The 230686-nt window shown below is 30.4% G+C and carries 215 protein-coding genes, 7 tRNA genes and 3 riboswitches (1 of these 225 cut by a window edge); of the genes, 202 read left to right on the forward strand and 20 right to left on the reverse strand.

What is annotated here, in order from left to right; genetic code table 11:
* The 44 genes from OREMA_RS0114870 to OREMA_RS0115085 form a co-directional block, all read left to right on the forward strand.
* The coding region (locus OREMA_RS0114870; protein ID WP_026189028.1) for an RHS repeat-associated core domain-containing protein at positions 1-759 on the forward strand (759 nt) is incomplete at its 5' end.
* Positions 752-1375, forward strand: a complete 624-nt coding sequence (locus tag OREMA_RS0114875; protein ID WP_018250041.1) for a hypothetical protein — start codon at positions 752-754, stop codon at positions 1373-1375. The genes OREMA_RS0114870 and OREMA_RS0114875, both read left to right, overlap by 8 nt.
* 180 nt (positions 1376-1555) lie before the next feature.
* The gene (locus OREMA_RS19445; protein WP_018250042.1) at positions 1556-2716 is read left to right on the forward strand and encodes an RHS repeat-associated core domain-containing protein; all 1161 of its coding nucleotides are present in this window, start codon (positions 1556-1558) and stop codon (positions 2714-2716) included.
* Between the two features lie 178 nt (positions 2717-2894).
* Positions 2895-3845: an RDD family protein gene (locus OREMA_RS0114885; RefSeq protein ID WP_018250043.1), complete on the forward strand. Its 951-nt coding sequence runs from the start codon at positions 2895-2897 to the stop codon at positions 3843-3845.
* Positions 3829-4866 carry a hypothetical protein gene (locus tag OREMA_RS0114890; protein WP_018250044.1) on the forward strand — a complete coding sequence of 346 codons (1038 nt, stop codon included), beginning with the start codon at positions 3829-3831 and terminating at the stop codon, positions 4864-4866. Before OREMA_RS0114885 ends, OREMA_RS0114890 begins: the two co-directional genes overlap by 17 nt.
* Before the next feature lie 38 nt (positions 4867-4904).
* A complete protein-coding gene (locus tag OREMA_RS0114895) occupies positions 4905-5240 on the forward strand; it encodes an RHS repeat-associated core domain-containing protein (RefSeq protein ID WP_018250045.1) in 336 nt (111 codons plus the stop codon).
* A gap of 139 nt (positions 5241-5379) precedes the next feature.
* Positions 5380-5952: an ankyrin repeat domain-containing protein gene (locus OREMA_RS17930; protein ID WP_018250046.1), complete on the forward strand. Its 573-nt coding sequence runs from the start codon at positions 5380-5382 to the stop codon at positions 5950-5952.
* Between the two features lie 762 nt (positions 5953-6714).
* On the forward strand, positions 6715-8406 hold the full coding sequence (locus OREMA_RS0114905) for a GspE/PulE family protein (protein ID WP_018250047.1): 1692 nt from the start codon (positions 6715-6717) through the stop codon (positions 8404-8406).
* 34 nt (positions 8407-8440) lie between these two features.
* The gene (locus OREMA_RS0114910) at positions 8441-9673 is read left to right on the forward strand and encodes a type II secretion system F family protein (RefSeq protein ID WP_018250048.1); all 1233 of its coding nucleotides are present in this window, start codon (positions 8441-8443) and stop codon (positions 9671-9673) included.
* Between the two features lie 131 nt (positions 9674-9804).
* Positions 9805-10251 (forward strand): type II secretion system protein, encoded by a 447-nt coding sequence (locus OREMA_RS19090; protein WP_018250049.1) that lies wholly within the window; start codon positions 9805-9807, stop codon positions 10249-10251.
* A gap of 158 nt (positions 10252-10409) precedes the next feature.
* A complete protein-coding gene (locus OREMA_RS0114920; RefSeq protein WP_018250050.1) occupies positions 10410-10814 on the forward strand; it encodes a type IV pilus modification PilV family protein in 405 nt (134 codons plus the stop codon).
* Between the two features lie 46 nt (positions 10815-10860).
* Positions 10861-12138, forward strand: a complete 1278-nt coding sequence (locus OREMA_RS0114925; RefSeq protein ID WP_018250051.1) for a LamG-like jellyroll fold domain-containing protein — start codon at positions 10861-10863, stop codon at positions 12136-12138.
* 76 nt (positions 12139-12214) lie between these two features.
* A complete protein-coding gene (locus OREMA_RS0114930; protein WP_018250052.1) occupies positions 12215-13723 on the forward strand; it encodes a LamG domain-containing protein in 1509 nt (502 codons plus the stop codon).
* 44 nt (positions 13724-13767) lie between these two features.
* Positions 13768-14625, forward strand: coding sequence for a pilus assembly protein PilM (gene pilM / locus OREMA_RS0114935; protein WP_018250053.1), 858 nt, complete (start codon positions 13768-13770; stop codon positions 14623-14625).
* A 42-nt stretch (positions 14626-14667) separates the two neighbouring features.
* Positions 14668-15192, forward strand: a complete 525-nt coding sequence (locus OREMA_RS0114940) for a PilN domain-containing protein (RefSeq protein ID WP_018250054.1) — start codon at positions 14668-14670, stop codon at positions 15190-15192.
* Between the two features lie 2 nt (positions 15193-15194).
* Positions 15195-15683, forward strand: coding sequence for a hypothetical protein (locus OREMA_RS0114945; protein ID WP_018250055.1), 489 nt, complete (start codon positions 15195-15197; stop codon positions 15681-15683).
* Positions 15684-16178, forward strand: a complete 495-nt coding sequence (locus OREMA_RS0114950; protein WP_018250056.1) for a hypothetical protein — start codon at positions 15684-15686, stop codon at positions 16176-16178.
* A gap of 43 nt (positions 16179-16221) precedes the next feature.
* Positions 16222-17748, forward strand: a complete 1527-nt coding sequence (locus OREMA_RS17940) for a LysM peptidoglycan-binding domain-containing protein (protein WP_018250057.1) — start codon at positions 16222-16224, stop codon at positions 17746-17748.
* Positions 17749-17975: 227 nt separating this feature from the next.
* A complete protein-coding gene (locus tag OREMA_RS0114960; protein WP_018250058.1) occupies positions 17976-20609 on the forward strand; it encodes a CBS domain-containing protein in 2634 nt (877 codons plus the stop codon).
* A gap of 1 nt (position 20610) precedes the next feature.
* Entirely contained in the window at positions 20611-21234 is a 624-nt protein-coding gene (locus OREMA_RS0114965) for a site-2 protease family protein (protein WP_040657468.1), read from the forward strand.
* Positions 21235-21287: 53 nt separating this feature from the next.
* Positions 21288-22280 (forward strand): tryptophan--tRNA ligase, encoded by a 993-nt coding sequence (trpS, locus tag OREMA_RS0114970; protein ID WP_018250060.1) that lies wholly within the window; start codon positions 21288-21290, stop codon positions 22278-22280.
* Positions 22281-22350: 70 nt separating this feature from the next.
* On the forward strand, positions 22351-23139 hold the full coding sequence (locus OREMA_RS0114975) for a segregation and condensation protein A (RefSeq protein WP_018250061.1): 789 nt from the start codon (positions 22351-22353) through the stop codon (positions 23137-23139).
* 34 nt (positions 23140-23173) lie between these two features.
* Positions 23174-23731: an SMC-Scp complex subunit ScpB gene (scpB, locus tag OREMA_RS0114980; RefSeq protein WP_018250062.1), complete on the forward strand. Its 558-nt coding sequence runs from the start codon at positions 23174-23176 to the stop codon at positions 23729-23731.
* 214 nt (positions 23732-23945) lie between these two features.
* Positions 23946-24542, forward strand: coding sequence for a DUF2953 domain-containing protein (locus OREMA_RS0114985; RefSeq protein ID WP_018250063.1), 597 nt, complete (start codon positions 23946-23948; stop codon positions 24540-24542).
* Positions 24535-24975 carry a GerW family sporulation protein gene (gene ytfJ, locus OREMA_RS0114990; RefSeq protein ID WP_018250064.1) on the forward strand — a complete coding sequence of 147 codons (441 nt, stop codon included), beginning with the start codon at positions 24535-24537 and terminating at the stop codon, positions 24973-24975. Before OREMA_RS0114985 ends, ytfJ begins: the two co-directional genes overlap by 8 nt.
* Before the next feature lie 58 nt (positions 24976-25033).
* Entirely contained in the window at positions 25034-26146 is a 1113-nt protein-coding gene (locus tag OREMA_RS0114995) for a D-alanyl-D-alanine carboxypeptidase family protein (RefSeq protein ID WP_040657497.1), read from the forward strand.
* Between the two features lie 79 nt (positions 26147-26225).
* Positions 26226-26957, forward strand: a complete 732-nt coding sequence (locus OREMA_RS0115000; RefSeq protein WP_018250066.1) for a pseudouridine synthase — start codon at positions 26226-26228, stop codon at positions 26955-26957.
* A complete protein-coding gene (locus OREMA_RS0115005; RefSeq protein ID WP_018250067.1) occupies positions 26950-27963 on the forward strand; it encodes an elongator complex protein 3 in 1014 nt (337 codons plus the stop codon). The genes OREMA_RS0115000 and OREMA_RS0115005 overlap by 8 nt, the downstream gene beginning before the upstream one ends.
* A gap of 92 nt (positions 27964-28055) precedes the next feature.
* Positions 28056-28316, forward strand: a complete 261-nt coding sequence (locus OREMA_RS0115010) for a stage V sporulation protein S (RefSeq protein WP_018250068.1) — start codon at positions 28056-28058, stop codon at positions 28314-28316.
* A gap of 214 nt (positions 28317-28530) precedes the next feature.
* Entirely contained in the window at positions 28531-32103 is a 3573-nt protein-coding gene (gene smc, locus OREMA_RS0115015) for a chromosome segregation protein SMC (RefSeq protein WP_018250069.1), read from the forward strand.
* 200 nt (positions 32104-32303) lie between these two features.
* Entirely contained in the window at positions 32304-33437 is a 1134-nt protein-coding gene (locus tag OREMA_RS0115020) for a hypothetical protein (protein WP_018250070.1), read from the forward strand.
* A 16-nt stretch (positions 33438-33453) separates the two neighbouring features.
* The gene (gene ftsY, locus OREMA_RS0115025; protein WP_018250071.1) at positions 33454-34527 is read left to right on the forward strand and encodes a signal recognition particle-docking protein FtsY; all 1074 of its coding nucleotides are present in this window, start codon (positions 33454-33456) and stop codon (positions 34525-34527) included.
* A gap of 320 nt (positions 34528-34847) precedes the next feature.
* On the forward strand, positions 34848-35225 hold the full coding sequence (ylxM, locus tag OREMA_RS0115030) for a YlxM family DNA-binding protein (RefSeq protein WP_407667771.1): 378 nt from the start codon (positions 34848-34850) through the stop codon (positions 35223-35225).
* On the forward strand, positions 35222-36568 hold the full coding sequence (ffh, locus tag OREMA_RS0115035; protein ID WP_018250073.1) for a signal recognition particle protein: 1347 nt from the start codon (positions 35222-35224) through the stop codon (positions 36566-36568). The genes ylxM and ffh overlap by 4 nt, the downstream gene beginning before the upstream one ends.
* A 92-nt stretch (positions 36569-36660) precedes the next feature.
* On the forward strand, positions 36661-36927 hold the full coding sequence (gene rpsP, locus OREMA_RS0115040) for a 30S ribosomal protein S16 (RefSeq protein WP_018250074.1): 267 nt from the start codon (positions 36661-36663) through the stop codon (positions 36925-36927).
* A gap of 31 nt (positions 36928-36958) precedes the next feature.
* Positions 36959-37189, forward strand: coding sequence for a KH domain-containing protein (locus OREMA_RS0115045; RefSeq protein WP_018250075.1), 231 nt, complete (start codon positions 36959-36961; stop codon positions 37187-37189).
* An 83-nt stretch (positions 37190-37272) separates the two neighbouring features.
* Positions 37273-37779, forward strand: coding sequence for a ribosome maturation factor RimM (gene rimM, locus OREMA_RS0115050; RefSeq protein WP_018250076.1), 507 nt, complete (start codon positions 37273-37275; stop codon positions 37777-37779).
* Positions 37780-37788: 9 nt separating this feature from the next.
* The gene (gene trmD / locus OREMA_RS0115055) at positions 37789-38532 is read left to right on the forward strand and encodes a tRNA (guanosine(37)-N1)-methyltransferase TrmD (RefSeq protein ID WP_018250077.1); all 744 of its coding nucleotides are present in this window, start codon (positions 37789-37791) and stop codon (positions 38530-38532) included.
* A 1-nt stretch (position 38533) separates the two neighbouring features.
* A complete protein-coding gene (locus tag OREMA_RS0115060) occupies positions 38534-39109 on the forward strand; it encodes an RNA methyltransferase (RefSeq protein WP_018250078.1) in 576 nt (191 codons plus the stop codon).
* Between the two features lie 146 nt (positions 39110-39255).
* Positions 39256-39600, forward strand: a complete 345-nt coding sequence (gene rplS / locus OREMA_RS0115065) for a 50S ribosomal protein L19 (protein ID WP_018250079.1) — start codon at positions 39256-39258, stop codon at positions 39598-39600.
* A gap of 292 nt (positions 39601-39892) precedes the next feature.
* Positions 39893-40393, forward strand: a complete 501-nt coding sequence (gene lepB, locus OREMA_RS0115070; RefSeq protein WP_018250080.1) for a signal peptidase I — start codon at positions 39893-39895, stop codon at positions 40391-40393.
* Between the two features lie 5 nt (positions 40394-40398).
* A complete protein-coding gene (gene ylqF / locus OREMA_RS0115075; RefSeq protein WP_018250081.1) occupies positions 40399-41259 on the forward strand; it encodes a ribosome biogenesis GTPase YlqF in 861 nt (286 codons plus the stop codon).
* On the forward strand, positions 41259-42041 hold the full coding sequence (locus OREMA_RS0115080; RefSeq protein ID WP_018250082.1) for a ribonuclease HII: 783 nt from the start codon (positions 41259-41261) through the stop codon (positions 42039-42041). The genes ylqF and OREMA_RS0115080 overlap by 1 nt, the downstream gene beginning before the upstream one ends.
* Before the next feature lie 7 nt (positions 42042-42048).
* Positions 42049-42276 carry a hypothetical protein gene (locus tag OREMA_RS0115085; protein WP_018250083.1) on the forward strand — a complete coding sequence of 76 codons (228 nt, stop codon included), beginning with the start codon at positions 42049-42051 and terminating at the stop codon, positions 42274-42276.
* Positions 42277-42293: 17 nt separating this feature from the next.
* Here the strand turns inward: OREMA_RS0115085 and OREMA_RS0115090 are convergent, their stop codons facing one another.
* Complete coding sequence (locus OREMA_RS0115090) at positions 42294-42593, reverse strand: hypothetical protein (RefSeq protein WP_018250084.1); 300 nt, start codon at positions 42591-42593, stop codon at positions 42294-42296.
* 902 nt (positions 42594-43495) lie between these two features.
* Between OREMA_RS0115090 and OREMA_RS0115095 the strand changes: the two genes are divergently transcribed.
* Both OREMA_RS0115095 and OREMA_RS0115100 read left to right on the forward strand, forming a co-directional pair.
* Positions 43496-43849: a YraN family protein gene (locus OREMA_RS0115095; protein WP_018250085.1), complete on the forward strand. Its 354-nt coding sequence runs from the start codon at positions 43496-43498 to the stop codon at positions 43847-43849.
* Between the two features lie 10 nt (positions 43850-43859).
* Positions 43860-45392: a YifB family Mg chelatase-like AAA ATPase gene (locus OREMA_RS0115100; protein WP_018250086.1), complete on the forward strand. Its 1533-nt coding sequence runs from the start codon at positions 43860-43862 to the stop codon at positions 45390-45392.
* 126 nt (positions 45393-45518) lie between these two features.
* On the opposite strand, the gene OREMA_RS0115105 is transcribed toward OREMA_RS0115100, so the two are convergent.
* Positions 45519-46178 (reverse strand): hypothetical protein, encoded by a 660-nt coding sequence (locus OREMA_RS0115105; RefSeq protein ID WP_018250087.1) that lies wholly within the window; start codon positions 46176-46178, stop codon positions 45519-45521.
* Positions 46179-46333: 155 nt separating this feature from the next.
* On the reverse strand, positions 46334-46573 hold the full coding sequence (locus tag OREMA_RS19450; RefSeq protein ID WP_083900144.1) for an aspartyl-phosphate phosphatase Spo0E family protein: 240 nt from the start codon (positions 46571-46573) through the stop codon (positions 46334-46336).
* Positions 46574-46840: 267 nt separating this feature from the next.
* On the opposite strand from OREMA_RS19450, the gene OREMA_RS0115115 reads away from it, so the two are divergent.
* The 6 genes from OREMA_RS0115115 (at position 46841) to OREMA_RS0115140 (ending at position 55247) form a co-directional block, all read left to right on the forward strand.
* Complete coding sequence (locus tag OREMA_RS0115115; protein WP_040657470.1) at positions 46841-47560, forward strand: HAD family hydrolase; 720 nt, start codon at positions 46841-46843, stop codon at positions 47558-47560.
* Positions 47561-47760: 200 nt separating this feature from the next.
* A complete protein-coding gene (locus OREMA_RS0115120) occupies positions 47761-48192 on the forward strand; it encodes a MarR family winged helix-turn-helix transcriptional regulator (RefSeq protein WP_018250090.1) in 432 nt (143 codons plus the stop codon).
* 35 nt (positions 48193-48227) lie between these two features.
* Positions 48228-50972 (forward strand): MMPL family transporter, encoded by a 2745-nt coding sequence (locus OREMA_RS17945; RefSeq protein WP_018250091.1) that lies wholly within the window; start codon positions 48228-48230, stop codon positions 50970-50972.
* A gap of 22 nt (positions 50973-50994) precedes the next feature.
* The gene (locus OREMA_RS0115130; protein ID WP_018250092.1) at positions 50995-51801 is read left to right on the forward strand and encodes an outer membrane lipoprotein-sorting protein; all 807 of its coding nucleotides are present in this window, start codon (positions 50995-50997) and stop codon (positions 51799-51801) included.
* Positions 51802-51870: 69 nt separating this feature from the next.
* The gene (locus OREMA_RS17950) at positions 51871-53262 is read left to right on the forward strand and encodes a hypothetical protein (protein WP_018250093.1); all 1392 of its coding nucleotides are present in this window, start codon (positions 51871-51873) and stop codon (positions 53260-53262) included.
* Between the two features lie 146 nt (positions 53263-53408).
* A complete protein-coding gene (locus tag OREMA_RS0115140; protein WP_018250094.1) occupies positions 53409-55247 on the forward strand; it encodes a patatin-like phospholipase family protein in 1839 nt (612 codons plus the stop codon).
* A gap of 27 nt (positions 55248-55274) precedes the next feature.
* Here OREMA_RS0115140 and OREMA_RS0115145 read toward each other — a convergent pair whose 3' ends face one another.
* Complete coding sequence (locus OREMA_RS0115145) at positions 55275-56105, reverse strand: DegV family protein (RefSeq protein ID WP_018250095.1); 831 nt, start codon at positions 56103-56105, stop codon at positions 55275-55277.
* A gap of 444 nt (positions 56106-56549) precedes the next feature.
* Here OREMA_RS0115145 and OREMA_RS0115150 point away from each other — a divergent pair, with 444 nt between their 5' ends.
* The 75 genes from OREMA_RS0115150 to OREMA_RS0115520 all read left to right on the forward strand — a co-directional run bounded on the left by OREMA_RS0115150 (position 56550) and on the right by OREMA_RS0115520 (position 128449).
* Positions 56550-57077 carry a hypothetical protein gene (locus OREMA_RS0115150; RefSeq protein ID WP_157280094.1) on the forward strand — a complete coding sequence of 176 codons (528 nt, stop codon included), beginning with the start codon at positions 56550-56552 and terminating at the stop codon, positions 57075-57077.
* A 138-nt stretch (positions 57078-57215) separates the two neighbouring features.
* Positions 57216-58379, forward strand: coding sequence for a DNA-processing protein DprA (gene dprA / locus OREMA_RS0115155; RefSeq protein ID WP_018250097.1), 1164 nt, complete (start codon positions 57216-57218; stop codon positions 58377-58379).
* 292 nt (positions 58380-58671) lie between these two features.
* Positions 58672-59166, forward strand: coding sequence for a DUF494 family protein (locus tag OREMA_RS0115160; protein ID WP_018250098.1), 495 nt, complete (start codon positions 58672-58674; stop codon positions 59164-59166).
* 21 nt (positions 59167-59187) lie between these two features.
* Complete coding sequence (gene topA, locus OREMA_RS0115165; protein ID WP_018250099.1) at positions 59188-61278, forward strand: type I DNA topoisomerase; 2091 nt, start codon at positions 59188-59190, stop codon at positions 61276-61278.
* A gap of 83 nt (positions 61279-61361) precedes the next feature.
* Positions 61362-61889: an ATP-dependent protease subunit HslV gene (hslV, locus tag OREMA_RS0115170; RefSeq protein WP_018250100.1), complete on the forward strand. Its 528-nt coding sequence runs from the start codon at positions 61362-61364 to the stop codon at positions 61887-61889.
* A gap of 14 nt (positions 61890-61903) precedes the next feature.
* A complete protein-coding gene (gene hslU / locus OREMA_RS0115175) occupies positions 61904-63289 on the forward strand; it encodes an ATP-dependent protease ATPase subunit HslU (RefSeq protein ID WP_018250101.1) in 1386 nt (461 codons plus the stop codon).
* 79 nt (positions 63290-63368) lie between these two features.
* Positions 63369-64148: a GTP-sensing pleiotropic transcriptional regulator CodY gene (gene codY / locus OREMA_RS0115180; RefSeq protein ID WP_018250102.1), complete on the forward strand. Its 780-nt coding sequence runs from the start codon at positions 63369-63371 to the stop codon at positions 64146-64148.
* Between the two features lie 159 nt (positions 64149-64307).
* Positions 64308-64399: riboswitch (cyclic di-GMP riboswitch) on the forward strand.
* A 203-nt stretch (positions 64400-64602) separates the two neighbouring features.
* Positions 64603-65010 carry a flagellar basal body rod protein FlgB gene (gene flgB / locus OREMA_RS0115185; protein ID WP_018250103.1) on the forward strand — a complete coding sequence of 136 codons (408 nt, stop codon included), beginning with the start codon at positions 64603-64605 and terminating at the stop codon, positions 65008-65010.
* Between the two features lie 2 nt (positions 65011-65012).
* Positions 65013-65438, forward strand: coding sequence for a flagellar basal body rod protein FlgC (gene flgC / locus OREMA_RS0115190; RefSeq protein WP_018250104.1), 426 nt, complete (start codon positions 65013-65015; stop codon positions 65436-65438).
* Positions 65439-65457: 19 nt separating this feature from the next.
* The gene (fliE, locus tag OREMA_RS0115195; RefSeq protein WP_018250105.1) at positions 65458-65748 is read left to right on the forward strand and encodes a flagellar hook-basal body complex protein FliE; all 291 of its coding nucleotides are present in this window, start codon (positions 65458-65460) and stop codon (positions 65746-65748) included.
* Between the two features lie 31 nt (positions 65749-65779).
* Positions 65780-67339 (forward strand): flagellar basal-body MS-ring/collar protein FliF, encoded by a 1560-nt coding sequence (fliF, locus tag OREMA_RS0115200; RefSeq protein ID WP_018250106.1) that lies wholly within the window; start codon positions 65780-65782, stop codon positions 67337-67339.
* A 14-nt stretch (positions 67340-67353) separates the two neighbouring features.
* Positions 67354-68355 carry a flagellar motor switch protein FliG gene (gene fliG, locus OREMA_RS0115205; RefSeq protein ID WP_018250107.1) on the forward strand — a complete coding sequence of 334 codons (1002 nt, stop codon included), beginning with the start codon at positions 67354-67356 and terminating at the stop codon, positions 68353-68355.
* The gene (locus tag OREMA_RS0115210; protein ID WP_018250108.1) at positions 68348-69142 is read left to right on the forward strand and encodes a FliH/SctL family protein; all 795 of its coding nucleotides are present in this window, start codon (positions 68348-68350) and stop codon (positions 69140-69142) included. The genes fliG and OREMA_RS0115210 overlap by 8 nt, the downstream gene beginning before the upstream one ends.
* Positions 69132-70466: a flagellar protein export ATPase FliI gene (fliI, locus tag OREMA_RS0115215; protein ID WP_018250109.1), complete on the forward strand. Its 1335-nt coding sequence runs from the start codon at positions 69132-69134 to the stop codon at positions 70464-70466. The genes OREMA_RS0115210 and fliI overlap by 11 nt, the downstream gene beginning before the upstream one ends.
* A gap of 5 nt (positions 70467-70471) precedes the next feature.
* Positions 70472-70933, forward strand: a complete 462-nt coding sequence (fliJ, locus tag OREMA_RS0115220; RefSeq protein WP_018250110.1) for a flagellar export protein FliJ — start codon at positions 70472-70474, stop codon at positions 70931-70933.
* Positions 70934-71017: 84 nt separating this feature from the next.
* On the forward strand, positions 71018-71563 hold the full coding sequence (locus OREMA_RS0115225; protein WP_018250111.1) for a MotE family protein: 546 nt from the start codon (positions 71018-71020) through the stop codon (positions 71561-71563).
* A 14-nt stretch (positions 71564-71577) separates the two neighbouring features.
* A complete protein-coding gene (locus OREMA_RS0115230; RefSeq protein ID WP_018250112.1) occupies positions 71578-72921 on the forward strand; it encodes a flagellar hook-length control protein FliK in 1344 nt (447 codons plus the stop codon).
* Between the two features lie 15 nt (positions 72922-72936).
* Positions 72937-73395, forward strand: a complete 459-nt coding sequence (locus tag OREMA_RS0115235; protein WP_018250113.1) for a flagellar hook assembly protein FlgD — start codon at positions 72937-72939, stop codon at positions 73393-73395.
* Between the two features lie 14 nt (positions 73396-73409).
* Complete coding sequence (locus OREMA_RS0115240) at positions 73410-73796, forward strand: TIGR02530 family flagellar biosynthesis protein (protein ID WP_018250114.1); 387 nt, start codon at positions 73410-73412, stop codon at positions 73794-73796.
* A gap of 129 nt (positions 73797-73925) precedes the next feature.
* Positions 73926-75248, forward strand: a complete 1323-nt coding sequence (locus OREMA_RS0115245; protein WP_018250115.1) for a flagellar hook protein FlgE — start codon at positions 73926-73928, stop codon at positions 75246-75248.
* A gap of 115 nt (positions 75249-75363) precedes the next feature.
* Positions 75364-75561, forward strand: coding sequence for a flagellar FlbD family protein (locus tag OREMA_RS0115250; protein ID WP_018250116.1), 198 nt, complete (start codon positions 75364-75366; stop codon positions 75559-75561).
* 15 nt (positions 75562-75576) lie between these two features.
* Positions 75577-76362 carry a motility protein A gene (locus tag OREMA_RS0115255; protein ID WP_018250117.1) on the forward strand — a complete coding sequence of 262 codons (786 nt, stop codon included), beginning with the start codon at positions 75577-75579 and terminating at the stop codon, positions 76360-76362.
* The gene (locus tag OREMA_RS0115260) at positions 76362-77087 is read left to right on the forward strand and encodes an OmpA/MotB family protein (RefSeq protein ID WP_018250118.1); all 726 of its coding nucleotides are present in this window, start codon (positions 76362-76364) and stop codon (positions 77085-77087) included. Before OREMA_RS0115255 ends, OREMA_RS0115260 begins: the two co-directional genes overlap by 1 nt.
* Positions 77080-77520, forward strand: a complete 441-nt coding sequence (locus OREMA_RS0115265; protein WP_018250119.1) for a flagellar basal body-associated FliL family protein — start codon at positions 77080-77082, stop codon at positions 77518-77520. The genes OREMA_RS0115260 and OREMA_RS0115265 overlap by 8 nt, the downstream gene beginning before the upstream one ends.
* Before the next feature lie 122 nt (positions 77521-77642).
* Complete coding sequence (gene fliM, locus OREMA_RS0115270; protein WP_018250120.1) at positions 77643-78653, forward strand: flagellar motor switch protein FliM; 1011 nt, start codon at positions 77643-77645, stop codon at positions 78651-78653.
* Positions 78646-79776 carry a flagellar motor switch phosphatase FliY gene (fliY, locus tag OREMA_RS0115275; protein ID WP_018250121.1) on the forward strand — a complete coding sequence of 377 codons (1131 nt, stop codon included), beginning with the start codon at positions 78646-78648 and terminating at the stop codon, positions 79774-79776. Before fliM ends, fliY begins: the two co-directional genes overlap by 8 nt.
* Positions 79777-79793: 17 nt before the next feature.
* Positions 79794-80099, forward strand: a complete 306-nt coding sequence (locus tag OREMA_RS0115280; RefSeq protein WP_018250122.1) for a FliO/MopB family protein — start codon at positions 79794-79796, stop codon at positions 80097-80099.
* Between the two features lie 4 nt (positions 80100-80103).
* Positions 80104-80874 (forward strand): flagellar type III secretion system pore protein FliP, encoded by a 771-nt coding sequence (gene fliP, locus OREMA_RS0115285; protein WP_018250123.1) that lies wholly within the window; start codon positions 80104-80106, stop codon positions 80872-80874.
* Between the two features lie 13 nt (positions 80875-80887).
* Positions 80888-81157, forward strand: coding sequence for a flagellar biosynthesis protein FliQ (gene fliQ / locus OREMA_RS0115290; RefSeq protein WP_018250124.1), 270 nt, complete (start codon positions 80888-80890; stop codon positions 81155-81157).
* 18 nt (positions 81158-81175) lie between these two features.
* Positions 81176-81958, forward strand: coding sequence for a flagellar biosynthetic protein FliR (gene fliR, locus OREMA_RS0115295; protein ID WP_018250125.1), 783 nt, complete (start codon positions 81176-81178; stop codon positions 81956-81958).
* Between the two features lie 3 nt (positions 81959-81961).
* Complete coding sequence (flhB, locus tag OREMA_RS0115300; RefSeq protein ID WP_018250126.1) at positions 81962-83023, forward strand: flagellar biosynthesis protein FlhB; 1062 nt, start codon at positions 81962-81964, stop codon at positions 83021-83023.
* A gap of 2 nt (positions 83024-83025) precedes the next feature.
* Positions 83026-85098: a flagellar biosynthesis protein FlhA gene (flhA, locus tag OREMA_RS0115305; protein ID WP_018250127.1), complete on the forward strand. Its 2073-nt coding sequence runs from the start codon at positions 83026-83028 to the stop codon at positions 85096-85098.
* Entirely contained in the window at positions 85099-86211 is a 1113-nt protein-coding gene (flhF, locus tag OREMA_RS0115310; protein WP_018250128.1) for a flagellar biosynthesis protein FlhF, read from the forward strand.
* Positions 86208-87098 carry a MinD/ParA family protein gene (locus OREMA_RS0115315; protein WP_018250129.1) on the forward strand — a complete coding sequence of 297 codons (891 nt, stop codon included), beginning with the start codon at positions 86208-86210 and terminating at the stop codon, positions 87096-87098. The genes flhF and OREMA_RS0115315 overlap by 4 nt, the downstream gene beginning before the upstream one ends.
* A 23-nt stretch (positions 87099-87121) precedes the next feature.
* Complete coding sequence (locus OREMA_RS0115320; RefSeq protein ID WP_018250130.1) at positions 87122-87868, forward strand: flagellar brake protein; 747 nt, start codon at positions 87122-87124, stop codon at positions 87866-87868.
* A gap of 31 nt (positions 87869-87899) precedes the next feature.
* A complete protein-coding gene (locus tag OREMA_RS0115325; protein ID WP_018250131.1) occupies positions 87900-88595 on the forward strand; it encodes a flagellar brake protein in 696 nt (231 codons plus the stop codon).
* 34 nt (positions 88596-88629) lie between these two features.
* The gene (locus OREMA_RS0115330; RefSeq protein ID WP_018250132.1) at positions 88630-89265 is read left to right on the forward strand and encodes a chemotaxis protein CheC; all 636 of its coding nucleotides are present in this window, start codon (positions 88630-88632) and stop codon (positions 89263-89265) included.
* Positions 89258-89746 (forward strand): chemotaxis protein CheD, encoded by a 489-nt coding sequence (locus OREMA_RS0115335; protein ID WP_018250133.1) that lies wholly within the window; start codon positions 89258-89260, stop codon positions 89744-89746. Before OREMA_RS0115330 ends, OREMA_RS0115335 begins: the two co-directional genes overlap by 8 nt.
* Positions 89747-89816: 70 nt before the next feature.
* Positions 89817-90206: a hypothetical protein gene (locus OREMA_RS0115340; RefSeq protein WP_018250134.1), complete on the forward strand. Its 390-nt coding sequence runs from the start codon at positions 89817-89819 to the stop codon at positions 90204-90206.
* 23 nt (positions 90207-90229) lie between these two features.
* Positions 90230-91012: a FliA/WhiG family RNA polymerase sigma factor gene (locus tag OREMA_RS0115345; RefSeq protein WP_018250135.1), complete on the forward strand. Its 783-nt coding sequence runs from the start codon at positions 90230-90232 to the stop codon at positions 91010-91012.
* 16 nt (positions 91013-91028) lie between these two features.
* Positions 91029-92840 (forward strand): DUF342 domain-containing protein, encoded by a 1812-nt coding sequence (locus tag OREMA_RS0115350; protein ID WP_018250136.1) that lies wholly within the window; start codon positions 91029-91031, stop codon positions 92838-92840.
* A gap of 11 nt (positions 92841-92851) precedes the next feature.
* A complete protein-coding gene (locus tag OREMA_RS0115355) occupies positions 92852-93169 on the forward strand; it encodes a hypothetical protein (RefSeq protein WP_018250137.1) in 318 nt (105 codons plus the stop codon).
* Between the two features lie 15 nt (positions 93170-93184).
* Positions 93185-93700, forward strand: a complete 516-nt coding sequence (locus OREMA_RS0115360; protein ID WP_018250138.1) for a DUF2802 domain-containing protein — start codon at positions 93185-93187, stop codon at positions 93698-93700.
* Positions 93700-94338 carry a hypothetical protein gene (locus OREMA_RS0115365; protein WP_018250139.1) on the forward strand — a complete coding sequence of 213 codons (639 nt, stop codon included), beginning with the start codon at positions 93700-93702 and terminating at the stop codon, positions 94336-94338. Before OREMA_RS0115360 ends, OREMA_RS0115365 begins: the two co-directional genes overlap by 1 nt.
* Positions 94339-94519: 181 nt before the next feature.
* Positions 94520-95257: a 30S ribosomal protein S2 gene (gene rpsB / locus OREMA_RS0115370; protein WP_018250140.1), complete on the forward strand. Its 738-nt coding sequence runs from the start codon at positions 94520-94522 to the stop codon at positions 95255-95257.
* A gap of 82 nt (positions 95258-95339) precedes the next feature.
* Positions 95340-96221, forward strand: a complete 882-nt coding sequence (tsf, locus tag OREMA_RS0115375; RefSeq protein WP_018250141.1) for a translation elongation factor Ts — start codon at positions 95340-95342, stop codon at positions 96219-96221.
* Between the two features lie 115 nt (positions 96222-96336).
* Positions 96337-97050: a UMP kinase gene (pyrH, locus tag OREMA_RS0115380; protein WP_018250142.1), complete on the forward strand. Its 714-nt coding sequence runs from the start codon at positions 96337-96339 to the stop codon at positions 97048-97050.
* Between the two features lie 30 nt (positions 97051-97080).
* Positions 97081-97638: a ribosome recycling factor gene (gene frr, locus OREMA_RS0115385; RefSeq protein WP_018250143.1), complete on the forward strand. Its 558-nt coding sequence runs from the start codon at positions 97081-97083 to the stop codon at positions 97636-97638.
* Position 97639: 1 nt separating this feature from the next.
* Positions 97640-97852 (forward strand): hypothetical protein, encoded by a 213-nt coding sequence (locus OREMA_RS0115390; RefSeq protein ID WP_018250144.1) that lies wholly within the window; start codon positions 97640-97642, stop codon positions 97850-97852.
* 68 nt (positions 97853-97920) lie between these two features.
* The gene (locus tag OREMA_RS0115395; protein WP_018250145.1) at positions 97921-98712 is read left to right on the forward strand and encodes an isoprenyl transferase; all 792 of its coding nucleotides are present in this window, start codon (positions 97921-97923) and stop codon (positions 98710-98712) included.
* Between the two features lie 5 nt (positions 98713-98717).
* A complete protein-coding gene (locus OREMA_RS0115400) occupies positions 98718-99533 on the forward strand; it encodes a phosphatidate cytidylyltransferase (RefSeq protein WP_018250146.1) in 816 nt (271 codons plus the stop codon).
* 12 nt (positions 99534-99545) lie between these two features.
* Entirely contained in the window at positions 99546-100607 is a 1062-nt protein-coding gene (gene ytvI, locus OREMA_RS0115405; RefSeq protein ID WP_018250147.1) for a sporulation integral membrane protein YtvI, read from the forward strand.
* Positions 100608-100616: 9 nt separating this feature from the next.
* Positions 100617-101774: a 1-deoxy-D-xylulose-5-phosphate reductoisomerase gene (locus tag OREMA_RS0115410; RefSeq protein ID WP_018250148.1), complete on the forward strand. Its 1158-nt coding sequence runs from the start codon at positions 100617-100619 to the stop codon at positions 101772-101774.
* A complete protein-coding gene (rseP, locus tag OREMA_RS0115415) occupies positions 101765-102838 on the forward strand; it encodes an RIP metalloprotease RseP (protein WP_018250149.1) in 1074 nt (357 codons plus the stop codon). Before OREMA_RS0115410 ends, rseP begins: the two co-directional genes overlap by 10 nt.
* Before the next feature lie 61 nt (positions 102839-102899).
* Positions 102900-103316: a hypothetical protein gene (locus OREMA_RS0115420; RefSeq protein WP_018250150.1), complete on the forward strand. Its 417-nt coding sequence runs from the start codon at positions 102900-102902 to the stop codon at positions 103314-103316.
* Between the two features lie 72 nt (positions 103317-103388).
* Positions 103389-103946 carry an HD domain-containing protein gene (locus OREMA_RS0115425; RefSeq protein WP_018250151.1) on the forward strand — a complete coding sequence of 186 codons (558 nt, stop codon included), beginning with the start codon at positions 103389-103391 and terminating at the stop codon, positions 103944-103946.
* Positions 103947-103960: 14 nt separating this feature from the next.
* Entirely contained in the window at positions 103961-105013 is a 1053-nt protein-coding gene (ispG, locus tag OREMA_RS0115430; protein WP_018250152.1) for a flavodoxin-dependent (E)-4-hydroxy-3-methylbut-2-enyl-diphosphate synthase, read from the forward strand.
* Positions 105014-105188: 175 nt separating this feature from the next.
* The gene (locus tag OREMA_RS0115435; RefSeq protein ID WP_018250153.1) at positions 105189-106892 is read left to right on the forward strand and encodes a proline--tRNA ligase; all 1704 of its coding nucleotides are present in this window, start codon (positions 105189-105191) and stop codon (positions 106890-106892) included.
* Positions 106893-106910: 18 nt separating this feature from the next.
* Positions 106911-107552 (forward strand): glycosyltransferase family 2 protein, encoded by a 642-nt coding sequence (locus OREMA_RS0115440; protein ID WP_018250154.1) that lies wholly within the window; start codon positions 106911-106913, stop codon positions 107550-107552.
* Positions 107553-107627: 75 nt separating this feature from the next.
* Entirely contained in the window at positions 107628-108299 is a 672-nt protein-coding gene (locus OREMA_RS0115445; protein WP_018250155.1) for an MgtC/SapB family protein, read from the forward strand.
* Between the two features lie 13 nt (positions 108300-108312).
* Positions 108313-112614 (forward strand): PolC-type DNA polymerase III, encoded by a 4302-nt coding sequence (locus OREMA_RS0115450; RefSeq protein WP_018250156.1) that lies wholly within the window; start codon positions 108313-108315, stop codon positions 112612-112614.
* A 201-nt stretch (positions 112615-112815) separates the two neighbouring features.
* Positions 112816-113274 (forward strand): ribosome maturation factor RimP, encoded by a 459-nt coding sequence (gene rimP, locus OREMA_RS0115455; RefSeq protein ID WP_018250157.1) that lies wholly within the window; start codon positions 112816-112818, stop codon positions 113272-113274.
* 22 nt (positions 113275-113296) lie between these two features.
* Positions 113297-114334: a transcription termination factor NusA gene (gene nusA / locus OREMA_RS0115460; RefSeq protein ID WP_018250158.1), complete on the forward strand. Its 1038-nt coding sequence runs from the start codon at positions 113297-113299 to the stop codon at positions 114332-114334.
* A gap of 70 nt (positions 114335-114404) precedes the next feature.
* Complete coding sequence (gene infB / locus OREMA_RS0115465) at positions 114405-116351, forward strand: translation initiation factor IF-2 (RefSeq protein ID WP_018250159.1); 1947 nt, start codon at positions 114405-114407, stop codon at positions 116349-116351.
* A 95-nt stretch (positions 116352-116446) separates the two neighbouring features.
* A complete protein-coding gene (gene rbfA / locus OREMA_RS0115470; RefSeq protein ID WP_018250160.1) occupies positions 116447-116809 on the forward strand; it encodes a 30S ribosome-binding factor RbfA in 363 nt (120 codons plus the stop codon).
* Positions 116799-117776, forward strand: a complete 978-nt coding sequence (locus tag OREMA_RS0115475) for a DHH family phosphoesterase (RefSeq protein WP_018250161.1) — start codon at positions 116799-116801, stop codon at positions 117774-117776. Before rbfA ends, OREMA_RS0115475 begins: the two co-directional genes overlap by 11 nt.
* Before the next feature lies 1 nt (position 117777).
* Positions 117778-118686, forward strand: coding sequence for a tRNA pseudouridine(55) synthase TruB (gene truB / locus OREMA_RS0115480; protein WP_018250162.1), 909 nt, complete (start codon positions 117778-117780; stop codon positions 118684-118686).
* A 68-nt stretch (positions 118687-118754) separates the two neighbouring features.
* A complete protein-coding gene (locus OREMA_RS0115485; RefSeq protein WP_018250163.1) occupies positions 118755-119681 on the forward strand; it encodes a bifunctional riboflavin kinase/FAD synthetase in 927 nt (308 codons plus the stop codon).
* A 326-nt stretch (positions 119682-120007) separates the two neighbouring features.
* Positions 120008-120274, forward strand: coding sequence for a 30S ribosomal protein S15 (rpsO, locus tag OREMA_RS0115490; protein WP_018250164.1), 267 nt, complete (start codon positions 120008-120010; stop codon positions 120272-120274).
* A gap of 188 nt (positions 120275-120462) precedes the next feature.
* Entirely contained in the window at positions 120463-122580 is a 2118-nt protein-coding gene (gene pnp / locus OREMA_RS0115495; RefSeq protein ID WP_018250165.1) for a polyribonucleotide nucleotidyltransferase, read from the forward strand.
* Between the two features lie 144 nt (positions 122581-122724).
* On the forward strand, positions 122725-123564 hold the full coding sequence (locus OREMA_RS0115500; RefSeq protein ID WP_018250166.1) for a deoxyribonuclease IV: 840 nt from the start codon (positions 122725-122727) through the stop codon (positions 123562-123564).
* A gap of 12 nt (positions 123565-123576) precedes the next feature.
* Positions 123577-125697 (forward strand): ATP-dependent DNA helicase, encoded by a 2121-nt coding sequence (locus OREMA_RS0115505; RefSeq protein ID WP_018250167.1) that lies wholly within the window; start codon positions 123577-123579, stop codon positions 125695-125697.
* A gap of 86 nt (positions 125698-125783) precedes the next feature.
* Entirely contained in the window at positions 125784-126707 is a 924-nt protein-coding gene (locus OREMA_RS0115510) for a cell wall hydrolase (RefSeq protein WP_018250168.1), read from the forward strand.
* Positions 126708-126839: 132 nt separating this feature from the next.
* Positions 126840-127577, forward strand: a complete 738-nt coding sequence (gene sleB, locus OREMA_RS0115515) for a spore cortex-lytic enzyme (RefSeq protein ID WP_040657472.1) — start codon at positions 126840-126842, stop codon at positions 127575-127577.
* A gap of 302 nt (positions 127578-127879) precedes the next feature.
* The gene (locus OREMA_RS0115520; protein WP_018250170.1) at positions 127880-128449 is read left to right on the forward strand and encodes a DUF4126 domain-containing protein; all 570 of its coding nucleotides are present in this window, start codon (positions 127880-127882) and stop codon (positions 128447-128449) included.
* 170 nt (positions 128450-128619) lie between these two features.
* On the opposite strand, the gene OREMA_RS18515 is transcribed toward OREMA_RS0115520, so the two are convergent.
* Positions 128620-129765 (reverse strand): N-acetylmuramoyl-L-alanine amidase, encoded by a 1146-nt coding sequence (locus OREMA_RS18515; protein WP_018250171.1) that lies wholly within the window; start codon positions 129763-129765, stop codon positions 128620-128622.
* 232 nt (positions 129766-129997) lie between these two features.
* On the opposite strand from OREMA_RS18515, the gene OREMA_RS0115530 reads away from it, so the two are divergent.
* From OREMA_RS0115530 to OREMA_RS0115665, 28 genes are all read left to right on the forward strand, one after another.
* Positions 129998-130777 (forward strand): polysaccharide deacetylase family protein, encoded by a 780-nt coding sequence (locus OREMA_RS0115530; RefSeq protein ID WP_018250172.1) that lies wholly within the window; start codon positions 129998-130000, stop codon positions 130775-130777.
* On the forward strand, positions 130777-131514 hold the full coding sequence (locus OREMA_RS0115535) for a polysaccharide deacetylase family protein (RefSeq protein ID WP_018250173.1): 738 nt from the start codon (positions 130777-130779) through the stop codon (positions 131512-131514). The genes OREMA_RS0115530 and OREMA_RS0115535 overlap by 1 nt, the downstream gene beginning before the upstream one ends.
* A 10-nt stretch (positions 131515-131524) precedes the next feature.
* Entirely contained in the window at positions 131525-132391 is an 867-nt protein-coding gene (locus OREMA_RS0115540; RefSeq protein WP_018250174.1) for a VanW family protein, read from the forward strand.
* Positions 132392-132471: 80 nt separating this feature from the next.
* Positions 132472-132906, forward strand: coding sequence for a dUTP diphosphatase (dut, locus tag OREMA_RS0115545; RefSeq protein WP_018250175.1), 435 nt, complete (start codon positions 132472-132474; stop codon positions 132904-132906).
* Between the two features lie 271 nt (positions 132907-133177).
* Positions 133178-133453 carry a YlmC/YmxH family sporulation protein gene (locus OREMA_RS0115550; RefSeq protein ID WP_018250176.1) on the forward strand — a complete coding sequence of 92 codons (276 nt, stop codon included), beginning with the start codon at positions 133178-133180 and terminating at the stop codon, positions 133451-133453.
* A gap of 59 nt (positions 133454-133512) precedes the next feature.
* A complete protein-coding gene (locus tag OREMA_RS0115555; RefSeq protein ID WP_018250177.1) occupies positions 133513-134031 on the forward strand; it encodes a general stress protein in 519 nt (172 codons plus the stop codon).
* A gap of 263 nt (positions 134032-134294) precedes the next feature.
* Positions 134295-134470: riboswitch (Lysine riboswitch) on the forward strand.
* 107 nt (positions 134471-134577) lie between these two features.
* Complete coding sequence (gene dapB, locus OREMA_RS0115560; RefSeq protein ID WP_018250178.1) at positions 134578-135375, forward strand: 4-hydroxy-tetrahydrodipicolinate reductase; 798 nt, start codon at positions 134578-134580, stop codon at positions 135373-135375.
* Between the two features lie 161 nt (positions 135376-135536).
* Positions 135537-136418, forward strand: coding sequence for a dipicolinate synthase subunit DpsA (dpsA, locus tag OREMA_RS0115565; protein WP_018250179.1), 882 nt, complete (start codon positions 135537-135539; stop codon positions 136416-136418).
* 23 nt (positions 136419-136441) lie between these two features.
* Positions 136442-137035: a dipicolinate synthase subunit B gene (locus tag OREMA_RS0115570; protein WP_018250180.1), complete on the forward strand. Its 594-nt coding sequence runs from the start codon at positions 136442-136444 to the stop codon at positions 137033-137035.
* 110 nt (positions 137036-137145) lie between these two features.
* Positions 137146-137934, forward strand: a complete 789-nt coding sequence (dapB, locus tag OREMA_RS0115575) for a 4-hydroxy-tetrahydrodipicolinate reductase (RefSeq protein ID WP_018250181.1) — start codon at positions 137146-137148, stop codon at positions 137932-137934.
* A gap of 217 nt (positions 137935-138151) precedes the next feature.
* Positions 138152-138727: a flavoprotein gene (locus tag OREMA_RS0115580; protein WP_018250182.1), complete on the forward strand. Its 576-nt coding sequence runs from the start codon at positions 138152-138154 to the stop codon at positions 138725-138727.
* 188 nt (positions 138728-138915) lie between these two features.
* Positions 138916-139920 carry an aspartate-semialdehyde dehydrogenase gene (locus tag OREMA_RS0115585; protein WP_018250183.1) on the forward strand — a complete coding sequence of 335 codons (1005 nt, stop codon included), beginning with the start codon at positions 138916-138918 and terminating at the stop codon, positions 139918-139920.
* A 14-nt stretch (positions 139921-139934) separates the two neighbouring features.
* Positions 139935-141173 (forward strand): aspartate kinase, encoded by a 1239-nt coding sequence (gene dapG / locus OREMA_RS0115590; RefSeq protein ID WP_018250184.1) that lies wholly within the window; start codon positions 139935-139937, stop codon positions 141171-141173.
* Positions 141174-141190: 17 nt separating this feature from the next.
* Positions 141191-142072 (forward strand): 4-hydroxy-tetrahydrodipicolinate synthase, encoded by an 882-nt coding sequence (dapA, locus tag OREMA_RS0115595; protein WP_018250185.1) that lies wholly within the window; start codon positions 141191-141193, stop codon positions 142070-142072.
* 164 nt (positions 142073-142236) lie between these two features.
* The gene (locus OREMA_RS0115600) at positions 142237-143310 is read left to right on the forward strand and encodes an IS30 family transposase (RefSeq protein ID WP_018248668.1); all 1074 of its coding nucleotides are present in this window, start codon (positions 142237-142239) and stop codon (positions 143308-143310) included.
* Positions 143311-143758: 448 nt separating this feature from the next.
* Positions 143759-145426 carry a ribonuclease J gene (locus tag OREMA_RS0115605; RefSeq protein WP_018250186.1) on the forward strand — a complete coding sequence of 556 codons (1668 nt, stop codon included), beginning with the start codon at positions 143759-143761 and terminating at the stop codon, positions 145424-145426.
* A 377-nt stretch (positions 145427-145803) separates the two neighbouring features.
* Positions 145804-146691, forward strand: a complete 888-nt coding sequence (locus tag OREMA_RS17960) for a ClpP family protease (RefSeq protein WP_018250187.1) — start codon at positions 145804-145806, stop codon at positions 146689-146691.
* Entirely contained in the window at positions 146691-146909 is a 219-nt protein-coding gene (locus tag OREMA_RS17965; protein WP_018250188.1) for a YlzJ-like family protein, read from the forward strand. The genes OREMA_RS17960 and OREMA_RS17965 overlap by 1 nt, the downstream gene beginning before the upstream one ends.
* A gap of 242 nt (positions 146910-147151) precedes the next feature.
* Positions 147152-148084 (forward strand): Na/Pi cotransporter family protein, encoded by a 933-nt coding sequence (locus OREMA_RS0115620; protein WP_018250189.1) that lies wholly within the window; start codon positions 147152-147154, stop codon positions 148082-148084.
* Positions 148085-148113: 29 nt separating this feature from the next.
* Entirely contained in the window at positions 148114-148881 is a 768-nt protein-coding gene (gene uppP / locus OREMA_RS0115625; protein ID WP_018250190.1) for an undecaprenyl-diphosphatase UppP, read from the forward strand.
* Positions 148882-149093: 212 nt separating this feature from the next.
* Positions 149094-151448, forward strand: a complete 2355-nt coding sequence (locus OREMA_RS0115630; RefSeq protein ID WP_018250191.1) for an FtsK/SpoIIIE family DNA translocase — start codon at positions 149094-149096, stop codon at positions 151446-151448.
* 181 nt (positions 151449-151629) lie between these two features.
* Positions 151630-152367: a GntR family transcriptional regulator gene (locus tag OREMA_RS0115635; RefSeq protein ID WP_018250192.1), complete on the forward strand. Its 738-nt coding sequence runs from the start codon at positions 151630-151632 to the stop codon at positions 152365-152367.
* A 68-nt stretch (positions 152368-152435) separates the two neighbouring features.
* Positions 152436-153599 (forward strand): BMP family lipoprotein, encoded by a 1164-nt coding sequence (locus OREMA_RS0115640; RefSeq protein ID WP_018250193.1) that lies wholly within the window; start codon positions 152436-152438, stop codon positions 153597-153599.
* A gap of 78 nt (positions 153600-153677) precedes the next feature.
* Positions 153678-155198, forward strand: coding sequence for an ABC transporter ATP-binding protein (locus tag OREMA_RS0115645; RefSeq protein ID WP_018250194.1), 1521 nt, complete (start codon positions 153678-153680; stop codon positions 155196-155198).
* Positions 155199-155213: 15 nt separating this feature from the next.
* Positions 155214-156278: an ABC transporter permease gene (locus OREMA_RS0115650; RefSeq protein WP_018250195.1), complete on the forward strand. Its 1065-nt coding sequence runs from the start codon at positions 155214-155216 to the stop codon at positions 156276-156278.
* Entirely contained in the window at positions 156278-157165 is an 888-nt protein-coding gene (locus tag OREMA_RS0115655; RefSeq protein WP_018250196.1) for an ABC transporter permease, read from the forward strand. The genes OREMA_RS0115650 and OREMA_RS0115655 overlap by 1 nt, the downstream gene beginning before the upstream one ends.
* Before the next feature lie 142 nt (positions 157166-157307).
* The gene (locus tag OREMA_RS0115660; RefSeq protein WP_018250197.1) at positions 157308-158165 is read left to right on the forward strand and encodes a helix-turn-helix domain-containing protein; all 858 of its coding nucleotides are present in this window, start codon (positions 157308-157310) and stop codon (positions 158163-158165) included.
* Positions 158166-158282: 117 nt separating this feature from the next.
* Positions 158283-159020, forward strand: coding sequence for a CPBP family intramembrane glutamic endopeptidase (locus OREMA_RS0115665; protein WP_018250198.1), 738 nt, complete (start codon positions 158283-158285; stop codon positions 159018-159020).
* 73 nt (positions 159021-159093) lie between these two features.
* On the opposite strand, the gene OREMA_RS0115670 is transcribed toward OREMA_RS0115665, so the two are convergent.
* The 3 genes from OREMA_RS0115670 to OREMA_RS0115680 all read right to left on the reverse strand — a co-directional run bounded on the left by OREMA_RS0115670 (position 159094) and on the right by OREMA_RS0115680 (position 159525).
* Positions 159094-159170 (reverse strand) — tRNA-Ile (locus tag OREMA_RS0115670).
* Between the two features lie 93 nt (positions 159171-159263).
* Positions 159264-159340, reverse strand: a tRNA-Gly gene (locus tag OREMA_RS0115675).
* Positions 159341-159448: 108 nt separating this feature from the next.
* Positions 159449-159525, reverse strand: a tRNA-Pro gene (locus tag OREMA_RS0115680).
* A gap of 297 nt (positions 159526-159822) precedes the next feature.
* Between OREMA_RS0115680 and OREMA_RS0115685 the strand changes: the two genes are divergently transcribed.
* The 6 genes from OREMA_RS0115685 (at position 159823) to OREMA_RS0115710 (ending at position 167411) form a co-directional block, all read left to right on the forward strand.
* The gene (locus tag OREMA_RS0115685; RefSeq protein ID WP_018250199.1) at positions 159823-161064 is read left to right on the forward strand and encodes a chloride channel protein; all 1242 of its coding nucleotides are present in this window, start codon (positions 159823-159825) and stop codon (positions 161062-161064) included.
* Positions 161065-161224: 160 nt separating this feature from the next.
* Positions 161225-161971, forward strand: coding sequence for a 5'/3'-nucleotidase SurE (gene surE / locus OREMA_RS0115690; RefSeq protein ID WP_018250200.1), 747 nt, complete (start codon positions 161225-161227; stop codon positions 161969-161971).
* 58 nt (positions 161972-162029) lie between these two features.
* Positions 162030-162416, forward strand: coding sequence for a TIGR04086 family membrane protein (locus OREMA_RS0115695; RefSeq protein WP_018250201.1), 387 nt, complete (start codon positions 162030-162032; stop codon positions 162414-162416).
* Between the two features lie 67 nt (positions 162417-162483).
* The gene (locus OREMA_RS0115700; RefSeq protein ID WP_018250202.1) at positions 162484-162957 is read left to right on the forward strand and encodes a hypothetical protein; all 474 of its coding nucleotides are present in this window, start codon (positions 162484-162486) and stop codon (positions 162955-162957) included.
* Between the two features lie 143 nt (positions 162958-163100).
* Positions 163101-165641, forward strand: a complete 2541-nt coding sequence (locus OREMA_RS0115705; protein WP_018250203.1) for a diguanylate cyclase — start codon at positions 163101-163103, stop codon at positions 165639-165641.
* Positions 165642-165863: 222 nt separating this feature from the next.
* Positions 165864-167411 carry a DEAD/DEAH box helicase gene (locus OREMA_RS0115710; protein WP_018250204.1) on the forward strand — a complete coding sequence of 516 codons (1548 nt, stop codon included), beginning with the start codon at positions 165864-165866 and terminating at the stop codon, positions 167409-167411.
* Between the two features lie 239 nt (positions 167412-167650).
* On the opposite strand, the gene OREMA_RS0115715 is transcribed toward OREMA_RS0115710, so the two are convergent.
* The 3 genes from OREMA_RS0115715 to OREMA_RS0115725 all read right to left on the reverse strand — a co-directional run bounded on the left by OREMA_RS0115715 (position 167651) and on the right by OREMA_RS0115725 (position 167935).
* Positions 167651-167739, reverse strand: a tRNA-Leu gene (locus tag OREMA_RS0115715).
* A gap of 40 nt (positions 167740-167779) precedes the next feature.
* A tRNA-Thr gene (locus OREMA_RS0115720) sits at positions 167780-167855 on the reverse strand.
* 4 nt (positions 167856-167859) lie between these two features.
* A tRNA-Trp gene (locus tag OREMA_RS0115725) sits at positions 167860-167935 on the reverse strand.
* Between the two features lie 216 nt (positions 167936-168151).
* On the opposite strand from OREMA_RS0115725, the gene OREMA_RS0115730 reads away from it, so the two are divergent.
* The 17 genes from OREMA_RS0115730 to OREMA_RS0115810 all read left to right on the forward strand — a co-directional run bounded on the left by OREMA_RS0115730 (position 168152) and on the right by OREMA_RS0115810 (position 197204).
* Positions 168152-168331, forward strand: coding sequence for a hypothetical protein (locus tag OREMA_RS0115730; protein WP_018250205.1), 180 nt, complete (start codon positions 168152-168154; stop codon positions 168329-168331).
* 961 nt (positions 168332-169292) lie between these two features.
* Positions 169293-169958: an outer membrane beta-barrel protein gene (locus OREMA_RS0115735; RefSeq protein WP_018250206.1), complete on the forward strand. Its 666-nt coding sequence runs from the start codon at positions 169293-169295 to the stop codon at positions 169956-169958.
* 42 nt (positions 169959-170000) lie between these two features.
* Positions 170001-170450: a hypothetical protein gene (locus OREMA_RS0115740; protein WP_018250207.1), complete on the forward strand. Its 450-nt coding sequence runs from the start codon at positions 170001-170003 to the stop codon at positions 170448-170450.
* 153 nt (positions 170451-170603) lie between these two features.
* Entirely contained in the window at positions 170604-172499 is a 1896-nt protein-coding gene (locus tag OREMA_RS0115745; RefSeq protein ID WP_018250208.1) for a leucine-rich repeat domain-containing protein, read from the forward strand.
* A gap of 28 nt (positions 172500-172527) precedes the next feature.
* Positions 172528-173196 (forward strand): outer membrane protein, encoded by a 669-nt coding sequence (locus OREMA_RS0115750; protein ID WP_018250209.1) that lies wholly within the window; start codon positions 172528-172530, stop codon positions 173194-173196.
* A 32-nt stretch (positions 173197-173228) separates the two neighbouring features.
* A complete protein-coding gene (locus OREMA_RS18520; RefSeq protein ID WP_018250210.1) occupies positions 173229-174809 on the forward strand; it encodes a leucine-rich repeat domain-containing protein in 1581 nt (526 codons plus the stop codon).
* An 18-nt stretch (positions 174810-174827) separates the two neighbouring features.
* Positions 174828-185924 carry an InlB B-repeat-containing protein gene (locus OREMA_RS0115760; protein ID WP_018250211.1) on the forward strand — a complete coding sequence of 3699 codons (11097 nt, stop codon included), beginning with the start codon at positions 174828-174830 and terminating at the stop codon, positions 185922-185924.
* Between the two features lie 404 nt (positions 185925-186328).
* Positions 186329-187363: an N-acetyl-gamma-glutamyl-phosphate reductase gene (argC, locus tag OREMA_RS0115765; RefSeq protein ID WP_018250212.1), complete on the forward strand. Its 1035-nt coding sequence runs from the start codon at positions 186329-186331 to the stop codon at positions 187361-187363.
* A 55-nt stretch (positions 187364-187418) separates the two neighbouring features.
* Positions 187419-188633: a bifunctional glutamate N-acetyltransferase/amino-acid acetyltransferase ArgJ gene (argJ, locus tag OREMA_RS0115770; RefSeq protein ID WP_018250213.1), complete on the forward strand. Its 1215-nt coding sequence runs from the start codon at positions 187419-187421 to the stop codon at positions 188631-188633.
* A gap of 134 nt (positions 188634-188767) precedes the next feature.
* A complete protein-coding gene (gene argB, locus OREMA_RS0115775) occupies positions 188768-189631 on the forward strand; it encodes an acetylglutamate kinase (RefSeq protein WP_026189039.1) in 864 nt (287 codons plus the stop codon).
* Between the two features lie 121 nt (positions 189632-189752).
* On the forward strand, positions 189753-190946 hold the full coding sequence (locus OREMA_RS0115780) for an aspartate aminotransferase family protein (protein ID WP_018250215.1): 1194 nt from the start codon (positions 189753-189755) through the stop codon (positions 190944-190946).
* Positions 190947-191524: 578 nt separating this feature from the next.
* Positions 191525-192475: a 1-phosphofructokinase family hexose kinase gene (locus OREMA_RS0115785; protein ID WP_018250216.1), complete on the forward strand. Its 951-nt coding sequence runs from the start codon at positions 191525-191527 to the stop codon at positions 192473-192475.
* Positions 192476-192479: 4 nt separating this feature from the next.
* On the forward strand, positions 192480-192938 hold the full coding sequence (locus tag OREMA_RS0115790) for a CBS domain-containing protein (RefSeq protein ID WP_018250217.1): 459 nt from the start codon (positions 192480-192482) through the stop codon (positions 192936-192938).
* Positions 192935-194215 (forward strand): cation:proton antiporter, encoded by a 1281-nt coding sequence (locus tag OREMA_RS0115795; RefSeq protein WP_018250218.1) that lies wholly within the window; start codon positions 192935-192937, stop codon positions 194213-194215. Before OREMA_RS0115790 ends, OREMA_RS0115795 begins: the two co-directional genes overlap by 4 nt.
* A 66-nt stretch (positions 194216-194281) precedes the next feature.
* Positions 194282-195592: a cation:proton antiporter gene (locus OREMA_RS0115800; protein ID WP_018250219.1), complete on the forward strand. Its 1311-nt coding sequence runs from the start codon at positions 194282-194284 to the stop codon at positions 195590-195592.
* A 355-nt stretch (positions 195593-195947) separates the two neighbouring features.
* The gene (locus tag OREMA_RS0115805; protein ID WP_018250220.1) at positions 195948-196697 is read left to right on the forward strand and encodes an alpha/beta hydrolase; all 750 of its coding nucleotides are present in this window, start codon (positions 195948-195950) and stop codon (positions 196695-196697) included.
* Positions 196698-196757: 60 nt separating this feature from the next.
* On the forward strand, positions 196758-197204 hold the full coding sequence (locus tag OREMA_RS0115810) for a NusG domain II-containing protein (RefSeq protein ID WP_018250221.1): 447 nt from the start codon (positions 196758-196760) through the stop codon (positions 197202-197204).
* A gap of 1070 nt (positions 197205-198274) precedes the next feature.
* Here OREMA_RS0115810 and OREMA_RS0115820 read toward each other — a convergent pair.
* The 3 genes from OREMA_RS0115820 to OREMA_RS0115830 all read right to left on the reverse strand — a co-directional run bounded on the left by OREMA_RS0115820 (position 198275) and on the right by OREMA_RS0115830 (position 200525).
* Positions 198275-199324, reverse strand: a complete 1050-nt coding sequence (locus OREMA_RS0115820) for an IS30 family transposase (protein ID WP_018250223.1) — start codon at positions 199322-199324, stop codon at positions 198275-198277.
* 83 nt (positions 199325-199407) lie between these two features.
* Positions 199408-200220, reverse strand: a complete 813-nt coding sequence (locus tag OREMA_RS0115825; protein WP_157280096.1) for an IS3 family transposase — start codon at positions 200218-200220, stop codon at positions 199408-199410.
* An 8-nt stretch (positions 200221-200228) separates the two neighbouring features.
* Positions 200229-200525, reverse strand: coding sequence for a helix-turn-helix domain-containing protein (locus OREMA_RS0115830; RefSeq protein WP_018250225.1), 297 nt, complete (start codon positions 200523-200525; stop codon positions 200229-200231).
* A gap of 258 nt (positions 200526-200783) precedes the next feature.
* On the opposite strand from OREMA_RS0115830, the gene OREMA_RS0115835 reads away from it, so the two are divergent.
* From OREMA_RS0115835 to OREMA_RS0115855, 5 genes are all read left to right on the forward strand, one after another.
* A complete protein-coding gene (locus OREMA_RS0115835; RefSeq protein ID WP_018250226.1) occupies positions 200784-201239 on the forward strand; it encodes a PTS sugar transporter subunit IIA in 456 nt (151 codons plus the stop codon).
* Between the two features lie 502 nt (positions 201240-201741).
* Positions 201742-202062 carry a hypothetical protein gene (locus OREMA_RS0115840; RefSeq protein WP_018250227.1) on the forward strand — a complete coding sequence of 107 codons (321 nt, stop codon included), beginning with the start codon at positions 201742-201744 and terminating at the stop codon, positions 202060-202062.
* Positions 202063-202077: 15 nt separating this feature from the next.
* Entirely contained in the window at positions 202078-203178 is a 1101-nt protein-coding gene (locus OREMA_RS0115845) for a M48 family metallopeptidase (RefSeq protein ID WP_018250228.1), read from the forward strand.
* A gap of 337 nt (positions 203179-203515) precedes the next feature.
* Entirely contained in the window at positions 203516-204892 is a 1377-nt protein-coding gene (locus OREMA_RS0115850) for a M16 family metallopeptidase (protein WP_018250229.1), read from the forward strand.
* 6 nt (positions 204893-204898) lie between these two features.
* Entirely contained in the window at positions 204899-206362 is a 1464-nt protein-coding gene (locus OREMA_RS0115855; RefSeq protein ID WP_018250230.1) for a M16 family metallopeptidase, read from the forward strand.
* 32 nt (positions 206363-206394) lie between these two features.
* Here OREMA_RS0115855 and pdxT read toward each other — a convergent pair whose 3' ends face one another.
* Both pdxT and pdxS read right to left on the reverse strand, forming a co-directional pair.
* Complete coding sequence (pdxT, locus tag OREMA_RS0115860; RefSeq protein WP_018250231.1) at positions 206395-206997, reverse strand: pyridoxal 5'-phosphate synthase glutaminase subunit PdxT; 603 nt, start codon at positions 206995-206997, stop codon at positions 206395-206397.
* 169 nt (positions 206998-207166) lie between these two features.
* Positions 207167-208045: a pyridoxal 5'-phosphate synthase lyase subunit PdxS gene (gene pdxS / locus OREMA_RS0115865; protein WP_018250232.1), complete on the reverse strand. Its 879-nt coding sequence runs from the start codon at positions 208043-208045 to the stop codon at positions 207167-207169.
* A gap of 215 nt (positions 208046-208260) precedes the next feature.
* Here pdxS and pdxR point away from each other — a divergent pair, with 215 nt between their 5' ends.
* The 5 genes from pdxR (at position 208261) to ribH (ending at position 214030) form a co-directional block, all read left to right on the forward strand.
* Positions 208261-209745: a MocR-like pyridoxine biosynthesis transcription factor PdxR gene (pdxR, locus tag OREMA_RS0115870; RefSeq protein ID WP_018250233.1), complete on the forward strand. Its 1485-nt coding sequence runs from the start codon at positions 208261-208263 to the stop codon at positions 209743-209745.
* Positions 209746-209958: 213 nt separating this feature from the next.
* Positions 209959-210072, forward strand: a riboswitch (FMN riboswitch).
* Between the two features lie 133 nt (positions 210073-210205).
* The gene (gene ribD, locus OREMA_RS0115875; RefSeq protein ID WP_018250234.1) at positions 210206-211306 is read left to right on the forward strand and encodes a bifunctional diaminohydroxyphosphoribosylaminopyrimidine deaminase/5-amino-6-(5-phosphoribosylamino)uracil reductase RibD; all 1101 of its coding nucleotides are present in this window, start codon (positions 210206-210208) and stop codon (positions 211304-211306) included.
* A 173-nt stretch (positions 211307-211479) separates the two neighbouring features.
* Entirely contained in the window at positions 211480-212142 is a 663-nt protein-coding gene (gene ribE / locus OREMA_RS0115880) for a riboflavin synthase (RefSeq protein WP_018250235.1), read from the forward strand.
* Between the two features lie 27 nt (positions 212143-212169).
* Positions 212170-213381: a bifunctional 3,4-dihydroxy-2-butanone-4-phosphate synthase/GTP cyclohydrolase II gene (locus tag OREMA_RS0115885; RefSeq protein ID WP_018250236.1), complete on the forward strand. Its 1212-nt coding sequence runs from the start codon at positions 212170-212172 to the stop codon at positions 213379-213381.
* A 175-nt stretch (positions 213382-213556) separates the two neighbouring features.
* Positions 213557-214030 carry a 6,7-dimethyl-8-ribityllumazine synthase gene (gene ribH, locus OREMA_RS0115890; RefSeq protein ID WP_018250237.1) on the forward strand — a complete coding sequence of 158 codons (474 nt, stop codon included), beginning with the start codon at positions 213557-213559 and terminating at the stop codon, positions 214028-214030.
* 45 nt (positions 214031-214075) lie between these two features.
* Here the strand turns inward: ribH and OREMA_RS0115895 are convergent, their stop codons facing one another.
* On the reverse strand, positions 214076-214507 hold the full coding sequence (locus tag OREMA_RS0115895) for a YmaF family protein (protein WP_018250238.1): 432 nt from the start codon (positions 214505-214507) through the stop codon (positions 214076-214078).
* A gap of 203 nt (positions 214508-214710) precedes the next feature.
* On the opposite strand from OREMA_RS0115895, the gene nth reads away from it, so the two are divergent.
* Positions 214711-215367 (forward strand): endonuclease III, encoded by a 657-nt coding sequence (nth, locus tag OREMA_RS0115900; RefSeq protein ID WP_018250239.1) that lies wholly within the window; start codon positions 214711-214713, stop codon positions 215365-215367.
* On the opposite strand, the gene OREMA_RS0115905 is transcribed toward nth, so the two are convergent.
* Positions 215364-215636 (reverse strand): EscU/YscU/HrcU family type III secretion system export apparatus switch protein, encoded by a 273-nt coding sequence (locus OREMA_RS0115905; protein WP_018250240.1) that lies wholly within the window; start codon positions 215634-215636, stop codon positions 215364-215366. The two genes, nth and OREMA_RS0115905, sit on opposite strands and share 4 nt — an antisense overlap.
* Before the next feature lie 13 nt (positions 215637-215649).
* Positions 215650-217173, reverse strand: coding sequence for a flagellar hook-length control protein FliK (locus OREMA_RS0115910; protein ID WP_018250241.1), 1524 nt, complete (start codon positions 217171-217173; stop codon positions 215650-215652).
* Between the two features lie 322 nt (positions 217174-217495).
* Between OREMA_RS0115910 and OREMA_RS0115915 the strand changes: the two genes are divergently transcribed.
* From OREMA_RS0115915 to OREMA_RS0115950, 8 genes are all read left to right on the forward strand, one after another.
* Entirely contained in the window at positions 217496-218077 is a 582-nt protein-coding gene (locus OREMA_RS0115915) for a hypothetical protein (RefSeq protein ID WP_018250242.1), read from the forward strand.
* Positions 218078-218154: 77 nt separating this feature from the next.
* Positions 218155-218796 (forward strand): uracil-DNA glycosylase, encoded by a 642-nt coding sequence (locus tag OREMA_RS0115920; protein WP_018250243.1) that lies wholly within the window; start codon positions 218155-218157, stop codon positions 218794-218796.
* Between the two features lie 487 nt (positions 218797-219283).
* Positions 219284-219359 (forward strand) — tRNA-Asn (locus OREMA_RS0115925).
* A gap of 121 nt (positions 219360-219480) precedes the next feature.
* On the forward strand, positions 219481-221496 hold the full coding sequence (locus OREMA_RS18525) for an alpha-glycosidase (RefSeq protein ID WP_018250244.1): 2016 nt from the start codon (positions 219481-219483) through the stop codon (positions 221494-221496).
* A 181-nt stretch (positions 221497-221677) separates the two neighbouring features.
* The gene (locus OREMA_RS0115935) at positions 221678-222202 is read left to right on the forward strand and encodes a nitroreductase family protein (protein WP_018250245.1); all 525 of its coding nucleotides are present in this window, start codon (positions 221678-221680) and stop codon (positions 222200-222202) included.
* A gap of 13 nt (positions 222203-222215) precedes the next feature.
* A complete protein-coding gene (locus OREMA_RS0115940; RefSeq protein ID WP_018250246.1) occupies positions 222216-222956 on the forward strand; it encodes a TraR/DksA C4-type zinc finger protein in 741 nt (246 codons plus the stop codon).
* A 195-nt stretch (positions 222957-223151) separates the two neighbouring features.
* Positions 223152-223589 (forward strand): signal peptidase II, encoded by a 438-nt coding sequence (gene lspA / locus OREMA_RS0115945; RefSeq protein WP_018250247.1) that lies wholly within the window; start codon positions 223152-223154, stop codon positions 223587-223589.
* A 19-nt stretch (positions 223590-223608) separates the two neighbouring features.
* On the forward strand, positions 223609-224520 hold the full coding sequence (locus OREMA_RS0115950) for an RluA family pseudouridine synthase (RefSeq protein ID WP_018250248.1): 912 nt from the start codon (positions 223609-223611) through the stop codon (positions 224518-224520).
* 81 nt (positions 224521-224601) lie between these two features.
* Here the strand turns inward: OREMA_RS0115950 and OREMA_RS0115955 are convergent, their stop codons facing one another.
* Positions 224602-224805 carry a DUF6471 domain-containing protein gene (locus OREMA_RS0115955; protein WP_018250249.1) on the reverse strand — a complete coding sequence of 68 codons (204 nt, stop codon included), beginning with the start codon at positions 224803-224805 and terminating at the stop codon, positions 224602-224604.
* A 127-nt stretch (positions 224806-224932) separates the two neighbouring features.
* Between OREMA_RS0115955 and tnpB the strand changes: the two genes are divergently transcribed.
* The 5 genes from tnpB to OREMA_RS18530 all read left to right on the forward strand — a co-directional run.
* Positions 224933-226054: an IS200/IS605 family element RNA-guided endonuclease TnpB gene (gene tnpB, locus OREMA_RS0115960; RefSeq protein WP_018250250.1), complete on the forward strand. Its 1122-nt coding sequence runs from the start codon at positions 224933-224935 to the stop codon at positions 226052-226054.
* Positions 226055-226467: 413 nt separating this feature from the next.
* The gene (gene pyrR / locus OREMA_RS0115965; protein ID WP_018250251.1) at positions 226468-227016 is read left to right on the forward strand and encodes a bifunctional pyr operon transcriptional regulator/uracil phosphoribosyltransferase PyrR; all 549 of its coding nucleotides are present in this window, start codon (positions 226468-226470) and stop codon (positions 227014-227016) included.
* Positions 227017-227166: 150 nt separating this feature from the next.
* Entirely contained in the window at positions 227167-228498 is a 1332-nt protein-coding gene (locus tag OREMA_RS0115970) for a uracil-xanthine permease family protein (RefSeq protein WP_018250252.1), read from the forward strand.
* A 213-nt stretch (positions 228499-228711) separates the two neighbouring features.
* Positions 228712-230151 (forward strand): ATP-binding protein, encoded by a 1440-nt coding sequence (locus OREMA_RS0115975; protein WP_018250253.1) that lies wholly within the window; start codon positions 228712-228714, stop codon positions 230149-230151.
* Between the two features lie 260 nt (positions 230152-230411).
* Positions 230412-230686, forward strand: the start of a protein-coding gene (locus OREMA_RS18530) for a sensor histidine kinase (protein WP_018250254.1). It continues 1195 nt past the right edge of the window; 275 of the gene's 1470 nt are visible here — the first part of the coding sequence; its start codon is at positions 230412-230414; its stop codon lies beyond the right edge, outside the window.

The raw sequence follows: 230686 nt of genomic DNA on the forward strand, positions 1-230686 counted from the left end.
GATGAAGTCTTAGGAGTCTATGGTGAGCAGAGTCAATATTTGCATAGTAATCACCTAGGTTCAATCACAGGTATTACTGGAATAGATGGAAGTGTGTTGGGTACACAGAGCTATACACCATATGGTATGGTGAGGAATACTACAGGTAACTTCCATACTAGACTAGGCTTTATAGGTCGTGAGCATGATACTACAGGACTGACTTACATAAGAGCTAGATACTATGATGCTAGTGTCGGTAGGTTTACGAGAGTGGATCCGGTGAGAGATGGATTGAATTGGTATGGGTATGCTGGTGGGAATCCAGTTAATTATTATGATCCTTATGGATTATTTTCTATGTCATGTCCAATCGTACAAAGTGCTCTAGAGCGACTGGCAATGACATGGGGGACAGCTTTTGCCGAACCAACTCCTATAGGAGAAGTTATAGCCATAGGTGTATCCGGTGGAATTATAGTTAAGGGTGCATGGGATATATATACTTATAATAAGGATAAAAGTGGTGAGGGTGAGGATAAGAATAAAGGTTATGACCCTGATAAAGGTGCATTAGACCAACTAGGAAAAGAATTAGAACATGATTATAAAAAGAAAGGAAAAGTAATTAGTAAAGAAGAGGCTGATATAATAGATGATTGGTGTGAAGAATATGATGTACCACAGCATCATGATTCTAATTATCCAAATAGTGGTGATCATTGGAAAGAAGGAAAAGATCATACTCATATAAGAAGGAGACATATTCCCTATGAATAAAAAATTAAAATTTTATAAAAATGGCTTTATAGTTAAAAGAGTAGATGGAAGTTATGGTAGAAAATTCGGTAATTATTTAGGGATAGAAGGTGATGTATGGCCATTATATAAAGATATTCAATTAATTGAACAAAGCAAATTAAAATATTTATGTGATTTTATTGATGAAAATGTTTTAAAATCCTATTTTGATAATAGTAGGGTAGATGTATGTTCCAATATTCAATTTTTAAATGAATATGTTTCTACATGTAATAAATTAGATTTTAATATAGAAATTTTATTATGTGAAACTTTAAGAAAAAAACCATATATTAATATTGAGGAGTACGTGATTGATAATCAGTTTGAATTTTTAGGTTATGATTATGGTTATCCGGGAGATAATTATTATTCGTGTGTTTATAATGACATAGGAAGAGTGTCAGAAATGGATAATATTAAACTAAATAAATATGGTTTATTTAATTCTGAGGAACAAGTTGTTAATTTTTATACATTAAGAGAAAGGTTAAAACAAAAAAATCCCCAAAATTTTGAATTGGGGGAACATGATACCGATTATATTGTATATAAAATTTCTAGATATGTAGGTGATTTGCCTATTCTATTGTAAAATCTAGTCAATCATTCTTTGTGTCAAATTAAAAATATAGATAATAAGGAACTAACTAAGTGAAAAAATAAAACTTAAAATATAGAATCCTACTCTAATTAGAGTAGGATTCTATATTTTAAATCGTCTAACAGGAGTTAGTATCCAGATGGAGAAAATATATCCTATAGTTATGATGCCATGGGTAATCGTACTAGAATGACTGACAGTTTAGGTACAACCAGCTATAATTATAATAAGCTAAATCAGTTAGTCTCGGCTGGTAGTATAAATTATAAATATGATGCTGAAGGAAAACTGATTCAGAAGACAGATGGAAGTGAAACTTTTGACTATCAGTATAATGCTTATGATAGACTAGCTCAAGTAACTAAGAATAACACAGAGATTGCTAGTTATGCTTATGATCCACTGGGAAGAAGAGCAAGTGTAACAGAGAATGGTCAGGCGACAAATTATCTCTGGGATGGAGATAGCTTACTTGCTACTTATGTGAGTGGTTCAATGGATAATCTATATGCTGTAGGAAGTGGAATAGATGAAGTCTTAGGAGTCTATGGTGAGCAGAGTCAATATTTGCATAGTAATCACCTAGGTTCTATCACAGGAATAACAGGAACAGATGGAAGTGTGCTGGGTATGAGAAGTTACACTCCTTATGGAATGATGAGAAATACTACAGGAACTTTTAATACTAACTTAGGATTCATAGGAAGAAGTCAAAGTAGCACAACAGGACTTACTTACATCAGAGCTAGATACTATGATGCTAGTGTGGGTAGATTTACGCGAGTTGACCCGATTAAGGATGGATTGAATTGGTATGGGTATAGTTATTCTAATCCTGTTATGTATGTTGATCCTTATGGATTGTGGAGTATTACAATAGAACTTTATGTTATTGTAGGAGGTGGAATAACAATTGCTCATGATGAAAATGGTAGTTATTTTGGAGGTAAGTTAGGACTAGGTTTAGGGGGAAAAGCAGGGAGTATTGATAATGAAACTCCAAGAGTGCCTGAACCGACTCCTTTAATTCAGTTAGATCCTACTAAAAGAAAAGATGCAAATGGAGACACTTTGAGCGAAATTTTTCCAGACACTTATGGAGATGATTCAGAATGTAGTTCTAAACAAGAATCTAATCTGCCAGACTTTAAATTAGGATATAGTTGGAATACAAATGGAGCATTTGGAATTGGAGGAGATTATGGAGTAGCTGGAGGGGTCTCTAATAATGGAACACAATTAGGGTTTTATACTAATAAAGGAGGGAATTTGTTTGTTGGAACTCCTGGAATTGGAGTAAATGGGTCATTTGAATTTGGATTTCAATTTTAAATTTCAATGCCTAGATTATTCATAAATTTAAAGGTACTAAGTTATTTTTATGGAATTAGAACAGGTTAAAAATTAAGATATAAACTAGGTTTTAGTTCTTATAAGTAAGTTGGTAATATAATTTTTTTGAATAATCTAGGATTAGTATTAAATTTTGAAATATGGGGGGGGGATGATTTTGATTTGTGATAATAAATTTAAGAGTAATTTAATTGTTCCTTTTTCAAATAGAATTATTGCTACATTAATTGATATTATTATTATTGTTGTTATTAGTTATTTCATCCAAATAATATTTTGGGATTTGTTAATTCATTTGGGAAGTTTGAAAAAATTAGTTGGAATAGGGGTGTTTTGCAGTTATTTTGGCATTATGGATAGTTATTTATGTAAAGGTCAAACAGTAGGGAAAATGCTTTTAAAAATAGAATTGATGGGAAAAAAAGGTGAATATATTTCTTTGAAAAAGTCTTTTTTTAGGAATATTATTTTTTTGTCTAATTTTATTATTTTTTTTGATATTTCTTATATTAGTTTTATAATTAATATTTTGTTCGAAAGTAGTATGATATCATTTTATTTTTTTAATAAAAGAAATAAACAATTATTACACGATTTTATTTGTCAGACGTATATAGTTTACATGTCTTCTAAAAAAGTAAAGTTAAATAATTTTAAAACTTCTAAAAACTTATTAGTGTATTCTTTAATAATTTTTATATTTATATTTGGTTTTTTAAATTTTTTACAGTTGGATGATTTCTTTTTTATTGTAAATAAAGTAAATGAATTAGATAAGATAACAGTTATTAGTAAAAAATGGAGTATAGGAAAAGGAACTAGAAATTCTGATGAATATACAGATGTTTACTTATGGGTGAATTGTATCATGGATATAGAAAGTAAAAACCAATTAGAAAAATTACAAAATGATATAGCCAAAAAAATTATTGATAGTTATTATTTAAAGAATAAAATAAATAAAGGTTATTTAGGGTTTGTTCTGTATGAAAAAGCTTGTGATTTAGGAACATCTTTTATATGGGAAAAAAAACATTTTATTAGCTTACCAATTTCAAAGTGGCAACAAAGATTGAATGGGAGTGGTAAAATTGAATCAAAAAAGTAGTAATTTATGGTTTGGAATAAAAAGAATTTGGTTGATAGTTTTAATTGTTAGTTTTCTATTCCATTTTATTTTCTTTGGTAAATATGGGATATATGGATTTATTGATAGTGTGGTAGTAGGATGTATATTTAGTTTGATTTTAGTTTTGATAATTAATTATTTTAATTGGTTTTATTTAGATGATGAAAATCAAAAAATAGTTTTTCCTTTTAACACAATAGCTTATGAAGATGTGCAGGAATTTAGAGAAGTTAAATTTTTAAATTATTTTGCTATTCAAGTAGTTAAGAAAAATAAATTCAATCTAACAGTTCCATTTTTATTTAAATTCAATCTAGTTAGTGGGTTAAAAAACGAAGATAAGAAAAAAATTATATCTGAACTTAGAAAAAGATTTTTTGATAAACAAATAAAGCAGAAGAGAAATAAGAAATTAATTTTAGGGGTATTATTATTTTTTTCATTTCCTGTATTATTATATGGATATTATTTTTTTAATGCTTCTAATCTTGAAATGAAAAAGTATAGTGTTCATAAAGAGGAAGTTTTAGGAGAGGAGTATAAAACAGATAAATTTAAAATAATTATCCCTAAAGCATATAAACTAAAGAAAAAAGAAGAAGAGACTTATTATTTTCAAGGAGAAGGAGAGACAAAGTTAGTGTTAAACTCTAAAACTCAAATTTCTAATAATATATTCTATAAATTAAGGCATCCATTTAAAGTATTAATAGAAGAAATGACATTTCCTGAAAGCGAATTATATTTTGAGCCTCAATTTGGTCTTTTTCCTACAATATTAAAATCCTATTTAAATAAAGACGATATTGTTTATGAAGTAAAAAAATTATCATTTAAAACTTATATTATAAAAAGGAAAGGAAAAGAAAAAGTTTTCTTACATTTTTACTTAGTAGCACCATCCAGAACAGAAGAAGTATATATTGATATTAAAACTGAAGTAGGGAATGAGGAAAGAGTAATTAATAAATTACTGGCTAATATAGAATTGATTGAGTAAATTTAGCTGATTAATGCTATTTAGATTTTATTACTTGAGTGGTTCAATGGAGAGTAGGAATTGGAATCAATGAAGTCTTAGGAGTCTATGGTGAGCAGAGTCAATATTTGCATAGTAATCATCTAGGTTCAATCACAGGAATAACAGGAACAGATGGTACAGTACTTGGAAGTCAAAGCTATACACCATTTGGTGTGGTGAGGAATACCACAGGAAGCTTCAACACTAATCTAGGCTTCATCGGTCGAGAGCATGATGCCACAGGACTGACTTATATCAGAGCTAGATATTATGATGCTAGTGTGGGGAGATTTACGAGAGTTGACCCGATTAGAGATGGATTGAATTGGTATGGGATTTTTTCTTCTATTTAAAGCTAGTGTTTGTTATTAAATGAGTTCACTTAAATAATAAAGATATGAGTGATTTATAGAAAGTATAGATATTTAAAAAGCTATATTTAGAAAGTCTTCTACATCTTATATAAGAGAATAAATAGTCAGAGGTGGTAAGATGATCTTATTTAGAAAAGAATTAATGATTTCTCTTTTATTAATTTGTTTAGTTTTTGTTCTATTAGGTTGTACAACTATAGAAGAAGAGCTAATTACAGCGGCAAAAATTGGTGATAAATCAAAAGTAAAACAAATGATAGAAAGAGGAGTTGATCCTAATGTTAGCAATAATGGTGGTTGGACTCCTTTAATTATGGCAGTTCAAAGAGGATATTATGAAATAGCAAGAATGTTAATAAATCATGGAGCAGATATTAATGCTATAGATAAATCTGGAAGAAGTGTTTTATTAGTAACTCAAGGTATGTATTTAGAAGTAATAAAGTTGTTATTAAAAGCAGGAGCAGATGTTAATTCTGTAGATGAAAATGGTGTTACTATTTTAATGCATGCATCAGCAGTAGGAAATTTAGAAGTAGTAAAGATGTTAATAAAGAATGGTGCTGATGTTAATACTAGAGCAAAGAATGGATTGACTGCTTTAGAAGGTGCTCAAAAGATGTTAGAGGGAGTTAGAGATAGGAGAATATCAAAGTGTATTGAATTATTGAAAAAGGCAGGGGCTAAGTAATAGTTATTGGGTGTAATCTCTTTCTAATTATTCTTTTATAGTTATATTAGGTGCCGATATTAAAGATTGTTCATCACCTATCCTAAAGAAGAACCATAGAAACTCAAATTTCGCGAAGGGTTATTTCTTCAAACCCGAAGAGAACCATAGAAATTCAAATTTCGCGAAGGGTTATTTCTTCAAACCCGAAGAGAACCATAAAAATTTAAATTGCAGTTGTGCTATTTATTTGAGTTCTGGTAGATCTTTTAGTAGAAGTAATCTTAAGGTGAAATATAGAAATAAAAAAATTGAAAAGTAAAATATCAGAAATAGATTAAAATAAAAAAGTTAAATTCTTATAGTTTAGAAATATAAAGCCTTTTAAGTTGAATCATAGTCTATTATGGTTATTGTTTGAATAGTTTTTAGTTTTAATTTGTTTATATTCGTTGTAAACAAGTTATTATTTATATCTTTTTATGAAATTAGTTAGTTCAATCTATATAATTAATGCCAACCTGAAAGGGTTGTTTTTTTTGGACTAAAACTAAATTTAATAATTTATTAATTTACATGCAGGTTATTGTATCAATTTGTCGAATATAAATACTAATAATAACTAAAATTCATTAAGTTGTATCAATAACTTTAAATAATGAAAAAACAGGATTAAAAAACAATATTATTACATATTATTACATATTGTGTAATTTCATATGGTGATTTTTTATAAATAAATTGTGAAAATTTTATACTCCTAAGTTGAAGAGGAGGAGAATTATGGGGTTAAAGAAGAAACGCTTAGGTGATATTTTATTAGATGAAAAGCTAATTACTGAAGAGGATTTACAGGAAGCTTTAATCGAACAACAAAATTCTAATAAGAGGTTAGGTCAAGTATTAAAAGAACTAGGTCTAACTACAGAAGATGAAATTGCAGTAGCACTTCATCATCAATTAGGTGTTTTATTATTAGCTGAAAATGATAAGCAGAATATTAAAGAAGAGATGTTTGAATTATTAGATGAAGAAGATATTAGAGAGAAGCGGGTCTTTCCTATCAGAAAAGAGGGTAGAATTTTAATTCTGGCCATGGAGAATCCCCAGAATATTGTAGTAATAGATGAGATTGAAGATCAAACCTCTTTAGAAGTAATTCCTAGAATTGCTACCCCTACTGAAATTGATAATTTGATTGAGACCTATTTGGGAGAACGGGGTATAGAAGAATTTATAGAAAATATTGAACAGATGGAATTTGAACAGGTTGCTGAAGAAGATGATGACTTTGATCAACAACAATTAGAAGAACAACTAGAAGATACCCCAATTATAAAGACTGTTAATAAAATAATTGCTACAGGTATTCAATATAAGGCTAGTGATATTCATATTGAACCCTTAGATAAGGGAACCCAGGTTAGATATAGAATTGATGGGGTTTTACATAGAGAAATGACCTTTTCTCAGAATATCCATATGGCATTAGTATCTAGGATCAAAGTAATGAGTGGTTTAGATATAGCAGAAAGAAGAAAAGCTCAAGATGGAAGAATTAATGTGGAGTTTGCTCAAACAAAGGCCGACTTAAGAATATCTATTCTTCCAGCTTCATTAGGAGAGAAGGTTGTAATTCGTATCTTTGATAAGAGTAATTTAAGGTTAGACTTTAATTATATTGGGTTTTCTAATGAAAACTTGAAAACATTTAAGAGGTTGATAAAAAAACCAAATGGCATGATCTTATTAACTGGACCAACAGGAAGTGGAAAGACAACTACCTTATATACAGCTTTAAATTACCTAAATGAAGAGACTAAGAATATCTTAACCATTGAAGATCCTGTTGAATACAAAATTGCAGGAATTACTCAAACTCCAGTAAATCCTAAAAAAGAAATGACCTTTGCTAATGCATTAAGAGTATTTGTGCGACAAGACCCTGATATTATTATGGTTGGAGAGATTAGAGATAAGGAGACTGCTGAAACTGCAATCAAGTCTGCTTTAACAGGACATCTAGTATTGAGTACTTTGCATACTAACAGTGCGGTAGGAGCAATTAGCCGCTTGATTAATATGGGAGTAGAACCATTTTTGATTGCTGACTCTGTTATTGGTGTAGTAGCACAGCGATTGCTTAGGAAGTTATGTGATGAATGTAAGGAGACTACCATAATTGATGAATATGAAACTCTTAGAGAATATTTGGATGAGGATTTCACTGCTTATCAAGCAGAAGGCTGTGAATTCTGCAAAGATATTGGTTATAAAGGTAGAACAGCAATTCATGAGATCTTAGAAGTTACTCCAAGTATTAAGGAAGCTATTGCTACTAGGAAGTCATCCTCTGAAATTACTAAATTAGCTAATGCTGAAGGAATGAATACTTTATTTAAAGACGGTTTCGAGAAAGTTAAAAATGGAGTCACTACTATTGATGAAATAATGAGAGTAGCTAACATAGAATGATTGACTTCTTAGCTTAAGTGAAAGGAGGCGTATTGTGGATAAGCAATTCAAATATAAGGCTCATGATTCACAAGGAAATAATAAGTCTGGTCTAATTAAAGCTAATAATAAACAAGAAGCAGTCCAAAAGTTGAAGAAGTTATCATTATTGCCAATAAGCGTTAAAGTAGAAAAGAGTAATTTCACTTTGAAAAAATATATCGGTAAACTAAATTCAATTGATATTATTGCTACTAAAGTTGGATATAAGGATAAATACTTATTCTGTCGACAACTATCTTCAATGCTCAGGTCTGGAATTCCGATAGTGCAAGGGCTTAATTCCTTAGCTCAGCAGGCAAAGAATCCAACTTTAAAAAAGGCTATTGAAGATATTACTATAGAAATCGAAAAAGGAAGAAGCTTATCAAATGCGTTGAAGAAATATTCATCAATTTTTTCAGGTTACTTTATTAAGTTGGTTGAGGTGGGAGAGACAGGAGGTTTCTTAGAAGAGACTTTATCTAACTTATCAGATTATTATAAGAGAGAAAATGAAAAGAAAAAAGAAATAATATCTAATATTAGTTATCCAGTTATAACTATGGGAGCTTCTATAGTAGTTCTAATCTTATTAATGGTCAAAGTGCTACCAAATTTTATAAAGACTTTTAAAAAGTTAGATGTAGAATTACCTTTACCTACTAAGATATTATTGAATTTAAGTAATTTGATGTCAAATTATTGGTGGCTACTACTAATTACTATAATTTCTTTGATAGCAGCTATTTATTATGCTTATCAAAGTCAGAAAGGTAGAAGGTTTATTGATTCGGTCTTATTAAAGATACCTATTTTAAAATCTTTTATTACTGAGAATTCTTTGATATTATTTGCTAGAAATTTAAGCTTACTAGAAAGAAGTGGAGTTGCTTTCTTACAGAGTATGCAGATTGTTAATCAGAATATCAGTAATATTATTATTCAAGAAAGATTAGAAAGAGCTAGATTAAGAATCAAAGATGGTATTAATATTACCTCAGCAATTAGAGAACAACAGGTTTTTCCTGATATAGCATTACAAATGATACAGACAGGTGAACAGACCGGGGAGCTTGATGATAAATTAAAAGATATAGTTGACTTTTATGAAGATGAAGTAGAAGAAAAATTCTCTAGAATGGTATCTTTATTAGAGCCAGCCTTAATTATCTTTTTAACAGTAGTAATTGGTGGAATTGTAGCTTCGGTTATTTTACCTATCTTTAAGATGTCGCAAGGTTATTAATAGTTAACTATTTTTTGAAAGGTGGTGGTAGTAGATCAAATCAATTGGTCAAAACCTTAAATTATAAATCACAAACATAAGTTGTTTAACAGCTTATAAATAAAATCATATTAAATAAAGGAGGAAGAAAGATGAGAAGATTATTAAAGGAAGATGGATTTACTTTATTAGAGTTATTAGTTGTAATTGCAGTAATTGGTATCTTAGCTGCAATAGTAATGCCACAGGTTACTGGGGTGCAAGATGATGCACAGTTAAATAGTGCTAAGGCAAGTTTAGCAAATATCCAAACTGCTTTGGAAAAGTATAAGGTGGATAATGGAGAATATCCAACAGAAAGTGATGTATGGAATGATACAGATGCTGCAACTGCTGGTATAGGAGTTGATGGTGATGATTTTGTATATGAAACTAATAATCAAGATGATTATCTAGTGTATTATGATGATACTTTTGATGCAGATGAAGATGGAACTGCAGGATATCTTTATATTGATTCTGGTTCTTCTAAGATTCAAGAGTTAGATGATACTGATGATGATAGTGATAATGTACAAGATAATGTGCCTACTTTATAGCATTAGGTTCAAATAAATAATAATGGGTAAATATATTTGCCCATTATTAAATTTGGAATTAGGAATAGTGATAAATTAAATTAATTTATCCTTATTAGTAGTTTCAAAGAGGAAAATATACCTTATTAATTAAGTATTTGTGAAAGTGTGGTGAGCTGATGGATTATAATGATGAGAAAGGTTTTACTTTATTAGAGGTGATTCTTGCTACAGCTCTTTTAGGCATAATAGGGGTTTCTTTTAGTTCTTACTGGTCTACTAGTACTTCGGCCTTAGAGGATATTCATTTACAACGTTTAGCTAGAGAAATAGCTTACAACTCTGTAGAGCAATTGCAAAAGGCAGGAGATAATCTAGATGAAGATGATAATTTTGATCTTATTATATATAATAGCATCAGTAAAGAGAATGAAAATTTGAAGATTGATGGTGTTAGTTTTAGTAAAGAAGTTAGTGCTAGTGATTACCAGGATGGTGTTAAGGAGATTAATATCAAGGTTAGATATAATCAGAGTCAAGTGAATTTAAGCCTATTATTAGCTGATAAACGGGAACTGGACTAATCTATTTAATATAATAGAGTGAAGATATCATTTTGGGGTGATTTATTTGCAATTCTTTCAAGTTGAATTGAATACTGAAAAAGGATTTACCTTATTAGAGTTAATAATGGTAATTGGGTTGATTGGATTACTGTCTACTACCTTAGGTAGCTTGATTATTGGGCAATATGATGCTTGGGATTTTAACCTAAATCAGACTAAACTAAATGATCATAGTGAATTGATATTAGCCCATCTAGAAAAGGATATAAGAAGAACGATTGACTTTGATGAGAATAGTTTAGAATTTAGATTAGATGTAGATGGTGATAGTGATAGTGATATAGATAAGGTGGTTAAATATCAGTTATCTGGTCAAGAGCTTATTAAATTAACTTACTTAGGTAGTGATACTTCTAATTCAATCGATAGCAGAGAAATTATTAGCGATATAGTTACTAGTATTGACTTTAATAAAATTGATGAGCAAGAATTAAAGATAAATATAGAATTAAGTTATGAAGGACAGAGCCGTAGTATTGACAAGGAATATTATATCAGTGACCAGATCTATTTAGAAGCTAGGAATTATAGTTTGCTTTTTGATGGAGTTGATGATTATGTAGCTGTAGATAATTTAACTTATCAAGGTGCTGATTATTCCCAGTTAAGCATTATTGCTAAGGTCAAAACTACTGACAGTAATGGAGTGATTTATAGCTTTGATAAGGATAATTATTTTAGCTTAGCAGTGGATAATGGTAGACTAAAATTTAATTATACTAAATGGGAAGAACATATCTTTTATGATAGATTAGAGCAAGAAGCTATAATTAGTCAAAGAAATATTAATGATGGTCAAGAACATATAATAGCAGTCTCTTTTATTAATGGAGTTACCCGAATTTATATAGATGGAGTATTAGATGAAGAGAATATAGATGACTCCTTAGGTGGTTTCCTGGGCTGGTTTGATGATTTATTGGGAGGAATAATTAGTGAGCTGTTAGCATTAGATTTTAATTTAGGAAGTGGAGAATTAAGGTATGGGTTTCTTGGGGCAAGCTCCCAAGCTGATAGTTTTAATGGAGATAAAGCTAATGGAGACTTTTTCTCTGGTAATATCTATTGGTTGCAACATTGGGATAAAGCTTTGACTAAACAGCAGATTAAGCTTTATTCTGGTATAAAGATAGATAGTGATACTTATATACAAGAAGATAGAAGCTTATCAGGACAAGAGGATGGTCTACTAGTGTATTATCCAATTAGAATCAATGACTCTATTTTGTATGATTTTGCTAATGATAATAATGGTATAGTCTATGGAGGTCACTTTGAATAATTGCATTTGATTAAGAATCTGTAAATATTGAGAGAGAATTTATCTTTACTATTTATTATTAAGTGGTGGTGATTAAATGGGGCTTCAAAATTTTAAGGAAGAAGAGGGCTCGGTACTAATATTAATATTGATACTGATGTCAGTAGGGATAATTTTAATTACTACTATGAATAATATTATCTATAATACAAGTAATCGTGTTGTTGAAGAAAATGAAAGAGATCAAGCTATACTTTTGGCAGAATCTGCTCTTGAAGTAGGAATTAGAGAGGTGCAAAATAAGACTATTAAACTAGGTAAGGGATCTTGGTTAAGCTTAAATCATGGTGAAGGAGAATACAAAATTGATACTAAGCTTGCTGAAGGTGATTACCTAATTATTAGAGGTAGTGGTAAAATTAATGATAGGGTTAAGAGATTAATGATTAAAAGAAAGTTGAAGAAGAAAGAGATTGAGTATGAAGATTTTAGTTTTATAGAATATTTTGATGGTGTTGATGATGTTGAGGTTGTTGATGCTAATCAGATTAATTTGAGTAATGCAGCAACTATAGAGGCTTTTGTAAAGCCAGATAGTAATCTGAAATTACCTGCTATTATTTTGAGTAAGGATGGAGCTTATAATTTAGGAGTTAATTCTAATGGAGAGATATTTGTAGAGGTTTATACTACTCAAAATGCTAGAAATGCTAAGACTATAACTTTTGATACAGATATAAATCAATATGATGACTGGATACACATAGCCTTTACTTATGATGATAATAGGAATAAAGAGCAAGCTCAGCTCTATATTAATGGTGAAGAGATAGCTTCAGCAGGTAATAGTATTAAAGGTAATTTAGTAAGTAATAACAATGACCTAATTATAGGTGCTTGTGAAGCTACTGAATATAGTAATTATAATCAATGGCAGGGTGAGATCAAAAATATTAGAGTTTGGGATATTGCCCAAAGTAATTCTGATCTTGCAGAGAATGCCAATAAAAATATAACCGAAGAGAATACAGCAGGCGTAATTTATACCTATCCGAAGAATCAGTGGTCCATAGTTAATGGCGATAGTAATTCTGCAGAGATAAACCTTGTAAATAACTCTACTGCAGCAGGAGGTACAGTCTTAGAAATAAAAAATCAAGGATTATACTTTAAAGATATTAACTTAGCCTATGATGCCGATAAAATATATAGGGTAGAAGTTAGAATAAGACAAGCTGAAGATGCGAATAATGATAAGCAGAAATTTTCTATAGGTATGGAAGGATTAGATGATAGTACTAATCTTGTTAATATTAAGGGCTTTGACAGCCATGAAGGTCAGTATTATATGGTTTTAGAGAATAGTGAATTGACTGAAAGTGATGGATGGAAAAGATTTGTAGGGTATTTTAGCGGTCGGTCTTTAGATGAAGATTATATTAATAGTACTGTTGAGAATAATCCTAGATCAGCTTCTTTATTAAGACCAATGCCTTTACATTCAGAAGTAGATTATATTCGTCCAGTATTCATTGTTAATCAAGATAATGGCAATGGTACAGCCCAAATTGATTATATCAAAATTGAAGAACTATTAGTTAATTAGAGTCTTGGTTTATAAAGTATAGATCAATGATGGAGGTGGGTTAATTGTTTTCACTCTTTGCTGCTAAAGGACAATTAGGTATAGATTTTGGAGATTCTATAAAAATAGCAGAGTTTAAAGACGATCACTTTAAGACAGCTGTTTATGATAAATTATCTAAAGAAGATTTAAAGGAATTCTCAGCCCAAAAAGTTATCACTGCAATTGGTAGTGATGATGTTAAAGTTAAATTTATTCCTTTGGCTACTAAATTGAATGATTCAGAGCTAAAAGAGATGCTAAGTCTACAATTTGAAGCTGATGATTTAGTAATACAGTATGATATAGTTGACTATCTTGATAAAAAATATGTAATAGGCTTAGCGGTAAATAAGGATATAGTTCAGTCAAAATTTGATCAAATTAGAGATTTGAAATTAAAGGCCAAAGTTATTGAAACAGAGTTCCATGCTAATTTAAGATTTTTATATTATCAATATCCAGACTTAAAAGATACGGTATCCCTTGTTGATATAGGTAGAGAGAAGACTGATCTAATAATTGCTCAACAAGGAGAACTGCTTTTCTTTAGAAAGGTAGATTTTGCTGGAAGACAGATTACTGAAAGGTTGGCAAAGATTAATCGAATTAGCTTTGCAGAAGCAGAAAAATATAAAAAAAGTGGTGTTGATAAAGAAGAACTAAAGATAATATTAGAAGAATTAAGAAGTCAAATCTACAGTTCTATTGATTATTTTCAATCTGAATATAAGGGTAGAGTATCTAAGATATTTCTAACAGGTGGCGGAAGTAACTTTAAAGGACTCAAAAATTACTTGGAAGATCAATTAGGGATAGAAGTAGAAAGTATAGAAGATAGCCTTTTTTCTTTAGCTAAGGGCTTGGCCTTAAGAGAACTATAAAGATAACTTTAGATAAGTAGCATTTAATAAAGGAGGGATGAGATGATAAATTTTTTAACTGATGAATTCTTTATTATCGAGAGAAGAAATAATATTATGTTTATAATAGCTTTATTTGTTTTGGTGATAATTACTTTTATAAGTATTAAAACCATAGACCTTTATTTAGAAGTAAAATATTTAGATAATAGAGAAAAGGTAGTCAATCAGAGAATAGCAGAATTAGATCAAAAACTTGCTAAAGTAAATGATTTAAAAACAAAAACAGCTGAAATAGAAAAAAGGTTGTTGGAAAGAGAAGAGATGACTAAGAATACTATTTCTATTAAAAGAATATTTGAAGAATTAAGTCTGCTATCTACTCCACAGTTATATTTTGAAAAATTGAGACTTGAAGGTGATAGATTAGATGTTTGGGGAATTGTTGGTGATATAGATTATCTATCTCTGCTTAATAGAAAGTTATATGGTTCTGACTTACTTGATGAATTTTACTTGGATGAAATTAATAAAGGTGATAATCGGGTTCGGTTTAGGATAAAAGGCAAGTTGCAGAAAGGAGATTGATTATGCTTAAGAAGATAATTTTAGTTCTCATAGCTATTATTCTTTTAATATTTATATCTTATCGCTATGTCTATCATCCTTTAGAAGTTAAAGAGAAGAAGAAAGCCTCTCAACTTGCTCAAAGAATAAGAGTTCTTGATAATAAAAAAGCCGAATTACTAAATTTAAATGATACTGAAATAAAATATCAAAAGTTATTAGAGAAACTAAGAGCAAGGAATAATAATAGATTATTAAAGATAAATGATCTTAATAATTTTATAATTACTCTAAATCGTTCTAATCTAGTAGATAATATAGATTTTGATCTCAAAGCTAATACTAAGTTGTTGATTAAATTCAAGTTAGCAGGAAGCTTTAAAGATATATATAAATATTTCAAAAGTATTAAATATATCTATAATACAGAAGAATTAGAAATTAATAAAGATAAAGAAAGTATAAATTTAACTGCTAATCTCGTTTTTCCTATGGAAAGGAATGATGACTAGGTGAGGAGATTAATAATTTTAGTACTAAGTATTTTATTAGTGATTAGTTTTTACTTGTATTATCACAATCAGTGGAAGCTAAGAGATGAAGACTTGAATCACTTTAAAGAAGTTTTGGCTAAAGAAATTATTGTACCAGCAGAAAAAAGAACTGAGAAAAAGAATGATATTGAGAAAAAAGATGAAGATATACAAATTAAATCTCCATTTAACTCTAATCTAAAGCTAGAGAAAAGAGATGATTTTCATCAAAGATCTTCACAGGATTCGATAAAACTTGGTGAAGGAAGATTAGAGATTAAGAAACCACCTTTTAGATTAAAGGGAATATTAAAAGTTGCCAATAAAGAATTGATTAATATAGAATTTGAGAGAGAAAATCATAGGCTAAAGCTTGGAGATAGACTAGATGGATTTACATTAATTGAAGTATTAAAGGGAGAAGTTACTTTTAAGAAAGAAGATAGATCTTTCAAATTTAAACTTGCTGAGTAAGGAGGGGATTTAAATTAATAAAATTAAGAAGACTGAACTCATATTGTTATTGATATTTACTGTATTTATATTTAATTCTACAGTATATTCTTTTTCTGATATAGATGGTCTTAATATCAATTTTAAGGATATGGAATTAACAGAAGCCTTTAGAACTCTTGCAGAAATGACTGAGATCAATATAGCCACTGATAGTGCTATCCAGGGTAAGACTACACTTTATTTAGATGATGTATCTTTAATAGAAGCATTAGATGTCTTAACGAAGACTAATAATTTAGGATATAAAATTATAAATAATACAGTTTTTATAGCACCTAATACAAAGATGCAAGAAATTTTTGAAAATAAAAAAACTAAAATTTATAAATTAAAGAATGCTAATCCAGAAAGAATTAAAGCTAATATTGATCACCTGATCTCTGATGGTATTATTAAAATAAATGAGCGGACTAATAGCTTAATAATTACAACTTATGAAAGTAATTTTTCAGCCATAGAGCAGGCAATATCTAGTTTAGATTATTCTAAGAAACAGGTTTCTTTGCAGGTTAGATTTGAAGAGATATCCCACAGTGGCTTAGAGGATTTGGGTGTTAAATGGGAACTAGATAATGATGGAGTAGGAACTACTAGAGATTTAGCAAATGATTCTTTTAAGATAGGTAATTTAAATTTTGGTTATCAGCTTTCTTTGGGAGCTTTAGAAAGTTCTGGGGTTGCTAATGTATTGGCTAATCCAAAGATAACTACCGTTGAAGGAGAAGAGGCATATATTAATATTGGTGATGAAATACCGATAGTACAGGTTACAGAGGAAGAAGATAGTGATGGCAATACTCAGACTTCAAAGGAAGTAGAATTTAAAAATATAGGGATAAATTTAAAGATTACTCCCAAAATTACAGATGATAAGAAGGTATTTATCAAATTAGAACCAGAAATAACTAATTTCATTGATTGGATAGAGGTTGAAGGAACTAAATATCCTGAGACTCGGGTTAAAAAAGTTTCAACAAAGGTTGAAGTAAGGAGTGGAGAAACTATTGCAATTGGAGGGTTGATTGAAGAGACTGAATATGAAGATATAGCCAAGTTACCATTGTTAGGTGATGTACCTATTTTAGGCAAACTCTTTCAAAGAAAGACAACAGAAACAGAGAAAAGGGAATTGGTTATTTTTATTACTCCTCAAATCATAGAGGATGGAGTAGGAGGTTTTTCTTCAGGGAAAAAAAGAGAGATAATACCTTTTTCCTATCAGTTAGAAAGAGATCAAAGCTATTTAGAATTGGCAAATTTATTTAATCTCTTTATAGATAATATACGAGAATATAATCCTAAAATAGCTAAGAATAATTTATCAGCAGGACAAATAGTAGAGATACCTATTCCTAAAAAGCGTTATTACTTAGTCCAGAAAGGTGATACAATAGAATCTATAACTAAAAAATATAAGATTAAAGCTGATATTATTAAGCGAATAAATAAGATTGAAGATTTAAGGGATCATTTAGGAGAACATATCATTCTTCCAATTGATGTTAAAATAGAGGATGATTCTAGTTAAGCTAGAAATCAAAGCTATGTTAAAAGGATATTAGTGAGCATTGCAATTCTCACTAATATCCTTTTTTATTTTTCGATCAGAATTAAGATGAGAATATTCTTTAACTACTTAGGGATGGAAGTTTTGATTTCTTTTTTTTATCATCTAGATATGTTATAATAACATTTGATAGAATAAGCACTAATTGTTGAATCTTAATAAAGATAAGTATTTAAAGGAGAGAAAAAATGGAGATAATAATTAGTCACCAGCGCACGGATTTTGATGGATTAGCTTCTATGGTAGCAGTTCAGAAGTTATATCCTCAAGCGATTATGGTTTTCTCAGGTAAAGTAACTAATAATGTAAAAAAATTTATGGCTTTATATAAGGATAGAATTACCATAAAACACTCTAGAGATATAGATAAAGCAAAGGTTGATAGGGTTATTATGGTAGATACTAGAGTTGCCTCTCGAGTAGGTAGTTTTTCTAATTTAGTACAGAAAGATGAAATAGATGTTTTAATTTATGATCATCATCTAGATAGGAATAAAAATTTAGAGAATGCTCGGGAAATTGTTAAGAGTGTAGGGGCAACAACTACATTATTAGTTAATGAATTAAAGCAGAAATCTATAGAAATAACTTCTTTTGAGGCTACTTTGTTTGCGTTGGGAATTTATGAAGATACTGGCTGTTTAGTTTATAAAAGTACCACTTCTGCTGATGCTAAAGCAGTAGCTTATTTATTAGAACAAGGTGCTAATTTGGAGATAGTAGAAGAGTATATTGAATATTCTTTAGATAGAAAACAGCACCAGTTATTTAATAAATTATTAGATTCCCTACATCAAATTAGCGTTAAAGGTTTTAAAATTGATGTCTTTCAGTCTGAAACTGAGGAATATATACCTGATATTTCTTTATTAGCCCATAAACTCAATGAATTACATAATGCCGATGCTTTATTTGTCTTGGTCAAATATGATCATAAGATATTAATTATAGGCCGTAGTAATAATGATAGTATTAATATAGCAGAGATTCTAAAGTATTATGGTGGAGGTGGCCATGATAGAGCAGCTTCTGCCACATTAAAGGTCAAAGAAGATAAATCCTTAATGGACTATCAAGAAGAATTAATTTGTACAATTAATGAAAAGGTAACGCCTGCCATCTTGGTAGAAGATATTATGTCTACACCGGTTAAAACAGTTACTCCAGATGTTAGTATGGGAGAAGCTGATGAGATAATGCTAAGAAGTGGCTATTCTGGTTTGATAGTACTAGATAATGAAGAAATAAAAGGAATAATTTCAAGAAGAGATATAGACAAAGTCAGAAAGCATGGATTATTGCATGCACCTGTAAAGGGTTATATGTCAAGTAATATAGTTAGTATTAATGCTAAATCATCTCTAAAAGAGGTACAAGATACAATTGTGGATCATGATATTGGACGATTACCTGTTGTAGATGAGCAAGGAGAATTGGTTGGGATTGTTAGTCGGAGTGATCTTTTAAAACTCTTTTATGGTAAAGATGATTATTTAAAGAATAAACAGAATTTATATGGTAGAAGTTTAGTTCAGGTGCAAGAAAAGAGATATGATATTACAGATAAACTTAACTTAGTTGACCAAGAAATAATTACTTTGCTTAAAGAAGCGGGAAATTTAGCAGATCAGATGGAGATTAAGCTCTATATAGTTGGTGGCTTTCCTAGAGATCTATTACTAGAGAGAGTAAATTTAGATTTAGATTTAGTAGTAGAGGGTGATGGTGTAGAATTTGCACGGAGATTTGCCCAAAAATTAAAGGGAGAGCTTGATATATACCATGAATTTGGAACTGCTGTACTTTCATTAGAGAACAATCTAAAAGTTGATATAGCAAGTACTAGAGTAGAGTATTATTCCAAAGTTGCTAGCTTGCCAGAAGTAGAGTCTGGATCAATTCAACAGGATCTATTTAGAAGAGATTTTTCTATTAATGCCTTAGCTATTCAATTAAATAGCTCATCTTTTGGGCAATTAGTCGATTATTTTAATGGAAAAAATGATTTAGAAGCAGGAATTATAAGATTATTACATAACTTTAGTCTATATGATGATCCGACTAGGATCTTTAGAGGTTTGAGGTTTGCAAGTCGTTATGGCTTTAAATTTGAACTTAGAACTAAAGAGTTAATTAGACAAGCAGTTGATTTAGATGTAATAGAAAAGCTAAGCAATAATAGGTTATTTAATAAATTAGAGCTGGGATTAAAGGACAGATATCCTATTAAATTTATCAATTTATTACAAGAAGAGAATATCTTAAATTATATTTCTGAAAATATTAGCTGGGATGAAAGTAAAGAATCTTTAGCTAATAATATAAAGAAAGTATTAAGATGGTTAGATGAGTTAAAGGTATCCTTTAACTTTGATGAATGGATATTATATTTAATGGTCTTAATTTTAGGATTGGAAGAAGAGGATGTTAAAGAATTTAATAAGCGTTTTAATTTAAAGAATAATATATCTTATCGATTACTTAATACCTTAGAGGTTGATAATATCATTACTAAGTTAGATAAAGTTGAATCCAATAGTGAGATTTATTATCTATTAGAAGGATTAGCTATTGAGGATATAGTATTAATCTTAATCAAAGACTTTTCTTTAAGAGAGAAAGTTAGACTATATTTAGAAGAGTTGAGGTGGATAGATATTAAAATCTCTGGAGATGATATTATTGAGTTTGGTATTCAACCTGGTCCTTTATTTACAGAAATTTTAAAGGCGATTAAGAAGGCGAAATTAGATGATAAGATTAATAGTTATGAAGAAGAGAAGAAATTTTTAGAGAACTATATAGCAGAAAGGAATGGCTAATATGAATAAAATAGCAGAGCTTGCTTTGCTAATTCCTATATTATTATTATCTTTGTCAATGCATGAATTTGCTCATGGTAAGATGGCAGATCTATTAGGTGATCCAACACCTAAAATGACTGGAAGGTTGACCTTAAATCCTATGGCTCACCTAAGTCTAATGGGAACTTTAGTTTTATTAATTACAAGAAGGTTTGGTTGGGCCAAACCTGTACAGGTTAACCCTAGATATTTTAAAGATCAACGGAAAGGTATGATGTTAGTAGGCTTATCAGGCCCTTTAGCTAATGTTTTATTAGCTATTGTATTTGCATTGATCTTTAAATTTGCTGCTGGATATTTATTTCAAATTGCTAATCCATATATAATTCGTTATTTGTTTTTAATAGCTATCTCTATAAATTTAGGTTTGGCAATTTTTAATTTAATTCCTGTACCTCCTTTAGATGGATCAAAGATACTAGAGGGAATATTACCAGCTAGTATGGATCATATTATTCGTAATTTAGAAGCTTATGGTCCCTTTTTCTTATTATTTTTTGCTTTTAGTGGATTTTTGGGCTCGATCTTGGGACCAATTATTATGATTGTACGTAATTTATTATTTAATATTGTTGGTATATAAGTGATAAATTTATATAAATTTAATTAATTTTTGAAAATGTAGGGGGAATTATGATGGAAAAGAAAGGTACTATTTTAAGTGGGATGCGTCCTACTGGTAAGTTACATTTAGGACATTTAATAGGTGTTCTAGATAATTGGAATAAGCTACAAGATGAATATAACTGTATCTTTGAGGTTGCCGATTGGCATGCTTTAACAACTAAGTATGATCAAACTGAAGGGTTACAGACAAATATAAGAGAGCAAGTAATTGATTGGATTAGTGCAGGAATTGATCCAGATAAGAGTATTATTTTTGTTCAATCACATGTTCCAGAGATTGCAGAATTACACCTGTTATTATCGATGATTGTGTCTGTATCTCGTTTAGAAAGAAATCCGACCTATAAAGAGCAGGTTCAAGAATTAGGAGTAAAGGATTCAATTCCTTTTGGACTATTAGAATATCCAGTTTTGCAAGCTGCTGATATTTTAGCTTTTAAAGGAACAGCTGTTCCAGTTGGCGAAGATCAATTGCCACATATTGAAATTACTCGAGAGATTGCTAGGAGGTTTAATTACTTATATGATGAGGTCTTTGTTGAGCCAGAGGCTAAACTAGGTAAGGTTACTAAGTTATTAGGCTTAGATGGTCGCAAGATGAGTAAGAGTTATGGTAATGCTATTTATCTTTCTGATAAAAAAGAAGAGATTGAAGGAAAGGTTAAAAGTATGGTAACTGATCCTCAAAGAATTCGGTTAAAGGATCCAGGAAATCCTGAGGTTTGTTCTGTATATTCTTATCATAAGATCTTTAGCAAAGGTAGAGTTGATGAGGTTGCTAAAGGATGTAAGAATGCTAGTTTAGGATGTATGGATTGTAAGGCTATATTAACTGAATCTATTGTTGATTATATGACTGATATTCATCAAAGAAGAGCTGAATTAGAAGAAAATCCTGAACTAGTAGATCAGATTTTAGCCGATGGAGCTCAAAAGGCTCGTAAGATAGCTAAAGAAACATTAGAAGAGGTACGTAGTGCAATGAATTTGAAGTGGGAATAAGAACTTAGATTTTGGTGTTAATAAATCACCTGATATCTAACTCTTAAGACCTAATTTGAGGAGTGAGAGTATGGGCTATGAAGTAAAGATAGATGCTTTTCAAGGTCCCATTGATCTGTTGATGCATCTATTGAAGAAGAATAAAGTGGAAATTTATGATATACCAATTTCAAAGATTACAAAACAGTATTTGGAATATATAGCTAACATGAAAAAGCTAGATTTAGATGTAGCAAGTGAATTTTTAGTAATGGCAGCACAGTTAATGGAGATTAAGGCCCAGACCTTATTACCTAAAAAGAAGAGTGATGATGAAGAAGAAGAGATTGATCCTCGCCAGGAGTTAGTAGAAAAACTGTTAGAATACAAAAAATATAAGCAATTAGCTTTTGAATTAAAAGAATTTGAGCATGAAAAACGTCAGTCTTATACTCGTAATGTGGCCCCTTTATTAGTAGATTTAGAATTTGAAAAATCAAATCCTTTAGAGGGAGTTAGTGTTGATAAATTTATCTCTGCTTTTCATAAAGCTATCAAAAGAGGGAAGAAAAAGCAAGAAAAGATAAATGAAGATGATAAAAGTAAGAAAAAGCTTAATCAATTACAAGAAGAAGAGCTTACAATCAAAGAACAGCAAGGTTATATTATGCAGAGATTAATTTTAAGTAAGGGTCAAATGAACTTTATGAACTTATTCTCTAATATTATTTCAAGATTAGAAATAGTAGTTACTTTTATGGCTCTATTAGAGTTGATCAAAATAAATGAAGTGAAAATTAAGCAAGATGATAATTTCGATGAGATTATAATCTATTCGGTATCTAGGTCTAGCGATAAATCTACAGATACAATAAAATAGCTATATCTCATTTTATGATGTGAGGTGATGATAAATGCTAAGTGAAGTAGAGATCAAAGCTGCTATTGAAGCATTATTATTTATGGCAACAGATCCTTTGAAGATGAAGGAGATAAAAAAAGTACTAGAAGTTGATAAAAGAAAGATAAAGCAAGCAATAGACTTAATTAGACAAGAGTATTCTAGAAATGATAAGGGTATAGAGTTGATTCAAATTAACAAAGGATATCAGTTACAGACTAAAGCTAATTATCAATCTTTTGTAAAAGAGTTACATAAACCTGAAATGAATAATAAATTAAGTCAAGCAGCTTTAGAGACCTTAGCAATTATTGCGTATAAGCAACCGGTTACTCGTGCTGAAATTGAAGATATTAGAGGTGTTAATGTAGAAAAAGCTCTAAAAACTATACAGAAAAGAGGTTTAATAGCTGAAGTAGGTAGAAAAGATACCATAGGAAATCCAATTATTTATGGGACTACTGTTGACTTTTTGCAGTATATGGGTCTTGAGAGTTTAGATGAATTACCTCCAGCTCAAGAGTTTACAGAGCTAAATGAAGATGAGATTCCAGAAGAATTATCAGAATAAAAAATAAAGAAGCTCAAGTGTTTAAACACTTGAGCTTCTTTATTTTTTGTCGCTACTTAATTATGATTTATTATTACCTTACTATCTATCTGAAATGTAAGCTTTTAAGGTATACTATTACAATCATCGGGGAAGATAATAACTATAAGTTAGAAAGGGGGTTTGCATCATTCTATTAATTTTAATCCTCTTAATAGTAATAAGTTTATTATTTTTGCCAATAAAATTAAAGGTTAAGCTTTATGCTGAACAGACAAAGGGTGATTTGATTTTTAAGCTAAGAATAACTTTTTTTAAGTATAAATTAGAATTGCCTTTTTTACATATAGATCAAAAGTTTTCTATAAGTTCTTTATTTCTACAGGCAGAATTAGAAAGAAAGTTAGGTAAAGATATAAAGATAAAAGAAGATTTAGAAGGAGGAGAGAAGAATTACGAAGATTTAAATAACATAGTTCTTTTTTTTAAGGAGATAAAACAGGGATTAAGTAATACAGAAGATATTCTTTCTATTATTGATAGGTGTGAATATTTTTCCTGGAAAACTAACTTTGGATTTGCTAATCCAGCTTATACAGGGGTTATTACGGGTTTTTTATGGTCTATAAAAGGAGTTATAATATCGATAATAGAGAATAACTTGAAATTTAAATCTAGACCTTTTTTTGAGGTTAATCCTGAGTTTGATTATCCGATACCTTTTAAGACTAAATTTGAAGGTATATTTGTATTTAAACTAGGCAATATTATGTTTATAGGCCTTAAAGTTAGTTTTATTCAACTAAAAAGGAGGTTAAAAATAAATGGCTGACCATCCAATTGAAACACTAATGTCTACGGCAATGGAGAATATTAAGAACATGGTAGATGTAAATACAATCGTAGGGGATCCAGTAGAGACAAAGGATGGAAGTGTTATAATTCCTGTTTCCAAAGTTAATTTTGGTTTTGGAGCTGGTGGGGCTGAATATTTATTAAAAGAAGAATCTAATAAAGACAAAGAAGATAACAAGTCAAAAGGACCTAGTTTTGGTGGTGGTAGTGGGGCTGGTATAATGTTGCAACCTATTGCTTTTTTAGTAGTAGCAGAGGGGCAAATTAGATTGTTACCAGTTAACAATAATGCTATAGTGGAGCGGTTAATAAATCTTGCTCCTGAACTATTAGAACAATTGAAAGGTTTTAATAAACAAAAAAATAAAGTAAAGAAACAAGAAGAACAAAATGAGGATATTACATTATAAATTTCAAGTGGAGGGAGACCTTCACTTTTCCTTTGATATTATGGAGGTGAAGTTAGCGATGAAACGTTATTTAATTTTTTTGACTTTCTTCTTATTTTTATTAAATAATCAAATAGCTTTAGCTGCTCCTCATGTAACAGCTCAAGCAGCAATTTTAATTGATAAAGAGACAGGGCAGATATTATACCAGAAGAATATCCATCAAAGGCGTGCGCCTGCTAGTACTACCAAAATAATGACAGGAATTTTGGCTATTGAAAATGGAAATTTATCAGACCGGGTTACTGCTAGTACTAAGGCTGCTTATGAAGGTGGATCTTCAATATATTTAAGTCCAAATGAAAGGTTAACTTTAAGAGAGTTAGTTTATGGATTATTGATTAAGTCTGGTAATGATGCAGCAGTAGCAATTGCTGAGTATATAGGTGGAAGTGTAGAGAATTTTGCTAAGATGATGAATAATAAAGCAAGAGAAGTGGGAGCTTTAGATACTGTTTTTAAAAATCCGAATGGATTACCAAAGGAAGGACATTTGACAACTGCTTATGATTTAGCGCAAATTGCTCGTTATGCTTTACATAATAAATTTTTTGCCCAAGTAGTATCAACCCCGAAGAAAAGGATATCATGGCCAGGACATAGTTGGGATCGAATTTTAAATAATACTAACAAATTATTAACAAGGTCAGATATAGTTGATGGGGTTAAGACCGGATATACTCGTGCTGCTGGAAGGTGTTTAGTGGCTTCAGCTACTAAAGATAATAACCAATTAATTAGTGTAGTCTTAAAAAGCGCTGATATTTGGACTGACTCTTTAACTTTATTAAATTATGGTTTTAATAACTACAAAAAGATTCAAGTAATAGATAAAGGTGAATTAGTTCATAAATTAGATATTAATAAAGAAGAGTTGGGATTAATAGCAGCAAAGGAATTTAATTATGTACTAAGTAAAGGTAGTAGCATTAAAATAAAAAAAGTAATTGATATTAAGAAAGATATTAGTCTTCCAATAATAAAAGGAGAACAATTGGGAAAATTATCTATATACAATGAAGATAATGAATTGCTTGATAGAATAGACTTGATTTCAGATGAATTTGTTGGAGATTCATCTATAAATAAATTTTGGAAGATGATAGCCTCAAAAATTCAGATTTATTTTTAACAAGGAAATCTAATAGATTCTATAGAATAAAGTTAATTAATACAATAAAAGAAAGTAAAATTATTTGAGGTGATAGTTAATGGAAAGATTACAAAAGGTAATGGCAAAGGCAGGAGTAGCATCAAGAAGAAAGAGTGAGGAAATAATTAAAGCAGGGAGGGTTAAGGTTAATGATAAGATTGTAACTGAACTAGGGACTAAGGTTGATCCTAGCAAAGATAATATAGAAGTTGATGGTGAAGCAATAACTAAGGAAAAATTAGTTTATATATTATTGAATAAACCGAAAAATTATATTACAACTGTTGATGACCCTAAAGGTAGACAGACAGTATTAGATATAATAAATATCAAGCAAAGAATTTATCCAGTCGGTAGATTAGATTATGATACAGAAGGATTATTATTATTAACTAATGATGGCAAAGTAGCCTATGGATTAACTCATCCAAGCCATCAAGTAAGTAAAAAATACTTAGCAACTGTTCAAGGAGTTCCAAATGATGCTAAATTAAAGGCTTTAGAAAGAGGTATTCAATTATCAGATGGTTGGACAGCTCCAGCTAAAGCTGAGTTGGTTGTAGAATTTAATGATAAGTCTATTGTATCTTTGGAAATTCATGAAGGTAGAAAGCATCAAGTAAAAAGAATGTGTAAATCAGTTGGGCATCCTGTTTTAGAGCTTAAGAGAATTAAGATGGGACCTTTAGAATTAGATGAGGACTTAAAAGTAGGTACCTATAGATTTTTAAATAAAGCTGAAATTAATAAACTTAAGAAGATTGCAAAACAGGTCAAAGAAAATGGCTAAGGATAATTATATAATTCCTATTTTTGTACCTCATTTAGGATGCCCCCATGATTGTGTGTTCTGTAATCAAAGGGAAATTACAGGAGTTAGAACTAGGTTAAGCCAAGATGAAGTTATACATAAAATCGATTCTTATTTATCTACAATACCTAAAACAGCCAAAAAGATAGAGGTTGCCTTTTATGGTGGTAGTTTTACAGGGGTTGATCCTAAGTATCAGATAGAACTGTTATCTGTTGCAAAAGAGAGATTAGTTCAGGGGAGAATTAACGGAATTAGGTTGTCTACTAGACCTGATTATATAAATAATCAAATTTTACTAAGGCTAAAAAAATATGGTGTAACTGCTATAGAATTAGGGGCTCAATCTTTAAAAGATGAAGTTTTAAAAGCGTCAACTAGAGGTCATAGTCGAAGTGATGTGATAAAGGCTGTTAATTTAATTAGAAAATATGACTTTAAATTAGGCTTGCAAATCATGCCTGGTCTGCCTGCTAGTAATTTAGAGTCAGATATAGCAACAGCTAAAGAAATAATTAACTTGAATCCGGATTTTGTTCGAATATATCCTACGTTAGTCATCAAAGGTACCGAATTAGCTGAGTTATACAAGGCTAAGAAATATACTCCCTTAAGCTTAGAAGATGCTGTAGAGATCAGTTCATTATTATTACAATATTTTAAAGAGGCAGGTATAAAAGTAATTAGGATTGGATTACAACCTTCAGAAGGGGTAAATAATGAACAAGTAGTTGCTGGTCCGTTCCATTCTTCTTTTAGACAATTAGTTGAATCTAGATTATTATTAAAAAAAATTGAAGAAAAGATAAAGGTAGACAAAATTAATAGATTAGTATTAGTAGTTAATTCTAAAGATATGTCAAATATTAGAGGTCAAAAAAATAGCAATATTAACTATTTATATGATAAGTATAATTTAGAAGAAATAGATATAAATATAAATGATAATTTGGCAAGGGGAAGCCTGACTATAAATATTGAATAAAAATAATTTTAAATTTATGCATATTATAGCAGTTGATTTATTATATATTAATATAAGAAATACTTAATATGGAAATTAGGGGAGGAAGTAATATGGAAATGTTAAAAGTATCATCAAAATCAAAGCCAAAATCTGTGGCTGGAGCTTTAGCTGCTGTAATAAGAGAAGATGGCAGAGCTGAATTACAAGGTGTTGGTGCTGGAGCTATAAATCAGGCTGTAAAAGCTATTGCTATTGTAAGAGGTTTTATAGCACCAAATGGTGTGGATTTAGTAGCGATTCCTGCATTTTCTGAGATTGAGATTGATGGTCAAGAAAGAACGGCTATTAAATTTATTGTTGAGCCAAGATAGGAAATAAAATAATATAAAGAGTTCTTATAAACCTACCTGCATTTGCAGGTAGGTTTTATTGTCTTATTTATTTTTTCTTCTATTTATGTTAAAATAAAGTTTAGACTTGTTATAAAATCGTAAATTTATGATTAAATTTTGAATATAAGATAATTATTTATAAATTTTTATAACAGTTATCTTTGACAACTCTTTTAGGGGAAGGATGAGTGTTATGTTTCTTAAAAATATAACAATAAAAGGGTTTAAATCCTTTGCTAACAAGGTAAAGGTAGACTTTGAACCTGCAATTACAGGTGTGATTGGGCCTAATGGTAGTGGTAAAAGTAATATCTCAGATGCGATTAGATGGGTTTTAGGGGAGCAAAGTGCTAAAACTCTAAGAGGAGCTAAGATGGAAGATGTTATTTTTGCTGGTAGTAGTAAGAGAAGGGCTTTGGGGATTGCTGAAGTTACATTAACTTTAGATAATCGAGATGGTTCTTTACCAATTGAGTATAAGGAAGTAACTGTTGGCCGAAGAGTTAGCAGAAGTGGTGAGAGTGATTATTTAATAAATAATAATCAGTGCCGATTAAAGGATATTAAAGAGTTATTTATGGATACAGGTGTTGGAAAAGATGCATACTCTATTATTGGACAAGGTAAAGTAGAAACTATTTTAAGCGAAAATTCCACAGATAGAAGAGAGCTTTTTGAAGAAGCAGCAGGTATTAGTAAGCATAAAAGTCGTAAGGAAGAAGCTGAGAAGAAGTTAGACAGTACTGAACAGAAATTACAAAGAATTGAAGATATTGTTAGGGAGATAGAAAGACAGGTTGGGCCTTTAGAGAAGGAATCGAAAAAAGCTGAAGAATATATCGAATATAAATCAGAGTTAAAAGAGATAGAAGTTAATCTTCTAAGTAATAAATATATGAAATTAGAAGAGCAACTAGATCAAGATATTGCTAATAAGCAAAGGCTATCTTATCAGCTTACAGAATCTAAGGCTGCCGTTAATGAATATGACTTAAGAATTGATAAAGAGAAAGAAAGCTTAGAAGAGTTATCAGTCTCTTCTGATAGACAGAAGGATAAGATTTTTGAAGCTAAAAGTAATGTGGAGAGAATAGAAAACAAGTTAGAATTAGCTAGACAACAAAAGAGTAATCTTTTAGACCAAGGAAAAAGGTTAAGAGATGAAATTGTTAAGCTAGAAGATAAAATAGAATTTTTTAGAGAAGAAATCAATAATAAGGATGAGAAAAGAAGAAATTTGCTAGAGACTATCAATGAACAGTCTCTATTGCTAGATGAAAAAGAAGAAGAATTATCTAGTATAAGTATTAAATTGGAAGAAAAATTAAATATAAAGAAAGAATTTCAAGATAATCAATTAAATCAGATTAATAAGATTAATAAGGAAAAACATGAATTAGAAACAGCAAATAGAGAGATTGAAAGGCATAAAAAAGAAATTGCAAAATTAGAAGATAGTAAAAGGGATTTAAAAGTAGAACTTGATGAAATTCAACGGGAAAAAAAATTAAAAGAAGAGAAGCTAACAGAGATAAAGTTGAATTTACAAGAAAATAAAGAGAAGGCTGAAGAAGAGAAGCTAAGTAATAATAAGTTACAACAGGAATTGAATAATTTAAGAGATGAGTATGATGATTTTAAAGATAGGGTTAAATCTAAAGAATCTAGATTAAAAGTTTTAGAAGGAATGGAAGAAAATTATCAAGGATACTATAGGGGCGTTAAAAACTTATTAAAATATGTTAAAGAAAGCAATCAACTACAAGGAGTATGTGGTGTATTGGCTGAATTAATCGATACCCCTAAGGATTATGAAACAGCAATTGAAGTTGCTTTAGGCAGTGCTTTACAGAATATTGTTGTAGAAGATGATAGAGTAGGGAAAAAGGCTATCTCTTATTTGAAGAAGAACAGGGGAGGAAGAGCAACTTTTTTACCTCTTAATTTAGTATCTTCTAGATATTTAAATAGTAGAGAAAAAGATGCTTTAGATATTAATGGAGCTATTGGAGTTGCAAGAGATTTAGTTAGTTTTAGTGATAAATATAAATCAGTTGTTGATAATCTTCTTGGTAGAGTGATTATTGCTAAGGATATAGATGCAGCAGTTAAGATTTCTAAAGCAGCAGATAAAAGAGTAAAAGTGGTAAGTTTAGATGGGGATGTAGTAAACCCTGGTGGTTCGATGACTGGTGGTAGTCGTAATCAGAATAATAATATATTAGGACGTTCGCGTGAGATTGAGGATTTATCTAAAGAAGTTAAAGAGCTTAATATTAAGCTATCCAGGTTAGAGAAAAAAGGTATTGAAAAGAAAGAAAATTTAGTAAAATCAGAAGATTCTTTAACAGGGTTAAATAAGAGAATACATAGTTTAGAAATAGAAGCAACAAATTATTCTAAGGATTATCAGCAAGTAAGTAGAGATTTGATAAGGTTAAAAGATGAAATCAATAATAGAGATAATGAATTAGAAGAACTTAAGGTAAGTATATCTAGTTTAAGAGATAAGATTAAGGTATTGACTCGATCCTTAGATAATTTAACAGATGATGATTCTAATATCAAGGATGTAATTTTTAAGGTGGAAGAAGATATTAAATCTTTAGAAAGTAAAAAAGAAGGGTTATCTAAAGAAATTACAGATTTAAAAGTTAGAATTGCTTCATTGAAGCAAGAAAAAGAGAATATAAGCGAGGAGATTAATTCTAAAGAAAAATCAATTACAGATGCTGAAAATGAAATTAAAAATAAAGAAGAAGAGATAACTCGTTTCAAGCAAAAGGTTGATAGTCTAGATTCTAAGCAAGATGAATTGCTTAAGGAAAAAGAAGAGATGAGCCAAAAGGTTATTAAACTAAAAGAAGATCTAGATAATTTTAGAACAGAATCGAAAAAGATTAAGGCTAAGATTGATGAATATCAGAAAGAATCTAAAGATATTAGAAGCAAGTATGAGAAGGTACAAGAAGAATATAATAAAATTAAAGTAGATTTAGCACAGTTACAAGTTAAATTAGAGAATATTGAAAATAGATTGCAAGAAGAATATGAGTTGGAGGTATATGAAATTACCTCTGAGGTTGAAGAAATTAAAGATTATGATAAAGCAGAGAAGACCATAACTAAGCTTAAAAGGTCAATGAAAAGATTAGAACCAGTAAATTTAGGTGCTATTGAAGAATATGAAACTTTAAGTCAACGATTTAACTTCTTAAAAGAGCAGCATCAAGATTTAGTCGAATCTAAAGAATCTTTGGAAGAGGTAATTGGAGAAATTGAAGAAGAGATGAAAGAAAAGTTTATAAATACTTTTAAGCAAGTTAAAGTAGAGTTTGAAAAGATCTTTACTGATTTATTTGAAGGTGGACAAGCTGAGTTAAACTTAGAAGATGAGGAAGATTTATTAACTACAGGAATAGAAATCAATGCTCAACCGCCAGGGAAGAAGTTACAAAAGTTATCATTGATGTCTGGTGGAGAAAAAGCATTAACAGCAACAGCTTTAATCTTTTCATTACTGAAGGTTAATCCTAGTCCATTTTATGTATTAGATGAGCTTGATGCACCATTAGATGATGCTAATGTTAATAGATTTGCAGAATACTTAAGAAGGCTTTCAGAGATGGCTCAATTTATTGTGATAACTCATAGAAAAGGAACTATGGCAGCAGTTAATGCTTTATATGGTGTTACAATGCAAGAGTCTGGAGTATCTCAATTAGTATCTCTAAATATGGAGGAATTAGAGGAATATGAGGAATAATTAATTTATTAAAATTAATTGAGATTTATGGTTAAAAATCTTTATCATATCTTATAGAAATCATAAATTTGATCTTATAATTATATCTGTAGTTTGAAGCTGTTAGCTTTAAATATTGATTATTAGATAGATAGTATAAGACTTGAAGTTGCATATAGAATTTAATAAAGAGGAAAAATATCCTTTAAAGGAGGTATAGTATGAAAGTAAGAGGAATAGCAAAATTTATAGTAGATAGATTAGTAGATAGAAGTAATCATTTAAGTCAAGGAAGATCAGCAGGAGCAATAGGCTTTATTAATCAAGAAGGATATGTTGATGCTTTAACTGAAATAGTAAATGGAGGAATATCTGGTTTGCCTTATAGACAGATGCTAGCCAAAGTGGCTAAGACTGAAGGTGAATCTTTGCTTGAGTCTATTAACCAGCTTCCTGAAAATGCTGTAATTATTACTACTAACCCAGGGAAAACTGGTATTATTGTAGGTACAGGAGGATTAGATATTTTTAATATCCCTCTAATTAGTATTGGGGTTAAGATGGGAGAATGTGCAGGAGTAGGTATTATATATCCAAAGAAAGAATATTTTGATTTGTCCACTGAGTCTGAAGATATTCAATTACATAGATTAACAGCTAAAACTATGGAGGAAGAACGGGAAATTTTACGAGAGTCTTTTAATTTACAACTAAATTATTTGGATATTTGTAAAGAGTTAAAGCAGATAGATATACCAGAGCAAAAGTTTGACTTAACTAAAATTAATGAAGATGATTGGCAAGTACCAGCTATTGAAGTGAATTCTATTGATAAAGAATTTGCTGAAAGATTGGTTGCTAAATCTACAGAAGTGGAACAAGGTAGAGAAGTAGCAGCAATTGGAGAAATCATAGATGGACATATTGTCCAAAAAGGAGAAATTGTTATTGGGGGGATGGGGTATGTACCTTCTCGAATGTTAGCTTCTAGTTATACTGATATTTCTGGACTTTCTTTAAAAGAAGCTTATACTAAAGTGATTCCCAACAATATTGCAATAGTGCATACTCACCCTGGAGGAACTGGAGTAATGCATATGGGTGATGCTATGGCAGGACCAGGAACTTGGGGAAGACCTGTAATAGCTATCGGCCATGATAAAGATGGAGCTATTAAAGGAGCTACAGTGATTGAACTATTACCTAAGGTAGCTGATTTAGCTGACGAATATGAAGAAGTAGGTCAGAAATATTATGCAGCTGAAACGCCTGAAGAAGAAGCAGAAATTAGAAAGAGACGTTTTGGAATTGCTCAAGAATATACAGACTTATGTAAACCGTTAGAATTGAAATAGATAGGGGGAAAGATTAATGTTAAAAAAGATCTTTGGTTTTGCTAAAAAAAATAAGAAAAAAGAAGAAATAGAAGGGGTTGAAGAAACTACTACAGCCAATGAAATGGTAGAGGAAGATGAAGTAAAAGAAGATGTAATAGATAAAGAAATTGAAAAAGAAGAAAAAGTAGGCTTCTTCTCCAGGCTAAAGAAAGGGTTAACTAAGACTAGAGAAGGATTTGTAGCTCAAGTTGAAAATCTTTTTAGTAAATTTTCTACTATTAATGATGAATTATATGAGGAATTAGAAGAGATTCTTATTCAAGCAGATGTAGGAGTACATACTACAATGAAGTTAGTAGATAACCTGAGAGGTAAGGCTAAGGAAGAAAAGATTAAAGAACTAAAGGAATTGACTAAATTATTCCAAGATCAATTAACTGAAATTCTGACTAAAGGTACTAAAGAGGAAGATAATGATCAGCCTACTATATTAATGGTTGTGGGAGTAAATGGAGCTGGAAAGACAACAACTATCGGTAAGATTGCGCAAAGAACTAAAGAAGCAGGTATGGAAGTTCTGTTAGGTGCTGGAGATACCTTTAGAGCTGCTGCAATTGATCAATTAAAGGTTTGGTCTTCTAGGGTGGGGGTTGACATCATTGCCCACCAAGAGGGATCAGATGCTGCTGCTGTAGCTTATGATGCGGTACAGGCTGCTAAATCAAGAGAAGTAGATCTATTAATTGTAGATACTGCTGGTAGATTACATACCCAATCTAATTTGATGGAAGAGTTAAAAAAGGTTAAAAGAGTAATTAAGCGTGAAGCAGATAATATGGCTGTTGAAGTATTATTGGTATTAGATGCTACAACGGGTCAAAATGCAATTTCTCAAGCTAAATTATTCAATGATGCCGTTGATGTAGATGGTATAGTTCTAACCAAATTAGATGGTACAGCCAAGGGTGGTGTAGTAGTAGCAATTAAAGAAGAGCTAGGTATTCCAATTAAGTTAATTGGTGTTGGTGAGTCTGCAGAAGATTTACAGGATTTTGAGCCAGAATCATTTATTGAAGCCTTATTTGAAGGTGGATTTGAAGAAGAGTAGTTAATTTAGGGTCGGCGATTGCCGGCCTTAAATTTATACCTAAATTTCTTAAAAATTATAAATTTAATTTTAAAATTTTATAGAGGCTTAGTGTTTATATTTCAAATTAAATCTCAGGTTAATTAGGACATGGTATTTTTTAGTAACTGTTAAGTTTAGTCTATATAAGGTTTCATAATCTGGATATTATATGATTTTTAAGTTGGACTTAGTAAACTCTAAAAGATAATTTTATTAAAATACTAAGATATTATTGACAATCCTATAATTGTGTGGTATATTATCATCTGTAAAGTGAAATCCCTTAACAGTGAATGAAGGTGATTTTTTTGTTAAGCATAGATAAGGTAGTTAGAGTTGGAAAGTTATTTAGTTTTTATTCTAGTCTTTTGACAGAAAGGCAGCAGGAGTTTGTTAGATTATATTATCATCATGATCTATCATTAGGTGAAATTGCTGAACAACAAGGGATTAGCCGTCAGGCTGTTTATGACAACTTAAAGCGTTCTGAAGAAGCATTAGAAGAGTATGAAAGCAAATTGAATTTAGTCAAATATTACGATAATATGAAAGATGAATTAGATAGATTAAAGGATTTGTTAGATAATATTGAAGCTGAACTAAAAGATAAAGAGTCAAAAGAGTTAAAAGGTATTTTATCTAGATTACAAGCCTACCAAGAGGGGGAATTGATGTGATCTTTGAAGGATTAGCCGATAAGTTACAAAATGCTTTTGATAAACTAAAAGGAAAAGGTAAGTTATCAGAAAAGGATGTAAAAACTGCATTAAGAGAAGTAAAATTGGCTTTATTAGAAGCAGATGTAAATTTTAAAGTTGTAAAGAAATTTGTTAAAAAGATAGAAGAAAGAGCTGTGGGGCATGAAGTACTAGATAGCTTAACTCCTGCTCAGCAAGTAATTAAGGTAGTTAATGAAGAATTGACTGATCTGATGGGGGGTAGTCAAAGTAAAATTACTTTTGCTTCTAACCCACCAACAGTTATTATGATGGCTGGTTTACAAGGGGCAGGTAAAACTACTACTGTTGGTAAGTTAGCCAAACTTTTGAAAAAACAAGGGAAAAATCCTTTATTAGTAGCTGGTGATATTTATAGACCGGCAGCTATTAAGCAACTACAGGTCTTAGGTGAAAGGGTAGATCAACCAGTATTCAGCATGGGAGATAAGCAAGATCCTGTCGATATTGCTAAAGCTGCTATCAGTAATGCTGAATCTAATGGCCATGATGTAGTAATTATAGATACTGCTGGACGATTGCATATAGATGAAGAGTTAATGGATGAATTAAAAAATGTTAAAAAGGCAGTAAAACCTCATGAAATATTACTTGTTGTTGATTCTATGACTGGGCAAGATGCTGTAAATGTAGCACAAAGCTTTGATGAAGCTTTAGGAATTGATGGAGTTGTTTTAACAAAATTAGATGGTGATGCTCGTGGTGGTGCTGCATTATCTATTAGCTCAGTAACTGGTAAAGCAATTAAATTTGGAGGTTTTGGAGAGAAGTTAGATGATTTAAAACCTTTCCATCCAGATCGAATGGCTTCTAGAATTTTAGGGATGGGAGATGTTTTAACTTTAATTGAGAAAGCTGAAGAGCAATTTGATGCTAAGAAGGCTAAAGAGCTTGAAGAAAAATTAAGAAAACAAGAGTTTACTTTTGAGGATTTTTTAGATCAAATGAATCAAGTAAGAAATATGGGACCTTTAGATGAACTATTAGGCATGATCCCTGGTGTAGGTAAACAACTTAAGGGATTGAAGATGGATGAAGGTGAATTAGATAAAATTGAAGCAATTATTAATTCAATGACTATTGATGAACGTCGTCATCCAGAGATTATTAATGGAAGTAGACGGCGTAGAATTGCCGATGGAAGTGGAACCACTGTTCAAGATATAAATCGTTTGTTAAAGCAATTTAAACAGACCAGAAAGATGATGAAACAGATGGGGGATATGACGAAAGGATTAGGTGGCGGTGGATTAAAAGGCAAATTTAAGCTACCTTTTATGTAAAATAGTTTTGAGTTACTAGTTATTGTTAAATAGTAATTAGTAAATTAAATATATTAAATTATAAATTATTACTCACAAGGAGGTGAAAGTTAATGGCAGTAAAAATTAGATTAAGAAGAATGGGATCTAAAAGAAATCCTTTTTATAGATTAGTTGTTGCTGATTCTCGTAAGCCTAGAGATGGAAGATTTATTGAAGAACTTGGATATTACAATCCTACAACTGATCCAGAAACAGTTAAACTAGATGAAGAGTCTGCATTAAAATGGTTAAGCAATGGAGCACAACCTTCTAATACTGTTAGAAATATCTTGAGTCGTCAAGGAATTATGAAAAAGTTTGATGAAATGAAGAAATAAGGGTGTTAAGCTAAAATTGGAGGTGCTCCCTTTGAAGAAGGTATTGGAAACAATTGCGAAGAATATTGTGGACAATCCTAAGGAAGTTAGAGTAAAAGAAAAAGAAGATGGTCAGGCTGTAATTTTAGAGTTAAGTGTTGCTGATGAAGATATGGGTAAGGTCATTGGCAAAAGAGGAAGAGTTGCTAAAGCTATTAGAACCATAATAACAGCTTCAGCAATTAAGGCTAACAAAAAGGTTACAGTAGAAATTGTAGATTGATTATTATAAAAAGGCTAGAGTTTTAACTCTAGCCTTTTACTAATTTATAGTCTGTAGGGGTATAATAAAGAGAGGTGAAAATTATGACATCAGATATGATTATCATTGGGGAGATAATTCGTCATCAAGGAAATAAAGGTGAAGTTAGGGTTAAACCACTAACTGACTTTTTAGAGAGGTTTGAGCAATTAGACAGTGTTTATTTAATTAAGAACGGAGATAAAAAAGAGGTCTATATAGAAGATGTATGGTATCATAAACAATTTATTATCTTAAAATTTGAAGGCTTTGATGAGATTGGACAAGCTATTGACCATAAAGGTTACTTGATTCAAATAGCAGAAGAAGATAAAGTAGAGTTATCCGCAGATAATTATTATGTTGAAGATGTAATAGGGCTTGAAGTTTATACTGATAAAGGTGAATATTTAGGGATTGTTAATGAAATTTTAGAGACAGGTGCAAATGATGTATATATAGTTAAGGATGAGGAAACAGAGTTATTGTTACCAGCTATAAAAGATGTTATATTAGATATTGATCTATCGACTGAAAGAATGAAGGTTAAACTATTACCAGGATTAAGGTAAGGTGATAAGATGAAATTTGATATATTAACTCTATTCCCTGAGATGTTTTCTAGTGTATTAAATTCTAGCATTTTGAATAAAGCTCAGGAAAAAGATTTAATTGATATAAATACAATAAATATACGTGATTACACAACTGATAAACATAATCAAGCTGATGATTATCCTTATGGTGGAGGGGCTGGAATGGTAATGAAAGCAGAACCTATCTTTAGAGCAGTTGATGATTTAAAGCTAGCTTCTAGAGATATACCAGTTATTTTTCTAACTCCACAAGGTGATACCTTTAATCAAGATATGGCTAAAGAATTTGCTGAAGAGAAAGAACTAATCTTATTATGTGGTCATTATGAGGGAGTAGACCAACGGGTTAGAGATGAATTAGTTACTTATGAAGTTTCTATTGGAGATTATGTCTTAACAGGTGGTGAGTTACCTGCTATGATCTTAGTTGATGCTATATCTCGTATGATTCCTGGAGTTTTAGGTAGCCAAGAATCAGCTATTCAAGATTCTTTTTATGGTGATGTCCTAGATTATCCCCAATATACAAGGCCACAGGAATATAAAGGGCTAAAGGTTCCTTCAGTATTATTAAGTGGAGACCATGCTAAAGTTGACCGCTGGAGAAGAAAGAAGGCCCTAAAGAAGACTTTATTCAAAAGACCGGATTTATTAGCTAATGCATCTTTATCAAAAGATGATAAGCTATTGTTAGCAGAGATTAAAGAAGAGATAAATGAGGAGGGATAAGATGGGAGAACCTAAATTTTATTTAGCCTTAGTACATAACCCAGTATATAATAAACGGATGGAGGTCATTACCACTACAGTAACTAATTTTGACTTGCATGATATTGCTCGTTCTAGTAGAACATATAATGTAAAGAAATACTATATTGTTAATCATTTAAAGTCACAACAAGATTTAGTCAATAAAATGAGAGAATATTGGTCAGGTGATTTTGGATCAGAGTATAATCCAGATAGAAAAGAGGCTTTTAGTGTAATTGATGTAAAGTCTGAATTAGAGGATGTAATAGAAGATATTAAAGAAATTGAGGGTGAAGATCCAGTTTTAGTAACTACAGATGCTAGAATTTATCCTAATACTATTACTTATAAAGATTTGCGTGAGAAGATACATACTGAAGATAGACCTTATCTTGTCTTATTAGGTACAGGTTGGGGATTGACTAAAGAAGTTATGACTTCTACAGAATATATTTTAGAACCAATCTATGGAGCAGGGGATTATAATCACCTTTCTGTAAGAAGTGCTGCTGCTATTATTTTAGATAGATTGCTAGGAGAGAGCTGGTTTGAATAGTATTAAGTACTTATAATTTATTTAAATTTAATTTAATGATCCTCTTGTAATCTATATGATATTATGCTATAATATTTCAGTGTGACAACAGGCGGTCCTCTGGCCTTAAGTGGTTTAAGAACGTCTTGAGAGAGGGGGCAAGACTAATGAATATTATTGATGCTATAGAAAAAGAGCAATTAAAAAATGATATTCCTGAATTTAACTCTGGTGATACTCTTAGAGTTCACGTAAAAGTTCAGGAAGGTGGAAAAGAAAGAATCCAGATTTTCGAAGGTATCGTTATCAAGAGAAAAGGTGGAGGTATCAAAGAAACTTTCACTATTAGAAAGATATCCTTTGGAGTTGGAGTTGAACGTATTTTCCCATTGCATTCTCCAAAGATCGATAAGATTGAAGTTAAGAGACGTGGAGATGTAAATAGAGCTAAATTATATTACCTAAGAGAACGTAGAGGTAAGGCTGCTCAAGTAAAAGAAAAGAGATTTTAATTAATAACTTAAATTACAGCAGGGACTGGCTATTAGCCTGTCCCTTTTTACATACATGGATTATTCTTATAGAATAATAAATTATTTTTAGTAAAGAATATATTATATTTAGCTTTTATGTAGATTGCTTATTTGCTGTTCTTTGTTAGTTTATTCTCTAGGGTCTTGGGATTTTGTGTGATCGATAAGTATATAAAAACTATCATACTTATTTTCTTTGCTAATGGATAGTAGTTAGTAGCTGATAATTATTAGCTATCAGCTAATTCCTAAGTATAGGAGTGTTGTTAAAATGTTAAAAGAGTACTTACAATCTATTTTGATTGCCTTAGTAATTTCTTTTTTAATTATTACTTTTGTTGCACAAGCTTTCTATATACCCTCAGGATCTATGAGACCAACATTAAAGCCTGGAGATAGGATATTTGCTAATAAGTTTATCTATAGATTCAGGGAACCTCAGAGGCAAGAGATAATTGTCTTCAAATATCCAGTAGATCCTAGCAGAAGATTTATTAAAAGGCTGATAGGATTACCAGGAGATAGAGTTAAAATAATAGAAGGAAGAGTTTATGTTAATGGTAAAGCTTTAGAAGAGGACTATACATTAGAAAAAAGTTATAGTGATTTTCCTGAGGTTAAAGTACCAGAAAATCATTATTTTATGTTAGGAGATAATCGAAATAATAGTGAAGATAGTAGGTTTTGGGGATTTGTTCCTAGAGAAAATATAGTAGGAAAGGCCTTTGTGATTTTTTGGCCATTAAATAGGATAGGACTAATTAAGGGGTGATATAAATGTCAATACAATGGTATCCAGGACATATGGTAAAAGCAAAAAGAAAAGTTGAAGAGAAATTAAAGTTAATTGATGTTGTAATTGAACTTTTAGATGCAAGAATTCCTGTAAGTAGTAGAAACCCTGATATAGATAATCTTTTGGAAGGACAAAAGAGAATTATAGTTCTTAACAAGATAGACTTAGCAGAACCACAGCAGACTAAAAAGTGGTTAAATTATTTTTCTAAAATTGCACCTACCTTAGCTGTTAATTCTTTAACTGGCAAAGGGGTAAATAAGATTTTAAAGTTAGCTAAGGAATTGATGGCTGATGATTTATCAGCTATGAAAGAAAAAGGGAGAATGGAAAGAGATATTAGGATGATGATTGTTGGTATACCTAATGTAGGAAAATCACAATTGATAAATCAATTAAGTAATAAAAGTAGTGCACGTACAGGTAATAGACCAGGTGTAACTAGAGGAGAACAATGGGTTAAATTAAGAAAAGGTTTTGAATTATTAGATACCCCAGGGATTTTGTGGCCTAAATTTGAAGATGAAGAGGTGGGCTTTAAATTGGCTATTGCAGGAGCAATTAGGGAAATTATCTTTGATAGTGAACTGCTTGCTTATAAGATTGTTGAAATTTTACAAGAAGTTGCTCCAGAGAAATTAGAGGAAAGGTTTAATTTGGATTATTTGAATTCAGATACATATGAATTAGTGGCTGATATTGGTCGGAGAAGAGGTTGTTTGCAATCAGGAGGTAGAATTGATCGAGAGAGGGTATCAGATATAATTATTAGAGAATTTAGAGAAGGAAAATTTGGAAGGTTAACATTAGAAGTTATGCCTAAAGATTGGGGGAGTAATTAATGGATCTATCTGATTTAACTATCAAAGAGATAAAAAAGAAAGTGAAATCTTTAGAGGTGGTTTCAGAGGATTTAATTGAAAAATTAGCTCTAGATTCAAGAAAAGGTGTGCAAAGATTAGCCCAACAGATCTTGCGCAAACAGAAGAAAGAACTAGAGGCTAGAAATAAATTTAGAAGAATGAGTGTACATGAAAATCGTTTGAGAGAACAGGGTTATAAAGTACTTGGTGGAATCGATGAAGCAGGGAGAGGGCCTTTAGCAGGACCTGTGGTAGCTTCGGTTGTAATTTTGCCAGAAGAGATATACATAAGTGGCCTTGATGATTCTAAAAAATTATCAGAGAAGAAAAGAGAAGAATTGTTTGATATAATCCAAAATCAAGCTATAGATATAGGTGTTGGAATTGTTCATAACAAGCGGATAGATGAAATAAATATTTTGCAGGCTACATATCAAGCAATGAGAGAAGCCATTAATAATTTAGACGTTAGTCCAGAATTTTTGTTGGTAGATGCAGAAACTATTCCAAATATAAGCACTCCTCAAGCAGCAATTGTAGAAGGAGATAGTCATAGTATTTCTATAGCAGCAGCATCGATTATTGCAAAAGTTACTAGGGATAGGATGTTATTAGATTATCATAAGCAGTATCCAGAATTTAATTTTGCTAGCCATAAGGGTTATGGAACTCAAGAACATATTCAAGCTCTTCGAGAACATGGACCGACTGAAATTCATCGTACTTCTTTTAAGATTGTTAATGAATTAATAGGTGGGTGATAGTAGAATGATTAAAGCAGGAGATATATTAGAGGGAACTGTACTTGAAGTTAAGGAGAAGAGTGTCATTCTTAAATTTGGTACTAAGGCTATTGAAGCCAGCTCTAAGACAGATCTCAAAGTGGGAGAGAAGATTAAGGTAAAGATACAGGGATGGCATAAAGGAAGACTTCTATTAAAAGTTTTAGATAAACCTAGTATTATGCCATCGAATTCAATAGATTTAAGAGTTTAGTATAAAGGAAATTACTATTATAATATTACAAGTTGATTTAAATACTCATAGAAGTCATCTCTTTTTTCTTTACTTTCAAATAGAAATAATTCATTTTTACCATAAGCTTCATGACCGATAAGTAGGCTAATTGTTACATCTAATCCCCAGTATTCTCCTTGAAGTTCTTCTATGAGTTCTTTAGGAGCTAATTTATCCAATTTAATTGAAGAATCTTTTTTGGTCATTAGGCTTAATAATTCTGTGAAATTTAATAAGATATTACTATACTCTAAATTTTTTTCGATATACTCTTCTATTTGAATATTCTTTTGCATATAATTCACTTCCTTATTTTAGATTATAGAATGACTTTTAAGATTAGTCTAGAATAATTATAACATAGATGTACACAATAATTGAAGCATTATAATGTATTAATTAGATAAGTGATTATATTTTAATTTTATAATAAAAGGTCAAAGATTAAAAAGCCCCAGCAAGTTAACTTGCTGGGGCTATCTATATTAAAAGGTAACCTTAAAGATTACCTTTACTCTTATTATATGCAGAAAGATTAAAATCAGTACTTTATTTAAAGAAAGATTATGTTATTGTTGCCTATTAAATACAGTTACTTTGCTGTAAAAATTAATTTGCATATTAAAGATTCTAAGGTATAAGGTTAAACTAGAACTATATATATAAGCTGAACTAATAATTTTCATAAAAATATAAATAAAAAACTTGTTTTTCTAGAAATTTAACTAATCTATACGAAGAATTTAAGAAAATTAAATTATATATAGAACATAAGAAAGAATTTAAATTTACTTAGAAAGAAGTTGAACCCCAAACTTTTTTGGATGCTAATTAAGTTCTGACCTTATTTATTAGCTAGTAGCCGTTAGCTAATAGCTAAAATACCTGCGTAAATCATCCAAGAGTTTCCACATTCATTCCTCTCTGGGGTTGAACAGATAACTCCCCGCAAGACTTTAATTCTTAAAAGATTAGTAGAATTTAAATTTTAGGTATATAATATGAAATTTTTATTAATTGATATATAAATTAATTTTTCAGTCCTTTATTCGTGTTAATTCGTGGCTAAAAATTATTTTAGTAATTAATTATGTTTTAATGAAATTCTTTAATTCAATTTATATAGATTGCTATGTGAATAATGTATAATTCTATCAATACTGGTTAGTATATCTTATAATTGGGTAGGTGGTCTTATATGAATACAAGAAGAATAGGAAGAAGAGGCGAGAAGTTAGCTAAAGATTTTTTAGTTAAGAAAGGCTATAAAATAGTAGAAGAAAATTTCTGGTGCCGTTATGGAGAAATAGATTTAATAGCAAAAAAAGAAGCTTACTTAGTATTTATAGAGGTAAAGCTAAGTAATATTGCATCTTATTTTACCCCTCAAGAAAAGGTTGATTATAAAAAGCAATTAAAATTAAAAAAAGTAGCTAGTTATTATTTAAGTCTTCACCAAATTGATAGTGATTTTCGTTTTGATGTAGTAGCTATCTCGGCTTATAGGGGTAAGGAAGAGATAGAGTTATTTAAAAATGCGTTTTATTGTTAGGAGGAATGGAATGTTAGCAAAAGCCATAAGTAATGCAGTATTAGGAATAGATGGTTATTCAGTGGAGGTAGAGGTTGATTTAGCAAAGGGTTTGCCTGCTTTTACTATAGTAGGGCTACCAGATGTGGCTGTTAAAGAGGCTAAAGAAAGGGTACGTTCTGCCATTAAAAATACTGGATATCCTTTTCCTATTAAGAGGATTACTGTGAATTTAGCTCCTGCTAATATTAAGAAGGAAGGTGCAGCCTTTGATTTGCCAATTGCTATTGCAATTTTAGCTGCTTCAGATTTAATTTATAATAAGAGATTAAAAGATTATGCTTTAATTGGAGAATTATCTTTAGATGGTAAGATTAGAAGTGTAAAAGGAATCTTATCTATGGCATTGGCTGCCAAAGCAGATGGTAAAAAGGGAATTATTCTACCGAAGCATAATGCCCAAGAAGCTTCGGTTGTAGAAGGTCTAAAGGTTATAGCAGTTAAAGATTTACAAGAAGTTATTGATTATTTAAATGGAAATTTAGAGATTGATACCATTAGCTATGATTATCAAGCTTTAAATAATGAAGAATATAAGGTTGACTTTTCTGATGTCAAAGGACAAGAGGCTGCCAAAAGAGCTCTTGAGGTTGCAGCAGCAGGTGGTCATAACTTAATTATGATTGGTCCACCTGGTTCAGGAAAGACTATGCTAGCTAAAAGATTACCTACTATTTTACCAACTTTAATCAAGAGAGAAGCTATTGAGGTTACTAAAATTTTTAGTATAATCGGTAGATTACCCCAGGGAAAATCTTTGATTACTAGTCGTCCCTTTCGTAGCCCTCATCATACTACTTCGGATGTTGGTTTGATTGGAGGTGGAAGAATTCCAAAACCTGGGGAAGTAAGCTTAGCCCATAATGGTGTTTTATTCTTAGATGAGCTTCCTGAGTTTAAGAAGCATGTCTTAGAGGTCTTACGCCAACCCTTAGAAGAAGCTAAGGTCACTATTTCTAGAGCGTTGACTACTTTAGAATATCCTGCAAAATTTATGATGATTGCAGCTATGAATCCTTGCCCTTGTGGTTATTATGGAGATTCTAAACAAGAATGCAGATGTACTCCCAAGAAAATTAATCGTTATTTAAATAAAATTTCTGGGCCATTATTAGATAGAATAGATATTCATTTAGAGGTACCACGCTTGGAAGTGGAGGAATTGACCAATTATGAAAAGGGTGAGAGATCTGTAACTATCAAAAAGAGGGTAGAGAAGGCAAGGAAAATTCAATTAGACAGATTTAAATCGGAAAGGATTAATTGTAATGTAGAAATGAATAGTGCTATGGTAGAGAAATACTGTATTATGAATAAAGCTTCTATTAATCTGTTAGAAAAGGCAATTACTAGATTGAATTTAAGTGCTAGAGCCTATGATCGAGTACTTAAATTAGCTAGAACTATAGCTGATTTGGCAGAAGAAGAGATAATATCTTCTAAACATATAGCAGAAGCAATACAGTATCGGAGTTTGGACAGAAAATATGTTAGTGGAGTCTAAATGTTAATTTTAACGGTTGTAAATGAAACTAAGAATATGTTAAGTTATTAATTTAAAAGTAGCTAAAGGATTTAGAATAAATTTAAGAGACTAGATTAGATAGCTTAAGCTATCTAATCTAGTCTCTTAAGTATTAATCACATATCTAATAGTAAAATAAATAAGGATAGTTAAAATAATCACTAGTCCATAAATAAACTGTTTTTTTCTAATCTTTTCATAGAACATTCCTAGAAATATAGTTACTTCTAAAGCTACAATATGTCTAATAAAGTCAGTCACAGTTAAGGTTTTATCATTAAATAGTATTTTATAACTAAAAAAATCATAGTTTAAGAGTATTAAGATTAAGGTCAAAGAGAATAAGCTACCAGAGAATATATTTTTGCTTAAGCTTATTTTTGGATTCTTTAATTCCTTTTTAGATAATAAGGTCTTCTTAAAGGCATTTAGTGTAGTTAAGAACAATATATTAATTGAGTAGATAGGTAGAGTAGTAATTAAAGCAAGAATTACAAGTTTAACTGGTTTATCAAGCAATAGGCTCGAGAAGTCTTTAGTATATAATTCTAGAATTAATGCTCCTGTAAAAAGCATAGCCGCTATTAAGAATATAAAAGAAGTAATTCTTTTACTATATGATGAAGCAGTATTAAAATAAGATGATATCTTCTTATTTGATAATTTGGTTTTATCAATTTCTTTATTTTCATTTTGTTCTTTTATTTTGTCTTGATTCCTTATTTTTGATTCGTTATTGTTTTTAGAGTTTTTATCAATATTCAAATTTCACCCCACCTTACTTTTTACTTGTTTTTTATCATCTAATTTAATAGTTTAATTCATCTAATAAATAATATTTTCTTTTAATTCTAATCTAATTAATGTTACTATAAAACAATTATAAAAGTTTTTATACTGCAAAAAGCTATAATATATATTTAATTATTAATACTCATATATTCTAATATTTTCTGATCTAGTGTTTGGCTTATTTCTTGAACTTTATTACTAAGCAAATTTCCATTTTCTTCAGTAATCATTATATTCATGTGATTTCTAAGACAATTTATTTGACTTTTTAATAAACTTATATAACTTGTATTCAAATTATCACCCCTTTTTATCACAGAGTTAATAATACCATAAATTATATATAATGGCAATGATAATCTTAACATAAATTTAAAGTTTTATTAACAAAGAATAATGATAAATATGGTATTATTTAATAGAGCAAAAGCTAATATGAAATTAAGGATAAATTATTATGCTAAACTAAATTATGATTCAATTCTTCCCAATAATAACAAAGAAGTACTGATCATCAGTACTTCTTTGTTATTATTGCTGTAATTAAGAAATAGTAACTTTATGAAGGTACTGATCTAATTTGATAGAATATTATAAGAAAGTATAAAATAGATGGGGGAGAGTTTGCTATTAATATTCAAAACCAAAACACAGCTTTATTTGATTTAGATGGTACATTATTAAGGATTGATTTTGAAGAATTTCTTAAAAATTATTTTAAGGCTTTAACAGCAGAGTTTCATGATTTATTAAGAGATTCTGATAAATTTATTAAGATACTGATGAAATCAACTGAAGAGATGATAAAAAATGATGGTAGAAGGACTAATCAAGAAGTCTTTATGGATTCTTTCTTTTCTTTATTAGATGTTCAAAATACAGAATTGGTGAGTTCTAGAATTGAGTATTTTTATAAGAATAAGTTTTCTTTGCTTGGAGAGGGATTTAGTGAAAATAAAGATGCTATAAAAATAATAAAAAAATTAAAGAAAGCAGGTTATAGATTGGCTATAACGACTAATCCACTTTTCCCAAAAACAGCAGTTTTAGAAAGGATCAAATGGGTTGGATTGAAGGTAAAGGATTTTGAATTAATAACTTCTTATGAAAATATGCATTATGCTAAACCCAATTTAAAGTATTATCAAGAGGTAATAAATAAAATGAAAGTTAAAGCAGATCAATGTATTATGGTAGGTAATGACTTACAAGAAGATATGATTGCTGGTCAATTAGGTGTAAAGACTTTCTTGATTGATGATTATTTGATTGATAGAAAAGATGGTAGTAGTATTAAAGTTGATTGGCGAGGGTCTTTAAAGGAATTTAGAGATATTATTGAAAGGATAGATTAATATAATTTAATAGAGAATATTTCTACTTTAAAAGTGACTAATAATTATTAGTCACTTTTAATTTTGCTTATATAAATTTATCAAAAAGAAACAAAAAGATAATTATGGTATTTAAAGCATATTAAGCAATGTAATAGTTGAAAATAAAGCTAAATTATGCTAATATTATAGTTGCAACAACAACTAATCAAGGAGGGAATATGGAAATCAATAAACCTATTGGTAAATGGATTTTGAGTCTACATAAACATAATAAAAAATATATTTCGCAAAATTTAAAAAAATATAATCTTAATCGTAATGAATCAAGTATATTGATATATTTATATAATAATGGTGATGGAATTAATCAAGAAGAATTAGCTTGGGAGATGGGGGTTGATAAGTCTACAATTTCTAGAGCGATAAAGGAACTTATAAAGAATAATTTTATTAGCAAAAGACGTTCTTTAGATGATGGAAGAGTCTTTTTGATATATTTAACTGAGAGATCTATGAGTGTAAAACAAGAAATTAAAGATGCTTATTACAATTGGTTTTCTTTAATCATGGAGGGAATTTCAAAAGAAGAAATAAATATAATTTTGAAAAATTTAGAGATGATTTTTAATAAAATAAAACATTTAGAATAAGTTATAAGCAAATAAGTATACAAGGAGGAGATAAGATGGGAAAAATTTTTAATCATTCTAAGCTGATTATTATAATTATCTTTATTATAACAGCTTTTTTTGCTTTTCAACTACCTAAGATTAAGATAAATAATGAAGTTGATATATTTTTGCCTGAGAATCATCCATCTAGGATTGCTAAAGATAAAATGGAAGATATCTATGGGAGTTCAGAAGCGATGGTAATAGCTATAAATGTCAAAAAAGGAACTATATTAGATAAGAAGAATATTACTATGATTCAAAATTTAACTGAAGAATTAGAGGATATTGAAAATGTTGATGAGGTTACATCTTTGACTAATGCAGATTATATAGATGGTACTGCTGAAGGAATGGAAGTTTCTCCACTTGCAGAAGCCCCTCAACAGACAGATAGTGAGCTATTAGATATCAAAAGAAAATTAATTTCTTGGAATCTTTATAAAGGTAATCTTTATAATGAAGATTTCAAAGCTAGCCAAATAATGATCAAATTAAAGCCAGATATTGAAATAACGGCTAAAGAGAAGATATATTTTGATGTGAAAGAAATATTGAAGGGATATGAAAGAGAAAATATAGATTTTTATTTAGCAGGAAGTCCAGCAGTTACAGTATTGATGGGTAATAATATGGAGGGAGATTTAGCTAGGCTAATTCCTTTTGTTATTTTAGTAGTACTTATCTCATTATACTTATCTTTCAAAAATGTGAGTGGGGTAGTCTTACCTACTATGACAGTAGTTATTAGTACTATCTGGGCTTTAGGTATAATGGCGATGTTAGGAATTAATTTAACTATGGTTTCTACAGTTATTCCAGTATTATTAGTTGCAGTTGGCAGTGCTTATGGAATACATATTATTAGTCATTATTATGACGAAATTAAAGCCAATATGAATGAAGATTTTAATGAAGAAGTTCACCATAAGATAGTTCTATATACTGTAAAGAAAGTTGGGAAAGCGGTAGTCTTAGCTGGGATAACAACAATAGTAGGATTTGGCTCTTTAGCAACTAGTAGTATAATGCCAATTAAGAATTTTGGTATATTTACAGCTGTAGGAGTAGCAACAGCTTTAGTGGTTGCAATTTTATTAATACCTGCTATATTGATAGTTAGACATAAGAAAGTAAAATATAATAATAGTAGAGATGAAGAAGGTACATTAACTAAAATTTTAATAGCTTTATATCATTACTTTTCTGAAAAGAGAGTTAGAATATTGGTATTAACCTTTGTTACTATTATTATTTCTGTTATGGGAACATCTAAGATAGTAATTGATAATATTCTAGTAGAGATGTTTAAAGAAAAGACTGAAATTAGGCAAGCTGATAAGTTTGCTAATAACAATCTAAATGGTACAAATGTACTTAATGTTCTTATTAAAGGAAGAGAAGAAGGTAGTTTGACCAATCCCGAAATATTAAAAGAAATGGACGAATTGGGAGTTTATTTAAAGCATAATTTTAATGAAGTTGGTAAAGTGACTTCTTTTGCAGATTTTATCAAAAGAATGAATAAAGTAATGAATTATCCGCAAGAAGAGCTGGTCTCTAAAGATCAAGCTGAAGTAAGTAACTTTGGTAAAGAAACTACATCTAGTTTTGGTGAGGAAACAACCTCTGATTTTGAAAAAGAGACTACAAGTAATTTTGGTGAAGAAACTACATCTAGTTTTGGTCAAGAGACAACTAGTGATTTTGGAGAGGAAACTACTTCTAGCTTTGGCCAAGAAGATAACTCTTCACAAGCAACTAAAGTTCGACAATTAGAGATAAAAGAACCTTCAAAGCAGGAGATCTCTGAAAGAGATTTAGTAGTATTACTTAATCAGGCTATTATTAAAGCTAAGAGATTAAACTTAACAGCAGAAGAATTAGTAGAACTAGTAAATAAAGAATTAAATTATAAAGGTGAAGCATATAATGAAATACCTTATGATCCAAGTAAATACCCTGTTGAAAAAAGAGAGGGATTGAAAAACTTAATTTCACAATACCTATTATTGTATTCGGGAAGCTTAGATGATTTAATTAATGATCAGTTAGAACCATCTAAAGCTAGAATGATGATTCAAATGAAGACGGCAAGTAATATTACAACCAAAAAAGTTAAGAAAGCTATAATAGACTATGCAAGTAGAAATTTTCCTGAAGGTTATGAAGTTAGCATTGCTGGGACAGCTGATATGTCTTTAGCAGTTAATAATTTAATAGTCTCTAGTCAAATTAAAAGCATATTACTTTCTTTAATTGTGGTATTTATTATAGTTGCAATCTCATATAGATCTTTGATTGCTGGTATTTTTGGTATAGTACCTCTATCGATTTCATTATTAATTAATTTTGGTTTGATGGGATTTTTAGGAATAAAATTGGATATTGGAACAGCTATGGTAGCGTCAATTGCTATAGGAATTGGTGTTGATTATACAATCCATTTCTTATCAACTTATAATCATGAAAGAATAAAAACTGACAATTTAGAAGTAGTAACTAAGAAGACCCTTCTTAGTTCAGGAAAAGCTATAATTTTTAATGCTGTTTCAGTAGCTGCAGGATTTGCTGTTTTACTATTTTCTAACTTTAACCCGTTAGTAAATCTTGGTTTATTGGTAAGTATTACAATGGTTACATCTTCGGTAGCATCAATGACTGTTTTACCTGTTTTATTAAATATATTTAAACCTAAATTCATTAGTAATAAAGGTATGATAGATGAAGGTAATGATTCTTTAGTAATAAATCAATAAGATAATTAGGAGGGATATAGTTATGAAAAAGATAATAACTTTATTGACTTTAATTATAGTTTTGTTAGTTGGTGCTAATGCTTTTGCTATTTCTGGTAAAGAGGTAATGCAAAGTGCAAAGGATAGAGATACCGGAAATACAATGCATGCTTTAATGGGAATGGATTTAGTAGATGATAATGGAGAAGTAAAACCTAGAACAATAGAAGTATGGGGTATCACTTATAATCAAGAAAAAGACTTATCAAAGTCAATAATGGAATTTAAGTCTCCAGCTTCAGTTAAAGAAACTAGATTTTTGCAAGTTGAAAATGATGATCGTGATGATGATAAATGGATTTATTTGCCCGCGTTAGGTAGGGTAAGAAGGATTTCATCTTCAGAAGGCGACAGCTCTTTTATGGGATCTGATTTTACTTATGATGATATGGAAACTAGAGAAGTAGAAGAAGATAAACATAAGTTGTTGAGGGTAGAAAAGTTAGGAAAATATGAATGTTATGTAATAGAGTCGATTCCAAAGGATTTAGAAGATGCACAATATGCCAAAAGAATTTCTTGGGTAACAAAAGATCACTATATTCCAGTGAAGGTTGAGATGTATAGTAAGAAGACTGGAAAAGTACAAAAGTTGTTAACAGTAAAACAAAATATAGGTAAGATTAATGGCATTTGGACAATATTTAATACTACAATGAAAGATTTAGAAAGTGGTTACTCTACAAAACTATATATCAAAAGAAGTAGTTCAGGTGCACCATATATTGAGTATAATAAAAGGATAAATCCATCTAGGTTTACACAAAGGTTCTTAAAGATGGGAAGATAAATAATGAAATTAAGGGCGAACGTAAATTTGTTCGCCTTTATTTAAGCTAATAAAGGAGGTAAAATGCTAATGAGAAAATTAAAAGTGTTTTTAATTACCTTAATATTGATAAATATTCTATTTACTGTAGATGTATTAGCAGCTGAGAGTGCTTTTGAAGAGAACAGTTCTTTTAATGAAGATACTTCTTTCAATGATAGTAGCTTTACTTCTTCTTTTGAAGAACCTTCTTCAGCACTTAGCTTTGAAGGAGAATTAGAGTCAAAAAGCAGATCATTCTTAGAGAACTCTGAAATTGAATCAAATACAATATTAGATTTAGATTTAATATATGAAAAGGAAAATTCTGAAATGAAAGCTAGTATAAATTTTGATGAAGATGATATCGAGTTAGAAGAAGGATTTATTAGATTATATTATGATAATTATGATCTAGAAATTGGAAAGATGAAGGTAGTCTGGGGTAAAGGAGATAAGTTACATGTAGTAGATAACTTAAATGGTGAAGATTTAACTGATTTTATTAATCCAGAGTATTTAGAGCGTCAGATAGGTCAAGAGATGGCTAAGTTGAATTATTATATTGGAACTGCTAAGTTAGAAGCAGTATATACTCCAGAATTTACTCCAAATAAGTTAGCTACTGAAGGGAATTGGATTACAAGTGAAGTTAATCAAATTAAAAATTTGAAGTCAAGCTTTATTGACCATTTTGGTTTGGCATCAGCAGCTATATTAGAAGATGAAATAATGAATTCAAAATCAACTAAATTTGAGGATGGTCAGTTTGCATTAAGATATACTAATTCTAAAGATGGTTATGATTATGGGTTCTCTTTCTATCGAGGTAAAATTAAGAATCCTAGTATGGATCAAAGGTCATTAGTAAAGTTAAAGCAAGGGGGTTATGATAACTCTCAAATTTTCCTAAATGACTTAGATCTGCATTATGATGATGTAACAGTCTTTGGAGCAGAATTCAGTTCTGTTTTAGCAGGTATTAATTCTCGAGCAGAGTTTGCTTACTATTTAACTGAAGATACTACTGGAGATGATCCTTTAGTTCATAATAATAAGTTGGCCTGGATAATAGGTGGAGATAGAGATTTACCATTGCATAATATGAATTTAAATCTACAGATAAAGAGTGAATTTATTCTAGATAAGGAGAATGTTGAAGATAAAGAATATGATGTAGATTATGCTGATGATTATTTTACTAATATGTTAGTTTTAAAAGTTTCAGATAAGTTTAAGAATGAAACTGTTTTACCAGAGCTTTCTCTAATTTATAATCTAGAAAGTGCAGATTATATCTTGGATAATGAAGTTGAATTAAAGCTAAAAGATGATACTAGTATTAAATTTAATTATAAGTTATTTGGTGGAGATGATAATGAAACCTTTGGTCAGTTTAAGAATAATGACTATCTATCTATAACAGCAAATTATCAATTTTAATATCTTTAATTTAATCCCTGTCATTGACAGGGATTTTAAGTATTAAATAATATATTAAGTTATTTAGTCAGCACTTTATTAGACATAATATCTAAAATATCTTATAATAGGTATATAATCTATTTTATGTAATCAGGGGGATGGCAATGAAAAAAGTCAAAGCTTTAATTATGATAAATTTATTATTTCTTAATCTTTATTTATATAGTTTGCCAGCATACTCTAATCCTCTTATTACTCAGGTTAGAAAAGATGGTGAAATATATCTTGTAGAAGATTACTATAGATTTAAGAATATAGAGGGTTCAACAGTTGGATTGGCTCTTACTGGTGGTGGTGCTAAAGGTTTATTTAATATAGGGGTAATTAAAGCTTTAGAAGAGGAAAAAATTCCAATTGATATTATAGTAGGTACTAGTATGGGATCTATTATTGCTACTATGTATGGAAGTGGATTATCAATTGAGCAGATAGAAGATATAGTAACCCAAGTTCCTTTTTCCAAAATGTTTGATTTTAATCTAGCTAGCAATGAATCAATTTTGAATACAGTAAAGGTAAATAAATTTGTAGAAAAAGTAGTAAATAGTAAGAGACTAGATCAATTTCCTATTCCAACAGCTTTGTTAAGTATTGAATTAACTAGTGGGAATAAATATCTTACTACGACAGGTAGAATATCTGAGGTTCTTCAAGGTTCTTATGCTATTCCTTATTATTTTCCTATACAAAGGGTGAAAGGGAAAGTTTTTGCTGATCCTGGGATTGTAGAAAATAGTCCTGCTAAGGCAGCTAGTGTTTTAGATGCAGATTTTGTAATTGCAACTACATATAAAGGTGAAATAAGTGATAATAATTATGATACTCCAGGGGAAATTGCTGCTAGATACATGAAATTGGTTCAAGAAAGTAATACTTCTAAGATCTTGAGTAAATATTCTGATATAGCAATTGAAAGTGATGTAGTAGATTATTCTTTTATGGATTTTAGTAAGGCAGATAAATTAATCAACATTGGATATAGGACTACTAAAAGAATGATTCCAGAAATTAAAGAAAAGTTAGAAGCTAAGAATATTAAATTACGAAATTATAAAAAAAGAGAAAAGATTGATTTGAATCAGGAGATTAAAGATTTAAAGTATGATAGGATGTTAATAGAAGAATTAAGTTATAATCCTATATGTTATTATGGACAGGATTATTCTTTCTTTAAACATGATTTAATTAGATCATCTTTATATAAATTTCAATATGGTATGAATCTTGATAAGAATCATTTTAATTTAACAGTACTATCTACTGCTGAAGATAATAAAGATGATGTAGAGTTAAAATTAAGGTTTAGAAAGTTAAGTAAAGATATTGATTTGATTACAAAATATAAGTTGAATGAAGACAAAGATGATGATTTTATGGCAGGATTAAGATATTATGGTGATGACTATATTTTAGGAATAGGCCGAGGAATTATTAATGATCAAAATTTTAATTATTTAAAGAGTAAATATAAGGTGGGGATTTCTTCTTTTCTACTAGAAGGAGAGAGTGATATATTATATCCTTTCAAAGATGAAGAGCTTAAAATCTTGATCTCTCAAACAGGTGAGTACAAATTAAATGATAATTGGATTTTACAACCTAAACTAGTATTCAATAATACAAATATTATGGAATCACCAATAATCTATCGAGGTGAAAGTCCTAATGATTTTGTTAAATTGCAGTTATCTTTAAATTTTACTTATAATCATACATTTATTAATATCATAGATTTTATGCGTATTTTTAGGTTAACCGATATCCAGGCATATTTATTTAGTGATTATCAAAAAGATGATAGCTCATCAATAGCCCTTGGAATAGGTAGTAAAGCTGATTTTAAATTATTAGGGCTTAAACCATTAGATTTAGAGGTTTATGGAGGCTATGATAAAGAAGTAAAAGATATTAAATTTGGGATGAATATTTGTTATGATTTTTAAAAAAGAGGGTTAAATTTAACCCTTTTTTTAAAAGGAGATTATAATGCCTCCATCATTTGCATATACACTACTAAGTCCACCAGTTTCAACAATAATAATATCTTTAAAGTTATATTTTTTTAGAACTTCTTCTTTAAATCTTTCTGCTTTTTCTAAACAATTACAATGAGCTATACCTAAAATTTTCTCTTCTAATTTATCATTGTGTTTGCCTATAACATTGACTAATTTTTTAAATGCTCTTTTAGATCCTCTAGCCTTATCAACTAACTTTATTTCTCCATTTTCGTCTCCCATTATAGGCTTGATAGATAGAAAAGATGCTAGTTTACCTTTTACTTTATTCATTCTGCCAGCTTTGATTAGATTATCTAATGATTCAAGTAGAAAGAAAGTTTTCATTTCTTTGATATATTTATTTGTCTTTTCTATTATTTTGCTACGAGTGTTATTTTGAGCTAGTTCCTGGATTTTTAAACTGACCAAAGTTTCTCCAATAGAAGCACTTAAAGAATCAAACACATGTATAAATTTTTCTTTCTTATCTTCTAAAAACATATTTTTAGCTAAAATAGCATTGTTGTAGGTGCTACTTAATTTTGAGCTTAAAGTGATCACAAATACATTTTCGTCTCCTTCATAAGCTTCCATAAATAAGTTTGGAGAAGGGCTTGCTGTTTTTGGTGGGTTATCATTTTCTTTCATTATATTTAGTAGTTGTTTAACGTTAAATGATTCATTATCTTGATATTCATTTTCTCCAATATTTATGGTTAAAGGAACTAATTTAATATTTAATTTCTTCTGTAATTCGGGATTTAGGTCACAACCACTGTCTGCTACAATTTTTATATTCATTAGACTACTCCTTTTCATAAGTTGTTGTTTTGATAGTTAATTATTTTATGATAGTAAAATACTAATATTGATTTATAGTAATGATATGTCAATTATACATTAAATCAGGCTAATATATCAACTTATGAATCTAAATCCTAAAATAATTATCTGTTAATTAAATAAAAGTATAGTAGGGGATAATTAATTCATTTAAACTTTAGCCTAGATAATAATGCTAAAAGATAGTAATAATTGGTCAGTCTTTAGTCTTTTAATATTTATCACAATAAGAGCTATTATACTAAAATATATTTATAATTGATAATTTGACTTAAAATAAAAGGAAAATAAAAGGTTTTATTGTATTTAGTGAAAGGGTACAGAAGAAATTGTAGTTATATTTTTTAGTTAGTGATAGGAGTTATTGATATAGTAGAAATTAACCAAGGAGGAAACATGCCAATGAATAGATCAGAGAAGATTAATATAATATTCCCAAATGGAGAAATTATAAAGTGTCATGATTTAATTGCTTTAACTCGTAGCTATAAATTTGAAGAAGAGTTTGAACATTTCGTTATAGGTGATTGGAGTTTAGAAGAAATTATTGATAACAAATTACTTTTAACTCAGATTCTAAATAATCAAATTAAAGATAGATTATCTAATAAAGATGAAATTTTATTTAAAAATATTTTAGATAAACAAGAAAAAATTAAAAAGAAGGTTAAAGCTGAATTATCTAATGAAGAAAGAGAATTGTATGATGAATTATTTCCAGAGAACAAATTAATTTTATCTTCTCAGGATCCTGAAAAATTTAGTGAAGATGATTTAATAGATTTCTTTGAAGACGTCTTATATAATTTAGATTCTGAAGAATATAATAATGATCTAGACATAACTGATGCTAATATTGAAAAGGAATCTGAACAATCTAATGTTATCAGTCTGGACAAATATCGTAATAATAAGACTTGTTTAGATTAAACAAGTCTTATTATTATTTATATAAATAAGAAATTATTTTTTTTACTGCTAAAAGTAGTAATCTTTATATACATAAATCTATAATATAATGGAATAATAACCTACTGTTTAATCTTAAACAGCTAGGAGGTAGATATTGTGGAAGAGAAACTTTATTGGATCTGGGCAAGTGGAATAAAAGGTTTGGGACCTAGAAAGTTAAAAAGATTATTAGATTATTTTATTGATGCAAAAGGTATTTGGAAAGCAGATATAGAACAAATTACTAATGTGGATAGTATTGGTCCAGTTTTAGGGCGAAGAATTATTAATTCTAAAAAGTATTTTAATTTTAAAAAAGAATATAAGAAAATAAAAAAATTTGGAGTTAGAGTTGTAACTTTAGGAGATAAATGTTATCCTAAATTATTAAAGGAGATCTATGATTCTCCTCCTGTCTTATATTATAAAGGTGATTTATCTGCACTAAACATTAAACCAACTATAGCTGTTGTTGGTTCTAGAAAATGTACAACTTATGGTGAGTTAATAGCTGAAAAATTAAGTAATAGATTAGCAAGTATGGGAATATCAATTATTAGTGGCATGGCTCGAGGAATAGATACATTTGCTCATCAAGGAGCTTTAGAGTCTGGAACAACTTGTGCTATTTTAGGTTCAGGTATTGATATTGTATATCCACCTGAAAATAATAATTTAATGAAAGAAATAATTAATAATGGTGCTGTACTAACTCCTTTTCCTATGGGGACTAGACCTTATGGAAGGAATTTTCCTCGAAGAAATAGGATAATTAGTGGGCTTTCTTTGGGGACAGTTGTAGTAGAAGCAACTAAAAAGAGTGGTTCATTGATTACTGCTGAATTTGCACTAGAACAGGGGAGAGAGGTCTTTGCTATTCCAGGTGATATAACTAGGAAACAAAGTATGGGAAGTAATAAATTAATTAAATCAGGGGCAAAACTAGTTCAGAATATAGATGATATTTTAGAAGAAATTAATTTTTCTAGCTTATTACGGACTGATATAGATCTAGATAGCTCTAATAATGACTTTAAAAATAAGAAATCAAATAATAATTTGTTAGATGAGAATATAATAAATAAAAATAATATTATAAAAAAATTGACTCCAGAACAAAAGAAAGTATATCAGAGATTGTCATATAGCCCAAAACAATTTGAATATTTATTAAATGTTATAAATTTGAATTCAGCAGAATTGAATACAGTATTATTGGAGTTAGAATTGGAAGAGCTAATAGAACAATTACCAGGTAAAAGGTTTAGATTAGCTACATAGATAAAGTTTTTATAATATAGTCATCCGACTTTAGGTTGAAATCTAAATTTGTCTCTATAGATAATGCGAAACTCAAGTAACTAGTGACCAGTAACCAGTAAATAAGTTAACTAGTCACTCGTTACTGTTGCTTTATATCCATTAAGTTTCACTTTGAATTTGGATATCTATATTTATACTTTATAAAATATAATTAAAATTTTTGCACTTATTTAGAGTTTATTATGCAGCAGGTTTTTGATTAGGAGATAGAAAGGAGGCAGTATGGTTTTTTCTTTACCATACATAGAAGATGAATCAGAATATATTTGAGATAATTAGTCAGCTAGTAAAAAGATTGCTACATGATGGAGAAATTATACAAGATGAGGAGAAATTAATAAATTCTTTAAGAGAAGAAGGGTATAACTTAGATGATATTAGTCAAGCTTTTGAATTTATATTTTCTTCTTCGGAAATAATAGATTTACCAGAAAATAAAAGTAATAAAACAAATAATAAAAGATTTAAAAATAGAGTATTAGATTTTAGAGAAAAATCAAAATTTGACATAGAAGTGCAAGGGATTATTATGAAATTGAATGTTTTAAATTTACTAAGAGATGGAGAATTGGAGAAAGTAATAACAAGGTGTTTAGTAGGTAGTAATAAAGTTATTGATATTTCAGATTTATGGAAAGTATTAAAAGAGGTAGTTAATAATGAATTAAGGTTAGCTATAATTTCTAATGAGATAAAAGAGTTTAAGGATAATGATATTAAATTAGATAATAACTATATTAATTAGTATAAAATTGGAGGTGATAAAATGCCTAGAAAAAAGAAGAAAAAGAAGAAGTTGGTTATTGTAGAGTCTCCGGCTAAAGCAAAAACTATTAGTAAATTTCTAGGTAAAGGATTTGAGGTAGCTGCATCTATGGGACATGTAATTGATTTACCTAAAAGTCAATTGGGAGTAGATGTTAATGAGGACTTCAAACCTAAGTATATAACAATCAGAGGAAAAGGAAAAACTTTACAAAATTTAAAGAAGAAAGCTAAGAAAAGTGAAGGTGTGTTATTGGCGACAGACCCTGACCGTGAAGGGGAAGCAATTTCGTGGCATTTAGCACATGCATTAAAAATAGATGAAGATAGTGAGTGTAGAATTGAATTTAATGAAATTACAAAGACAGCAATAAAGAATGCATTAGATGAAGTTCGTTCTATAGATAAAGATAGAGTAAATGCACAACAGGCTAGGAGGATTTTAGATCGTTTAGTAGGTTATAAGTTAAGTCCTCTATTATGGTATAAAGTAAGAAAGGGGCTGAGTGCTGGAAGAGTACAATCGGTGGCAGTAAAGATTATATGTGATCGTGAGGAAGAGATTGAAGCCTTTAACCCAGAAGAATATTGGACAATAGATACTAAAGTAAAGGGAGAAAGTAAGCAGGAATTTTCGGCAAAATTGCATAGAATTAATGGTGAAAAATTTAGAATAGCCAATAAAAAGGAATCAGATAAAATAGTTAAAGCTCTAGAAGAGGAAAACTTAAAAATAGCTAAAATCAAAGAAAGCAAAAGAAGAAGGTATCCTTCTGCTCCTTTTACAACTAGTACCTTGCAACAACAGGCTTCTACCAAGATTAATTTTAGTACAAAAAAGACAATGTATTTAGCACAACAATTATATGAAGGTTTAGATTTAGGTGCTGATGGAACAGTAGGTTTAATTACTTATATGAGAACAGATTCAACCAGGATTTCTAAAGAAGCAAAAGGTAATTTGAGAAAATATATAAAGGATAATTTAGGAGAAAAATATTTATCTAAAAAGCCTAAAAATTATCAAGCTAAATCTGGTGCACAGGATGCTCATGAGGCAATAAGGCCTACTTCAGTGTTTAGAACGCCTGATAAGATTAAAGGTTACTTAAATAAGGAACAATATAAATTGTATAAATTAATTTGGGAGCGGTTTGTTGCTAGTCAAATGAGTCCTGCTTTATATAAGACATTAACTGTTGATATAAAAGGTGGAGATTATTGGTTAAGGTCTAAAGGGTCTATAGAATTATTTCCTGGCTTCTTAAAGGTAGATAGCACAAAACAAAGTACTAAAGATGAACTTCTTCCAGAGCTAAAAGAAGGAGAGAATATAAGTTTAAACAAAGTAATTCCAGAACAACATTTTACTAAACCTCCGGCTCGATATACAGAGGCAAAATTAGTTAAGACTTTAGAAAAGAAAGGTATTGGAAGGCCGAGTACTTATGCTACAATTGTAGCTACTATTCAAAATCGTGGTTATGTTGAGAGAGAAGGCAGTCAATTTAAACCAACAGAATTAGGAACTGTGGTTAATGGTTTATTGTCTAAGCATTTTCCAAAAGTCACAGATATAGAGTTTACAGCTCAGTTAGAAGATGATTTAGACAGAATTGAATCTGGGGAGGTTGACTGGGTTCAGTTGCTAAAAGATCTCTATTTTCCTTTTGAAGAAAGATTAGAAGAAGCTCGTGAAAATATGGAAAATGTTACTTTAGAAGATGAAGTTACAGATGAAATATGTGAAAAGTGTGGTAGTAATATGGTTATCAAGCATGGTAGGTATGGGAAGTTTTTAGCTTGCCCTGAGTACCCAGAATGTAAAAATACCAAGCCGTTTTTAAATAAGATAGGGGTTAAGTGTCCTGAATGTGAGACTGGTGATGTGGTAAAACGAAAAAGCAAGAAGAAGAGAACTTTTTATGGATGTAGCAATTATCCAGAATGTGAATTTATGACTTGGAATAAACCTGTGAATGAGAAATGCCCTAAATGTGGAAATAAATTTTTAGTAGAAAAGAATAGTAAAGGACAAAAGAAGATTTATTGTATAAATAAAGAATGCGATTATGAGAGAAATAAAGAATAAATATTATATATAGGTATAAAAATTATTTTGTTTGGCTAAGTCGTTGGTTTCAATTATTATTTTAGTAGGGTAGGTGAACTAATATGTTTGAGGCAACTACTGTAATAGCAATGAAACGTGAAGATAAGGTTGCTATTGCTGGTGATGGTCAAGTTACGATGCAGCATACTGTAATGAAACATGGTGCTAAAAAGATTAGAAGAATTTATAATGGGAATGTATTAGCTGGGTTTGCAGGAGCAGCGGCTGATGCTTTCACTTTATTTGAAAAGTTTGAAGGAAAATTAGAAGAGTTTCATGGTAATTTACAAAGAGCAGCAGTAGAGTTAGCTAAAGAATGGAGAACAGACAAAATGTTAAGGAAATTGGAAGCATTATTAATTGTTGCTGATAAAGAATCATTATTGGTCATTTCAGGAACAGGTGATGTTATTGAGCCAGATGATGGGGTTACTGCCATTGGTTCAGGAGGTTCTTATGCTTTAGCTGCTGCAAGAGCTTTAATAGAATATTCTGATTTGACAGCTGCAGAGATAGTTGAGAAATCCTTGGAGATAGCAGCTGATATTTGTATTTATACTAATAAGAATATTAGTGTAGAAGAAATATAGGAGGAGGCTGAAAAATGGAAGAATTAACTCCAAAAGAGATAGTTAAAAGATTAGATAAATATATTATTGGTCAAAATGAAGCTAAGAAATCAGTAGCTGTTGCAATTAGAAATAGATATAGAAGAAAAAAGTTACCTTTAGATCTAAAAGATGAAGTTGTCCCCAAAAATATCTTGATGATAGGGTCTACAGGTGTTGGTAAAACAGAGATAGCTAGAAGATTAGCTAAATTAGTCAAAGCTCCTTTTATTAAAATTGAGGTTACTAAATTTACTGAGGTTGGTTATGTTGGGCGTGATGTAGAATCTATGGTTAGAGATTTGCTTGAGATATCCATTAGAATGATTAAAAATGAGAAGATTGAAAAAGTTGAAGATAAAGCTAGTAGTTTGGCAGAAGAAAGAATACTAGATTTATTATTGCCAAGACCTAAAAGTAAAAATAAAAACCCCTTTGGTGCGTTATTTGCTGATGATGATAGAGAAGATTCTATATTAGATGTTGAGAGAGAGGAAAGATTTGAAAATCAAAGAGAAAAGTTACGAGAACGATTAAGATTAGGTGATTTAGATGATAGAATGGTAGAAATAGAAGTAGAAGATAATCCATCCCAGATGGTTGAAATCTTTTCGGGAACTGGTGTGGAAGAGATGGGAGTTAATTTCCAAGATATCTTTGGTGGAATGTTTCCTGGTAAGAAGAAAAAAAGAAGAGTTAGTATTGAAGAGGCTAAATCTATAATTAAAGAACAGGAAGCTCAAAAACTAATTGATATGGATGAAGTAAGTAGAGAAGCTATACAAAGGGTTGAAGAAGCAGGAATAATATTTTTAGATGAAATTGATAAAATAGCTGGTAAGAATTCTTCATCTGCTCCAGATGTCTCTCGTGGTGGAGTACAAAGAGATATATTACCTATTGTAGAAGGTTCAACGATAATGACTAAATATGGGCCAGTAAAGACAGACCATATTTTATTTATTGCTGCGGGTGCTTTTCATGTTGCTAGTCCTACAGATTTAGTGCCAGAATTACAAGGTAGATTTCCTATTAGAGTAGAATTAAGTAGTTTGTCTAAAGAAGATTTTAAAGAGATATTAATTAAGCCAGAGAATGCACTGATAAAACAATATAAAGCCTTATTGGAAACAGAAGGTATAGAGATTGATTTTACAGAAGAATCAATTGATGAATTAGCAGATATCGCCTTTAGAGTAAATGAACAGACAGAAAACATAGGAGCAAGAAGATTACATACTATTATCGAGAAATTACTAGAAGAAATTTCATTTATAGCACCTGAGATAGAAGATAAAGAGGTAATTATTGATAGAGAATATGTAAAAGACAAATTAGATAATATTGTACAAAATAAAGATTTAAGCAAATATATACTATAATATTTGAAATAAAAATATAATTTGTGTATAATTTGAGTAACTCCATAGTAAAATGCTTGATGATTGAGGGGGAAAGTATATGGAAGAATTACTAAATAAGACCCGTAAGATAAATAGATTAATTCAACGTTCTGCTGGACATCCTGTGAATTATGATGAAATGTCTCAAGTCTTAAGTGAAACTATAGAAGCTAACATTTATATTGTTAATGAAAGAGGAAAGTTGTTAGGCTATACTTTGGTTGATGCTTTTGAATGTGATCTAATGTTTGAAGAAGTTATTAGTTCTGAGGAGTTCCCTAAAAGCTATAATGATTGGTTATTAGGTATTTATCATACTAGATCTAATTATGAACAAAAAGAAGGTTTATGTGTATTTAAGGATCATGAAGATTGTATTTTTAAGCATAAGCTAACTACTGTAGTTCCTATTAATGGTGGTGGCGAAAGACTAGGAACGTTAATTGCAGCTAGGTTTGGCCAAGAGTTTGGTTCTAGTGATTTATTATTAGCTGAGTATGGAGCAACTGTAGTTGGTATGGAGATTTTGAGATTAAGAAGTGAAAAGATGGAAGAGGAAACAAGGAAAGAAGCGGCTGTTGATATTGCCTTAGAGACGCTTTCTTATTCTGAATTAGAAGCTGTTGAACATATTTTTGAAGAATTAGATGGTACAGAAGGTCTATTAGTGGCTAGTAAAATTGCTGATAGAGTGGGGATAACTCGTTCAGTTATTGTTAATGCTTTAAGAAAGTTTGAAAGTGCTGGTGTAATTGAATCTAAATCTTTGGGGATGAAAGGTACTTACATCAAAATTTTAAATGATAGATTGCTTGATGGCTTAGAAGAAATTAAATAGCCTTAACAAAACACAGGTTTTGCCTGTGTTTTGTTAAGGCTATAAAATAGTAATTTGTAGTTTTGTGGAAAATAATTACTTATATTAGTTTTATTTGCAAGAAAAAAATTTGACATTAAACTCGAATATTTATAAAATTATTATGGTATTACATAAAAATAAAATAATTAGCAAATCTATCGAAAGGTAGTGGCGCAAAGCTATGGGTCTAAAGATATTTATCAAATATCCATGATTGCCAGGTTGCACACTTTAAAAGCTATTGGTGAGGCAACTGTAGCTTTTTTCTTTATGTAAATTGATATTTTATTTTGATTAAACCTACCTACATACATAGAATTAAAAAGAAGGATTGGATATATTTTTTTGAAGGAATTTTAGTAGATAAGTCGAAATATTGAAAGTAGAGTATTTAATGTGTTTATATATGACAAAGTTAGGGAGGATATACTTAATGAAAATCTTTGATAATAGAAATTTTGGGGTGTTGGAGAAAAGTTTAGATGGGCTTGCTAAAAATCATCAGGCTATATCAAATAACATATCAAATGCAGATACTCCAGGCTATAAAAGGAAGTATGTAAGTTTCAGAAAAGAATTATCTGATTTATTAGAAAATAGAAATGACTTAAAAGTAACAAACAAAAAGCATATTGCTATTAATTCTAAGGATATAAGTTCTTTTAAGGCAAGAGTTCATACAGAAGAAAATACTTCTGTTAGAAATGATGATAATAATGTAGATATAGATGCAGAAATGGCTATGCTTGCTAGAAACACTCTAGAATATCAAGCGGTAGTAAAACAAATTAGTAATCAATTTAAGAGGTTAGACTCAGTAATACAAAAGGGAGGTAGGTAGGAATGGGATTATTCAATAATTTTAACATAAGTGCTTCAGGGTTGACAGCTCAAAGGTTAAGAATGGATTTGATTTCTAGTAATATTGCTAATGCTAATACAACTAAAGCTGAAGATGGTAAGCCTTATCGTCGTAAGCTTCCTGTATTTAGTGCAAAATTAAAAGATGAAATCAATAAGTTTAATACTGGTGAAGATGTAGGAAATGGAGTAGAGGTATCCTCTATTCAAGAGAGCAAAGAACCTTATAAGTTAGTTTATAATCCTAATCATCCAGAAGCTAATGAATCAGGATATGTCGAAATGCCTAACATTAATATTGTTTCTGAGATGACAGATATGATTTCTGCTACTAGAGCATATGAAGCAAATGTGACTGCTTTAAATTCAGCTAAGTCAATGGCTCAAAGTGCTTTGAAAATTGGCTAGTTTAGGGGAGGAGAATTAAATGAAAATAGATCAAATTAGTAATCATAGCTTAATGAAGGTAGATAAGCTTGATGAAAAGAAGGATAAGTATCCTTCTTTTGCTAATGTTATGAAAGAATCTTTGCAAAAAGTTAACAGTTTACAACATGCTGCGAATAAAGCAGGGGAAGATTTGGCATTGGGTAAAGCTGAAAATATTCATGAAGTTATGATTACTGCACAGAAAGCTAAACTATCACTAGATTTAACTACAACTATAACTAAGAAAGCTATAGATGCCTATAAAGAAGTTATGAGGATACAGGTTTAATGTACTTGTTCAGTGAGATTGGGGTGTAAATATGGTTAAAAATTTCTCGCAAATAAAAAAGCAGATACAAAATTTGTGGAACAATTTTAATAAAAAAGCTAAAATAGTGATTATTGTATCAGCTCTTGTTACATTCATTGGAATGTTATTGCTGGCTCATTGGGCTAGCAAACCAGAATATATGGTATTATTTAATAATTTATCTATGGAGGATGCAGGGGGAATTATTAATAGTTTAGATGAAAAACAAATTACTTATCAGCTGAAAGATAATGGTTCTACTATTTTAGTTCCTCAAAAGAATGTTCATAAGTTGCGGTTAGATTTAGCAAGTCAAGGACTTCCAACTGGAGGGAATGTAGGTTTTGAAATTTTTGACCGCAATCAGATCGGGAGTACTGATTTTGAACAGAAGGTTCAATTTAACCGTGCTTTATCTGGGGAATTAGCTAGAACAATTAAGCAGCTTGATAATGTTCTATCTGCTAATGTAAGAATTACTCCTAGTGAATCAAGTATATATAAAGAGCAAGAGGAACCTGCTAAAGCATCTGTAGTATTGAAGTTAAAGCAATATACCAAATTAACTACTAAAGAAGTGAAGTCTATTGCTAATTTGGTTGCTAGTAGTGTAAATGGTTTAGACCCTACTAGAGTTACTATTGTAGATACAACTGGTAATTTATTATCGGCTAAGCTCAAAGAAGATGATGAAAAGGCTGATATTAGTGATAAGTTAGCTTTACAGAATAAATTCGAAGAGGCTATTGAAAAAGATTTGAATGTAATGTTAACTAAAGTGTTAGGGATGGGTAATTTTTCTTTAGTTGTTAATGCGACTTTAAATTTTGATCAAAGAAATATAGAAAGTAAAAGGTATGAACCTGTAGTTGATGATGAGGGAATTATACGTAGTAAACAATCAAAAACAGAGAGTAGTCAAGGTATGACTACTACCCCAGAAGGAGTTCCTGGAACTACATCTAATTTACCTCAATATAAAATTAATAATCAGGATAGAACAGAACATGATAAAGAAGAAGAAATTGTAAATTATGAGATCAATGAAGAAGTAGAAAAATATGTACAAGCTCCTGGAACACTAGAGAAATTATCAGTAGCAGTAACTGTAGATACGCCTGATGGCCAATTAGATGCTGCGAAACAAGAAGCAATCACTAATCTTATTTCAGCTGCTGTAGGTTATGATGTGAATCGTGGTGACCAGATTACAGTCATCGGTATGGCTTTTGATAATAGTTTAGAAGAAGAGGTTATCAATGCTGAAGCTAGTGAAGCAGCAAAGAGAAGAACTATACTATTATCTTTATTGATTGGTATAGCAATATTAATTGCTGTGCTATTGATAGTGTTATATAGAAAACGAAGAAATGAAATGGGTAGTGAAGCTGAGGTAGGACAAAATGTTGATTATCTAATTGATGAGGCTGAAGAAGAATTTGCAGTTGGAGATAATTTAACTAGTGAAGAAAGAGAAAGGCAGAAATTACAAAATCAATTACGCAATATAATTAAAGATCAACCAGAAGAGATAGCTGGATTAATTAAAAGTTGGCTATCTGAAGATTAATAGGAGGGAAAGGAATGGCAAATTTAACTGGAAAAGAAAAAGCAGCTATTCTATTAGTTTCCTTAGGACCAGATTCATCAGCAGAAGTTTTTAAACATCTAAATGATGATGAAATAGAAGATTTAACTTTGGAAATAGCTAATTTAGATAAAGTCTCTACAGATGTAAAAGATCAAGTTTTAGATGAATTTCATCAGATGTGTGTTGCTTATGATTATATTAGCCATGGTGGAATGGAATATGCTAAAGAAGTCTTAGAAAAAGCTTTAGGGCAAAATAAAGCTAATGATATAATTGATCGTTTAACTGCTTCATTACAAGTAAGACCTTTTGATCAGTTAAGAAAGACTGATCCTAGTCAGATCTTAAACTTTATTCAAAATGAGCATCCTCAAACCATTGCCTTAATTTTGGCTTATTTAGATACTGATCAATCTGCTTCTATTCTATCTTCTTTGCCTTATGATAAACAGACTGAAGTAGCCAAAAGAATTGCTACTATGGAAAGAACTAGTCCTGATGTTATTAAAGAGGTAGAGCGGGTATTAGAACAGAAATTATCATCATTAATGACTAATGAGTATACTGTTGCTGGTGGAATAGATTCGATTGTAGATATCTTAAACCTATCTGATAGAGCAACTGAGAAGAAGATTCTAGAAGATCTTGATGAACAAAATCCAGAATTAGCTGAAGAAATTAGACAAAAGATGTTTGTGTTTGAAGATATCACATTATTAACAGATAGAGATATTCAAATTCTATTACGTCAGGTTGATACAGATGATTTATCATTAGCTCTTAAAACAGTTAGTGATGAAGTGGCTGAAAAGATATTTACTAATCAATCTAAGAGGGCTTCTGAGATGTTAAAAGAGGATATAGAATACTTAGGACCTGTTAGAATAAGTGATGTAGAGGAAGCACAACAAAAAATTGTTAATGAGATCAGAAAATTAGAAGAATCTGGAGAAATTATCATTAATCGTGGCGGAGAGGATGAGGTTGTTGTCTAATGTTATAAAGTCAGGTCAAGTTAAATCAGGCCAAAAGTTTATAATCAATAATAGATCTGATCATAAAATAATAAAAGACAATATTGATAATAATCTTGAAGAGCAAATTGAAGAGGAAAATTATAATCTTAAACAACAAATTTTGATTGATGCTCAAAAAAAAGCCGATGAAATAGTAGCTGATGCCCAGGCTAAAGCTGAAAAAATAATTAACCAGTCAAAAGAAGAGGCTGAAAAGATCAAGTCTAATGCAGAAGCAGAAGCTAATGAAGTTATTAAAACAAATAAAGAAAAAGCTTATAAACAGGGGATTGAATTAGGAAAAGAAGAGGGATTAAAACAGATAGTAGAAAAATTTAATAGTCTGACAAATACTCTTCACGATAGTGTTGAGGAATTTGATCAAGAAATTAATGAAAGAATGGCAGTGATAAGAGAAGATATAGTTAAATTATCAATTGCTATAAGTAGAAAAATTATTGGACAAGAATTACAACTTGATTCCGAATTAATAAAAAATATTATCCAAGATACAATCAGATTATTAGATGGCGAAGAAGAAATTAGTATCAGAGTTAGTCCTGGTGATATAGAGTTATTAGGAGATTATAAAGAGCAACTAATAGCTTTAAATAATGGCCTAGAAAAGATAAAAATTATTAGTGATGAAAGCATCAAAGAAGGTGGATGTATTATTGAAACAGATTTTGGTGGCTTTGATGCTAGTATTGACTCTCAATTAAAAGAAATTGAAAGCAGATTATTGGAAGTGAATAATGATGAATAAATCATTATTTGATTTTGATATAGCTAAGTTGGTTAATGATTTAAGTTATATTAATCCAATTAAATCTTTTGGTAAAGTAAAAAGAGTTGTAGGATTAACTATTGAATCTGAAGGTCCTAATGTGCATTTGGGAGAAAAGTGTTTGATTAAACCTAAACTTAGTTCAGAGATTATTCAAGCTGAGGTAGTAGGATTTAGAGATAATAGTGTATTATTAATGCCTTTAGGTGAAATGGATGGTATTGGTCCAGGTTGTAAAGTCTTTTCTACTGGAGAACCATTGAAAGTTAAGGTTGGTCCTGAATTATTAGGGCATGTTTTAGATGGTTTAGGTAATCCTATGTCAGACTTTTCTGTTGAAGGTAAGTTGGAAGAATATTCAGTTTATAATTCTCCTCCTAATCCCTTGACCAGAAAGAGAATTACTGAACCATTGTCTTTAGGGATCAGAAGTCTTGATGGTTTACTAACTTGTGGGAAAGGTCAGAGAATGGGTATTTTTGCAGGAAGTGGCGTGGGAAAGAGTACAACTTTAGGAATGATTGCACGTAATACAAATGCGGATGTTAATGTTATTGCTTTAATTGGAGAGCGTGGAAGAGAATTACGTGATTTTATTGAAAAGGATTTGGGAGAAGAAGGATTAAAGCGTTCTGTAGTAGTTGTAGCTACTTCTGATCAGCCCGCCTTAATTAGATTAAAAGGTGCTTTGGTAGCCACTACTATTGCAGAGTATTTTAGAGATCAAGGTAAAGATGTTATGTTTATGATGGATTCTGTAACTCGATTTGCTATGGCTCAACGTGAAGTTGGTCTGGCTGTAGGTGAACCACCTGCTACACGAGGATATACTCCGTCAGTATTTGCTCTGTTGCCAAAGTTAATGGAAAGGGCAGGTACTAATGAAAAGGGAACAATGACAGGCCTTTATACAGTATTGGTAGAAGGGGATGATATGAATGAACCTATTGCTGATACAGTTAGAGGTATTTTAGATGGACATATTGTTTTATCTAGGGATTTAGCAGCCAAAAATCACTATCCTGCTGTAGATATATTAGAGAGTACTAGTAGAGTGATGAATGAAATTGTAAGTGAAGAACATAAGGAAGCTGCTAGTCAGTTAAGAAGTGTATTGGCTACTTATGAAGAAGCTAAAGATTTAGTTACTATTGGAGCATATGAACCAGGTAGTGATCCTAAATTAGATTATGCCTTAGATAAATTGGATGCAGTTAATAACTTTTTAAAGCAGGGGATTAATGAGAACAGTAGTTATAGTGATACTGTTAATTCTTTGATGAATATCTTTGCTGGAGAGTGATATAATTGAAAAAATTTAATTTTCGATTACAGTCAGTTTTAGATCTAAAAAAGCAAGAAGAAGAGGCAATACAAAAAGAGTTAGCTAGATTAATACAAGAATATCGAAAAATTGAGAAGAAGATTGATAACTTGAAAGCAGAGAAGAAGAATATTCAACAGAAGTTAGAAAAGGAAGAAGGAATCAAAATAAATCCATCGCAAGCTGTAAGAACAAGAAATTATATTAAATTTTTAAGAGATGAAATTGAAGAGTTAACCTTAAAGCTAAACTATTGGGAAGATGAAATAAAGAAGTGCCGTCAAAACTTAATCTCTAAAACTAAAGAGAAAAAATCTCTAGTTAAACTAAGGGATAGAAAATATGATGAGCATTGGCAAGAAATGTTATCTGAGGAACAGAAGTTAAATGATGAGTTAGCTATTAATAAGTTTAATTATAAAGGTAATAGATCGCAAGGCTTATGAGAGCAATTTTAATATATATATTTATATTGTTGATTAATTTGAATAATAGTTTATTAAATAGTAGTTAAGCAGGAGGAGCTAATAATGAAAAAGAAGATACTCCTAGGACTAGTAGTATTATTAGTATTAGCAGCTTTAAGTTTGTTCTTACTAGATTATTTTAAAGTTTTTACCATCGAGGATATAAAAAAGGCATCATTATCTAAGGTAGAAAGTATTCCAGCTGTAGATAAATATCTAGTCACTAAAAACGAAAATAAAGCATTAGAAGATCAAGTAAAAGAGCTTAAAGGAAATTTAGAAAAGTTGCAACAGCAGAATCAGAAATTATTTGAAGAATTAAAGACTAGAGATAATATTATATCTGAACAAAAAAATAATATTGCTGATTTGAATGCAAATATAAAAAATATTAAAACTGACAAGATCGCTTATGAAGAAAAAACAAAAAAATTAGCAGATGTATATAGTGAAATGGACGCAGAAAAATCTGCTCAAATAATACCTAAGTTAAATGAAAAGTTGGCTATTGATATATTAAATCAGATAGATGAAGAAATAGTAGCAGAAATCTTATCTAGTATGGATAGTGGGATAGCTGCTGATATCTCAACAAGATTATCTTATTGAAAGGAGGTGAAAAGATGACAGCTATGAATGCAGTTATGAATACTAATCTTCAGTCTGCTCCAAAGTCAAATAATAAAAGGATTAAAGAAGAAGAGGGTAATAGTGATTTTGTAACTTCTCTTGAGAAAAAGATTGATCAATCTTCTAAGAATAGTTCTGTAGACCAACAGCAAGAAAAAGCTGATATAGATGTAGATGAGAAAGATATTCAGAAGATAGAGAATTTGTTAAAGGGAGATTTGGAGAAGGTAGATGAAGATGATTTAGAAAATATAGTTTCTATTTTAAATAAGATTATAAAACAATTAGATTTACCAAATGAGTCACTACAAGGTGTAAAAGTAGTAAGTGATGAAGTATCACAAAAATCAAAAGGTCACCTATTACTTCAAAATCCTTTAAAAGAATTAGAGCTTATAAAGGAAAGGTTAACTTCATTATTAAAAAATAGCCAGACTAATGAAGGTAAAATCAATATAGGCAAAAACTTAGAAGGTGAATTATCTACTCTCAAAGAGTTGATTAGTAATTTGAAAGTTAAGGATATTAGTGATAGTACTTCTGAAAAACAAAGATTAATTCATCACAAAGCAATGAATCAATCTAGTATAGCTAAATTAAGTAGATATAATCAAAATAAATTTAGATATAACACTAATGTAAGAAGTGAAGAAGAATCTATACATTTGAATAAAAAAGGAAATGTTGAAGGTAGTAAAATCCTAAATATAGAGACAAATGATAACAGATTATTGTCTGAAGGTTTAGAAGATGTTAAGACTAAGAATGCTGATAATTTAGTAAAAGATATAGATGTGAATATTAATCATAATATTCTAGCTAATGAGTCTGAGGTTTCTAATGGTATCAATAAACTTCAGTCTAACAAAGAGGTCAATTTTAAGAATATAGTTAGTCAGGTTAATGAGAAAATTGATTTGACAACTGTTAATAAAGGTAAAGAAATTACTATTGAGCTAAAGCCAGAATCATTAGGTAGATTACATGTTAAAATTACTCTTGAAGAAGGACATTTATCAACTAAAATTTTAGCTGAAAATGGACAAGTTAAAGAGCTATTAGAGGGTAATATATTCAAGTTGCGCGAGAGTTTAAGTCAGAAGGATTTACAAATTGAGACCCTAGATGTTTCTACAGCTTTTGATGGAGAAGATTTATCTCAAGCCTTTAGTGGAAATGAACACTCTGCATTTAATGAGGAGCAAAGCAAGAATAATAGCGGAAAATTTAATTTGGATGATCTAGATGAATTAGCTTTAACAGTAGAAGACACTATTACTGAAGAAGCTAAAGGTGAAAATAATGGTTTAAATGATAAATTGAATTATATTGTTTAGAAGGAGGGGGATAGATTGAGTACAGTAGAAGGTACATCATATTCAAGTGTTGAAGATATTCGAAATTCTGGAAATGCTACTACAAAAACTAATAAAAATGAGTTGACTACAGATGATTTTTTAAGTTTGTTAGTAACTGAATTACAATATCAAGATCCAACTGAGCCAATGGAAAACAGCCAAATGATGTCACAAATGACAGAATATACTTCTTTGCAGCAATCTGATCAATTGACTAAAACTATAGAAAACTTAAATACTAGCATATCTAGTCTTATAAATTATCAACAGTTTTCACAAGCAGGTCAATTAATAGGTAAAGAGGTTACTGTAGAACAGACAAATTCGGAAAGCGAAGAGGTAGAAACTATAACTGGAAAAATTGAAAAAGTAGATCTGTCTGATGGAAATATTAATGTTGTTATTGACGGTGAATCCTACTCAGTAGCTAATATACAAGAGATTTTGTCATAGAAGGAGGATTATGTATGAATAAAATTTATTCAAATCGCTCCTTACATTTATCACAACAGTCTCATCGAAAATCTGATAATATTGATAAAAATAGTTCAAGTGATAGCTTTAAAGCTTTGCTGAAAAATAAATTGGATGATAATGATGGTTTGAAGTTATCCAAACATGCTGTTAAAAGACTGCGGTCAAGAAAGATAGGGTTTACAAACCGAGATATTGATAAATTAGAAACAGCAATAGATAAGGCAAAGAGCAAGGGTGCTAAGGAGTCTTTAGTTTTAATTGATAACAATGCTTTTATTGTTAGTGTCAAAAATAATACTGTAATAACTGCAATGGATAAGGATAGTATGGAAGAAAATCTATTTACAAATATAGATAGTGCCATTGTGATGAAATAACTGGACCCTAACGGGAGGTTATAATCGCTGATTGATAGAGGCGATAGAAGAATTTAATTTATAATTAAAAGTAAATATAGTTTTTGAATGATTTAAATTATTGCTTTAAAAACAAGGAGGTTTTGATAGATGTTAACTTCATTATATTCTGGAATATCAGGATTAAAAGCTCATACTAAAAAGCTTGATGTTATTGGTAATAATATTGCTAATGTAAATACTACTGGGTTTAAGAGTAGTAGTGTCAATTTTACAACTATGTTAAATCAAACTATCAAAGGGGCTACTTCTGCCCAAGATGGACGTGGAGGTACTAACCCTCAACAGGTAGGATTAGGGGTTACAATAGGTAGTATTGATCAAAATATGAGTGGAGGAAGCTTACAATCTACTGGTGTTACTACAGACTTAGCAATTGAAGGTGATGGGTTCTTCGTCTTAGAGAACGGAGGTAGCAGTTTATATACTAGATCTGGTGCTACTACATTTGATGAAGATGGTAATCTGGTTAATTCTGCCAATGGACTTTATGTACAAGGTTGGATGGCTGGTGCTGACGTAGATGGAGATGGTAAAAAAGATGTCGATACTAATGGTGATTTAGAAGCAATATCATTAACTTCATCGATGCCAGCTAGAGCCAGTGAAAAGATTAATTGTACTGGTAATTTAGATGCTAGTGCAGAAATAGATGATAACCATACTACTTCAATTTCTGTTTATGATTCTCTAGGAACTAAACATACTGTTGAATTAGAGTTTAAAAAAGTTGCTAATAATGATTGGAGTTATACAGTAACTAATGTTGATGGTGCTAATATTGACAGTGGAGATACAGGAACTATTCGTTTTGATACTAATGGAGATGTTCAAGGGATAGATGCTGGTAATACTGGTACCTTTACTAATTTAGATGGTGACGGAAATGGCAATATTACTGATGCAGAATTAAAGGCTGCTTTGCCTAAGTTAGAGGTTAGTCCGACTGGAGGAGCAGCACTTAATCAAACTATTACTCTTGATTTTAGTGAAATAACCCAATATGGTGATGTTGCTATGAGTGCTAAAGCAGAAACTGCAGATGGTTATGCTGCAGGTGAACTAGAAGGTATTACTATTGATAGCGCTGGAGTAATAACTGGTTCTTATAAGAATGGTCAGCTTGAGACTATAGGGCAAATAGCAATGGCCACTTTTAATAACCCTGCTGGTTTAAGCCAAGAGGCAGGTACTATGTATGCAGAATCTAATAACTCAGGTCAGCCTGTAATTAGTACAGCAGGTGTAGGAAATGCTGGAGTTATTAAACCAAGTAACTTAGAAATGTCTAATGTTGATTTGTCTAAAGAACTTACTGAAATGATTACTACTCAACGTGGATTTCAAGCTAACTCAAAGATAATTACAACAGGAGATCAAATATTAGAGCAATTAGTAAATCTTAAAAGATAAATTATTTTCATTTAAATCAATGAGTAAAGGGATTAATCCCTTTACTCCTAAATTGATATAAACTAAGAATTTTATGGTTTATTTGCTGTTTTATATTAGATTAATAAAGGGTGTGGTGATTATTATAGAAGTAACTAGGTTAAATGATTCTAAGTTAGTTATAAATGCAGAGTTAATTGAGACTATAGAATCAACGCCTGATACAGTAATTACATTAACTACTAATCATAGATTGATAGTTAAAGAAGATATTGATGAAGTGGTTGAAAAAGTAATAGCCTACAAAAGAAAGGTTGCTTTTCAGCCAGAATAAAAGTGAGGTGACAGAATGGATTTAGCATCAATTGTTGGATTATTATTGGCAACAGTATTAGTTTTAGCTGGTATGTTTGGCCAAGGGAATATTATGATGTTCATTGATCCTTTCTCTATGTTAATTGTTTTTGGAGGAACGATAGGAGGAGTTATTTTATCTTATTCCTTTAAGCAGCTAAAAAATGCTGTAGCAGCAATGAAAATTGTATTTTCAGATAAGGATAATGAAGCATCAGGTATCATTTCTATTTTGGTAAGTTTTGCAGAGAAAGCTAGAAGAGAAGGGTTATTAGCTCTAGAAGAAGAAGTATATGAGTTAGATGATGATTTTTTGAAGAAAGGGGTTCAATTAATTGTTGATGGTACTGATCCTCAGTTAGTAAAAAGTATTATGGAAACAGAGCTTAATTTTTTAGAAGAAAGACATTCAATTAATAAAGGTGTCTTTGATAAAGGTGCTGAATTATCTCCAGCCTTTGGTATGATAGGTACCTTAATTGGATTGATTGGTATGTTAGCTAACTTAGATGACCCTGGATCATTGGGTGCAGGTATGTCTGTAGCCTTAATTACTACCTTATATGGATCTATGATGGCTAATATGATATTTATTCCTGTTGCCGAAAAATTAAGGATAAAAAGTGAGGAAGAAATTTTATCTAAAGAAGTAATGATTGAAGGTATTTTATCAATTCAAGCTGGGGAGAATCCAAGAATTGTAGAAGAAAAACTTAAAGCTTTCTTATCACCAAGCTCAAGAAGTGGGATTAGCGCTGAAGAAGAGGCTGGTGAATATTAATGGCACGCCAAAAGAAGAGTAAAAATGATGATGGTGGAGGCGCTGGCTGGCTAGCTACCTATGGAGATATGATGACCTTATTACTATGTTTCTTTGTATTATTATATTCTTTTTCTAGTATAGACGCTGAAAAATTTAGAATGATGATGGATGGGCTGCAAGGGAAGTTAGGAGTTTTAACTGGAGGAAAAACTATATCTTCTGCTGAATTAATAGAATCAGGTTTAGACGCTAATAGTCCCAGTTATAGACAGCTTAGTAATATGCAGAACACTATTTCACAATATATTGATAAGCAAGGACTACAAGATGATATTAAGTTGGAAATTACCGATAGAGGTTTAACTATTCGTTTTAGTGGAAAGATATTATTTGATTTGGGTAGGGCAGAGATTAAAAATAATGGTCAAGGAATTTTAGATAATATTGCTGGATTTATCAAAAGTATGCCTAATAGTATAGTAGTAGAAGGTCATACTGATAATTGGCCTATTAGTAATTCACAGTTTCCTTCCAACTGGGAATTGTCTACCACAAGAGCAACTAATGTAATAAGGTACTTTATAGAAGAAGGGAATATTAATCCTGCACGACTATCTGCAGCAGGATATTCCAAATATAAACCGATCAAGTCTAACAATACTAAAGAGAATAGAGCTATTAACCGTCGAGTTGATGTGATAATTTTAAGGATGGACCAGAAGGAGGGAATTATTAATGAGTGATGAGAAGAAAGGTTTGAATTTGATAATAGTAGTTGTTTTAACTGTATTATTAGCTACAGGATCTTCTTATTTTATGTTTACTAAATTAGGAGGAATGAATAATAACAAAGAAGAAGTGAATAAAGCATCTAAAGAATTAGGACCGACTACATCTATAGGTGAATTTTTAGTTAATTTAGCTGATGGTAGAAGATTTATCAAAGTTAATATTACTTTAGAAGTTAGTAATGATGAGGTTGTTAGTGAAATAGGAGAAAGAACACCACAAGTCAGAGATGCTATTATATCTATTTTAAGAAATAAAGATACTAAAAATATTAATTCAAATGATGGAGTTAGAAAGTTAAGAATGGAGATTATGGATCAAATTAATCAGAATTTATTAAAGGGGAAAATAACAAATGTCTTCTTTACTGAATTTGTTGTTCAATAATATACTTATATAAAAAGAATGGACTAATTATAATTTTGATATATTTTATAAAAGTAGAGTTGAATTATTAATTAATAATTAAATTTGCAAATTTAATTATTAATTAAGTAGGGGGAAAAATTATGTCATCAAATAGAGTTTTATCCCAAAATGAAATAGATTCATTATTAGATGCATTATCATCGGGTGAGATGGAAGCAGATGAATTAAAAGATCAAGAAGATGAACTAGTAGAAGCCTATGATTTTAAGCATCCTAACAAATTATCTAAAGACCAATTAAGAACTTTAAGGATGGTTTATGAGGGTTTTGCAAGACTATTAAGTACTAGTATTTCTACTCAATTAAGAACAATGACCAAAGTTGAACTTACATCAATTGATCAATTATCTTATGAGGAATTTATTAGTTCTTTACCTCAACCAACTATTTTATCAGTTTGTGATTTCTATCCTCTACATGGAGAATTTCTTATTGAGATTAACCCTAAAATAGGATATGCTATTATTGAACGTTTTTTTGGTGGAGATGCAGGTGATAGTTCAGGTACACTTAGAGAGTTCACTGATATTGAAGAAGTAGTATTGAAGAAGATTAATAAGACCATTTTGGATAGTTTTAGTGAATCATGGGAAAATGTTGTAGATTTAAGACCGAGAGTGAAAGAATTAGAATCTAATCCACAATTCACCCAGATTGTTCCTAATAATGATATGGTTATATTAGCTACTTTTGAAGCAAACATTGGTAAGGTTGATGGTTTAATCAATATAAGTATTCCTTATATTGTTTTAGAACCGATTGTTTCTAAATTAAGTGCCCAGTATTGGTTCTCTTCAACTAGAAAGGATTCTGCAGCCGAAAGCTTAAGCAAGATCAAGAAAAGACTTGGTAAGGCTAAGTTGCCTGTTGAAGCTGAATTAGGAAAAGCCAATATAAAGATTGCTCAATTGTTACAGTTGACTACTGGTGATGTAATAAAGTTAGATAATAAAGTCAGCGACAACTTATCACTATATATAAATAAAAAAGAGAAATTTTTAGTAAAGCCTGGTAAGTGCGGAAGTAAATTAGCGGTTGAAATTACTTCTGCTATTTCTGAAGATGAGTGGGAGGATGAAGACGATGAATGATGCTTTATCACAAGAAGAAATAAATGCATTACTGAATAGTGATGTTGATGATAATGATGTTGACAAGCAAGATATATTAACTGATTTAGAAAAAGATGCTATTGGAGAAGTTGCTAATATATCAATGGGCTCTGCTGCTACAGCTTTATATGGGTTGTTAAATCAGAAAGTAGAGATTACAACTCCAAGGGTAGAACTAAGTACAGTAGAAGAACTAGTTGATAGCTATAGTAGACCATGTGTAGTGGTTGATGTTCAATATGTTGAAGGATTAAGGGGAAATAACCAGTTAATCCTTGAATCAGGAGATGCAGCTATTATTACAGACTTAATGATGGGAGGAGATGGAACAGAACCGCCTGAAGATTTAACAGAGTTGCATATAAGTGCTGTAGGAGAGGCTATGAACCAAATGATGGGTTCAGCATCCACCTCTATGTCTGATTTTTTTGAGGGAGATAAAGTTAATATTTCTCCTCCTAAAGCAGAATTATTAGAATTAAGTAGTGATATCTTCAATTTAGAAGGTGTTGAAGATGATGATATAGTTGTTAAGATTGTTTTCGATATGCATATTGGAGATTTAATTGATAGCCAAATTATTCAAGTTATGACTGTAGAGTTTGCTAAGAAGCTGGCTGATGCATTAATGGGAGGATTTGACTCTGAAGAAGAAAATATAGATGAGTCTCCAAATAAAGCGGCACAACAACAACCAATGCAACAGCAAGCAATGCAACAGCAACCAATGCAACAACAACCAATGCAACAACAACCAATGCAACAACAACCAATGCAACAACAAAATGTTGAGGTACAGCAAGTAGAGTTTAATCAGTTAGGCAATGCAGCAGCTAATGGTTTAAATAATGATATCAGATTGATCCATGATGTTCCTTTAGAATTGACTGTTAGGTTAGGTAAGACTAGGATGTCAATTAAAGATATCTTAGAGTTAGGACCAGGATCAGTTGTTGAATTAGATAGATTAGCTGGTGAAGCTGTTGATTTGTTAGTTAATGGTAAATTAATAGCTAAAGGAGAAGTAGTTGTTATTGATGAAAACTTTGGCTTTAGGGTTACAGATATTGTTAGTTCTCAAGAAAGGTTGAGTAAACTATAATTGTAAGGATTGATAATATGGATTATACCGCAGATATTTTTAAAGTATTGTTTTCATTAGCAGTTGTTTTAAGTATCTTTTATTTAGTAGCTAAATTATTGAAAAATAAAAGATCTTTATTTAACAATACAAATCAGATTAAAGTTTTAGAAAGATGTTATTTGGATACAAATCATAGCCTTTATTTAGTCAAAGTGATAGAAAAAGTATGGTTGGTATCTGTTACAAAAGAAAATATTGAATTTATAGAAGAGGTTAATTTGAGTGAATTAGAGATTCAGGAGAAGAATATATCCAGTTTCTTTAGGAAGGATAAGGAATGATTTGATGAAATATAAATGGATACAGATAGCAGTACTTTCATTAGTTATATTACTAATGGCACAAAATATTGCTTTGGCTGAAACGAATTTTAACATTCCAAATTTAAAGATACAAATTGGTGATAATGCTAGTAATAATCAACCAGAAGATTTATCTGTTTCATTAAAAATATTATTACTAATAACGGTATTAACTTTAGCACCAGCAATATTAATATTAGTAACTTCTTTTACTAGAATTATTGTTGTTTTATCTCTTCTAAGAAGAGCTTTGGCAACTCAACAAATGCCACCAAATCAAGTTATAATTGGCTTAGCTATCTTTTTAACTATTTATATTATGTCCCCAGTATGGACTGATATTAATCAAAATGCCTTACAACCATATTTGAATGAAGAGATAGATCAAAATACAGCTTTTGAAACAGCTTTAGTTCCAATACGTGATTTTATGTTTGAAAACACACGTGAAAAAGATCTTGCTCTTTTTATAAATATGTCTCAAACGGCTCGGCCTAACAGTAAAGAAGATGTGCCAACGTATATTTTAATACCTTCTTTTGTTATAAGTGAATTAAAGACAGCGTTTCAGATTGGATTTATGATTTATCTACCATTCATAGTAATAGATATGATAGTTGCAAGTACTTTGATGTCTATGGGGATGATGATGTTACCTCCAGTAATGATTTCATTGCCTTTTAAAATATTATTGTTTGTTTTAGTCGATGGCTGGTATTTAGTGATAAAATCCTTAGTAGAGACATTTCATTAAAGGAGGATTATAGATGAATCAAACTCAAGTTCTTGAATTAGGTACTAAAGCATTATTAACAGTAATTAAAGTTGCTGCTCCAATGTTAGGGTTAGGAATGACCGCTGGTTTATTAATCAGTATTTTTCAAGCAACGACTCAAATTCAAGAACAGACTTTGACTTTTATTCCTAAAATTTTAGCAGTATTATTAGCTATTATTTTTTTTGGTCCATGGATGTTAAATGTTTTAGTAGAATTTATGAATGAATTGTTTGTTAATATTCCTAATTATATAGGATAGTAAGAGAGGATAATTTATATGCAAGATGAGCTATTGGTCCAAATATATAATTTCTCTTTAATATTAAGCAGGATTTTAGGCTTTTTATTAATTGCTCCTATTTTTGGTAGCAAATCTTTGCCGAATAGATTCAAGTTAGCATTGGCTTTTTTAATTACTATTCTTTTATTTCCGCTTGTTGCTGACCAGAATATTCAGTTTCCTAATCAATTATTAATAATTTTATTTAGAATTGTCGTAGAATTATTAATCGGATTTATAATTGGTTTTATAATGCTTTTAAATTTTATAGCTATACAATTAGCGGGTCAGTTTATTGATACAAGAATGGGTTTTGCAATGGCAAATGTAATGGATCCTCAAAATGGTATGAAAGCTCCTTTAGTGGGGCAGTTTCAGAATATCTTAGCAACTTTAGTCTTTCTCTCAATTAATGCACATCATCATTTATTAAAAGTATTAAGTGATAGTTTTACTATAGTTGAGATAACTAAATTCCAATCATCTAAAGATTTAATTCCTTCGTTATTTAGAATTATTGGTAACTTATTGCCTTTAGGATTTAAATTGGCATTACCGATTATAGCAATTTTATTCATAGTTGATTTAGCTTTTGGTTTGGTCGCTAGAGTTGTTCCACAGATAAATGTTTTTATGATGGGTTTACCTACTAAGACCTTTGTAGGATTACTCTTTTTAAGTTTAATTATGCCAAGCTATATAAATCATCTTCAGTTGATTTTTTCTGATGCTGTTGAAGACATATATCAGATATTAAAATTAATGATAGAAAGAGGATAAATTATGCCATCAGGAGAGAAGACAGAACAAGCCACCCCCAAGAAGAAAGAAGAAGCAAAAGAAGAGGGACAAGTAGCTAAAAGTAAGGAATTAAATAGTGCTTTTACTTTGCTTTTTAGTTTTTTGCTACTATCTTTTTGGTTTTCTTATATGATACGTGAAATTGTTACTTTTACTGATAAAGTTTTAGTTAATTATTTTAATATGCAATTATCTATTCATAATTTTCACACGTTATTTATTGAGGTTATTCTCTTTGTTTTAAAGTTAATCTCTCCAATTATGCTTACGATAGCCTTTGTTGGGGTAGCTACAAGTTATTCACAAATTGGTTTTCTCTACACTCCTAAGGCTCTAAAACCTAAATTGAGTAAGCTAAATCCATTAAAAGGATTAAAAAATATGTTCTCCAAACGAACTTTGGTTGAATTGCTTAAATCTATTTTAAAAATTATTATTGTGGTTTCAATATCTTATGCTAGTATAAAGAAAGTAGCAGGAAAGTTTACTCTATTAACAACTAGTAGTTTAAGAAATTCAATTAACTTAATAGGGGATACTGCCTATTCTTTAGCTATGAAGATAAGTGCAGTTTTTATTGTATTAGGAATAGTAGATCTGTTTTATCAAAAATGGCAGCATAATGAGGATCTTAAGATGACTAAGCAAGAAGTAAAAGAAGAAAGAAAACAGAGTGAAGGTAGTCCAGAGGTCAAATCTAAACGTAGACAGAAACAACAAGAAATGGCTATGAGTAGAATGATGCAAGATATTCCAGATGCATCGGTTGTTATTACTAACCCTACTCATATTGCTGTAGCAATTAAGTTTAATATGGATGAAATGGAAGTGCCAGTTGTTGTAGCAAAAGGTCAAGATGAGTTAGCTCAAAGAATTAAAGAGGTTGCAAGAGAAAATGATGTTGAGATTGTTGAAGAAAAGCCTTTAGCAAGAGCATTATATAAGGTAGTTGACATAGGAGAAGATATACCCTTTGAATTATATCAAGCGGTAGCTGAAATCTTAGCTTATGTTTATCAAATTGATCAGGAAAGGAGGTTGTAGTAATGGCTACACCTATGGAAAGACTAGAAAGTAATAATTTTTCTCAATATAGTGATGTCTTTTTTGCTTTAGCAGTAATTATGGTAGTGGTAATGTTCATTATCCCTTTACCAACAGTATTATTAGATATTTTGCTAACTTTAAATATAAGTTTAGGATTGACTATTTTACTAGTATCAATGTATCTTGTAAATCCTTTAGAGCTATCTGTATTTCCTTCTTTATTATTAATAGCAACTTTATTTAGATTAGCTTTGAATGTATCTACTACTCGTTTAATATTAGGACAGGCAAATGCAGGAAAAGTTATTGAAGCCTTTGGTGAATTTGTTGTTGGAGGTAACTATGTTGTAGGATTTGTTATATTTGTTATCTTAGTTGCAATCCAATTTATTGTAATTACTAAGGGTTCTGAACGTGTAGCTGAGGTATCAGCCAGATTTACACTTGATGCGATGCCTGGTAAACAGATGAGTATTGATGCTGACTTAAGTTCAGGATTAATGACAGAAGCAGAAGCTAGACAAAGGCGTGAAGAGATACGCCAAGAAGCTGATTTTTATGGGGCTATGGATGGTGCCAGTAAATTTGTAAAAGGTGATGCTATTGCTGGTATAATCATCACCCTAATAAATGTATTAGGTGGATTAATTATTGGAGTTATTCAAATGGGAATGCCAATCACTGATGCTTTACAAACATATACTTTATTAACTGTTGGAGATGGATTAGTAAGCCAAGTGCCTGCTTTACTTATCTCGACTGCAACAGGTATTGTTGTTACTCGGGCAGCTTCTGAAGGTAATTTAGGACAAGACTTTAGTAAGCAGTTATTGGCTCAACCTAAGACATTAATGATGGTATCTAGTGTGATTTTTCTATTAGGTGTATTAACTCCATTACCAACTTTTCCTTTTGTATTATTAGCTATTGTTATTGGAATTACAGGTTATACTTTATACCAATCTAGCAAAGGACAAGAGGAGTTGGCTAATGATGAAGAGGAAGAGGAAATAGAAGAGTATAGAGAACCAGATAATCTTTCTCAGTTATTACAGGTTGATCCTATGGAATTAGAAGTAGGATATAACCTAATTCCTTTGGTAGTTCCTGAGCAAGGTGGAGATCTATTAGATAGAGTTTCTATGATTAGGCGGCAATGTGCCTTAGAGTTAGGTATGATTATACCACCAATTCGAATTAGAGATAATATGCAGTTAGAACCAAATCATTATCGAGTAAATCTTAGAGGAATTGAGATTGCTCAACATGAGATTGAAGTTGATAATTACCTTGCTATGGATTCAGGAATGGTCACTGAAGAGGTAGAAGGTAAAGAAACTACAGAGCCAGCTTTTGGTTTGCCTGCATTATGGATTGGTGAAAGCCAGAAAGAAAGAGCAGAAATGCTTGGTTATACAGTAGTGGATCCACCTTCTGTAATGGCAACTCACTTAACTGAATTGGTTAAATCTCATGCCTATGAGTTATTAGGTCGACAAGAAGTTAAGGAATTAATTGATAATATAAAAGAAGATTATTCGGCTGTTATTGATGAGTTAATTCCAGACTTATTATCTATTGGACAGGTGCAGAAAGTTTTACAAAATCTTTTAAAAGAAGGTATTTCTATTCGAGATTTAGTTTCTATTTTGGAGGTATTAGCTGATCAAGCTAAGAATACTCAAGATACAGGTATTTTAACTGAATATGTAAGACAAGAGGCTTTATCACGACAGATTTCTAAGAAAGTAAAAGATGATAATAACAATGTATATGTTATTACTCTAGCACAAGAATTAGAGGAAAAAATTTCAAATTCTATTCAACATACAGAACAAGGTTCTTATATTACATTAAATCCTAATATAGCACAACAGATATTTAATAGTTTATCCCAACAGATTGCTCAAGTTAGTAATCAAGGTTTAGATCCAATTGTTCTTACGTCACCTATAGTAAGATATCATTTCAAACAATTAACAGAACAATCAGTACCTAATTTAACTGTATTATCTTTTAATGAATTAGAATCTTACTTGAATGTTCAAACAGTAGGGATGGTGAAATTATAGATGAAAATCAAGAAATATCAGGCTGAGAATATGCAAGAGGCTATATTAAAAGTTAAATCTGATTTAGGTTCAGATGCTATAATTTTGCATAGTCGCAAATTTAAAAAAGGTGGTTTTTTTGGTTTCTTTGCTAAGAAAATGGTTGAAGTTGTAGCTACTGTTGAAGCTAAGAGTAATAAAACAACTAAAAAAAATAAAAAAGTAGAAAAATTAAATGAAACGAATACTTACTTAAAAGAAGAACTAAACCAGATGAAGAAGATGATGAATAATCTTCTTGGGGAGGTTAAATTCAGTAATAAAAAACATTTTAATTCCTCAATAAGTCCCCAACTAGAACAGTTAGTTGAAGGTCTAAGTAAACTAGGTTTTAGTCATAAAACTGCTATTAATTTAGCTAACAAAGTTGCTAAAAATGTAGATATAAATAATTTAGAGGAAGAGAAATTAAAAGAATCTTTAAGAGAGGAGTTTAAGACTCTTATTGATTCCATAGTTCCTATAAAATTAGAAGAAGCTAAGACTAAAGTAGTAGCCTTAGTTGGTCCAACAGGAGTTGGAAAGACCACTACTTTAGCTAAGTTAGCTGCTAATTTTTCATTATTTGAGAATAAAAAGGTAGGCCTAGTTACAGCAGATACTTATAGGATTGCAGCTGTTGATCAATTGAAGACTTATAGCGAAATTCTAAATTTGCCTTTAGAAGTAGTTTTTACACCTCAAGAATTAGTAGCTGCAATTGAGGGCTATGCAGATTATGATTTAGTTTTAGTTGATACTGCAGGAAGAAGTCAAAATAACCAAATTCATATCTCAGAGCTAAAGGGTTTTATAAAAAATGCACCAATTGATGAGATATGTCTTGTATTGAGTGCTACAACTAAGCTTACTGACTTGATTAAGATTATAGATATTTACAATGAAGTTGATTTAGATAAATTAATTATTACTAAAGTGGATGAGACCAATTCTTTAGCTACTTTATTAGAAGCAACCTCGAAAGTTAAAAAACCTTTATCATATATAACTATAGGACAAGATGTACCAGAAGATATTAAATTAGCTGAAATAGAAGAGCTAGTTGATGATATAGTAGAGGAGTTAGAATTATGAAAGATCAAGCATCTAAACTGAGAAGTTTAGTACAGAATGTAAAAAAAGGTAATGATCAATCGCTAGTAGAAAAAAGTAAAGAGAATGATAAAGGTGCTTATATTTATACTATTACAAGTGGTAAGGGTGGAGTAGGAAAATCAAATTTTACAGCTAACTTATCCTTAGCTTTAAAAAAACAAGGAAAAGAGGTTGTTATCTTTGATGCAGATTTAGGAATGGCGAATTTAGATGTTATTTTAGGAGTAACTCCAAGATATAATCTAGAACATGTTATTCAAGGAAGAAAAAGTATAGAAGAGATAATGGTTCAGGGTCCAGAAGGATTATCATTAATTCCAGGGGGATCAGGGATACAGGAATTAGCTAACTTATCTCAGTATCAAATTAACAATTTGATCAATGCTTTTATAAAGATTGGAGAGAAATTTGATATTATTTTAATAGATACTGGGGCAGGATTAGCCCATAATGTTGTTAATTTTATTTTGGGTGCAGATGAAGTTATTGTAATTTCAACTCCTGAACCAACTTCTATAACTGATGCTTATGGAGTTATTAAAGTTATTTCTAATCAAGATAAGAATGTAAAGGTGAAATTAGTAGTTAATCAATCTGAGAATGAAAGAGAAGGAGAAAGAATAGCTAAGCGTTTAATTAAGACAGCTAATAATTTTTTAAATTTAGATATAGAACTACTAGGAGTTTTACCTAAAGATAATGCAGTAGTAAAATCAGTAATGGCTAGAAGCCCTTTTCTATTAGAATTTCCTAGATCTAAAATAGCTAGAAGTATTAATAATACTGCATCTAAGCTAATAGATACTAAAGTTGCTAAGAAATCTCAAGGGATTCGAGGGTTATTTAATAAATTATTAGGTTTTTAAGAGTTTCAGGAGGTGTTTTTAGAGTGTCGGATAGAAATGCAAGACCTCTGAATAGATTTGATCTAAGCAGAAGGCTAAATATTAATCAGAATATAGAATTATCTATTAATTACGGTAAATATGAAGGGGAATATTATTCTCAAATAGCAGATATAATTGATGAAAAGCATTTTGTTATAAACACACCGTTTTCAGAAGGGAAAGTTGTTAATATTTCTCGGGGAATGAAATTTAAAGTTTTTACTAGAGAAAAAAATGGACTTTATGAGTTACCAGTAAGGTTGGTTAAGAGAAAGGTAGAAACTACTCCTTTATTGGTTTTAGAGCTAATTGGTATAGTAAAAAAGATACAAGAAAGAGAATTTTTTAGGCTAGAGATCTATCAAGAAACCAAATTTACTTTAATTGCAGAAAATAATATGCTAAATAGAGAAGTTGATATTGAGGAATTAATGGACAATTATAATTCTAATAAAAAGAATATAGATACTGCAATAATACAGGATATTAGTGCTAGCGGCTTAAAGATGGTTACTAAAAAGGATGATTTATCTGAAAATCAAATTATAGAAATAGATTTTGATTTTGCTAATTTACCCTTTGAAAGCATCTTTGCTAGAATTGTTAGGGTAACTAAGGAAGTAAAATCTGAAATTAAGAGATATAGTGTAGGTGTAGAATTCATCTATCAAAATAAAGGAGATAGAGATAAATTAATGCAGTGGTTATTTTCTAAGCAGAGAGAGTTAAGAAGAAAAGGTCTTATTTAATAAAATATTAATCTAAATAGGGGGTTATTATATGAGAAAATCTAGATTGAATATTAATCAAGAGGTTAGTATAGAAATAACAGAAGGTTCTCATAAAGGAAGTTATAAATCTAAAGTTTTAGATTTTGATAAAAAATTTATAGAACTAGAATTACCTTTTGATGAAGATAATAATCCTCTACCACTAAAAAAGAAGACAGGTTTAGTTGTTTTTTTTAATACTTCTACTGCATTATATAAGTTTGAATCTACTGTAAAAAAGAGAAAGAAAAAGCCTGTTTATTCTTTAGTAATTTATAACACTAATAAATTCCAAAGAATTCAAAGAAGATGTTTTGTTAGGATACCTATTCAAGAAGAGATTGGATATCGAGTTGTATCTTATCAGAACATAGAAAAAAAGGTTGATTTAGTAACAGATGATAAAGAATTCAAAAGAGCTAACACCATGGACATAAGTGGTGGAGGCTTGATGCTTGCTTTGAAAGATTTGGGTGAGATTACTAAAGGACGGATGTTAGAAATAAATTTAAATTTTATAAATTTGCCTATTAATATACTTAATGGAGAGGTTGTAAGAGTTCAAAGAAAAGAGATATTTAATGAGAACTCAAGCACTTATTTACTAGGGGTTAAATTTGTAAATATCCCAAAAGATGTCAGAGAAGAAATAATTGAATGGGTATTCTCTAAACAGAGGGAATTAAGGAAAAAAGGTTTAATATAATTTTTGTAGAAAAGTAATATAAGAGGTGAAATAAATGAGTAATTTAGATGATAAACTATCTAAATTGGGACCTATACAATTAGATGCTTTAAGAGAAGTAGCTAGTATAGGTGCAGGAAATGCTGCTACTTCTCTTTCGGAAATGTTAAATAATAAGATAGATATGAAAGTTCCTAAAGTAAGTATTTTGCCTGTTGATCAGGTTCCTGAAATGATGGGAGGAGTAGAAAATTTAATAACTGCTGTATTAGTTAGAATAAAGGGTGATATTAATGGTGGAGTATTGTTTACTTTAGATACTTCAAGTGCTAATACATTACTTTCTTTACTTATTGGGGAAAAGGTTAATATAGAAGATAGTATAGGAGAAATTGAAGATTCAGCTCTTAAAGAAATAGCCAATATTTTAACTGGGTCAAATTTAAATGCATTTTCTCAGATGCTTGATATTCAGATTAAGCCAGAGGTACCATCTTTAGCTTATGATATGGCTGGAGCAATTTTAGAAGTAGCATTTATAGAGTTAGGTCAAATAGGAGATTATTCTTTGGTTATTGAGACTGAAGTTTCAGGTAGTATAGCTGAAGAAATTAAAGGGCATTTTTTCTTGATTCCAGACCCTGATTCTTTAGATGTGATATTAACTAAGTTGGGTGTTTTAGTTGACTAAAAATAAGATTCGAGTAAGAATGGCTGATTTAAAGGTTGGTAATAAAGATGATATTATTATTACATCTGGTTTAGGATCTTGTGTAGGTTTAACTTTATATGATAATAAATCCCAAATAGGTGGAATGGCACATATTATGCTACCTGAATGTCCTAGTAATAGAAAGCAGGGTAAGCCTGAAAAGTATGCAGATACAGCTATAGAGATATTGATTGATAAATTACAGAAAAAAGGAGCTAATACTAGGGGTTTAGAAGCAAAAATGGCTGGTGGAGCTCAAATGTTTAATTTCTCCAATTCTAACGATCGAATAAGAATTGGAGATCGTAATATTGAAGCAGTAGAAAAAATTTTAAGAAGTAAAAATATTCCCATAATAGGAGCAGAGGTTAGAGAAAATTATGGGAGGACAATGGAATTATATAATGATACTGGAAAAGTAATTATTAAGACAGTAAAGCATGACAATATTGTGTTATAAGGTGATTTTTTAATATTAAAACTGATACTTTATTATAGGGAAATAAAAATATAAAGGGGGAATATAAATCATGAGTTCCCTTTCACAGAAACTGATGTTATTATTTTTATTTGTAGCTATGGTTATAGTTTTATTGGTATCTATAGTTATTAATTTAGATTGGTTGACAACATTAAAGAGATTAGCGATTGGTGGATTTTTATTTAGTATAATTGGTGGAATGATAGGACAATTACTATCTAATAATTTAGATATTAATGGGGATTTAAGTGGAAATATCATAAATGAAGAGGTAGTGTCTAATAAGAAAACAAATATCAGTGATGATTTATCTCAAGACAATGGAGAAGATATGGTGCCCTTAGAATTTCAAAAGTTAAATGAAGAGGAAGAAACAATGAATATAATTAATGAAGATACAGATAAAATTGCAGAAGTTATTCAAGGTATGAGTAAGTAATGAGTATTAGGAGGCATCCTTAAATGGTAGAATTAGATAGTGCAACTGAAAAATTATTATGGGATAAATATAAGTCTGATAATTGCCAACAAGCCAAAGAAGAATTAATTTTAAATTATATACCTTTAGTTAAATATGTTGTTAGTAAAATTATTGTGAAAATTCCTGATAAATTTACTTTTGATGATTTACTAAGTTATGGTTTATTGGGTTTGATGGATGCTATGGAAAGATTTGATATAAAACGTGGAATCAAATTTTCTACTTATGCTGTTCCTAGAGTAAAGGGAGCAATATATGATGAAATTAGAAAATTAGATTGGGTTCCACAATCAGTTAGAAGAAAGTCTAAAAATCTTACTGCTGCGTATAGTTCTTTGAGAAAAAAGTTAGGAAGAAATCCAACAGATGAAGAGGTACAGAAAGAGTTAGGGCTATCTCAAAAAGAATTTTATAAGTTATTAACTGAGGTTAATATTCCTGAGAATGTATCATTAGAGTCATTATTTACTCCTAGAGAGGGAGATAAAATCGAATTAAAAGATTTAATTAGTGACTCAGAAGATAAAGAACCTGATAATTTATTCTTTTATGATGAAATAAAAGATATATTAGCAAAAACAATAGATAAATTACCAGAAAAGGAAAGGTTAGTTGTTGCTCTTTATTATTATGATGATCTAACTTTAACTGAGATTGGAGAAGTAATGGAACTTACAACTGCTCGAATTTCTCAATTGCATACAAAGGCTATTTTTAGATTAAGGGGACATTTAAGTAGAAAGAAGGATGTATTAATCAGTTAGAGGGGAGGGAAGTATTATGTCAGAAGTAAAAAAGATTAGAGTTGAAGCTAAAAATAAAGAAGAAGCGTTAGAAAAGGCTTATAATAGTTTTAATGAAGAGGTGGAAAGGGATTTTAAGTTAGAAGATATTTCTTTAAATCTATTAGAAGAACATAAAAAAGTATTTGGATTATTTGGTAATAAATTAATTTATGAAGCTATTTTAGAGTTAGAAGATGAAATAGAAAGTAAAGATGGGGATTTTGAAGTTGTAGTATGTGATGAAGGTATTTTTGTTGAAGTATATCAACCTGAAGGTAATGGCAGAGAAGTTAGAATGGATATGATTGAAGAAGTAATAGAAGAGAAGAAGATAGTTGAAGTAGATTATGGAGCTATTAGTGAAGCATTAACTTTAGATGGAGAAAGGGTCAAAATAGCAGAAAGAGATCATGATTTAGATCTTGATGCTGAGGTAAAAGTTGATATCAGTGATGATAAAATGGAAGCATATATCAGTTATACTCCACCTTTAGGTGGTAAAAAGTTAGATTTAAATCAGATGATAAAAAGATTGAATGATGAAGGTGTTGTTTTTGGAATAAAAGAGGAAGAGTTTGCTGCCAATTTTAACCCAAATGAATTAATAGAGCGTTTTTTAATAGCGACCGGTCAAGAACCAACCCCTGGTAAAGATGGGCAGATAAATTTAAATTTTGATCTTAATAGAGAAAATAAGAAAGTTAATTTGAGAGAGGATGGTAGTGTTGATTTTCGTAATCTAGACAGGATAATAAATGTAGAAGCGGGAGATTTGCTAGCTACCAGAGAATTAGCTGTAGAAGGTAAGTCAGGAAAGAACGTAAAAGGTGAAACTGTTCCTCCTGAGCCTGTACAAGATGTAAAGATATCTGCAGGGGAGAATGTTAAATTAAGTGAAGATGGGATGTCTGCAATTGCTGAGATTGAAGGACAAGTTGTTTATGCTAAAGATACTATTAATGTATTGGATGTATATACAGTTAAAGGTGATGTTGATTTAACAACTGGAAATATAGATTTTAATGGTAGTGTAGTTGTAAATCAAAATGTAACTGAAGGTATGCAGATTAAAGCTCAGGGAAATGTTTTAATTAAGGGAAGTGTCTATGGCGGAATCATAGAGGCAGAAGGTCAGGTAGTTATTAAAAAGGGCTTTGTTGGTGCAATTAAAGGAGAAATTAGGGCTAAGGGAGATGTTGAAATTAAGTTTGTTGAAAATGCCTCGATTTTTACTGAGGGAAGTTTAATTGTGGAAGACGCAATTATGCATAGTAATATAGATGTTGGAGAAAAGGTAATAGTAAAAAAGAAGAAAGGTTTAATAGTTGGAGGTAAGGTTAGAGCTGCTAAGGAGATAGATGCTAAGATTATCGGTTCTAACTTAGCTACACCAACAGAAATTTTTGTAGGTGTAACACCTGAATTAAGAGATGAATTTACAACAAAAGATGCCCTGTTTAAAGATAAACAAGATAAATTAGACCAAATTATTAAGAATATAAAGCTGCTTAAAAAACAGAGAGAAGAAAACGCTGGGAAGTTGTCCCCTAAAAAACAGGATTTATTAAATCAATTAACTAGAGCAAGATTTTCGATTGCTTCTGAAATCGAAAAAATCAAAGCAGAGCGTAATGATTTAGCTGATAAATTAAAAGAAAGTAAGGAAGGGAAAGTTAAAGCTAGTGATACATTATATTCTGGTGTTTTATTAACTATGGGAACATCTATGAAAAAAATTGACGAGTCTAAAGAAAGAGTTCAATACTATATTGATAATGGTGAGGTTAAATCAAAACCTTATTCATAGGAGGTGGAAATATGGTAGAACCTATTAACCCTAAGACCATACTTCCTCGTTCTTTACAGGTTAGCAAACTAGAACAAAATAGGAAAATGAAGCCTAATGTCAATTATAATCAATTATCCCAGGACTTACAAGAGAAGAGTGTGAAGAAAAGGGAAAGAGTTAAAAAATCTGAAGAGACAGAGTATAAGAAAATTAAGGATGAAGAAAAGAGTAAGCAACAGAAAAGACATAATAATAAAAGAAATGAAGATGAAGAAACAGATGATAATCAGGCAAAAAAAGATAAGAATTTAGTTAGTAGAGGTCGACATATTGATATCAAGGTATAATTGGAGGTAATAAATTTGGAATATATATTGTTTGTTGCCGGAATAGTAATAATTTTTATTTCTTTATTTTTAACTCATAGAGCTCAATCTGATAATGATCAGTATTTTTTAGAGAATGAAATGATTTCAAAAGTTAGAATTTTAAAGAAAGATTTAGAAAGTAAGTTAGAGAATATATCCAAAAATAAGAATGATTTTAACCATATATTAAATAATGAATTAAATAATAATGTTCAAAAAAAAGAATTAGCTATATTAAATGAAAAGCTTGAAGAATTAATTTTTAAAGTAGAAGAATTTGAATTTAAATTAGAGGGTATATCTGAAAGACTAAATCATAGTAATAATCTATCTAAATTGGATAACATAGAAAAAACACCATTAAACAACGCTGATAAAAATAATGAATATCAAGAAATAAAAAAGTTAATAGATCAAGGTTTAAGTATAGTAGAGGTAGCTCAAAAATTAGATATGGGAAGCCGTGAAGTGGAGTTAATATATAAATTTAATAGTCGGAGGGAAATTTAATGTTACGTCATACTCTATTAGGAATAGGTATTACATTAATATTAGTCTCGCTACTGTTGATTGGTTTTAATATTAACTTTGAAAAAAATACTACTATACCAAAAGAAAAGATTATAAAAGAAGCAAAAAAGTTAGGTATGAGTTTTCCTGGAGAAGAATATGGTAATGAAATCAGCCTGGAAAAGGATTTTAATTTAGAAAAAGCACTATTGCAATTAGAGATAGATAATCCTTTAGAGCAAGAAGGTAATCAAAGTGACAATTCAAATCACAATCAGCAGAAAATTAAAGACAATAGACAAGAGGATATAGTTAATAAAGATTTAACAGAAACTAAGGAAAGAGAAGCAGATAAAAAAGATTTAAATCAAAAATTAAAAGAGCAGCTAAAAACAGAACTTAAAAAAGAGATAATAGAAGAATTAGAGCATCAAAAAGTATTATTAAAGATACCTCAAGGGATATCTAGTAGGGATGTTGCAACTTTATTAGAGCATAAAGGACTCATTCAAGATAAAAAGAAGTTTATACTATTACTAGAAAAGTTAGAGCTTGAAACCAAAATAAAAGCGGGTACCTATTCAATTAAATTACCAATAGAAACCAAGGAATTACTATTAATGTTAACATCTAAATAATTAAAAATAAATTAAATAATTTTATTGATATTATTTTTAACATGTGGTATACTATCTAATGGTGTAAGAGAGAAAATCACAACACAACACACACTTTTGGACTTTAATAAAGGTGCCCTTTGGGTCTTATTAAAGGCTGAAGAAAGTGGAGGATTAAAAACCGAGAGGAGGTGCTACATTAATGGGTGTAGTTACTATGAAGCAATTACTAGAATCTGGAGTTCATTTTGGACATCAAACTAAAAGATGGAATCCAAAAATGAAGCCGTATATTTTTACGGAAAGAAATGGGATCTACATAGTGGATCTACAACAAACAGTTAAGTTGGCAGAAAAAGCTTATAACTATGTTCGTGAAATGGCTGCTGAAGGTAAAAATGTTCTATTTGTAGGAACTAAAAAGCAAGCTAAAGAAACAATTAAGCAGGAAGCTGAAAGATGTGGAATGCCTTATGTTAATGAACGTTGGTTAGGTGGTATGTTAACTAACTATAAAACTATTCGTAAACGTATTAATCGTTTAGAAGAGTTGGAAAAGATGGAAGAGGAAGGTATCTTCGAAGTACTACCTAAGAAAGAAGTAATGCAATTAGAAAAAGAAAGAAATAAATTAGAACGTTTCTTAGGTGGAATTAGAGATATGAATGGTCTTCCAGATGTTCTTTTTGTTGTTGACCCTCGTAGAGAGGAAATTGCAGTAGCTGAAGCTAAGAAATTAGGTATCCCAGTGGTAGCTATTGTAGATACTAACTGTGATCCTGATGACATTGATTATTTAATTCCAGGTAATGATGATGCTATTAGAGCGGTTAAATTATTAACTGGTGTTATCGCTGATGCAGTGGTAGAAGCTAATGAAGGTGAGCAAGTTCAAGCTGAAGAAGCAGAAGCTGCAGAAGTACAAAATAAAGATCAATAATAAAAATAACAAAGGGCGTGTAGTAAGGATGTTAATCGTCCTTATGAAGCGCCTTTTTTAAATACTGGAGGAGGTTTTAATAATGTCAATTACTACAGCGGATATAAAAGAATTAAGAGGATTAACAAATGCTGGTATTTTAGATTGCAAAAAAGCTTTACAAGAAAATGATGGTGATATGGATAAAGCAGTTGAATATTTAAGAGAAAAGGGTATTGCTTCTGCTGAGAAAAAAGCTGGTAGAACTGCTGCTGAAGGGTTAGTAGCTTTTGAAAGTAAAGCTAATATAGCAGTAATCGCAGAAGTTAACTGTGAAACTGATTTTGTTGCAAAAAATGATAATTTTAAAACTGTTGTGAATGAAATTTTATCTCATCTTTTGACTCAAAAGCCTGCAAGTGTAGATGAAGCACTTAAGCAAGAATTGAATGGTGAAGGTAAAGCTCTTCAAGAGTACTTAAAAGAATCAATTGCTAAAATTGGTGAAAATATTTCTCTAAGACGTTTTGAGATTCTTGAAAAATCTGATGATGAAATCTTTGGTACATATCTACATATGGGTGGGAATATTGGTGTCTTGACTCATATTGAAGGTGGAAATGAGGATGTAGCTAGAGATGTAGCTATGCATGTTGCTGCTTCTAATCCAAGTTATCTATCTAAAGGAGATGTTCCTGCTGAAGATCTTGAAAAAGAAAGAGAAATTCTTACAAAACAAGCACTTGAAGAAGGTAAGCCAGAGCATATTGTAGAGAAAATGGTTGAAGGAAGATTAGGGAAATTCTATACTTTAAATTGCTTACTAGAACAAGAGTTTGTGAAAGATACTGATATTACTGTTCAAGAACTACTTAATAACAATGATGCTAAAATTAATGAATTTGTTCGTTATGAAGTAGGAGAAGGTATTGAAGTTGAAGAAGAGGACTTTGCTGCAGAAGTAATGAGTGAAGTTAATAAGTAAAGATGAAGCTAAAAGAGAACACTTTAGTGTTCTCTTTTTTTGAAGTAAATTTTCATCATAAAAAGGAGTTTGGGTTATATTATAGAAATATAAAAGATAACTGGGGGTTGAAGGGATGTCAAGAGCAAAGTTTTCTAGAGTAATTTTAAAATTAAGTGGGGCTGCTTTAGCTGGTAATCAAGAATACGGCATAGATCCTAAATTTATTAATTCTATTGCTACTGAAATTAAAAACTGCTTAGAAACAGGGGTTGAAATTGCAGTTGTAGTAGGAGGAGGTAATATTTTTAGAGGGATTGCTGGTAGTGCTAAGGGAATGGATCGTGGTACTGCAGATTATATGGGAATGTTGGCCACTGTTATTAATTCATTAGCCCTTCAAGATGCTTTAGAAAAGTTAAATATTGATACTAGAGTACAAACTGCTATTGAAATGAGACAAATTGCAGAACCATATATTAGACGTAGAGCTATGCGACATTTGGAAAAAGGAAGAATTGTAATCTTTGCTGCTGGGACAGGTAACCCGTTCTTTTCTACTGATACAACTGCTGCTTTAAGAGCTGCAGAAATTAATGCTGATGCTATTTTGATGGCAAAGAATGTAGATGGAGTTTATGATTCTGACCCAGTTAAGAATCCGGATGCTAGAAAATATAAAAATTTAGAATATATTGATGTGTTAAATAAAGGTTTAGGTGTAATGGATTCTACTGCAGTCTCTTTATGTATGGATAATAACATTCCATTAATAGTATTTGGAATGAAAGAGATGGAAAATATTAAGAGAGCGGTATTGGGAGAAGATGTTGGGACTTTTATAAAATAAATAATATTTAAAATTAGGGAGGTTATACATATGATTAAGCAAGTAGCTAGTAATACTACAAAAGAGATGGATAAAGCTATCGAAAGTACTAGGCGGGAGTTTTCTAAAATACAAACAGGTAGAGCTAAGCCTGCATTATTAGATGGTATTAAGGCTGAATATTATGGTGCTTTAACTCCAATTAATCAGATGGCTAAGATTTCAGCTCCTGAGGCAAGACAATTATTGATTTCTCCTTTTGATAAAACTGCACTTGAGGATATTGAAAAGGCTATTTTGAAGTCGGATTTAGGATTGAATCCTAATAATGATGGTGATGTAATTAGAATTAATATTCCTCAATTAACTGAAGAAAGAAGAAAAGACTTAGTGAAGGTTGTTAAGAAAAAAGCTGAGGAAGGTAAAATTGTTATCAGAAATATCAGGCGTGATGCTAATAGTGAACTAGAAGCTTTAGAAAATGATGGTGATATTTCAGAGGATAATTATCGTCGTGGTTTAGATAATATTCAAGAAATTACTGATGAATATATTGCAAAGATAGATGAATTATTAGAGAATAAGACAGCAGATATAATGGAAGTATAGAATGAAAGATGTTATTTCTTTAGAATATAATCTTGCTAAAGAGTTATTAGAAGTATCTAATTACGAAATTAAGACAAGATATACTAGACCAACAAGAAAATTACTCGGATTAGGTCAATTAAGAGTTGTAGGACAAAGATTAATTGATGAAACAACTATAGAATTGATAATAAGTCATGAAGATTATCAATTTGGGTTAGCAGATAGCAAATAGGCCCAATTAATAAACCCCCTCTATTATATACTGAGAGGGGGTTATTTTATAAATTAGGGGGATCATCGATGTGGGATATTATTCATAAATTTTTTAATAAAGTAAAAGATAAAGGTGATTTAGAAAAAGTAATTTTAGAAATAAAGAAAGGTCAGATCCCTGATCATGTTGCTATAATTATGGATGGAAATGGTCGCTGGGCTAAAAAAAGAGGTTTACCAAGGACTGCAGGACATCAGGCTGGAGTAAAAACTTTAAAAGAAGTTATAAATTTATCTAAACAAATAGGAGTTGGATATATTACTGCTTATGCTTTCTCTACAGAAAACTGGAAAAGACCAAAACAAGAAGTAGATTTTTTAATGAGTCTTTTCGAAAGAGTTTTTTTAGATGAATTGGATAATTTCAATAAAGAAGGAGTAAAGATAAATATTATTGGGTATAAAGATAGGTTACCTAAAGCTGTTAGAGAAAAAGTAAAAGATGTTATGGAAATAACTAAGGATAATAAGGAAATAGTGGTTAACATAGCATTAGATTATGGTAGTCGGGCTGAGATTATTGAAATGGTCAAAGAAGTTTCTGATGATATTATAAATAATAAATTGTCAGTAAATGATATAGATGAAGAATTAATATCTAACAAACTATACACAACAGAGCAACCTGATCCTGATTTATTGATTAGACCTGGTGGGGAAAAGAGAATTAGTAATTTTTTATTATGGCAAATTGCTTATGCTGAGATTTATTTTAGTGATACTTATTGGCCTGATTTTGATACAGAAATATTTTTAGAGGCTATTATTGATTACCAGAAACGTGAAAGACGTTTTGGTGGACTTAAGAAAAGTAGGTGATATCTATGTTAAAAATGAGAATATTAAGTGCAATAGTAGCAATACCGTTATTGATTTTAATTTTTAAATTTGGAGGGCTACCTTTTTTTATTTTAAACTTGGTGGTTGTAGGTTTGGGAATAAATGAATATTTTAAGTTGGCTCAAGCAAAGGGGATAGAAGTTAATAAGCTATTGGGAGTTCTTCTTGGTCTAATTTTGATTTTTATTACATATTTAAATAGTAATACTCCATCAATTATTTATGGCTATTTGATTCTTAGTTTTTTGATTATACTATTAAAACAAGTTTTAATAAAAGTAGATGAATCTGCTCTTTTGGCTACTGCGATTACTTTTTTTGGCGTTTTTTATATTGCTGGATTATTTAGTCATTTAATTTTACTATATAATTTAGAGGGGATTGATGGTAGAAATATAGGTAAATTATTTGTGTGGTTACCGATTTTAGCAACTTGGATTACTGATACTGGAGCATACTTTACAGGGATAAATTTTGGTAAACATTCTTTATCTCCCAAGATTAGCCCTAACAAGACTATAGAGGGTTCAATTGGTGGCTTGCTTTTTAGTGTTATTTTGACAGTATTAATTAGTATACACTTAGATATTAATTACTTCCATGGTATTATATTAGGTATAATAATTGCTGTATTTGCTCAATTAGGTGACCTTTGTGAATCGGTTTTTAAAAGGGATGCACAAATTAAGGATTCAGGAGATGTTATTCCAGGACATGGGGGAATATTAGATAGAATTGATAGTTTACTATTTACTTTACCAGTTGTTTATTACTATCTTCAATGGTTTATTTTAAAGTAATAGGAGGTAAAGATGAAGAAAATTTATAAAGTGTCTTTAGGATTGATTTTGTTACTCCTGATAAGTATTTTGTTTTTGAAATATGCATTAAATTATTTACTTCCTTTTGTTATAGCTTTAATTATAGCTAGCTTAATTGATCCGGCTGTAAAGTTACTTGAGGAAAGGGCTAATTTTTCTCGTGGCATATCTATAATTATTATTTTATCTATAATAATTATCATGATTAGCTTATTGCTAACTATAAGTTTTTCTAGGTTATTTATTGAATTGAATGATCTTCTAAATAATTTACCTGATTATAAAAGCTTTAGTGAAAAAATAAATTGGATATCTGAACGTAATGATCAATTGAGTAAATTTATAAATGAATTAAAAATACCAGAGTCTGTTCGAGAAACTATTAATAGTAACTTCCAGGGTTTTTATGATAAAATTAAAGAGGTAATACAAAATGCAAGCACATCATTACTGAATATTGTAAAAAAGTTACCTCGATTAGTAACAACCTTATTAATTAGTTTAATTGCTACCTTCTTTATTAGTAGAGATAAAGAATTAATTATGGCAACGATATTAAAGCCATTTCCAGTTAAATGGCAAAGGAAGATAGAACAGGTGGAAGAAGATATTATGAAAGCCGGAGTTGGATTTATTAGAGCTCAAATTCTTTTGATTACAATAACAACTATAATATCTATTACAGGTTTGAGTATTTTAGGAAGTAGTTATTCTATTGTGGTTGGATTAAGTGCTGGTATTTTAGATTTGATTCCAGTTATTGGCCCTAGTTTAATATTTATCCCTTGGGCAATTTATAATTTAATAATTGGTAATATGAAATTTTCTATAGGTTTAATTATTTTATATGTTTTAATGGGGGCGATTCGTCAAATATTAGAAGCTAAGATTGTGGGGCAGAGTATTGGAATCCATCCTTTGGCAATATTATTTGCTATGTATTTAGGAGTTCAATTTTTTGGAGTTTCGGGTTTTTTTATCGGACCTGCATCAGTAGTAGTACTAAAAGCAATTTTCCAGGCTGGCTTTATATCAATTATTGTGAATGAGTAGGAGGCAATTATGAAAAAAATAACGATTTTAGGATCAACAGGATCAATTGGAAAGCAAACTTTAGAAGTTATTAAAGACTTAGAAGAAATAGAAGTTTTAGCTTTGACAGCCAATAGTAGTGTTGACTTGTTAGCAGAACAAATTAATCTCTTTAAACCTAAATATGCAGTTTTAATGAATGCTTCTTTAATAAATGAGTTAAAATATAAGCTGAATGATAAAAAGACTCAAATTTTAGCTGGATTAGAAGGTTTAATTGAAGTGGCTACTTTAGATGAAATTGATTTAGTGGTTAATGCCGTGGTAGGTGCTGTAGGTGTAAAGCCAACCTTAGAAGCAATAAGAGCAGGAAAAGATATTGCTTTAGCAAATAAAGAAACATTAGTAACTGCAGGGTCAATTGTTATGAGAGAGGCAAAAGAGAATAATGTAAAAATTCTGCCAGTTGATAGTGAGCATAATGCTATTTTTCAAGCTTTACAGGGTGAAGATGAGAATATGGTTAAAAAGATTATTTTGACTGCTTCTGGTGGACCCTTTAGAACTTTTTCTAAAAATAAGCTAACTAATGTAACGGTAAAAGAAGCTTTAAATCATCCAAACTGGGATATGGGTGGTAAGATTACTATCGATTCGGCTACTCTTATGAATAAAGGTTTAGAAGTAATTGAAGCTAAGTGGTTATTTGATTTAGATTATGATCAAGTTGATGTTGTTGTACATCCACAAAGCATAATTCATTCTTTAGTTGAATATGAAGACCATTCTATATTGGCCGAATTGGGGTTGCCAGATATGAAGATCCCTATTCAATATGCACTAACTTACCCTAGGAGAAAGCCTAATAATTTAGAAAGTTTAGATTTAGCTAAAATAGGTCAATTAACTTTTGAAGAACCTAAATATGATCTTTTTCCATGTTTAAAGTATGCTTATCAAGCTGGGGAAATAGGGGGAACAATGCCGGCTGTATTGAATGCTGCTAATGAGATAGCAGTCAATAAATTTTTGAAGAATAAAATTAAATTTGTTGATATTCCTAAAATAATTAAGAGGGTAATGTCTGCTCATCAAGTGGTTGACAATCCAATTTTAGAAGATATTTTAGAAGCTGATGTATGGGCTAGAAAGCAGGCAGAGAAGGAAGGTGAGAAAGTTTGTTATTAACTATTTTTTCGTTTATAGTTGTTTTGGGAGTTTTAGTGTTTTTTCATGAATTAGGACATTTTATGGTAGCTAAGTATGTTGGAGTTCAAGTAGAAGAATTTGCTATAGGAATGGGACCTAAAATTGTAGGTAAACAATATGGTGAAACATTATATTCTATCAGAGCATTACCATTGGGGGGCTTTTGTAAGATGACTGGTGAAATGCCAGTTGATGATGAAGATACTAGTGAGGAAGAAGTGGAATTATATAATAAGGCTCTCAAAGATAAAAGGTGTTTATTTCAAAAGAGTGTTTGGGAACGTTTTGGAGTTATTTTTATGGGGCCTATGATGAATTTTCTATTGGCTGCTTTACTTTTTACTCTTATCTTTAGTATTTTTGGTGTAGAAGTATCTACATCTAATAATACAGTAATAGGGCAGGTTTTCCCTGAACAGCCTGCTTATGAAGCGGGATTGAGAGATGGAGATAAGATATTAACTGTAGAAGGACAAAAAGTAGAAAATTGGGAAGAGTTAGCAGGGATGATACATCAAAATGCTAATCAAGAGATTTCAATGAAGGTTGAAAGAGGAAATAAAATCTTTGATTTGAAGGTGGTTCCTAAACTTAACAAGGAAAGACAAGTAGGTGTTATTGGAATTATTCCAGTTTATAATAGAGAGTCAGTTAATCTTTTTAAAGCTTTATGGTTAGGAATAAAAAGAACTATTATATATATTTTTGGAATTATTATAGGTTTATGGCAGATGATAACTGGTAAAATTGCTAGTGATGTAAGTGGACCAGTAAAGATAGCCCAATTTGTAGGTGATGCAGCCAGATCAGGTATGTTGAGGTTGATGGAGTTTGCTGCTCTCATTAGTATAAATTTAGGGATTATGAATTTGCTACCAATACCAGCTTTAGATGGTGGGAGACTTGTGTTTTTAGGATGGGAAATTATTAGTGGAAAACCTATAGACCCTGAAAAAGAAGGTATGGTTCATATGGTAGGATTTGTCTTGTTAATGATATTATTTGTTTTGATTATGATTAAAGATATTAAAAGTATTATTTAGTGATAAAAATTTTTAGTTTATATACTGTTTTTAGTTCAAGAAAAAATTGAGGTGATTAGAAATGGCTAAACAAAAAAATAGAAGTGGTAGCAAATGGTTAGATCCAAATAAAGTTACTGGGCGTAGAGCAAAGAGGTATTGTAAGCTTTGTGGAACAGAAGCTACACAAGTGAGAATTTTAAAGAATGAGAATATTTGTGAGAATTGTGTTAGAGAGTTAGAGAAAAAGAAGGGTGGAGTATATGCTTGTAAGGGGTGTGGAAAAGTAGCTCCTAAGCAAGTTCAAGATAATAATGGTTATTGTAAATCATGTGTTTGTAGAGCATGTGGTAAACCGGATCCTGAATTTGTACAAAAGCATGGTTTCTGTGAAAGTTGTTTTGAATTAATAGGAACTGATTGTCGTAAGTGTGGTAAAGAAGCAGCGGCTCAAGTAAGAAGAAATGATGGCCTCTGTGACAAATGTGCAGGAAGATAGTAGTAGGTGTTGTTTACTGGTGATTAGTGACTCTGCTTTCTAATCACTAGTAAATGTGAAAGGAGTGATAGTATGTTAGATGAGCATGTAACTCTAGAATCGTTGTTAACTGATAGTGTCTCTAAGAAACATTTACCTAAGGCTGGCTATGCTCATGTAGTATCTACTGCAGAGTATGCTTTTGAGTTAGCAACACAAAGAAATATCTGTGTTGATTTAGCTACTAAAGCAGCTTTACTCCATGATATTGGCCATACTAATTGGGAAAGAAGAGGAGAATGGGATTATGAATCTTATAATGAATTTGATATTCATACTATTAAAGGAGCAGAAAGAGCCCATGAGTTATTGATTTTAAAGGGAGAAAGTTTGGGTAAGGCTAGAGAAATTGCCTTAGCAATTCTGTTTCATAGCGATTCTAGTCCTGTTAATAAAAATGTTAAACTGACACCTTTACAAAGTTTAGTGGCGGAAGCTGATGATATGGACGAACAAGAAGGAGGAGCCCACCACAATGTTGAGATAAGCTTTGGGGAGGCATTACAAAGAATCAGAAGATTAGATATGTTAGTTTATCCTCATATAAGAGATTGTGGGTTTGATTGTGAAAAGTGTGATTGTCTAAAATAAAGTAGGTGATATAGGTGAAGAGAAGAAAAACAAAAGCAGTAACTATAGGGGATGTACAAATTGGTGGAGGTGCGCCTGTTTCTGTTCAATCTATGACAAATACAGATACAAGAGATGTAATTTCAACTGTTGAACAGATTAAAAGTTTAGAAGAATCAGGGTGTGAGCTGGTTAGAGTCGCAATACCTGATCAAGAAGCTGCCACTAAAGTAGATAAGATTAAGGAACAGATCAATATACCTTTAATAGCAGATATTCATTTTGATTATAGGTTAGCTTTAGAGGTATTAGATAGAGGTATTGATGGATTAAGAATAAATCCAGGAAATATAGGAGATGAAGATAAAGTAAAAATAGTTGCTCAAAGGGCTTTAGAAAGCGGAGTACCAATAAGGGTTGGGGTTAATGCAGGGTCATTAGAAAAGAGTTTATTAAAGAAGTATGGTCACCCAACAGCAGAAGCTATGGTAGATAGTGCTTTAGAACATGTTAAATTACTAGAGGAATTTGGTTTTGAGGATATAATCATATCCCTTAAAGCTTCTAATGTTATGATGACGTTAAGTGCTTATCAGTTAATAGCTGAAAAAGTAGATTATCCACTACATATTGGTATTACAGAGGCAGGTACGATTAAATCAGGTACTGTAAAATCTGCTGTAGGAATAGGTGCTATTTTAGCACAGGGTTTAGGTGATACTATTAGAGTTTCTCTGACAGGAGATCCTGTAGAAGAAATAAAGGTAGCCTATGAAATACTTAAATCATTAAATTTGAGAAGATCAGGAGTTAATATTATTTCATGCCCGACTTGTGGTAGAACAGAAATAAATTTAGTCGAGATTGCAAATACAGTAGAAGAAAAACTTGCTGGATTAGATAAAGATATTGAAGTTGCTATTATGGGATGTGTAGTAAATGGTCCGGGAGAAGCTAGAGAGGCTGATTTAGGTATTGCTGGTGGCAGAGATGTTGGATTGATCTTCAAAAAAGGAGAAGTAATTAAAAAGGTTTCTGCTGATGATTTAGTAGATGAACTACTAGCAGAGATAGATAAGCTTGACTAGAAAATAATATTGAATAACTGCTAAACTAACTATTAGCATCTAGCTTTCGAAATATTGACAAGGATATAGATTATTGATAAAATTTAAATTAGTCTTTATTTAAAATTTGAAATAACAGATCATGATTAAATTAAATAAATAGAATTAATTGAAATGATTAGGGAGGATTTATATTATGAAGATGTCACAACTGTATATACCTACATTAAAGGAAACTCCAGCTGATGCAGAAGTTATTAGTCATCAACTGATGTTAAGAGCTGGTTTAATGCGAAAATTAAGTTCAGGAGTTTATACATATTTACCTTTAGGATATAAGGTGATTAGGAAATTTGAAGATATTGTAAGAGAAGAGTTAAATAAATCTGGAGCTCAAGAATTATTATTACCAGCTTTACAGCCGGCAGAATTATGGGAAGAATCAGGCCGTTTACAAAATTATGGTCCAGAATTAATGAGATTAAAAGATCGCCATGGAAGAGACTTTTGTTTAGGACCGACTCATGAAGAAGTAGTTACTGATTTGGTTCGTGATGAAGTTAGATCATATAAGGAATTGCCATTAAATTTATATCAAATTCAAACTAAGTATAGAGATGAAATTAGACCAAGGTTTGGTGTTTTGCGTGGAAGAGAGTTTATTATGAAAGATGCTTATAGCTTTGATATAGATAAAGATGGTTTGGAAGAAAGTTATCAGAATATGTACAATGCCTATTGTAGAATTTTTGAAAGATGTGGTTTAGAGTTTAGACCTGTTGAAGCAGATACTGGAACAATTGGTGGGGATAATTCTCATGAATTTATGGTTTTAGCTGAGGCTGGAGAAGATATAGTGGTTTATTGTGAAGAGTGTGATTATGCTGCTAATTTAGAATTGGCTAAATCTAAACTAGAGGTTGTTAAAGCTGATGAAGAAGCTAAAGAATTGGAAATAATAGATACACCAGGATTAACAACTATTGATGAGTTGGTAGAAGAATTAAATATAGAAGCAGATAAGATGATTAAAGCTGTTTTATATGAAGTAGAGGGTCAAGGTATATTAGCTTTAGTTCGTGGAGATTATGAAGTTAATGATATTAAGTTAGGTAACTTATTAGATGTTGTTAATTTAGAGATGGGTAGTGAAGAGCTTTATAAAAGGTTAAATACTGTTAAAGGCTTTACTGGAGCAATAAATTTAGATGCTGTGAAGATTATAGCTGATGAATTGGTTATGAATATAGTCAATGGTGTTGCTGGAGCAAATAAAATTGACAAACATTATGTTAATGTAAATCCTCAAAGAGATTTTGAAGTAACAGAAGTAGCTGATATTAGAGAGGTAAAAGAAGGAGAAGAATGTATTCATTGTGGGGGAAAACTCAAATTAACTCCAGGGATTGAAGTAGGTCAAGTATTTAAGTTAGAGACTAAATATAGTGAAGCATTAAATGCTACTTTCTTAGATGAAAATGGAAAGAGCCAAGTAATGGAGATGGGATGTTACGGAATAGGAATCACTAGAACTATTGCAGCTACTATTGAACAAAATCATGATGAATATGGTATTATATGGCCTAAAGCATTGGCTCCTTATTTAGTAGAAATTTTACCTTTGGGGAATAATGATGATGTGATAGAAAAATCTGCACAAATCTATGATGAATTAACTGCTGCTGGTATTGATGTTCTGTTAGATGATAGAAAGGAAAGAGCTGGCGTTAAATTTAATGATGCTGATCTAATTGGTTGTCCATTAAGAATTACTGTTGGGGCTCGTTCATTAAAGGAAGGAAATTTAGAGGCTAAGATCAGAAAAACTGGAGAAGAATTCAATATTAATCTGGAGGAATACTTATCTCAAGTTAAAGATATAATTGACAATTTAAGCTAACCTAGGAGGTTCTAAGCAATGAAAATTACTGCTATAGTTCCGGCGTATAATGAAGAGAAGACTATAAAAGGGGTGTTAACTGTAACTAAAAACCATCACTTAATAGATGATGTTATTGTGGTTAGTGATGGTTCAACAGATAATACTGCTATTATAGCAACTCAAACAGGAGTTCAAGTTATTGAATTATCTGAAAATAAAGGTAAAGGTGCTGCTATGCAAGCAGGGGTAGATCAGACAGTTGCTGATATAATTTTATTTCTAGATGCTGATTTACTAGGGTTGAAAATAGAACACATTGATAAATTATTAAATCCAGTGCTAAATGGAGAAGTAGAAACAACAATTGGTGTTTTTTCTGATGGTAGAAAACTCACAGATCTAGCTCAGAGAATAGCGCCTTTCCTATCGGGACAAAGGGCAGTAAAAAGAGATATATTTGATGGTATAACTGATTTGGATATAACTAGGTTTGGGGTTGAAGTTGCTTTAACACAATATATAAAAGATAATAATATTAGTAGTAAAGAGGTTATTTTAGAAGATTTATCACATATGATGAAAGAAGAAAAATTGGGTTTTTTAAAAGGCTTCACAGCTAGGTTAAAGATGTATTGGGAGATATTAAGGAATTTATCTATTAAGAAAAAAGTTAGATGAGATAATATATGAATTGACTATAATGTTGGTTGTTTAAACAACCAACATTATAGATTTTTAGGGATGTGATATAACTTGAGTGAAAAAGAAGTTGTACTAAGGTTGGTTTTAGCTTGTATATTAGGTGGAGCCATTGGTTTTGAACGTGAAAGAAACTCCCGTCCTGCTGGATTTAGAACTAATATTTTAGTTTCATTGGGTTCTACTATAGCTATGATTGTATCTATTAAATTATTTTTAGAATTTAAAGCTTCCCAGTCTGTTGATCCAGGAAGGATTGCAGCTCAAGTTATAAGTGGTGTTGGTTTTTTGGGTGCTGGAACAATTATTAGAGAAGGTTTTTCTGTAAAAGGTTTAACTACTTCAGCTGGGCTATGGGCTATTGCTGGAATTGGTTTGGCTTTAGGTGCTGGTTTTTATTTAAGTGCTATTACTACAGCTATATTAGTTATTCTAACTTTAACTTTATTAAGCAAAGTGGAGAAGACCATATCAAATATTCATAAGAAATATCTGATCAGAATTAAAGCTTTTGATCAGCCTGGTTCTTTAGGTAAAGTTGGTTCAATTTTAGGAGAAAATAATATTATCATTAAAGATATTAGTATAGAACATTGTTATAATGAACCTAATATTTATGTTAACTTTAGGGTGAAGAAACCTAGACATATAGAAGTGAATTCAATGTTTGCCTTGTTAGCAGGAATATCATGGATAATTGAGGTTCAAATTAAGGAGTTAGATTGAAGGAGAGATAGTTATGCCCAAAGTATTAATTAAGGCTAAAGATAATAATATGTTTGAAGATAAGCTAAGAGAGAAATTGGATATTTCTGATGAGTTATTTAATATGATTCGTATTAAGGGTATAGAAGTTGATATAAAAGATCAATGTTGTGAAATTAATTTGAAAGTACCTAATAATATGGATATAGATGATATAATTGCATCGATAGGAAATGAAATTTTTTCTACAGAAAGATTTAAATATAATCTTCATTATTATGATCCTAATTTATCTTTAGAATTAATTTTAAAAGAAGATTGGGAAGAAATAAAAGAAAAATTAAGAGTTAAACTGCCACAAGCTAATGGTTGGCTATCATTATGCCGCTGGAAAGTTAATGATAATACTCTGGTAGTTGAAGTGAAAAATAATATGGCAATTGAAGCATTAAAGAATAAAAAATGTGATATGACCTTAAAGAAATTATTGCAAGAAGAGTATAATAAGAGAGTTAAAGTAAAGTTTGCTTTGGGGGATTTTTCAACTGAATTAGCTCAAATGGATAATGAATTAGAAAAAGAAAATAATAGCTATATGAGTAGTTTGATAGATAGTTTTTCTAAAAGAGAGAAGAACATTAATAGTGGCAAATCAAAAAAGGGTACTTCTAATAGTAATTCTGGAGTATGGCTGGGTAGGAAGATTAAGCAAGAAGCAAGTTCAATCTCTGATATTACAGGGGAAAATAATAATGTTATATTAGAAGGAAAGATTTTTAGTGTAGATATTAGAGAGTTAAAAAGCGGTAGGAATTTAGTTATTTTTTCTATTACAGATCGAACCGATTCAATAACAATTAAAGTTTTTGAAAATAAAGGTGATACTTTATCTCAAAGTATTAGTAAAGGACGCTGGGTCAGGGTAAGAGGAAGAGTTCAACATGATAAATATGATCAAGAGTTATCGATGATGGCCAATGATGTAATGCCGATTTCTGTAGAGAAGAAACAAGATGAAGCAGAAGAAAAAAGAATTGAATTACATTTACATACTAAAATGAGTGCTATGGATTCAGTTGTAGAGGTGAAAGATGTAATTAATCGTGCTGCAGAATGGGGCCATCCTGCTATTGCTATTACTGATCATGGTGTTACTCAGGCTTTTCCTGATGCTTATAATGCTTCAAAGGATAAAGATATAAAGGTGATCTATGGTTTAGAAGCTTATTTGGTTGATGATGGAGAACCGATTATTTTTAATCCAAGAGATCAAAAAATCGAAGAAGAAACTTTTGTAGTATTTGATTTGGAGACTACAGGCTTTAACCCTCATAATAATGAGATTATAGAGATTGGTGCTGCTAAAATAAAAAATGGTCAAATTGTAGATATATATCAAAGCTTTGTTGATCCTGAAAGAAGTATACCGTCTGAAATTACAGAATTAACAGGAATTACTAATGATATGGTATTAGGTGCTGCTAAGTTGAGTGAGGCTATAGAGGAGTTTTTAGAATTTGTAGGAGATAATACTATAGTAGCACATAATCTTTCTTTTGATTTGGGTTTTATTAATGATAAATTAAGAAGGTTGCATAAAGAAGAGTTATCAAATCCTGCTTTAGATACTTTGAATTTATCTAGAGCTATATTATCAGAATTAAAAAGTTATAAGTTGAATAAACTAGCTAAATATTTTAATAAGAATTTAGATAATCACCATCGGGCTAGTGATGATGCTAGGGTAACAGCAGAAATTTTATTAGAATTAATTGATTTAATGAAAGAAGATAATATCTTTAATTTAAATCAAATCAATCAGTTAACTAGTGAGATTGACTATAAACGATTATACCCACATCATACTACTATTTTAGTAAAAAATCAGATTGGTCTTAAGAATTTGTACAAGTTAGTATCAAGTGCTCATATTAATAATTTTCATCGAGTTCCTCGAATTTTAAAGAGTGAACTGTTAGAAAAGAGAGAAGGGTTAATGATTGGTTCTGCTTGTGAAGCGGGTACATTATACAAAGCAATACTAAAAGCAAAACCAGATCATGAGATTGAGAAGTTAGCCAAGTTTTATGATTATTTAGAAGTCCAGCCGATTGGAAATAATAAGTTCTTGTTAGAAAAAGGAGAAGTTAATTCTTTAGAGGAATTACGGGATATTAACCGTAAAATTTATGAATTAGGGAAGAAACTTGGTAAACCTGTTGTAGCTGCTGGAGATGTACATTTCTTAGATCCTGAAGATAGTATTTATCGACAGATTTTAATGGAAGGACAAGGATTTAGTGATGCAGCAGATCAAGCTCCATTATATTTTAGAACTACAGATGAAATGTTAGCAGAATTTGATTACTTTGGAGAAGAAATAGCTAAAGAATTAGTTGTTGATACTCCTAAACAGATAGCAGATATGATTGAGGAAATTGAAGTGATACCTGATAAATTATTTACTCCAACTATTGAAGGAGCAGATGAAGAGATTAGGACTATGGCTTATGAAAAAGCTAAGTCTTGGTATGGAGCCCCAATACCAGAATTAGTAGAAAAGCGTTTAGAAAGAGAATTAAATTCTATTATTGGAAATGGATATGCTGTTATTTATTTGACCTCTCAAAAACTTGTAAAAAAATCATTAGATGATGGTTATTTGGTTGGTTCTCGTGGATCTGTTGGTTCTTCCTTTGCTGCTACTATGACTGGGATTACTGAGGTTAATCCTTTACCACCTCATTATAGATGTTCCGAATGTAAGTATTCTGAGTTTATAACTGATGGATCAGTGGGAGTAGGGGTTGATTTAGAAGATAAAGATTGTCCAGAGTGTGGAAGAGAATTAATTAAAGATGGTTTTGATATTCCTTTTGAGGTATTCTTAGGATTTAAAGGAGATAAAGTTCCTGATATAGACCTTAATTTCTCTGGAGAATATCAACCTGAAATTCATAAGTATACTGAAACCCTTTTTGGGAAAGAATATGTTTATAGAGCAGGTACTATTTCTACCATTGCTGATCGTACAGCTTATGGTTTTGTTAAAGGTCATATGGAAGATAATGCTTTAATTTTAAGAAAAGCTGAGATTAATAGATTAGCGTCTGGTTGTACAGGAGTAAAAAGAACTACAGGGCAACATCCAGGTGGACAGATAGTTGTTCCAAATGATAAAGAAATTTATGATTTTACTCCAATTCAAAAACCAGCCAATGATATGACAACTGATACATTAACAACACATTTTGATTTTCATTCTATACATGACAATTTATTGAAATTAGATATTTTGGGTCATGATGATCCGACAAGTATTAGGATGTTACAAGATATTACAGGTCTTGATCCTCAAGACATTCCTCTGGATGACCCTGATACTATGGCTATTTTTTCCAGCATAGATCCTTTGGGGGTTAGTGAAGAAGAAGTAGGAGTTAAGTTAGGTACTTTAGGTATTCCTGAATTTGGTACATCTTTTGTACGAGGTATGCTTAGAGAGACAAGGCCAACTGCTTTTGCCGAATTAATTCGTATTAGTGGTTTGTCTCATGGAACTGATGTATGGTTGAACAATGCTCAAGATTTTATTAAAGCAGGTGTAGCAGAATTATCAGAGGTAATTTCTGTACGTGATGATATTATGAATTACTTAATTCAAAAAGGGGTAGAGCCTTCAGCTGCATTTTGGATTATGGAGCATGTTCGTAAAGGAAAAGGTTTGACAGATGAAGAAGAAAAGATGATGAAAGATAATAATGTTCCTGATTGGTATATTGAATCTTGTAAGAGAATTAAGTATATGTTTCCTAAAGCTCACGCTGCAGCTTATGTAATGATGGCTTTTAGAATAGCTTACTTTAAGGTTCATTATCCACAGGCTTTCTATAATACTTATTTTACGATTAAATCTGATGATTTTGATTCACAAATTGTTCTTAAAGGAAGAGAGTTTGTAGAAAAGACAATTCAAGAGATAAAAGCTAAAGGAAATGATGCGACTGCTAAAGATAAAAATACATTAACAGTACTTGAAATTGTAATTGAAGCTATGGCAAGAGGGATTGAATTTACTATTGTCGATATTTATAAATCTAAAGCAAGAGAGTTTCAAATCACTGAAGATGGATTATTACCACCATTAATTAGTTTACAGGGCTTAGGTCAAAGTGCTGCAGATAATTTAGTTGAAGCTCGTAAAGATGGAGAGTTTACTTCTATTGAAAACCTTAGCAATCGGGCTGGTTTAAGCAAGACTGTAATAGAAGTTATGAGAGAACATGGTTGTTTAGAAGGGTTGCCTGAAACCAATCAATTATCTCTCTTTGGCTAAAGTGGTTGCAAAATCATTGATAATGTGCTAAAATGTAGTATGCATATTAATTGATAGTCAGTTGGGAAAAGAGTGGGTTTTAGACCCACTCTTTAGTTATGTAATAGATTTTGATTTAGTAAAATAAAAATTATAAGAGGAATAATTTGGTCTAAAAAATGGTAAGATAAAATGAAATTATAAGAATGAAAGGGGAGCATTATGGCAAAAAAAGCAGAAACCTTAGTAGAAGAGCTTGCTAAACCTATTATTGAAGAAAAAGGTTTGGAACTAGTTGATGTAGAGTATAAGAAAGAAGGAGAAAATTGGGTTTTGAGAGTTTTTATAGATCAAGAAGATGGAGTGTCTTTAGAAAATTGTCAAGAAATTAGTAGAATGTTAAGTGAACAATTAGATATAGATGATCCAATTGCAAATTCTTATTTATTAGAAGTGTCATCCCCTGGTATTGATCGCCCTTTAAAAACTGAAAAAGATTATAAAAGGTTTAGTGGTCGGTTAATAGATATATCTACATATGCCCCAATTAATGGTCAAAGAAAACTAACAGGAGAGCTATTAGGTTTAAAAGATGATAACATAGAAATTAGAATAGATGGTGATGAAATTCTAGTTCCACTTGATAAGGTATCACAGACTAGATTAGCAATTGAGTTTTAGGAATTATTAAGGAGGAGTTTTGATGAATATTGAATTGATTCAGGCGTTAGAAGATATTGAAAAAGACAAAGGTATCCCTAAGAAAATGTTATTAGATGCTATTGAAGCTGCTTTAAAATCCGCTTATAAACGTGATTTTGGTGCTGCTGGAAATGTTGAAGTAGAAATTGACGAAAGCAGTGGAGAAGTGAGTGTATATTCTAAGAAGATAATTGTAGAAGATGTAAGTAATCCAGAACAAGAAATTTCTTTGGAAGAAGCTCAAGAAAAAAATCCAAATTACTCTATGGGAGATCAAGTAGAAATAGAAGTTACTCCAGGTAATTTTGGTAGAATAGCTGCACAGACTGCCAAGCAGGTAGTTATTCAAAGAATTCGAGAAGCAGAGCGAGATATTATTTTTGAGGAGTTTGCTAATCGTGAAGGAGATATTTTAACTGGTATTGTACAAAGGGAACATAAGAATAATATTATTATTGATTTAGGTAAGACAGAAGCTATCTTAATTCCTACTGAACAGATGCAAAGTGAATATTATAATCCAGGCGATAGAATTAAAGTTTATGTTGTTGAAGTAAGTCAAACTTCTAAAGGGCCTAATATTTTAGTTTCTAGAACACATCCTGGGTTACTAAAGAGGTTATTTGAGCTAGAAGTTCCAGAAATTCATGATGGAGTTGTAGAAATTAAATCTGTATCAAGGGAGTCGGGGCATAGATCTAAAATAGCAGTATATTCTACACAAAAAGATGTGGATCCTGTTGGTTCATGTGTAGGACCTAATGGTTCAAGAGTTAGAGCTATTGTGGATGAGTTAAGTGGTGAGAAGGTAGACATTGTTCAATGGAGTGAAGATATTGAGAAGTTTATAGCAAACTCATTGAGCCCAGCCGAGGTGGTTAAAGTGGAGGCTAATGAAGAAGCTAATGTAGCAAAGGTCATTGTTCCAGATTATCAATTATCTTTAGCAATTGGAAAAGAAGGACAAAATGCTAGATTGGCAGCTAAATTAACTGGTTGGAAGATAGATATTAAAAGTGAATCACAACTAGATAGTTAGAAATCTACTTTGTAGCTAGGCTAGGTTTTAGAGTTGTTTTGAGGATACAAATAACGGAGGTGTATGGATAATGGGTATTAGAATTTATAAGTTAGCAGAAGAACTAGAAATGGAAAATAAAGAATTAATTAAGATATTACAGGATTTAGGTGTAGATGTTACAAGTCATATGAGTACGGTAGAGAAAGAAACAGCAGAATTAGTATTAGATATGATAGTCGATGAAGAGGAAAGTGAAGATGAATTTGATGAGGATAAAATAATTGAAGTTGAAGGTACTTTAACAGTAAAAGAGTTAGCTGAAGAGTTAGAGATTGAGGCTAATGATTTGATGACTAAGTTGATTAATCTAGGAATTATGGCTATGATTAATCAAGAATTAACTATGGAGCAGATGGAAAATATTGCAGCAGAGTATGGTTATCAAATAAAAGAAGAAGAGAATACAGGTGATGAAGATAATATTTATGGCTTAGTGAATGATATTGAAGATAAAGAGGAAGATTTAGAGTTAAGACCACCAGTTATTACAGTAATGGGGCATGTTGACCATGGTAAAACTACATTATTAGATGCAATTCGTGAAACTGAAGTAACTGCTGGGGAAGCTGGAGGAATCACTCAACATATTGGTGCTTATCAAGTTGAGGTAGATGAACAGAAAATTACTTTCTTAGATACACCGGGTCATGAGGCATTTACTTCAATGAGAGCTCGTGGAGCTCAGGCAACGGATATTGCTATATTAGTTGTTGCTGCTGATGATGGAATTATGCCACAGACTATAGAGGCTATTAACCATGCAAAATCTGCAGGAGTTCCTATTATAGTAGCCGTTAATAAAATTGATAGACCAAATGCACAACCTGATAGAGTTAAGCAAGAGTTAACTGAACATGGATTAGTACCTGAAGAATGGGGAGGAAATACAATCTGTGTTAACGTATCAGCTCTTAAAAAAGAAAATTTAGATGAATTATTAGAAATGATCGTTTTAACTGCTGAAATGGAAGAGTTAAAGGCTAATCCAAATAGAGCAGCTAATGGTGTTATTATTGAAGCTGAATTAGATAGAGGGCGAGGTCCAGTGGCAACTGTGCTAGTTAATAACGGCACATTAAAGGTTGGAGATGCTATTGTGGCTGGAGTAGCTTCTGGTAGAGTTCGAGCAATGGTTAATGATCGAGGAGAAAGATTAGAAGAAGCGGGCCCTGCTACACCTGTAGAAGTTTTAGGTTTATCTGATGTACCGAATGCAGGAGATCTTTTAGAAGCAGTTGAAGATGATCAAAGTGCAAGAGGAGTTGCTCAAAAAAGAAAGGATAAGAAAAGAGTAGATGAATTAACTAGAAATACAACTGTTAATTTAGATGATTTATTTAGTCAAATTCAGCAAGGTGATGTTAAAGAATTAAATATTGTTGTTAAAGCTGATGTGCAAGGTTCTGTAGAAGCAGTTAAGCAATCTTTATTGAAACTAAGTACTGATGAAGTTGAAGTGAATATTATCCATGGTGGTGTTGGAGGAGTTACAGAAACTGATGTTATGTTAGCTTCTGCTTCTAATGCTATTATTATTGGATTTAATGTTCGTCCTGGAGCAAATGCGCGTAAAGTGGCAGAAAAAGAAAAGGTAGATATTAGAACTTACCGTGTTATCTATAAAGCTATTGATGATGTTAAGAGTGCTATGGAAGGATTATTAGATCCAGATTATAAAGAGATTGTATTAGGGCAAGTTGAGGTTAGACAGACTTTTAAAGTTCCTAAAGTTGGTGTAATTGCTGGGGCATATGTAACTAATGGAACTGTTAATAGAAATTCTAAAGTAAGACTTCTTAGAGATGGTAAGATTATTCATGAAGGAGATATTGGTTCCTTGAAAAGGTTCCAAAATGATGTTCGTGAAGTAGCAGAAGGATATGAATGTGGAATAGGTATTGAAGGTTATAATGATGTTAAAGAAGGAGACATCATGGAAATCTATGACTTTGAAGAAATTAAGAGAACATTATAATTCAGTGACAGGTGACAAGTAATGAGTAACAAGTAAATAAAGGACTAGTTACTTTTCACTAGTCACTCGTTACTAATTGATAGGAGTTGATATAGATGGCAAATCATCGTCCAGAACGTGTTGCAGAATTAATTAAACAGGAAGTAAGTGATTTGTTGCAAAAAGAGATTAAGGATCCTCGGATAGGATTTGTTACCGTTACTGATGTTGAGGTATCTGGAGATTTACGCCATGCTAAGGTCTTTGTTAGTATTCTAAATGGTGATAAAGATCAAACTATGGAAGGTTTAGCAGCAACTACTGGTTTTGTTCGTCGTGAAATAGGAAAAAGAATTAGATTACGCCACACTCCAGAGGTTATATTTAGATATGATGATTCGATTGAAACTGGAACGAGAATATTTAAAATCCTTAAAGATATAAAAAGTGATGAAACAGGTGGAATTGATGAAGAATAATAAATTAGTTGAAATTACTAATTTAATATCTCAAAAGCAACGCTTTTTAATTACAAGTCATGTTAATCCTGATGGAGATAATCTGGGATCAGTTATTGCTTTAAAATTAGTTCTAGAGCAGCTAGGAAAAGAAACAGTAGTAGTTATAGATGATGAAATTCCTAGCTGTTTCTCTTTTTTACATAGTATTGATGAAATTATTAGATATGAAGATGGTTTAGATATTGATTTTGATATGTGCTTTACATTAGATTGCAGTGATTTAGACCGTATTGCTAAAGTGAAGAATATAATTAAAAGTAAAGCTATTATTAATATTGATCATCACGGAGACAACCCTTATTTTGGGGAGTATAATCTAGTCAAAAATACAGCAGCTACTGCAGAGATAATTTATCAGTTAATTGATGCTTTAGAAGAAGCTAAATTAAACAAAGATATAGCTACTGCTTTAGCAACAGGATTGATCACTGATACTGGTTCTTTCCGCTATTCTAATACTACTTCTAAAACTCATAAAATTATGGCAGAATTATTGAATTATGATGTTGATACTGCTGAAATTTCTAAAAAGGTATTTGATACTCATTCTTATCAAAGTCTAGTTTTGCGAGGGAAGGTATTGCAAAATTTACAAATTGATGATTCAAAGAAGATAGCTTGGGTAAAAGTAAGCCAAGATTTATTATCTGAAGTAGGAGCAACAATGGAAGATACAGAGGGAATAGTAAATTACCCAAGAAGTTTAGCGGGAGTAGAAATTGCTATTTTATTTAAAGAAACAGAGGAAGAGATTATTAGAGTGAGTTTAAGGTCTAATAGTTACTTTCCTGTTGATAAACTTGCCCATAAATTTGGTGGTGGTGGACATCCAAGAGCTGCGGGATGTAGTATAGATGCTAACTTAAATGAAGCAATAGAAGAAGTAGTAAATGCAGCTAAAAAAGAGTTAAAGCAGGTGAGATAGAGTGAAAGGGATTATTAATATTTTGAAACCACCTGGAATGACTTCTTTTGATATTATTTATTTTTGTAGAAAAGTTTTTGAAATGAAGAAAATTGGACATGCTGGTACTCTAGACCCTGGAGCAGCTGGAGTCTTAGCAGTTTGTCTAGGTAGAGGAACTAAGGTAGTCCCTTTTTTGACTGATACCCGTAAAGCTTATCGTGCTGAAATTACATTAGGTGTTGAAACTACTACTCTTGATGCTTTTGGTGAAATAACAAAAAAAGCCGGAGAATTCTCTGTGAACCAGGAAGAGGTTGAAAAAGTTTTAAAAGAATTTATAGGTGAAATTGAGCAGATCCCTCCTATGTATTCTGCTATTAAACATAATGGAAAAAGATTATATAAATTAGCTCGACAAGGGAAAAAGGTAAAACGTAAGCCAAGGAAGATTGATATTTATAATATAGATCTAGTATCTTTTGAGGGAAAGAAATTAATTATAGATGTAGAATGTTCTAAAGGAACCTATATTCGAACATTATGTGCTGATATAGGAAAGAAGTTAGGTATTGGAGCATATATGTCTTTTTTAGTCAGAACAAAAGTAGGGAAGTATTCTTTATCAGAAGCATTGACTTTAGAGGAGATAGAACTGTTAAAGAAAAAAGATAGAATAGAAGAATTAGTTCAACCTCTAGATAGTGCTTTGACCCATTTGAGAAGTATTCGAGTAAGTGAAGATGCTAATAAAACTTTAAAAAATGGTGCCTATATAAGCTTAAATCAATTAGCAGATGATCTAATTCAACCACCTAAAGTAGGTGAGAAGTTTAGAGTATATGATTTTGATAATAATTTTATAGCTGTTTATGCTTGGTATACTAGTGATGATAAGAATATCTTTAAGCCAGAGAGGGTTTTTGTATAAATTTTTCCTTTTGTGAATATATTTAATAATCTTAACTTAAATCCCTCCTGAAAGGAGAGGTTATTTAAATGGAGATATATTATAATCAAGCTAGAAATTCAAATACAATAATTACTTTAGGTACTTTTGATGGATTACATCTAGGGCATCAAGAAATAATTAAATTAACAGTAAATAAAGCAAAGAAATTAGACTATAATAGTGCTCTTTTTACATTTAACCCTCATCCCTTAAAAGTTGTATCACCTAATAATACACCTAAATCATTAATGAGTTGGAAGCAGAAAAGAAGAGTTATTGAATCTTTAGGAATTAATCAAATAATTGTAAAAAAGTTTACTGAGGAATTTTCTAGGATTCCTTATGAAGATTTTGTATTAGAATATTTGCTTAAGCGTTTTTCAGTAAAGGAGATAATAGTAGGTGAAGACTTCAAATGTGGCTATAAAGGTAAAGGAACACCTGATAGATTAAAGAAGTTGGGTGAAAAGTTAGGATTTGGAGTACAAGCTATACCTTCTATTAAGTTTAAAAATAAAGAAATTGGTAGTACTTATATTCGAAATTTAATCTTAGAGGGAAGAGTAGATGAAGTTAAGGAGCAATTAGGTAGAAACTTCATATTGGATTGTGAGGTTATAAAAGGTGATCAACGGGGGAGAAAGCTAGGTTTTCCTACAGCTAACTTACATCCTTTTGCTGATTATGTTTTACCACCATTAGGAGTATATGCTTGCAAAGTAAGAGTTAAAGATAAGATCTATGGTGGTGCAGTACATCTTGGATTAATACCTACTTTTAATAAAAATAAATTCAGTATTGAAGTTTATATCTTTGATTTTAGTGATAATATTTATGGTGAAAGAATAGAATTAGAATTTATAAAGAGAATTAGAGGAGAAGAAAATTTCAAAACGGTTGAAGAATTAATCTCTAGAATGAAAGAAGATGTTCGAGTATCTAAAATTATTCTTGATAAAATAGATAGCTTATAGTTTATGGATGTGCAAGCTTAGAATGAAATTTAAATACATAGTTATAGATAAAATGACAGTTCAGTAACTAGTGACAAGTAAGCAGTAAATAGATTAACTAGTCACCTGTTACTAGTCACTTGTTACTGTCACTTTATACTCATTAACTTTCATTTTAAACTCGGTTAACCATATAATATCTAAATTAAAAAACTAATTAATATTGTTTACATTTTAATCTTGGTATGCTACAATGTTATATGTAATTAACCATTAACTAGGTTATTCGTTGCTCCGACGTTTGACTTGGTAATTGGGGATTGAAGAATATAGGGAGGTGAAAGTAAATGTTATCTGAAGCTAGAAAAGAAGAAATCATTGAGAAATATGCTATTCATGAAGGTGATACTGGTTCTGCTCAAGTTCAAATTGCTATTTTAACTGAGAGAATTAAAGAACTTACTGAACATCTTAAAACTCACAAAAAAGATCACAATTCAAGACGTGGATTATTAAAGATGGTTGGTAAAAGAAGAAGATTACTAAAATACCTAAAGAATAAAGACATTACAAATTATCGTAATTTAATTGCTGATTTAGGTATTAGAAGATAATAGTAAACTATTTAAGAGCGGGAATTCCCGCTCTTAAATTTTAATATTTGGATAATTTTTGACAATAAAGGAGTTTTAACCTTTTATTGTTAGATATAAATGAGATGATGACAGATTATATATTGTTTTTATAATTATATCAATAAATACATATGATAAAGGTAGTTTATAAGAAAGGAGTTTGAATTATGTCACATAAATGGTCAATGGATTTTGGTGGTAGAGAGTTAAGTGTTGAGACTGGAAAGTTAGCACAATTAGCTAATGGTTCAGTATTAGTAAGATATGGAGATACTGTTGTATTGGTAACTGCAACTATGTCTGATCCACGTCCAGGAATTAGCTTTTTTCCATTAATGATTAACTATGAAGAACGATTATATGCTGCTGGAAAGATACCAGGAGGATTTATCAAGCGTGAAGGTAGACCAAGTGATGCTGCTACTTTAGCGGCAAGGTTAATTGATCGCCCTTTAAGACCTTTATTTCCTAAAGGTTTTAGACATGATGTACAAGTTGTAGCTACTGTATTATCTTTAGATCCTGATAATACAGCTGATATATGTGCTATGATAGGTGCTTCAGCAGCTTTAGCTATTTCGGATATTCCTTTTGATGGTCCAATAGGTGGGGTGAAAGTTGGATTAGTTGATGGAGAATTTATTATTAATCCGACAATAGAACAGTATGAAGGTAGTTCTCTTGATTTAACGGTAGCCGGAACAGATGATGCTGTAATGATGGTAGAAGCAGGAGCTAATGAAGTATCTGAAGAAGATATGATTGAAGCAATTGATTTTGGACATCAAACAGTTAAAAAAGTAGTTGAATTCCAAAATGAAATTGTTTCAGAAATTGGAAAAGAGAAAGCAGAAGTAGAATTTGAAACTTTTGATAATCCTGATTTAGAAGCAGAAGTAGAAGAATATGTAGGTGGAAGGTTAAAAGAAGCTTTACAAACTAAAGATAAAAAAGAGCGTGGAGCTAATAAAGATGCAGTAAGAGAAGATGTTATTAATCATTTCCAAGAGAAATATGAAGAAGATGAAAATTTAGAGGAAGTTATTAAGGGTGTAAAGTCTGTTTTAGATAAAATCTCTAAAAAAGAAATAAGAAGTCTAGTATTAAATGAAAGAATTAGAGTTGATGGTCGTAAGTTGGATGAAGTAAGACCTATTTGGTCTGAAGTAGGTTTATTACCTCGAACTCACGGTTCTGGAGTATTTACTCGTGGTCAAACTCAAGCAATGACAGTAGCGACTTTAGGTGCTGTTGGAGATGAGCAGGTTTTAGATGGTTTAGAAGAAAAAGAATCTAAAAGATATATGCATCATTATAATTTCCCACCATATAGTGTTGGGGAAACAAGTCCTTTAAGATCTCCAGGAAGAAGAGAAATAGGACATGGTTCTTTAGGAGAGAGGGCTCTTAGACCAATGATACCATCTGCTGATGAATTTCCTTATACAATTAGATTGGTTTCTGAGGTGTTATCTTCAAATGGTTCCACTTCTCAAGCAAGTATTTGTGGTAGTACTTTAGCTTTAATGGATGCAGGTGTACCGATTAAAGCTCCAGTAGCAGGAATTGCTATGGGACTAATGAAAGAAGGAGACAATGTTGCTGTTTTAACTGATATCCAGGGCTTAGAAGATTTTAATGGAGATATGGATTTTAAAGTAGCAGGAACTAAAGAAGGTATTACAGCCTTACAAATGGATATGAAAATTAAGGGTGTATCTAAAGAAATCTTAGCTGAGGCCTTAGAACAGGCTAAAGTAGGAAGACTTCATATCTTAGCTGAAATGTTAGAAGCTATTTCAGAACCTCGTACTTCACTATCAGAATATGCTCCAAGTATAATTACAATGAGTATTGATCCGGAAAAAATTAAAGATGTGATTGGAAAAGGTGGAAATACTATAAAAGGTATAATTGATGAAACAGGAGTTAAGATTGATATTGAAGATGATGGAACTATTTTCATTGCTGCTGATAACCAAGAAAGTGGTCAACAAGCAATTGATATAATTGAGAAGTTGACTAAAGAGGTTGAAGTTGGAGAAATGTATTTAGGTGAAGTAAAAAGAACTACAGGTTTTGGTGCTTTTGTTGAGATTCTACCAGGAAAAGAAGGTTTAGTTCATATATCTAAGTTAGCAGATCATCGTGTGGATAAGGTAGAAGATATTCTAAAGACTGGAGATGAAGTTCTGGTTAAAGTAATAGAAATAGACAATCGTGGTAGAATTAATTTATCTCGTAAGGATGCTTTAAAGCAGGAGAATGAAGATAAAAAAGAATAATATAAAAAACAAGACATAAACTGGATTTTCTGGTTTATGTTTTTTTAATATTTATAAACTTATTTTTAGAAAAAATTACATAGGTAAAAATTTAAGATGAATTTTTGCTATAAATGGTGTTAAAATTAAAATTGAGGTGATATAATGAGATTTGGAGTACATACTTCAATTGCAGGTGGAATTGATAAAGCTGCTATTAGAGCAGCAGAATTAGAATGCGATACTTTTCAAATATTTTCAACCAATCCTCGTGGATGGAAATCTAAAACTATAAGTAAAGAAGAGGCCAATGACTTAGCTAATAACTTAGATAAATATAACTTAGGTCCAATTATAATTCATACTCCCTATTTGATTAATTTGGCTTCACCTAAAGATGATCTATATGAGAAATCAATTAGAGCCCTAATTGAAGGGGTAAAAAGGGCTGATTTAATAAAAGCAAAGTATATGGTTTTACACCCAGGTAGTCATACAGGTTCTGGAGTAGATAAAGCTATAGATAGAATTGCATCAGCTCTAGAACAGGTGATAAAAGAAAGCAATCCTAAGGTAATGATCTTGTTAGAAAATGTAGCTGGTGCTGGAACATCTGTAGGCAAGAATATTGAGGAGTTAGCACAAATAATAAATAAAGTTGATAATAGTGAACATTTGGGGATATGCTATGATACTTGTCATGGATTTGCTGCTGGTTATGATATTAGAGATAAGCAGAAATTAAGAAATTTAATAGAGGATATAGAAAGAAAAATTACTTTAGATAAGTTAGGTGTTATCCATGCTAATGACTCTCTTGGTGAATTAGCTTCAAATAAGGATCGTCATCAACATATTGGACAAGGTGAGATTGGATTAAAAGGTTTTAGAAACTTGGTCAATCATCCCAAATTAAAAGATAAATTATTCATTTTAGAGACGCCAGTTAATGAAGATGGTGATGATCAAAGAAATTTAGCTACTATTAGGGGCTTAGTAGAATAAGGAGTTTTAAATATGAATCAAAAAGAATATTTAAAAGATGTAAAAGATTTTTTTCTTCCAGGAAATAAACTAGATTTATTTTTTGAAAAATATGAATATCGACCGGAACAACAGAAGATGGCTGAAAAGGTTTCAGAGGTTTTTTCTAAGCACAGACATCTATTAGTAGAAGCTGGAACAGGAACAGGAAAATCTTTAGCTTATTTAGTTCCAAGTATTTTGTTAGCTTTAAAAAATGAAGAAAAAATTATTATTTCGACTAATACTATTAACTTACAAGAACAATTAATTAAAAAAGATATACCTTTATTAAAAGAGATCTTTGATTTGGATTTTAAGGCTGTTTTGGTTAAGGGAAAAAAGAATTATATTTGTTTAAGAAGGTTAATTCAATTTGGAAAAATTGCAGACTTAGATATTACAGGATATAATACTCTTTCTCAAATCAATAATTGGGTCTTAGAGACTCAAACAGGATGTCGATCCGATTTGAATTTTAGAGTTGATTATAAGTTATGGGATCAAATCTCTTGTGAAAGTGATCTTTGCTTGAGAGGTAATTGCCCTTATTATGATCAATGTCATGTTATGTTTGCCAGAGAAGAAGCTCAGGAGGCAGATATATTAATAGTTAATCATCATATATTATTTGCTGATTTAGCTTTAAGAAAGGCAAGAGATCTTGAGGATGAAAGTGCTGTACTTCCTCCCTATAAAAAGGTAGTCTTTGATGAGGCTCATAATATAGAAGAAGTGGCTACAAGCTATTTAGGATTTAGAGTTAGTAGAAAAGCGATAATTAAGCTTTTAGAATCTTTATATAATCCAGATCAAGGTACAGGATTATTATTAAGGACTCGATTAGAAGTAAGTAATTTAGAGACTAAGGTTAAGAAAAAATTTCAACAAAAGATTGACAATGATTTAATTTCTTTAGTCAGAAAGATAAATGATTTAGGACAGAGTTTGTTTAATAATTTAATATCTTTTATTGATAAGAAAAGTGGTAATAGAGAGAAGAAGTTGAGGCTAATAAAAGAAACTAGAAAAGATAAATTCTGGGAAGAAGTTTTACTGGTTGAATTTGAAAATTTATTAATTAATTTAAATAAATTAGGAAAAATGTTAAGTGATCTATTAAATGATTTAATAAATTATGACGAAGAAATAGAAGAAATTGATGTTTTAACAGTAGAGTTAAAGGCAAATATAGATTCAATTCTTGAAATAGGTGAAAATATAGCTGAGATAGCTAATTATCCTGAAGAGGATTATGTCTATTGGTTAGAAAATCAAGGAGAAAGGTGTAGTCTTCATTCTGCTCCTTTGAATATTGGCCAAGAACTACATGATAATTTATTATCTAAGATGGATTCTGTAATTTTAACCTCAGCTACGTTGACAGTAAATAATTCTTTTGATTTTGTAAAAGAAAGTTTGGGGTTAATAGAACATGATGTAGAGACTCTAGAAGTTGGAAGCCCCTTTAACTATCGTAAGCAATTAAAAATTGGTATTGCTAAAGATTTACCTCAACCAAATCAATCTGACTTTATCAATGGAGTTATTGCTAGTTCTAAAGAGATAGTTCGCTCTACTAAAGGTAGAACATTATTTTTATTTACTTCTTATGGAATGTTAAATAAAGTTTATCATTCTTTAAATGATGAGTTAGAGAAATTGGAAGTGGATAATATTTATTGTCAAGGTTTAAAATCTAGACGTTATCTAGTTGAAGAATTTAAAAAGAGTGAAAAAGCAGTATTATTAGGTACCTCTAGTTTTTGGGAGGGAGTAGATATACCAGGTGAAAAACTTAGTTGTGTAGTTATAGTAAAACTACCTTTTGTAGTACCAAGTGAACCAGTAGTAGCAGCTAAGGTAGAACAATTGAAAGCAGAAGGTGAAAATTCATTTTATAAATATATGCTGCCTAAAGCTGTGATCAAGTTTAAACAAGGCTTTGGTAGACTAATTAGAACTAAAGAGGATAAGGGTTGGATTGTTATGTTAGATAATAGAGTTATAAGCAAAAGTTATGGGAATATTTTCTTAAGGTCTCTTCCTTCAGATTGTCAGATATTAATTGATAGTTTAGGAGATTTGACTAATAAAATTGAAAAATCAATTTAATCAGGTAGGAATATAAAAAAGGGATGTCGAAAATCTATATAATAGTCATATCAAATCAAATATATAGGGAGGTAGATTAGTTATCAATGATAAAATCTAAATTTATTTTATTTATATGCCTTATGTCGGTTTTTATAATTGCACAAGTGAGTTTTGCCACACCTATATTTCAAATTCAATTGATTTATACTGTAGAACAAGGTGATGCTTTAATTAACTTAGCTCATAAATTTGATGTAACTATAGATCAAATTAGGGAGGCCAATGATTTAAAGGAAAATGAATTTATTAAAGTAGGTGATAAATTAATTATCCCACAGAATTATGAAATTCCTGAACAAACACAAGATAAATTCTCTTTTTATACTAAAAGAGATGAGTTAAGTGAATATAAATTAGATTTGAATCAAGAATATAAAGTAAAAATAGAAAAGAAGAAAAATAAAAAAAGATTTGATTTAAGTGGGTTGAAGACTTTAAATTATTATATTAAACGCGGAGATAATCTATACGATTTGGCTAAGGAATTTAATACTAGTATTAGTGTGCTTAAAGAGTTAAACGATTTAGATAATAATATGATTCGCTTGGGAGATCAAATTAAACTACCTATTAATAATTTAACTCCTAAAGAGGTATTATATCATACTATAAGTAATCGAGAATTTGAACTTTTGGCTAGGCTAATTTATGGAGAAGCACGTGGAGAGCCTTATGTTGGACAAGTAGCTGTAGGAGCAGTAATTTTAAATCGTGTAATTGGCTCTTATTTTCCAAATAATATAACTGATGTGATTTATCAACCTAGACAGTTTAGTCCAGTTGCTAATGGTCAGATTAATTTAAGACCTAATAGAACGGCTTATCAAGCTGCAAGAGCTGCTTTAAGAGGTGAAGATCCTACTAGGGGTGCTCAGTATTTTTATAATCCACGTACAGCTAAGCATCAATGGTGGTTTAAGACAAGGAAGGTTCTTGTTCAAATAGGAAATCACGTCTTTATGAAATAAAAAGCAAGGTGCTAGTTAACTAGCACCTTGCTTTTTATTTTTTATATCCAAAAAATTACTTTGATAAATTTAATGCTTTTATATATAATAAACAAAGTCAAAAGGCTATAAATTTAGACATTAAGGAGGTAGATGATATTGAATAGGAAATTTACTATTTCGTTACTTGTAGTTATGTTAGTAATAATAGGATTGACTATGGTTAGTGAAGCAGCCTCTTTAGGAGATAGAATTTTATATTTTGGAAGTACAGGTTATGATGTTAGACAATTACAAACGAAATTAAGCCATTGGGGTTATAATCCAGGTATGGTTGATGGTGTTTATGGAAAAGAAACTGAGAAGGCGGTTATTAACTTTCAAAGTGATCAGAATCTAAGGATTGATGGTTTTGCAGGTAGAGAGACAATTAATAGATTGTTAGGTAAGACCACTTTTAGTTATGCTGCTAAAAATTTGTATAAAGTTAATAATAGTGTAGAAGCAGTTAAAGCCAGTAAGTATATTATGCCAGTAAATCAAGAAGAACTTAACTTGTTGGCAAGAGCAGTTTATTCTGAAGCAAGAGGAGAGTCTTATCAAGGGCAAGTGGCGGTTGCTGCTGTGATTTTAAATAGGGTTAAAGATAAAGAATTTCCAAATACGATCAAAGGAGTAATCTTTCAACCGTGGGCTTTTACAGCTGTTCATGATGGACAGTTTTGGTTACAACCTAATAGCCAAGCAATGAAGGCTGCTAAAGATGCTTTAAAAGGATGGGATCCAAGTTATGGAGCTACCTTCTATTATAATCCAGCAAAAGTAACCTCTATGTGGATTTATAGTAGACCTATTATCACTAAAATTGGAAGACATTATTTCGCAGGATAAGAAAAGAATCTCTCTTAATATTAAGAGAGATTCTTTTTGTTTTTTTGGATTTTATAGAAGATACTCATGCTAAGATTAATATTATAATAGTATTCAATATTTGGGAGAACTAAAAATCTATTAACTTGTCCTCTATTATTAGTTACTTGTTACTAATATGCTATTTACAAGGTATCATTTATAATAATTAACTAGTCTAAAATCTATTTAATAATCATATATTTTACTAAATAGATGATATAGTAGCTATGATGTTAGTTAGGCAGATTAGATATATGTAAAGAGATCTGGAGATGATAAGATTGAATTTAATCTTAAGTATGTTAATTGGAGTAGGCTTAAGTGCAGCTTGTGGTTTTAGGGTATTTATTCCTTTGTTAGTTATGAGCATCTCTGCTTTAACAGGAAATCTTGAATTAGCGAGTGATTTTCAATGGATAGGTAGTGATTCTGCTTTGTATGTATTCACAATTGCTACAATTTTAGAAATGATTGCTTATTATATACCTCAAGTTGAAAGTTTTTTAAGCAGTATTTCTACTACAGTGACTGCAATTGCAGGAACTATTGTAATGTCTTCTTTTGTAGTGGATGTCAGTCCTTTATTGCAATGGTCATTAGCTATTATTGCAGGTGGTGGTACTTCTACTGTTGTTCAAGCAAGTAGAAATAAAATAAAAAATGTTATTAGATTAAGAGATGTTGCTTCAAATAATTTTAACTTATTGAGTGTAGAAGTATTAACTGCTGTTTTGTTATCTTCATTACTTATTATTAGTCCAGTATTAACTCTGTTCTTAATAGCAATAATAATACTTATTTTATTTAAAAAGTTTATATTTAATGTTAGTATTAAGTTTATTAGATTTTAGTTAGAAGTATAACTATTTGATCTGCTATCTAAGGTTATTATTGATCAATAAAAGTAGAGTGAAATTTCACTCTACTTTTATTTGTTTTATCCTATATTTAAGTTCTAGTACTGGATATTTAACTTTAATTAACCAGTATGAATCTTCTATTTTTAGTTATATTTTAGTACTTAGTTTAGTGGATGATCTAAGAAAAAATGACTAGTACTTAAGTGTTTTCCTTCTACTAAAAGTTGTACTTTTTCAATTCCTGGTATCTGAGTCATGGTCTTTATCACAGATCTTATTTTTAACCATTCTCCAATACCACTTGTATTATTATTTATAAATTCTTGATTGAAATTGATATAGGCTATATTATCAATAATATTAATTCCTAATAGTTTTGTAGAGTTAGGAATTAACTTGAAGTGGTGCTTAAGATGAGGCCCTTTTAATAATTCTTTAATAACATGAGTAGCTAAAGCTTCAATAGGTGAAATATTGTTTAGATTAATAACTTTTAAATTTTTCAAATTAATCTCTTCACTAGATAGTTTTTCTTCTTCTTTGAAGGAATAATCACCAAAGTAAAGTTTTATGCTATTTTTGATATTATTATTTCCCAAGCTAGGTTTATCCTGAGGATTTATTTTTAAATTATGATTTAGATAATTAATAATTCCTTCACCTATACCTTGTGCAATTTTATCTTGTTCTTTAGAATTTGATATTCTCTTTCTGTCTTCAGGGTTACTAATAAAGCCAACTTCTACAATAACAGAGGGAATTTTGCTTTTGCGTAGTATATAGTAAGGTCCTTCTTTTATTCTTCTATAATTTTTAGGTTGGATTTCTATTAATTTTTCTTGAACGAAATTTGCTAGTTCTTTACTTTTTTCAGATTTGGGTTTATAAAAAGTCTGTCCTCCAAAGGATTGAGAACTAGGAAAGCTATTTACATGTATACTAATTAAAATATCAGCTTTACTTTCTTGTATTAATTCTGCTCTGTGAACAATATCTTTGTTACGATCATCTTCATATAATTTATCCTCAGTTCTGATCATAATTGTTTTAATACTTCCCCTATCATTAAAAAAAGTGTCCAATTTTTTAGCTATGGCTAGATTGATATCTTTTTCTAAAATATTAGCTTTATTAGCTCCTACATCTATTCCACCATGTCCAGCATCAATTATGATAGTCTTATCTAGTTTTGAATAATTTTCGGTACTTTTTACTGTGAAAGTAATAGCAATGCTCAAGATAAATATAAATAATAAAGATAATATAATAGCTAAAGGTGAAATAAAATATACTTTTAAGCTTTTCATAATAAACATCCTTTATATAAGTTAGGGTTATAAAAGTATATTAATAAGAATTAATAATATTCAGAGAAAAATATTCCATTTTACTATTTCCTCATAACCTATATTAGATATAACATATATTATATTAATTTGATGTATATGTATATTGAATAAAGTACTTATAATTTATTGCAAGGGTTATATTCTATAATGCTTTTGAATAAATAGATAGCAGAGAAGGAGGAGGTTATTAGTGGAAATAGATTTAACTAAGAAAGACTTATTGATTTTCTCTGTTGTACTAAGTATTAGTTTTTTTTTATTGGGCTTAGTTACTAATGATATCTTTAATCATCAAGCAATCAGGGTTAGCAATAATAAACTAGTTCCAATTTATAAAGTAGATACTTCAGAAAAGAAGGTTGCTATTACTTTAGATGGGATGTGGGGGTCAAAAAATACCTCAGAATTATTGAAGATATTTAGAGAAAATAATGTTAATATTACTTTCTTTTTTGGTGGCAATTGGCTAGAAGAATATCCTCACTTGGTAAAAGAGATAGCAGCTAATGGACATGAAGTGGGAAATCATAGTTATACTCACCCACATATGGCTTCTTTAAATCGAGAACAAATAGAAGTAGAGTTAAATAAAACTGGAGAATTAATTAAGGATTTGACTGGAAAGAAGCCGTTTTTATTTAGACCACCTTTTGGAGAATATAATAATCTTTTAATCAAAACTTGTGAAGAGTTAGGGTACTATCCAATTCAATGGAGTATTGATTCCCATGATTGGATGGATGTAAGTACTGATTATATTGTTAAGCGTGTATTAGATAATATTGAAGCTGGTTCTATTATCTTGATGCATAATAATGGTCAAAACACGCCACAAGCATTAAGAAAAATACTGCCTGAACTAAAAAGAAGAGGTTATAAAGTTGTACCCCTATCTAAATTAATTTATCTTAAAGATTATTATGTAGAGAGTTATTCTGGAATTCAGAAAAAGAGAGGAGTTGAAAAATAGTGTCTAGACGAAAGGTTAAAATATTTTATTTACCCTTAAACAGAGATGTTCTGTTAGGGTTAATAGGAGTAGTAATGTTATTAAGTTTTGGGGTTTTACACTTTGATCAGTCTGATCAAATTCAAGAACAGGCTGTTTTTAATCCACAAGAAAAGGCTTATTATCAAGGGCCAGCAGCTAAGAAAGCAATGTCTTTAACTATTAATGTAGCTTGGGGAGAAGAATACCTTCCATCAATGTTAGATACTTTAGATAAATATCAAGTAAAAGCTACCTTTTTTTTTATTGGACGTTGGGTTGAGAAATTTCCCGATAAGACCAAAGAGATTAAAGAACGTGGCCATGAGTTAGGTAATCATGGTTATCGACATTTACATCCCAAAAAATTATCTAAGGATAAACTTATTAAATTAATTAAGGATAATGAAGAATTGATATATAAGACTACTGGTATACGAACTAATCTTTTTGCTCCACCATATGGGGAAGTAGATGATAGAATCTCTGAGGTTGCATCTGAAGCTGGTTACAAAACTATAATGTGGAGTGCTGATACAATAGATTGGCAAAGACCAGCACCAGAAGTAATTATTAATAGAGTACTAAGTAAAGCACAAAATGGAGGAATTGTATTAATGCATCCAACTAAACCTACTTCTCAAGCTTTAGCACAAATTATAGAAAAGCTACAAGCAAAGGGTTATAAGCTAGTTACTGTTTCTGAATTGTTGGAATAGGAAAATTATCATGGCTAAAAGAAAGGGTTCTATGTATACAATTCAAAGAGGATTAATTATATTAATAGTTATTATTTTAATTGGTATTTTGATTTTGGGATTAGTTGCAGAAGTAGATAAGTTACTTCGTATTATTTGGGGTGTAGAGGAAAATGTTTATTTTGAAAATCAAGATTTGAGTAGATATTTGAGAAGTGAAGTTGAATCTTTGCTGTATTATTACTCCAAAGATAGCATCTTATATCCTGTTAATGCTACTATAGATCATGATAGTGGAGAGATTGTTTCTGAATCTTATGGAGAGATAATTGATATTACTGCTACAGGGAATAGAATATTTGAAGTTGAGAAAAATTCTAAAATAAAGGAGATTAAATATAAAATAAAGCCTTATTTATATAAAGAAGATATAGAAAAGATAAATAAAAAAATTGGAAACTATACTACAACTGTAAGAGGAAGTGATGGTAGAAAAGAAAATATAAAATTAGCATCTGAATTGATTAATAATAGATTACTTTTATCTGGAGAAGTATTCTCTTTTAATAAAGTAGTAGGGCCTAGAACTAAGGAGAAAGGATTTAAAGAAGCTCCTGAGATTATTAATGGAGAATTAAGCTTAGGTATTGGTGGTGGAATCTGTCAGGTATCTAGTACATTATTTAATGCATTAAAAGCTGATGAGTTTCAGATTATAGAAAGGCATATTCATTCGAAAGATATTACTTATGTTCCTGATGGAAAAGATGTAGCAGTTGCTTGGGATTATTTAGATTTTAAGTTTAAGAATAATTTTTCTAATCCAATTATAATTAAATCCAAGGTGATTTATAATCAATTGACCATAAATATTTTAGGTTCTTTAGAAGAGGACTGATACTTCATTTCGATGTTGACATAATAATCGATAAAAGATAAAATTAAATTTAATAATAGTAATTTTTGGAGGGGCAAATGATGAAAATTAAGATTAGAAGATTAAATGATGCAGCTATTTTACCAGAGTATCAACATGGTAGTATAGAAGATGCAGGGATGGATTTATGTTCGATTGAAGAAGGAGTTTTAAAGCCAAGTGAGTATAAAATTTTTAAAACGGGAATTGCCATTAGTTTAGAAGAGGGTTATATGGGAAAAGTAGCACCTAGGAGTGGATTAGCATTAAAGCATGGAATTACAGTTTTAAATGCTGAAGGAACAATTGATCCTGGATATAGAGGAGAGATTGGTATTGTATTAATTAATCATGGTAAAGAAGCGTTTAAAGTTAATAAAGGAGATAGAATAGCGCAATTGATTGTTCAAAAATATGAAACAGTTGAATGGGAAGAAGTAGAGCAATTATCTGATTCTAAACGTGGTGAGGGAGGTTATGGTCATACTGGGGTATAATAATTATAAGTTTGAAAATTATTATAACTTTAAATGATCTCAATATAATATATAAATAGAAAAATAGCACATATATATGTGCTATTTTTCTATTTATATATCTTGGGTTTATTTCATTTTAATTTATAATAGAACACTTTAGCTAATAGATAAAACCCAAATTATTAATATTTTTTTCATGCTCTAACATAAATATAATATTAGATATTACTTTTCTAAATGGAATTTAAGAATATATAAGAAGTATCTAATAAACTGGAGGGGAGAAATAATGAATTTAACCGAATTAGAAGGAAAAGAGATTATAAATATTAATGATGGTAGTAGATTAGGAATGGTTGCTGGAACGGAATTAACCTTTGATCCTAACACAGGTGAGCTAGAATCAATTATGATTCCACAACAAGGTGGGGTCTTTAGTTTATTTTCCACAGTTAAGCACTTTTTTATTCCTTGGAGTACAGTAATTAAGATTGGAGATGAAGTAATAATTGTAGATTTGAATTCAACTGATTATGATCAATATTTGAGCCATGCAGAATATTAGACACTTATTTGGATAAAATATAACTGTAATATTAAATCCCCAAAAAGGAGGGCATAAATATGCCCAAATTTACTATAGGAGGAGCTAAAGATATGCCAAAAGTTTTAGGATTATTCAATGATCAAGAGGCAGCTAAAAGTGCAATTAGTAGTATCAAAGATCTAGGAATATCTGAAGATAAGATTTCACTAGTAGCAAAGAATGGTGAAGATCAGGACATTGAAGCTGGAGCGGAAATGGGAGCTGAAGGACAAAATTTAGTAGATGGAACTACTACAGGTGGAGCTATAGGAGGAGTGGCAGGTGTTTTAGCTAGTGCTGGATTATTAGCAATTCCTGGTTTAGGACCTGTGTTAGCTGCTGGACCTATAGCAGCAGGTTTAACAGGTGCTGCAGCAGGTGGTGTTACAGGTGGTTTAGTTGATTATGGAATTGACCAGCAAGAGGGTGAAAGGTATGCTGGTGAAGTTGAAGGTGGTAATATTTTAGTAGCGGTAGAAGACACAGAGCAAGAAAAAATTAATGATGTTGCTGCTAAATTAAAAGATGCTGGATCTTATGATGTAGCTACTCATTAATAAAGAATAATTGAGTGAGAGAAATAAATCTCTCACTCTTGAAATTTATTTATAAAATTTTATAAATAAGCTTGACAAAAGTAATTAAATATTAGAAAATAATTAACAAGTTATATAATATTACTCAAGAGTTATTTATAAATGATGATCTTATTAGTTGATCATTTTTGAAGTGCTTACATAAATATAGATTTTATCATATATAATTTAACTATCTAGTATTTTATGTTCATACCTAAATTAAAAGTAAATAATATGAATGAGATTAAGATTGAGGAGCAAAAATCATCAGTATCTATAAGGAGCTAGCTAGTGTAGATCTATAGTGAAAGGGATTTTTGCCGAAATTAAGCTATGATTAGCTATCTAGCTTAGTTGGGCTTGTACTTAATAGGTATAAGACTGTCACTAGCTTATCTAGTGGGGGGCTATCTTATCCTTTATTTTTATAAAGCGATTGGTAGTACTACCAATCGCTTTTTATAGTAAGAGGTAATAAAATAAATAATACTTTTTATTAGTCACTAAATTAAAAGGAGTGAGAATATGCTAAAGAAGATAGTAGTATCTGGAGCTAATGGAAAGATGGGTCGAGAGGTTGTTAGAATGATTGCTGGGAAGGATGATTTTGAACTAGTAGGAGCGGTCGATGTTACAGGAGTTGGAGAGGATATAAATCAATTGTTAAGTTTAGATGCCCCTGTTGTAAGAATTAGTGATGATTTAGCTGAGACTTTAGATCAAACTCAAGCAGATGCAGTAATTGATTTTACTAATCCTACAGTTGTTATGGATAATATTAAATTAACTAGTCAAAAGGGAATAGATATTGTAGTAGGAGCTACTGGAATTACTGAAGTAGATTTAGAAAAAATTGAAAAAATGAGTCAAGAGAATGGAAATAAAGTTATCATAGCTCCTAATTTTGCTATTGGAGCAATTTTAATGATGCAATTTGCTCAACAAGCAGCTAAGCTTATGGATAATGTAGAAATTATTGAATTACATCATGATAAAAAGATTGATGCTCCATCGGGAACAGCAATTAAAACTGCTGAGTTAATTAGCAAGAATCTCTCTAAAAAGAAGGAAAAAGTAGAAGAGATTGAAAAGATAACAGGTGCTCGTGGTGGAGAGCATGATGATATTAATATTCACAGCGTACGTTTGCCAGGTTTTGTTGCTCACCAAGAGGTTATTTTTGGAGGTTTGGGTCAAACTTTAACTATTAGACATGATTCAATTAATCGTAAATCTTTTATGCCAGGTGTTGAATTAGCTGTTAGAAAGTTAGATGAAATTGAAGGTGTTGTTTATGGATTAGATAATTTGATTGAGATTTAATAAACTTTCAAGCTGTTATAAGTAGATTTTCTTTAGTCTGTTTTTTTAAAAATGTATTTACAAAGTAAAAGGTCAAATCTTTATAATTAAGCATAGACAAGCACACTTAAGTTAATTAAACATATAATGTTATTGATTAATTGAAGAAAGGGGGATAAAATATGACTCTCAAAAGGTTAGCTAATAAGAAGGTTGCTCTTTTAGGTGGAGATGATAGAGAGATAGAATTATTGTCTATATTATTAAAAGAAGGCGCTGATTTGCAGGTGCTTGGTCATTCACTAAGAGTTGGTGTTCAAAATTTAACAGTAGTTAATTCATTAGAAGAATTAGATATGGATCTAGATGCTATAATTGCTCCTATGACAGGTACTAATGATAGCTATCAAGTAAAAAAGACTTTTAGTGATAGAGAAGTTATCTTAACAGAAGATTTTTTTGCTCAACTGAATGCTGGGAGTAAATTCTTTATAGGGTTTGCTAAACCAAAGATTAAAGAATGGTGTAAAGAGTACGATATTGAATTGATAGAATTAGCTGCTCTTGATGAATTAGCTATTTTAAATGCTATACCAACTGCTGAAGGAGCTATTGAAATAGCTATTAGAGAAATGCCAATTAACCTACATAATAATAATTCTTTTGTTTTAGGTTTAGGAAGAGTTGGTATAACATTAGCTAGAATGTTAAAAGGAATGGGAAGCAATACTTATGGAGTTGCTCGTAAACCTAAAGATTTAGCTAGAGCATTAGAAATGGGTTTAAATCCTGTTGACTTTAAAGATTTAGCTAATGAGATATCAAAAGCTGATTTTATTTTTAATACAGTCCCAGTTTTAATTCTAAATGGAGAATTATTAGAAAGAGTAAAATCTGAGGCAATGATTATTGACTTAGCATCTTATCCAGGTGGTACTAATTTTGAAGCAGCTAAAAGACTTGGAATTAAAGCTGAGTTGGCTTTAGGATTACCTGGCAAGGTTTCTCCTAGAAGTGCAGGACAAATTTTAGGTAAGATTATCCCTCGCTTAATATTGGAATAGCATTATTTAGGAGGTGCTTATCTATGGAATTTACAGGTAAAAGTATTGGTTTTGCTTTGACTGGTTCTCACTGTACATTAGCCAAAGCTATGCCTGCTATGCAAGAGTTAGTAGATATAGGATTTGACGTGACCCCTATATTATCAGAAGCAGTATTAACTCATGAAACTAGATTTGGAAATCCAGAAAAATGGAGGTCTCAGGTAATAGAGATTACTGGCAATGAACCGATGACTACTATTCCAGAAGTTGAACCCATAGGTCCTAGAAACTTATTTGATTTGTTAGTGGTTGCTCCTTGTACTGGTAATAGTGCTGCCAAGCTAGCCAATGCTATAACTGATAGTGCGGTAGTTATGGCAATGAAGGCGCAGTTGCGAAATGAACGTCCGGTTATCTTAGCGATAGCTACCAATGATGGGTTAGGGAACAATGCTAAGAATTTAGGTTATCTTATCAATACACCAAATATTTATTTTGTTCCTTTTGGTCAAGATAATCCCGAAGGAAAACCTAATTCACTAGTATCTAGAATGGACTTAATTGTAGATACAGTTAAATATGCTTTGGAAGGTAAGCAGATTCAGCCGGTTGTTATTGAGTATAAAGGAATCTAAATCACTTTGAAATTTAAGTTTATATAGTTGATAGTTTGGTATATATTTATAGATACCAACTATCAATTATTAATTCTTAACTCTTAAGGAAAAAGAGTGGGGTGGAAGTTATGAAAAGGATAGTAGTGGTTGGTGCTAATGGTAATATGGGTAGAACGGTAGTTAGGATGATTGAACAGGTTCAAGATTTTGAATTAGTAGGTGCAGTTGATGTTAGTAGAAAGGGAGAAGATATTCATCAAATTCTAGGACTAGATAGTCCCGGGGTTAAAATAAATGACAATTTGAAATCAGTAATATCAAAGACTAATCCAGATTTAGTAATAGATTTTACTAATCCTGAAGTAGTTATGGAGAATATTAAAACTACTATAAGCCAAGGAATAGATATGATAATTGGAACTACTGGTATTTCTGAAGAAGAATTAGATCAAATAAGAGAATTAAATATAGAGAGAAATAATATTTTAATTGCGCCTAATTTTGCTATTGGAGCAGTATTGATGATGCACTTTGCCAAGCAGGGGGTTAAATTTATGGATGATATAGAAATTATAGAATTTCATCATAATCGTAAGCTTGAATCTCCTTCTGGAACAGCTGTTAAGACTGCGGAAGCAATTAAAAAAAATCAAAATCAAGAAGATGATATAGAGCAGATTGAAAAAATTTCTGGAGTGCGTGGTGGGAAAATAAATGGTATTAATATTCATAGTGTGCGTTTAGCAGGTTTAGTTTCTCATCAAGAGGTTATACTTGGAAGTTTAGGTCAAACTCTAACTATACGTTTTGATTCGATCAGTCGTGAATCTTTTATGCCAGGGCTTAAATTGGCAATTAGAAAGATAGAAGATATAGAAGGATTGGTATATGGATTTGAAAAGTTATTGGATATTTAATCTCGAAGAAATTATATTTTTGGCGTATGTGACATACTTTAACTTTATGATATAATATTAAATGTGAATTAATAATTTTGCTAAGACAAGCACTAGTAAAATAGAAGATACATATAATGTATTAGCTTATCCTACAATTCTTAAAAGTTAAAAAATAGAGAATAGTGGGGGGAGTTAAGACTCTCTATAATAGAGAATTTTATGGAGGTGCTTGTCTGTGGGGGTTGAAGGTAAGAGGATTGCTTTTGTTTTAACTGGAGATGATGAGGATATAAGAGATGAATTGATTGATACTATAAAAAGCTTAATAGAATTAGATGCAAAAGTTTATCTGATTATATCTGAATTGCTTCAGGATAAAGATACTAAAATTGAAAGAATAGCTAATAAAAGTTTACTTTCGATAGTAGATGGAGAAAGGTTAATAGTTAACCCTGAAGAATTATCATTACAAGATAGCTTTGATATGATAGTGGTAGCTTCTTGTAATGAAAATATAATATTTAAAGTTGCTAATAACATAGTTGATGATTTAGTTTCAACTATGGTAAAGAATCAGTTAGTAAATCAGTGTCCAGTAGTTTTAGCTATTAAAAATGATAATAAATTAGAGGATAACTCTAAAGATATAGGAACTTTATTAAATAGTAAGAATATTTATTTGCTTCCATTTGGACAAAATAATACTATTGGTTCTTTATTAGTAAGGACAGATTTGCTTTTAGAAACTATTGAGTATGGAGTAGAAGGGAGACAATTAAAGCCGGTTTATATCGAATACAAAGGAATATAAGAACAATGGAGAATTATTAATTATCAAAAATATTAGTTAATAATAAGAAAATTAGCCAAAGACTTATAGGTGAATAATTGAAAGTATTGCTGTTAATTTTATAAATTTAAATGTATTTTATTGCTTGGTTTTAATTCTAAATTGTCAATTATAAATTCTAAACTAAAATAATTTGGGAGGTATTGAGTATGAAGAAGTATAATGTAGCGGTAGTAGGTGCAACTGGAGCAGTAGGTAGAGAGATGTTGAAAATTTTAGAAGAAAGAGATTTTCCTTTTGATAATTTAAAGCTTTTAGCAAGTGAAAGATCTGAAGGTAAAAAGTTAACTTGTAAAGGTGAAGAGTATGTTGTGGAAGCAACTACTCCAGAATCTTTTGAAGGTGTAGATATTGCATTATTTAGTGCAGGAGGTGGAGTTAGTAAGAAATTTGCTCCTGAAGCAGCAAAAAGAGGAGCTGTTGTTGTTGATAATAGTAGTGCCTGGAGAATGGATCCTGAGGCTCCTTTAGTAGTACCTGAGGTAAATCCAGAGGATATTTTTAAGCATAAAGGAATTATTGCTAATCCTAACTGTTCTACAATTCAAATGGTAGCAGCTTTAAAGCCTATTTATGATAAAGTTGGAATTGATAGAATTGTAGTATCCACATATCAGGCTGTATCTGGAACTGGGAAAGCTGCTATAGATGAATTAAGAGAGCAGGCGAAAGCTATTTTAGCTAGTGAAAAAGCTGAATCTAATGTATATCCTTATCAAATTGCTTTTAATGTATTGCCACATATTGATATTTTCTTTGATGATGGCTATACTAAAGAGGAAATGAAAATGGTTAACGAAACTCAAAAAATTATGGGTGATGATAGTATTAAGGTAACGGCTACAGCTGCTAGAGTGCCGGTTGTTTATGGTCATGCTGAAGCTGTTAATATAGAAACAAAAGAAAAATTAACTGTCTCAGAGGCTAAAGAATTGTTAGATAATGCTCCTGGAGTAAGAGTAGTAGATAAACCAGAAGAGTTAGCTTATCCAATGCAAATAGATACTGAAAGTACTGATGATGTATTGGTCGGTAGAATCAGAGAAGACAATACAATTGAAAAAGGCTTAAATCTATGGATTGTTGCTAATAACTTAAGAAAAGGAGCCGCTTTAAATACAATTCAAATTGCTGAGAGGCTGATTGAAGGATAAAGTGGGGTGAGTGAATGCCTAATATAGTAGTTCAGAAATTTGGAGGTTCATCTGTAGCAACTGATGAAAGAAGAGAGCAAGTAATTGATAAGATTATAAATGCTATAAATCAGGGCTATAAACCTGTTATCGTAGTATCTGCAATTGGAAGAGAAGGAGCACCTTATGCTACAGATACTTTAATTAATTTTGCTCAAGGTGTTTATGATACAATAGAACCTAGAGCAAAGGATTTATTGATGTCTTGTGGAGAGATTATCTCTACTGTAATTATTGCTCAAGCTTTGAGAGCTAGAGGTTATGAGGCTGAGCCTTTAACTGGTGCTCAAGCTGGCATTATAACTGATGAAAATTTTGGAGACACTAGAATTAAGGAAATTAATGCACGGCGCATATTAGATATATTAGATTCTAATCAAATTCCTATTATAGCAGGATTTCAAGGGGTTTCAGAAAATGGAGAAATCACTACTTTAGGTAGAGGTGGATCAGATACTACTGCTTGTGCACTAGGAGCTGCTTTACATGCAGAAATGGTGGAAATTTATACTGATGTTGAAGGTGTAATGACAGCAGATCCAAGAATAGTACCAAATGCTAAAACTCTAAAACATGTTACTTATAATGAAGTCTGTGAATTGGCTTATCAAGGTGCTAGAGTTATTCACCCAAGGGCTGCAGAAATAGCTATGAGAGAAAGGGTGCCAGTAATTGTGAGATCAACCTTTAGTGATGCTCAGGGTACAGTGATTTCTGATGTTTTTAAGCAGGAAGAGGTAGAGATAAAAGGAGATAGACCAGTAAGTGGAGTGACAAGTAGATCCAATTTATCATTTGTTAAAGTTTTTCCTAAAGATCATGAAGGACCATCTACACTTTTAGAAAGTACTAGTGTATTAGGTTGCTTTCGAATTTTAGCTGAAGGAAATATTAGTGTAGATTTTATTAATGTTAGACCTGAAGTTATTACCTTTATGATTAATAAGGACACAGTAGAGAAAGCTTGTGGTCTATTAAATGAAAGTAATTACCAGTATGAAGTCTTCAATGATTTTGTAAAAATATCTGTTGTTGGAGCAGGAATGACAGGAGTTCCTGGTATTATGGCTAAAGTTGTAGAAGCATTAACAGAAGCAGGTATTTCTATTTATCAAACTACAGATTCACATACAACTATTTCTTGTTTAATTAGGGATGAGGATGAAGAGAGTGGATTATGTGCTTTACATGATTATTTTGGATTAGGTGATTAGAAGTTGGAGGTGTTTATATGAGCTTTGGTGAAGTATTAACTGCAATGGTTACACCCTTTAAAGAAGATCTAACGGTAGATTATGATCAGGCTCTAAAATTGGCTGAATATTTAGTTAGTAATGGTTCTGATGGTTTGGTGATTTTAGGTACTACTGGTGAAGTACCTACCTTAACTATAGAAGAAAAAGAGAGATTATTAAAATTAATAGTAGAAACTATTGGTGATAAAGCTACTATAATTGCTGGAACTGGCTCTTATTCTACTCAAAAGAGTATTGAGTTTAGTAAGAAGGCGGAGGAAATTGGAGTAGATGGTGTTATGCTTGTAACTCCATATTACAATAAGCCTCCACAAGCTGGGTTATATAATCATTTTAAATTAATTGCTAAAGAAATTGATTTACCTGTGATGCTTTATAATGTACCTGGTCGTACTAGTAGAAATATAGAAGCAGAAACTATAGCGAAATTGGCAGAAATAGAGAATATAGTTGCAGTCAAAGAAGCAAGTGGAGATATTGATCAAGCAATTAAGATTAGAAGTTTAACTGATGATAGTTTTAAGATCTACAGTGGTGATGATAGTTTAACTTTGCCGATATTATCTATTGGTGGAGAAGGAGTAATTAGTGTTGCTTCTCATTTGGTTGGTAATCAAATAAAAACTATGATCGGTGATTTTAAGGCTGGTAAACTTCAATCTGCTGCTAAAACAAATGCTAAGCTTAATCAATTGTTTAATACAATGTTTATTACTACTAATCCAATACCTATTAAGGCTTCCTTGAATTTATTAGGTAAGAATGTTGGTGGATTGAGACCACCGTTAGTAAATCTTGATTCAAAGCTTGAGGCTAAATTAAAAGATACTTTGGATAGTTATGGCTTTTTTGATTAAGTTTAGAAAAAATTATAAAAATTATTAAGAACTATTAAGAAATAAATAAAGAAGCATTGTATAATTAAATGCACAGGTAGATCAAAAAATAAAAAGTGACACATAGAAATACCTCATATATAATGTTAAATAACCACAAATAACATAAAGTGAGGTATTAAAATATGTGTCAAAATAATTATAACAGAAAAAGTAAAAAAGGAAAACACCTAACTTTGGAAGATAGGAAAATAATAGAGCATTTATATAATATTCAAGGTAAGAAAGATAAGGAGATCGCAAAAGAGTTAGGAAAACATAGAACAACAATAAGTAGAGAGCTTAAGAAAGGTGAATTAAAATTATTAAATTCTGATTATACGACAAGAATAGAATATGATGCTGAAATAGCGCAAAAAGTCTATGATAAAAATGCTACAGCTAAAGGAACTAAGATAAAAATAGCTAAGGAACATGAGTTAGCAAGATTTATAGAAAGAAAAATAAAACAAGATAAATGGTCTCCAGAAGTAATTGCTAATCAAATACAGGAAGATGAAAGATTTGAAATTAAGCTACATTGGAAAACAATATACAATTATATAGACAAAGGTATCTTGATGGTAAATAGAGATGAGTTAGTCTATGGTAATTATAAAAAATCTAAAGGTACTAAAAGACAAGAAAAGGAATCAACTAAGAGGAGAAAAGATGGCAGAAGGATATCAGATAGACCTGAGGAAGCTAATAAAAGAACAGAGTTAGGTCATTGGGAAATGGACTTAGTAGAAGGTAAAAAAGGAAAAGGAGAGCCATTCTTACTAGTTTTAACAGAAAGATATAGTCGAAAAGAGATAATAGAAAAAATATCTAATAAGACTCAAGAAGCAGTTATAAATGGATTAGATCGAATTGAAAGAAGAATAGGTGTAAGAAGGTTTAGAGAGTTATTTAAGACGATAACAACAGACAACGGGCGGGAATTTTATGATTATGAAGGAATAGAGACTTCATTTACAGGAAGTAATATACCAAGAACTAATCATTACTATGCTGATGCCTATTGTTCTTGGCAAAGAGGTAGTAATGAAAATTTAAATAAGATGATTAGAAGGTTTTTGCCAAAAGGAAGCAGTTTTAAAGATATTAGTACGAGTGAGGTTAAAAATATTCAACAATGGATGAATAACTACCCAAGAAAGATGTTTGATTTTAAAACTTCGAATGAAGTTTTTGAAAATAAATTAAAAGTAGCTTAAAAGTTTATATTATATGGGGTATAAGTGTTTCACAAAAAAACGTGCATTTTATATTGCAATTCTCAATTTATTTAAAAAACTAAACTTTACTTGTATTTATGTCCAAAATAATTTATAATAGAAAATAGAGTAATTAGTACGGGACATTATAATATCTTCTTAAATAAAAAATAAAGAGAATAAGGACTAGCGTTAATTACAGTTTATTTCATGTTTTATGCAGAATATTTTTCTATAATAGGTTAATTTTATTGAGTTTAATATATGTTTTAGATTAATTATATATGAAATTTACTGATATAAGGGAATTTTAATAACTACATTAAAAATTATTAATGCAATTCGCTTATCTATAAAATATAAAGCGCGGGATAAGAAAAAATTTAGAATATTATAATAGAATACTATAAATAATTAAGTTAATATCGTGGAGGTGTTTGTTAAATAAATGTCAAACAATAGAATAGGAGAAGTTACAGTTATTCCTTTAGGGGGTCTAGGGGAAATCGGTAAAAATATGATGGTAGTAGAAGCAAACAATGAGATCCTAATAGTAGATGCCGGGGTTAAGTTTCCTGAGGATGAGTTATATGGGGTGGATTTAGTTATTCCAGATATCTCATACTTGGTTAAGAATAAGGAAAGAATAAAAGGAATTGTACTTACTCATGGTCATGAAGACCACATAGGAGCATTGCCTTATGTATTAAAAGATATAGATGCACCTGTGTATGGAACCAAGTTAACTTTAGGATTGTTAAGTGGAAAGCTTAAGTCACATAATATGTTAGCTGATACTTATTTAAGGCATGTATATCCGGGCCATTCAGTAGAGATTGGATCTTTTAAAGTGGAATTTATAAGAGTAAATCACAGTATTGCTGATTCATGTGCTTTGGCTATCCATACTCCAGCAGGTCCTCTAGTTTATGCTAGTGATTTTAAATTTGACCAGACCCCAATTGATGGTAAGATGGCAGATATACACAAATTAGCTGAATTAGGAGATGAAGGAGTACTAGCATTATTTTCTGATAGTACCAATGTAGAGCGTGAAGGATTTACTATGTCAGAACGAGAGGTTGGTAAGACTATCGAGGATAGTTTTGTTGAGGCAACCCAGAAGATATTTATTGCTAGTTTTGCTTCTAATATTCATCGGATTCAACAAGTTTTTGATGCTGCAGTCAAATATGATCGTAAAGTAGCTTTAAGTGGTCGTAGTATGATTAATAATGTCCATATAGCTCTAGAATTAGGGTATTTAAATATTCCAGAAGGTCTTTTAATAGATCTTAAGGATATAAATAGATTACCTGACCACAAAGTTGTTTTATTAATGACAGGTAGTCAAGGAGAAAGAATGGCTGCTTTAACTAGAATGGCAAGGGGAGATCATCACCAAATTAGTGTTGAGAAAGGTGATACAATTGTTGTATCTGCCACAGCTATTCCGGGAAATGCTAAAGCTGTAGGGAGAACAATTAATCAATTATTTAAACGTGGGGCTAATGTGATTTATGAAGCATTATCTGGAGTTCATGTTTCTGGTCATGCAAGCCAGGAAGAGCTTAAATTAATGTTGAATCTAACTCGACCAAAATACTTCTTCCCAGTTCATGGAGAATATCGTCATTTACATTTACATGCTAAATTGGCACAGAGTGTAGGAATTCCAAAGGAAAATATATTTATTCCAGACTTAGGAGATAGAGTTACTTTAAGCCAAGATAGCGGTTATATAAATGGTAGTGTTCAAGCTGGAAGAGTATTAATAGATGGTTTAGGTATTGGAGATGTAGGAAGTGTTGTTTTAAGAGATAGAAGATTACTTTCTGAAAATGGTATTTTAATGGTAGTTGTTACAATTAATAAAGAAGGTAAAGTATTAGCTGGTCCTGATATTATTTCCCGTGGATTTGTTTATATTAGAGAGTCTGGAGAGTTGATTAATGATGCTACTAAACAAGTAGAAAAGGCTCTTTCAGAATGTGAAGATAATAATGTTACGGAATGGTCTACTTTGAAATCTAAGATAAGAAGCGCTTTAGATAGTTTCTTATATAATAGAATTAAGAGAAGACCGATGATTTTACCGATTATAATGGAAGTATAAATAAAAAAGTAGTTAGCTTTTTAGCTAACTACTTTTTTCATTTTTTGTATTTCAAATAAAAATCCCTTGATATATAGATTTAATTAAAGTTTAAAAAATGAGAAAGTTGGTTTTCAAAAAATAAATCCAATTAAAATTAATAAAAAATATTTCTTGTTAAATTTTTATGGATATATTTTAAATCTATAGAACTTAGAATTAAAAAACTAAAAAACATATAAATTATAAGTTTTTAAAATAAGACTACCATTTTTTAAAATAATAAAAAAGAATATAAAGCATAAATTTAATCATACTAAATAATAAGAAATAATAGGATTTTAAAAAATCCTAAATTTAAATTTGAAACATCTATATAATAGGGAGGGTGATAGAGTTTGGGTAAATTAATAGTAAAAGATCAGAATATTCCTAATCCTGGAGGAGTTCCAAGAATAAACCCCAAAAATCCAAAAAAGGCTAAACCTAATAAAGCAGCAACAATAAAAAATCAATTACAAAGCTTAAAGCAACTAGGGCAAAATAATCTTCCACCAAAGGTTGAAAGTGATATCCATACTTTAACAATTGTTGGACAAATTGAAGGACATGCTGTCTTATCTCCTAAGAATAAAACAACTAAATATGAACATTTAATTCCTCAATTAGTTGCTATTGAACAGAATGAAAAGATTAAAGGGTTATTAGTTATTCTTAATACAGTGGGTGGAGATATCGAGGCTGGATTAGCAATTTCAGAGATGCTAAGCAGCTTATCAAAACCTGTAGTATCTTTAGTTTTAGGTGGTGGGCATAGTATTGGTGTACCAATTGCTACTGCAGCTGATTATTCGTTTATAGCTGAAACTGCTACAATGATTGTTCATCCAATTAGGTTAACAGGAATGGTAATAGGAGTACCTCAAACTTATGATTATCTTGATAAAATGCAAGAAAGGATAATTAGATTTGTATCTAATAGTTCTAAAATTAGTGAAGATAGATTCAAAAAGTTAATGTTTGAAACAGGAGAGTTGGTAAGGGATGTTGGTACAGTTTTGGTTGGAGAACAAGCAGTTAAAGAAGGAGTGATTAATGAAGTTGGTGGCTTAGGGCATGCTATGAAGAAGTTACGTAGCTTAATAGATGTTGATAACCCTAAAGCGGAAAAAGATTGTGAATGTACTGCACAAGAGCTTGAAGAAGGCAGTTGTGATTGTAGTTCTGAAAATGAAGTATTAAAGGCACGTCAGAGTGTTATTGAGGCTTTAGAAGGTGATGATTAATGCATTATTCAATATTTGTAGATGGCCTATGGCCAGATGAAGATTTTGAAATAGAAGAAAGAATGGAATTAAACTATGATGGAGTAACAATGGAGGTTAAGATAGATTCTGCTAACTCTGGGGAAATAATTAGAGTTATTAGTTCTGACCCTAATGATTATCTTAACCAACAATATCAACCAGGGACAAAGATTGAATTTAAACCAGTCTTTTTATAATATAATAAAAGCTTGTCCAAGATATCTTGGACAAGCTTTTATTATATTATTGTAATAGAAGTTCTTTTTAATACTTATATGATTATATTGTAATTATTCAATAAAGTATTATTAAGTAGGCTAAGTTAGTAATTGAAAAACAAGTTCTATTTATTGTTGTTGGAATAAAATATATGTTATAATATAGGACTAGAGTGTATATTAATTTAGAAAGGAGTGATACAGAGAGGAGAATGTATTAAATGATATTTATCCTTATCGGAAAGCTTATTTTAGGACTAATTTTATTTTTGTTAGGAATGGAAAGTGTTAAAGATAGTTTTTATAAAGCATCGGGTAAAAGATTAGAATATTTATTAAAATCGCTAACTAATAATATTTTTATAAGTATTATAACTGGTATGATAGTTACTATGGTTATTCAAAGCAGCAGTGCTACTACAGTAATTATTATTAGCTTAGTTAATGCTAATTTACTATCTCTTGAACAAGCTTTTGGAGTAATTATGGGTGCTAATATTGGAACAACAATTACAGTACAGTTAATATCTTTTAGATTAGAAGAGTACTTATGGGTAGTGATAATTTTAGGAATAATAATTTACTTGTTATATTATTTTAGTAGAAAGAAAAGCTTGATGTACATAGCAAGGGGAATATTAGGTTTTGCTGTTTTATTTGTTGGATTAGAAATACTAAGCAATATTATAAGTGATTTTAAAGACTTAGATGTTTTTTTGAATCTATTATCATATCTGAGTCTTAAACCTATGTTGGGTATTTTGCTAGGTCTAATAATTACTGCTATTATCCAAAGTAGTAGTGCTTTGACAGGAATAATTGTTGTTTTAGCAAAGGCAAATATGATTAATTTAAATTTAGCAATAACCTTAGCTTTAGGAAGTAATATTGGGACTTGCATTACAGCATTTATAGCTTCCTTAGGAAGTTCAAAGATTGCTAAAAGAGCAGCTTGGGCCCATATCTTATTTAATAGTTTCGGTGTTTTAGTCATTATTCCCATACTAACTTTGTTTGTAAATGTTATTACATTAACTAGTGATAATTTAGCTAGACAGATTGCTAATGCTCATACAGTGTTTAATATTTTCAATACTGTACTAGTCTTACCGGTTAGAGGTGTATTTATTAAGTTAATAAAAAATTATATATAAGTGAAGGTTTATTTATAAGGAGGAGAAAAATGGATTTGATTAAAGTAATTATTTTAGGAATAGTACAAGGTATAACAGAATTTTTACCAGTTAGTAGTTCAGGACATTTAGTTATTTTTCAACATTTTTTAAATGTTAATGAAGGCTTAACTTTAGATGTTTTTTTACATTTTGGTACTTTATTAGCGGTAGTAGTTGTTTATTGGGATGATATTTTGGGGATGATTACTTTGAAGGAGGAATATAGAAAGTTAACTTATTATGTGATTTTAGGCTCAATACCTGCGGGTATAATTGGTATTTTATTTGAAGATATATTTGAGCAATTATTTAATACTGTAAAGGTTGTAGGATTTACTTTGTTGGTTACAGGTTTATTGTTGTGGCTGTCAGATAGAATTACAAATGAGAAAAGATATTTAAAAGATATGAAATTAAGTGATTCAATGGTCGTAGGTTTTGCTCAAGCTTTTGCTATTATACCTGGTATTTCTCGTTCTGGTTCGACTATAGTAGCGGGATTATTTAAAGGATTGGATAGAAAGTTAGCGGCTAAGTATTCTTTCTTATTATCTGTACCAGTTATTGGTGGGGCTACTTTATTACAGGTCAAGGATTTAATGACTGTGGGTTTAGCTAATAACACTATAACACAATTAGTTTTGGGTACGGTAGCTTCTGCTATAGCTGGGTATTTTTCAATTAAATTATTATTAAAGCTAGTAAATAAAGAGAAGTTAAGTGTATTTGCATATTATTGCTGGTTTTTAGGTTTGATAATTATTTTATTTTTGTAGTATGTTGTTTGAATTATTCTAAGATTGTGCTATAAGAATAATATTCAGAAAAATTTAATAGTTGTGTTTGATTCTATTAGAGAACAGTATGGAATTCGTTTTATAATTTTATTTTTACCTGAGATTATATCTAGAGTATGAAATATTATAAAAGATATTTAGCAGGAAAATGATAGGTAAAAATAGAATTAAGTACTCAGAGGTGAAAAAGGATGAAAGAAACTTTAAAAGAGATTTTTAATAAAAGAAAATATGAATTTTGTGGTATTGTTTTAATAGTAATGGCTATTTTGATTCTTCTAAGCCTTTGGTCTAATGACGTAGGGGTTGTAGGTAATATATTGAATCAAGGATTTAGATATATTATTGGTCAAGGAGTTTATGGGATCCCTGCTATTTTGGCTTTTTTAGGATTAACTATGATTTATAGAAGTAAAAATAAGATAGGCTTTACTCCTAGGACGATAGGATTTATAATAATCTTTTTAGTTACCTTAGCAGTTATTCATCTTAAAATCGAACATCCTCTAGAATTAAAGTTTGCTTTAGAAGGAAAAGGTGGAGGATTAATAGGGGGAGTATTTGTATACATATTAAGAAAGAGTTTTGCTGAATATGGTACATATGTTCTTTTATCGGCTTTTGCATTAGTGGGAATATTATTGGTTTTAGATGTATTATTAGTAAATGTTTTTCTTAAGTGTAAAGAAAATTTTAAAAAGTTCATAGGACTTTTTGCTAAAAGTTCTACTAAAGATAAGAATAAATCCACTAAGAAGATAATATCAAAAGAGAAGAATAATAATGAGAAGAAATCTAAGGTGAGGTTATTTATTGATAAATTTAAAAGATCAGGAAATAGTAATAAGAAGAAGAGTACAAAACAAGAAGAAAATAACACAACCAAGAAGAGTAACAAAAGTAAACAGAGAAAATATAATCAGCCAGTTAAGAAGATGATTAATTCAAATAAAAAAGAAAAAAGTAAAAAGAACAATTCAAATGATACAATAAATTCTGCTTTTAAAGAAGTTGCAGTTAATAGTGAGCAAAAAGTTACAAGAAATAAAATTGTAATAGGGCAAGATGATTCCCCTAAAAAGAGAATTAATAAAAGAATTGAGAGTAAGGAAGTTATGCAGCCACATTTGGATTTGGATGAATATCAATTACCTCCTTTATCTTTGTTAGATGAGGCAGAAGACAGAGATATTGAAATCATTGATAAGGCAGATGTTTTAAGGCATACTTTAGATAGTTTTGGTGTGCAAGCAGAGGTAAGTGATGTTAATTATGGTCCAACAATTACCAGCTATGAGATTCAACCTGCTCCAGGAGTAAAGGTTAGTAAGATTGTTAATTTAGCAGATGATATTGCGCTTTCATTAGCAGCACCTGATGTAAGAATTCAAGCTCCTATTCCTGGTAAAGCTGCAGTAGGAATTGAAATTCCAAATGATCAACAGTCTGTGGTTACATTACGTGAAATGTTAGAATCACCTGAATTTCAAAATGCAAAATCTAAGTTGACGATGGCTTTAGGAAAGGACATAGGTGGAAGAACTGTAGTTGCTGATTTAGGAGATATGCCTCATATGTTAGTAGCAGGATCAACAGGATCTGGAAAGAGTGTTTTTATTAATACTGTAATCAATAGTATTCTGTACAAGTCTACTCCAGATGAAGTTAAATTCTTATTAATCGATCCTAAGATGGTAGAGTTTAGTGCTTATCAAAAAATACCTCATTTAGTAGCACCAGTGGTTACTGATTCTAAAAAAGCAGCAACAGCTTTGCGTTGGGTTGTTCAAGAAATGGAAAATAGATATGAGTTGTTTGCAGGTACTGGAGCAAGAGGAATCGATAGCTATAATAACAAACTAAAAGAAGAAGGAAGCGATCCGTTGCCTTATGTTGTGGTAATTATTGATGAGTTAGCAGATTTAATGATGGTTGCTGCTAAGGAAGTAGAAGATGCTATCTGCCGTTTAGCACAAAAGGCTCGTGCTGCAGGAATTCATCTGATTTTAGCTACACAGCGCCCTTCTGTTGATGTTATTACAGGATTGATTAAAGCTAATATTCCTACAAGAGTTTCTTTCTCATTGTCATCTCAGGCAGATTCTAGAACTATTTTGGATACAGGAGGAGCAGAAAAGCTATTAGGTAAGGGTGATATGTTATTCTCTCCAGTTGGTTCTAATCAACCTAAGAGATTACAAGGAGCATTTATTTCTGATCGGGAGCTGCAACAAGTAGTATCCTTTGTTAAAGAGCAAAAGAAGCCAGAATATGCCGAAAAGATTGCTAAGATAAAAGAAAAGAATATTAAAATTGAACTTGATGATGAAAAAGATGAATTATATGAGAAAGCAGTCAAGTTAGTTGTAAAAAATAGAGCTTCTATATCTATGTTACAAAGAAAATTACGAATTGGTTACAATCGAGCAGCACGTATGATTGACAGAATGGAAAAAGATAATATAGTAGGAGAATATAGGGGTAGTAAAGCTAGAGAAGTTTTAATAAAAGAAGAAGATTTAAACAAGATTTTGGGGAAAAATTAGCTGAATTGGATTGAATTAATACTGGATTAATGTTAAAATATAGTCGTTTGTTAGACATCTGTCTAATTTACATATACTTATGAGCTTTTTATTTATAGCTTTAGAGAATTTTTGCTGATCTCAATAGTCTGCTAGGTAGATTTAATATATTAATATAACCTTATCTTTAGGGAGTGGTTAAATGAGTATTATAAAAAAAGATTCTAGACCATTATATATGCTAGTTAAAGAGAAAATTGACGAAAAGATAGAACAAGGAGATTATAAGCCCGGAGATAGGCTTCCTTCAGAATCGAAGTTATCAGAGAATTTTGGGGTTAGTCGTGCTACTTTAAGAGAAGCATTAAGAGTTTTAGAAAAAGAGGGTAAGGTTAATCGTCAACAAGGGATAGGTACTTTTATTACAGAAAAAGCAGCATTGTTCAAGAGTGGTATTGAGGAATTAAATAGTATTACCAAGACTATAGAGTCTATGGGTTTAAAAGCTGGTACAATTGAGCTAGAATTAGAATTAAAAAAAGAAGCATCTAATTTAGCAAAAGAATTTGATTTATCACCTGAAGAAAAATTAACTATTTTACATAGAACTAGAACAGCTAATGGCGAAGCAGTAGCTTATTGTAAGGATTATTTGCCTTCTAAGCTATTACCAAAAGATTTCAATAAAGATAGAATAACAACTTCATTATTTGAATTTCTACAGAATGAAGTTAATATATATATTACTTATGCTGTTGCAGATATTATTCCTGTTATAGCTGATGATTTTTTAGCTGAGAAATTAGAATTAAAGGTTGGAGATCCAATCTTATTATTAAAGCAGATGCATTATGATGATCGAGATAATCCAGTCTTATATTCTAAAAATTATTTCAGAAGTGATAAGTTTGAATTCCATGTTTTACGTAATAGAAGATAGTAATTTAGTTAAAACTATTCTTAAATTAAATGAATGTAGTTAAATCAAATTTTAAGGGGGTAATTTCAATGTCAAAAAGGAATTTAATTATTGTATCATTATTGCTAGCTCTTTCTTTATTAGTTGGATGTGCTGGTGGAGGGCAGCAAGATGCTCAAAAGAAGGACACAAATCAACCAGCAGGAAAAGAAGATTCTCAGTTAAGAGTAGGAATTGTATTATCTAGTGGAGGTAAAGGAGATAAATCTTTTAATGATTCATCATTACGCGGGCTAGATAGAGCTAAAGAGGAAGGGATTATTGCTGATTATAAATATATTGAGCCTAAACAAGTAGCAGCTGCAGAAAAAGGTTTAAGATTCTTAGCTCAAAATAATTATGATTTAGTTATTGGTGTAGGATTTATGCAAAAAGATGCTGTAGATAAGGTGTCAAAAGAATTTCCTGATACTAAATTTGCGATTATTGATGATGTTGTAGATAATGATAATGTAGTTTCTTTAACTTTTAAAGAACATGAAGGTTCTTTCTTAGCTGGAGCTTTAGCAGCACTGTTAACAACACATGAAGAGGTTGAAGGTATCAATAAAGAACAATTAGTTGGTTTTATAGGTGGAATGGATTCTCCATTAATTCATAAGTTTGAATTAGGTTATACTTCTGGTGTTGATTATATAAATCAAACAGAAGGAACAAATGTAGAGGCTAGAATTGCTTATACTGGAAGTGATCCTTCTGCGTTTAATAATCCTGCAAGAGGTAAAGAAATTGCATTAGCTCAGTATAATGCTGGAGCAGATATTATTTATCATGCTGCTGGTGGTACTGGTATTGGATTATTTAAAGCTGCTGCTACAACTGGACATTATGCAATTGGAGTTGATTCTGATCAAGATTGGAATGAACCTGGTTATATTCTAACAAGTATGCTAAAGAAAGTTGATAATGCAGTTTATTCAACAGTAAAAGCATTAAAAGAAGGGAATTTTGAAACTGGACTTAAAGATTATGGGTTAGAAGAAAAGGGTGTTGCTTTAACTCCATTATCTGAAGTAGGTGTTACTGCTAAAGCTGCTGAAAAGTCAGGAGATATTACAGCTGATGATGTAGCTAAGATTAAAGCTTTAAAGGATAAGATACCAGCTGATATTAAAGATAAAATTGAAGCAATTAAAGAAAAAATTATATCTGGTGAGATTGAAGTACCAAACTATTTGACCCAGAATAAATAAACAAATACAGGGTAACTTAAGAGTAGTTGTTAGGTGATATTATCTGGCAACTACTCTAATTATGAGAGGAGGATTATAATGGAACCGATTTTAGAGATGAGAGATATAACCAAGGAATTTCCCGGGGTATTAGCTAATGATCAAGTGAATTTGGATCTTAAAAAAGGAGAAATTCATGCTCTAGTCGGAGAGAATGGTGCAGGTAAATCTACATTAATGAGTGTTTTATTTGGGATTTACAAAGCAGAAAAAGGAAAGATATTTTATAAAGGGCAAGAACTTAATATAAATGGACCAAATGATGCTATTGATGTTGGAATAGGGATGGTTCATCAACATTTTATGTTAGTACATACTTTGACTATAGCAGAAAATATAGTATTAGGTTCTGAACCAACTAAAGGAAAGGTGAATTTAAATCTTTCTGAGGCAGTTGAGAAAATTAATAGGTTATCAAAAGAATATGGTTTAGATGTAGATCCTAATGCTAAAATAAAAGATATTCCAGTTGGGATGCAACAAAGAGTAGAAATCTTAAAGGCTTTATATCGAGAAGCGGAAGTTTTAATTTTAGATGAGCCTACCGCTGTGTTAACTCCTCAAGAAGTTAAAGGTTTATATAAAATTATGGATACTTTGACTGAACAAGGAAAATCAATTATCTTTATTACTCATAAGTTAAAAGAGGTTTTAGCTGTATCTGATAGAATAACTGTCTTAAGAAAAGGGAAATCAATTGGAACAGTTAAAACTGAAGATACGTCAGAAGCTCAATTAGCTGAGATGATGGTTGGACGTGAGGTTATCTTAAAAGTAGAAAAAGAAAAAGCCAATTTTGGAGAAGTTAAAGTAGAAGTAAAAGATTTAAAAGTACATAATTCTAGAGGGATGTTGGCTTTAGATAATATTTCTTTTAAAATTAGAGAAGGAGAAATTTTAGGAGTGGCTGGTGTAGAAGGTAATGGACAAACAGAGTTAGTGGAGGTATTAACTGGCTTAAGAAAAGCAGACTCTGGTAGTTTTAAATTGGAAGATCAAGAATTATTAAATAGATCAGCTCGTGATATTAAAGAGGCAAAGGTTGCTCATGTGCCAGAAGATAGGCACAAGCATGGCTTAGTATTGGATTACTCTATTGAGGACAACTTAATTTTAGGCTATCATTATCAATCTCCCTTTGCTACAGGAATAAATTTTAATTTTAATAAATTAGAAGAGCATGCTGAAAGATTAATTCCAGAATATGATATTAGACCTAGAGATAAAGATATATTAGCTCGTTCTTTATCTGGTGGGAATCAGCAAAAGATAATTATTGCTAGAGAATTTGATATGGGACCAGAATTTTTGATTGCTTCTCAACCAACACGTGGTGTTGATATTGGAGCTATTGAATTTATTCATAAAAGAATTATAGAAGAGAGAGATAAAGGAAAAGGTGTTCTATTAATTTCAGCTGAATTGTCTGAAATTCTATCTTTAAGCGATCGGATTGCAGTTATGTATGAAGGACGGATAGTTGATATATTAGATGCTGAAGAAGCAACTGAAGAAAAATTAGGACTTTTAATGGCAGGTGGAAGTTTATCTGTAGAATAGAAGGAGGGATTTTCTATGGGACAAGAGGTAAATTTTAAAAATTTAGTAAAGGAGATATCAATTCCGCTATTAGCTATACTATCTTCTTTTATAATAGGAGCAATTATAGTGTTGGCATCGGGCTATAGCCCTGTAGCTACTTATTCGGCATTAATTCAAGGTGCTTTTGGTAGCCTAAATAGTATAGCAGACACATTGTTAGAAGCAACTCCTCTTATCTTTACGGGATTAGCAGTATCCTTTGCTTTTAGATGTGGTCTTTTTAATATTGGAGGAGAAGGCCAGTTATTAGTAGGAGGTTTAGCTGCTGCCTGGGTTGGTACCTTAAAAGGGATTCCAATGATAATTCATCTTCCAATAACTTTATTAGCTGCAATGTTAGCTGGTGCGTTATGGGTTGCTATACCGGCATTTTTAAAGGCAAAATTAGGAGTTCATGAAGTAATTACAACTATTATGTTTAATTATATTTCTTATAGTTTAGTTGCTTACATTAGTTTAAAAGTTTTAGCAGAACCAGGAAGTATACAGACTCCTGATATAGAGCCTAGTTCATATTTATGGAGATTTTCTAATATATTAGATATTCATTCCTATCTTAATATTGGTTTTATTATTGGGGTGCTAGTGTTAGTAGGTATTTATTATTTGTTATGGAAGACTACCATAGGATATGAAATTAGAGCAGTAGGAATTAGTCCAGATGCAGCTGAATATGGAGGGATTAGTTCTGTCAGAAATATAATTCTAGCGATGTTAATTAGTGGTGCTTTAGCTGGCTTAGGAGGAGCAGAAAGAGCTATGGGATTATTCCATAATTATAGAAATGGCTTTTCTGCTGAATATGGATTTACTGGTATTGCTGTAGCACTATTAGGTAGAAATCATCCTTTTGGGGTTTTATTAGCAGCATTGTTGTTTGGTGCATTATCTAATGGACAAGACTATATGAATATGTTAGCAGGAGTTCCAGTTGATTTAGTTACAATTTTACAAGCGATTATTATTTTATTTGTAGCTGCAGATCTGTTATTTAGAAATATATTAGCTATGAAGCCTGAAGGGAGGAAGAGTGAATAATGGAAATTTTATCACAAATATTTAATTTAGAGACCTTCAGTTCAACTTTGAGAATGGCTATTCCTCTAATGGTAGCGGCTATTGGGGGAATGTTTTCGGAAAGATCGGGTGTAGTTAATATTGCATTAGAAGGAATGATGTTGGCTGGTGCTTTTATGGCGATTGTTATTAGCTATTTTACCGGAAGTGCTTGGCTTGGTTTATTAGGAGCAGTTATATTTGGTGGGGTTTTTGCTTTAATTCATGCAGTAGTCAGTATAAAATATCATGCAGATCAAGTTGTTAGTGGGGTGGCTTTGAATCTTCTTGCTGCTGGTGGAACTGTATTTTTGTTAAATATCTTATTTAATACTTCGGGGACATCACCATCAGCGACGGCATTACCTTATTGGGGTCCTTTTAAGCCAACAGTTTATTTGGGGTTATTAATAGTTGGGATATCTCATTATGTTCTATTTTATACACCCTTTGGTTTAAGGTTTAGAGCTGTTGGAGAGCATCCTCATGCAGCTGATTCTGTTGGTATTAATGTAGAAAAAATCAGATATATCTGTGTAGTTTTAAGTGGTATGTTAGCAGGACTTGCTGGAGCTCATCTATCTATAGGTGTATTAGATAGTTTTAGGGAAGGGATGACTGCTGGTCGTGGTTTTATTGCCTTGGCAGCTCTTATTTTTGGTAAATGGTATCCTTTTGGTGTTTTAGGTGCTAGTTTATTGTTTGGATTCTTCCAAGCTGTTCAGATTAGATTACAAGGTTTTGGAGTACCTACAGAATTTGTACAGATGATACCATATATTTTTACGGTAATTGCTTTAGCCGGTGTGATTGGTCGAGCTACACCTCCGGCAGCTGCAGGTGAGCCTTTTGAAAAAGGTAAAAGATAAAATCTATTATTTTGTAAAGAGCCGATAATTTTATTGGCTCTTTTTTCATTTTAGGAGGATATTACTATCATAATTTTCAGAATCTAAAGGATTTTAAGGATAGAATGTCGAAATGTTATTTATGAAAGAGAGGTGACTTTTTTTGGGGGAAGATTTATCAAAAAAGTTAAAATTTAAAAGAGAAGAGTTAGGGATTGCTTTAAAACAGGCTGAAGAAGAGACGAAGATCAGAATAGATTATTTAAGAGCCTTAGAAGCAGGTGAATTTGATTATATTCAAGGTGAGGTATTTGTAAAAGGGTTTTTAAAGGTTTATTCATCATATTTAGGCTTGGATAAAAAAGAGATTTTAGCAGATTATCAGAAGATGAAAGAGCCAGATGTCCCGGAGGAAGATTTAGAGCAGAAGAAAAGTGTAAAAGAGAAACTATTATATTATTGTGATGAAAACCAGAATACTTTATTGGCTAGTCTTTTAATTGGTATATCTATTGTTGTTGTTTTAGTAGTTGTTTTTTTGGGGATCAAAATATATAATCTTTTTGGAGAAGTAGATGTTAGTAGAGAGGTTGCTTCTGTTGAAATTAAACAAGAGGATGTAGTATCTTTAAGTAATAAAGCAGATAATAAGCAAGTAAAAGGTAATAAGGTTAGTACTAATAAATTAGAAAATAATAAAAAGGTATCAGATATAAAAGAATCTGAGGAAGTGAAAATTGAAGAAAGTAAAGTAAACAATCAGATTAAAGCTAATAAGAAAGTAGAAAAGATTGAAATTAAAATAAAAACAATAGATTATAGCTGGTATTCGGTTAAGGTAGATGGAGAAATTGTCTTTCAAGGAAATGTTGATCCTAAGGTTGTTAAATCTTTTTCAGGTAAGGAGATTATACTTAAGTGTGGAAATGCAGCTGGTGTAACAGTAATTAAAGATGGCAATGTATTGGGTCCGTTTGGTTTAAAAGGTGAAGTTGTTACAAAAACCTTTTCTCTAGAGTAGTCAGTAATAATGCTTAGTCATCTAGAATAATATTCTAAATAAGATTGTAGAAATTCAAATTAACTACTATATCATAGGTTTATTTAGAGGAATGTACTATAGGAAGGCGGTTATTTGATGGCTAATATTATTCAGAGAGATAAAACAACTTGGAGGTTAACTGATATCATAGCTGTATTATTCTTAACTTTTGTTTTTACTTCTGTGATATTTTTATTAGTAGAATGGATCATTAATTGTTTGTTTAGTAGTAACCTTATGTTACTAATACGCCCTTTAATTTTAAACTCAATTCAAGCATTATTATTAGCAGGATTAACATTATTAATTATAAAAATAAGGTACAAAGTATCTTTGAAAGATTTCGGTTTTAATCTGAATAATAGTAAAGAAATTATTAAATATGGAATAATAGGTGGAATATTAATTTGTTCTATAATTACATTTCTTAATAACCTAATTCATATTTTGATTGATAATTTTTTTGGGATTCAAGCACCTACACAGCAGGTTATCCAAAGTCTATTAAGCTCCCAAAACCAACTTTTATTTTTTTTACATAGTATATTGATTATTCTAGTAGCTCCATTAACGGAAGAAATTTTTTTTAGGGGTTTTATTTATCCTTATTGCAAAGTTAAGTTGGGAAAAGCAAAGGGAATATTTTTAAGTGGATTAATTTTTGGTTTGGCTCATTCCAGTATATGGCTTTTAGTGCCTACTTTCTTAGGAGGGGTTATATTAGCTCTGATTTATGAAAGAACTAAGTCGCTTTATTCATGTATTATAGCCCATAGTATATGGAATATGATTATTGTGTTTTTGATTTATACTATTTGGAAATTTAGTATTTGATAAAGTTAATAGACATACAAAAATCCTGGTATATTAAACCAGGTTTTATATATTTAGTGCTATTTGATTATGATGGTGGACCTGGAGGGATTTGAACCCCCGGCCAATCGGTTATGAGCCGATTGCTCTGACCAACTGAGCTACAGGTCCATAGTTTTGATTCACAATTAATAATTTATAGTGTATAATAAAAAAATAAGATTAACTATTTGATTTATTAATTAATTATAAATTATATTTGATTGGAGCGGGAAACCGGACTCGAACCGGCGACACCCAGCTTGGAAGGCTGGTGCTCTAGCCAACTGAGCTACTCCCGCACATTATTTAATTTACAATTTATAATGTACAATTAAAATCTTTAAGGTCTTGTAATTCTTGAAGTCTTTGATTCTTAATTGTTAATTGTCAATTCTAAATTGAACTTTTGGTCGGAGCAGCAGGATTTGAACCTGCGACCCCCTGGTCCCAAACCAGGTGCGCTACCAAACTGCGCCATGCTCCGATATTTTTCCCTCGCGACCTTTATAATTGTATATCTATTTCAGATAAAAGTCAAAAAAGTATATCTCTTATAAAGGTCTGTTACGTAACTTTAAATATATTATTCTTGTGATTATTTCTTATTTCTCCTTATATCTTGGTGGTTTGAAGTTTGATCCTTATATCCAAAATAAACTTGACTCTAGTTTGACATTCTAATTAATATTAATGAAAAGAAGAATTAATAATTTTTAAGCTAAGGCTATTCTTATTACTAAGAGATTATAGTTATTTATTTTATAAATAGGGAGTGTAAAAGATGTTTATTCCAGGGCAAGGCTTTTATAAGAAGGTATTGTTATATATTTTTAAATGGATAGTTATTAATTTGATTTTAGGATTTATTGGAGCAGTTATGTTATTATTAATACAGAAGGGAAGTACATATTTAATAGATAATATTTATTATAACTTTTTCTTATCCCCTATAGTAGGTGCACTATTAATAAGTATAGTAATACATTACTTTGATTCTAGGTCTAGTGGATTGGGAACAGATTTATATATTGCTTATACAAAATCTAATGTTAATGTAGGTCATTCATTTAAATTAATTTTGAGTAAAAGTTTTGCTACAATTATAACTTTAGGATTAATGGGCATAGGTGGTTTAGTCGGGCCTTTATTATTAATTGGAAGTAGTTTAGGAAGGTTACTTTTGAAAATAACTGACTATTTAAAAATTAAACTTATTAGTTCTGAATTAGATTTGAGAGTATTATCTATTTGTGGGGCTGCAGCTACCTTAGGACCTTTGTTAGGTGCTCCATTGGGTGGAGGTATCTTTGCTACTGAAGTATTATACAAATCTTCTCTAGATTACAATGACTTATTTCCAGCTGTTTTGGGAAGTACTTTTGGATATTTTTTCTACCATTCTTTTTTACCTGTGCCAAGATTGAATATTGATATAGGATTACCAGAAGCAGGATTAAAGGATATATTTTTATTGATATTAGTAGCATTAATTTGTGGTTTAATAGGTCAAGTTTTTATCTCGATATTCAATTTGATCGATAACTTATTTAATAATTTAAATTCTTCTGAATTTATAAAGGCTATTATAGCAGCGATAATATTATTAGCAACGATGAAAATATTAAATATAAACTCTTTTGTAGAGGTTGCAAAAATTGAAGATTTTTTTGTAGCCCCGATAACAGATCGATACTTGTTATTAGTAATTATTTTAAAGATATTATTAACAATGTTAATTATCGGAGCAGGATTTAGTGCTGCAATTGTTGATATTGCTTTAGTTAGTGGTGCGTTAGCAGGAAATTTAATTTTCGTTTTCTTTCCACAGTTACCTTTACATTTATTGGTGATTGTTGGGTTGTCAGCTACTTTATCATCTGTTGCTAATGTTCCTTTAGCCACAATGGTACTAGTAAGTGAAATATTTAATTTGAATTTGAGTTTGCCTGTTATTATTGGAAGTATTATCGGTTATTTAATTGGTAGACCTAAAGCAGTATTTAAATACATTAGTGAGGAATAATAAGATTAATTTACAATTTATAATGTATAGTTGATAATTTAAAAGAAAGAGAAAGCAACATTGTGGAATTTATAATTAATATTTAAAGCTGTTTAATCTATTTTTGAATTATACATTATCAATTTTCAATTCTAAATTATACTTTATTGGAGGAGATATAATGAAAATATTACTAACAAATGATGATGGAATTTTTGCTCCAGGTATTCAAAGATTATGCCAAGAATTAGAGAAAGAACATGAAGTTACTATGGTAGCTCCAGATCGTGAAAGAAGTGCTACAGGTCATGCTATAACTTTACACCATCCTTTAAGAGCTAAAGAAATGACCTTTGCTAATATTAAATCTAAAGCTATTGCTATAGATGGAACACCTGCTGATTGTGTTAAAATTGCTATAGAATCATTATTAGATGAAAAGCCTGATTTAGTTGTTTCAGGGATTAATGCGGGCCCAAATATGGGCTATGATGTATTATATTCTGGTACTGTTTCAGCTGCAGTTGAAGGATTGTTATTAGGAATACCATCTATTGCTGTTTCTTTAGTTACAGACAATAATTGGGATTTTGATTATGCTGCTGAGTTTATTAATAGATTGCTAGTAGAGCACAAAAATCAAAATTTAGATGCGGAAATATTATTAAATGTAAATATTCCTGTCAAAGCGCAAGGAGAAAGTAGAGTTACTAAATTAGGTAATAGGAGCTATCGCAATACCTTTGAACAAAGAGTAGATCCTAGAGGTGAAAGATATTATTGGTTGGCGGGTAAGGCTGTAGAAGAAGGTAATGATAAAGATACAGATGTAATGGCTGTAAAGGAGGGTTTAGTATCTATTACACCATTAAAGTTGTCTTTAACTGCTTTTTCTGAAATGGAAAAGTTGAAAAAATGGGATTTATAGTAATAAATAGTCCTCTAAGATGAATATTTTAAAGTAAAAGGCTTATGGAGGAGATTTGATGCCACAATCTCAAAATGATAGTTCTGCTGTAAAGGTTAGTAGTATTTTGCGAGGTTTAGTAGTAAGTTTGATTTTATTATTAATGGGAAGTGTGGTTTTAGGAATAATTATTAGCTTAAGTAATGCTGTTAATAATTCAGTTAGTAAGATATTATTTATATTAAATTATTTATCTGTTTTTGTGGGTGGTTCTGTTGCAGCTTATTCTGCTGGTGGGAAGGGATGGATTAATGGAGGTTTAGTAGGATTGATATATATGTTGATGATTATCTTGTTAGGTAGTTTATGGAATCCTATTATTATTTCGTTAAGTCTTGTATCTAGAGTAGTAATTGGTTTTTTAGTTTCTGCTCTAGGCGGAATGATAGGAGTGAATGTAGTATAAAATTATTTTTCACTTGTGAGAGAAAGCAAGTAAAAACTACTAAGTCTAATCATGGATTTTTAGGTAGGTGATTCTAATAAATAAGAATCATTTGAAGGTAGAGTTAGACTCAAATATTAGTCTAGTGAGTATGTCTTCAATAATTTATAGTAAATTAACAGAATGGGATTATAAATTTAATTCTACTTCAAAGGCTCAATTTTTAGAAGAAGCAGACATATTAGTAACATCAATTAGTTTTATTTTAGGAACTATAACTACTGGATTTTTAAAGCAAATTGGTGAAGAGGTCTGGTATAATGTTAAGAATATTTTTTATAATTGCGAAAAAGAAAAGCGTATACCAGGTTTTAAGTTCAAGTTTAATTATGAAGATATAGATGTTATAGTTGAATTAGAAAGTGAAGATCCTGAAGTATTAGAGAATGTTTTAAATAATTTAAATGTAATTTTAAAGAAGGTTTTAAAGGAAGAAGATCATATATCTGAAATGAAGTTTAGGTTAGATAAAGATTCAGAAAGACTAATTAGAATAGATTAGAAAAAATGCATCTTAAATTAAGATGCATTTTTCAAATATACTATAGAAGATAGATTTAAAATTAAAGTTGACTTTGATAATTCTCAAATTTCAGATATACTTAAGATATAAGAGAAGAATTATAAATAGAGGTGTGTTATAAAGTGAAGTTTAAAAAAATTCTAACTTTGGTCTTGATAATTTTGAGCTTGCTATTATATACAACAACAATTATTGCATATGAAGATGTTGATAAAGTTAATCTTCTTATTATTCATTCATATCATCAGGGCTTTAGTTGGACAGATAAGATAGATAATGGTCTTAAGGAGTATTTAGCTCAAGATTCTAGAGAAATAGATATACATACTGAATATTTGGACACTAAATTAGTAGCTGATGAAAAGCATCTAAATAATATATATAATCTATTTCAATATAAGTTTAAGAATAGTAACTTTGATTTAATACTTGCAAGTGATGATAATGCTTTAGAATTTCTCTTTAAGTATAAGAAAAATTTATTCCCCAATATTCCAGTTGTATTTTGTGGGATAAATAACTTTTCTATAGAAAAATTAAATAAGCAAGATATGTATACTGGATTAATAGAAAATATTGATATACTATCTACTATTAAAGTTGCTTTAAAATTACATCCTGATTTTAAAAATATAATCGGTGTGTTCGATAATACAACTACTGGAAAGTATAATAAGCAGTTATTCAAGAAAAGTATAACTTTCCTAAGTAATGATATTAATGTATTAATTTATAGTATTGATGGAATGGATGACTTAGGGGATATAAGTGATAGCTTTCCAGAAAAAAGTATTATGTTTTTAGGCTCAACTATGCTTAAGGATAGATCAGGAAACTTAATTCCTAATCAAAGAGTTATAACTCTTTTAACACAGGATATTGATCTTCCAATCTATAGCTTTTGGGATTTCTTTCTTGGTTATGGGATAGTAGGTGGAAAATTAAGTAGTGGTTATTATCAAGGTAAATCTGCTGCTAAAATGTCTTTAGAAGTTATAGATGGTAAAAGGCCTGAAATAAAAGAAAGTTCTAATATCTTTATGTTTGATTATAAACAATTAAAGAAGCTAGGTGTTTCTTTGAATAATTTACCAGAAGATAGTATTGTTATTAATAAGCCTTTCTCTTTTTATACTGAGTATAAAACTTTAGTTTGGCTAACAGTTAGCTGGATAATTATAATGGGGTTAATTATATTTATTTTGATAGTTAATATAATTAAAAGAAAGAGTGTTGAAATTAAGTTGAAGGATAGTGAGAGTAAATATCGTATTTTATTTAAAAATAATGGTGCTGCTACATGTATTGTTGATAAAGACAGAACTATTTCTTTAGTAAATAAAGAGTTAGAAAATCTAACAGGATATTCTAAAGAAGAAATAGAAGCTAAGATGAGTTGGGAAGATTTTATTTATGATCAAGAATCATTAGATAAGATTTTAGAGCAGCACTATCAAAAAAGAGAAGAAAATAATAGTAGCCCCTATAAATATGAGATTAATATTGTTGATAAAGAAGGAAAAATAAAAACAGTATTATTACAATCTAAGTTAATACCTGGTACTGAGAGAAGTATTGTATCATTATTAGATATAACTAAAAGAAAAGCAGCTGAAGAAAAGATTAAGTATATTAATTATCATGATGATTTAACAGGGTTATATAATAGGAAGTTCTATGAAGAAGAGTTAAAAAGGTTAGATACTCAACGTAAAATGCCTTTAAGTATTATTATAGGTGATGCAAATGGTTTAAAATTAACAAATGATATTTTTGGCCATGAAATGGGTGATCAATTACTACAAGAGATGGCTAGATTATTAAAAAAATCAGCGCGAGAAGAGGATATAATCTCGCGTTGGGGTGGAGATGAATTTGGTATTATTTTACCTAATACTGATAGGGAAGATGTAGCTAGAATTATAAAAAGAATAAAAGACAATTTAGCTAATTCTGATTTTGGTCCGATTAAGCCCCATATAGCTTTAGGTAGTGCAACTAAATTTAAAGTAAGTCAAGATATAGAAGAAATTTTTAGTCAGGCTGAAGATCAGATGTATAAAGATAAGAGTAATAGCAAGGATAGTTTAGATAACCCATTATTAAAGTCTCTTTTAGAAGAATTAGAAAATGAAAATTATGAAATCGAAGGCCATAGAGATAGAACAATTAGATTATCTAGACAAATAGGTAAAAAGTTAGATTTGACCGATCGAGAAATAGAAAGATTAACTTTATTAGCTAAATATCATGATGTAGGTAAATTAGCTATTAAAAAAGAGATAATAAATAAAGATTCGCCCCTTGAGCAGAAAGAATTAGAGGAATTTAAGCAACATCCTGAAATTGGTTATAATATTGCTAAAAGTTTTCAGGCTTTAAGAATTATTGCTGATGATATTTTATATCATCATGAAAATTGGGATGGTAGTGGTTACCCTGAAGGGTTAGATGGTGAAGATATTCCCTTATTATCTAGAATTATGCATGTTGTAGATACTTATGATGCTTTAACTCATAGGGAATATTATATATTAAGCAATAATAAGACTTATTATGGACCATTATCCCAAGTAGAAGCATTAGAAATAATCGAGGATAATGCTGGTAAAATATTTGATTCTAAAATTGTGACTATTCTTTTTGAAGTAGTAAAATCTTAATATATCATATAAAAAACTCGAACTATATTATAGTTCGAGTTTTTTATATTAATTATTAATATAAGTAAAAGGTTTAGTTTTTTAAAATTATAAAATATTGTTTATTATTCATAAAACTATCTTAATTATGTTTATTTACTCTGGTTAAACTAATAGATAGTTAGTTAAATGCTAAACAAATATTAAATTATAATTAATCTTCAATGAAAGAAGGTGATAATGATGTTAACTGAAGATAAAGTTGATAACTTACTGGCTATCAAAGAGTTAGATAAATATTGGCAAGAAAATGATATAGGACTTTTTCCCCATCAAGTAGAGACAGTAGATAAAGTAATTAATAAAATGAATGGAAGAGCAATTTTAGCAGATGAAGTTGGCTTAGGTAAGACTATTGAGGCTGGAATGATTCTAAAAGAGTATATGGTTAGAGGAGATGTTGAAACCTGTTTGATTTTAACTCCTGCTTCTTTAGGTTTTCAATGGTGGCAGGAATTAACCCATAAGTTTCAAATAGATTGTTTTAATAATCGAAAAGGTAAAGGGTGGCATTACTTTAATGTTATTATTTCTTCTCTAGATAAGGCTAAAAGAGAGCCACATTGTAATTATATTTATGACCGTGGCTTTGATATGGTGATTGTAGATGAAGCACATCGTTTGAAAAATTCTAAAACTCAAAACTGGAAGTTTGTTAATCAGATTCCTACAAAATATATGTTATTATTAACTGCTACTCCGATTCAAAATGATTTAAAAGAATTATATAATTTAGTAGATTTATTGAAGCCGGATTTGTTTGGAACTTATTCGAAATTTAAAGATAATTATGTTAAAGGAAAGCATAAAGTGCAGAATTTAAATGATCTACAAGATGATTTGTCAAAGGTTATGATAAGAAATCAAAGAGAAGAGATTGATTTGAATTACACTGATAGAAAAGTGAAGTTAATTTCTCTTAATTTAAGTAAAAAAGAAGAAGAACTATATAATGGTATCACTAATCTAGTTAAAGAAGAGTATAAGAGGTGTATTAATGCTAATAAGAGTATTTTTCATTTATTAACCTTGCAGCGTGAAGTTTGTAGTAGTTCTTTTGCTGTATCTCAAACTTTAGATAAGATGGCTAAATCAGAAAGTTATAGTTCTATACAAAATAGGCTGAAAGATCTATTTGAGTTATCTAGATCTATTACAGAGAATCAAAAGATGAAGATAGTAGAGGAAATATTAAGCAAGACAGAAGGAAAGGCTATTATATTTACTGAATATCGGGCTACTCAACAATATATTTGTTATCATCTATATAGAAATGGTTATAAGCCAGTTGTCTTTAGTGGTAAATTACGAGATAATCAAAAAGAATGGGCCAAACGTCAATTTATGAAAAATGGTGATGTATTAGTTAGTACTGAAGCAGGGGGACAGGGGATTAATCTACAGTTTTGCAATACTATTATTAACTATGATCTGCCCTGGAACCCAATGAAGGTAGAACAGAGAATTGGTAGAGTTCATAGGCTAGGCCAAGATAAAGATGTATTGATTTATAATTTATCTACTAAAAATACAATTGAAGAGAAGATTATTAACTTATTAGATAAGAAGATAAATCTCTTTAAAAGTGTAATTGGTGGTTTGGATTTGATAGTTAGAGATGGAGTAGATAAGAGTTTTGGAAGTGATATCTTAGAATTATTGATAGAAAGCCAAGATAACGAAGAGCTAGAACAGAACTTAGAAGAGTATGGCGAGAAAGTTGTGCATTAAAATCTAATCATTAACCATTAATTAGTAGCTAATAAAGAATAGTCACTAATTAATTCATCCTAAAACTACTTGATTAGACCTTTATTATTGTGACATTATGATTATCTTTATATCAAAAAATAAAAAAATCTGAGCTTTTTGCTCAGGACTGTTAAATAAAGATTTGAATTATAGTTGATAATTTATAATGTATAATTGAGATCTTGAAGAAATTGATCTTTAATTAGTAATTAATAAAGTGGTACCGAGGGTCGGGTTCGAACCGACACGGGCATAAAAGCCCACCGGATTTTAAGTCCGATGCGTCTGCCAATTCCGCCACCTCGGCATATATTTAACTATTGGCTATTAGCTAGTAGCTAATAAAATGGAGCTGGCGATCGGAGTCGAACCGATGACCTGCTGATTACAAGTCAGCTGCTCTACCAGCTGAGCTACGCCAGCATGTTGGCAGGGGAGATAGGACTTGAACCCACAGCACCCGGATTTGGAGTCCGGTGCTCTACCAATTGAGCTACTCCCCTTTGACAACAATTAAGATTATAACTTATGTTTGGTTTCAGGTCAAGCTTATAAATCTTTATTATAATCTATTAAAAAAGAAGAAATAACTTATTCTCTCTTAAACTCTTATTAACTAAGCAATTTAAAATTTTAACACACAATTGTTTCATTTAGCATATAGTGATTATAGCTTAATGCTATGATAGCTATTATTTTATCTCGGAAGGAGAGATAATATGTTAAATAAATTAAAGAGATTTTATTTATCTAATCGTGTAAAGATTAAAGGTGGATCTGGTTTGTTTTTATGTGTGGTAGGTGCTATTATAGTTATTCAGAATTTGCCAAGTTGGATATTTGCCTTATTAATAGGTAGTGGGAGTATTTTCTCTGGAGTCAAACTGTTTAAAGGGTGAGTGGTTTAAATTTAAAGTTACTTTTCAATATAAATAGTTTTTTTAATGTGTTTATTTCCGTAATTGGCGAGTCAGGTGGTTTGATGGTTAGGTTAAATCCAAATATCTAATCACTCAACTTCTAACTATCGAAGTTAAAATATCGTATTATTCTTTTATTTTAGCAGTTCTTTTACGAATATAAATTGTTTTATTACTTTGAAAATAAAATTTATTAAATAGGCAGAAGGTACTCATTGCCTTTTTTTCTTTTTTTGTTATAAATTTTACAATGTTTAATTTATTAATATTAAGTTTAAGTATTACATTTGTTGCTTGTAGTAGAGATAAATCAAATAAAGGAGAATATAATGTCTCGGGGATAATTTATGATGATAGTAATCAAATAATATGAATAAAGATGGAATTTAATGCAAAAATCCCTTAACTTTACAGACAAAATATAGTATAATTTGGTTAATACCTACAAATTAATTAGAGCGAAGAAATATAACTTATATATGGTTGCCTAAGTTATATAGAGCTAATGGCAAACTCACCTGTAGTCTTAAAAAGATTACAGTTTTTTTATTGTTAGATTAATTTGTTTATGTATAAGAGAGTATACTCTTTTTTCAAACTGTTGATAACTTTTTATCAACTAAAGACAAAAATAAACTAGCAACGCGCCCTGAAGGAGGTAGCGACTGACGAAGTAGTCCTGGGCTGAATTGACGCGAATAACGCGAATTAAATTCAAAAAAACTAATTAAGATTTAAAAATATTTTGAATTATTTATTTAAAGATTTTAATTATAGAAGACGGAGGGACAGCCCATTTTGTTCTGATTAAGGAACTATATTGTCTTTTGGTTTTGATCTTGCTGGTCACTCGTTACTCGTCACTTGTTACTAAAATGGGCGATAGCCCATTTTATTCTTTGAATCAAAATTTAACAAATTATAAACAGGAGGAATTAAAATGAAGAGAATTACTTTATTAGTATTGATGCTGGTATTATTAGGTTCAGTAGTTGTAGAGGGGAAAGAAGCAGGAACTTTTGAGATTGTTGGAGGGGCTAAAGTAGCTAAATTAGATTATACTCTAAAAATTAATGGAAGTCAGATAGATTGGACAGAAGAGAGTCAACTGGTTATAGATGACTTAAGTAAGCCAGCAGGATTTTATTTAGGTGGAATCTATTGGTTAGATGATAATAAAGGGATTGAGCTAGGAGCAAGTCTATTGGAAAGTTCTTTTTCAGGAAAGATTGATGGAGAAGAGGTTGAAAAGAGGGATCAGTTCTTAGAGTTTTATGGGAAATATAATTATCGAATTAATCAATACTTTAAACTTAACGGAGGATTTACATACTCTTCTTTTAAGGAAGAAGATAAAATAGTAGCAAAGAATTTTGATCAAGTAGTAGAAGAAGGTTCGGGCTTTGGCTTAAATGCTGGAGGAGGTATGACCTTACCGATAACAGATAGTTTAGTAATAACAGGAGAGTTTACATATAGTTTGCTAAATATTTTGATTGATAAAAGTTATGATCAGGATAAGGAGAAGCTAGTTGATCTTGACTATGATAGAGAGTATATAATGAATCCTTTATCTGCTAAATTAGGGATTAGTTATCGCTTTTAGAGATGTAGTTAAAATATTAGATATAAACAGGAGGGATTAGTTATGAATGAGAGAGATAAGAGTATAAATACGTTAATATTTTGGGTTGCTGTATTATGGCCGATAGTACTGTTTCCCCCAGTAAGTTTGACACCATTAGGTGTGATTTTTTTAATATTTTTAATTCCATTTTATCTTTTTAAAATATCATTAAATTTAATTGTAATAATGGTTGCTAATGAGTTAAGTAGTAAGTGGATAAAGAGAGTTAAATTTATATTATTTTTTGTGGTCTGTTTATTTGTTTTGGAATTAGTATTTAATATTAGCAGTTCAATTTTTTTAAGAGATTTAATATTTAATCCTATAAAAGAAAATCCTTTATATACAATAACAATATTATTAATTTGTATTGTAGAAGTAGTAATTATGAGTTTAATTATAAAAACTAAAATAATACAAAAAATGCTATGTGAAATAAAAAGAATAATGAATGAAATAAAAAAGATTTGAATTACAATAAAACATTATTATTTCGTTAGTAGTAATTATAATGTTATTAGGTACAATAGTTGTAGAGATAGAAAAAAGGTAGTTTTGGAGTTTTTAGTGGGATAGATGTATCAATGTTTTTTTGACTATTATATGAAAAAGGAGATGAAACTTATGAAAAAATATAGTAAAGCACTAATTTTATTGGCAGTAGCAGGAATTATTACAATCATTGTAGGACTAAGTTCTAATCCAATTGATGATAAATTAGTAGAGATTAAAGATGATAGTTTTGAAAAAGCAGTCAGGACAATTATAGATAAGCCCTGGGGTTCAATCACAGAAAGTGATGTAGCAAAGATAAAAGAAATTCGTGTTAAAGGCTACTCAGTAGATACTGGGGCAAGGTGGAAAGAAATAGGTGAGATTAAAAGTTTAGATGGGATTGAGCACTTTAAGAATTTAGAGATTTTATATATTTATGGTTCTGGAGTAGAAGATATAAGTGGTCTACATGGCTTAAAAAAATTGAAAGAAATAAATTTATCAGGAAATGAAATAAAAGATATAAGTACTTTAGATGATTTACCTAGTTTGAAGGATTTAAGTTTTAGTGGTAACAAGGTAGAAAAAATAGATTCTTTATCTAGGTTAAAAAGTTTAGAAAAATTGTATCTTGGTGCTAATCAAATAACAAATATAGCTCCTTTAAAAGAATTAATTAAATTAAGAACATTGTATCTTTATGAAAATAATATCCAGGATTTAAGTCCTTTATCTAAATTAAAGAATTTGAGAAAATTAGAATTATGGGATAGTAATATAAAAGATATAAATGCTTTATCTGGATTATCTTCATTAAAATATTTGGATGTTAACAAAAATCAAATTAAAAATATAGATTCTTTAGGCAAATTAAAGAACTTATACGGTTTAAGTATGAAAGATAATCAAATAAAAGATATAACTCCTTTAGCTAAGTTGAAGAATTTAAATTCAGTGAAAATGTATCGTAATAATCTTGATCAAGGAGATCTGTTTAAATTAAGCTTAGTGATTAATCAATTACAAAGTAGAGGAGTAGAAGTGAATTATGAAGATTATTGGATAGATAAAAAGTTTAATTTGGTTATTGATGAAGGTCAAGGAGAGTTAGATATAAGCTATCAAGGTAATCAGATTATCCAGTGTGAAGCATTAGCCCGGGAGGGTTGGTATTTTGATCATTGGGAAGGAATAAAAGCTAAAAAAAGTAATCCGGTTAAGTTACAAATAGAAGAAGGTAGTAGTAAAAAAATCAGAGTTGTATTTAAAGAAAAAGATAAAACTATAGATAAAGAGATTATTTTTAAAGATCGAGTTTTAGAAAAGCTAATTCGGGATAAGATAGGGAAAAAATCTGGACCGATCATGAAAAGTGATCTTAGAGGAATTAAGGAATTGAAAGAAACTGTAGAGATAGGAGATATAGAGTTTTTAAATGGGATTCAATATCTAATTGATTTAAAAAGTTTAGAATTGGAAGGAAACAAAATTAAGGATATAACTGTTCTATCAGAATTGAAAAAGTTAGAAGAGCTTAATCTTAGTAAAAATGAAATAGAAAATATACGTCCTTTGTCAGGTTTGAATAATTTAAAAGAATTAAAACTATCGAGTAACAGATTAAAGGAAATAGATTCTTTGAATAATTTAGTAGCTTTAACTTATTTAGATATTGGTGGGAATAAGGTAAAAAAAATAAATAGTTTAAAAAGATTAATTAATTTAAAAACATTATTAATTAATGGGAACGAGATTAAAGATATAAGTGTGGTAGGAAATTTAGTGAATTTAAATGAGTTAGTTCTTACTTTAAATAAAATAAAAGATATAAATCCTATAGAAAATTTAGAACAATTAAATATATTATATCTTAGATGGAATAAAATAAAGGATATTAATGTTTTGTTAGAATTAGATAATTTGAAAGAATTAATCATTAGTAAATCAGATAAATATCTTAAATCTGACCAAGGTAAAAAAGTAATAAGCAAGTTGAAGAATAAAGGGGTAAAAATAAAGTATTAAGAAAGATAAAAAAACAGGAGGAATTAAAATGAAGAGAATTACTTTATTAGTATTAATGATGGTATTATTAGGTTCAGTAGTTGTAGAAGCTCAAAATGAGGCAGGAACTTTTGAAATTGTTGGAGGGGCTAAAGTAGCTAAATTAGATTATACTCTAAAAATTAATGGAAGTCAGATAGATTGGACAGAAGATAGCCAAGCGGTTATAGATGACTTAAGTAAGCCAGCAGGATTTTATTTAGGTGGCATTTATTGGTTAGATAATAATAAAGGGATTGAGCTAGGAGCAAGTCTATTGGAAAGTTCTTTTTCAGGAAAGATTGATGGAGAAGAGGTTGAAAAGAGAGATCAGTTCTTAGGGTTTTATGGAAAATATAATTATCGAATTAATCAATACTTTAAACTTAATGCAGGACTTACATACTCTTCTTTTAAGGAAGAAGATAAAATAGCAGCAAAGAATTTTGATCAAGTAGTAGAAGAAGGTTCGGGCTTTGGCTTAAATGCTGGAGGAGGTATGACCTTTCCTATAACAGAGAATTTAGTAATAACAGGAGAACTTACATATAGTCTACTAAATATTATGATTGATAAAAGTTATGATCAGGATAAGGACAAGCTAGTTGATCTTGACTATGATCGAGAGTATGTAATGAATCCGTTGTCTGCTAAATTAGGGGTTAGTTATCGCTTTTAGAGATGTAGTTAAAATATTAGGAGGGATTAATTATGAATGAGAGAGATAAGAATATAAATACGTTAATATTTTGGGTTGCTGTATTATGGCCGATAATACTTTTTATGGCTTTGCCAGGAGAGATGACTCCGTTAGCTGTAGTTGGTTTGATATTTTTAAGTCCATTTTACTTTTTTAAGATATCATTAAATTTAATGGTAGTAATGAAGGCTAATAGAGTAAGTGAAAAATTAATAAAAGCAGTTCAATTTATAGCAGTAATTTGTTTATTGTTGTGTTTAGGATTAATATTTTTATCAGATACATTTGACTTAACTTTTTTTATAACAGTTTTATTAATTGCCATTGTAGAAGCAGGATTACTTTGGTTGATTACCAAATCTAAACTAATTCATATAATAATCTATAAAATAACAGAAAGAAAGAAAATTATAGTTATAGTAATACTTATTTTAATTAGCTTATTTGGATTGTATAGATTTAGTCTTGGTTTCAAAGATAAAAAACTATATAACGATGTTATTAGTAAGCTAGAGGAAGTTAGAGGAAAGCAATATGAGCCTTCATTGTTTTATAGTTTTTTTAGAAGAATACCAGAGGAAAAGGCTAAGTTAATTGTAGAGTTAGATTTAAGTGAGAAGGGTAATTATGAGAGTATTAAGGGAATTGAAAGTTTATTGAATTTAGAGAAATTAAATTTAAGTGGCTGTGGGATTTATACGGTATCTCAGTGGATTACTTTTAGAATTGATAAGCTATCTCTGTTGACTAAATTAAATAAGTTGCAGGAATTAAACTTGTCTAGCAACGCTATAAAGGATATAAGTTCATTAGAAAATTTAAAGAATCTAAAGAAATTAGATTTATCAAATAATTATATAAGTGATATAAGTCCATTATCTAAATTAAATAATTTACAAGAATTAAATTTAGAATCAAGTAGGGTGAAAGATATAAGTGGTTTATCTAGTTTAGAAAATTTACAGAAATTAAATCTTAGAAAAAATCGCAATATAAAAAATATAGAATATTTGTCAAATTTAGAGAATTTAACAAGGTTGGATTTAGGTTATACAGGGATAGAAGATATAAGTCCATTGTCAAACTTAGTTAAATTAGAAAAGTTAGATTTAAGTTATAATGATATAAAAGATGCAAAGGGATTATCAAATTTAGTTAGTTTAAAAGAGTTAGATTTAAGTCATAATGATATAAAAGATATAATTGGATTATCAAACTTAGTTAAATTAGAAAAGTTAGATTTAAATAATAATGAATTGAAAAGTGTAAGATATTTATCAAAATTAGTTAGATTGAAAGAGTTAAATCTTTCAGATAACGAATTGAAGGATATAAAAGCATTATCTAATTTAGTTAGTTTGATAGAATTAAATCTTGCAATTAATAAAATAGAGAATATAAAAGTATTATCAAATTTAATTAATCTACAAACATTAATTATTCGAGATAATAAAATAGAAGATATAAAAGCATTATCAAATTTAATTAATTTAAAAGTATTAGCTATATCTAATAATCTTATTCGAGGAGCTAAAGAACGAAAAATAATAGATAAATTAGAAGAAAATAAAGTTAGGATTCATAGATGGTAAAAAAGAGAGGAGAATAAAATGAAAATAAGTAAGAGAAATGTATATATATTAGTCTTATTGATTGTAAGTTTGAGCATGATACTAGTTGCTTGTAGTAGTGATAAATCAAATAAAGGAGAATATAATGTCTCAGGAACAGTTTATGATGATGAAGGAACAGGATTAAATGATGTTAAAATAAAGTTTACTACAGAATTTAGTGCGGGGAAGGGTGCGGATTTAGGTATAGCTACTACTGATCAAAAGGGTCGTTTTACTAAGACAGGGCTGGTAGGTGCAGTAAAGGTAACTCCTGTTAAGAAAGGTTATTCTTTTGAAAGTAAAGTAGTAACTGAAACTACGGAACTTGTCTTTGGTAAAGATCCGAATGATGATACTAATCAAGAAGAAAACAAGAACTTAATAATTAGAGTAATAGATGCTAAAACAGCTGAAGAAGTGACTGAGGTTAGTGTAGAACTTATCAATGATGAAATAGATTATTCAAAAATTAAAACCACTGATAGCGTAGGTGAATTAGAATTTAAAAATTTAGATCCAGGAACTTATAGTTTATCTCTGAAGAAAGCTGGCTATATAGACCAAACAATAGAAATTAAATTAGAAGATGATACAAGTAAAGAAATAGAGTTGGTTAAAGAGGTTTCTGAGGCTACTGTAGATCAGAATACAGATCAAATTAGTAATGGTATCTGGACTATAGGTCTTTCTGATCAGGCTAAACAATTACTTGATGGAGTTAATATTAGCATTGAAAAAAGTGAGGATAACCTAAAAGAGACTTTATTAACAAGATATGAAGGAGGGAATAAGACTTTATTTGATTCCCAAACAGAAGAGATAGTTGGACAGGTTTATTCTTTTAAAGTAAGAGGAGAGATAAGTTCTACTGAGCAACCTCTTTCTCTAAATTTTAAAAGAGATTTAACTAAAGATATTAGAAGTTTAAATAATAATCTAAATGCTTTTAATATTCAAAGTAATAGCAGTAGAGATTATACTGTAGATTACTCCATGATAATAGTAATTAAAGATAATTACGGAAAAATTCTAAATATCTATCGGGTTAATTATGTTAATGACAATTCTACTAATAATCAAGAAGTTAAAATATCTTTAAAAGATCTTGATGATATTGGTGAATTAGAAGCAAAAATGTATTTGGTTCAAAGTGCGTCTGATGAACAGGAATATCAAAAGTTTGAAGTATTAGACTCAGAAGATGGGAAAATTATTAAAGCTAATATCAAAGGACAAGCCAGGTATGAGGTAGTTAAAAAAGAAATAGAAGAAGAAACAGAAAAAGAAGATGATGATGGAATTAAAGATTCAGGTGATATGAGTGCAACTAATAATACTATTAAAATAGTAAATGAGGATGTTGGAAATGGTGTTTGTACAGTTAAAATATATAATAAGACTGATTTGTTATTGTGGGAGCAGGATATTTTTATTAATGATATAGATATTAATAATTTATCACAATCACCTTCTAAATTAGCTCAACAATATGCCCCAATCTTAGCTTATCCGGAGGATGAGGAATATGCACCAGTCCCTATGGATTATTTAATCCCAGATGGAAGGAATTCAATATTAGAAGGAGATATAGGTAAAGACTTATCAGAGATTGAATTTAATATTCAGAGAGAAGTTATTGAAGGATATTCGGATCAGATAATTGATAAGGTTAGTTATGATACCCTCGGAGCTTATATGTCATATAATGGTCATAAGAGATCATATATAAATCTAGGGGTATCTGGTTTTAAGACTGATTCTCAAGTGCATCCATTAAGGCATGCTACAGGTAGTATAGAGAATGCTACAATTTATTATTCTTTTATCAAACGAGGTGAAAATCACTATTATTTAAATTATCATTTCTTCTATAACTTTGATCCTAAAGGTGGAAGTTCAGAAGAACCAGCAACTGCTGGTCATGTATTTGATAGGGAGAGTATGTCGATAGTTTTAGATGGAAATTTGAAACCAGAAAGTATTGTATTTGGAGCGCATTTAAGTGGTCAAGAGATGTCATTGTTGAACGAAAATGGGGATAAAGAGATTACATGGGATGGAGAACCAGGAGGAAGGGTGAAGATTCCTTGGGATGAAGTATTTAAATACGAGTATGATGAAGATAAAGAAAAAATTCATCCTATAGTATCTATCGCTAAAGGTTCTCATGCTTTATATCCAGTACCAGGACATTATTTATGTATAGCAAAAAAAGTATTGCCTCTTAAAGAACCTGCTGGAGATTCATTAAATGAAAATACTTTATTTAAAGTTAGCGAAGAAGATAAGGAGAATAATAAATGGCAACGGGTTTTATTCCCTGCTGAAACTAACCCTGAGAATGGGAAGGACTATAATTTAAAAGCATTAAATTTAGATCAATTATCAAGTCATGGTGCTAATTCTCCATTGCTTTTTAGTGGAGCCTGGGTTGATGTTCTTGGAGGTGCTTTTAGTACTAACGCCAAATTTCCACCATTTACTGAAAGAGAAAAAGATATAACTAGCTGGACAGGGAATGCTTATTCTGGTGAAGGTGAATTGAGTTTCATGGAGATGATACCTGATTATTCTAAGGAATTGATGAAGTTGCTTGACGTTCATGTTAATTTGAATTTAGATAAGGTTGATATTTTTTATCAACCAGAGAAAAGAATTGTTAAGGATATGACAGTGCACTTATCTGAATACTTTAAAGATGCAGCTATGTATGAAACTACAGCTGGAGAGGCTAAAGTAGCAATAGGTGAAAAATTCCTGCCTACTCAGGCAAAGACTATCAAGTATATAGATGCTTCTAATATCGCAGTGATTGATGGTTTTGAAGGTTTTCAATATTTTACTGAGTTAGAAAAGCTTAATTTAGGCAGTTGGCATGATGAAGAGGGAAATTTATTGAATATTAATGGACCGGTTAAAGAAGTTGGTGGAGAGCCAATTAATCTAAATATAGTCAGAAATTTAAGTCCATTGGCGAATTTAACTAAATTAAAAGAGTTGAATTTATCCAATACATCAATTAAGGATTTAAGTAGATTATTTGATTTAAGATATATTGATGGCTTATATCAGTATAAACCAGATTATAAGGGTTTATTAGAAATCTTGCTTAACCTTGATATTACAGAGGTTAATATAAATGAAGACAAAAAGTCTGTAGAATTAAATAAGGTTAATGCTTTATCTAATTTGATTAATTTAGAAGAATTAAACCTTAGTTGGAATAAAATTAAAGATCTATCTGCTATAGAAGAATCAATTAACTTTGGAGCATTAATTAGCTTAAAAAAATTAAATCTTAGTGATAATGAAATTACTGACATAACTCCATTAAAAAGTTTAGCTAAGTTAAAAGAGTTTGAATTATTAGATTTGCGTGCCAATGATCTTGAGCTCTCAAAAGAATCTACCACATTAAAAACAATTAATTATTTAGAGAGTAATGATATAAGAGTATTATATGATGGAGTACAATTTACATCATGGTCAGTAATAGATTCTAAATTTGATAAAGAGTGGGACCAAAGAGGAGTACCAGTAATATTCTTAACAGACTTTACCTTTAAAGGGGCTAAGGGGACCAATAATGAAGCAACAGATTTGTTTTTTGATAGATTAGTTCATGGTATAGATAATGATGAAGTTAAAGTCGATGGAATTGTTACAGGTGATAGATTGACTGTTAATGATATTACATTATATGGATGTAGTATTGCTAGTAAAGAGATAAGTGAGGGGGTAAGACTATTAGAAGAAAAGTTATCTGCACATGATTTACTGAAATATCGAGATGATATTATTATAATTGCCAATGATCAGGGAAGCAAGATAGCAGAAGAATGTTTGAAAAATGGCAATGAAAATATTCAGAAGGTAATTAAATTACAGAAGGATAAAATAAATGAAGCTCCAGATCAGGAGATAAGACGAATAGTTAAAGAGATTGATAGCCGTATTTATTATTTAGATATTCCAGTAAGCTACAATGGTAAATATGGCTTTGGTAATGAAAGTGAAGTCAAGATAAAGATTATTAAAGATTATGAGAGTCCTTCAATATATGAAGGTATAATTAACTTTAAAACTGATTTAATCAAGGATAAAGAAAATAATATTGATGGTAAAGTAGGAGTATGGAGCACTACTGATAAAGCAGCAGATGACGATCCAACTAGAATAGGTCTATCAGGTAAAAATATAATATTATTTTATCGTACTGATAATAACAAGAATTTAGCAATTATTAATTGGGAACTTTATAGTGGTGTTTCTAACGAATTTCCATTATTAGGGGGTAAGAAACCATATAGTTATGCAATAATGAGTAAAGGAAAGTCAAACCTTATGGATTACGTATGTCTAAAGGAAGTAACTGGGAAGAATGGAGAACATAAAAATTATGGCATATATGCGATAGATAATAATAATCTATTAAGCGAGAAATATGACCTAGCTGAAGATGAAATTGAAGACTTAACTCAAAATAAAAGGAATAATTTAGAGAATAGCTTAGCTAATATTACAGAAGATAACAAAAAAGTAATTACAAGAGGGTTAGAGCTAGTAGTAGGATATGTTTTTGAAGCATCTGATAATTTATATGAAGCAGGTCTTAGGTTATATAATAAGCCAGGTATTCATTTTGGGACTCACAAAACAATCATATCCGATACACAAGCTATAATGGAGAAAGAAATTGATTATATTGGTAGAACTTATAATGGTCTCTATCCTGCTGGTACTACGATAACAGTTAAATATCCTGATTATATTGCTCCATATGATCCATACTGGTCTGGAGGTTTTAATTTTTCTAATTTTTTAATACCAGGTGAAGAAGTTGTTGCAGAAAAGGTTAGTGAAAATATGTATGAGCTAAAAATTAAATTAGACTTTGCTAAAAATTTATTTATGAATTATGTTGAAAGAGGTAGTTTATTAAATATTGTTGCAAGAGGTCCAAGAGGATGTACAGTAAAAAGAGAAAAACTAGATTCTTCTGATGATAATCCAAGGAATTCTTTAAAACCAACTTTAAAAACAACTTCATTCAAAGGGCAATCATCTGAGCGAGCAAGGGTTAGATTGACTGCTATACCTAAGGAAGGTTGGGCGTTTGACCATTGGGAAGGTAGTGTTACTGGTTATGAAAATCCAATTATTATTAGCTTAGATAAAGAAAAAGATATAACAGCAGTGTTTGGAGAAAGATTAATCAAAGATAAGAATTTAGAAGAAGCAATTAGAGAAGAAATTAATAAGCCTGAAGGAATATTAACTAAAGAGGATTTAGAGCAGATAACTAAGTTAGAAGCAGAAGATTGTGAGATAAAGTCATTAGAAGGTCTAGAGTATCTTAAGAACCTAGAACATTTGAATTTAAATAATAATGGAATATTAGACCCTAGTGTTGTCTGTTTATTAGAAGATTTAAAAACAGTAAATCTTAAGAATAATAAAATAAATGAAGCGATTTTTGCTAAAGAGATGAAGAGTTTGCAGGAGCTAGATCTTAGTAGTAACAACTTAAAAATACTTGATTTTGGAGGTGATGGTTCTGGCTCTGGAGGTGGACTTAAGTTTAGTAAAGCACCAAAAAATTTAAAATCACTGAAATTAGGTGATAATAAGATAACAGATATAGATAGTTTGTTTAGAGAATTAAATGACTTAGGTAATTTACAACTTCTCGATCTAAGTGGAAATTTAATAAATAGTATAAGTAATATAGTAGAATATTCTGATAGAATGGAAGAAACACTAAGAGAATTGAATCTAAGTAACAATCAATTAAGTGATATAGGTGCTGTATCAAATTTTAGGAGTTTAGAGGTTTTAAATTTAAATAACAATAATATCAAAGAAATTGATCCAGTGAAAAAGTTAGATAATATAATTACTTTGGAATTAGCTAGTAATGATTTAACTCATATAACTGCTATTAGAAATTTAGAGAAGTTAAAGAATCTAAACTTATGGAATAATAAGATAGAAGAGGTTAGAGGATTACCTGATTTAAAGTTTGCAGATAATATAAATCTAAGTCAAAATTTAATCAGGAAGTTAGAAGGGGTATCTAGGCTAGGGAATGTAAAGAACTTAGATCTAAGTAGTAATAAGATTAAAGATATAAGTTCGATTTCAGACTTAGGTAATGTAGAGAATATAGATTTAGGTAATAATGAAATAGAAGATATAAGTTCTCTATCAGAGGTTGGTAGTATTGAGAATTTAAATCTTAGCGATAACCAGATAAAAGATATAGAGGCATTAGAAGATATAGATGGCTTGCAAGAGGTGGAACTTGGTAATAATGAATTTGAACTAATTGACCCTGAAATAGAAAAGATATTAAAAAGATTAACAGATAATGAAAATGTAAAGGTTGATTTTTCAGGTGGAATATATTTATCAATTGATGTAGAGGGACCAGGTTATGTAATAAAAAATCCTGGAGAAGATAGTTATAAGAAAGGAACAAGAGTTACCTTAGTAGCTAAAACGGTAAATGGATGGGAATTTGATCATTGGGAAGGCGATTTATCAGGAAATGAAAGAGTAAGAACAATTGTTATGGATGAGGAAAAGAGAGTAAAAGCTGTATTTAAGCAAGAAAAATATAGTTTTGAGTTAAGGGTTAAAGGTAAGGGAACAGTAACTAAGAGTTTAGATAAAGAAGAGTATGAGTATGGTGATTTTATAACTCTAAATGCAATAGCTGAAGAGGGATGGCAATTAGACCACTGGGAAGGATTAGTTGGTACAGCCCTAAATCCTACAGTTTCAATGGATGGAGACAAGGTAATAGCAGCAGTATTTTTACCTTTATATACATTGGAAAGTAATGTTGAAGGTCGGGGTGAGTTAATAGTATATCCGCAAAAAGATAGTTATAGGGAAGGTGAAGAGGTAACTTTAATTGCTGAACCAAAAGAGGGTTGGATATTCAATTATTGGTCAGGAAATGCTACTGGAGATAGCAAGAGAAAAAAAATCACTATGGATGAAAATAAAAAGATAACAGCAGTATTTGGTTCATTAGATATATCTAGATTAAATACTAATATCAAAGGAAAAGGTACAATATCAATAGCTGAAAAATCAATCAAAACAATCTATGAAGCAGGAGATATAGTAGAATTAATAGCCAAACCGGAAGTTGGTTATCGATTTGATCATTGGGAAGGGGCGATATCAGGAAGTAAAAGAGAAGCGAAACTTACTCTTAGCAGTGAAGAGCAGGAATTAACAGCAGTATTTACTAAAGAAGAATATGATCTTAGTCTCGATATAGAAGGAGAAGGAATAGTTGAAAAATCTATAGATCAGAAAAGATATCCTTATGGAGCTAAGGTGAAATTAACGGCAAAAGCAGAAGAAGGTTGGCGGTTTAGTCATTGGACAGGAGATATCAAAACTGATGAGAAATTAAATGTACCTGAATTTATAGTAAGTTTTGATAGAGATAGAGAAATAAAAGCAGTATTTGTACCAACCGATGAGTTGTTCACCTTAGATATAAGTACTGAAGGTGATGGTGAAATAATTACTACTCCTAAAAAAGAAAAGTACCTCGAGGGAAGTGAAGTCAAATTAGTAGCAGAATCCAAAGAAGGTTGGACATTTAAAGAATGGTCAGGAGATATAGAAGGGAATCAAAGAGAAAGAGTCATTACAGTAACTGAGAATAAAGAAATTAAAGCTATCTTTGTTCCTTTAGATATAAATATAGAAGGTAATGGAGATATAGATTTAGAAAGTACAGCTGTGAAGGAAGTAATCAAATTAACAGCTACTCCAGAATTAGGATGGGTTTTTGACCATTGGGAAGGAGCCTTATCAGGATCTGAAATAAGTCAAGAGTTAGCAATAAATGAGCCAAAGGAAGTAACAGCAGTATTTGTGAATGATAAATATAGTCTCAATTTAAATGTTGAGGGTGAGGGTCTGATAGAGAAAGATACTAATCACGAATATTATGCTACTGGGGCTTTGGTAACTTTATCTGCAAAGTCTAAAGAAGGTTGGGTATTTGATCATTGGGAAGGTAACTTTGATGAAGATAATGCTACAGCTGCTGGTTCCAAATTGAAGTTAAGGATGGATGAAGATAAGAATATAACTGCAGTATTTAAGGAAATAAAGAATATCAATATAGAAACAGAAGGTAGTGGAATAGTAAGAACAAAGGGAATTACTCATGAAGAAGGAATAAAAGTGACCTTCTTAGCAGTTGCTAAAGGTAGTTGGAATTTTGATCATTGGGAAGGGGATATAGGAGATAATGATCCTAATCAAGAAGAGATTACTCTTCCTATTGATGAACAAAGAGATATAAAGGCAATATTTGTACCTATTTATCCACTAAATATAGTAGTTGAAGGTCAAGGAAGTATAGAAGTGCCAGAAGGTGATTTCCAATTAGATGGCTGTGATTTTTATAATCAGGGAAGAGAAATAACTGTAATAGCTACAGCTAAACCAGGATGGAAATTTGACCATTGGGAAGATGGTTTATCAGGAAATCAAAAAGAAGAGAAGCTTATAATCGATGAAGAAAAGAAAGTAGTTGCAGTATTTAAAGAGGAAGAATATAGCCTTAACCTAACAACTACAGGAGAAGGAACTATAGAACAAGATATTCAAAAAGATAAGTATTTATATGGAGATGAAGTAAGATTAACAGTATTAAGGAAAGAAGGGTGGAATTTTGATCATTGGGAAGGAGATATAGATTCAGAAAATATAAATGAAGAAGAAATTGTTATATCTTTTACTCAAAATATGAATTTAACAGCTATATTTGTACCAGTGTACTCATTAGATATAAAAGTTGAAGGTCAAGGAAGCATTAACAAATCCTTGAAAGCAGATATCGTAGAAAATGAAAAGAATCTTTATAATCAAGGTAAGAAAGTAACATTTACAGCTATATCAGAACCTGGATGGGGATTTGACCATTGGGAAGGCGATTTATCTGGAGATAACCCTAACTTAAGTGTTTCTATAGATAAAGATACAAGTATAACAGCGGTATTTGTGCCTATTTATCCATTAAATATAGTGGTTGAAGGGCAAGGAAGTGTAGAAACTACAGAAGCTGATTTCCAATTAGATGGTTTAGATTTTTATGAGCAAGGAAAAGAAGTAACTGTAATAGCTACAGCTAAGCCAGGATGGAAATTTGACCATTGGGAAGACAGTTTATCAGGAAACCAAAAAGAAGAGAACCTTATAATCGATGAAGAAAAGAGAGTAGTTGCAGTATTTATAGAGGAAGAATATAGTCTTAATCTAACAACTACAGGAGAAGGAACTATAGAACAAGATATTCAAAAAGATAAGTATCTATATGGAGATAAAGTAAGGTTAACAGCATCAAGGAAAGAGGGTTGGAAATTTGATCATTGGGAAGGAGATATAGGAGGAGATGATCCTAACCCAATAATTACAATGAATGATGATAAAAATATAAAAGCAGTCTTTGTACCTATTTATCAATTAAATATAGAGGCTGAAGGGCAAGGAAGTGTAGAAGTTCCAGAAGCTGATTTTGAATTAGATGGTTATAAGTTTTATGAAAAAGGAAGAGAATTATCTTTGGTAGCTACAGCTAAGCTAGGATGGGTATTTGACCATTGGGAAGGAGATATATCTGGAGATAACCCTAACTTAAGTGTTTCTATAGATAAAGATATAAATATAAAAGCAGTATTTGTGCCACTACACAGAGTAAATATCTTAACTGAAGGAGAAGGAACGGTTGTCAAATCACCTAAAGCAATATTTAATGAAAATGATCAAGCTGCATATAAAGAAGGGGCTGAAGTAAAATTAATACTTAAAGCAGAGCAAGGATGGATTTTTGATCATTGGGAAGGAGATTTATCTGGAACTGATCCTAATCCTAATCCAATAGTTTCTATAGATGAAGATAAAGACATAAAGGCTATATTTGTACCATTGCACAGAGTAAAGATCACAACTGAGGGAGAAGGAACAGTTGTCAAATCACCTGAAGCAATACTTAATGAAAATGATCAAGAATTATATAAAGATGAGACTGAACTAATATTGACAGCTAAGGCAGAATCAAGGTGGGAATTTGACCATTGGGAAGGGGATATTTCAGGAACTAGTAAGGATGTTACAATAAAAATAGATAGTGATAAGGAAATAAATGCAGTGTTTGTTCCTACTTATCATTCTTTAACTATAGCGACTGAAGGTCCTGGTACTGTAGAAGTAAACCCCCAACCAGATAAAATAGAAGATGGTCAGAAATATTATCAAATTGGAACTAAGATTACCTTAAGAGCAATTCCAGATCCTGAGTTGAAAGGTGTTGATTTGGATCATTGGGAAGGACTAACTGAAGAAGGAGCTGAAGTTAGTTTTGTTATAGATGATGATATGAATATTAAAGGGATATTCAATATTGTTTTTAAAAATGAACTTTTTGAAGAGAAGGTTAGAGAAGCAATTAATAAAGACACTGGAGTTATTGACAAAAGTGATCTAGAGCAAATAACAGAATTAAATGTAGAAAACTGTGAGATAAGGACTCACCAATGGAGAAGAACTGACTACGAAATAATTGAAGATATGATCAATTTAACTAACTTAGATATATCTAATAATTCTCTTCAAAGGGAGATGAGACTTAGTAAAATTACTAAGCTTAAAGTATTAGATTGTTCAAGTAATTTTCTATGGAACTTTGAGATAGAAGAACAGTTAGAAGATTTAGAAGAAGTAGATGCCTCAGATAACCAGTTATTATTGATAGGTGAATTAGTAGAAAAGGCACCTAATTTAATTAGATTAGATCTTTCAAATCAAAGATTTAACTATTATTCAGCTCTTCTTGAAGATATAGACGAATTAGCTTCATTAAAAAAATTAAAAGAATTAGATCTTTCGAAGAACGGGATTGTACATGGTCTTGGAAGTGATGGCTATGAAGGAATAAGTTATTTATTAGAACTGCCCAATTTAACTAAATTATGGATTGATATTAACGACTTTACAGATGAATATGATCGACAAGTACTTGATGAATTGGAGTCTAGAGGAGTATTGATTAATCCTTGATTTTAATTATTGAATAAGGAAACAATAGAAGAATAAACATATTAAGGTGGTCGATAATTAGACCACCTTAATATGTTTATAAAGTAAAAATACATTTTTTATAAAAAATATTTAATGTTAATAATTATAGTATAGAAACCAAAAAAAGATATAATTCAAAATCTTTTTTGATACAGACTAAAACCTGACTAAGTTCTGTCTGAAACCTTCAATAATCTTTAGTCTGCTTTTGTCTGTGTCTAAATTTTTTAGTATTGATTTTAATATAAAGAACATTAATTCAATCTATATAATAGGGAAATAAAAATTTTCAAAATAAATTCAAAATAACATTTGTATTTTTATACTCTTTTATGTATAATTATAAACAAAATAGTGTACGTATATTAAGGAGGAGTTCTAGTATGAAGGTAAGTATAATAGGTTCTACAGGATATACTGGTATGGAATTAGTAAGATTATTATCTAAACATCCTAAGGTTGAATTAAAAATATTAACTTCTCGGAGCTTTGCTGGAGAAGATATATCAGATATATACCCCAACTTAAGGGGAAAGGTAGATATTAAATGTGAAAAGCTAGATCTTAATAAATTAGCAGCTAGTTCAGATTTTGTTTATACTGCTCTACCACATGGAGTATCTATGGAGGTAGTACCTGAATTAGTTGATAGGGGTCTTAAAGTAATTGATTTAAGTGGTGATTATCGTTATAATAATTTAAAAACTTACGAAGACTGGTATAAACCTCATCTGAGTCCTAGTTTATTAGAAAAAGCTGTTTACGGGTTGCCAGAATTAAATAGATCAAAGATTAAAGCTAGTGGATTAGTTGCTAATCCAGGCTGTTATCCTACAGCATCAATTTTAGCTTTAGCTCCATTAGTGGCTAATGATTTAATTAGTAGGGATAATATTATTATTGATGCTAAGTCTGGAACTAGTGGTGCAGGAAGAAAATTATCTTTAGCAAATCATTTCTGTGAGGTTAATAATAATTTTAAAGCATATAAAGTTGCTAATCATAGACATACTTCAGAGATAGAGGAAAAATTAACTTTGGTAGGTGGAGAAGATATTAATTTATCTTTTACTCCACATTTATTACCAATAAATCGAGGGATTTTGGCAACCATTTATGCCAATCTAGAAGAAAATTTAGATACTGCTGAGATATTAGAATATTATCAGGATTATTATAAAAAGGAAGCCTTTATAAGGATTATGGAAGAAGGAATCTTACCTGAAATTAAGAATGTAGCTGGATCAAACTATTGTGATATTGGTTTCAAGGTAGATAAAAGAACAGGTCGGATTATAGTTATCTCAGCTATTGATAATTTAATCAAAGGTTCAGCTGGTCAAGCAATTCATAATTTAAATATAATGGCTGGCTGGGATGAGAGTCTGGGGTTAGAAGATTTATCTCTATATTTATAAAGAAGTATAGGGAAAATAATTTTATGCATTATTTCTATTTAAAGGAGGAGCAAAGATGAAAAATTTTAAAGGGATAAAAGGTGGAATTACTGCTCCTAAAGGTTTTTTAGCCAGTGGAGTTGTAGGTGGAATAAAAAAGAGTGGAAATAAAGATGTAGCATTAATTTATAGTAAGAATTTGGCACAAGTAGCTGGTGTTTTTACAACAAATCAATGTGCAGCTTCATCGGTAATCTTAAGTAAAGACAACTGTAAAGGTGGAAGTGCTCAAGCTATAATCGTTAATAGTGGAAATGCTAATGCTTGTACTGGAGATAGAGGTTATCAGGATTCAAAAGCAATGATTGGACAAGTAGCAGAAAGTTTAGATCTAGAAGATAATCAAGTTGTCTTATCTTCTACAGGAATTATTGGAGAGTTTTTAGAGATGGAAAAGATCAAAGCTGGGATAGACAAAGCAGTAACAAGCTTAAGTAGTCAAGGTGGAAGGGATGCAGCAGAGGCAATAATGACTACTGATACATATGCTAAGGAGCTAGCACTAGAGATTATGATAGGTAATAAGGTTGTAAAATTAGGGGGTATAGCAAAGGGTTCGGGAATGATTGAACCTAATATGGCGACAATGTTAGGTTTTATAACTACTGACATAGCAATAAGTAGCGAATTATTAAAAGAGGCATTAAAAACAGCAGTAAATAAATCTTTTAATAAGATAACAGTTGATGGTGATCAAAGTACTAATGATATGGTTAGTATTTTAGCTAATGGTCAAGCAGAAAATAATCAAATTAGCGAAAAGAATGAACAATATTATAAATTTGTAGAAGCATTGAACTATCTTTGTACTTATTTAGCACAACAGATTGTTAGAGATGGAGAAGGAGCTACTAAGTTTGTTGAGGTTGAAGTAAAGGGTGCATTATCGAGTGAAGATGCTGAAAAAGCAGCTAAGAAGATTGCTAATTCTAATTTAGTTAAGACAGCTATTTTTGGTGAAGATCCCAATTGGGGAAGAATAATTGCTGCTGTGGGAGCTTGTGGAGTTGAATTAGATTTAAGTAAGATAGAGATCAAAATTAATGATTTATTATTACTAGCTAAGAATCAAGAAGTAATTAAACATTCAGCGAAAGAAAAATCTAAGTTATTAAAGGAAAAAGATATAAAAGTAGAAGTTGATTTGAATTTAGGATCAGTTAGTGAGGTTGTTTGGACCTGTGATCTTTCTTATAAATATGTTGAGATTAATGGGGAGTATCATACTTAGAATAGCTTCTAGCTGATGGTCGCTAGCTATTAGCAGACAGGTAGAAATTAGGAACTAGGTGATAGGATTAGCTATAGATGATTTTATAATCTAGTTTCTAGTAGCCAGCAAATAAATGAGGTGAGAAAATAATGATGGAAGAGTTGATTAAAAAGGCTGATATTTTAATGGAGGCTTTACCATATATGAAGAAGTTTTCTGATAAGACTGTTGTTATAAAATATGGTGGTAATGCTATGGTAAATAAAGAGGTGATGGCTTCGGTTTTAAAAGATATCACTTTATTAAAATATGTTGGGGTTAACCCAGTAATTGTTCATGGTGGTGGGCCTGTAATTAGTGAAAACCTAGATAAGTTAAATATAAAAAGTGATTTTCATCAAGGGTTAAGGATTACTTGCCAAGATACTATGGAGGTAGTAGAACAGGCTTTATTAGGTAAGGTAAATAGTCAGATTGTATCTTTAGCAAATTTGGCTGGTAATAAAGCAGTAGGTTTATCAGGAAAAGATAATAATTTAATTCAAGCCAAGAAATATAGTGTAGATGAAGAGGTCGATTTAGGCTATGTAGGAGAGGTAGAAAAGATTAATCCTGAAATATTAGAGACAATGATAGATAATGGATACTTGCCAATAGTTGCTCCAGTAGGTGTAGATGAAGCTGGTGCTAGTTATAATATTAATGCCGATTTAGTTGCTGGAGAATTAGCAGCTGCTTTAGATGCAGAGAAGTTAATTTTATTAACTAATATAGAAGGGATTTTGGAAGATCCAGAAGATAAGAATTCTCTAATTTCTCGTTTAACGATATCGGAGGCTGAAGAGATGATAGAGGATAAGAAAGTTGTAGGAGGAATGATTCCAAAAGTACAGTCTTGCATAAATGCATTAAAAAAAGGGGCTAAACGCACTCATATTCTTGATGGAAGAATGGAGCATGCGTTACTTTTAGAGATATTTACAGCTAAAGGAATAGGAACTATGATATATAGATAGTTAGAAAAGCAGTGAAGAGTTACGGGCGGTGAGAAGGTAGCAAAGATCAGATCTTCCTAATCTTTTACTTGTCACTTCTTACTCATCACTCGTTATTGAACTTAAAAAAGGAGGAGTTAGTATGGAAAAGTCACAGGTTATTCAGGCAGATCAAGATTATTTTATGAATGTCTTTGGTTCTAGATTTCCAATAGTAGTAGAGAAAGGAGAAGGAGTCTACTTATATGACCAGCAAGGGAATAAATATTTAGACTTTACAGCAGGAATTGCCGTTAATGCTTTAGGCTATAACTATCCAGAGTTTACGGAAGCTTTAAAAGAGCAGGTAGAAAAATTATTACATGCTTCTAATCTTTACTATTTTGAAATTCAGGCTAAATTATCTAAACTATTAATTAATAATTCTTGTGCAGATAAGGTTTTTTATGGTAATAGTGGGGCAGAGGCTAATGAGGGTGCTATCAAATTGGCCAAGAAATATTTTAAAGCCAAAGGTGAAAATAGATATGAAATTATAACTACTATTAATTCCTTTCATGGTAGAACTTTGACCACTTTGGCTGCTACAGGGCAGAATAAATATCAAAAACCCTTTGAGCCAATTCCTACTGGATTTAAGCATGTTGATTATAATAATTTAGATATGATAAAAGAAGCAATTACTGAGCAAACAGCAGCGATTATGGTAGAACCTATTCAAGGTGAAGGTGGAGTTAACCCAGCTACTAAGAAGTATTTGCAAGGGTTAAGAGAAATTTGTGATAAAGAGGGAATAATATTAATTTTTGATGAGATTCAAACTGGTATTGGACGAACAGGAAGTTTATTTGCTTATGAAGAGTATGGAGTAGAGCCAGATATCTTTACTATAGCTAAAGCTTTAGGGAATGGAGTGCCTGTTAGTGCATTTTTGGCTAAAGAGGAAGTTGCATCTGCCTTTGAGCCAGGAGATCATGGTTCAACTTTTGGAGGAAATCCTTTGGCTTGCAGAGCAGCTTATACTACATTAAAAGTTATATTGGATCAAGGGTTATTAGATCATACTAAAGAAATAGGTGAATACTTCAAACAGAAATTATTAGAATTAACTGATAAGTATAAGTTTATTAAAGAATTACGTGGGATGGGGTTAATGCTTGGTTTAGAATTGGACATAGAAGTAAAAGAGATTGTAATGAAGCTTTTACGAAAAGGGATTTTAGTTCTTAGTGCAGGAAAGAATACCTTGAGATTTTTACCACCACTAATTATCAGTAAAAAGCATGTTGATCAAGTTATTGAAGTTTTGGATGAAGTTTTTGCTACAATAAATTAAAAAGTAAATTACTCTGCCTATATAGGCAGAGTAATTTACTTTTTTTAGTCTATGGTTTTGTGATTATTTAAGTTAACTATTATTTGGAGGGGAGTAAAGAAAGCTTATTTAACTTATATTACATTTATAAGTATAAACTAATTTCTTTACGAAAATGTGATGAAACTTAAAATTATTAATATTAAATTTAATATTAATAATTTTCTAAACTATTTTTATGAATATATTAATATGTTGTTATAGATAGGTCTGAAAAACTTAAGTAACTAGTAACTAGTAAGTAGTAAATAAGTTGATTTGTCACCTTGTACTAGTCATTTGTTACTGTCACCTTATATCCATTAACTTTTATTTTAAAGTTGGAGATTTATATTAATTCTGATAGCTGAAGTTTATTTGGCAAATTTTTAAATTAATATAAGTAGCTAATTTTAAATTTATATTTTGTTTTTATAGGGTTATATAATAATAATTTATAATTATTATTCTTTTATTAGCTTTAAAAATTGTCGCTAAAGGAGTATAATATAATAAAATTGTATTAATATAATAATGATTTATTTTGAGGGGGGAATTAAATGATTACTACAGTTACATTAAATCCAGCCATTGATAGAGAGTATTTTGTGGCTGAAAATAAGCCTCGTGAACATCAGTATCTATATACTGAACGTGATATTAAAGTATCACCAGGAGGAAAAGGTTTATTAAGTGCTATTAATTTAAAAAAGATAGGTCATAGTGATGTACAGAATATTGGCTTTGTTGGTGGGAGACAAGGGCTATTTTTTGAGAAAATGGTACAGGAGTGTGGGATTACAACTAATTATATCTTTACTGAAAGTGAGATCAGAAATAATATATTTATTATTTCTAGAGATCCTGTAACTTATACCCATTATAACGATTATACATATAAGGTAGAACCAGATGATGTAGAAAATTTAATTAAGCGTTTTAAGCGTGGAATTGTAGATAGTGACTTTATTATGATATCGGGCTCTATTCCTGAGGGAGTTAATTTTAGTATCTATCAACGTTTAATCAAAATTTGTCATACTGCAGGTAAAGAGGTTTATTTACATGCTAGTGGAGAAGTTTTAAACCGTTCTTTATCTGAAGGGCCTAAAGTAGTTGCTCCTTATTTTAAGCATACTAATAAAATTTTGGATAAGAAGATAGTAAGTGATGAAGATTATATTTGGGCCGGTAAGAAGTTACAAGAAGAAGGGGCAGAATATGTAATGCTACCTTTTCACTGTGATCGATTATTATTTGATAGAGATGGTACAATTTATCAATTGTCACCAAATAACTTCTGTTTAAGAAACTGGCTTGGTGCAGGTGAAGCTTATAATGCTGGATTCTTTGATTATGTATCTAGAAATGGATTTGATTTTTTAGAAGCTAATAAATATGCTGGAGCAGCAGCTTTAGCTATAGCTGAAACTAAAGATATATTCTTAGCTGATAGATCTATGATAGAAAAGAAATTAGCTAATATTTCAGTTAAAAAATTGGAGGTGTAAATAGATGAGTATCGTTAGAAAGTATATGATGAGAACTCTTAATTCGGTCTGTGAAGAGGACAGAATTGAAGATGTTATTAAAGCAATGTATAAAGTAGAGATGTCTGTATTGCCAGTTGTTGATTCTGAGAATCGTTTTATGGGAACTATTTATAGTAAGAATATTTTAAAGAATATTATTCCAGAACAATATGGAATTTTAGAAAGCCATCGTCTATTATATGAAGTCAATCAAGCCGCTGAAAATTTAGAAGAAATTAAAGATAGAAAAGTAGAAGAGTATATGTCAACCAATACTGCTGCAGTTAGAGAATTAGATAAGATGGACAATATAGCTGATATTATGCTAGATAATAAAGAATCATACCTCTATGTTGTAAATGATGATAATAAATTAAGAGGTTATATTTCCAGGGCAGACTTACTTTATTATCTATTAGAGGTAGGGGAAAAACAGATATGAGTTTAGATGCGGTAAGTAATTTTCATCAGTTGCAGCAGTGGTTATTGATTAATCAAGTAAGTAATAAGTTATTATATATAATAGGGATATTTATAGTTTTTGCTCTATTTATTGTTCTCTTTACTAAGAAATTCAAGATGCCAATTGTCGTAGGATATGTTTTTATAGGTATATTATTTAGTGTAAGTATTGTCAAACACTTACCCTTCTTATCAGAGGAAGTCAAGGAATGGTATGCCTTTTCTATTGAAAGCTTTGATTATGTTGCTGATTTAGCATTAGCCTTTGTTGCTTTCACTATAGGAAGTGAATTGTCAATAAAGGTGCTAAAAAATCTAGGTAAGAAGATCACTTTTATTGTACTATTAGAGTCTTTTGGAGCAGCAATATTAGTTACTTTATCAATGCTAGCAATTGGACAGCCTTTTTATATAGCTCTAATCTTAGGAGCTATTGCTTCAGCAACAGCTCCTGCAGCCCCGGTAATGGTGCTAAAAGAGTATAATGCTGAAGGAACTTTAACATCAACATTATTAGCAGTAGTGGGTATTGATGATGCAGTTGCCCTTACTATTTTTAGTTTTGCAGAGCCTATTTCATTAATTCAAGCATCTGGTTCGGGAGAATTATCTGTTATGACTGCTTTTGTTGAACCGTTAGTAGAAGTAATAGGTGCAATTGTTTGCGGAATTGTAATAGGGTATATATCTGTTAAAGCTATAGTTAAGTTTGAAGATAAGACTAAGAAAGTATTGACATTGGTGGCAACTGTTTTGGGTGCATCAGCGACTGCAGTATTTTTAAATTTTTCTCCATTAATAACTAATATGGCTGTAGGTTTTGCTTATAGAAACTTTGCTACTAAGAATCCTGGAATTGCTGAAGATATGGAGACTTTAACGATACCTTTATATGCTATGTTCTTTATGTTAGCTGGTACTAAGATTAGAATTACTGCTATAACTTCTGTTGCTTTTCTAATAACAGCCTTAGTTTATACAACTGCTAGAATTATTGGTAAGGTTACAGGGGCATCTATAGGTGCTTCACTTGCCCAGGCAGAACCAAAAGTTAAGAAATATATTGGTTTGGGATTATTATCTCAAATTGGGGCAGCTATCGCTTTAGCTTATACAGTACAAAGGGATTTCATTGATATTCCTAGTGTAGGTTTATTAGTGTTTAATATTCTATTATTTACAACTGCTATTACTGAAGTTATAGGTCCTTTGGCAACTAAGTATGCTATTACTAAAGCAGGAGAAATTAATGATTAATATAAATTATGAGATTGAATAGAGAGTTATAATTATAACTCTCTATTCCTTTATAGAGGTGAAAAAATGGATTTAGAATTAATCGAACGATTACAGATAATGAGAGAATGGTTTTTAGTTCATCAAGCTAGTGATAAAGCTATTTATATAACAGGATTTTTAATATTTATGTCCTTATTAGTAGTAATATTGGCTAAAAAATATAGAGTTCCTATTGTAGTGGGATATGTATTTTTAGGAATTGGATTAAGCATTAATGTGATCGAATGGTTACCTTTTCTGTCAGCTGAACAAAAAGAGTGGTATGCATTTACTATAGAGGGATTTGATTATATTGCTAATTTTGCTTTAGCTTTTATTGCTTTTACTATAGGTAGTGAATTATCATTAAAAATACTAAAAAGTTTAGGGAAGAAAATTGTATATATAGCTATTTTAGAGGCCTTTGGTGCTTTTGTGATAGTAACTTTAGCAATTTTAGCTATAGGTAAGCCTTTATATTTAGCTTTAGTATTGGGCGCAATTGCTTCAGCAACTGCTCCTGCAGCTACAGTTATGGTCTTAAAAGAATATAATGCTGAAGGGCTATTAACCTCTATGATCTTAGCTATTGTTGGAATAGATGATGCTATTGCCTTAATAATATTTAGTTTAGTTGAGCCAATTGCTCTAAGTTTATATTTAGGGCAAGGAGGACTATCTTTGAGTCATGCTGTATTAGCACCAGTAATAGAGATAGTTGGTTCAGTACTTATTGGTATTTTAATCGGTTATTTATCACAGAAATTTATGAGTTCTATTGAGGATAAGACTAAAAAGATTTTGAATCTAGTAACTACTATAGTAGGAGGTTCAGCAATTGCAATTCTATTTCATTTATCGCCATTAATAACTAATATGGCTATTGGTTTTGCTTATCGAAATTTTGCTCGAAAGAATTTAGGAATTGCTGAGTATATGGAGACTTTAACAGTTCCATTATATGCTTTCTTCTTTATCTTAGCTGGTACAGAAATCAGATTAGATAGTATAGCATCTGTTAGCTTCTTAACTTTGGCATTTGTCTATACTTTAGCTCGTGTAATTGGAAAGGTAGGTGGAGCTTCATTAGGTGCTTACTTATCTAATGCTCCAGAGAAGATTAAGAAATATGTCGGTCTTGGTCTGCTGCCTCAAAGTGGAGTAGCAATTGCCTTGGCTTATACAGTTCAAAAGCATTTTGTATCACCAACAGGGGGTTTTAATGTAGGATTATTGGTATTTAATACTTTATTATTTACAGCTGCTCTAACTGAAGTCTTTGGCCCATTGGCAACCAAATATGCTATTACAAAGGCAGGAGAGATTGGAGAAGGTCATAAGATTAGAGACAATTAATAAAAATATTTATGATAATATAGTCAAATTAGAAAAGAGGCTTCTTAGAAGCCTCTTTTCTAATTTATTTAAAGGTAATTAATAATTTGATGAAGAAGAGCTTATTAGATAGAAATTGAGACACTTCAGTAACTAGTGACAAGTGACGAGTAAGGTAAATAACTTAACATGTCACCTATTACTAGTCACTCGTTACTGTCACTTTATAACAAGGTTATCATTATTTGGTAGTCTGGATATATTTATAATCTGCTAAATATTTTATTAATATTAATAAATTTATGTTAAGATTATCTTTTTGATTATATGATATAATAAAATTAAGCTTCTTTTTATAAATTAGGGAGGGGTATTTATGGGTGATGTGGATGTGAAGGAATATGCTCAACCATTCTTTTTTAAAGGCAATGATGAAGCTTGTTTATTAATTCATGGTTTTACTGGTTCAGCAGGTCATATGAGATATTTAGGTGAGTTCTTAAACCAAGAAGGGGGCTATACTATTAGTGCTCCTTTACTTCCTGGTCATGGCACTTCTGTTGAAGATATGGAGAAGAGGGATTGGCAGGAGTGGCTTGACTATGTAAAGAAAGAGTATAAACAATTGGAGGAAGAATATAATAAGGTTTACGTTATGGGTTTATCTATGGGGGGAGTTATTTCTTTGATTTTAGCAGAGGAATATAATGTAGAGAAGGTTATTCCAATTGCTGCTCCAATCAAAATATATAGTAAATTAGCTTATTTAACACCTGTCTTAAAGCATTTTAAGCGTTTTAAGGGAAGTAAAGTAGAGATTCTTCAAAGTGATCAAGATGATTATGATGTATATTATGGTGCAACGCCTATTGCAACTGTTCCTAGTTTGTTAAAGCTGATGAAAATAGCAAAGAAAAATTTAACCAAGATAACTGTCCCAACATTGATTATTCAGTCTAAAAATGATAGAACAGTCAAGCCAATTAGTGCTGAAATTATTTATAAGAATATTTCAAGTCAAGAGAAGGATATATTATGGTTAGATAATGCAGGTCATGTATGTACCATAAGTGATGAAAAAGAAATTATTCATCAGCAGGTATTATCTTTTTTATCAAATGACTAAAGTTTTTTCACGAGTTTTGTCAAAGTAAATAGTTAAACTTATATAGATAGGTGGTTTATTATGATTAAAGAATTAAATTTAGGGCAGTTAAAAGAAATTACAACTAGAGCAGATAAGATATTAATTTTATCTATTTTATTACTTAGCATTTTGATGATTTTTTTAACACCGAAGATAATAGCTGATAGCGGTACTAACAAGCAAATAGTAATAATTCTTGATGATCAAGAGTTATATCGCTATAGGTTAGAAAAAGATAATCGACTTAAAAAGATAAAATTTGATTTTAACTTTGAAGGGGAAACCTATCAAGGGATGCTTAGGATCAAGGATGGAAAGGTAAAACTTGATCGCTTAAGTCAAGACATATCACCATTACCTATTCATTCAAATATGGGATGGATTAGTGAGTCTTATCAGGTGATAGTCTGTTTGCCTATTAAATTATCGGTAACTATTGAAAGTAATTCTAAAAAAGAAGAAGAGATAGATATTATGAGTTTCTAAGAAGTCATGGCTGAATATTCAGCCATGACTTTTTTATTAGTATTTATTGATAATTACTGATCTATTTCATTAGAAAAAAATTTATTAAAAAATTGATTTTATTATCTATAGCTGTAATAATTATTTCTTTACTATAATATATATATTAAAAAAGGAGTTTCTATAGGTTAAAATATAATTGTTACTCAAATAATAATCTATTAAATGCTAAAAGCCATTGTCGCACCTGACAATGGCTTTTATTTTAATCCTCTGGCATAGGAGGTGATAAGTATGATTAATTTGAGTAAGATTGTATTAAAGTATCTTTTGATAGCTGTACTAAAGTTGATTTATTTTATTCTATCATTATTCTTTGAATAATAATAAAAATTAATTTTGATCAGGTTTGGCGGAACCTGATCTCTTTTTTTTATAAATAATTTTATGGTTATAGTATTAAACAGCTAACTTTTTATAGTAATTGGATAAAATGCTTGAGAAATTATTAGTCATACTAGTTATATTATATGTATAGTTGTAAAATAAATTCTTAATTTCTATAGAAATTAAGAATTTATTTTTGGTTTTATTATAAAAAAATACTAGTTATAGTTTTGATTTACTGTTGTGTACTATGGAATTTTTATCTGATACCTAAGCGACTCTAACACTGGTTCTTCAATTTTAATTACGAAATGTTGAACTAGTATGAAAGCCCATTCTTTGGGTCATACTTTAGTAAGTCCATCGAAGCTTCCTAACTCCCAGAGGCCTTTTTTAGGTTGGTCTTGGTGCTAAGTTTCAATAGGAGATAACTACTATCTCCTATTTTATAAGCAATGTTGATCGTGGTACTACCGAATCGACTTGGCATAAGCTCACTTTGAAACGAAGAAGTCACTTTATGCTGGGGATTATTTTTTACTACAATTCTTTAATTTTAATAAGGCTTATAATATCTAAAGGTATTATTTTGATAGTTGAGGCTGATTTTAAAGAATACATATTTTTATCTGATTAAGTTCAAAATAATTTTCTTAAATTGCAATAATAAATTGAACATTTTCAAACTGTAATAATTTGGTTATTTAGTCATAAAGAATTTGTTTTAATTTATCTTCAAATATTTCATCAGGGGTTAGGTAATCTAAGATTTTTCTTGGTAAAGTATTGCACCAGTTTTGGACTCTAGCAATAGATTCAATAGAGAATTGGTTTAGACTATTACCTTTAGGGATAAAGCGTCTTATAAGACCATTATGACGCTTATTAGTTCCTCTTTCCCATGATGAATATGGATGTGCAAAGTATACTTTAGTATCACTAATTTGCTCTAAAAATGACATTTGAGCAAACTCAGAGCCATTATCACAAGTGAAGCTTTTAAATACTTTTGGAAAACAATCTCCTGCTTCATTAACGAGCTTTAAAATAGCATCTTGAACTGCTTGAGCAGTCTTGGCAGGTATTTTACGAATAATTTCTTTACGAGTCATACGTTCTGTCATAGTAAGTAAAACTGATTCATTTTTAGTCTTTTTGCCTATCATAGTGTCAATTTCCCAGTGACCAAACTCACTACGATTATTAATACTTTCAGGGCGTTGATCTATACTTATACCAAGCTTCTTTTTATTATTTTTAGTACGATTTGTTTTTGAAGAGCGTTTAAGCTTTAAGGGTAAATCAATGTTTTTGATTGTCAATAATCCAGCGTTAACATAGTTATACAGCGTCTTAGTAGACACCATTTCTGACTTTGAAAATTTATTATGAAGTTTTGCTGCACCACATATAGCATCAAGAGAATGTCCTTTTTGGTAGAATTGTTCCACAACATAGTCAATAAAGTATTCACATTGTAAAAGCTTAAACTTAGGACCACAATTTTTGCGATTAGATTCATAAACTCTTTGACCAGTGTCAGGATAATAAGCCATAACCTTTTTATTAGCTTTAATTTGAGAAACTGTACCACGTTTTAGCTCGTTTCTAATCGTATTAGAAGCTCTACCTAAACGTTTTGCAATAGCATTTGGATTCATTCCTTCGGAATGTAATAATGCAATTTGACCACGTTCATAAGCATTTAAGTGTTTATTTTTTCGGGATTTTGGTGTATCATTTAAGTAAGTCATAGTGTGCACCCTCCTGTAATTGGTTACTTTGTGGTGATTTAATTATATTACAGTTTGGTGCCCTATGGCTATTTTTATTTTGTTCAATTTGATTTTACAATGAAGCACCGTTTGTAATTATAAAAATAGATATAATCTGATATAGAATCTATAACTTCCGATTCAGTTTTAAAGTCATTTATATACATCAATTCACACTTTAGATGGCTAAAGAAACTCTCCATAGCTGCATTATCTAAACAGTTTCCTTTTCTGGACATACTTAACTTTATATCACATTTACTCAGTTCACTATTATAATATTTTGATGTATATTGGTGTCCTTGGTCGCTATGCAATATAGTTTGACTTAGTTTTCTTTTATTAATAGCATCATTTACAGTATTCATAACTAATTCAATATCGTTATTTGAAGTTATTTGATAAGAAACAATTTCATTATTAAATAAATCAAGGATAGTGGATAAATATAATGTTTTATTATTAAATTTTAAATAGGTTATATCTGTGACCCATTTTTGATTTGGTTTTTCAGCCTTAAAATTTCTATTTAAAATATTAGGACTTTCAATTATATCTTTTTTATTACCAAAATATTTTTTCTTTTTTCTAATTTTTGATTTTAAACCTAATACTTTCATGAATCTATAAACCCTTTTATGATTAATGTTTATTTTAAAATCATTTTTAAATACAGTTGTAATTCTTCTATATCCATATCTACCATTATAATCTTTATAAATCTTTTTAATTATTTCTTTAATTTTGTTATCTTCCAAATCCTTAGTGGTAATAGTCTTTTGCCTTTTAATCCATTTATAATACCCTGATCTAGAAACACCTGAAATATTACATAATATTTTAACAGTATATTTATGACTGAGTTCACTAATTATTTGGAACTTTAGAGCTTTGGGATATCCCTACTCTCGATATCTAATAACTTCTTTAAATAATCATTTTCTGCTTTCAGTCTTAAAATTTCTTCTTCTGATGAGTCTTTCTTAGATTGATTTTTTCTTGTTCTCCTCTTATTCTCTAACCCTTTTTCACCATTTAATCTATAATTTTTAACCCAATTTCTAATAGTAGAAGTAGATCCTATATCAAACCTTTTTTTAATTGTTCTATAACCCATTTTTCCTTCTAAATATATCTTAACAACTTTTAATTTAAAGTCTTTAGTATAATTTTTAGCCATATAAATCCCCCCTATTAATTAGATTATACAGGGCGTTTTTTATTATGTCTACTTAATAGGGGGCACTTCATAAATCCTGTGGTTTTAATTTTAGATTAAGAGTAGATTAGAGCTTATTAATCAACAGAGATTTCATTAACATATAAACCCATCTAAATAAAAATATACAATAATAGCAGGAATATGGTCTTTCATCTAGAAGAATTCATACAATAAAGCTTCTCAATAAATTTAGAAAAGAGAGAAAGGAAGATTAAGATGAAACTTAGTAATCTGTTGACTTTAAACTTAATTAAAGTTGGGCTAGAAGGGGATAATAAAGAGAAGGTTTTGGAAGAGATGGTTGATTTGTTTGAAAAGGATGGTAGAATTTCTTCTAAAGAAGAGTTTTATCATAAGATATTGGAAAGAGAAGCAGCAGGAACAACTGGAATGGGGAGAGGAGTGGCGATTCCTCATGGTAAAAGTGAGGTTGTTAAAGAGTTATCTTTTGCTATGGGAATCTCTAAAAAAGGAGTAGATTTTGATAGTCGTGATAATAGACCTGTTCAAATTTTCTTTATGATTGCTGATTTTGTAGGACGATCTTCAGGTTATTTAGATTTATTATCTCAAATATCTACTCTGATTAGAAAAGAAGAATTTAGAAAAGAGATATTAAAAGTGGAGAATAAAGATGAAGTAATAGATGTAATTAAAAAGTATGAGCAATAATAAATTTTTCTAATTTGGTAGATTCTATAGCATAGACTTATAATAAGTCTATGCTATATTTTTTATTTAGGAAACTATGCTTTTTTAGAGATTGTAGATAACTTTTTTATTCTGTTTTTGATTATTAGAGAAAAAATTATTGTTTGAACGAAGCAAATATTGAATAAGAATTTAGAGTTAAATCAAATTTTGGATTATAGAAGACTGGACGATAGCCCAATTTGCTCTAGCGACAAGAAGAGTTACAAAAAACAGATGATAAGTCGATTCCCTTTTTTATCCAAGCAGGAAAATCTGTTTTAAAATTGAAGATATATAGTATGGATTAATATATGTATATAGATGTCAAAGCTTAGAATTAAATTTATCGTTATAGATAGTTTCGGAGTTAGGCGTTAGGAAGTGGGAGATAGGAAGACCTTACTAACCTCTATCACCTAAAAGTATCGAACTATACTTATTAAATTTTATTCTGATTAATACAGTTAAGGAGATGGGTAAGATGAATAGAAAATTTGTATTTTTTACTTTACTTTTAATTATTCTATTATTAGTAACTGCTTGTGAAGGAATAGGTAATTTGAAGGTTACTATATATGATTCTGAGCAAAATTTAGCTAATGATGTTTATGTAGGTCTTTATACTAAGGATTTAAAGCATCGAATTAACTTTGCCTATACTTTGCACGGTGTTGTAGCTTTTGATGAGTTGCCTAGTGGTTTTTATTCTATGAAAATATATTCCAATGGTGTAGAGAAGATTATTACTGTCCAAATAAAAGCTAATGATACTAATTCTGTGAAAGTTAATCTGGCAGAATAAGAAAGGAGTAAAGCTATGAAAAGGTTAAGAAAGAGTTTATTTATTCTACCTATACTATGTTTGTTCTTATTATTAATTAATTTTTCTGTATATGCAGTTTCAGACATAGAGAAAGAAATAGCAAAACAGAATGTAGAAAAATATAAAGAAAAGTTTGGCTTAGCTGAATTAAGCACTAAGGAAGAAAAAAGGATTAATAATATTTTTGATAGATTAACAGTTAAGGCTCACCCTGATGCTATAGATTTGAACTTTAAATTATATGTCATTGATGCCCCTGTCTTAAATGCTGCCTATATGGGTGATGGGCATATGATGGTATTTAAAGGGTTATTAGATCAAGTGGAAAATGATAATCAATTAGCAGCTATTATAGCCCATGAGATTGGGCATGGAGTTAATGATGATATTCAGGATAGTATCAATATTATTCAGGGGATTCAGTTAGGTGGAGCATTAGTAGACTTAATAACTAAAGATAGTGAGAATCGAGATAGCAGTAATCTAATTGCTAATATTAGTATGATCTTATTAAAGAAGGGTTTTGACAGAGGTCAAGAAAAAGAAGCCGATTATTATTCAGTATTCTTAACTAAGAAGGCTGGATATGACCCACATGGTACAATAGGGGTTATGAAATTATTGAAAAGAAAATCTGGTGGTAGTAGTGATTCAGAGTTGGCTGAGTTATTTTCTGATCACCCTAATTTAGATAATCGGATTGAGTACTTAACAGCTTTGGTAACTGAAGTTGAAAATGCTGAAAAACTATACTATTCACCAGTAGCTACTGCTAGTAGGTTAGCCCAAGGAATATTATCATCTAATAATAGTTTGATTTATTCTACCTATACAGAGAGTATACAAGAAGCTATTAGTTTAGAAAGATTCAGTACTAATTATCAAATTAATAAAGTAATAGATAAGGTTAAATTATTAAAAACAGATTCTAACTTAAGCTATGATATGAAGTTAAGAAATCAAGTGGATGGTACTGCTAGAGTTGCGATTAATTATTTAAGTGGTGTTGAAATAATCTCTTTAGCAATTGATCTAATGAAAACAGAATATGGATGGAGAGTTGTTAGAGAACCGAGGCTTTATGAGAGCAGATAAGTAGCAATGTATTTAAGCTACTTATCGATCACGAAAAGTCCGAAGGACTTGTAGGGAAGAAATTAAAAGGCAGATAAGTAGCAATGTATTTAAGCTACTTATCGATCACGAAAAGTCCGAAGGACTTGTAGGGAAGAAATTAAAAGGCAGATAAGTAGCAATGTATTTAAGCTACTTATCGATCACGAAAAGTCCGAAGGACTTGTAGGGAAGAAATTAAAAAGCAGATAAGTAGCAATGTATTTAAGCTACTTATCGATCACGAAAAGTCCGAAGGACTTGTAGGGTTAGCCCTTAGATAAAAATATATAATTAATTTTATAAAGGAAGTGATTTTATGAGAAAGACATTAAGAATACTATTAATTTCTTTATTATTATTTAATCTGTTTATTGGTGTAGCTTTAGCCCAAAAGACAGATTTAAGTGAAGAATTTTTCATACCAAAATTAGATTATTCACATTTTAAATTGGATAATGGTTTAAAGGTTTATGTTTTTGAAGACCATAAAGCCCCATTAGCTAAATTTTCAATTTGGTATAAAGTTGGTTCTATCGATGAGCCCGAAGGAATTACAGGTATTTCCCATCTTTTAGAGCATACTATGTTTTTGGGAACAGAGGCCTTAGGGAAAGATCAAGTACATAAATTAGTTAAGTCTGTAGGTGGAGTTAATAATGCTTCTACATATTATGATTACACCATGTATTACGAAGAAATTCCTTCAACAAAGTTAGAATTAGCTATGGCAATTGAGTCAGATAGAATGGAAAATTTAAAAATAGATAAAGAAGAGTTTAGCCGAGAGAAAGAGGTAGTAAAACAAGAACGACGAATGAGAGTTGAAAATAATATTTTTAGCTCTGCCATGGAAGAGATTCAAGCCAAAGCATTTCCAAACTCTTCTCTACATCATCAGGTAATAGGATGGATGAATGATCTTAACAATATAACAGTAGATGATATGAGAGAACATTATACTAAATACTATGCTCCTAATAATGCAATAATGGTAGTAACTGGCGATGTTGATCCTAAAAAAGTTCATCAACTTGCTAAAAAATACTATGGAGACTATAAAGCACAAGAAATTAAAAGATTAAAGAATATAGAAGTTAAGCAAAATCAAGAAAGAGTAATCAAATTAGAAAAAAGAACCAAAGTACCTATTATAGCAATGATGTATAAAATTCCTAGTGGAGACCATCCAGATATGCCAGCTATAAAAGCATTACTTGATATTTTAATTAATAATTCTTCTTCTAGAGTTAAAACTGAGCTACAAAAAAATAAAAGAATGATTTTAGAATCTGGTGGATTTACTATAGATTTACGCATACCTGGATATGCTTTGTTATATACTGTTCCCTTATCAGAAAATTTTATAGATCAGGTACAAGAAGAATTTGATAAAGAGTTAGAAAAAATAATTGATAATGGTGTTAGCTATAAAGAATTAGAAATAGTCAAGAAAGATTCGTTAAAAGATATTATTTTTAGGCAGAAAGATATCTCATCTGCTGCTGAATTAGTAGCTACTAGTTTGATACGTTATGATAATCCTAAACTATATCAACAGAATATAAAAAGATTAAAGAACTTAACTGTTGAAGATATTCAGAAGGTTGCCAAGAAATATTTTATAAAGAGTAATAGAACAATAGGATATATCTTACCTCAAAAAAATAAGAAAAATAAGGGAGTAGGGGAGTGATAGTAAGTGAAGAAAATAATATTGAGTAGTATTTTGTTATTAGTTATTTTTCAGTTTATATTTTTACAAACATCTTATGCTAAAGTGGATTTTGATCAAGAACTTTTTAAAAGTTTAGCTCAGAACAAAAATAAGGTTCCTAAGATAAAAATCCCCAACTATAAGCGGGTAGAATTAGAGAATGGAATGGTTGTGTATCTGATAGAAGATCACAAATTACCGATAATTGAGATAAATGCTTACATAAAAGGTGGAAGAAGCCAAGAAAATAGAGAGTTTGCTGGTATATCAGAATTTATGTTAGAAATGATGAATACAGGTACTAAGAATTTTAATGAACAGGAATTTTCTAATTTTAAAGAGGTTAATGGAATTGACTTTAATTTTGGAACTAACAATGATTATCTTAGTGTGAGTGCCAATAGTTTAAGTGTGGATAAAGAGGAGCTTATTTTCTTATTAGCAGAGGTATTAAAAACTCCTAAGTTTGATAGAAGTTATTTTAAGAGGATTAAGCAAGAGACTTATCGGGCTTTAACTCAAGCTAAGATGCAAGAAGATGCATTACTTGATATGTATTATTATAAAGAAATTTATAATAATCATCCCTATTCTTTTACATATAATGTTGATTTAAGGTTAAAGGCTCTAAACAATATTAGCCCAAAATCTTTAGAGAAATTTTATAATTCTAATATTGCTCCTAACAACACAATTTTGGGTATTGTTGGTGATATAGATGTTGATAAGATGGAAGAAATATTAAAGCTGTATTTTAATTCTTGGCAGAAGAAAGATATAAAGATTAAAGAAGTACAAGTCAAAAGTAATAGTGATAATTATGGAGAGGTTATATTAGTAAATAAGTCTGATGCTACACAAGCTAAAATAAAGATGGGTTATAACTTCTTTAACAATGATTTTAAAGATAAAGTTCCTTTTACTATTGCTAATCGTGTTTATGGAGGGGGAGATTTTTCAAGTAGGTTGATGAAAAACCTTCGTGTTGATAAAGGTTATGTTTATGGTATATATGCCCATGATAGTTATAGTCAATTGGGGGGAGATTACTATATAACTACAGAAGTAAAGGCAGATAAAGTTTATCAAACAATGCAAGAGATAAAAAAAGAGATGCTAGCTATTAAGGAAGGGAAGAGAAAGATAAAGAAAGGAGAGCTATTTGAAATTGTAAATCTCTATAATGCTTTTTACCCTAAAGCCTATAGTTCCAAAATAAAGGTGATAAATCAACTTATGTATAATGTTGAAATTATGAATCGAGAAGTAGATTATATAAATGATTTTATAGAAGAATATAATAGTCTTAGTCAGAAAGAGGTGCAGAAAGTATTTTCTAAATATAGCTATCCAAATAAATTTATAACTGTAATAGTAGGAAGAAAAGAAGAGATACTACCAATTTTCAAAGAGAAAGATATTGATATAAAGGTTATAGAGAGTAATTAAATAAAAATAGGGCTCCTTAAGGAGCCCTATTTTTATTTAGCTGCTTTTAACTTTGAACCTTTAAAAGCTTTAACCTTCTTCACAAAGTATTCGTGTATTTTTAAGTCCTCATCTAATTCTGGATGGAAGGAAGTAGCCAATAAATTATCTTGTTCTATAGCAACGATTTTATTATCTAATTCAAGTAATACCTCTGCATTGGAAGCAACTTCAGTAGCATAAGGAGCTCGAATAAAGGTTAAAGGCACTTCAAACTTAGATATTTTAGGAATAATTGCAGTGGTTTTGAAACTATCAAGCTGATTACCATATCCATTTCGTTTAACGTTAATATCCATTAGATTGAGATGGCTTTTTTCACCATCAATCTTTTTGGCTAACAATATCATCCCAGCACAGGTTCCCCAAATTGGTACTCCCTTATAAGCTAAATCTATAATGCTATCTTTTAAATCAAAAATATCAAGCAATTTCCCAAGAGTAGTACTTTCACCACCAGGTAAAATTAGACCGTCTAAGTCAATAAAATCCTTTTTTTTCTTAACACTAAAAGGGGAAATATTCTTAATCTTACTTAATAGTTTAAGATGTTCTTCTACTCCTCCTTGCAATGATAAAACACCAATCTTAAGCATATTGATACCACCTTTTTTCTCTAGTGTACGGTTAACAGTTAAAGAATAAATTAAAATATTTTTAAGTTTTTAACTGTAAACTGTACAATAAACTGTACTTTGTCAACTGCTTTCCTCCGAGTCTTTCAGACTTTTCGTGGATTATAAGTGCTAAGGGCACTTATAATTCCTACCATCCTCGATGGGCTAATTTTTCATTATCATCTAATGTACTGATATTAATTCCTACCATTGCTTCACCGATATTCTCTGATACTTCAGCAATAATATTAGGGTCATCATAGTGAGCAGTAGCTTTAACAATTGCTCTAGCTCTTTTAGCGGGATCTCCTGATTTAAAGATTCCAGATCCTACAAATACTCCATCACACCCAAGTTGCATCATTAATGCGGCATCAGCAGGAGTAGCAACACCACCAGCAGCAAAGTTAACTACAGGTAATTTTCCATTTTCAGCTACATATTTAACTAAATCAAAAGGAGCTCTTAGTTCTTTAGCAGCAGCCATCAGCTCATGACTATCCATAGTAGTTAATCGTCTAATTTGAGAGTTTAAAGTTCTCATATGTCTAACAGCCTCTACAACATTTCCTGTTCCAGCCTCACCTTTAGTTCTAATCATACTAGCTCCTTCACCAATACGACGTAATGCCTCACCTAAGTTAGTAGCCCCACAGACAAAAGGAACACTAAATAATGTCTTATCTATATGATTATCTTCATCAGCAGGTGTTAATACTTCGCTTTCATCTATGTAGTCTACACCTAAAGCTTCTAAAACTTGTGCTTCTACAAAATGGCCAATTCTTGCCTTAGCCATTACTGGAATAGATACAGCTTCGATAATCTCTTTAATCATTGCTGGATCAGATGCTCTAGCAACTCCACCTTCCTTACGAATATCAGCAGGAACTCTTTCTAAAGCCATAACAGCAACTGCCCCAGCTTCCTCAGCAATTTTTGCTTCTTCTGGAGTGGTTACATCCATAATTACTCCACCTTTTAACATCTGTGCTAGGTTCTTGTTTAACTCATATCTTTCTGTCATAATAATCCTCTCCTTGTTATGTAGTTGTTTAAGAGAAGAGACTAGAAATTAATAGTTCTCTTCTTTTTTACTCTTTACTCTTGTAATAATTACATATATAATAAGTGTATGGGTTCAATAATTAAAAAACTAACATTGTACCCATTTATTATTATATAAAAATATAAATTGTATTGTCAAGAGGGGTACAAAGTTTTTTTAGGAGGAGAATTGTTATGATTGAATCGATACAATTAGATAAAAATTCTAATAGACATTTATATATCCAGCTATATAGTCAATTAAGAGAGTTAATTGAAATTGGGGAGTTAAAGGAGCATAGTAAATTACCTTCAATTCGAAAATTTTCTAAAGAGTTAGGAGTTAATAATGTAACTGTTGTTAATGCTTACAATCTTTTAGAAGAAGAGAAATTGCTTTATAAAAAAGTGGGAAGTGGAACCTTTGTCGCTCCAAAAGAGATAGTTCAAGATGAAGAAGAAATATACTTAGATGATGATATCTATATTGATGAAGATACTAAATTTGTAGATAAGAAAGGAATGCTTAAAGAAGATAAATTAATTAACTTTGCTACTGCTGCGCCTACACCAGATTTATTTCCTATAGCCCCTTTTAAGAGGTTGCTCAATAAAGTTTTAGATCGAGATGGAGGTTATGCCTTTGGTTATCAGAAGAGTCAGGGATATATGCCTTTAAGAGACTCGATTAGTAAATATATTAAAAGCTATGATATAGATGCTAAGCTAGATGAAATACAGATTGTTTCTGGAGCCCAACAAGGCATTGATATTTTAGCAAAGACTTTTCTAGACTATGGAGATACTGTTTTTGTTGAACGACCTACTTATCCAGGAGCTATATCTGTTTTTAAATCCAGAAGGGCCAATATAGTAGATATAACAATTGAATCAGATGGTATAAATATAGAAGAATTAGAGACTAAATTAAAGGTTAATAAAGCAAAGTTTCTTTATTTAATGCCAAATTTCCAAAACCCAACAGGATATAGCTATTCCCAGGAGAAGAAGAATAAGATACTAGAATTGGCTAGAGAGCATGATCTATTAATTATAGAGGATGATTGTTTAAGTGATTTGAACTATGGAGTAAATAAAAAATTGTCGTTAAAATCTCAAGATACTGAAGGAAGGGTAATTTATATTAAGAGTTTTTCTAAAATATTTATGCCAGGTTTAAGGTTGGCGTTTTTAATCATTCCTCAGAGATATTTTAATGATATTTTATTATCGAAATATATGTCAGATATTTTTACTGATGGATTAGTACAGCGGGTACTAGACCTGTATTTTAGAGAAGAAGTTTGGGAAAAACAAATTTCTAAAGTGGAAAAGACCTATCAAAAAAGATATGAAGTTATGATTAAATCTTTAAAAAGTAATTTACCAGTAGAAATTAACTTTAATCCACCTCTTGGAGGTCTTAATGTTTGGTTGGATTTACCAGAAGGGATTTCTGGGAAGAAGATACATGATAAGGGCTTAAAAGAGGGGATAAATATTGCGCCAGGGCAGGTCTTTTATAATAGTCAGAGAGAAGAAAATAAACTTAGGCTAAGTATTGCTGCAGTTACTACTAAGGAGATAGAAATGGGGATTAAGATTTTGTCTAAAATAATCAAAGAAGAATTATCCAATCAAGAATATGATTGGGATAATAGTATTATGCCTTTAATTTAATTCTAAACACAAGCTATTATGATCTTGAATCTAAATAGCCTATTTCATAATTAGTTTTAATCTAAAGGAAATTGGGTTTTAAAGTTTCAAATAAATAAGTACTTTATAATAATCAATAATTTAGTAGATACTAAGATTATTTTTATTCCAAGATATGATTTGCTTTATAATTAATAATATAGTATAATTATTTTCATAAGGTAAAATAAAATATAAATTCTTCGGGGTCAGGTGCAATTCCTAACCGGCGGTAATAGCCCGCGAGCGTAAGCAGATCTGGTGAGATTCCAGAGCCGACAGTTAAAGTCTGGATGGAAGAAGAGATTTTAATACTTATTTATATAACTTTGCTTCTTAAGGTTCTCGGAGAATATTCTCTGAGAACCTTTTTATTATGAATAACAAATTAATAGGTTAATCTAATATTATCTAAAGATTTAAAATAAAAGGAGAATAAAATATGACCGATAAAGATTATATGCAGCTAGCACTAGATCTGGCTCGACAAGCAGAGGGTAGGACAACTCCTAATCCTCTCGTAGGAGCAGTGATAGTAAAAGGGGGGAAGATAGTTGGTCAAGGATATCATCATTATGCTGGGGGACCTCATGCAGAGATTAATGCTTTAAGGGAAGCAGGAAAAGATGCCAAAGGGGCTATCGTTTATTTAACTTTAGAGCCTTGTTCTCATTATGGGAAGACTCCTCCCTGTGCTAATACATTAATTAAAGCAGAGGTTAAGAAAGTGGTCATAGCTATGGAAGATCCTAATCCTAAGGTAGCGGGAAATGGCATTAAGCTACTTAATGAGGCAGGAATTGAGACTGAGGTAGGTTTATTAAAAGAAGAAGCCAAGAAATTAAATGAGGTATTTCTTAAATATATTACAACTAACAGGCCTTTTGTAATTTTAAAGAATGCTATGACTTTAGATGGCAGAATCGCTACTAAAACCGGTGATTCTAAATGGATTACTGGAAAAGAGTCCCGTGCTTTAGTTCATAGAATAAGGGACAAAGTTGATGGAATCTTAGTTGGGGTTGGGACTGTGTTGGCTGATAATCCAAGACTAACTACTAGACTAGGAGAAGGTGGAGAAGATCCAATTAGGATTATTTTAGATAGTAGCTTAGAAATACCTCTAGATGCTAAGGTTATTAATCAAGACTCTTCTGCACAGACGATTATAGCTACTGTTAAGACTTCCAATAAAGAAAAGAAGATGAGATTAGAAAATTTAGGAGTAGAAATAATTGAAGCTGGTGAAAGAGGATTAGTAGATTTGGATATATTATTAAAGAAATTAGGTGAACGGGAAATAACTAGCTTATTAGTTGAAGGTGGAAGTAGAGTAAACTCATCATTTCTAGAAGAAAGATTAGTGGATAAAATTTATTATTTTATTGCTCCCAAGATTATTGGAGGTTTAGATGCTATTCCTGTGTTAGGAGGAAAGGGAGTAGAAAGAATAGAAGAGGGAATTAAACTAGTAGATAAGAAGATTACACAATTAGGAGATGATATTCTTATAGTTGCTTACCCGCAATATTTGGCTAAATAATTCTGAAAAATTATAATATTTACTAAGTTCTAAAGTTAGCTTTGTAGAGTTTTTAGCTGGTGGCTAGAAGCTAGTAGCAGTTGTTAGGCGTTAGGTTATAGGTTTTTAGGATGTGTTAACACCTAACACCTGGATACATAGGCTATTGTATTAAGCATAGAGGAGGTATAGTTTTGTTTACAGGAATTGTAGAAGAATTAGGTAAAGTAAAAAGAATAAAGAGAGGAAGCAAGTCTATTGTACTAACAATTGAGGCTAAAGAAGTGCTAAAGGATGTCAAATTGGGTGATAGTATTGCAACTAATGGAGTCTGTTTAACAGTAACTTCATTTAATGATCAGGAGTTTAGTGTAGATGTGATGCCAGAAACTATGAGAAACTCTAGTTTGGGAGATTTACAAGTAGGATCATGGGTTAATCTAGAAAGAGCTTTAAGGCTTAGTGACAGATTAGGTGGGCATTTAGTCTCTGGGCATATTGATGGAACAGGAATAATTAAGGCTAAGAAACGTGAAGATAATGCAAGTATTGTTACTGTTGAAACTACAAAAGAATTATTGAAATATATCATACATAAAGGTTCTATTGCGATTGATGGTGTTAGCTTGACAGTAGCTCAAGTTTTTTCAGATAGTTTTAATATTTCTTTGATACCACATACAAGTCAGGTAACATTACTAGGTCAGAAGGATATAGGTGCTAAGGTTAATTTAGAAGTAGATATGATAGCTAAGTATATTGAAAAGATGATAAATCATCAGGAAGATAATAATAAAGATAATAAATCAAATATAGATTTAGAGATGTTAAAAGATCAGGGGTTTTTGTTAGCTTAACTATTAAGATAGAAAGAGGGGATGGATATGAAATTTAATACTATAGAAGAAGCAATTGAAGATATTAAAGCTGCTAAGATGATAGTTGTAGTAGATGATGAAGATCGAGAAAATGAAGGTGATTTACTAATGGCTGCTGAGCACGCTACGCCAGAAAGTATAAATTTTATGGCGACTTATGGTCGTGGATTAATCTGTTTACCTACAACTAAACAGCGGCTAGAAGAATTGAGCTTAAATCAAATGGTAGAAGAGAATACTGATAGCCATGAAACTGCCTTTACAGTCTCAATTGATCATAAAGATACTAGTACAGGAATTTCAGCCTTTGAGAGAAGTAAAACTATTCAAGCGCTAGTAGATCCAAAGACTGAGCCATCTGATTTAGCGCGTCCTGGACATATCTTTCCACTAATGGCCAAGGAAGGTGGAGTCTTAAGAAGGGCTGGTCATACTGAAGCAGCTATAGATTTAGCTAGATTAGCTGGATTATATCCAGCAGGAGTAATCTGTGAGATTATGTCTGATGATGGTACTATGGCAAGAGTGCCTGAGTTAATTGAATTTGCTCAGAAACATAATCTAAAGATAATTACTATAGAAGATTTAATTAAATATAGAATGAATAAGGATACACTAGTAAAGAGATTACCAGAGGTAGATTTACCAAGTAAGTTTGGGAATTTTAATGTTATTGGTTATGAGACTGAAATTGACGATAAGTGCCACTTAGCTATTATAAAGGGTGATATTAAAGGTAAAGAGGATGTTCTGGTAAGAGTACATTCTGAATGTTTAACTGGGGATGCGTTAGGTTCTTTACGATGTGATTGTCGTGATCAGTTAGCTGCTGCTTTAAAGCGGATAGAAGAAGAGGGTGAAGGTATAGTATTATATATGAGGCAAGAAGGAAGAGGAATTGGATTAGCTAATAAATTAAGAGCTTATCATTTACAAGATGAGGGAAGAGATACTGTGGAGGCTAATCGTGAATTAGGATTCGATGATGATATGAGGGATTATGGGATTGGTGCTCAAATATTATCTGATTTAGGTCTAACAAGTATTAGATTAATGACTAATAATCCTCGTAAAATTGTTGGTCTAGAAGGTTATGGTTTGAAAATATCGGAAAGAGTACCTCATCAAATGGAAGCTAATTGTGTTAATAAGAGATATTTATCAACTAAGAGAGAGAAACTAGGGCATATGTTAGAGAATAATTTTGATAATGAATAATGTATAATTAGGAGAATTAAAAACAAAATTAATAATTATCGCAATATTTGTAGGTTGTATTATAATAAACTGTTATGATATAAAAATAGCCATTTAATATTACTAGAAAATATTTATTTTTAATTAATGCTTTGAACTTAATTCTAAATTAATAAAACTATAGGGGGCAAATGAAATGAATTATTTTAAGAAAGTTTATGAAGGCAATTTAACAGGAGAAGGATTAAAGTTTGCTATTGTGGTAGGAAGATTTAATGAATTTATCTCTACAAAGCTATTAAGTGGTGCTTTAGATGCTTTAAAGAGGCATGGGGTTAAAGAAGATGATATAGAAGTCGCTTGGGTACCTGGTGCCTATGAAGTTCCATTATTGGCTAAGAAGATGGCTAATACGCAAAATTATGATGCAGTAATTTGTTTAGGAGCAGTTATTAGAGGTGCTACACCACACTTTGATTATGTATGTGCAGAAGCTTCTAAAGGGATAGCTAAAGTAAGCTTAGATAGTGAATTACCAGTTATGTTTGGAATTATTACTACAGATACAATAGAACAAGCTATCGAACGAGCAGGCACTAAAGCAGGTAATAAAGGATGGGAAGCTGCTGTTGGGGCACTAGAGATGGCAAACTTAATCAATCAATTCTAATTTAAATCAAAAAAAGGTTATCGAAATCGATAACCTTTTTTTGATTTAATATGTTTCTGGAATTGGTCTAGAGGTTCTAGTCTTATAAGTATGGCGGTGACCATCGTTTAATCTAGTTTCTCCTTGCATTTCATGGGTATGACCACGGCTGGTTCTAATTGCTGGTCCTGTTCTACCACGATAGTTATGTTGATGACCAGCGGTTCTAGAGGTAGTTCCTTGATAATTATGATAATGGGTATCTCCATTATAAATAGGTGGTCCTGTTTCACCTTGATAACTATGGCGATGACCATTATCAAAGGATGTTTCTCCGTAATAGGATGTATTGCCTCTATAATCATGGACATGTTGACCTATCGGTTCTTCTGGAGGTCCTTGAGGTGGACCAGGAAAATCAGGAAAGTCTGGTTCTCGAGGACAGCCAGGTTCTCTTGGATCTCTACGTCGATCTCTATCTCTTTGATATCTTCCCATCTTAATCCCTCCTTTGTTTTCATAATTATCATATGTATTTAGGAGGTGATAGGTGACAGATGATGAATAAAGAGTAAATAAGTTAACTTATATTTGTTGAGGTATACTAATAATAGCATTTATCTTTTTTTATTTAAGAAACTTTATGAAGGAATTTTTTATATAATGGTTAAATTAAATATGTAGAAAGAGGAGGAAGATAAATGAAAGAGTTAAAGAGTACAAAAGAAGCACAAGAAATATTAGAGATATTAAGAGACACTTATCCAGAGCCACAGACAGTATTAAATTATAACAATCCATTTGAACTATTAATAGCAGTAATTCTTTCTGCTCAGACAACTGATAAACAAGTAAATAAGGTTACTAAAGACCTTTTTAAGAAGTTTAAATCTCCAGCTGATTATGCTAAGTTAGAAGCAGAGGAGTTGGAGGAACATATTAAAAGTATAGGTCTATATAGAAATAAAAGTAAGTATATAGTTAAAGCATGTCAGATGTTATTAGATGATTATAAAGGTCAAGTTCCATCGGAGAGAAAAGAGTTGATGAAGCTATCAGGGGTAGGAAGAAAGACGGCTAATGTAGTAGCTAGTTCTGTCTTTGGTGAAGATGCTATTGCAGTTGATACCCACGTTTTTAGAGTTTCTAATCGTATTGGCTTAGCAGATAGTGATAATGTTAGAGGAACTGAAGAAGACTTAATGGAGGTTATTCCGAAAAAATTATGGACTCCTGCCCATCATTGGTTGATATTCCATGGCCGTAATATCTGTAAAGCTAGAAATCCACAATGTTCAAAATGTCCAGTTAAAGAATATTGTAATTATTATGAAGAGTTAAAAGAAGATAAGTCTTAAGACAAGTCTTCTAGCTCATAGATAAAAGCAAGTATTTCAGCTACAACTTTATATAAATCTTCAGGGATTTCTTCTCCCAATTCAAGTTGTAATAATACTTTTACCAGATCATTATCTTCTTTAAGAGGGATATCACATTCTTTAGCTTTTTCAATTATTTTTTTAGCTAAATCACCTTTTCCTTTTGCTATAACAGTAGGAGCATAGTCGATTTCCGAATTATATCTTATGGCTACAGCTTCTGCTTTTCTTGTTTTTTCATTTTCCAAAATTAATCACCTCTTAAGCTTTAAAGTCTACATTTTTTAGTTTGATCTTCTCATCTTTTTGCTCTGTTGCTTTTTCTTCGATTAATTTACAATTTAAATAATCTATTTGATATTCTGTATCTTGAAATCTTGTCTTGAATTTATCTAAATATTGATTTATTAATCTAAAAGTCTTAGAATGAGTAGTATTAAATAATCCACTGATCTTGTTATTTTTAATCTTAATTTTAATTTCTATATATCCCAATTTATTGGTATCAATAGCAAAGGAGAAGTTTAGATCTTTTTCTTTTTTATTCTGTTTATTTTTCTCTTGATCTTGATTTAATTTTATTGTGGCCAACTTTATATTATCTCCAACAAGTAGAGGCAAAAAAAGAGAAATAGGGTTGTTATTATAATTTATAAGTTTATTAGCAATTAATTCTTTTAATATTTTTCTATATTCAATAGTTACTTCTTCTGATAAATTGTTTTCTTTAAGATAAAAAAGTGCTTTTAATAAGGTATCTTGCTTTGAATCACTGGAGTTTAAAATATTTAAAGATTTTTGAACCTGCTCTTCTGTTATATTATTGGGCATAATTATATTGTTAGCTAGCTCTTTTTTGATTATATCCTTAAGGATTTTATTCTTTTCTATAGTTGGTAGTTTTAGTTTCTGTTCTAAGTTTTTAAATTCCATCTTGGATAAAGATTCCTTTATTTCAATAAAACTTTTAGGGTTATTAGCAATTATTTTTTTCAACTTAGGCAATATTAAAGTAGAGATTTTTGAATTTGATTCAATATTAAGTGTTTTTAATAATTTTTTTAAAGTTGGGGTCAGATTATCTTCTTCAGTTAAGTCTAAAGTTAAGATGAATGTATTTAAATCTTTATTATTTACAGGTAATTCCAATTTTTTTAGTAGTAGAATATTTTTTATTTTTTCAAAAGGAATATCATTTTTGGAAATAGTACTATTAATTTTAGCAATCTCTTCTTGATTTAATTTAATTTCTAATGTTAATGATTGTTTTATGATTTCTTGTATCTTTTTATTATTACTAATATTTAAATCTTTAAGTGAAGTAGCTTTTGTTTTATTGTTATTACTATTATTATTATTATTATTCTGTTTTACTACTTTAGGAGAAATAAGTCTATTTAATTCATCTGAAATTTTACCTTTTAACTTTAGGGCGTTTTTAAATAGATTAAAGAATTTTGAGTTAAGGGGGAGGTTTAGTTTTTTTAATACTAAGGCTATTTTAATCTTGTTTTGTAGATTCTGCTCAGAATAATCTTTTATCTCATTTAAAAACTGATTAATATCAACAAATAACTGTTTTTTTAAAGGTATATTGTTTTGGAGTAGTTCCATCAAAATAAGTTGATTATTGTGATTGTTATTTAGCTTTAAATTATGTAGTAATTGCTCGATAGTCAAAGAATTATTTTTATATTGTCCTGTATTCTCTTTAATTGAATTTGACATTTTATCCTCAGTTGAGTTATACTGTTTTAGTGTCAACCCATTATTTATTCTAATCATAATATCACTCCCAATACTTATAAATTAAAACTTAAAGTATAGTATTTCATTACATAGTTTTAATCGTAATTATAATAATTAATGTAAATAATTTTTGACTAGATGTGTATTCAATAATAAAATTTTATTGGACAAGTATTGTCGAAATTTGATAAAGTGGTAGATTGCTTTTATAATTTCTCGATTTCTATTCATAAACCTTCTTTTATTTAAATTATAATCTATTTATTAAAAGATATTATAAAATTATTGAAACTATATGGGATTTAGGTTATAATTTAGTGATTGGAATAAGTTTATTAAGTAGGAGATGATTTACCTAATGTTAACTTTGGCTATAGATAAATATAAAGAATTTAAGGTTAGTGATTGTGATGTTAAGAATCTCTTTATTTCTTTAGGATGTTTAGTAGTAAAGAATTATTCAGAAATTATATTAAAGTATGATAATGAATTATCAGTTGATATTAAAGATCTATTAACTTTGGTTGTTAATAATTTATTACTTTGTAATCAGTTACAGAGTAGAATTTTTGATTTAAAAGAAAATATTAATGAGGCTGAAATTAGGGTAGAAAGTCTAATTTATTTAAATCAAGAAGAAAAAGATAATTCGGTTAAGAAGATGGATAGGTTAAAGAAATCATTAAAGCTTAAAGAAAAGAGATTATTACAGCTGAATCAAGAGAATATAAATTTATTATTAAATATAGGAAAATGGTTTTATGAAGAAAAGTTATTAAGAGATAAGAAGGATTTTAGTCAGGTATATAAACATTTAGATTATTTATTATCTAATGATCAGAAGTCAATTGATTGGAATGGATTACTATCTGAAAAGCTAGATCAAGATAAAGCTCGACTATATAATTTAATACAGCCATATCCAAATTTTTTAGTTTAAATTATTTCTTAGTTAAAACCAGTATTTTTATACTGGTTTTTTTAGCTTATAATTTAAGAATAATCAGGAGTGATAGTATGTTATTTTATCCTAAAGGACAGATGGATCTATTTAGTGCTGATAAAGGTCAGAAAAGATTTGAAACACTCGATGAGGTTAAATATATAGCAGATAATTGTAGCAGATGTTCCTTAAGAGATAATTGTACTCAAGTTGTCTTTGGTAACGGAAATATTGATGCTGATTTAATGTTTGTTGGAGAGGGGCCAGGGGCAGATGAAGATAGAATAGGTGCTCCTTTTGTAGGAAAAGCAGGTCAATTATTAAATAAAATTTTAGAAGCTGCAGAGATTAAAAGAGAAGAGGCTTATATTACAAATATAGTTAAGTGTCGTCCGCCAGGGAATAGACAACCTAAAGAAGATGAAATGAAAACTTGTTTGTGGATTTTGGCACAAGAGATTAAGTTGGTAAATCCTAAGATTATTGTTCCACTTGGTTCAACTGCTTTAAAAGGTCTGTTAGATCCAAGGGGTAAAATTACTAGAGTTAGAGGTAGATGGATTAAGCAGAAGGGATATTATTTCTTGCCAACTTTCCATCCAGCAGCGCTATTAAGAGATAAGAATAAAAAGTTAGCAGTTTGGAAGGATTTTTTGAAGATAAAAAAAGCTTACTACAGATATTTAGATCTAAAGAGCCAAGGCGTTGAAGTTTGATTAACCTATAATAGATTGAATTAAAGAATTGTTAACCATTTACCCGAAGAGAACCTTAGAATTTAAAATTTCGCGAAGGGTTATTAATTGAAACCCGAAGCTAATTTTATCGAGGAACTCTTTTTTTGGGGAGTAAAAGCATTCAATTTTTATTCTTTTATAGATATCCAAGTCTAAAGTAAAATTTAATGGGTATATTGCGATACTTTTAGGTGATAGGTCATAGGGGTTGGGCGTTAGTTTTTCCTAATACCTATCGCCTGTCTCCTAGCGCCGAAACTGTCGCAATCTCATTCTATAACGACAGTTTTAAATATTATTCTAAAGTTGGATGACTAGATTAGTGCTAAGTGGTGGTAAAAATAAGCTTTTAAAAAGTACTTTCCAAAAGTCATGAAAGAAATATCAGTAATTTCTAATTGACAATTAAAAAAGATTAATATATAATTCTCTTATAAATTAAATATTATTAAAGTAATTAAATTGTTCCCCGATAGCTCAGTTGGTAGAGCGAGTGGCTGTTAACCACTTTGTCGCAGGTTCGAGTCCTGCTCGGGGAGCCATTTTTATTTTTTGCAGGATTTTAAATAAAGATATAGAATATAGCAATTGTAAGCTTGATTTTATTATTTTATTATTTTGGAAACGTTTTCAAAATAATAAAAATAAGGAGGTCTTTTAAATATGTTAAAGGAATCAATCTGTCATTATCCTTATGGAAGCTATGCTTATCCTACAGGTGAAGATAAATTATTTATACAACTAAGAGCTAAAAAAGGTGATTTAGATAAAGTTAATGTAATTTATGATGGGCGGTTTAGGGATTGGGATAATAATCAACCACGTTATTTTGCTGAGATGAAAAAATATAGTTCAGATCATCTTTTCGATTATTTTAAGGCAGAAATTAAATATTCCAAAAAGAAGTTTAAATATTATTTTTTATTAGATGATGGAGAAGAACAATTATATTATTGTGACTATGGATTTTATAAAGATCTTATTGATCATAATGGTTGTTTTCAATATACTTATATCTGCGAAAAAGATTATTTTGATACACCTGATTGGGTTAAAAATGCTGTTTTCTATCAGATATTTCCTGAACGTTTTTGTAATGGCGATTCTAATTTAAATCCTAATAATTTAACTGAGTGGAATCAAAATCCTGAATCCAATTCTTTATATGGTGGGGATTTACGTGGAATAATTAACAAACTAGATTATTTGGCTAAATTGGGTATTGATGCTATCTACTTAACTCCTATTTTTGAGTCTTCATCCAATCATAAGTACGATATTATTGATTATATGAAGGTTGATCCTAATTTTGGAGATTTAGAAACTTGTAGAGAATTAGTAGATAAAGCTCATGAATTGGGAATTAAAATCATCTTTGATGGAGTCTTTAATCATACAAGTGATAAATTTTTTGCTTTTCAAGATATATTAGAAAAAGGTAAAGAGTCAGAGTATAAAAATTGGTATTATCTAGATGATTTTCCTGTCAAAGAAAAGCCAAAAATAGAATATAAAGTTGTTGAAAGAGTTTTAAAAGATATAGATAGATTAGATATTTCAAGTCATGAAGAATTTATGAGTCAAATATTTAATGAATTAGAAATAGATCAGGATGAAGATAAGAAATATATCTTAAAATTATCAGAATATATAATACAAGATAAAGTTCAAGGAGGAAATCTATTTAAATTAGATTTTTGGAAGTTATGGAAAAAAGGGGCTGAAGATCAAAACTTAGCTGAAATTATTTATCCTAATTACGAGACCTTTGGTAATGGTGTTTGGAGAATGCCAAAATTAAAGACAGCCAATCCAGAAGTAAGAAATTACATTTTGGATATAGCACGTTATTGGATTGAAGAGGTTGGTATTGATGGTTGGAGATTAGATGTTGCCGATGAAATTGACCATTATTTTTGGAGAGAATTCAGAAATGTAGTCAAACAGGCTAATCCAGAAGCTTATATTGTAGGTGAGGTATGGAGTGATGCATCATCTTGGTTAGATGGGGATCAATTTGATGGGGTAATGAATTATCTCTTTTCAACAGCAGTTTGGGATTTTTTCTGTAGAAAAAATATTAGTGTCAATACTTTCGAAGATAGGCTGTCAAAGGTAAGAACTAAATATAAAATTCCAGCTCAAGAAGCATCTTTGAATTTATTAGGAAGTCATGATACTGAAAGGGTTTTGACTATTGCTAGTGGTTATAAAACTAGACAGAAATTAGCTGCTGCATTTCAGATGACTTACTTAGGTGTTCCAATGATTTATTATGGTGATGAAGTTGGAATGGCAGGTGGCAGTGATCCAGATTGTCGTCGTGGAATGTTATGGGATGAAAATAAGCAGGACAAGCAATTACTTAAGTGGTATAAAAAATTAATCTCTATTCGAAAAGATAATCCAGCCTTGAGAACTGGGGATTTTGAGTTAGTGGATAAAGATGTTATGGAAAAGATATATGCCTTTACTCGTAAGAAAGGTAATAATCAGCTATTAGTTATCTTTAATAATAATAATTTGATGGCAGAATTAGAGTTTGATTTAAATAAATTAAATATTAAAGCTGATTCTTTTGAAGAACTAATATCTGAAGAAGAGTATAAAGTAAAGAATGATAAAATTAATATTAATATAAAAGGTTATAGTGTTAATATTCTAAAAGCAAGATTATAGTAGAAAAGGAAGTGGATTAGTCCGCTTCCTTTTTTATTTTTTGTTCAAAAAAATTAATATTAACTGTAACTTATTAGTAATTGAAGATAGGTATTATAAAGATTCCTTTTGGATAAATTAAAAATTAATAGCAATCTAATTAAATCTCTTAAATGCAAAGCCAATTAAAGGGGGACTAGTGGTGGTTAAAGATTGTATTCAGGTAATTAAGGATAGAGTTAGTACTAGAAGTTACTTATCCAAAGAAGTTCCTGAAAATTTATTATTAGAAGTTGTTAATGCTGGTCATTTAGCAGTGAGTGCAGGCAATTTGCAGCCTTGGGAGTTCTATATAGTAAATAATAAATCTAAAATTGAAAAATTAGCTAGATTATCTAAGCAAAGTTGGGTACTAGAAGCTCCTACTGTGATTGTAGTTTGTGCAGACCCTCATATTTCAGCTATGAAATATGGTGAAAAAGGTGAAAAAATTTATGTTGTTCAAGATACTGCAGCAGCAGTTGAGAATATATTGTTAGCAGCAGAAGCTTATGGTTTAGCTAGTTGTTGGGTAGGAGGTTTTGATGAAATAAAGGTTAAAGAATTATTGGATATTAAAGATGATTTAATAGCAATGGCTATGATAACTATTGGCTATCCTAAAGGAAAAATTAAAGAGTCTAGGCCACAAAGAGCACTTGAAGATATACTAACTATTATTAACTAAGGTGGGATAATAGATGTTACATGAATTAGACTATTATAAGAAGAAATTGTTATGGGAGAAACAAAGTATTTTAGATCAGATAGGTGATATTAATGATAGAGGCTATGAGGGTTTAGGCCATAGCTTAAGATATTCTACTAGTGAATTGTCATTTTATGATAATCATCCAGCTGATCAAGGGACTAATACTTTTGATAGAGAAAAGGATATAGGTTTAAAAGATAATGCAAAGATAATATTAAATATGATAGATGATGCTTTAAATAAAATAGAGAGTGGTCAGTATGGACATTGTGACTCTTGTGGTAAAGAGATAAATTCTGAACGCTTAGAAGTGATGCCTTATAGCACTTTCTGTTTTGATTGTAAGTCAAAGAGTGAATTAAGAATTGGAAGTAATGGTCATAATTCAAGACCGATAGAGGAGAATGCTGTAGATTCCCTCCATAATGGAAATCCTTTTGCTATGAATGATAATATTGGTGCCACAGGTGGAGAAGAAAAAGACTATAATGGTTATGACGGTGAAGATACTTGGCAAGCTGTAGCTAAGTATGGAACTTCTAATACTCCTTCTGATATTCCTGGAGCGGTAAGTTATGATGACACTTATATTGATGCTGATGAAGATAATGGGATTGTAGGTTGGGGCGATGGAATCATGGATAAAAGTTTAGGAGATGGAGAAGTTGATGAAGAAGATGATTATTTAACTGGACAAGGGCAGAAACGTAGTAGGAAGGAGAGAGAGTAAGCTTAAAGCTTACTTTCTTTTTTTATTTTAATTAAATATTACTAAGCTTAGATTGAATATCTTGTTTTTTTATGTTAAACCTGTTAAAATATAAGTTATGTTAAGATATAAATTCAAATGTTAGCAACAAAGTTTTTTTAGTTGTTTAGAAAAATGATAAAGCTAAATCTAAATTAAAAGATGGAGTTGAAAAATATGATTATTTTTATTACTTTTTTGGTTACCATAATAGTAGACCAATTAACAAAATATATGGTAGTTAAAAATTTTAGTGTAGGTGAATCTTTACCTATTATTAAGAATATCTTTCATTTTACTTATGTTCAAAATCGAGGGGCTGCCTTTGGAATTTTACAAAATCAATTACCTTTCTTTATTATTATTACTTTAGTAGTTTTGGCTCTATTGATTTATTTTTATCGCCAGTTACCTTTGAACAGTATTTGGAATAGAGTAGGTTTAGGACTTGCTTTAGGAGGTACTGTTGGGAACTTTGTAGACAGGATAAGATTAAACTATGTAGTTGATTTTTTAGACTTTAGGGTTTGGCCAGTATTTAATATAGCAGATTCAGCTATTGTTGTAGCGGTAATCATCTTTAGTTATTGGATTTTAATAGTAGATAATAATTAGTCAGACGGAGTGATAGTATATGGATAATAAAAGAGAATTTATAATTACACAAGAAGATAATAACAATAGATTAGATAAATTTTTATCTCAGCAGAACAAAGATTTATCTAGGAGTTATTTACAAGAATTAATTGATGATAATAATGTTTTGGTCAATGGAAATGTAGTAAAAAAAAGTTATAAGTTAAATACAGATGATAATGTAGAAGTAATCATACCAAAGCCAGCAGAATTAACACTGGAAGCTCAAGATATTCCACTAGATATAATTTATGAGGATGAAGATATTATTGTAATTAATAAACAACCTGATTTGGTTGTTCATCCTGCTCCTGGAAATGAAGATGGAACATTAGTAAATGCTTTATTATACCATTGTAATAACTTGTCTGGTATTAATGGAGTAATTAGACCAGGAATTGTACATAGACTGGATAAAGATACATCAGGAGCAATTGTGGTTGCTAAAAATGATCAGTCTCATCTTAATTTAGCAGAACAATTTAAAGAAAGAACTACCAAAAAGATATATTTGACAATAGTAGATGGTCGTCTGAAATATAAAAAAGGAAAGATTGATGCTGCCATAGGTCGTGATCCTAAAGATAGAAAGAAGATGGCTGTAACTAGTAAGAATAGTAAGAAAGCTATTTCAAGATTTGAATTATTAGAAAAGTATGAGAAACATTCTCTGGTTAAAGTTAAGCTTGAAACTGGTAGAACTCATCAAATTAGATTACATATGGGATATTTAGGACATCCAGTAATAGGAGATAAATTATATGGCTATAATCATAATAATTTAACAGTAGATCGACAAATGTTACATGCTCATATTTTAGGTTTTTATCATCCTAAGACTGAAGAATGGATGGAATTTGAAGCACCATTATTAGAAGATATGGAAAAAGTATTAGAAAGATTTAGATAGTTATAGATTTTATTAAAAGAAAACCCGATGGGCTTGCCCTCGGGATGAATTTTAATATTTTTAATGCGATTCGATATTGTATTAAAAATTCCAATTAATTTTAGCACCTATAATATCAGCTATCTCTTTGACCTCTTTGTATTTAATAGTACCTCTTGATAGTTTGTTACTTAAATTTTGAACACTATCATCACGATTATGTTTTTCATTTAAAGCACTAACTAAATCAGTCATAGTCCAACCACTACGAGCAAGATAAGATTTAATCTCTTGTTTAATAGTCAAAATGGACACCTCCTATAATAATTATACTTAGTAGTTTAAAAATTGTCAAATCAATTTAGATATAAACTTGATAATTTAAACAAAATAATATATAATTAAATTGTACAGTATAAAGAAGGTGAACATAATGATTAAGAAATTCAAACCAATCAATAAAGCATATAAGTTTAGAATTTATCCTAATCAAGAACAACAAGAGTTAATTGATAAAACAATAGGTTGTAGTCGATTCATCTATAATGAATTTCTGGCAAAGTCTAAAGATAATCAATATAAATCTTATTCTAAAAACTCTAAAGAGTTAACTCAACTAAAGAAAGAATATACTTGGCTTAAAGAAGTAGATAGCATAGCTTTACAACAAAGCCTTAAAGACCTAGATAAAGCATTTAAAAACTTCTTTAGTGGTAAATATAAATTTCCTAAGTTTAAGTCTAAAAGAAAAACTAGATTATCTTATAGAACACAAAAATTCATTAGACCTAGTGGCTCAACTAATATCGAGATAGAAGAAAATAAAATCAAATTGCCTAAACTATCTTGGGTTAGGTTTGCTAAATCTAAAGAGGTTACAGGTAAAATCAATAATGTTACAGTTTCCAAGTCTAGGGCAGGTAAATACTATATGTCAGTTAATGTTAGTCAAGTTTTAGAAACTACTATTAAAAACAATCAAGGTGAGTTAGGTTTAGATTTAGGTATTAAAGATTTTTTAACAACTTCTGATGGTGAACATATATCTAACCCTAGACACCTATCGAAATATCAAGATAAATTAGCTAAACTTCAACGTAAGTTGGCTAAAAAGAAGAAATTTAGCAACAATTGGTATAAACTCAAACAAAAAATTGCTAAGGTACATTCTAAAATCAAGAATGTTCGCAAAGACTTTTTGCATAAGTTGTCCACTAGACTAACAAAGGAGAAGCAACTTTTAGTCATAGAGGACTTAAATATAAAAGGGATGTTGAAAAACTCTAAATTAGCAAAACATATCTCTGACTGCTCGTGGAATAAGTTTACTACTATGCTTGAATATAAGAGCAAATGGTATGACTGTATTGTGCATAAAGTGAACCGATTTTTTGCTAGTAGTCAAACTTGTAATATATGTGGAATTAAAAATCCAAAAGTCAAAGACTTGTCTGTCAGAGAATGGACTTGTGAGTGTGGTACAACTCATAATAGAGATACAAATGCTAGTCTAAACCTCTTAAAACAAGGTAAATTAGACTTAGGACTTAGATAGACTATACCTACAAGTCCTAATGGACTTTTCGTGGTAAACCTACTGTCGGACTGACAGGAATTTACGCTTTTGGAGAGAGTACAAGACCAACTTAATCTAATTGGATAATTAGCTTTAAGTAGGCAATTCTCGTTGAAAAAAGAATCCCCGCAGGCTTGCCTCGGGGTAGGTCAAATAAATTTGATTGACAGAGATATATTGCTTTGATATAATTTTAGAGAAAAGAAAGTATAATACCTTTTTTAAATTAGTCCAGAGAGGCTAGTAAGAGGGATACGGGATTAGATATAGATATAGATATATATCTATATCTAAGAATAAATATGAGTATCCAAGGATCTTCTTACTAGCGTAGGGAGATCTTTTTTATAACAAAGGTTATAAGTATCCTGATTTTATATGGAGGGGTAAAGTTGGAATTAAAAACTAAAAAGAAATTGCTTGACAGTGATGGGATTAGAAGAGCATTAACGCGTATTTCTCATGAGATTATTGAAAAGAATGAAGGGCTAGAGGATATTGTAATAGTTGGAATTAGAACTAGGGGAGTACCTTTAGCAAAGAGGATTTCTAGTAAACTAGAAGAAATTGAAGGTGAAAAGGTTTCAACTGGTATCTTAGATATTACCCTTTACCGTGATGATTTAACTACTATAGCTAATCAGCCTATTGTTCATCAAACAGAAATACCGATAGATATTACTGATAAGAAGGTTGTTTTAGTGGATGATGTTCTTTATACAGGAAGAACAGTACGTTCTGCTTTAGATGCATTGATGGATTTAGGAAGACCAAGAAATATACAATTAGCAATTTTAGTAGATAGGGGTCATAGAGAACTACCTATTAGAGCAGATTTTGTGGGTAAGAATTTACCTACTTCAAATCAAGAGGTTATTAGTGTTAATTTGCAAGAAGTTGATGGAGAAGATGCTGTTGTTTTAAAAGAGCAAATTGAATAGAAGTTATTCCTTTTAAACTAGTCCAGTGAGGCTATAAGGGGATTTGGGTAAATAATCATGCATAATAATACCTAAAAACTCCTTAGTCTTATTGGCTAAGGAGTTTTTTAGGTAAATAGAGAAAAAGAAATTATTTAGGAGGAGATAAATATGGTAAGAAATAAATTAAAAAAGGATGATTTGACACTATCAAAGGGCTTTATATTAGCAATACAACATTTATTTGCAATGTTTGGGTCAACAGTTTTAGTTCCAACATTAACAGGGTTAAATCCAGGAATTGCTTTATTTACTTCTGGAGTAGGGACTTTGATCTTTCATTTGATTACTAAGGGGCAAGTACCGGCTTACTTAGGTTCCTCATTTGCATTTATTGGACCTATTATTGCAGCAAAAGAAGGTTATGGATTGCCGGCTGCTTTACTAGGTTGTTTTGTGGCAGGTCTGATTTACATCTTAATGTCAGCTGTTATTAAGAAGATAGGAACAGGGTTTATAGATGATTATTTACCACCTGTTGTAGTAGGACCGGTTATCATGACCATTGGATTAGGTTTAGCCCCAGTAGCAAAGGATATGTCAATGACTCATTTGCCAACAGCTATTTTTACTCTAGCTGTAACTATTGGAGTTAGTGTTTTGGGCCGTGGAATGTTTAAAGTAATTCCGATTCTAATTGGTATTATTAGTGGATATATATTTGCCGCAGTTAATGGTTTAGTTGATATATCAGCAATTCAGGCAGCTGATTGGATTGCTTTGCCAAAGTTTACTTCTGTTTTTGAGTTAGAATCTTGGGGAGCAGGTATTTCAGCTATTGCATTGATTGCTCCGGTAGCAATTGTTACTATGGTAGAACATTTAGGTGATGTTTTAGCTTTATCAAAAACTGTAGATAAGAACTTTATTGAAGAACCTGGTTTGCATAGAACCTTGTTAGGTGATGGTGTAGCTACAGCATTTGCTTCTTTAGCAGGAGGACCACCTAATACAACTTATGGAGAGAATATTGGAGTATTGGCATTAACAGGAGTTCATAATCCAGTAATTGTAGAGATGGCAGCTGTTATAGTATTGGCTATGAGTTTTATTCAAAAGGTGGGGGCTGCAATTCAAACCATTCCTCAATCTGTTATGGGAGGTATTGTAATACTATTATTTGGAATGATTGCATCTATTGGATTGAGAACCCTGGTTGAGAATAAAGTTGATTTAAGTAAGAACAGAAATTTAGTTATTGTATCCACAATTTTAGTTATTGGAATCAGTGGAATTCCTTTTACTATTAATTTTATAGAATTAGCTAAGTTCTTACATCTTGACGGTATAAATATTATAGATAAAATTGTAAATCAGATAAAAGTTTTAGAGTTCCAAGGAATGGGCTTAGCTGCTATGATTGGAATACTTTTAAATATCTTACTTCCTAAAACTAAAAGAGTAAGCAGTAGTAAAGAAGATCAAAAAGAAGAGGTGGCTTAATAAAATAATATAATAAATACTAAAAGGATCCCTAAAATTAGGGATCCTTTTAGTATTTATTATTGAAGTATTAAATTTTATTAGTATAAAGAAATATAATGATATATTATACCATTGTAAAATTCAAAAAAATTCCATTTAAAAAAGGTTTTAAAGATTTTTTCTATAATAATATATATGGAATAAATTTCTAAAAATGGAAAAGGTGATCGTGTGCTGGAGGTTAAAGTAAAGTTAGATAATTTCAAAATAAGATGTGTTAAAATATTAATATTAATTTTTCTTAGTTTATTTTTAGCTAAAGAAGTTGATTTTAGAATATTAACTAGCTATATCTTTGAAATAGTTAAAAAAAGTTACTTATTTCATCTTAATTTTGTTTATGAAATTGAGATAATATCTGCCTTAGTAATAACTTTCATCTCTGCTGCAATATCTTTATTGTTAATTTATATGTATCTATTCAATAGAAGGTTAATTACTTTATGTGAAGTAAGCTTATTTTCAGTGGCAGTTATAATGAATATATTTTATATAGAGTCAATAATAAAAGCAAATTATTTATCTATTAGCTTCAATGCTAAAGTCTATTTAATTATTTCAAATTTATATGTATTAACAGCTCTTTTATTAGATCGTCTTTATCAGAATAAAAAAATAAATAAGGTAAAAATATTGTTGGCAACTGTTGGGCTTTTTCTACTTTTATTTTTAAATTTATTATCATATGATAGTTATTATTATTCTTTGACTATATTATCGTTGAGATCTTTATTATTTGTGATTGTTGGCTTTAATATTACTATTTATAAGCTGAAGGATGAAAAGCAAAGTGAACTATTAATATTGAGAGTGATGAAACTTATTTTAATAAATAATTTAATTTCATTTCTTGAGTTTAATACATCTAGCCATATAAATATTATTACATCTATAATTAGAGTAATAGCGTATTTATATTTGTTTAAGGTTAAGTTTGCTCAAGAAATTATTAATGCTATTTCTTCTAAAGATAAGCTTAAAGAAAGAGATAAAGAAATTAGATTATATAAGAAGAATATTAATAATCTTAGAATAGCAAGACATGATTTTAAGAATCAATTACAAACTATACATACAATGGTACAGTTAAATAAAATCGAAGAAGTAAAAGAGTATATTCTTGATTTAAATTTAGAATTAAACAATTTAAGTAGTAATATAATAGAAGATAATATATTATCAGCAGTTTTATTGCCTAAGAAAGAAAAGGCTTTAGAGATGGGAATCAGTTTTGATATTAAGGTAAATACTGATTTAAAGCAGATCAGTATTGCTCGAAGTAAATTGTTTAAATTATTATTTAATTTAATAGACAATTCATTAGATGTATTAGTTGATTCTATACAAGAAAATAAAGAAATAAAGGTTATAATATCTGATGATGGTAAAAATGTTAGCTTACATGTTTATAATAATGGGCCAGCAATTTCTGATGAACTTATGGATCATATTTTTAAACCTGGATATTCAACTAAAGGAAAGGATAGAGGTTTTGGTTTATATATAGTTAAGAGTTTGGTGGAGAATTATGGAGGGAGACTCAAGGTTGAAAGTGAAGAAAACTATGGAACTAGATTTGTATGTTCTTTTCCTAAAATTTTTAGTGTTTAATTAGTAAAAACATATTGTCTTTAGTACTGTTATCCAATTTAATATTAATATAACTTTGGTTTTAAAGTTCGATGACTATATTTAATTGCTGTTTGAAAATGATAAATTATAATAGTATTTATAATCTTATTTTAAAAAAAGATAATTTTTGGGTTTTAAATCTAAGATTTTTAAATAATTAAAGGTTTTTATATTAAGATAGAGAAAAAATAAATTATAGATGGTATACCATCTATAATTTATAAAAGATAGGTGTTATTATGCAATTAAGCAAAGAAAAATTATTAACTTTCAATCTAAGATATATCAGTGCTTTATTTTTAGCAATAATATTATTTTTGATGCTTCAATTTATGTATCATCAAGTAGTAATTGACTTTTTAGAAGAATATGATTTTTTTAATATAAGTTTTTATAATTTATCAGAATTTATTTTAGAAATTTCAATTGTACTAATTTGTTGGAATATATTTTTGTTATTGATTTTTTCATATAAATATACTAATAATTTAAGAAATCTGTTTGTTTCAGTTAG

The sequence above is a fragment of the Orenia marismortui DSM 5156 genome, from assembly GCF_000379025.1.
Taxonomy (GTDB): domain Bacteria; phylum Bacillota; class Halanaerobiia; order Halobacteroidales; family Halobacteroidaceae; genus Orenia; species Orenia marismortui.

Coding starts and splice junctions, on each gene's coding strand:
- OREMA_RS0114875 (WP_018250041.1), top strand. CDS start 752: ATGAATAAAAAATTAAAATTTTATAAAAATGGCTTTATAGTTAAAAGA.
- OREMA_RS19445 (WP_018250042.1), top strand. CDS start 1,556: ATGGGTAATCGTACTAGAATGACTGACAGTTTAGGTACAACCAGCTAT.
- OREMA_RS17930 (WP_018250046.1), top strand. CDS start 5,380: ATGATCTTATTTAGAAAAGAATTAATGATTTCTCTTTTATTAATTTGT.
- OREMA_RS0114905 (WP_018250047.1), top strand. CDS start 6,715: ATGGGGTTAAAGAAGAAACGCTTAGGTGATATTTTATTAGATGAAAAG.
- OREMA_RS19090 (WP_018250049.1), top strand. CDS start 9,805: ATGAGAAGATTATTAAAGGAAGATGGATTTACTTTATTAGAGTTATTA.
- OREMA_RS0114920 (WP_018250050.1), top strand. CDS start 10,410: ATGGATTATAATGATGAGAAAGGTTTTACTTTATTAGAGGTGATTCTT.
- OREMA_RS0114930 (WP_018250052.1), top strand. CDS start 12,215: ATGGGGCTTCAAAATTTTAAGGAAGAAGAGGGCTCGGTACTAATATTA.
- OREMA_RS0114940 (WP_018250054.1), top strand. CDS start 14,668: ATGATAAATTTTTTAACTGATGAATTCTTTATTATCGAGAGAAGAAAT.
- OREMA_RS0114945 (WP_018250055.1), top strand. CDS start 15,195: ATGCTTAAGAAGATAATTTTAGTTCTCATAGCTATTATTCTTTTAATA.
- OREMA_RS0114960 (WP_018250058.1), top strand. CDS start 17,976: ATGGAGATAATAATTAGTCACCAGCGCACGGATTTTGATGGATTAGCT.
- OREMA_RS0114965 (WP_040657468.1), top strand. CDS start 20,611: ATGAATAAAATAGCAGAGCTTGCTTTGCTAATTCCTATATTATTATTA.
- trpS (WP_018250060.1), top strand. CDS start 21,288: ATGGAAAAGAAAGGTACTATTTTAAGTGGGATGCGTCCTACTGGTAAG.
- OREMA_RS0114975 (WP_018250061.1), top strand. CDS start 22,351: ATGGGCTATGAAGTAAAGATAGATGCTTTTCAAGGTCCCATTGATCTG.
- scpB (WP_018250062.1), top strand. CDS start 23,174: ATGCTAAGTGAAGTAGAGATCAAAGCTGCTATTGAAGCATTATTATTT.
- ytfJ (WP_018250064.1), top strand. CDS start 24,535: ATGGCTGACCATCCAATTGAAACACTAATGTCTACGGCAATGGAGAAT.
- OREMA_RS0114995 (WP_040657497.1), top strand. CDS start 25,034: ATGAAACGTTATTTAATTTTTTTGACTTTCTTCTTATTTTTATTAAAT.
- OREMA_RS0115000 (WP_018250066.1), top strand. CDS start 26,226: ATGGAAAGATTACAAAAGGTAATGGCAAAGGCAGGAGTAGCATCAAGA.
- OREMA_RS0115005 (WP_018250067.1), top strand. CDS start 26,950: ATGGCTAAGGATAATTATATAATTCCTATTTTTGTACCTCATTTAGGA.
- OREMA_RS0115010 (WP_018250068.1), top strand. CDS start 28,056: ATGGAAATGTTAAAAGTATCATCAAAATCAAAGCCAAAATCTGTGGCT.
- smc (WP_018250069.1), top strand. CDS start 28,531: ATGTTTCTTAAAAATATAACAATAAAAGGGTTTAAATCCTTTGCTAAC.
- OREMA_RS0115020 (WP_018250070.1), top strand. CDS start 32,304: ATGAAAGTAAGAGGAATAGCAAAATTTATAGTAGATAGATTAGTAGAT.
- ftsY (WP_018250071.1), top strand. CDS start 33,454: ATGTTAAAAAAGATCTTTGGTTTTGCTAAAAAAAATAAGAAAAAAGAA.
- rpsP (WP_018250074.1), top strand. CDS start 36,661: ATGGCAGTAAAAATTAGATTAAGAAGAATGGGATCTAAAAGAAATCCT.
- rimM (WP_018250076.1), top strand. CDS start 37,273: ATGACATCAGATATGATTATCATTGGGGAGATAATTCGTCATCAAGGA.
- trmD (WP_018250077.1), top strand. CDS start 37,789: ATGAAATTTGATATATTAACTCTATTCCCTGAGATGTTTTCTAGTGTA.
- OREMA_RS0115060 (WP_018250078.1), top strand. CDS start 38,534: ATGGGAGAACCTAAATTTTATTTAGCCTTAGTACATAACCCAGTATAT.
- rplS (WP_018250079.1), top strand. CDS start 39,256: ATGAATATTATTGATGCTATAGAAAAAGAGCAATTAAAAAATGATATT.
- lepB (WP_018250080.1), top strand. CDS start 39,893: ATGTTAAAAGAGTACTTACAATCTATTTTGATTGCCTTAGTAATTTCT.
- ylqF (WP_018250081.1), top strand. CDS start 40,399: ATGTCAATACAATGGTATCCAGGACATATGGTAAAAGCAAAAAGAAAA.
- OREMA_RS0115080 (WP_018250082.1), top strand. CDS start 41,259: ATGGATCTATCTGATTTAACTATCAAAGAGATAAAAAAGAAAGTGAAA.
- OREMA_RS0115085 (WP_018250083.1), top strand. CDS start 42,049: ATGATTAAAGCAGGAGATATATTAGAGGGAACTGTACTTGAAGTTAAG.
- OREMA_RS0115090 (WP_018250084.1), bottom strand. CDS start 42,593: ATGCAAAAGAATATTCAAATAGAAGAGTATATCGAAAAAAATTTAGAG.
- OREMA_RS0115095 (WP_018250085.1), top strand. CDS start 43,496: ATGAATACAAGAAGAATAGGAAGAAGAGGCGAGAAGTTAGCTAAAGAT.
- OREMA_RS0115100 (WP_018250086.1), top strand. CDS start 43,860: ATGTTAGCAAAAGCCATAAGTAATGCAGTATTAGGAATAGATGGTTAT.
- OREMA_RS19450 (WP_083900144.1), bottom strand. CDS start 46,573: ATGTTAAGATTATCATTGCCATTATATATAATTTATGGTATTATTAAC.
- OREMA_RS0115120 (WP_018250090.1), top strand. CDS start 47,761: ATGGAAATCAATAAACCTATTGGTAAATGGATTTTGAGTCTACATAAA.
- OREMA_RS17945 (WP_018250091.1), top strand. CDS start 48,228: ATGGGAAAAATTTTTAATCATTCTAAGCTGATTATTATAATTATCTTT.
- OREMA_RS0115130 (WP_018250092.1), top strand. CDS start 50,995: ATGAAAAAGATAATAACTTTATTGACTTTAATTATAGTTTTGTTAGTT.
- OREMA_RS17950 (WP_018250093.1), top strand. CDS start 51,871: ATGAGAAAATTAAAAGTGTTTTTAATTACCTTAATATTGATAAATATT.
- OREMA_RS0115140 (WP_018250094.1), top strand. CDS start 53,409: ATGAAAAAAGTCAAAGCTTTAATTATGATAAATTTATTATTTCTTAAT.
- OREMA_RS0115145 (WP_018250095.1), bottom strand. CDS start 56,105: ATGAATATAAAAATTGTAGCAGACAGTGGTTGTGACCTAAATCCCGAA.
- OREMA_RS0115150 (WP_157280094.1), top strand. CDS start 56,550: ATGAATAGATCAGAGAAGATTAATATAATATTCCCAAATGGAGAAATT.
- OREMA_RS0115160 (WP_018250098.1), top strand. CDS start 58,672: ATGAATCAGAATATATTTGAGATAATTAGTCAGCTAGTAAAAAGATTG.
- topA (WP_018250099.1), top strand. CDS start 59,188: ATGCCTAGAAAAAAGAAGAAAAAGAAGAAGTTGGTTATTGTAGAGTCT.
- hslV (WP_018250100.1), top strand. CDS start 61,362: ATGTTTGAGGCAACTACTGTAATAGCAATGAAACGTGAAGATAAGGTT.
- hslU (WP_018250101.1), top strand. CDS start 61,904: ATGGAAGAATTAACTCCAAAAGAGATAGTTAAAAGATTAGATAAATAT.
- codY (WP_018250102.1), top strand. CDS start 63,369: ATGGAAGAATTACTAAATAAGACCCGTAAGATAAATAGATTAATTCAA.
- flgB (WP_018250103.1), top strand. CDS start 64,603: ATGAAAATCTTTGATAATAGAAATTTTGGGGTGTTGGAGAAAAGTTTA.
- flgC (WP_018250104.1), top strand. CDS start 65,013: ATGGGATTATTCAATAATTTTAACATAAGTGCTTCAGGGTTGACAGCT.
- fliE (WP_018250105.1), top strand. CDS start 65,458: ATGAAAATAGATCAAATTAGTAATCATAGCTTAATGAAGGTAGATAAG.
- fliF (WP_018250106.1), top strand. CDS start 65,780: ATGGTTAAAAATTTCTCGCAAATAAAAAAGCAGATACAAAATTTGTGG.
- fliG (WP_018250107.1), top strand. CDS start 67,354: ATGGCAAATTTAACTGGAAAAGAAAAAGCAGCTATTCTATTAGTTTCC.
- fliI (WP_018250109.1), top strand. CDS start 69,132: ATGATGAATAAATCATTATTTGATTTTGATATAGCTAAGTTGGTTAAT.
- OREMA_RS0115225 (WP_018250111.1), top strand. CDS start 71,018: ATGAAAAAGAAGATACTCCTAGGACTAGTAGTATTATTAGTATTAGCA.
- OREMA_RS0115230 (WP_018250112.1), top strand. CDS start 71,578: ATGACAGCTATGAATGCAGTTATGAATACTAATCTTCAGTCTGCTCCA.
- OREMA_RS0115240 (WP_018250114.1), top strand. CDS start 73,410: ATGAATAAAATTTATTCAAATCGCTCCTTACATTTATCACAACAGTCT.
- OREMA_RS0115245 (WP_018250115.1), top strand. CDS start 73,926: ATGTTAACTTCATTATATTCTGGAATATCAGGATTAAAAGCTCATACT.
- OREMA_RS0115255 (WP_018250117.1), top strand. CDS start 75,577: ATGGATTTAGCATCAATTGTTGGATTATTATTGGCAACAGTATTAGTT.
- OREMA_RS0115260 (WP_018250118.1), top strand. CDS start 76,362: ATGGCACGCCAAAAGAAGAGTAAAAATGATGATGGTGGAGGCGCTGGC.
- OREMA_RS0115265 (WP_018250119.1), top strand. CDS start 77,080: ATGAGTGATGAGAAGAAAGGTTTGAATTTGATAATAGTAGTTGTTTTA.
- fliM (WP_018250120.1), top strand. CDS start 77,643: ATGTCATCAAATAGAGTTTTATCCCAAAATGAAATAGATTCATTATTA.
- fliY (WP_018250121.1), top strand. CDS start 78,646: ATGAATGATGCTTTATCACAAGAAGAAATAAATGCATTACTGAATAGT.
- OREMA_RS0115280 (WP_018250122.1), top strand. CDS start 79,794: ATGGATTATACCGCAGATATTTTTAAAGTATTGTTTTCATTAGCAGTT.
- fliP (WP_018250123.1), top strand. CDS start 80,104: ATGAAATATAAATGGATACAGATAGCAGTACTTTCATTAGTTATATTA.
- fliQ (WP_018250124.1), top strand. CDS start 80,888: ATGAATCAAACTCAAGTTCTTGAATTAGGTACTAAAGCATTATTAACA.
- fliR (WP_018250125.1), top strand. CDS start 81,176: ATGCAAGATGAGCTATTGGTCCAAATATATAATTTCTCTTTAATATTA.
- flhB (WP_018250126.1), top strand. CDS start 81,962: ATGCCATCAGGAGAGAAGACAGAACAAGCCACCCCCAAGAAGAAAGAA.
- flhA (WP_018250127.1), top strand. CDS start 83,026: ATGGCTACACCTATGGAAAGACTAGAAAGTAATAATTTTTCTCAATAT.
- flhF (WP_018250128.1), top strand. CDS start 85,099: ATGAAAATCAAGAAATATCAGGCTGAGAATATGCAAGAGGCTATATTA.
- OREMA_RS0115315 (WP_018250129.1), top strand. CDS start 86,208: ATGAAAGATCAAGCATCTAAACTGAGAAGTTTAGTACAGAATGTAAAA.
- OREMA_RS0115325 (WP_018250131.1), top strand. CDS start 87,900: ATGAGAAAATCTAGATTGAATATTAATCAAGAGGTTAGTATAGAAATA.
- OREMA_RS0115330 (WP_018250132.1), top strand. CDS start 88,630: ATGAGTAATTTAGATGATAAACTATCTAAATTGGGACCTATACAATTA.
- OREMA_RS0115340 (WP_018250134.1), top strand. CDS start 89,817: ATGAGTTCCCTTTCACAGAAACTGATGTTATTATTTTTATTTGTAGCT.
- OREMA_RS0115345 (WP_018250135.1), top strand. CDS start 90,230: ATGGTAGAATTAGATAGTGCAACTGAAAAATTATTATGGGATAAATAT.
- OREMA_RS0115350 (WP_018250136.1), top strand. CDS start 91,029: ATGTCAGAAGTAAAAAAGATTAGAGTTGAAGCTAAAAATAAAGAAGAA.
- OREMA_RS0115355 (WP_018250137.1), top strand. CDS start 92,852: ATGGTAGAACCTATTAACCCTAAGACCATACTTCCTCGTTCTTTACAG.
- OREMA_RS0115365 (WP_018250139.1), top strand. CDS start 93,700: ATGTTACGTCATACTCTATTAGGAATAGGTATTACATTAATATTAGTC.
- rpsB (WP_018250140.1), top strand. CDS start 94,520: ATGGGTGTAGTTACTATGAAGCAATTACTAGAATCTGGAGTTCATTTT.
- tsf (WP_018250141.1), top strand. CDS start 95,340: ATGTCAATTACTACAGCGGATATAAAAGAATTAAGAGGATTAACAAAT.
- pyrH (WP_018250142.1), top strand. CDS start 96,337: ATGTCAAGAGCAAAGTTTTCTAGAGTAATTTTAAAATTAAGTGGGGCT.
- frr (WP_018250143.1), top strand. CDS start 97,081: ATGATTAAGCAAGTAGCTAGTAATACTACAAAAGAGATGGATAAAGCT.
- OREMA_RS0115390 (WP_018250144.1), top strand. CDS start 97,640: ATGAAAGATGTTATTTCTTTAGAATATAATCTTGCTAAAGAGTTATTA.
- OREMA_RS0115395 (WP_018250145.1), top strand. CDS start 97,921: ATGTGGGATATTATTCATAAATTTTTTAATAAAGTAAAAGATAAAGGT.
- OREMA_RS0115400 (WP_018250146.1), top strand. CDS start 98,718: ATGTTAAAAATGAGAATATTAAGTGCAATAGTAGCAATACCGTTATTG.
- ytvI (WP_018250147.1), top strand. CDS start 99,546: ATGAAGAAAATTTATAAAGTGTCTTTAGGATTGATTTTGTTACTCCTG.
- OREMA_RS0115410 (WP_018250148.1), top strand. CDS start 100,617: ATGAAAAAAATAACGATTTTAGGATCAACAGGATCAATTGGAAAGCAA.
- OREMA_RS0115420 (WP_018250150.1), top strand. CDS start 102,900: ATGGCTAAACAAAAAAATAGAAGTGGTAGCAAATGGTTAGATCCAAAT.
- OREMA_RS0115425 (WP_018250151.1), top strand. CDS start 103,389: ATGTTAGATGAGCATGTAACTCTAGAATCGTTGTTAACTGATAGTGTC.
- OREMA_RS0115435 (WP_018250153.1), top strand. CDS start 105,189: ATGAAGATGTCACAACTGTATATACCTACATTAAAGGAAACTCCAGCT.
- OREMA_RS0115440 (WP_018250154.1), top strand. CDS start 106,911: ATGAAAATTACTGCTATAGTTCCGGCGTATAATGAAGAGAAGACTATA.
- OREMA_RS0115450 (WP_018250156.1), top strand. CDS start 108,313: ATGCCCAAAGTATTAATTAAGGCTAAAGATAATAATATGTTTGAAGAT.
- rimP (WP_018250157.1), top strand. CDS start 112,816: ATGGCAAAAAAAGCAGAAACCTTAGTAGAAGAGCTTGCTAAACCTATT.
- nusA (WP_018250158.1), top strand. CDS start 113,297: ATGAATATTGAATTGATTCAGGCGTTAGAAGATATTGAAAAAGACAAA.
- infB (WP_018250159.1), top strand. CDS start 114,405: ATGGGTATTAGAATTTATAAGTTAGCAGAAGAACTAGAAATGGAAAAT.
- rbfA (WP_018250160.1), top strand. CDS start 116,447: ATGGCAAATCATCGTCCAGAACGTGTTGCAGAATTAATTAAACAGGAA.
- OREMA_RS0115475 (WP_018250161.1), top strand. CDS start 116,799: ATGAAGAATAATAAATTAGTTGAAATTACTAATTTAATATCTCAAAAG.
- OREMA_RS0115485 (WP_018250163.1), top strand. CDS start 118,755: ATGGAGATATATTATAATCAAGCTAGAAATTCAAATACAATAATTACT.
- rpsO (WP_018250164.1), top strand. CDS start 120,008: ATGTTATCTGAAGCTAGAAAAGAAGAAATCATTGAGAAATATGCTATT.
- pnp (WP_018250165.1), top strand. CDS start 120,463: ATGTCACATAAATGGTCAATGGATTTTGGTGGTAGAGAGTTAAGTGTT.
- OREMA_RS0115500 (WP_018250166.1), top strand. CDS start 122,725: ATGAGATTTGGAGTACATACTTCAATTGCAGGTGGAATTGATAAAGCT.
- OREMA_RS0115505 (WP_018250167.1), top strand. CDS start 123,577: ATGAATCAAAAAGAATATTTAAAAGATGTAAAAGATTTTTTTCTTCCA.
- OREMA_RS0115510 (WP_018250168.1), top strand. CDS start 125,784: ATGATAAAATCTAAATTTATTTTATTTATATGCCTTATGTCGGTTTTT.
- sleB (WP_040657472.1), top strand. CDS start 126,840: ATGATATTGAATAGGAAATTTACTATTTCGTTACTTGTAGTTATGTTA.
- OREMA_RS18515 (WP_018250171.1), bottom strand. CDS start 129,765: ATGAAAAGCTTAAAAGTATATTTTATTTCACCTTTAGCTATTATATTA.
- OREMA_RS0115540 (WP_018250174.1), top strand. CDS start 131,525: ATGGCTAAAAGAAAGGGTTCTATGTATACAATTCAAAGAGGATTAATT.
- dut (WP_018250175.1), top strand. CDS start 132,472: ATGAAAATTAAGATTAGAAGATTAAATGATGCAGCTATTTTACCAGAG.
- OREMA_RS0115550 (WP_018250176.1), top strand. CDS start 133,178: ATGAATTTAACCGAATTAGAAGGAAAAGAGATTATAAATATTAATGAT.
- OREMA_RS0115555 (WP_018250177.1), top strand. CDS start 133,513: ATGCCCAAATTTACTATAGGAGGAGCTAAAGATATGCCAAAAGTTTTA.
- dapB (WP_018250178.1), top strand. CDS start 134,578: ATGCTAAAGAAGATAGTAGTATCTGGAGCTAATGGAAAGATGGGTCGA.
- dpsA (WP_018250179.1), top strand. CDS start 135,537: ATGACTCTCAAAAGGTTAGCTAATAAGAAGGTTGCTCTTTTAGGTGGA.
- OREMA_RS0115570 (WP_018250180.1), top strand. CDS start 136,442: ATGGAATTTACAGGTAAAAGTATTGGTTTTGCTTTGACTGGTTCTCAC.
- dapB (WP_018250181.1), top strand. CDS start 137,146: ATGAAAAGGATAGTAGTGGTTGGTGCTAATGGTAATATGGGTAGAACG.
- OREMA_RS0115585 (WP_018250183.1), top strand. CDS start 138,916: ATGAAGAAGTATAATGTAGCGGTAGTAGGTGCAACTGGAGCAGTAGGT.
- dapG (WP_018250184.1), top strand. CDS start 139,935: ATGCCTAATATAGTAGTTCAGAAATTTGGAGGTTCATCTGTAGCAACT.
- dapA (WP_018250185.1), top strand. CDS start 141,191: ATGAGCTTTGGTGAAGTATTAACTGCAATGGTTACACCCTTTAAAGAA.
- OREMA_RS0115600 (WP_018248668.1), top strand. CDS start 142,237: ATGTGTCAAAATAATTATAACAGAAAAAGTAAAAAAGGAAAACACCTA.
- OREMA_RS0115605 (WP_018250186.1), top strand. CDS start 143,759: ATGTCAAACAATAGAATAGGAGAAGTTACAGTTATTCCTTTAGGGGGT.
- OREMA_RS17965 (WP_018250188.1), top strand. CDS start 146,691: ATGCATTATTCAATATTTGTAGATGGCCTATGGCCAGATGAAGATTTT.
- OREMA_RS0115620 (WP_018250189.1), top strand. CDS start 147,152: ATGATATTTATCCTTATCGGAAAGCTTATTTTAGGACTAATTTTATTT.
- uppP (WP_018250190.1), top strand. CDS start 148,114: ATGGATTTGATTAAAGTAATTATTTTAGGAATAGTACAAGGTATAACA.
- OREMA_RS0115630 (WP_018250191.1), top strand. CDS start 149,094: ATGAAAGAAACTTTAAAAGAGATTTTTAATAAAAGAAAATATGAATTT.
- OREMA_RS0115635 (WP_018250192.1), top strand. CDS start 151,630: ATGAGTATTATAAAAAAAGATTCTAGACCATTATATATGCTAGTTAAA.
- OREMA_RS0115640 (WP_018250193.1), top strand. CDS start 152,436: ATGTCAAAAAGGAATTTAATTATTGTATCATTATTGCTAGCTCTTTCT.
- OREMA_RS0115645 (WP_018250194.1), top strand. CDS start 153,678: ATGGAACCGATTTTAGAGATGAGAGATATAACCAAGGAATTTCCCGGG.
- OREMA_RS0115650 (WP_018250195.1), top strand. CDS start 155,214: ATGGGACAAGAGGTAAATTTTAAAAATTTAGTAAAGGAGATATCAATT.
- OREMA_RS0115655 (WP_018250196.1), top strand. CDS start 156,278: ATGGAAATTTTATCACAAATATTTAATTTAGAGACCTTCAGTTCAACT.
- OREMA_RS0115665 (WP_018250198.1), top strand. CDS start 158,283: ATGGCTAATATTATTCAGAGAGATAAAACAACTTGGAGGTTAACTGAT.
- OREMA_RS0115685 (WP_018250199.1), top strand. CDS start 159,823: ATGTTTATTCCAGGGCAAGGCTTTTATAAGAAGGTATTGTTATATATT.
- surE (WP_018250200.1), top strand. CDS start 161,225: ATGAAAATATTACTAACAAATGATGATGGAATTTTTGCTCCAGGTATT.
- OREMA_RS0115695 (WP_018250201.1), top strand. CDS start 162,030: ATGCCACAATCTCAAAATGATAGTTCTGCTGTAAAGGTTAGTAGTATT.
- OREMA_RS0115710 (WP_018250204.1), top strand. CDS start 165,864: ATGTTAACTGAAGATAAAGTTGATAACTTACTGGCTATCAAAGAGTTA.
- OREMA_RS0115730 (WP_018250205.1), top strand. CDS start 168,152: ATGTTAAATAAATTAAAGAGATTTTATTTATCTAATCGTGTAAAGATT.
- OREMA_RS0115735 (WP_018250206.1), top strand. CDS start 169,293: ATGAAGAGAATTACTTTATTAGTATTGATGCTGGTATTATTAGGTTCA.
- OREMA_RS0115740 (WP_018250207.1), top strand. CDS start 170,001: ATGAATGAGAGAGATAAGAGTATAAATACGTTAATATTTTGGGTTGCT.
- OREMA_RS0115745 (WP_018250208.1), top strand. CDS start 170,604: ATGAAAAAATATAGTAAAGCACTAATTTTATTGGCAGTAGCAGGAATT.
- OREMA_RS0115750 (WP_018250209.1), top strand. CDS start 172,528: ATGAAGAGAATTACTTTATTAGTATTAATGATGGTATTATTAGGTTCA.
- OREMA_RS18520 (WP_018250210.1), top strand. CDS start 173,229: ATGAATGAGAGAGATAAGAATATAAATACGTTAATATTTTGGGTTGCT.
- OREMA_RS0115760 (WP_018250211.1), top strand. CDS start 174,828: ATGAAAATAAGTAAGAGAAATGTATATATATTAGTCTTATTGATTGTA.
- argC (WP_018250212.1), top strand. CDS start 186,329: ATGAAGGTAAGTATAATAGGTTCTACAGGATATACTGGTATGGAATTA.
- argJ (WP_018250213.1), top strand. CDS start 187,419: ATGAAAAATTTTAAAGGGATAAAAGGTGGAATTACTGCTCCTAAAGGT.
- argB (WP_026189039.1), top strand. CDS start 188,768: ATGGAAGAGTTGATTAAAAAGGCTGATATTTTAATGGAGGCTTTACCA.
- OREMA_RS0115780 (WP_018250215.1), top strand. CDS start 189,753: ATGGAAAAGTCACAGGTTATTCAGGCAGATCAAGATTATTTTATGAAT.
- OREMA_RS0115785 (WP_018250216.1), top strand. CDS start 191,525: ATGATTACTACAGTTACATTAAATCCAGCCATTGATAGAGAGTATTTT.
- OREMA_RS0115790 (WP_018250217.1), top strand. CDS start 192,480: ATGAGTATCGTTAGAAAGTATATGATGAGAACTCTTAATTCGGTCTGT.
- OREMA_RS0115795 (WP_018250218.1), top strand. CDS start 192,935: ATGAGTTTAGATGCGGTAAGTAATTTTCATCAGTTGCAGCAGTGGTTA.
- OREMA_RS0115800 (WP_018250219.1), top strand. CDS start 194,282: ATGGATTTAGAATTAATCGAACGATTACAGATAATGAGAGAATGGTTT.
- OREMA_RS0115805 (WP_018250220.1), top strand. CDS start 195,948: ATGGGTGATGTGGATGTGAAGGAATATGCTCAACCATTCTTTTTTAAA.
- OREMA_RS0115810 (WP_018250221.1), top strand. CDS start 196,758: ATGATTAAAGAATTAAATTTAGGGCAGTTAAAAGAAATTACAACTAGA.
- OREMA_RS0115820 (WP_018250223.1), bottom strand. CDS start 199,324: ATGACTTACTTAAATGATACACCAAAATCCCGAAAAAATAAACACTTA.
- OREMA_RS0115830 (WP_018250225.1), bottom strand. CDS start 200,525: ATGGCTAAAAATTATACTAAAGACTTTAAATTAAAAGTTGTTAAGATA.
- OREMA_RS0115835 (WP_018250226.1), top strand. CDS start 200,784: ATGAAACTTAGTAATCTGTTGACTTTAAACTTAATTAAAGTTGGGCTA.
- OREMA_RS0115840 (WP_018250227.1), top strand. CDS start 201,742: ATGAATAGAAAATTTGTATTTTTTACTTTACTTTTAATTATTCTATTA.
- OREMA_RS0115845 (WP_018250228.1), top strand. CDS start 202,078: ATGAAAAGGTTAAGAAAGAGTTTATTTATTCTACCTATACTATGTTTG.
- OREMA_RS0115850 (WP_018250229.1), top strand. CDS start 203,516: ATGAGAAAGACATTAAGAATACTATTAATTTCTTTATTATTATTTAAT.
- pdxT (WP_018250231.1), bottom strand. CDS start 206,997: ATGCTTAAGATTGGTGTTTTATCATTGCAAGGAGGAGTAGAAGAACAT.
- pdxS (WP_018250232.1), bottom strand. CDS start 208,045: ATGACAGAAAGATATGAGTTAAACAAGAACCTAGCACAGATGTTAAAA.
- pdxR (WP_018250233.1), top strand. CDS start 208,261: ATGATTGAATCGATACAATTAGATAAAAATTCTAATAGACATTTATAT.
- ribD (WP_018250234.1), top strand. CDS start 210,206: ATGACCGATAAAGATTATATGCAGCTAGCACTAGATCTGGCTCGACAA.
- OREMA_RS0115885 (WP_018250236.1), top strand. CDS start 212,170: ATGAAATTTAATACTATAGAAGAAGCAATTGAAGATATTAAAGCTGCT.
- ribH (WP_018250237.1), top strand. CDS start 213,557: ATGAATTATTTTAAGAAAGTTTATGAAGGCAATTTAACAGGAGAAGGA.
- OREMA_RS0115895 (WP_018250238.1), bottom strand. CDS start 214,507: ATGGGAAGATATCAAAGAGATAGAGATCGACGTAGAGATCCAAGAGAA.
- nth (WP_018250239.1), top strand. CDS start 214,711: ATGAAAGAGTTAAAGAGTACAAAAGAAGCACAAGAAATATTAGAGATA.
- OREMA_RS0115910 (WP_018250241.1), bottom strand. CDS start 217,173: ATGATTAGAATAAATAATGGGTTGACACTAAAACAGTATAACTCAACT.
- OREMA_RS0115915 (WP_018250242.1), top strand. CDS start 217,496: ATGTTAACTTTGGCTATAGATAAATATAAAGAATTTAAGGTTAGTGAT.
- OREMA_RS0115920 (WP_018250243.1), top strand. CDS start 218,155: ATGTTATTTTATCCTAAAGGACAGATGGATCTATTTAGTGCTGATAAA.
- OREMA_RS18525 (WP_018250244.1), top strand. CDS start 219,481: ATGTTAAAGGAATCAATCTGTCATTATCCTTATGGAAGCTATGCTTAT.
- OREMA_RS0115940 (WP_018250246.1), top strand. CDS start 222,216: ATGTTACATGAATTAGACTATTATAAGAAGAAATTGTTATGGGAGAAA.
- lspA (WP_018250247.1), top strand. CDS start 223,152: ATGATTATTTTTATTACTTTTTTGGTTACCATAATAGTAGACCAATTA.
- OREMA_RS0115950 (WP_018250248.1), top strand. CDS start 223,609: ATGGATAATAAAAGAGAATTTATAATTACACAAGAAGATAATAACAAT.
- tnpB (WP_018250250.1), top strand. CDS start 224,933: ATGATTAAGAAATTCAAACCAATCAATAAAGCATATAAGTTTAGAATT.
- OREMA_RS0115970 (WP_018250252.1), top strand. CDS start 227,167: ATGGTAAGAAATAAATTAAAAAAGGATGATTTGACACTATCAAAGGGC.